Here is a 218,899-nt window from a genome sequence, read left to right as displayed (position 1 = left end):
GATGTCGATGCAGGTCACGTCGATGCCCACCTCGGCAAAGCACGTGCCCGTCACCAATCCTACGTAACCCGTGCCAACTACTGCTATTCTCATAGATTCTTAAATAATGTTAAAGCTTCAAAAAAGCCCTTCTCATAAAAGGCTCTCTAAATATAAACAATGTTATAAATATACTAGTTATTATTATAATTATTTTAACGAACTGTGCTTCCACCAGTGTTGAAATACAAGCAAAGACCATGCGCTCGTTTGAGTGGTAAGGCCCTTCCCCAATTCCAGTGCTTGACGGATTAGCCGCGTCTGCTGCACCTCAAATATGCCCTGCTCTATAATGAACGCATCTGAAAGACACTCGTTCACTCGTGAGCGTCCCTCGGACCTTAGAAAAGAGAGTAGGGGAACTTCAAACCCTTGCTTTCCCCGCTTCCAGAGCTCTTCAGGCAACAAGTGCTTAAAGGTCTCCCGCAATATTCTTTTCTGTGCATGCTCGTCTATTTTTGAAGCAACAGGTAACGAGAAAGCAAACTTAACTAAGCGATTGTCCAGGTAAGGGCTTCTAACCTCAACCCCGTGCGCCATTCCCATCAAATCAACCTTGGCTAACATATCGTTTGCCAGTACCATATGCCAGTCGGCACAAAGTACGTTGTTCATGTCGTAGTGGTTTCTACTGATACAATTCAGCAACCTACTTTTACGGGCGTGGTACAGCCTGTTTTGAGCCGCCGTGCGGTGCTCAGGCTTCAACAAGGCCAGCGCCTGCTCCTCCTGCAGCCAGCTAGCCCATAACCAGTAACGGTCTTCTGGTGATAGCCTGGCTCCTGCAGCAAAGCGCTGTAGTTGTCTTACTTTATTTGCAGTAAAAGAACTTCTGGATTTAGGCAGCACCTCCCACAAAGGCTGAAGCTTTGTTACAGCACCAACGGCAAATCCACCTTGGGAGGCCCTGTACTCGGCCCTGTGCTTGTTGTAGCCTGCAAACAGCTCATCAGCACCATCACCGCTCAGGACCACCTTTACATCCTGGCTAGCCCTTTTGCTTAAGGCATATACGGCCAATGCAGAAGAATCCGCTAAAGGTTCGCTTAAGCTGTTCAACATGTCGTGCAGGTGCTGATACAAGTCCTGGTTGGAAAGCAGCAACTCCGTATGCTCTGTTTTATACTTCTCGGCAACCAACCGGGCATAAGCTGTTTCATCAAAACGAGGTTGTTCGGGGAAACCCACAGAAAAAGTCTTCAGAGAACTTGCCTGAGAAGCCGCCAAGGCCACCACGATAGAAGAGTCCAGCCCTCCACTCAAAAAAGCACCGACAGGCACATCAGCGACCATTCTATCTGCAACCGCCTGTTGCAGCAACTGCCTGAGCTTTTCCTGCTGTAGCTTAAAGGGCATCGGATTCTGTGCTGCTTTTTCACCGTCGAAAGACAATCGGTACCATACACTTTCCTGTACTCTGCCCCCCCGGATGTACAAAGCCTGCCCAGGCAGGAGCTTCTTTACGTGCTTGAGCATGGTGGCAGGCGCTGGCGTATAAGTCAATTGCAAGTATTGGTACAGCGAGGCGTAGTCTAGTTCCTGTGGGACGCCCAGCTCCAACAAGGCTACCATCTCCGAGCCAAAAAGAAAGGCGTTCGCATCCTTGTAGTATAGCAGCGGTTTCTCCCCGAACCGGTCACGGGCCACAAACAGGCTATCCTCCGCCTTGTCGTAGATAGCCACGGCAAAAAATCCTTTCAGCTTCTTTAAACACTCCTGCCTTTCCCGCTCATACAAGCGCAGCAGCACCTCGGTATCGGAAGCCGTACTCAAGGTATACCCTTTAGATGCCAGCTCCGCCCGTAACTGCTTGTAGTTAAAAATTTCCCCGTTAAATACGACTGTATAACGCCCGTCGTCGCTCGTCAGCGGTTGGTTTGCCTGTTCGCCTGGAGCTATGATAGACAGTCTTCTGTTACCTAGGCCTACCCGCCCGTGCAGGTACACCCCACCGGCATCAGGCCCCCGGTGCCGCAAGGAGGCCACTGCCCCCTGCAGACGGTTCAAGGCTACCCGGCCATTCTCTGTAAACGCGTAAACTCCTGTTATGCCACACATACCTTCCTGTAAAGTTAGAACTAATTTTGCCATTGCCCGGCCGCCGGTTAACGGCTCCTAAAATTTTCGGCCCGTCCGGACTTTTTTCACGGCGAAGCAACAACCCCACCCTCCTTTCGAAGTATAGATAATACAGTTCACCCTGACACTATGAAACCTGATTGGCTGGATAAGAAAGAGTATCCGTTTGAGTCGAAGTACATACAGCTTGAAGCGGGAAAGATGCATTATATAGATGAAGGCAAAGGTGCGCCTATTGTAATGATACACGGCACACCTGTCTGGTCTTTCCTTTATCGCAACCTCATCAAAATACTCCGCAAAAAGTACCGCTGCGTTGCCATGGACATGCTTGGCTTTGGGCTATCAGACAAACCGGAGAACTGGACCTACAAGCCTGATGCCCACGCTGCCAACTTCGAGCAGTTGATGGAGCATCTGCAGCTAAAAGACATCACCCTTCTGGTGCACGACTTTGGGGCCCCGATCGGTTTTGCTTATGCCATCAAGCATCCTGAGAACGTGAAAAGCATTGTGATGCTCAACTCCTGGACCTGGTCTTTGTCTAAGCATCAAACCTTTTCGAGGGCAAGCAAGTACCTGGTAGGCCCACTGGGAAAGTTCCTCCACTCAAAGCTGAATGTCTCGACGCACACGCTTATCAAAGAGTTGTTTCAGGATGAGGAAAAAATGCCGGAGCCCATACGCCAGCACTACGTCAAGGCCCTTGGCAACCCGGACGACCACGTCAGGAAGCTGGCCTGCGCCCGCGAACTGGTTGGAGTGAGCAAGTGGTATGACCAACTCTGGAGTGAGCGCCAGAAGATACAGGACATCCCGACACTCATCCTTTGGGGCGAGCGCGATAAGCTGATTAAGCTACAGGCACTGCAGTGTTGGAAAAGATTTTTCCATGAGTGTTATGTTATACCGTTTGAGGACAGCGGGCACTTTTTGCAGGAGGAGAATGCCGAAGAGATCGCAAACTACGTGAGCAACTTTATGAAAGAAGAAAGTAAAAAACATGAACTGACACACCACTCGTAAGAACTAACGCAGAATACCTATGGGAACAGAGCAACCTTTTAATGAATCAGCATTTAACGCGAACAGATTTAACGAAAACTATAATCCATCACCAAACAAACAGGACCAAATGAGAAACCAACAGCATCACGCATCACCCCGAACGCCACAGCAGGCCCCGCTAAACGAGTCTCACATTAACCTGATGCAGTCGTGGTTAAACCTGCGCGGCATGGACTACGAGCTACTGGCAGAGCAAAAGTATCTGGATCTAAACGAGACCTTTAAAAACAGAAAAGACAACAGCAAATGAAAGGGAAGCGCTACAAGCATAGCACTACTATCCTTGGACAGGTGAAACAGGCGCAGCTCGATGAGTTCTGCGCCTATTGCTTTTAAAGGTTTTGCCTCAACTTAAAAATCCTGCCGCTTCAAATTTTGTTTTAGAAAAGACGGCTTATCAGTATATTAGCAAGTAATAATACTTTCGAGAATACACTGCTTAAGTACGCTTTGAAAACACTCCATACTACGACCACCCTTTTAGCCTTTTTCCTGTTGCTACTGGCCTCCTGCCAGTCCTCCCAACCTGTCTTCAGTAAACGCGGTGAGGAGTACAGGTCTGCCCGTGAGATTGCAGAGGCAAAGCGCCAGGAACGCCGCGCTCGCAGGCTTGCCAGAAGAAACGGCGGTGATGACCACAATCTAGCCTCAAAAGAGCAGACTAGCCGGAATCGCGCTCGGAGCTCCCGCCATCTGGAAAAAAATGTAGCTACGGTGGTACAAGCAGCCCGCTCGTACACGGGCACTCCCTATAAATGGGGTGGCACTACACGCATAGGCATGGACTGCTCCGGCCTGCTCTGCGCTTCTTTTCAAAGCATAGACGTGCTGCTACCCCGTACCTCTGAGGAGCAGAGCCGGTTTGGCAACAGCATCAGGACCAAAGACATAAAGGAAGGCGACCTGGTGTTCTTTGGGGCTAACAAACACAGCCGTGATATAACGCATGTGGGCATGGTAACAGAGGTGATTAACGATAAAGAGGTGAAATTTATACATGCCTCTACCTCCCTGGGTGTGGTCGAAAACAACCTGTATTCTGACTATTACCAAAGGATATTTATAAAAGCTGTGCGTCCTCCCGTGTTCTAAGGCCCCCTTTTAAAAGGGTCTGTAACAGATTTTTATGCAAACATAACATACAAAACCTATTACGCACGTACTTAATAGCTAAGTGAATAATTCTTTTTCAATTAGTTATTTAAGTATTATGAATTTTCTTTACAAACGTTTGCTTCTGTGCTTTACCATGGTACTAATAGTGCAATTCGCATGGGCACAGGGGCTTACTTCAGCAGCTTTAGTTGGCGTTGTAACCGACCAGAGCAAAACGCCTCTTCCCGGTGCTACTGTCATTGCCATACACCAACCAACTAATACGCAATATGTAGCCACCACTAACGCAGAAGGCTATTACAATATTCAGAACATGCGTGTGGGGGGGCCTTATACCGTTGCCACCTCTTATATAGGCTACCAGGAACAACGGGTAGAAGGGATAGAGCTTATCTTAGGCCAATTGACGCGCGTAGACTTCCAATTACCGGAAAGTGCCAATCAGCTGGGTGAGATAGAGGTAATCGGGGAACAGAACGATATCTTTAACCAGGACCGCACGGGTGCGGCCACCAGCATAACCCGGGAACAGCTTCGGACGCTCCCTACCCTAAACCGCAGCTTACAAGACTTTACGCGTCTTACGCCGCAGGCAGCAGGAAACTCTATTGCCGGCACCAACAACCGCTACAACAATATCACCATCGACGGCGCCGTGAACAACGACGTGTTTGGTCTGTCTGGCAGCGGTACGCCGGGCGGGCAGGCAGGCACGCAACCAATCTCGCTGGACGCGATTGAGCAGATACATGTGGTCGTAGCGCCTTACGATGTAAAGCTGGGTAATTTTACCGGTGGCGGTATAAATGCTGTAACGCGATCAGGCGATAATACCTTCTCAGGCTCTGTTTATGGCTTCGCGAGAAACGAGGACATCATCGGTAAGTCTGTTGAGGGGCCCCGCGAAAGAGCCGACGATTTTAGCAACTACCAGTATGGCGTGCGCCTGGGCGGCCCCATCATAAGGGATAAGCTGTTCTTTTTCTTTAACTATGATGCAACCCGCATTACGGAACCCGTGCGCTTTGCCCCCGGCTCCCCTGAGTCACAGATTCCTTTAGACATAACGCGGAACCTTGCTGATACGGTACTGGCCAGATACGGCTATGACGTGGGCTCCTTTGGCGCTATCGACAGAGAGACACAGAGTGACAAGTGGTTTGGGCGAATTGACTGGAACATCAGCAACAATCACCAGCTCACGCTGCGCCACAATTATGTAGACGCCTTTGATTATAACATAAGCAGGAGCCGGAACGAACTCCGTTTTGGCAACAACGCGTACCGGTTCAACAGTGTCACCAACAGTACAGTGCTGGAGCTAAGCAGTCGTTTTGAAAACGATATAGCCAATAACCTGATCATCGGGTACACTAGGATCCGGGAAGACCGCGAAACGGAGGGAGAGTTTTTCCCGCAAGTAACGATATCGGATCCTATCGGCAGGTTTGAGTTTGGCTCGCAGCGTTCCTCTACCGCCAACGAACTGGATCAGGACATTTTTGAGTTCACCGATAACCTCACTTTCCTGGAGGGGCGCCACAACATTACCGTTGGAACGCACAATGAGTTCTTCAGCTTCCGTAACCTGTTCATCAACAACTTCAATGGCAGATGGGACTTCAGGGGGCTAAACGATTTTTACAACGACATCCCCAACAGGGTCCGCGCTACCTACTCCCTAACAGACGAGGAAAGGCCAGCGGCAGAGTTTGATGCCATGCAGCTTAGCTTTTACGCTCAGGACGACTACACAGCCTCCGAACAGCTCAGGCTGACCTTGGGACTACGTGTGGACGTGCCGATTTTCCCGGACGAGCCCGCAGAAAACCTAAAGCTGGAGAGAGATTTCAGCGACATTTATCCTGACCTGGAAACAGACCGGACACCAAGCGGGCAACTCTTATGGGCACCGCGTTTCGGGTTCAACTATACGCCCACAGACGAACGCAACTTCCAGATAAGGGGTGGTACAGGTATCTTCACGGGCCGCGTGCCTTTTGTCTGGCTATCTAACCAGTTTATAAACACCGGTACCATTCTGGGTACCCTCGACCGGCGTAACCCTGCAGGCTTTGTGGAGGACGTAAACCAACTGATAGACCCAACCATACCGCAGACTTTTGAGATAAACGTGATTGGGGATGACTTTAAACTCCCGCAGGTGTGGCGAAGCAACCTGGCTTTCGATTATACCCTGCCCTACGACGTCTACCTGACAGTGGAAGGTATTTATTCCAAAACCCTTAACGACGTCGTGTACCGGGACCTGAACCTGGTGGAGCCGGAAGGAAGACTGGCTGGTGCGGATAACCGTTTCGTTTACCCTCGCAACCGGCGCATAAACCCGGATTACACGAACATTGTGTTACTGGACAACACAGATGAGGGCTATCGTTACAGTGTTACCGGCCAGCTCAGGAAAGACTTTGTTAACGGCCTGCAAACCAAGGTAGCCTATACCTATGGGGTATCGAAAGACGTGAACAGCGGCACCAGTTCCACAGCGCTGTCGAACTACGAGTTTAACCAGATCGTGAACAACCCGAACGATCCTGCCCTGTCTTACTCTCGCTACGACATTCGCCATCGGATTATCGCCACTACGGGATACCTGTTCGAGTGGGGCGAGGACAACTTTTCTACAGGCATTACCCTGTTTTATCAAGGACAGTCTGGTTTGCCTTTCACCTACCTGTACAACGGAGACCTGAACCGGGAAGGCAACTTTGCGAATGACCTGATTTATATCCCCCGCGACAGGAGTGAAATTAACCTGATAGACGATGAAGACCTTGGTACCGCCGAAGAACAGTGGGAGGCGCTGGATGCCTTTATTGAGGCAGATGATTACCTCAGTGAGCGCAGAGGAGAGTACGCCGAACGTTATGGGGCACGAATGCCGTGGACACACCAGTTCGACATACGTATCCTGCAAAACTTCTACATCAGAACAGAGGAAAACCTCCACACCTTCCAACTCACCTTCGACATCTTTAATGTGGGTAACCTGATCAACAAAGATTGGGGGCGCCAGTACTTTGTAAGCAACAGCGCCAACGAGGTAATCTTCTACGAAGGCCTGAACGATGCGGGAGAGCCTACTTTTACGTTCAACCCGAATACCGTCGCCTACAACATAGCCCCGTTTGACTCGAGGTGGCAAGGACAAATAGGCTTGCGCTACATTTTTAACTAAGCTTACAAGCCATGAAGAACAAAAGGCCCTCAGGTTTTCACCTGAGGGCCTTTTGTTTATGAACCGTGAAAAGGGCTATTTCTTGTACTCTACGTACTCGCCGTTCTCCAGAATCAGTGTTACTGTCACAGCAATGTTACCACCTTTGTAAGCAGCGTAGGTCAGCTGGAACTTCTGTCCTTCCTCAGCAGCAGGATACTTGTTCTTCAGCAGGGCTCCCAGCGCTTTCAAAACAGCCTCTGGGCTCCAGTAGTTAGATGAAGTCGTGCTGCTTTGGTAGAAGTTACCGTAAGAAGCCAGGTTCGCTCTGTTGCTCTCGTTGCCAAGCGCAGGGTTAGCAGCAATCCACTGGTAATCGGCAGCAACCAAGTCGTAACGAACAGTCAGATCTGGTTTCCAGTTACCGTCCTGCTTGGCAAACTGCAAAGCTTTTGCCACAGTAATGGTTGCTTCAACAGCTACCCACTTTGTGCCATTGTACATCATGGTGTAGATCTCCTGGGAAGTCCTACCGCTATAGTAAGCATAGCTTACATACTTGATTTCGCCTGTCTTAGCAGCAAGGAATTTTTCACTAAGAAACTTGTTGAAGTATGCCGGGAGCGACTCCTCGTCCTTTGCTTCGAAGTTATCGTAGCGACCATTTCCAACAGAATCATAGTTTTCCGGTGTTACATGGTAGGCAACTACCCATTCTCCGTTGGTATACAGGAAGGAACCCACCAGCGTGCTTGTAGAACCTGATGCATAGTAGTCATAAGTCAGGACAACCAGTTGGTTCTCTTGTGGGGAGGGGTACTTATACTCCAGAAAGTTAATCAAGTCCTCCGCGCTGTTGAAGTTAGGGTAACGCTCGCCCAGCGCATCATAATCCTCCTCTGTTACGGTGTACTTTACGACACCAGAGGTAGTGTTCTCGTTGAACTTCTGTACCAGTTCGTTATAAGTAACCGTAACAGACGTTCCGTTATCGAACTGCGGGTACTTGCTGTTCAGGATCTGTGGGATAAGCTCTGCCGCTTCTGCCTCAGACTTAAAGTAATAGTCTTTGGCTACGTAAGCAGGTACCCCTGTCTTACCTTTCAGGAGCTCATAGTCTTTGCTTGCTAACTCAATAGCCAGCTCAGGTGCGTAAACATCCGGGTTTAACTGATCCAGCTCCTCATATACGTCCTCCATAGGATCGCACGCAGTAAAGGTAAATGCGGCGAAAGAGACAATCAGATATATATACTTTTTCATTTTAATTCTGCTTTACTACTGTTTAGAAATTGATTTTCAGACCAGTTGTCCAGGTTCTGCCAGTGCCAAAGAACACAGTAGAGTTAGAAGCATCGCTGATGTACTCTGTTCTGTCGCCTACTTTTCTTGCGTCAAATGTAGCTCTGGCATCGCTGATGTACTCTGTGTTCAGCAGGTTGTTCACGTTAGCATAAAGCGAAGCGCTTAAGCTACCGAGCTTAAATTTGAACACGGCGTTCATGTCTACAAGGCCATAGGTTGGAGCCTCCCAAGGAGTAAGGCCTTCTACGTTCAGGTTTGTAGGATCAAAGTCACCGTAGTAATCAGAATAGTAGTTGTAATCCACACCCAGCTTCAGGTCTTCTACCACCTGATAGTCTAAGCCAATAGAGGCAGTAGTCTGGGCAGCGTCTCCTACTTTCACGTTGGCCATGTGAATCTCATTCACAAAGCCTACTTTGTTTTGCTGCTCGTCATAGATATCAACTGCCTTCAGGTTGTTCAACCATCTCCAGTCTCCTACCGACACCATACCTCTTAGTTTGATTGCTGTAGTAGGCTGGTAGAAGAAGTCCAGTTCCACACCTTCGTGGCGGGCGTTCACACCTAGCAGGTTCGCGAAGAACGGGGTGCCGTTCGGGCCTTGGAAAGACTTCGTGAATGTTCTGTCTTTCCAGGTAGTGCTGTACACGTTAATGTTAGCGCTCAGTTTAGCTGTTCTGTAACCATAGCCCAACTCGTAGCTCAGGATTTTCTGGTTTTCAGCGTCCGGGTTGATATCGTTTCTGTAGTTCTGGAATACCGCGTCGAAAGACGGAGCTTTCTCAAAGTAACCCAGGTTGGCAAACACATTGTGGCTTTCGTTCAGGTTATAGTTCGCACCACCTTTTACCTGGTAGCCAAAGAAGTTCTGGAAATCAGTTTCCTGCTGCGAATCACTGTCCAGGTAGTTGAAGTAGTCGATACGCTTGTAAGAAGTATTAGAAGCAGAAAGAGAAAGGAACGCAGCAAGCGGGCCTGTCTTGTACTCACCCTGCAGGAAGCCACCCTCCCACAACACGATACCATCGTTGTAGTAGCTGATCTTATCGCCTTCTTTTGCCCTGTTAACAGGGTTGTTCTTGTTTGTCTTGTCCAGCACATAGTCCGCACCCAGCAGGTTTGTTACCTCTGTATAGTGCATGCCTTTGTAGTAACGCATGTCAAGACCTCCCAAAAGGTCGAACTTATCGTTCAGGCTCTTGGTATAAGTAGACAACACACCGTACCAGTTGTGGTTGTTGCGGGAAGCTCTCAGGTAGCCAATTGCAGCCCCATCAGCCGCGGCCTGGTTCAGGTCGTACGTAGCATCCAGGTCATACGGAGAGAACTGGTTTCCTGTGCGAAGCAATGAACCAGCGAATCCGCCGCCGCCGCCGTTACCTACAGAAGCGTAAGCAGCAGTAGAAAGAGAGGAAGTCTCATCAATTGTCCAGTAGTGGTTCAGGGAGAACTGTGGCTTGTGGTAGAAGTTATCCTCTACGTTTACCACCTCACCGTTCAAATATCCCCAATCAGCGTTGTACTTCAGGCCTTGTGGCGCATTACGGAATGTCTGGATCAGCTGTCTGTTCTGACGCTGTCCGTGCCACTGTGGGGCACCGAAGCCTGTAAGAGAAAGTGTGTGCTTCTCGTTGAACAGCTTAGAAACGTTGAAGAAGTAGTTGTAACCTTTAAACTGAAGACCTTCAGCCCAACCGTCACCCTCTGTTTTAGAACCAGCTACAGAGAAAGCCCAGTTGTTTTCAGTCAGGCCAGTAGAGTAAGCGAAAGAAAGCTTGTTATAACCGTCGTTACCAATACCATAGAAAACAGAACCACCTTTCGTGGCATCTGTAGTTTTTGTGATGATGTTAACAGTACCACCGAGGGAAGGCACCGCCACTTTAGCGGCACCCAAGCCGCGCTGCACCTGCATGGTTCTGGTTAAGTCTGTCAGACCAGCCCAGTTAGACCAGTAAACAGAACCGTTTTCCATGTCGTTTACTGGAACGCCGTTGATCATCACGGCCACGTTCTCGCTGCTGAAACCCCTTACGTTAATTCTGGAGTCACCGAAACCACCACCCTGCTTGGTAGCGTATACGCCCGGAGTAGACTTCAGCAGCTCAGGGAACTCCTGGTTACTGGCTTTCTCGGTGATGATCTCACTCGTGATCGTAGACATGGCAACCGGCGTCTCACGCTCAATCGCGAAGCTGTTAGCCGTAACAATCACTTCATTGATAGAAGTAGTGTTTGGCTCTAGCAGGATGTTTCCTAAGTTCTTGGAGCCTTTAAGGCCGGCAATCGAAATTTCTTTCTGGATGTAACCAATGAAATTTACCAGGAGAGCGGAAGCGCTGCCATCCTCTACTTTGATACTGAAGGTACCATCCGCAGAGGCCGGAACGGCTTGGCTTGTTCCTTTCAGAATGATCGTTGCTCCGGGTAAAGGCTCTTTTGTTGTGACATCAACAACTTTACCTGTAACGGTACCTTGAGCATACAGATCTCTTGGCGCTAAGCTAGTAAATAGCATTAGCAGGACAAGAACGAGTAAACTTTGTTTCATCGTTGTTTTTTAAGAAGTTGGGTTGGTTGATTAATTTGCGCGCAAAGGTACAATGAGAGAAGTCTAAACTTCAACTAAAAGTATTAAAAAAATATAAAATGCTTTTCGCGCATTTAACAAAAAGATAACCTTGATAATCAGAAGTTTTTGCGCATATACGGCGTTTTCAATCAATTACAATAACTAACCACTCACTCTCCTTATCCCACACCATCGCATTGCAAAAATAAAGTACAATTAAACTTACAATTAACAGATAAAGTAAATTATTGTACTTTTAAAACCACACTTGGCAACAATACAAATATAACTTTCACAATAATTACCCATAACAGCTTATCACCTAAAGCCATACTACGTTAAAACGGCTCGCCCAACAACTCCTCTCTAAGGCAATAGATGTAAATTTTGTAACAACAGCTGCACAATTAAGAGTATAGGAGCACTCTTGATATTACAAGCTGCCTTACGGTGTGGAGGTAAGTAGCCGGACACTGCCCTAAAGATTTAAAAGCAAACAACTGAGGGATCGGCAGGTTATCTCCTGTTGTGGCTGTTTGCAACTCGTATCCAGGAAAGGCTCTCAGGGTCTTTAGCATGCTCCGCGCCCCATACTTGATCCGAAACTTTACCCTTATCTACCTCCTTGCGCAACACCTCCTGCTTATGGACAGAAAGCTGTTCGCGCAGAGGTTGCGCCCTCTACAAAGCCCTTATCCACAAACCTCCCTTTTCCGGCAATACGAACACCCACACCCATCCCGAATAAAAGTCATAACACTAAAAACAGTGTCATGGGCCTCCGTCCTACTTTTCTTAGACTCAGTTATTTAGCAAAGGGGGAAATAACGGAAACTGTACATTCGTTTTCGCAAATAAAGCAAACCCGGATTAACAAATAAATAATATATCGACAGGTTGGAAATCAAAATCCGCTCCCTACTTTTGCGCGCAAAATCAACCAACCCTTTATGAAAAAGTTTTATAGTACAATGTGCCTTATCCTGGCAATGGTGCTGATGGTTCAGTATGGCTGGGCACAGGGAAGCACTACGGCTGCTATGAACGGTAAAATTACCGATGAAAGCGGCTCAGGGCTACCAGGAGCAACCGTTATTGCGGTACACACGCCAACTAACACGCAGTATGTTGCAGGAACTAACGCAGATGGCCGTTATAACTTCCAGAACATGCGTGTGGGAGGCCCTTACACCATTAAAACAAGTTATGTGGGGTATCAGGAGCAGCGCTTCGAGAACATTACCCTGAAGCTTGGCCAGAACCTTAACCTCGACATTAAACTAACGGGTAGCAATGTTAGCCTGGGCGAAGTCGAGATCGTAAGCAGAAAAGACAATGTGATCAATGCCGACCGTACCGGCGCCGCTACCAACGTAGCACGAGATCAGATCGAAAAGCTGCCTACCCTGAGCAGAAGCCTTCAGGACTACACACGCCTTACACCACAGGCCAACGGCAACTCTTTCGGAGGACGCAACTCTGGTTACAACAACACGACAATCGACGGAGCCTTATTCAATAACTCCTTTGGTTTACAGGCAAACGTTGGCTCACAGACCGGCGCCCAGCCCATCTCTTTGGACGCGATCGAGCAGATTCAGGTGAACCTGGCCCCTTACGACGTGCGCCAGGGCGGCTTTACAGGAGCCGGCATTAATGCGGTTACCCGTTCGGGCACAAACGACTTCAGCGGTTCGGTTTACTGGTTTGGCCGCAATGAGAGCCTGGTAGGACGCAACGTAGGCGACACAAAGATGCCGAAGCAGGAGTTCTCCCTCTCGCAGCGCGGTGCCCGTATCGGTGGCCCCATCCTCAAAGACAAGCTTTTCTTCTTCGTGAACTATGAAGAGGAGCGTATTACTTCTCCTGGTTCCAACCTTATCGCGAAACGAGACGGCTTATCGGGATCAAACGTTTCGAATGTTGAAGCAGCGACTCTTGACCAGTTAAGCAAGTTCCTGAAAGACAAGTTCGGCTACGAGACGGGCCCGTACGAAGGCTATAACATGGAGACCTACAACGACAAGGTAAACGCTAAAATAGACTGGAACATCAACAAGAACCATACGTTCTCTTTCAAGTATAACTACCTGAAGTCATGGAAGGACATTCCGGCCTCTAACTCTGGTGCACCAAACAACAACCGCCAGGCGAGCATTACGGGGCTTCCTTTCAAGTCCTCGATCTACGTGATCAACAACAACCTGAACTCTTACATCGGTGAATTGAACAGCCGCTTCGGCGATAAATTTGCTAACAATCTGATTGTGGGTTACACTGCTTTCCGTGACTTCAGAGAAAGCCCAGGCGGTATTTTCCCGCTCGTTGACATAGAAAACGGAAGTGGCTCCTCACTAACTGCCTTTGGCTATGAGCCGTTTACGGCCAACAACAGGCTGGATTCCGATGTGTACCAGTTCAGCGACAACTTCTCCATCTTTGCAGGTAAGCACGTGATTACGGTGGGTACATCAAACGAAGCTTACAAGTTCATCAACGGGTTTGCCCCTAACTACTACGGCCGTTACCGTTTTGCCTCTGTGGAGGACTTCTATAACAGCGTAAACAACGGTGTTTCTAACGCAAAGCAGTATCAGTTGCAGTACTCTGCGCTACCTGGTGGTGAGTTCCCTTTTGCAGAGATCAAGGCGATGCAGTTGGGCTTCTATGCACAGGATGAGTGGTCTGTGCTGAACAACCTGAAGCTGACAGGCGGTATCCGTGCCGACCTTCCGATCTTCAACTCGGATCTGCTGCGCAACGAGCAGGTAGAAGGCATGACCTTCCGCAACGGTGAGAAAATAGACGTAAGCCAGCTGCCAGAGACAAAAGTGCTTTGGTCTCCACGCTTTGGTTTTAACTGGGATGTGAAAGGCGATGCCACTACACAAGTACGTGGTGGTACAGGTATCTTTACAGGCCGCGTACCTTTCGTGTGGATCTCTAATCAAGCATCTAACAACGGGGTACTCTTTGGCTCTTTCACAGAGGATAACCCAACTGGCCGTCCGTTTACATCAGATGTAACGGCTTACATCCCAACAAACGCCGCTGCATCTTCACGGTACAACCTGGCTGTAACCGCAAAGGATTTCAAGTTCCCGCAGGTATTCCGCTCTAACCTGGCTGTTGACCAGGAGCTGCCTTTCGGTGTTGTGGCCACTTTTGAGGCGATCTACACGAAAGACGTTAACTCTGTGTACCACAAGAACGTGAACCTGCCAAACGCTGCCACTACAGCTAAGGGAGCTGATAACCGCCCCATTTTTTATCAGTTGGATAGCAACGGTAACCTGAAGCTGAACGCAAAAGGTTTCCCGACTGCTAACAACAAGATCTACAGCGGTAACCCGGCAGATATCACTGATGCTATCGTGATGGAGAACAGCAGCAAGGGTTACTCTTACACCTTAACCGGACAGCTGCAGAAATCTTTCGCTAGTGGTCTGTTTGGTAGCATTGCCTATACGTATGCTGATTCCCGCTCCGTAAACGACGGTGGTTCTATCGCGCAGTCTATCTGGAGAGACAGACAAGTTTCTGGTGACCCTAACGCCGAGGCCTTGTCTTACTCTAACTACCTGACTAAGCATAGAGCTATTTTGGCGCTTTCTTACAAGAAAGAGTATTTCAAGCACCTTTCCACCTCTATCTCTACCTTCTTTGAAGCGTCCTCTGGCTATAGATTCTCTTACACTTACACAGGAGACATCAACGGCGACGGGCAGAGTTCAAACGACCTGATCTACGTACCGCTAGATGCAAGCGAAATTGTTCTTGTGCCGGTTACTTACCCAACAGGCAGCACACTTCCTGCTGACACGCGTGATGCGGCTGTTGTTTGGAACCAGTTGGATGCTTACATCAAGCAGGACGAGTACCTGAACTCCAGAAGAGGCCAGTATGCAGAGCGTAACGGTGCGGAAACCCCATGGACAACACGCATGGACGTTCGCTTGCTGCAGGACTTGTTTACGGATATTGCTGGTAAGAAAAACACCCTGCAACTAAGCGTGGACGTGTTTAACTTCGGCAACTTGCTGAACAAGGACTGGGGTGTGGTGCAAATGCCTAACACGGCTAGCTTACTTAAGTATGAGGGCTATACAGCCGACGGCAAACCAAAGGTATCATTCCCTTACCTGGACCCTGCTTCGCAAACGCCACTTTCGAAGACTTTCCGCGATAACACGGGTGAGTCGTCTCGCTGGAGAGCGCAAGTGGGCGTACGTTATATCTTCAACTAAAAAGCACAGGCTTTTTAACTTAAAGGGGCAGCAAAAGCTGCCCCTTTTTATTTTGCAGAAATTATAAGTCCACTCTTTTGCAATTAGATTTTTTGTTCTATTTTTGTGCCACAACAAGGGGGATTAGCTCAGCTGGCTAGAGCGCTTGCATGGCATGCAAGAGGTCACCGGTTCGACTCCGGTATTCTCCACTTGATAATCAAGCACTTACAAGGTAAAACTGGTAAGTGCTTTTTTTATGTACAAACAATTTACACAGCTAGTAGTGTGAGGCTCCCAACTGTATCACCTACAGTTAGCGTCCCTTTTCCAACTCATGCTTCAGGTCGATCACGGCTCCAATAAAGGAAGCATGCACAAAGGTTTGGGGAATGTTGCCGATCATCCTTTCATGCTCCACATCGGCCTCCTCTGAAAAAAAACCGAGGTCTGTGGAGTATTTGATCACCTCATCCAGTATCTCTCTTGCCTTAACAAAATCTCTCCGATACACCCAGTACTGTGCCATCCATAAGCTGCCCGCCAGAAAAGCCCCTTCCTTCCGGCTGTCGAACTCGAAGAGGTGGCGGCGGTATAGTTTGCCTTTCCGGTAGTCCCGCTCCAGTGCCTTTACTGTAGCGAGTACCTCCGGGGCGTTCATGTCGGTATAAGCCCAGGCCGGGAACAGAACAGCAGATATATCTACCGCTTCCTCCCCCACCGCCGCGGCGTAGGCTCCCTCTGAAGTCAGGCACTTATTCTTCACGAACTCCCGTATCTCCTGCTCTGCCTCCTGCCACTTCTTCTTTTGCAAGCTACTCTCCGCATGTTCTGCAATAAACTTTAAGCCCATTGCCGTGATCACTTTAGACGAAGTGTAGTGCTTCTCCACCCCCTCCTCCCAAAGCCCATGGTCCTCCCGATGCCAGTTCTCCGCAAGGAAGTCTGCGGTCTGCGCCACTACCTCCCAGTGCTCCTTGGTCTTATACTTGTTATAGATAAGCTTTGCCGCCAGCAGAATGTTGGCGGTTGTATCCAGTTGCAGTTGGTCGCGCGCATCGTTACCGGTTCTTACCGGACGACTACCGAGGTAGCCACTCAGGTTTAATTCCTGCTCTCCCTGTATTGGCTGCTGATCCAGGCTATACATAGGCTCCAGAAAAATGTCTTCCCGCTCCGGCTTTCTCTTCAGCCCGCAGATAAACTCTAGGAACCGTCTTTCTTCCACTCCATTGCTCCCAGCCCTGGTCAGGGCGCTCACGATCATGCCTGTGTCCCGTAGCCAAACATAGCGGTAGTCGTAGTTTCTTTCCCCGCCCGGCACTTCAGGCAAAGAAGTAGTGGCAGCAGCCAGGATACCACCGCTTTCCTCGTGCGTCAGCATCCGGATCGCCCTAATTGACTGTGCTACCTCTACTTCATAGGGCCCGTAATAGCTAAACCTTTTGTCCACGCGCTCCCAAAACTGGCGGGTAGATGCGAGCCACTTCTCTGGGTCAGGGGCTTCTTCCAACCTAGTGTCAGAAAGAAACATCCAGGCCTGACCGAAAGACGCTATCTCCAGTTCGATATGGTTATCGACGATGTGGGCAGGGTGCGAGCTATAAAAAAAGAAACTGTTTGATATAGTGATACAGTTGCCTTCCTGTGTCAACTCAAAAGGCTGTTGCCCATAAGCAGGGGCAGGGACAATTTTTGACCGGAAGCCGGAGACGCTTCCTTCCAGTAGCCGGCATACCCCCTGCGGTGCGCTTTCCCCTGCCGGCATAAAGTCTACCAAAACGCTTACCCCTTCCCCTTGTGTGTAGGTGCTCTTTAAGATGGCAGAGTCTTCTTCGTAGCTCCGGCTTGCAAAAGCTCCTCCCTCCCACGCGATCCTCCACTCTCCTCCTCGCTCCTCATCCAGCAGGCTCCCGAACAGGCTGGGGCGGTCGAACCTCCCCGGGCAATACCAGCAAACAGTGCCTTCTTTGGTGACCATGGCCACCGTACGGCGATCTCCTATCATTGCCAGCGATTCCAGTTGTATTGCCATTCTCCTCTTTTTACGAATAGGCTTTCGGGCAAAGCCTTTGCCTGGAACTGTTAACGGAAGGATATACGTAAAGGATAAGGCTGCCCGCCCAGGCACCACCCTTCTCCCTGCCTGTAAGACGCTTACCATCATTTTCCGGACGCTTACCTGTAAACCAGGCGCTCCTCAAACTACCCCTGTTCCGGGTCGTACCTTAACTTGGTAAGTATGTGTCATGTAAAGGATTAAGCTTATGTCTTTGAGTTTTGAGGAGAACAAGAAAGCCGCTACCCTTTTGCAACAGAAAGTGGCAGACGAGCTAGGCACAGATGATATGGGCAAAGCCTGCCGCGTGTTCCGTGCGGTGTTGCATGCCATACGCGACAGACTGCCTGTAAACGAAGCAGTGCACTTTGCCGCACAGCTGCCTATTATCTGGAAAGGCATTTTTTACGACCAGTACAATCCTGACAGAGTACCTGTAAAGATCCGGGACAGACAGGAGTGGCTGCATTATATCCGAAGTAAAAACGCCTTTGCAGCCAACAACGACTTCCAGCAGGACGAAGAGATTCAGCAGTCCTACGAGGCGGTGCTACGGGTACTACAAAAGTTTTTGGGAACAGAACAGCTAAACAAGGTGCAGGGCTTTCTGAGCGAAGAGATTAGGGAACCGGTCGCAGCAGAGCAGGCTGCTGATAACAGCACAAAGCCTCCTGCTACCTATCTATAACAGGAGGCTTTGCGCTGTCACTGTTGAAAAGGCTACACAAACAGCCCCTCTACTGACAGATAGCGTTCACCTGTATCGTAGCAGAAGGTGAGTACTTTGGCCCCTTCCGGTATCTCCTCTTCTATTTTTTTGCCTACTGCCGCCAAGGAAGCCCCGGATGAAATACCCACAAACAGCCCTTCTTCGCGTGCTGCCCGCCGGGCGTAGTCAAAAGCCTCGTCCTGCTGCACTTTTATCACGCCATCCAGCACAGCGGTATCCATTATCTTAGGGATAAAGCCAGCGCCGATACCCTGCAGCGGGTGTGGCCCTGGTTCTCCGCCACTTAAGACAGGTGAGGCAGCGGGTTCTACGGCGTAAACTTTCAGGTTAGGGAACTTGCTTTTCAGCACCTTTGCCACGGCTGTGATATGGCCACCCGTACCCACGCCCGTGATCACATAGTCAAACCCTTCCGGGAAGTCATCCAGTATCTCCTTTGCCGTCGTGTCAACGTGCACCTGGGTATTGGCCTCGTTATCAAACTGCATGGGCATCCAGGCATTGTCGTGCTCTTCTAACATCTCCCTGGCCCGTTCGATGGCCCCTTTCATCCCTTTCTCACGGGGTGTCAGCTCTAACCTGGCGCCATACGCTGTCATCAGGCGACGGCGCTCCAGCGACATGGATTCCGGCATTACCAAGGTAACAGGATAGCCTTTTACAGCAGCCACCATTGCCAAACCCACCCCTGTGTTACCGGAGGTAGGCTCAATGATCATTCCGCCTTCTTTCAGTACTCCTCTCTTCTCAGCATCTTCTATCATGGCCAGCGCAATCCGGTCCTTGATACTTCCGCCGGGGTTGCTGCGCTCTGATTTCATCCAGACCTCTACCTTTTTGTTGTAGAGCTTGTTGATGCGAATGTGCGGTGTGTTTCCGATGACACCCAGTACTGAATTGGCTTTCATGCGTTCCTGTTTATGGTTGATTGTTAGATTGAGAAATTAATGGCCTCTGCCGGGTCAGCAGCGCGACGGACATCTACCTGCGGTCTGTGGTACACGCGGGAGTAAGGCGGCACACTCTCCGTAAGCCATACGTTACCACCAATAATACTGTTCTTCCCAATTACTGTGTTCCCTCCCAAAATGGTTGCCCCTGCATAGATCACCACGCCACTTTCTATGGTGGGGTGCCGTTTGATGTTAGCCATGGCCTTGTCTACACTTAAGGCCCCGAGCGTTACACCCTGGTATATTTTCACGTGATCTCCGATAAGGCAAGTCTCCCCGATCACAATGCCAGTGCCATGGTCAATACAGAAATTCGAGCCAATACGGGCACCCGGGTGGATGTCGATGCCTGTTCGGGCATGGGCATACTCTGACAGCACGCGGGGGAACAAGGGAACCTGTAGCTGGTACAGCGCATGTGCCATCCGGTGCACGGCTATGGCTTTGAAGCCAGGATACGTACGGATCACCTCCCCGATGCTCTGCGCGGCGGGGTCTCCGGCTGCAATGGCCTCCGCATCCTGTAAGAGCAGCTGGTGTATGTAGGGCAGCTGCTCCATCATTTGCTGCGCCACTTCCCTCGCAGATTGTGGCAGTTGTGGCTCTATGCTCGTCAGGGTGCGGAGCAAGTCGTGCTGCAATCCGTCGGCATATACTTCCAGCTCTCTAACGGTTTCGAAGCGTTCATCTGCCAAGGGCGGAAACAGCAGCTGCAGCACGCCTTCTACCAGATGGCAAATGGCAGAGGCGGGCAAATGGTGCTTTGCCTCCTGGTGGTGCTTGAATAAGGTGTTTACGAATTGACTATTCATGATGGGTCTAAAAACGTATCCCGCAAGTTGGTGTTTTAGCTCCAACAAAAAAAGAGGGCACTTGTTAAGGCCCTCTTTGAGTTTAATTCATTCTTCCCTTACTCCTCGCAGTGGCCAGGGCCAATCTTACCCTCGTTGTAGGCTGTTAATGTTTCCGCCCACTCAATTAAAAGTGCCCGGTCAACAGTTTCATAGGGGTCTTCAGGCTCATGGCTCTCAAAGTAGTCTTCTGCGTTTTCAAAAGCTTCTGTTACGGCAGGCGTAGAAGAGGCTCCTTGCATGTTCAGTTTAGCAGCAATAAACTGATGGGCCAGGATGTAATACGCATTTCCTCCTTTAGGAGCTGTCTTCAACACTTCCAGGTACGTTTTGTCACTGTTATAGAAATCATCTTTCTCTATCCCACCCCATCTGGTATCGTACTTTTTCCCGGATGCATGGTTTTTCCAGTAGCCCTGTGTTAGGGTACAGCCATAAGGTTCAGTTGGTGGTGGAGGAGTGGTTGTTCTTTCCACACTAAAACTGATGTTATCAATAGCACCGGAGCCATTCCATTCACCACCATCAAACATAACGATCAGTTTCTTTACGCCTCTAGTCCCATTTAAATTAACAGTTTCCACAGCGCCCTCCTTCTCATGCATTTTAAGATACTCAAAGTCTACGGTGCTGTCATCAGTTAATACTAACTGTACGTATGAACGATTCTCGATAGGATTATTATCTATATCAATCACGTCTATTGAGTTTAGCGTAACATCCCCTTCAATGCTGCTAAAGTCCAGCTCCATTCTGGCTCCCCAGGCGTTATCGTTCGGCCCGGCAATTCTACCATTGCCCTCATCAGTACCATCTGGATTGGCTGCAATCTCTGCCTCTGTGTACTGGTTAGCGATTAGCATCTTCCCAAGATGTTCAGGCTGTCCTAAGTCATGTGCATCATCACCCGTAGGGTTAGCTGCGTCATATATTCTGGCAACGTTCGTTTCCTGCCACTCACCCCCAGATGTTCTTCGCATGTTATACACGCCAACCGTACCATAAGCACCGGTTACTTCTGTAATGAAAGGCAGGTCCTCTGGGTTTGTCGCTGTAAACTGTTCAAAATCTATCGTATAGTCACCGGTTTCAACTGCCTGTTGTGCTGCAAGCCCTACCAGATCGGGGTTCGCTAGTTCTTCCTTCTCGCAGCTCATCAGCGCAACAGTGGCCAGGCAACAACCTAAGAGTCTCCAATAAAAGTTATTTCTCATAGTTAGTCTTTTAAAATATAGTTTAAATAATTGAAGTATGACGCAAACAGTAACTAATTGCTGTTTTAAAGCTTCTACATATACTACAGGAGCTTTAAAAGATTAGGCGTACACTCTGATTAACAGGTAAATATCAGATTACTTTTAGTGAACATCAGGAAAAAGTAAGTTAGACAGTCAAGCTGCACCTTTTACCTTTAATACTATCTAATGTTAGGTAAGCACAATAATTTCGACACTTCAGAAATGACACCATTTCAGAGGAGCGATTTATTTGGTGCCCACTAACTAGTACAGTTTAATAGAGTATCGCAGGTTTCTTTACCCTTTAACTCAATCGTAAGAAAAAGAATGAAAAAGTGAGAAGGACTAATCCAGCACAGACTGTGCACTGTGTCGGACCTGTAGTACCAGATAGAGGAAGGCCAACAGCGAAAACACGCCTGCCGTCCAAAAAACCAGAGAGAAGTTATCAGCCTCATTGGCGTACAGCCAGCCTGAAGACAAAGCGCCTATGCCAATCCCTGCTTCCAGAGCAATGTACATGGTGGCCATAGCCCGCCCCCGGCGCGCCTCATGGCTCAGGTCTATGGTCCAGGCGTAAATGGTGGGTGAGTTCATGCCGACGGCCACGCCAAACAGCACACCAGAGAGCAAAAGCGCAGTAGCCGAGGAAACCGAACCTATGACAAACATGGCAACGGTTAACAGGAAGGTGCTAACCCGAAGTACGTTTACCCGCCCGTAGCGGTCGGAGGCTTTGCCAGCCAGAAAACGGATCGCCAAAGAGGAAAGGGTGAAAGAGGTAAAAAAGAGCCCTTTGTTCTCAATCCCCAGGTGCTCGCTAAAGTCTGGGATGATGGTCAGGATGGTACCGAAAGCAAAGGAAGTGAACAGCATAACGAGGGACGGTGCCAGTACCCGCGGCTCAAAAAGTTCTTCCCGGGATATTTTCAGCAAGCCTACCTGAAAGCGGTTCGGATCGTCTAAGGTCTCCTGCATGTTCCAGATTACAGCAATAGACAGGAAAGCCATCAGAGAGGAGGCATAAAACATGGCATCTACTGACCACTGGTTGGCAATGGCCCCGCCAATGGCTGGCCCTGCCGCCATACCTAAACTCCCGGAAAGGCCCAGCAAGCCCATCGCCTCGCCCCGGCGGGCCACCGGCACCACGTCAGCCACATAAGCCGCCTTACCTGTTGGGGTAAAGCCCGTAGAAAAGCCGTGTAAAAAACGAAGAAACAGGAAGGCTGCCACTGTACCGGTTAAGGGGTATAAAAAGCCTGCTACTATGCATACCCCTACCCCAAAGATCATCACCGGAATTCGCCCCACCTGATCCGCCAGCTTACCACTAAAAGGGCGCGAAAGACCGGCTGTAAGTGTAAAGAGCGAAATAATCAGGCCTTTGTACTCTTCACCGCCCAGGCTGCTCAGGTAATCCGGCAACTCCGGGATGATCATGTTAAAGCTTGCAAAGAAGAGGAAAGAACTCAGGCAAAGTAAACCAAACTGTACCCCGTATACCTCTTTTATCTTCTCTGCCATAGCCTTTATTTGTTCCTACAAAGGTGGCAAAGGTTTTCGAGAAGTGCTAATGAGCTAATAGCTAGGTGTTACTGTGCACTAGCAAAGAAGGGGGAAAAGCCCTGAAGACAGGACACCTTAAAACGACTACACCTGGAGAGAGGGTTCAGGCGCTGAGGGTAATACATCATTTACAGGAAGCCCTTTTTCCAGCGCCGCCAAGTGTATACTTCGGGAAACATGGTGCGCAATCTCAGGGTTCTGAATAAGCCCTAGCCGCAACTTCTTTATTTCCCCGTTGTGCAGGATAAAACTAACCCAATGTTTCGTCACCTGTAATGCCTGCACGTCCTTCCAAAGCAAAAAGTGCTCACGCCCCCATACGGCCAGGCGGTAGGAAACACGCTCAGGTGTCATCGAAAAATAAGCGTCTTTTAGCCGGATAAAATCAGTCGCAACAGCCAGGCAAAGTAGCCCGATAAGCACAATAAGCACGCTTGCCATCGCCCAATAGGGCCGGAACGCAGTTTGCCACAGGAGTTCGCGCAACACCGCATATGCACCGCCTACACCCAGGAACAGGCCCAACACCAGGACAGACTTTTTGGTAGCGCGCAGCTGCTTGCGCGGGAATAAGTTAACGTACATCGGTTTCGTTTTATGGCAAGCAGCTTTATTGGAGCACGATCTCCTTGCGCTGCACCATCTCTGAGATTTGTTCTTTCACTTGCCAGAGAACGGTGTCGTTCTGGATCCGCTCCAGGCTTATTTCATGCACTTCCTCATTCTTGAGCACAAAGATGACTTTAAAGAGCCGTATGTGCACAGTATCCACTTCGTCCCAGTCAAACTCACTCTCTTTCTCCAGAAATCTGGAGCGGTACCGCACCCCCTCCTCATGCAGGGTAAGGTGGCGACGGTACTTCGGCTTACTGTCCAGCCATATTCTGAAAAAGAAATATGCCGGCACCAGCAAATTTAGCAGAAAAACAAACACCAGCGCCGGAGTAAAGTGTTTTGACACTGCCAGGTATATTAACAAACCCAGGTGTACCCCTACAGCAAGCAGCGCGAAAAACAGCAAACGTTTTTCGTTTCTTGACTGGAGCGAATAAGCTCCTTCAAAAAGTCTGACACTGATCTCCTGCATCATCAGCATGGGCTGGTTTCTCTAAAAATAGCAAATTCCGGAAATATGTCAAACGCTTCATCTTCCAACTTATGGCAAGTGTGTAGCACTTTTTAGTTAACTTAAGGCTTGAATCGTAAGACAAACATGAAAATACAATATACCCTGGCCTTCGCCCTGGCCACCCTTTCTGCTTGCCAGTACCTTCCCTTTCAGCGCTCTAAAGAACCGGTTGCCATAAACAAGTTCGGCGACGCAGAGCTACAGCGGATTTATACTTTACAGGACGAACGCAACACAAATGCCCTGTTACCATACCTAAACCATGCAAAGCCGCAGTACCGCACCGAAGCTGCCTTAGCCTTTGCCTCAGTACAGGACACCCTGGCCGTCCCCGCCCTCCTGGGCTTGCTAAACGATACCACCATTGCTGTGCGCGAGGCGGCGGCCTATGCTTTAGGGCAGATCGGGCATGAGAAAGCCGAGATGGGGCTAATCCAGCATCTGTCGCAAGAGCAGCGCCCTGTCGTACAGGCAGAGTTACTGGAAGCTCTCGGTAAAATAGCCACTCCTGCAGGCGCAACTTTTTTGGCCTCCTATGCCCCTTCTACCCCTGTGGCGCAGGCTGGAAAGGCTTGGGGGCTGTACCGGGCAGGCTTACGGCAGCAGTACACGAAGCAGGGAGTGGCAGAGGCCGTACAGCTCTTGTCGCCTGCACAGCCCTATGAGGCACGCCTGGCAGCTGCGCACTTTCTGGCTCGTACCCCTAAGTTAAACCTAACCCCACACCGCCAGGATATCCTCACAGCCGCAACGTCTGATGAAGCGCCGGAGGTGCGCATGGCTGCTACGCTGGCCTTGGGAAGGGTTAATGCCCCGGACAAAGCCAGCTTTTTATCGAACATTGCACAAAGCGATGCCGATTACCGGGTACGCTTGAGTGCTGTGCGGGCCATGGCAGGGCAAGAGTTTGAAGAGATAAAAGAAGCGGTACTGGCCGCTCTGCAGGATGACAACATCAACACGGCTGTGGCAACTGCCGAGTTTCTGCAAGCTAACCCAACAGGGGTTCCCCCGGAAGTGTTGCTAGAGGTACTGCCACAGATACAGGATGCCCGCGTGCGTGGTAATCTGATATGGGTTTTACTGCACAATAGCCTTCCGCATAACCGCACCTACCTGAATCAGCGCTATAAGCAGCAGTACCAATACCTCCGCTCCCCTTACGAAAAGGCCCAACTGCTAAGAGGGCTGTCTGGCGACTACAATAATTTTAAGTTCATAGCAGATGAGACCTTTACAGCACAGGCACCGGTTGTGAGTACTACCGGCATAGAAAGCCTGATCCTGATGCGCCAGCAACCGGACTTCCCCCGGAAGTTGGAAAACGAATTTGCCGAGACTTTGAAAAGAGCGGTAGGCTCAGGTGACGTAGCCCTAACAGGCATTGCCGCCGCGGCCATCCGCGACCAAAAACTCAAGCTACGTAGCCAGTACCGTACCTACGATTTCCTGACGGAGGCCCAGCAAAAGCTGGAGTTACCCCGCGACATGGAGACAAACATAGAATTGCAGAAAACGATCGATTACCTGAGTGGTAAGGAGGAAACAGAAATACCGCAAAACCCTTTTACCCACCCTATTGACTGGGCTTTGGTAAAGACGATACCTGTGGATCAGCAGGTGCTGTTGCGGACAGAGAAAGGGAACATTACCCTGCAGTTATTCGTGGAGGATGCCCCTGGGTCTGTGGCTAACTTCGTAGAACTTACAAAGCAGGACTTTTTCGACAGCCTGTACTTTCACCGGGTAGTCCCTAACTTTGTAGCGCAGGGCGGCGACAAGAGAGGCGATGGCTGGGGTAGCTCCGACTACTCTATCCGCTCGGAGTTTGCCCCTCTTCATTACCGGGAAGGATATGTGGGCATGGCCTCTGCGGGCAAAGACACCGAGAGTAACCAGTGGTTCATCACCCACTCCTCTACCCCGCATCTGGACGGCCGCTACACCATCTTTGCCAAAGTGGTGGATGGAATGCCTGTTGTGCATCAGCTAGAGGTAGGCGACCGGATCCTGGACGTAGAACTGGTGCGCAAACCGGTAAACCCGGGTAAGAGAAATCTCTAAAACCGACTATAAGAACGATGAAAGAAGACTGGCCAGAAGGGCTCCCTGTCGCGCAAGTGCGCATAGCCCGGCCTACAGATAAACTACAAGAAACAGCGCGTTTTTACTGTGAAGGTGTGGGCCTGCAGAAGCTAGGATCCTTCGCCCAGCACAAGGGCTATGACGGCATCATGATTGGGCTACCCGGGCTCCCCTACCACTTAGAGTTCACGCAGCACGAGGCTGGCAGCCCTTGCCCCGCACCATCAAAAGATAACCTGCTGGTGCTGTACATTCCGGACAAGGAAAGTATAGGTACTGTTACCAAACGACTGATGCAAATGGGTTATCCAGAAGTAGCCCCGGAAAACCCCTATTGGAAAGAAAAAGGAGCTGTTACTGTTGAAGATCCGGACGGCTGGCGACTGGTCTTAATGCCCACAGCAGGCATTGGTTAAAAAGCAAAGGCGGCACTTTCGTGCCGCCTTTGCTTTTATAACATCTATCACTTATTAAGAACAGCGCTCTACTGCCACATCAGCCGGAGACCGTAGCTCCGACCATTCAGCGATCAGGGGCTTGAACTCCTGTTGCAAGCTTCGGCTCTTGTTCTTGGCGTACCAGCCGTGCAGTTTTTCCACAAACTCAGTGTAGGGCACGTTCTGCGCCTTTAGCTCGGTAAATAGCTGCTGGGCAGGCTCCGGGCGTGGTCCCCAGGTACCGAGCACTTTCAGCGTTTCCGCATCCAAGGCGATCAGCTTTGGAATGGAACGGCCGCCGTTGGTCAGGAACTGGTCCATTAACTCAGGGTTCTCATCCCGTAGCAGGAGCTTTACGTCTATAAGCGGAGAGGCATCTGCCATCTTCACAATAGCAGGCAAGCTTTGTGCTGCATCGCCACACCACGCTTCTGTTAACACTACCCAGATCATCTTCGTTTGCACGCTCAGTAGCAGTTGTACCAGTTCATCGTCCAGTACGGTAACTTTCTCAACCCGGCGCATGCGGTGCGTATTCATACGCGTATATTCCACCATGGCGTCCGAATGGTCTGTGCCGGTGGTTTTTCCCGCTGCCAACAGATTATCTATCAAGTCACGGTACTGTGCGTAAGAAATCGCTTTCTCTAAGTGTTCAGATGTGATCGGTGTAGTAGTAGCGTTAAGTGTCTCAGCCATATTTCTATATTGTTGGTTTCTACTGTTGAAAAGGATATATACTCAGTTATATATTACAAGCCTTCGTTTTGAATAGTTCCGCTTAATTAGCCCTCGTCATGAAAGTAGCCTTCTGTACGGGTGGTTTTGCGTAATCGGTCAAGCCGATTGCGCCATCTGTCAAGCGCAAATCTTACTGACACCCATACCTTTGTAGTATAAACTATAACCGCAGCATCATGACAACCAATGCCTTCAGATTTTTAGTACTCGGCGGAACAGGCAGTATCGGATATGCCTTTACACAGGAACTTTTGCAGCACCAGGAGCATGTCACACTACTGGTACGAGACAAACAGAAGGCCGACAATTTATTTGGCCAGCACCCTACCTTACACCTGGTAGAAGGAGATGCGCAAGACGGAGAACTGCTGAAGCGCTTAGGTGCAGAAGCAACGCATATCTTCCACGGGGTGAACTACCCTTACGAGCAGTGGCAGAACAACATGGAGCGTGTCACACAAAATGTAACAGCGGCCGCAGCCATAAACAAATCTACTATTTTTTTCCCAGGAAACATATACAATTTTGGACAAATCGATGTCATTACCGAGAAGACACCTCCAAAGCCTGGTACGAAGAAAGGGGCCATTCGGGTTAAACTAGAGCAAATGTTGCAGGGGGCAGCCGAGCAGGGGAAGTGCCGCGTCATCAACCTGCGCATGCCTGATTTCTGGGGGCCGAACGTGATGAACGAAGGCATAGCACCTATTTTTAAGGGAGCACTGGCAGGCAAGCCCATGCCCTGGCTTATCCGTAACGACATTCCCCACCAGTTGGTCTATACCCCCGACGCCGCCCGTGTCTTTTATAGACTCGCAAAGCTAACACCACAAGAGCCCTATGCCGTTTATAACTTTGCCGGGGAGGTGGTACCCAGCATAAAACAATGGCAGGCACAAATCGCTGCTGCTGCAGGCACGCCCCCAAAGTACAGGTTGTATCCAGGGTGGTTGTTTAAATTGATGGGCCTGTTCTCCCCAAGCATGCGGGAGATTAGCGAAATGGGGTATCTCTGGCAAAACACGATCCTGCTAAACGATGATAAATTACGCCAGGCATTGCCCGATCTTCGCCTTACGCCCATGAAGCGGGCGATTGCTGACACACTGGAGTGGTTTAAAGAAAATGTGCAGTGACGGAGCCGTAACAGCTACAAACAGAAGGCCCCTACCCCAGCGCCTCACGAAAAACTGGGTAAGCCTTTTCCTTCTCTGTCAGCACTGGCTACTGGGTCATCTCGAACACTCTTGCGGTGAGAGCCGAAGGGAGCCAGCGAAGCTGTAAGAGATCTAAACAGGATTCCGGATAGAGCTCCCCAAAGGGCAATATGGTAGAATAGTATAAAATTTTAGGCAGATTTTACTAGAATATACTAGAAAATGAAAACTCCTATAAAGCGAGCTAAGATAGGATAACTTATGCTGTAACTAACCTGCCTCTACAAGCTTTGCTATTCTAATGCCCTTCCCCATAACTTTTCTCCCCGGCAGTAACAGTTACAGGTAGGAAGTTCTGCTTCGGTGGCAGCGGACAAGTAGCATAGCCGGTGAAGGCGCACGGTGGGTTATAAGCTTTGTTAAAGTCAATGACAGTTTTGCCGTCTGGACCTGGTTTAGGGATATAAAGGTAACGGCCGGAGCCGTACGTTTCGGTACCGTTGGTTTTATCAGCAAAGATGATGAACAGTTCCTCCCCCTCCTCCAGGGCATCCAGGCGGTACTGCTGACCATCCACAGCAAAGATTACTGCCCCGGGCGAAGGCTCGTGAGAGGTTTGCCCCAGCACATTGGTAATGGGAATTTGCTTAGGCAATGGGTTCTGCTCCAATCTTGCCTCCAGCTTCCATGCCGCCTGTACCGGGTAGCGCGCGATACCTGTGAAGGATTCGCGCGCCTCGCTTTCGGTATCCCATAGCCTGACGCCATACTTGTCGCCGCGCTTGATAACCGTCCATTTCAGCGGCCCATGTCGCAACTCCGGGGCATGTTCCATTTCTGGTGCGAAAACCACCGCCTCCTGTTGCAGAGGCTCGCCATTTAGTTGCACGTTTACACCATCGTTTACCTGCAGCCGTACCGCATTCCCATCCAGTATAAAGCTGCCTGCCTGGGCGGCTATCTTCCCCTCCGGAAACACCACGTCGTTATGAGTAGCACTGCCAAAAGTATTCTCTCCCGGCTCCAGCCAGTAGAGCCCCGTCAGCGCCAGCCAGCTATCTTCCTGCTGCAGGTTCGCCTCGCGCGCTGCATGCCACTGGTCTATGCTTGCCTCATAGGCGGTATCGGCTTCCGGAACAGCTGAAATCCTTTCAGTGTCTGAACCTGTGTGATCTTGTGAGCAGGATGCTAGCACAACTCCTGCTAACCAAAAGGCTATGAGTGTTTTATTCATATAGAAGTGTAACAGGAAAGCACGAAGCTTTAGTGCTTCCCCAAGTTCTTTGTCTTATGTCTGTCGCCTTTTCCTGGCTTAAGCTGCTACCGTGCGCTGGCGATAAACAGCGGGCGGCACGCCGGTCCATTTCTTAAAAGAGCGGGAGAAGACGCTTGGCTCGGCAAAACCCAACAGGTAAGCAATATCAGAGATCGTCTGCTGGTTATCCTGCAGGTGCTTTACAGCAATCTCCTTCCGCACCTCGTCCAGCAGGCTCTGGTAGGTTGCACCCTCTTCCTGTAGCCGGGCTTGCAGGCTACGCACGCTCATAGCCAGGTTCCGGGCAACAGCATGTATGCTTGGTTCCTCCCCTTTCAGCTGCTGGGCAATCTCACGCTGCACCCGCTCCCGCACCGTTTTCGGCTGATGCAGCCTTTGCAAGTACTCCGCTGCATACTTCTCAAACAGCTGGTTCAGCTCAGGGTTAGCTGTTACCACGGGCAACTTTAAGTAGTTACTGTCAAAAATAAGCCCACTGTGCTCTGCCCCAAACACCAGCTCTGCACCTGCAAAAAGGCGCGCATGCTCCTGTATGCTCTCCGGTTTTGGGTAAGTAAACAGCACCTGCTTAAACAGTACCGGCTGCCCCACCAAAGCTGCAAAGGCGTTCTTGTAAATGACCAGTTCCGAGTCCAGGGCGTTGCGCGGGTTTTGCAGGACTGGGCTCACCACCTGAAGCTTCACAAAAGCCTCCTCCCTCTGCACCTCTAAACTCGTCTGAATAGCCCCACATACAATATCCTGGTACTTGCACAGCTTCTGTAGCGACTCCTGCAGGTTGGCAGCGTTCATCATCACGTAAGCGATGGTGCCCATAGAGGTAGGATTAATGGTTTCGGCTACGTGCAGCGCCAGGTCTGGATCCTGTGTGGCAGCGATAGAAGCATTCCACAGATCCTGTACCGTTTCTACAGAGACACGGGCATTTACGTCCTGCACCAACCGCTGATCGAGGCCCACTTGCTGACAAATCGCAACCACGTCCTGCCCCTGCTGGCGCAGCACATGCAACAACAAGCCTACCGACGGGCACTTAGAGAATGAGCTTCCTGGGTCATGTGTAACAGTCTGGTTTCTGTAAAAGTAAGAAAGCGCTTAAATAGATGCAGCTATAGTTTGGCAAAGTATAATTTTATACCTTAGAATATATGGAAAGTATAATCGATCTGGAAGCCCTGACCGGGAAAGAAGTAAGGCAAGCCTTTGCCCTGTACGACCTGGACCACGGCTGGCTGGAGCAGGTCGTGTTCCAGGTGGAGGACGTGTTTCTGGCTGTTGCCGTGGACATGGATTATGACGAGGTGACTGTTTCGGTACTGCCCGAGCTGGACCTTAGAGCCTTGGAACAACAATTTAGCCGCAGACAGATATCCAACCAGCGCAAACGCATCAGCTACATCTGGCGGATGATGAACCAGCGCGGCTATGAGGATGCTTTCCAGTTGGAGTTTGACGATTTGGAGGGGACCAATGTGCAACTTCTGGCAGAAAATGCCCAGCTAAGGCTTTCCATTTTCCAACGTTACCGATAAAGACAAGACCAAAGCCATGAACCAACTCCTGTTCCTCTTTCTTTTCGCCAGCTTCACCGCTTTCACACAACAGAAGGCTCCAGTTACAGGCGACTGGAGCGGCTCTCTACAAGTGATGGGAACTGAACTTCCGCTGGTATTTCACATAAAAGAAAGCCCTGATGGTAGCCTCACCGCCACGATGGACAGCCCTAAGCAGGGTGCTAAAGACATACCCGTGCAGTCCGTAAAACAGGTACAGGATAGTTTGTACATCGACATGAAGGCAATTGGAGGGACATATGCCGGGAAGCTAAGCGGCCCTGAAACGATAGAAGGACAATGGAAACAGGGAGGACAGTCTTTTGCCCTGCAGCTTAAAAAAGGGGCCGCCGCAGAAACCATGAAGCGCCCACAGCACCCAAAGCCACCCTACCCCTATCAGCACACAGAAGTAACGGTGCCGAATAAAGAGGCGGGTATTACGCTGGCAGGCACACTTACGGTACCCCAGGGAGGTAGCCCACACCCCGCGGTGCTGCTCTTCACCGGCTCTGGCCCGCAGGACCGCGACGAAACAATTCTGGGGCACAAGCCTTTCCTGGTGCTCGCCGATCACCTCACCCGCCAGGGTTTTGCCGTATTGCGCCTCGACGACCGTGGCGTAGGAAAATCAGGCGGGGACTTTGCCTCCGCTACTACAGCAGACTTTGTGTCTGATGCAGCCACGGCCTTTGAGTACCTGAAGGGGCTGGACTTTATTGACAAGAAGAAGGTAGGCTTGCTTGGCCACAGCGAGGGCGCGCTGATAGCCGAACAAGTGGCAGCCACACACCCTGAAACCGCCTTTGTCGTGTTGATGGCAGGCAATGCTGTGCCGGGAACGGAGTTACTGCTGGCGCAAAACAAGGCCTTGCTCCAGAACGCTGGCGTGCCACAGGAGCTACTGCAAAAATACCTGGACCTACGCAAGGCCCAGCTCCAGGTAGCGGCCACCGAAAAAGACGTGGCAAAAGCTGCTGAGCAGATCCGGAAACTGGAGCAAGCGGCAAGGGCTAAGGTAACAGAGCAGGAACAAAAGCAGTTGGGGCTGACGCCACAGAGTGAGCAGGCTATTGTTTCCCAGCTCAGCTCCCCCTGGATGCGCTACTACCTGGCTTATGATCCTGCCCCTGCCCTGCGCAAGCTAAAGATGCCGGTGCTGGTACTCAATGGCACGAAAGACCTGCAGGTACCCTACCAACAGAACCTACCAGCCACGGAGAAAGCCCTAAAAGCCGGAGGCAACAAGAAGTACACGATAAAGGAATTACCCGGTCTCAACCACCTCCTCCAGACCGCCAACACAGGCTCCCCGGCAGAATACGGACAGATAGAAGAAACCATCGCCCCGGCTGCCCTCGAAACAATTGCGGAATGGATGAAAGGGCTTGTTAAGAAGTAAGGAACGTGAAACTTCACAGTCTTATCCAAATGAGAAGCGTCTTACACTTAGCTGCCGGCCTACTTGTTGTCACGTCCTTTAGCCAATGCGGTAAACAGCAGCTAGCTGCAGAAGAAGCCGTTGCAACTGCAATAAAGGCAAGCACTGCAGCTGATGACGATACGGAAATGCGTTTTTCACGCTACCATTTCACAGGTGTGCCCGGCGAGGAAAAAGACTTTTCCCAAACCGAGCTGGGCATACAGCCAAATGAGGTCTGGGTAAAGCAGGACCAAAGCCAACAAGCCTCTTCTACGTATCTCTACCGGTTCAACTATTATGACGTGCTGGTACAGGACTGGGGAAGCGGTCCTATCAAGCTCTATAAGTCTCTTAAAGCTATGCAGCAGGGCAATTCCTTAACGCTTCGGATACCCAACCAACCGCTTTTACAAGTACCGGAGGATGAAAACGCTGAAAGCCATTACTACCTTACCGGCCTGATGGATGCATACATGATCGTAGACGAAGGGACCAGCACCTGCCGCAGGTACCTGGTGTATAATACAGGAACGCTAGAACAGATTTATACCTTCGCGACCTGTGGGGAGGTAAAGCTTGCCGGGCCTCATGCCTTAACCTTTACACAGGACACCAACATTCCGGCAGATAGCCTGAACTGCTATGCCCACCTGACTCCTGAAGAAAAAAACAACTACCATTACGTGGTAGAGGAGCAGGTAAGTCTTAACCTGGAGGACAGGCAAGTTACCAGGAGCGGCCAGTTAACCTGTGCCTATAGGGAATAGCCCCTTCTTAAAAGAAATCAAACCCAGAAAACAGTTGTAAGCTTCTATAGCTGCACCTGAATTCCTGTTTAAGCATTTAGCAGCATGAGGATCGTCACCTGGAATTGCAATGGCGCTTTAAGAAACAAGTTTGAAGTTCTTTCAGAGCTCAAGGCCGACCTGTACATTATTCAGGAATGCGAGAACCCGGCGCAGGCGCAGCATAAGGGATATGCAAAGTAGGCTAACAACCATTTGTGGATAGGCGACAACAGGCACAAAGGCCTGGGGATATTTGCAGCGGAGCACCTACAGATCGAGCCACTGGATTGGAGCAACGTTTACAAAGGCCATACGGAAAGTTATTCTTTACCCGCCCAAACTGTAAAGTACTTTTTACCCTGCGCTGTTAACAAAAGCATCCAGTTGTTGGGTGTCTGGACACACCAAAATAACTCGCCTACCTTCGGTTATATCGGGCAGCTGTGGAAATACCTGCAAGTGAACAAGCAGCCTTTGAAAAAAGTCCTGATTGCAGGCGACTTTAACAGCAACACGATCTGGGACGCCCGGGACAGATGGTGGAATCACTCGGACGTGGTCAGAGAGCTACAGGAGCTGGAGATCGAAAGCTTATACCACAAGTACTTCGAGGAGGAACAGGGCAAAGAGTCGAAGCCTACCTTCTTTTTACACCGGAAGCCCCAGAAGCCCTACCACATAGATTATGTGTTCGGGAGCAGAGTGTTCTCGCGCGCCTTAACTCAGCTAGAGATCGGCAATCAGGAGCAGTGGCTCAAGATCAGCGACCATTTACCCCTTACCTGTGAATTTGCAGCAGAGGAACGCAAGTTAAGGTAACGATAGGAGGCCTGTAGCTTCCCCTTCTGCCAGAGGTGCTTATACTCAATCTTGGGCCGGCTCCTGTTCCTTAAGCGGCCTTAGCTGGGCCTGATCCTTATATTTTTTTAACTTCATACAAATTTGATTCACTACGCTAGAAACAGCATTCATCAACGTTACTATTCCCTTATGAGAACATTTTTTACAAAGACAAGTCTCCTGTGCCTCATGCTCATGATCAGCGGGGTGTCCCTTGCTCAGTCAGCTTCCAAGCTGAGCCAGGTAAGTGTGAGAGGCAACCAGTTTGTGACGGCAGATGGAAAGGCAATCGTGTTCAGAGGATTAGATACCAGTGACCCGGATAAGTTACAGCGGGACGGACACTGGAACAAGGAGTACTTTGAGGCCATGAAAAGCTGGGGAGCTAACATTGTGCGGTTTCCGGTGCACCCAACTGCCTGGCGCAGGCAGGGGAAAGAGAACTACATGAAGTTGCTGGACCAGGGCGTACAGTGGGCCACTGATTTAGGCATGTACGTGAACATCGACTGGCATAGCATTGGTAACCTGTGCAACGAAATGTACCAGAGCGACATGTATGAGACCACCCGGAAAGAAACCTTTGAGTTCTGGCGAACCATGTCCAGTCATTACAAAGACAACACCACCGTAGCCTTTTTCGAGCTTTTTAACGAGCCTACGGTGATGAACGGGAAGATAGGCACCTGCAGCTGGCAGGACTGGAAGGCGCTGAATGAGGAAATGATCACGATCGTAAGGGCTAACGGCTCAAAAGCTATTCCGCTGGTTGCCGGTTTTAACTGGGCCTACGACCTGACCCCTGTTGCCACTGCCCCAATCGATGCTGAGGGCATTGCCTATGTGAGCCATCCCTACCCCATGAAGCGTGAAAAGCCCTGGGAACAGAAATGGACCGACGACTGGGGCTTTGTGGCGAAGAAGTACCCGGTGATGCTAACTGAGATCGGTTTCTCCGGCGCTGACGATAAAGGAGCCCACGTACCAGTCATCAGCGATGAATCGTACGGCGAAGCCATCACCAGGTATGCCGATGAAAATGGGATTTCTTACACGGTTTGGGTATTCGACCCGCAGTGGTCACCCATGCTGATCAGCGATTGGGAGTACACACCTACGCGCCAAGGCCGGTATTTTAAAAAGGCACTTCAGAAGTATAAAAAGTAGCTTTTCGGCAGAGAAAACAAGGTGCGAACGGCAGGTTCTCAACCAACGGCGGCAAACAAGTCTACAAGTTAACAGCACCTACTACTTACACTGTAAAGTAAGTCTCCAACTCACGCAAAGTGTTTTCGTTTGTCTGCATATCCTGCACCAGCTGTCCTTTTTCCAGAATCACGATGCGCTCACACACTTCAATCACGTGGCTCAGGTCATGACTGGAGAGGAACATAGCCATCTGCTTCTGCTCGCGCATGTTGCGCAGCAGGTTCTTCAGGCGTATCTGTGAGCTGGGGTCCAGGTTGGCGAAAGGCTCATCCAGAACAAGCAGTTCCGGGTTCGAGAGGGCGGCAGCGGCAATGCCTATCTTCTTCTGATTTCCTTTCGAGAAATCGCGGATGTACTTGCGCTGATTCAGGACCTCGTCGTTGAACAGGTCCATGAAAGGGAGCAAGCGCTCTGTGATGTCGCCGTCGGACAGGCCGTGCAGGTCGCCAATGAATTTGAAGTACTCCTCGGCTGTCAGGTAGTCGATCAGGAACGCCTCGTCCAGGTGTGAGCCCGTATACTCTTTCCAGTCTTCCGACTGTGCCACATTAACGCCTTTGGAGTAGACCTCTCCTTTGCTGGGCCTAATCAGGTCCAGCACCATCCGAAAAAGGGTGGTTTTGCCCGCCCCGTTGTTTCCCACTAGCCCAACTGCCTCCCCAGCCAAAAGGGTGAGGCTTGGAATATTCACGACCACCTTGCCGCTGTAAGCCTTTACGATATCTTTTATTTCTATCATGTCTGGGATGTTTATTCTCTCGATCAAGCACCTATATGTACCTGTATGTGTGAAGTCTTTCTACCTAGTCCTGGCGAAAACTTGCTGCTAACTTATACTTATGCTTCACAAACCACCGGGCGGACCACTGCAGCAGCTGTTTCTGTAAAGTGAACCCGATCAGCCCCAACAGGCCGATCGCTGCTATCCCCAGATAAGGCACCCCCATAAAGCCAAAGGGGGCGTAGATCAGGACAGGCAAAAGCAAGGTCGGCAGCTGCATCAAAAGTTGGTGCCCGCCTACTCCCTGCCAGTTAAAGGCGGAACCCTTGTTCAAATCCAGCCTGCGAGTATTATAGACAGAGAAGAAGAAAACGACAAACACGTTCACCCCGATGTTGAACAGGAAGGCCGCTGTGTTAATGAGGATGATCTTGTACCCTAAAAAGCCATAGGGCAGCGTGAGGATAAACGCCAGGGTGACAACAGAGACAAACATCCAAAACTTAGCGGCATAAAACTGGTAAGGAGAAATGCGCCTTGTAAGCAGGGCGTCGAAGTGGCTGCTTTGCCAGCCTGGAACAAACTGCCCGTAGTTAAACATGGGCATCCCAGTCATGAAGATCCCGACAAAGACAAGTCCCGCGTACCCTTCCATCCATCCCTCGCTCCTATAAAACATTAAGCCATAAAAAAGGAAAACCACCGACATGATAACCAGGGACTTCGGGCGCTTATGACGCCAGACAAGTTTTAGCTCCAACTCGATCAGTTTACCTATCTCACCAAAGCGGTTCAGGAAGGTGATGTCTCTCCCCTCTACCTTGCTCTGCTTGCGCACGCTTAGTTCTTCCGGGTAGGTGTGAACTTTCAAAAACAGATAATTAAGCAAGTAAACCCCTGCTAGCAAAAGCACCGGCACTACTATCAGCCAAGGCTGTTGCAGCAAGCTTCCGAAGACCGCTTCAGACACCTCCTGCAGTTGCAGCGCGTTCAGGTATTCCAGCACCATCAAAAGGGTTACTGCCACCCCAAAGGCCAAGGTGTACAAGGGCTTATTGCTCATCTGCCGTTTAAAGTACAGCAGCAGGAAGTTGTTGAACAGTGTGATTGCTAGCAGGGCCAGTAACCACACCAGGGCCACGCCTGTATCATAAGCCGGCAGCACTGCCGACACCATAAAGGGCACCAGAAACAGTAGGGGCAAGAGGTTAAAGAAGCTCGGGACCGATTTCAGGAGCACGAAATGCACTAGTTTGCTTTTGGGGATGGGTAAGTGCAGGTATGGCTCTACCGCCAGCACGGGCAGCTCCTGCAGTATAAACCGGAAAAACAGGTCGATCATAAAATAGTACAGCAGGGCTCCGTTGAAGAGCGCCACCGGGCTCTGCTCCGGGAACGCCTTGGCAAGGATATCATCAATGTGGAAGCCCAGAAACAGGAAAACACTGCCAAAGTACAGAATCAGCAGGCCCGTGATCATGTTAAGCACAAGGCCTTTCCGGAAGACAGAAGAGCGCAACTCGGCTTTCCACTGGTGCGAGAGTAGCGTTAGAAGCATAGGCGTTGGTGAAGGAAGTATAGTATTTTCTAAATATGCTTAGAAATACCCTAAAACCCTAGCCCCGGCATTGGCCTTTAGACCAACCCAGGAAAAACCAATACTTACCGGGGAGAACTTACGATGAATCGGGCAGCAAACACATCTACAACTCTATACTATACCTTTACTGCCTACATATGCTATTATACTTGTTTAAGACAAACATGAAATACAAAAATTATATTAGGCCGTAGTAAATAATGTCATCCGCCTTTTATTTTCCTCTCCGTAGCCTTTGCATATTAATAAAAGCAAGCAGGCCTGCAGTTATGTTTCTCCACATTTTTTAGAGCTACAGAACACTTCAAAGCTTACAAAAATGAAAGACAACTACTTTCTATTTCCCTTCCTCTATCTTTCCACCTTTCTCATTTCAATCAAAGCATCTAATGCTCAAACATTTAGTTCAAATATCTTAAGTAAAGAGGGAGTTTATTCTAACACTACCATTCTGCAGGACTATGACGGTGATGGTGATTTAGACATTATTGCCACAGAAAAGGATCCAGATCAACTGATCTGGATCGAAAATGAACCCAACCGACAGTTTTCCAAACGCATAATAATAAGTTCTGGCGTCACATGGCCATCAGATTTAGATGCTGCAGACTTAGATAAAGATGGGGACACGGATTACCTAGTCAGTAGTGGTTCACGCTCAACCGGATATACAGGGGAACTAGCTTGGTTTCAGAGGCAATCAGACGAATCATATACAAAACATATAATCACATCAGCCAAGGACTTTGACAGGGCGGTAATCGCTGACTTAAATAAAGATGGCAATGTAGACATTATTGCTATAGGCTTTGATCAAGATCTTGTACAGGCTTTTATGAATGATGGGAGCCTGAGCTTTACTCCAAAAACGATTTATGACATGGGCAGAAAAGGGCAGATAGATCAAGTGGCGGTCGAGGATATAGATGCCGATGGCGATATGGATATAGCATTTGGAAACGGCATAGATGAAGGAAAGCTTTACATCAACGATGGCAATGCCGGCTTTACACTTGGAGCAGAGCTGTTTGCATGGAACGATTTAAGTGCTTCTGCAGGTCATGGTGACATGGAAATAGTAGACCTTAATAATGATGGCACAAAAGACATAATAACATTTACCGGTGCAGGCACTGGAGGCCTGTACTTTCTTGATGGTTCAAACGCTTATAATCAAACAGTAATTGACAGGGAAGTAGTGGACACTGGTGGAGACCTCGTAATCGCTGACTTCGACCACAACGGACTCGTGGATATTGTAAGACAACATTGGACTAAGGGATTTATATCTATTCTGTATCAAACAGCTCCCTTGCAGTTCTCTAAAGAGTACCTCGAATTAAATTGGGATTCTGAACAGGACGAAAGCCAAATGAGTGTGGGGGATTTAGATAACGACGGAGACTTAGATTTGGTAGTACCGGATGGAAGGACAATTGATAGAGACATTTCTTGGTTTGAGAACATAAATGGTAAACTGTACAGGCACTACCTCTATTCTAAACTGATTGGAGCCCGAACCCCTAAGCTTGCAGATTTCGACAAAGACGGCGACTTAGATATATTTCTTACAGTAACAGAGAACGCTGGCCCTTCACCAGAAGATGAAGTAGTTGTATTTGAAAACATTAATGGTGCGAATTTTATCAACTGGAGATTACATGACAACATAGATTATCCAGCCGATTTAGAGATTGCAGATATAGATGGTGACGGTGATATGGACGCGTTTGTGACGGCACGTGATGCCGGCAACCTACTGTGGCTTAGAAACGATGGAACAAAAGGTAGTTGGATAGCTAACACAATAGAAGAAAACGCCGATGCCCCGATGGGAATTGCTGCTGCCGACATAGACAAGGATGGCGACGTTGATGTTGCGCTTTGCTCATCAGACGATGCAAAGGTATATTGGTACTCTAATAATGGCAGCGGTACGTTTACTAGAAGTACTGTAGACGCCAACCTCTCAAGTCCTACTGAAATAGAGATAAGCGACTTAAACAACGATGGGATTAGCGACTTTGTAGTTATAAGTACACAAGCAGCAAACGCAGTCACCACTTACATCAATAATGGAAACAACGGATTTACTCGACAGGTGATTTATACAGTAAAGCCAGCCCGTGATCTTGAAACAGGAGATTGGGATATGGATGGAGATCAGGATATCACTATTAGTGTCTTTACTGAAGTACTTAGTACTACGGACCCTGCTGATATCGTGCTGCTAGAAAACAACGGCACTGGAAGCTTCACATCAACAGTTCTAATATCTGAAGGAGAAAAAATAAACGCCATAGACCTAAGCGATATGGACATGGATGGAGATCCAGACATTATTATGAGCAACGAAAAAGTAGGGGTTTCTAATTTGAAGCTGCTGACTGTTGGCATTAACACCAATGGAGAAATAGGACAACTTGTTCCAACATCTGTACTTGAGAGTGGGACTGTTTATGGAATTGAAGCAGGAAATGTAGATGGCGATGAGAATCTCGAAATTGTATATGCTGATTTTAACAGAGATGATCTGGTACTTATTAATGTAGAGCTTCTGTTAGGCTTACCTAAAGCAGAAAGACGCTTTCAGACTCAAGTTCACCTATACCCAAATCCATCTACGCATAGTGTTACCATTAAATCGGCGTCCACACAGGTAAAGCTTAGACACTATACTATATTTGATGTTACTGGAAAGATTGTTAGTCGTGGCCGGTTAACAGAAAAAGGAAATATTAACCTTCATAACTTCTCAGCACAAACCTATTTCATTTTAATTGAAACTAACAAAGGAGCAGTTACAAAAAAGTTACTAAAGCAATAGAGGTTACTAACTGCAAATAAGTGTCTAACCAGCCTACAACAGCTCTCTATCAGATGCTGTATGCTACCTCTAACTGAGAGTCCGTGCAGCACCTTCAGTTGTACGGACTTTCATTTTATAGTCCTCCTGTTATCAAACGCCTAAGGCTTTACACCTATGGTACCGGATCATAGCCGCTTCCGCCCCAGGGATGACAGCGGCCAATGCGCTTCAGCGCCAGCCAGCTTCCCTTAAAAGGGCCATACTTGTTAACGGCCTCCACGGCATATTGCGAGCAGGTAGGGGTATAGCGGCAGGCAGCAGGCGTTAACGGGGAAATCATGTGCTGGTATACCCAGACCAGCGCCAGCACGATTTTCTTCAGTATCCAGGTCATGGTTCGGTTTTTGTAGCAGCTCGAGCACCCTAACAGATGTTAGGAGCCGCAATATTTTCGTTAAATTTGCAAACGTTTCATTTACCTTAACAAAGTTACATGCTTAAAAGAATCCTTTCACTCTTACTTTTAGTCTCGCTGAGCGTGCCTTTCGCCGCCAAAGCAGACGAAGGGATGTGGCTGCCCATGCTGATCAAGCGTCTGAATCATACAGACATGCAGAAGCAGGGTCTGCAGTTAACAGCCGAAGAAATTTACTCCGTTAATAACTCCAGTTTAAAAGATGCTATCGTGCAATTCGGTGGCTTCTGTACAGGGGAATTTATCTCGCCAGAGGGTTTGCTCTTAACAAACCACCACTGTGGTTATGGCCAGATCCAGTCGCACTCTACTCCGGAGCACGACTACCTGACAGATGGTTTCTGGGCAACGTCTAAAGACCAGGAACTGCCAAATGAGGGCCTGTTCGTAGACATCCTGCACCACATGGATGATGTAACGGCTAAAGTGCTGGAGGGCATCGACAACAACACGCCGGAAGAGAAGCGTCAGCAGCTGGTAGCCCAGCGCATGCAGGCACTGGCAAAAGAGGCGAGCGAGAACGGCAAGTACGTCACCTACGTGCGCGACTTCTTCAACGGCAACGAGTACTACCTGTTCGTGTACAACCGCTACAACGACGTGCGCCTGGTAGGTGCCCCACCTTCATCCATCGGTAAGTTCGGTGGCGACACCGACAACTGGATGTGGCCACGCCACACAGGCGACTTTTCTATGTTCCGTGTGTACATGGCGCCGGATGGCTCCCCTGCCGCTTACTCAGAGAACAACGTGCCTTACAAACCGAAGCACTACCTGCCGATCAACATTGCCGATAAGCAGCCAGGCGACTTCTCTATGGTATTTGGTTTCCCGGGCCGCACGAAGCGTTTCATGACCTCACACGGCCTGAAACTGGAGGTAAACCAGCTGAACAAGTCACGCATCAAGCTGCGCGAGCAAAAGCTGGGCATCTGGAAAGAAGACATGGACAAAGACCCGGCGAACCGCATCAAGTACGCCTCTAAGTACGCTTCTACGGCGAACTACTACAAGTACTCTATCGGTCAGAACGAGGGCATCAAGCGTATGCGCACCATCGAGGGCAAAATCGCTGATGAGGACAAGTTCCAGGCCTGGGCTAACGCCGGCGACGCGCAGCGCAAGGCCACCTATGGCAATGTGCTGAGCGATATTGCCGATGCTTACAAGAACATCGAGCAGTATAACTTGGGCACTGTTTACCTGAACGAGGCCGTATTGGGCACTGAGTCACTCTTGATGGCCTACCGCATGATGCCGCTTTACCAGACGTTGAACACGAATAACCCTGCCGCTGTACAGAAAGCAATAGAGGACCTGCAACCGCGCCTGGAGTCCTTCTTCAAGGATTATAACCCTGCCTCTGACCAGAAAGTGTTTGCAGCGCTGATGAAGAACTACTACGAGGACATTCCGAAGGACCAGCAGCCAGCCTACTTCAAAGACCTGGTGAAGAAGTACAAAGGAAACTTCGAAAAGCTGGCGGATTATGTGTACAACAACTCTTTCATCGTGTCGGAGCAGAAAACAAAGGAATTCCTGAACAACCCGACGCAGAAGAAACTGGAGAACGACCCGGCCTTCCAGATCGTGAACTCGATCATCGGGAACTACAGAAGCAACATCGCGCCGAAGCTGGCCGAGAGCAATGCTAAGCTGGAGCGGGCAAACCGCCTCTATGTTGCAGGTCTGCGCCTGATGAACCCGGACAAGGTGTACTACCCGGACGCCAACTCTACGCTGCGCCTGAGCTATGGTGCCGTGAAGGACTACAGCCCACAGGACGGCGTGCTGTACAACTACTACACGACCCTGGATGGCGTGATGGCCAAAGAAGACCCGAACAACGAAGAATTCGTAGTACCGGCCAAGCTGAAGCAGCTGTACCAGGCCAAAGACTATGGCCGCTATGCCAACTCTAAAGGCGAGCTGGTAACCGACTTCATCACGGATAACGACATTACCGGCGGTAACTCCGGTTCTCCGGTGATCAACGGCAAAGGCGAACTGATCGGGCTGGCCTTCGACGGCAACTGGGAAGCCATGACAGGCGACCTGGTGTACGACCCGGCCTACAAGCGCACCATCAACATGGATACCCGTTACCTGCTGTTCCTGATCGATAAGTTTGCAGGAGCACAGAACCTGATAGACGAGATGACGATCGTAGACCACAACAGCCCGGGTGCCGGCGATGCCGCTGTAGCCAATGCTGATCCAAAGACCCCTCAGGCTGAGCTGCTGGATGCAGCCGTGACAGAGGCACAGCAGAAGCTCCAGGATGGCAACAAAGAGTTTAAGATCAAGAAAGAAAAAGGCGATGTGAAGGTAAAACTTCAGGTGAAAGATTAAGCATCTGCCGTAAATAAGTAGAAAGGCGCTGGGGATATCCTCAGCGCCTTTTTTGTTTTAACAGGTGATGTACTTTGACAGCACAAGCGGATGCTTGCGCTGTGGCAAGAATGTGTTAACAGGAATACCAAACCCTTTGAAGTTAGTGTCCTTGCCCCCCTCCCTGTTCCGTCGCTTAAATAGAGGCCACAGAGCCTCCGTCTACCCGCAGGTTGGTACCTGTAATGAAAGAGGCCTGCTCCGAGGCCAGAAATACTACGGCTGCCCCTACTTCCGCAATCGTGCCCGGCCGCTCCAGCACAATGTCTGGGCGATTCTTCTTTAAGAAGTTTTGTACTGCCTTTTCTTTGCTGGTGCCACTTTTCTCCGCCTGCTCCTGCATCATGTTCTCTACCAGTGGCGTGGTTATGAAGGCCGGCGACACCGTGTTTACCAGAATATTGTACTTGCCCAGGGCTTTCGAGACTCCCTTGCTCAGGTTGATAATGGCCGCCTTCGTCAGATCGTAGGGAATCATGTCGGGGTAAGGTTGAAGGCCGTTTTCGGAGGAGATGTTAATGATACGCCCCCACTTGCTGCTTTTCATGGCAGGCAGCACTGCCTGGATCAGTCGCACCATCGACACCACATTCAGGTCGTACAGGCTCAGGTAAGCATCCGGATCAATGTCTTCGAAGTCGCCCATGGCGCCTACAGTGCCAGCGTTGTTCACCAGGATGTCCACCTCCCCGGCTTCCTGCTTTATACGCTGCACCAGCCTATCCACATCCTCCTGCTTTGCTACGTCAGCGGGTACAGCTATGACTTTGCTCCCTGTGCTTTCCGCGATCTCCTTCGCCGTTGCTTGCAGTTCCTCTTTGTTTCGGGCGCAAATCACCACAGTGGCCCCTGCTGCTGCTAGTGCCTCTGCCGCTCCACGACCTATTCCTTTACTGCCCCCGGTAACCAGGGCAACTTTGTCTTTCAGATCAATCTTCATGTGATGTTTCTTTAGGTTAAGAACTACTCTTGTAGAAAGTGATTTTGGCGTAAAAGGTTTTATAACAGATGCCGCTGAACAAGTACTTGTGTGCATGCCACTAAAAAACCTCCAGAGCTGTGGCTTTGGAGGTTTTCTAAGGATGCTTTCGCTGATTTTTTTCAGAACTGCAAAGTCAGGCAACGCAGCTTACTGCTTGGTTCTCATGTTTTGTATTTAGTCCATAAGGAGGTCCGCTGTTTCTATTGCACTAAAGTTACCAGCTTCGTCCCTGGCCAGGAAATAAACATCATAGTCACCCGCGGCAAGTGCCTGGGTTACAGTCCTAACACCTCCACCTGCACTAATCTGTACAGAACGAGAGGCAACACCCTGTGTGTCCATAAACTCTTCCGCATTGGTTGGCGCAGCGGCACCGTCGTTCAGAACCAGATACATCGCTGTACCGGCTTCGCTAGACCCGATGGCGATAGAGGCCCCGCTTCCGGCGTCTGTTGCAGTACCTGTCACGACGGGGCCTGTGTTATCAAGCACCAACTCCGTAGCATTGTTAACTCCGGCCAGCTCATTGCCTGCAAGGTCCACCACGTTTTCCAGGCCAACTTCTATCGGTCCGTCACCCTCTCCCACTTCGTACTCATAGGTATACACCAGCGGGTCATCGGTTGCCATCAGTGTATCCCTTTCACCGTCAACTGTGATAAACAGTACACTGTCGGCCGGATCGGCTGACATAACCTCCTCGCTAAAAGTGGTTGTGACCATCACCATGGACCCTTCGCTCGCTACTTCTGTACTGTAAGCCAGGTCAGCTACCGGGGCAATATTATCTACACGGTATAGTTGTACATAAGCAGTTTCTACCGTGTCAGCGCCAAAGGTACCTGTCGAGACAACGTCTGTGAAACGAACCTCCGATGTTCCGTTACCTGCACCGGCTGTATAGACAGCATAATAAAGTTGGTCGTTTACCTGCACCAGGTCTCCGATGGCTCCGGATACAAACGGTGTCCCGCCTTCGTTAAAAGCTGTCGAGTCTTCGGTGTTAAAGCCGAAGCTCCCTATTTCCGCAACAGGGGCATCGAACTCGAAGAACACAGTGTCAGACATACCACTCGCCAGCACACCGGTGTCGTTCAAGCTTCCGGTAACAGCCGGTGCCACATTTTCTACTTCTACAGTGGTCGTGCCGGTTTCCTGTCCATTAGTAACGCTTAAGGTAACGTCGCCCACCGAAGTAAACCTAACATCCACAGTGGCTCCCGTGTTGCTGCCCACAATCTCAGCAGGTCCGTCTACTACCGTCCAGGTATAGGATTCAGGGTTTAAGAAGTTGCCAATCGTGAACTGTTCTGTCGACTCAGGCGCTACCGTGTCAGGACCGAGTATACTTACTCTGTACGGGCCGGTAAACGGATCGTCATCATCTTCACAGGCAGTAAAAAAAAAGACAGCAAACAGGGAAAGTAGTAACAGCGATATATTATTTTTCATTTCATAGCAGTTTTAGTGTCCCAATAAATACTTGTACCATAAGGGTGTGGACTTGCAGCTTAATCTACGTCCCAAAAGATACGAGTGCTTGGCAGGTCGCCACCAATAGCAGCAGCGGCAGCGTTATAGTTTTCGGTATTCAGGTTTTGCTCCACAGTCGGATAAGGGAAACGGACGGGGATGGCATCCAGATAGGCATCCGCTGGTATCGGCAAAACAGGATAGTCCAACCTTCTCCACTCTACCCAAGCGTCATAGCCCCGGTTATACAGCGCGATCCACTTCTGCAGGGCGATTTGCTGTATAGGATTTGCCGCTGCAGGGTCCCAAGTTACAGCAGGCTGCTGGAGGTACTCTGCTATCTCTTCTGGTGGCACATTCCAGTACTCCATGTTGGCTACGATAGCGTTCTCATAATGCTCTTCTGCCGTGCCAGGCACATCAAAACCTCTAACCGCAGCCTCAGCCAGGTAAAACTCCACTTCTGAATAGCTTAAAAGAACCGCCTCGAAGTCAGGCGCCAATATCCGGGCAGAAGGCTTCGAAAAAGAGGCAAAGCTGTTACTGGTGCCGTATGTACCCCCAATAATTTCGTTGTTAACAAGGGAGAAGTATTGCTCCAGCCGCGGGTCATCCAGCTCGAGCATCACATCCACTAATGTGTTGGCTACCACAAAGTCCTGGCGTCCGCTTTGCACCAGGTCGATCCAGATTGGGTTGGTATTTGGCGGGGCAGCCAGGTAGTTGAAAGTAGCATTATCAAGGTTGGATGTGAACACGTTTGGCAGCGCCTCTTGTACCAGTTCCTCCGCCCGGTCAGGGGCAACCTCTGCAATGGTCATGGCAAGCTTCAGCTTCAGGGAGTTTGCAAACGTCAGCCAACTCTCCACACTGCCAACACCGCCATAGATCAGGTCGGCACTGCCGAAGCCAGGGGCATCCGGGTTCAGTAGCGCAATGGCGGCATCCAGCCTCTCCAGTAAGTCGTTGTAAATAAACTCTGCATCGTCGTAAGCCGGATACACGTTATCAGGGTCTAGTGCCTCGGTGTAGGGCACGTCCCCGAAAATGTTCACTAACACAGTCCACGCGTATATTTCGTGTATCTCTAAAATAGCCAGGCGGTTTTGTGCGATGGCATCCGGGGCGTTGGTTTCCGCTAGGATAAGCCTCTGGGCCTCTCTCAGGTCGGCTAGTACATCCCTGTATAAAATCGTCCAGATATTTGTTGGTATGTCGCGTGTCACCAAGTCATACCTGCTCTCATCTGTGTACGTGGTCTGTGCCCACTGCTGTGTCAGTAAGCGGAAAATGTTAACGTTCACGTTAGCACTGGTCAGCACGTCGGTTAGCTCTCGCTGTGCACTCGACAGAAGGGTCCCAACCGGTACCTCCGTTGCCGCCTTCGGGTTCACGTTTATTTCTTCAAAGTCATCTGTACAGGCGTTACCGAAGAGCAGTGCAACTGCTATTATAACTATCTTTTTCATCTTCATGTCTTTTACAGTCTTGCTTTCAAATTGATACCGACAATTCTTGTGGTGGGGTAAGCTCCTCCCTGATAACCGCCTACAAAGTTGCTAGCGCCCAGGCCTTCCTCTGGGTCTGCGTAAGGCAGCTCTTTATCGATAATCCATAGGTTCCTTCCAAAGGCAGACACTTGGATCTCTTGGATAGGGCCGAGCTTTTCGATAAGGGTAGCTGGCAAACTGTAAGTAAGGGTTACTTCTCTTAGCTTCACATAACCTGCATCATACACAAAGCCAGCAGCCGGGTTCCGGGCGTATCCGAAAGTACCGTAGTTCGATGCTGGTGCCCGCACGGTGTTGACCGTACCGTCCTGCTGCACCCCTGGGAAGATAACACCGCCTCCTTCCGCCAGCGTGTTGCGCACGGGGTTGCCCAAATCATTGATAAAGGTTGTCGCCTCACTCACCCCTGTGGCCAGGCCATAGTACTGGTCAAGCGAGAAAATATCTCCACCATTCTTTACATCGATCAGGAAGCTAAAAGACAGGCCTTTATAGCGCAATATGTTCGTAACGCCCCCTACCCAGTCCGGATTGATATTACCGATCACCTGGTTTGAGGTAGGTGTTCTTAAATAGAAGCCATCCGGACCTACTACTCTTTGGCCGTTCAGGTAAACGAAGTCTGTTCCCCGGATTGTGCCGTAAGGCTCTCCTAAGGTAGCGTTAATGGACACGCCCCCCTGAAATGAAGCAAGCTGTATGTTCTCGGTTTCGTTACCCAGCGCATCAGTGTACAGTTCTTTTACCTCGTTTCTGTTTCTTGTCCAGTTCGCGTTGATGGTCCAGGAGAAGTTGTCTGTTTTTACCGGAGTACCATAGACTGAGACTTCCCAGCCGCGGTTCTCGATGTTTCCGGAGTTAACGTACTGAAAGCTGTAGCCAGTTGTTGGCGATACCGTTACAGGCAGAATCTGGTTAATAGAGTTTGTCTTATAGTAGGTTACATCAAAGCCGGCGCGGGCATCGAAGAAAGACATCTCGAGCCCTGCCTCGTAGCTTTCTGTTCTCTCCGGCTCCAGTTCCGGGTTGTTTCTGGTATTAGGTAGCGAGTACAGTGGTGCTGTACCAAACAGTGGGTTAGGGTTATTATAAGGGTCAAACGGGTTTGCATAAACGATGTTGATGGCACCAGCCGGGGCCATGTTACCCACCTCTGCGTAGTTCAGCCTGAGTTTACCGTTCGTCAGCCAGTACCGGGGCTCCATCAGCTCTGTAAACACAAAGCTGCCGGATATAGACCCATAGGGGTAGGCATTGTTTTCGATGGCGAGCGAAGAAGCCTGGTCGATACGGTAGGCGACATCCAGAAAAGCAAGGTCCCGATACCCTAAGGTAGCGCTGGCGAAGTAGCCGTTTACCTGCAGCTCTGACTCATTTTCGGTAGGCGCTGTAATGGGGTTTAGCGAGTTAGCCAATGAGTACAGGCCCGGCACTACCAACCCACCGTTAGTGGAGGCGCTTATAGAACTGATCAGTGTTCTTCTGATGTTTGTTCCCAATACACCGTTCAGGCTAAAGGATTCTGACAGATCCCTCTCGAAATTCGCCATCAGGTCATAGTTATACTCCCGGAAGCTGTTGTTGTTCCGAAGGTATACCGCAGGATTAAGGGAGCCAACAGCAGTTCTCTCTTCCTGCAGCTCGTCGTAAGAGTCCAGGGAAATACGCCCCATCAGGCTTAACCAGTCCGCTAACTCATAGTCTACCCTGATGTTTCCAAAAATGCGTTGCCGGCTATCGTTCTGGTAGTTCTCGAAGCGGGTCCAGTAGGGGTTGTCCCAGTAGATTGGCACCAGCCCCTCCGCAGGGTTAAGCGGGTTTGCCCAGTTCCAGGTAATGTTACGGCCCGTCCTGTTATAAGCATCCTCCAACTCCTCGATGTCCACGTTTACCTGCCACCATTGCCTGAAGTTGGTTAGGAGGTTGTTTACGTCATACCCTGTACCATAACGCCCCAAGCCCTCTACCACCGTGTAGTTAACCGAGGCACTTGCTTTAAAGCGGTCGGTCAGGTTATAGCCTGCGGCAAAGTTGAAATAGTCTTTTTGGATCTCGCTGTTGGGCAGGATACCCTCATCGTAAGTGTAGGTATAGCGCAGATTAAAATAGTTGCCTTCGTTATTGGCGTCCAGCGCGATACTCTGTGTCGTACCGAAGGAGTTTTGAAAGAACTCGTTCGGGTCGTTTTCAGCAGCTACCCAAGGCCTAGGCTGCCCGAAAAAGGGAGATGACTCATCGAAGGCATTCCACTGATAAACTAACAGGTTCGGATTGAATTGAGCACCGTAGGAGGCATCCTCTGTTGTGGGTACCACGCGGTCCGGTTGGCCATCGCCATCTACGTCTGCATACAGAAAATATCCATCCGGTGATGGATAATAGGTACCATAACCTGCTCCATACTGGTCCTGAAAGTCCACAAAGGTATCAGGATCTATAGAACCAAAGTTTACACTGGAGTTGATCGTAACACCAATGCCCTCTCTGCCCCGGCCCTTTTTGGTTGTGATCATCACCACCCCGTTCGCTGCCCGTGAACCGTAAAGCGCAGTAGCCGCAGCACCCTTGAGCACCGTGATAGAGGCAATGTCTTCCGGGTTGATATCAGCGGCAGCGTTACCGTAGTCGTATCCGCCACGACCAGTAGACTGGTCCAGGGTATTCGAGACCGCGTTACTTATTGGCACGCCATCCACCACGAAAAGGGCCTGGTTGTTTTGCGTAAGCGACTTAGCGCCGCGAATAACGATATTCGTTGATCCACCCAGGCTGTTGTTTCGCTGAATGTTTACGCCGGCTACTTTACCTGAGAGTGCGTTCACGAGGTTGTTATCCCGCGTCGTGGTCACCTGCTCGCCATCTACCTGCTCCGCCGCATACGGTAGTTCGTTCCGGGTCTTTTCGATACCGAGGGCAGTTACCACCACCTCCTGCAACTGTTCTGTGTCTGTTCCCAGCGCAACATCTATTGTCGCGGCATTGCCCACGTTTCTTGTCACGGTCGTATAGCCCAGGAAACGAAACACCAACGTATTTTGATTAGGAGGAACCACAATACTGTATCTTCCCTCTGCCCCGGTGGTAACCCCTACGGTAGTACCCTGCACTAGCACTGCAACGCCAGGCAAAGGTTGGCCAGTTGACGCGTCAGTAACCACACCCGTTACAGTCCTGGCCTCTTGCGAATAACCTGATAACGGCAAGAGCAGAGCCAGCATCAGGCTAAGTAGTAGAACCTTTTTCATAAGCGCTTATTTAGCTGTTTAACTTAAATATTAGTATTACAGCATAGTTTACGCGCTTAGTAAACAGTTAATACAATAGCAATAATACAATTTAACCTTCTTTCACTGCAGACACACCTTTTTTCGATGCAAAAGCACAAAACTCCTTAGTTAATGTTTTTAATCTGCTGACTATTATATACTTACATCCATTTACAGGTAAACAACGTAGGCCTATTTATACTTACACAGCTATAAACAAATATTGTTATCCAGCGAAACACGCCTGCCAGCACTGGCCTGCTGGCACTTTACAGTACTATTTCCAGTAACCTATGAAGCTCCTGTTCACGCCACTGTTCGTCTTCACCAGCATTGTATCACATCAAGCACAGGCACAGCAGCTGTACAGTACAGGGGCACGCGCTGCTGCCTTGGGAGGCGCTGCCGTTGCCTTACCCGATCTGTGGGCACTGCAGAATAACGTTGCGGGCATTGCCGGCCTGGAGCAGCCGCAAGCGGGGGCTTATGTCGAGAACCGTTTCGGTATACAGGCTTTTACGACTGTTGCCCTGCAGGCAGTACTCCCCACCGAGGGGTATGGCAGCTACGGGCTTAGCGTCAGCCGGTTTGGTGACGAGCTTTACAGCCAGCAACACATAGGATTGGGTGTAGCGCACAGGCTGGGGCAGTTCAGCCTTGGGGTAAAGGCAGATGTGTGGCAAGTAGCGGTCAAGAGCTATGGAAGCGAAAAGGGAGTGGCGCTCTCTGTTGGCGGGCAGGGCGAAATTGTCCCTAACTTGTACGTTGGGGCCTATGCCTTTAACCTGAACCAGGCAAAGCTGTCGGCTTTCGAAGATGAACGGCTACCGACTGTTATGAAAGCAGGTCTAGCTTACCGTCCGGCCCCGAAACTACTGCTAATAGCAGAAACAGAAAAGGACATTGACTACGATGCTAGCTTTAAAGCCGGGATCGAGTACCAGGTGTTAAAAGACAAACTGGCCCTGCGTACTGGCTTTAACACCCTCATCAACAAACTTACCTTCGGGGCGGGTTTTCAGGCAAGACAGCTGAACGTTGCTTACGCATTTGGGTCTACCACCTTGCTGGGCTTTAGCCACCACTTATCGGTTGCCTACCAGTTCGACCAATAGTATGCTTTTGCACCGCTTAGCCCTGCAGGAGCAAAGGTATCAGAAACCTGCCAGCAGGAGAATGTTACGCCTGGTAACCTAAGCGGTATCAAGAAAGCTAGGAACAACGGACTTGGCTGAGAGGATACAAAACATTTATATGTAACTATTCTTAGCTGGCATATAGTAAACTTAGTAGTGAACATATACTAACTGCACCATTGTCCAGGAAATGCTGGCAAATGGCGCGCTTGCCTATGGTACGCTGTCTCCTCTTGTGTTGGTTTACGCTTCTGCTCCTGCCCCCATTGCTGGCGCAGGACTATCCCCGCCAGGCGATAGACCTGGACCTGTTAGTACAGGAGCTGTTTGCCGAGCAGGACGACGAGAGCATTTCCTACGAGGACTTCTACGAGACCCTTTTCCAGTATTACCAGCGCCCCATCGACCTGAACCGCACCACGCCGGAAGAGCTTGCGGCTCTCTACCTCCTCTCCCGTCCGCAGATCGCTGCCTTTTTTGAGTACCTGGAAGAGAACGGCGACTTGCTGAGCATTTATGAGCTGCAGGCTATTCCCGGTTTCGACCTGCCCACTATTTACCAGCTACTGCCCTTTGTACGCGTACGAGACACCGGGCTACAGGCAGATCAGCGCCCGCTGTGGCAACGCGTGGTGGGGGAAGACAACAACGCACTTATACTCCGGTATGAGCGCACCCTGCAGGAGCGGAGAGGCTATATGCCAATAGATACCACCAGCCGTTCCAGAAGCCGCTACCTGGGATCCCCCGAAAAGCTTTACCTCCGCTACCGCATCAGCCATCCGCGGGATTACAGCTTTGGCTTTGCCGCCGAAAAGGACCCGGGTGAGCAACTGATATGGGACAGGACTACCCGCCGCTACGGCTTTGACTACTACACGGCGCACCTGCAGCTTTACAACCGGGGTAGGTTTAAGACGATTGCCCTCGGCGATTACCAACTACAGATTGGCCAGGGCCTCTTGCTCTCTTCTGGCTACACAGTTGGCAAAGGGAGCGAGACGATTGCCACTGTTAGCAGGCCTAACCTGGGTATCAGGCCTTACACCTCTGTGCTGGAGTACGCCTTCTTAAGAGGCGGGGCTGTAACGTATAACGTAGGGCAGGTAGATATTACTGGCTTTTACTCTAACAAGCGGGTAGATGCCAACCTGCAGGATCGACTGGATTCCCTGCCCTTTTATACCAACTTCTTTACGAGTATCCAGACCTCGGGCTTCCACCGCACTCCCACAGAACTGGCTAACAAAGGGCAAGCACGTGAACAGGTCTTTGGCGGAAACGCCAGTTTTCAGTCAAGGGACAAAAGCTTGAACCTGGGGCTCACGGCCTTGGGAACCCATTACAGTGCTCCTATGCAAAAAGCAGGGGTGCCTTACCAGCGCTTCGAGTTTAACGGGACGCGTAATTACAATATCGGCGCCAACTACAGCTATACCTGGCAGAATGTCTATCTTTTCGGAGAAACGGCATTGAGTAAAAGTGGTGGCGTGGGTACTATTAACGGGTTTGTCGCCAATCTTTCGAATAGGGTGGAACTGGCAATGCTGCATCGTTACTACGCCCGTCATTTTCACAGCTTCTATGGCAGCGCTTTTGGGGAGGGCACCCGCAACATAAATGAACAGGGCTTTTACACGGGCATCAAGATCAGGCCTTTGCCGCAATGGGAGATAACCGCTTACTATGATCGCTTCCGGTTCCCGTGGCTGCGCTATCAGGTGGATGCCCCTTCTTACGGGGATGAGTATTTAGTGCGCCTGCTCTTCCGCCCGAACAAGCTAAGTAGCCTGTACGCCCAAATGCGCAGCGAGAGCAAAGGACGCAATGTGCCGGGCAACACCACAAGCATAGATTATGTGGCGCAGGCACTGCGCCGGAACTACCTGCTGCACTTTGAGACAGTCGCCAGTAAAATACTAAGCCTGAAATCGAGGGTGCAGTTTAGCACTTATACGCATGAGTCGCCACAGGAGACCGGCTACCTGATTGCACAGGACCTTAACTTTACTTTTAATAAGGTACGGCTGAGTACCCGCTACGCTATTTTCGACACGGACAGCTATGCCACCCGGCAGTACATATATGAGCGTGACGTGCTGTACGCCTTCTCCATCCCTGCTTTCTTCGGCAAAGGCACCAGGACCTATGCCCTCCTGCAATTCCGCCCCATACGAAGCATGGACGTGTGGCTCAAGTATGGCCTGACCTTTTACCGAAATCAGGACTCCATTGGTACCGGCATGGAAACGATCGAAGGCTCGAAGCGGTCGGATGTGAAAGTACAGCTCAGGTACAAGTTTTGAGTCCTTGCAGAGGCTTACAGCTAGCCTTTACCTGGGCCCACAGCACATGGCCGTCGTGGCTGAACTCCAGATGACAGCACTCCATGAACAAAGCCTTTAGCTTTTCGCGCCCCCGCTGCACCCGTGACTTGGCACCCGAGTAAGATATCCCCAAACGTTCAGCGATCTCCTTCTGGCTTACTCCCTCCAACTCGCTCAACCGCAGAGCCTCGGCGTATTCTGCCGGCAACAGGCCGATCAGCGGCTCTATCAGCGCTTCAATCTCATGCCGGCTGTTCTCTGGCAACTCCTCCTCTGCCAGTTCCAGGTCTTCCAGGCGCTCACGGCGGCTGTTTTCCCTGAAAAAGTCGTAGACCGCATTACGGGTGATCTGGTAAAGCCAGGCCTTCGTGTTGTTTACCTCCTGCAGTTGCTCGCAGTGCTTGTACACCTTCAGGTAAAGCTGCTGCAGTATGTCATCTGCCTCTGTCTTATCCAATACCCGCTTCTGCACAAAACCCTTCAGTTGGGCTTCATAGGCTAAAAAAACAGGGGCAACAGCTGCACAGGCGTCGGCAGCTGCCAGGTTAGATTGTTCCGGAGTGTTACAACAATTTGCCATATCAGATGTCTACTCTATCACTTGCGCTAATTAGTGCCAAACCACTCCCTTTCCTCTCCCTACTTTTCCTTTGCTCATAGCCTGTTGGGGCAAGACATATCCGGCAGGGTACAGAAAGGTAGTATAAGCGAAGAAACAGAAATTCTTGTAAATAAAGGCATCCGCCTGAGAAAAACTGCACAGGCGGATACCCTTTCGTTTTATTTTGTACTAATGGATTACAGCGCGGTTGCTTCTGTACGTGTATGCTTTCCCTCACCATATACGGTCGCCTCCCCAAATGTATAGAAGGCCTCCCAGTCTACCCCCTGTGGGTCTGTGATCCAGGACTTCTCTGATTTAGCGTAGCAGCAGGTGCACTTGCCTTCCTCCACAATAGTGCCTTTCGCCTGTTGCAACCTCTCATACACTTCTGCCAATTCCTCCTCGCTCTCTGCCTGTATGCCCAGGTGTTCGATGCCGGCGTTCTCGGGGTGTAGGGAGATGGCAAAATTTATGCGCGGGTCCTCCAGCATCCACTTCGCATAATCCTCCTTCAGCACAGTAGGTGCAGTGGCAAACAAAGCGGTATAAAAGGCAACAGACTCCTGTAAATTCTTAACGCGTACGTTTACGTGAAATCTTTTCATGGCTTATCGTTTAAGATGTTTTTCTGATTTACACCCTGAAGACGGAGCCACTCTGGAAAAGACGCAGGGTATTTTTACTTTTTTTGCGCCTGTCTAAAAGCACTTTAGCAAGTGCTGCTTCTTAAAGCGGAAAGCAGGAATTAGCCTGTAAAAGCAAAGCCGCCACGAGCCTCAGAAGAACTGAGCATTATGGCGGCTTTACCTTTAGGGTCAGGTTAACCCTAGGAAGGGTTCTTCACAAATACGACTTGTTGCTTGTCTGACTTTACTATGTTGTTCAGGAACTCTACAAACTCCGGATAAGCAGCCGCTTTGTAGCGTCCCTTGCCCATTTGCATGCGACGTATGTAAGTTACTTGCCGCCCCTCCACTTTCACGGTGGCCGTGAATTCACCGAAGGTTGACTTATACCTGGCATCCTGCGGGAGGTACTCTACTGTATAACCAGCGGGTAGCTCGAAAGTGACAGTGTCCACATCCAGAAAAGCCATGGTGCGCACCACATCTGTTAGCCTTTTCTCCTTCTGGTCTGGCACAAAGGTCCATTGGCTCATCAGGTTTGGTGTCACAAACATGCGCTTCCCACTGATGGTGGCGCACTGCCGCAGGCGCAGCTCCAGGCTTTCCGTTACGACGGGTAGCTGGGTCTGGCGCTGCTCAAAAGCGTGTTTGCTGATTTCGAAGGACGGGACCTTTACCTGCTGGTAGAGCCATTTGCGCTGCTCCTCGGGCTTCATGTTATGAATGACCTGGTTGCGGGCTTCCTGCTGCATGCCGGTGTAACGTGTGGTAACGCTGGCTAACCCACTCCCTTTTTCGTCCAGCTTTACGTGTATGCTGCGGAGCTGAGCGTTGTCGGCGGCAGCATAAGCGTTTGTTTTTACCAGCTTGCCTCCTTCCGGTGTTATTAACAGGGCATGGCGGTTTCCTGTAAAGCTACCCAAATAACCTGCTGCCTCTATCTGACTGGTGCACTCAAGCCACAGAGTGTCTTTTTCAGTCGGCACACAAAGGATCACGTGGTTAAATTGGCTGCTGGGGAAATCTGTCTTAATGTCTGGTTCATTCTCCCCTGCCCGGATCAACGCGTGGTAAGACTCAATGCCTACCGCCTTTAGCATGGCCTGGGTATAGTTGGTCAAGGCTTTACAGTCACCGTAGCCTTTGCTGTCCACAAAGCTGGCCTCAAAGGGCTGCCACCCCCCGATCCCCAGTTGGATGGACACGTAACGCGTTTTCCCCTGCAGGTAATCGTAAATCCTCAGGATCTTTTCCTCTTCTGTCTGAGCATCCGCGGTAAGCGCTCGCAATTTCTGCTTCGTGGCTTCCGGCAACTGGTCGCGCCCCTGGTTCAGCTGGTTTATCCAAAGGCCATAGCTTTTCCAGCTTTCCATGTTTCCCTTGTACCCTTCCACCTCAAAGTCTGTCGGGGCGGTACGCACCACGGGCACCAACTCCTCGAATCCGGGTCCGTAAGGCTCCCTTTCTATCGGCTGCAGGTTGCTTACCTCCCAACGATAGATATCGTGGGTCGCGGAGGCCGTTTTTTTACCGGGCTTAGGCATGTTAGCCTCCTGGTAGCGCAGCCTCATCCCTTGCGGCATGTGCACTTCAAAGCTTGCCTGCTCTACGGCCAACTCCTCACCATCCTGCGGGTGCCACACAGGATAAAACAGCATGTTGTTGGAGCTAAGCTGGTATTCGAACTCCACGGTATAGGGATACATGGTATATGTCAGGTCAGCTATCTTCACCCGGTTGTCCTCAAAAAGAGAGAAACTGTTCATGGCGCTGATATCTTCTATTTCCTTTTTTTTCAGCGACCTGATCTTTTTCCCAGACCGGTCATAGATGGTCCCCTCCAGATAGTCTACCTTGCTAAGCTTGTCGTATGGCACATACAGTTTGGCGCGTTGCTTGCCATTCTCATTTAAAATGGTCATCCTCACCTTGTATGTTGTCACGCCACTACCCGGCGAGTTTACCGTAAAAACAGTTTGTTCAGAGTGAATCACGGCATTGGCGCCCTCTATTAGCCCCTCCGGCACAGAAAGCCCGCCTGCTCCAGCCTGTGGTGTTGCCAGCAGCAAAAAAGCCAGTAGCCACAGGAGTATGTTACGTCTGCACATGGTTTAATACTTTAAAAAGTGTATTCGAAAACGAGAAGGTAATGAAGGCCTTCAGAAGCAACCCATTGCTGTTTTGCCCTGCTTCTGAAGGTCTTTTTGCAGCTGCCTACTTCTGGAGAACCTGGCTGGTTGCGGTCCGCTTCAGCACAAGTTGCTCCGCGTGCTTGGCAATAATCTGGTTGTAGAACTCTTTCAGGTATGGGTATTCCGGCGCATAGAAAACCGGTTTGTTGATGCTCACTTTGCTCATTACCTGGATAACATTCCCGTTCTGTTGCACCATGTACATAAAGCGACCGCCGTTTTCCGGCAGGTTCACGGCTATGCTTTTAGGCGCCTCTTCCAGTTCGTAGCCCTCAGGTATGGTCAGGCGGCAAAGGTAGGTTTCATCAATCGGGGCCCCAAAATCGACAGGGTATATCCGCTCGGTAAGTTTAAAAGGGTTTTCGCTCTCTCCCTGCCCAAACATAGGGTTCAGGTAAATAATGCTGTTTTCCTGCCCACTGCCGCTGGCACTTATGTCATACACAATATCGAGGGTAGCAGAGACATCTTTCAGGTTCTTTATCTGCGGCTTGCTCATCTTGTAGTCGCCTACCTCTTTTGTCAGGCGCTCCACGTACTTGCTCTCCCCCTCCTCAAGTATTGTTTGTCGCAGCGCCAAGGCATTGTAACCACCAACAGATTCCCGGGCCTCTCCTTTTATCTCGCCCTGGCTGTTAATGGTCAGGACCGCATTAAACAATTTGGAGTAAGGCTTGTCCGGCGTAAGGGCTACCCAGCGCTGGTCCTCTTTCTTTATCAGGCGGCCATGACCGTTCAGGCAGCGTAAGGGCAATAAACCGGCCGGTAGCAAGGGCTCCGTCGCATCCAGGAGGTACTCCTTATCGCCCAGCTTGACATGTGCTATCACATAGTTAAACTTGGTTACCATCGGGGACGAAGAAGTGTTCACACGCCCATGGTTCCGGGTACTGAGTAACATAGGCGCGGCATCCAGGCCTGCCTCCAGCAACATGGAGGTCAGCAGAAGGTTTATCTCGGCTACGTTGCCTTTCCGCAGGTCATACGCTTTGCGGATAGGATTATTTACCGTGTACCCGTACTTTTCATCCCACACCATCCTGTCCTTTACCAGGTCGTATATCACCAGCATCTGCTGGTGCGGGTCCTGGTGTTTTGCCTTGACAGCAGCAATTTCGTCTTTAAAGAAATTGTTGCGGTTCAGCTGCGTTCCGAACTTGTCCGACATCAATAAGTCGCCGGTTACGTCTTTCCAGTCCCCAGTCATCGTGCGCGGGATTTCTCCAGGAAAAGAGACGCGCTGCAACTCGAACTCAATTTTGGACTGATAGTCCCGAAGTGTGGTAATATACTTCTCCTCCTTGAGGGCAGGCACATCCTTCATCGCCCACACATACGCGTTGTTGACCATTTGGCTCGGTGCCCCATTGTTTTGCTTGTCGTTTTTGTACAGAGAATGATAGCCCTGCATCAAAAACTTGTAGTCGAAGTACTGCGGTATCTGCGCCCGGTACTCGCTCCAAACAGTAGGAATGGTCGTCTGGAACTCCCACTCCCGCATGGTGTACACAAAGTCCGACATGATGGCGTAAGACACATCAATCACAGAGCCTTCTTTCACGTTCGGCATCGTAAACTTCTTCAGGTGCCAGTTCTCGCTGCGTTGTTCTTCGTACACGCTCTTAGAGTCCAGCTTGTCTTTCTCTATTTTGCCGCCCTCCAGGTTAAAGGTGTAGCCCCGGATAGTCGTTACTTTTTCCTTATCCGCTCCGTCCACGTAAAAGGGTATCTCCATGTTGGCCCAGTCGTAACCGGACTTCTTTAAGATCTTAATGCGAACATGCCGTTCAAAAATAACCTTCAGCCCACCTGTAAAGTCGAACCGGGTGTACCCATAGTCTGAGAGCACGACAGCTGCCGCACTGGTGTCTTTGTCGTACCTACGCATCTGCAGCTCCGCCTCATCTACCTTTCCAAACTTAGCGGCCTGCGCCTGGGCATCCGAAACGGCACAGACATACAGGAAGAGCAAAAGCAGAAAGCATGTAAGTTTCTTTGTTTCCATAGATAACAAGTAAATTTATTTAGATAAAAAGTGATATGCAGGGGAAGGTGCAGCTCTTCGGAAAGATGCTTAGACAACAACAAGCAAGGATACAACACAAATATATTTAAACCCGTCTATAAATAAAACCATATTTCACTATATAGCAAAAACTAATAAAAAAGTTTTACCAAATTTCAGGAGGAGGTTTGGCATGAAGCTCAAAAAAGAGAATCCAGGCTTTAAAAGCGGATTTTACAGGGCCAAAAATTTGTGCTGAAAGAGTATCTTGCTGCATTGTTACCCTTAGCCCTGAACGATGAAAAAACTTTTCTTACTGTTTCTTTCTGCCTGTTGCTGTTCCTGCTTAATGGCACAACCTAAAAAGGCGGAACAGCGTGGAGCTGAAGCCAGAGAGCACATGATCAAAGCTTTTGGCGGCAGAAAAGCCCTGCAAGGGCTAAAAGAATTTCAGTACACCCTGCGGCGCACCACCTACCAGGCTGATCAGGTGATCCGTACCGAAACCCGTTATACCCTGGACCTCAGTCAGAACTACCTTACCGTCTGCGAAAAAACATCGGAGGGCGACAGCGTCCTAAAACAAATAGACCAGAGCGGTGCCTGGCTCATACAGCATGAGCACAAGCAGGCGCTCTCGCAGCAGGAGAAAGAGGCCTTGCAAAGGGTGTTCTTTTACAACTTTATCCCGATGCTGCGCAACGAGAAGCTCCGCTTCACATTTGTGAACGGCACTACTTACAAAGGCCGCCAGGCAGCTATTGTGCGCGTGTCGGACCCGGAAAACCCGAAGCTAGTATTAGACCTGTTTATGGATGCAGAAAACGGACAGATTCTTACCTCCTCCAAAGCAACTGAAGGCAGCCAAGATCCTTATCCCTACTTTGCGGACGAGCTGGAGTACAGTTCTATAGGGAAGGGCGTGATCTTTCCGCTAGTCTATCAAGTGTATGTAAACGGGAAGCTCTCGTCGGAGGGAAAATTCGAGGACGTAGGGCTAAAAAAGTAAAAAAAGAGAGCGACAGCTTAGGGTGGGAATGCAATGCTGTCGCTCTCTCTTATATTATAGGTAGGATGTAAAGTTCTTCTTATCCTGCCAGAACTGCCGGCAGGCTTCTCGTTGGCTCTCTACAAACTTGGAGTTACGCTTCAACTCCTTCCAGTTTCCGTAACCCAGGCGCTCACACAGCCTGAAAAAGTTATCTCCCTGGTTTTTTTGTCCTTTGATTCGTACAAGGGCGCTAAGCAAAGGGCGGCCTGCCGTGTGTTCCCTCTCTGATATCTCGTCTATAACTTCTGTCAGCATAGACTTTTCGTGCGGGTTGTCCAGGTTAAGGCCAAGCTCAGCCTCATAAATCAAGTTTTGGAAGGACATTAGGTGGGCTCTACCGCGAGCTACTTGAATCAGTTTCTTTCGTACGCGTGCATTCATAGTGCAAAATTATGGTTTACGCATTCAGCGGTCTCAAAAGCGCTCAGTTCACCCCAAGGACCGTTTTTGCATTACATTTAAAGTGATATATATCATTATAAACGTATTTTGCCAGGATATGGTTACAGCAACAGGTCAATTTATTCTGCCTGCTGCAGGATACCCTGATTTTATTGAAGAGAAGGCTGTTACAGGTATGCTGAAAGGCTTTTCCTGAAAAACTTTTCCTGCTTTACCTGCAAAATGCTACTGGCACACCAAAAACGCAAACGGCAACTCGTTTACCTACTGTTACAACTATCCGGGCAGCTTGTTCTGCTACTTGCCACTATAGGCCTTACGGCCCTTTTCGCTGTTCTCCGATTGTGCCCGCGCGGCCATGCTTCGCAACTGTGGCACCAGCATGTTCAGTTTGCAATAAAGCGATACGCGTGCTACTTTTTGGTTCGGTCTCATGATGATAACTTTCTTAGGTTGGATGTTACTGGAAGTATGACTTACTGAGTTTGGTTTATGCTTGGTGGCAGCCATGGCGGTTGTCAGACGAGTTTGCTTGGTTAAAGGCAAGGGCTTGTTTTCTGTTGTATTTCATAGTCTTGTCTGCGTACGAATTCTGGTTCTGTTCTTGCACCTGCGAAGCGTGAGCAGCAGAGAACAGGTTCATCGCAGCCCCGCTAACACGCTAAGCTTTTCTAAAACGAATGGGCTGTTCATTTGCTTTGCTACTTATTTTAGTCCTTAAAGGTAGCATTCTCTTTTATTTACACCCAATTATATTAGCAAAAACTTATTAACACTTTATCAACACCTTAAATTAACTAACTGTTTTAGCATATCACAAAAAGCACTTATTCCTGCTTACCCTTATTAAATGGCACTTTTTATGCACGCATATCGCTTATGCTTTAGAAAGCGTTATATTAGAAGGCTAAATGGGAGAGCCATAGAGCCGCCAATCTTTTTATGCATAACTCGCACCCTATTTTCCGCTTGCCACTCCTGATATGCCTGTTGGGCATGTTCTTGTTGCTGGCGGGGGTGTGTCAGGCGCAGGTAAGTCCTGTAGCCGACTCCACGCAAACAGATACCGTCCCACAGAACTTCAATGATCGCCTGCTGGAGAACCTAAAGGAAATGTCGCAGCGCAAAACCATCATGGGAAAGCTACTGAAGGCAGTGCTGGTTCTGGAAAAGGCGGAGGAAGTCTATGGCCTCAATGCCGAGCTGATCCAGCAGGAGTACGAGAAGCATAACTACAAGATCGTGCGCCGTATTGACATCCTGACCTTGGATGCCCTCGGCTACTCGATTAACGACACGTCCAAGGTACCGGACAGCTTCATGGAGAAAGCGGGCAACTCCCTACACGTAAAGACAGGCCGTGGGCAGGTCCGCAACAAACTCCTTTTCCGGAAAATGGAACCGTTGGAGCCACTCGCCCTGATTGAGTCGGAGCGTCTGCTCCGTCAGTCCCGGCACTTACTGGATGCCCGCATTGTCGTGAATGAAGCCACCACGACTGAAGACAGTGTGGATGTGTTTGTGGTAACAAAAGATATCTTTAGCCTGGGAGGCTCCGGCTCTTACACTCCCTCCTCGGGCAAAGGCCGCGTTTCCTTGCGCGAGCTGAACTTCCTGGGGCAAGGGCACCAGGTAGAGGGCTCTTACCGCTTTAACCTCCACAACAGGCCCAGGCCCTGGGAGGTATCCAGCTACTATAGTATTGAAAACATAGGCCGCTCATACGTTTCGGCAGACATGGCCTATGTAGACAAGAACTATTATAAGGAGAAAAGCGCTTTCCTGAGTCGCGACTTCTTTTCCACCAACACCAAGTATGCCGGTGCCGTAGGCATCAGCTGGATCGAGGAACGGTTCCTGTTGCCGTCCAGTCCGGAGGATACCCTTATCCGCTACGGCACGTTGAGCTTTAACCGACAGGATGTTTGGCTGGGCCGCTCCTTCAAGTTCAAAACCTATAACCTGGGCTATGAGCCCCGCAGCCGGGTTATCCTGGGCCTCCGCTTTATCAATACCAATTATGGGATGGTGCCCACCGAGAACTTTCAGGACAATAGGTTAGCCTTGGTCAGCGCCGGCTACAGTATCCGGAAGTATTACAAGGACCGCTACCTCTTTGGCTTTGGCCGGACAGAGGACGTTCCGGCAGGTACGCTCTTCTCTATTACGGCCGGGTATGAGAAAGGGGACCTGCGCGACAGAAAGTACTTCGGCACCTCTCTTTCCTTTGCGAAGTACAACGCCTCCCTTGGCTACCTGTATGCCAGTGCCTCCTACGGCTCTTTTATTCGGAATGAACAACTGGAGCAAGGGGTGCTGGGACTGGAGACGCTGTACTTCACGAAGCTCTCCGAATGGGGCAACTGGAAACTGCGTCACTTTGTGTGGGGGCGCGGCACTTTAGGCATCAACCGCTATCCGGAGGAGCTGCTCTCCATCAACAACGAAAGTGGCTTGCGGGGCTTCCGGTCCCACATGCTGCGCGGCTCCCGGCGTGTTACCCTTAATTACGAGGCGAACCTCTACACACCGCTATCGCTTTTGGGCTTTCGCTTGGCCACGGTGCTGTTTGCCGATGTGGCCTGGCTCTCCTCGGGCAACCAGAGTTCGCCGTTTAAAGAAGCGCCTTACCGGGGCTATGGCATTGGCTTCCGTTTCCGGAACGAGTTCCTCTCCTTCAGCACCATACAGTTCCTCATCAGTTATTATCCCAAACTGCCCCAAAACGATGACCTCAGGGGCTTTCGGGTGTTTGAGTCCTCGCGGCCGTACTACGACTTCCGCGACTTCCAGTTTACCCGTCCCGGGGTAGCTGATTTCCGCTAGTATACATTTTCAGGGAAGGGAAAAGGGCCGTGGGTGTGCTGTCACTTGTCTCCCTCCGGTTTTTACGGTGCCTTGCGCTTTCTTTTGTTTTTCCCGTAGTTATATAGGAAAGTACTATCTATCCCTTCCCTTATCTTTTAAGCGAGGGGGTATTTTGTTAAATTTGTAAGGAACACACCTTACAGCAACAAACAGCACAACGATATGGTAGACCTTGGTGATTATAACGAACTGGAAATAGCGCGGGAAGTAGATTTCGGGGTATACCTTGCCTCCGAAGATGGGGACATCCTGCTGCCCGGCAAATACGTGCCCAAAGATGCCCGCGTAGGAGACCACCTGCGCGTGTTCGTGTACCGTGACTCCGAAGACCGTATGATTGCCACTACCCTGGAGCCCTATGCCACCGTGGGGGAGTTTGCCTGCCTTACCTGCAAGGACACCTCCCCTTTTGGCGCGTTTCTGGACTGGGGGCTGGAGAAGGACCTGTTGGTGCCGCTAAACAACCAGAAAGACAAAATGCAGGTGGGCCGCAAGTACTGCGTGTACCTGTACCTGGACGAAACTACCGACCGGGTGGTAGCGACCTCCAAGCTGGGCAAGTACCTGCAGAACGACCAAATACAGCTGACGGAAAACGAGGAAGTACAGCTTTTGGTGGCAGGTTTTACCGAGATCGGCATCAAAGTAATCATTAACAATGCCTATATGGGCATCCTGTACAAAAATGAGGTGTTCCAGGACCTGCACCTGGGGGACAAGCTGACAGGCTACATCAAGACCATCCGCCCGGACAACAAAATTGACGTTACCCTCCGCAAGCCCGGCACTACCCAGAAGGCAGAATCAGACGAGGCCTCGGATAAGATCATGCGCGTGCTGCAGCAGGGTAATGGTTGGCTTCCACTGTCAGACAACAGCAGCCCGGAGGATATTTACAAAGCCTTTGGCATGAGCAAAAAGACCTTTAAGCGCGCTATCGGCGGTTTATACAAGGCAGGCAAGATAGAACTCGCCTCCGACAGTATCCGCCTGAAGCGTTAGCAAAAGAACATCCGGGCTCCGCTTAGCACGCAAACACCATAACCTAACAACCTTACTTAAGCTGGCCGGCTCACACCTACCCGGCGACAGACTATGCACCGAGTATTTTTACCTTTTGCACTTGCTACGGGCCTCCTGTTTAACGGGGCCCTTACAGCAAGCGGCACCACAAACCCAGACAACAAAGAAAAAGAGAACAAAGTTAAGACAACGGTAACGGCCCGCACCCAGACAGCACCTGTGATAGATGGAGTACTGGAGCCTGACATCTGGCACCAGGTATCCCCTGCCACAAACTTTGTGCGGTACGACCCTTTTAACGGCAAGCCCTCTTCACAGAAAACAGAGGTGTACATGCTCTACGACGACGAAGCGGTGTACATCGGAGCCATGCTCTACGACACGGCCCCGGACTCTATCCTGACGCAACTGGGTACGCGCGACTCCGGCGAGAACAACGCCGACATGTTCGGTGTGTACATCGACACCTACCACGACAAGCAGAACGCCTTTTCCTTTTTAGTATCGGCCTCAGGCGTACAGACCGACATTAAACTCTCGCAGAACGATGAGGACTGGAACTGGAATGCCGTTTGGGCCAGTAAGGTGTCGCGTAACGAGAAAGGCTGGGTAGTGGAAATGCGCCTGCCTTATGCCGCGCTCCGCTTTCCGAACGCAGCGGTACAAACCTGGGGGCTTAACTTTATGAGGGTCATCCGCCGCTCCCGGGAAAAGTCTTACTGGAACCACGTCGACAACTCAGTACAGGGTTTCGTGAACCAGGAAGGGCGTGCCATTGGCATAGAAGGGATCAAAGCCCCGGTGCGCCTCCAGTTTACCCCCTACGTTTCGGGTTATGTAAACCATTACTCGGGTAATGCCGATGGCAACAGTGAGATGAGCCATTCTGTGAACGGGGGCATGGATGTGAAGTACGGCATTAACGATGCCTTCACCCTCGACGTTACGCTGATCCCGGATTTTGGGCAAACGCAGTCGGATAACCAGGTGCTCAACCTAAGTCCTTTTGAGGTAAAGTACAGCGAGAACCGGCAGTTCTTTACCGAGGGCACAGAGCTGTTTAACAAAGGGAGCCTTTTTTACTCCCGCCGCATCGGGGGTACGCCCCTGCTGCGCGGGACTGCAAAGGGGCAACTGGAGGCGCACGAGGAACTGACGGAGAACCCTGCCGTGAGCAGCCTGGTAAACGCCGCAAAGGTATCGGGCCGCACCCGCAAGGGGCTGGGCATTGGCCTGTTCAATGCCGTAACGCGCAATATGTTTGCCACCGCCGTGGATTCGCTGACGGGCGAAAGCCGGGAGATCCTCACCGACCCGGTTACGAACTACAATGTGTTTGTGCTGGACCAGACCCTTCCCCGTAACTCCTTCCTTACCTTTACCAACACCAACGTTACACGCGGCAAGGGGATTTACGATGCCAACGTGTCGGGGCTGCAGGTACGCTTTGCGGACAAGTCGAATACTTTTGCCCTGCGGGCAGGGGGCAACCTGAGCCAGCTGTACGGCAAGGATACGGATGGTGACGGTGCGTCAGACGGAACAAGCCTGGGCCACCAGTACAACATCAGCCTGGCGAAGGTAAGCGGCAACCTGCTGTACAGCCTCAACCACAACGTGGAGTCCGACACCTATGACATCAACGACCTGGGCTTTCTGCGGAACAACAACGAAATGAGCTCCTCGGCGCAGGTGAACTACAACTTCTACCAGCCCATCTGGAAGTTTCTGAACTGGAACAACCGCCTGACGGTGAGCCACGCTATGCTCTATGCCCCCCGCAGCTTCTCGAGCTGGGGCCTTAGCGGCAGTTCCGGGGGCAAGCTTCGGAACTTTACCTGGGTGGGCGTGAACTGGAGCGTGCGGCCTGAAGATGCAAACGATTACTTTGAGGCCCGTGCCTTTCCGAGAGTGTTTGTAAAGCCCCCGGCTTATGAGATCAGCGGGAACATCTCCACAGACTATCGCAAACGCCTGGCATTGGATGCCTCACTTGGCATCTGGCAGTCAGAGCGCTACAAGCAAAGCAGCAACTGGTGGAGCCTTAGCCCGCGCTTCCGCGTGAACGACAAGCTCCTGCTAGTTAATGGCAACAGCTTAAACCTGGAGCACCACGACATTGGCTACGTTGGCCACGACAAATACCTGCTACCCGAGCAGGGCATCGTGGATAACATCATTTTCGGTGACCGCGAAGTGAAGACGTTTACCAGTACCCTCTCCGGCTCTTACATCTTTAACGAGAATACCGGCCTTACACTAAATATGCGGCATTACTGGTCGCGGGCGGCCTATAACCGGTTCTTTGTGCTAACGGAGGAAGGAATGCTACAGCCTGTGTCGGCAGAGCGCCAGCAGGAGATGGACAGGTTCAAAGACATTAACTACAATGCCTTTAACATCGACCTGGTGTACAGCTGGCGCTTTGCGCCGGGCAGCGAACTGCGCGTGGTGTGGAAGAACGCGATACAGGATAACCACAACCAGATCGTAAAGGACTACTTCGATAATGTGTCCCGCACCTTCCAGGCCCCGCAAAACAACAATTTCTCTGTGAAACTGCTATACTTTATAGACTATATAGCCGTCAAGAACGTACTGTCTGCGTAAGTAAAACATCTTATGCAAAAAGTAAGGGACGCGTTAATTGTAGGAGCAAGCGGCCTGGTAGGAAGCCATCTTCTGACCCTGCTCCTGAAAAGTGAACGGTACAGCCAGGTTATATCGGTAGGCCGGCGTGAGCTGCCCCTGATCCATCCGAAGCTGGAACAGAAAGTTGTTGATTTTGATAACCTGAAGCAGTATGCCGCTGACCTGGTGGCCGATGATGTTTATTGTTGTCTGGGCACCACGATCAAGAAGGCTGGCTCCAAGGAAACATTCTACAAGGTTGACCACACGTATGTAGTGCAGCTGGCCGAAATCACCGCCGAAAAAGGAGCCTCCCAGTTTCTGGTTGTCTCGGCCATGGGCGCCGATGCCAAATCGCTTTTCTTTTACAATCAGGTAAAAGGAGAGATGGAGCGCGATGTACAGGCACAGCCGTTTACCGCTGTGCACATTTTCCGTCCTTCGCTGCTATTGGGGGAGCGGGAGGAACACCGAACCGGGGAAGAAATTGCCGCCAAAGTAATGAAGCCGCTGAGCGGCCTGATGATTGGGCCATTGGAAAAGTATAAGCCCGTGGAGGCAGAGGCAGTGGCGCAGGCCATGCTTTTCGCCGCCAGGCAAAACCAGCAAGGCGTGCACGTTTACCCCTCAGACGAGATCGGTGACATGGGCAAGGAACACTAGGCGAAGTTCTGCCGTAACTTGCAGTTAAATGTTTACCCGTATGCCCTCGCAGCAACCCTTGCACCACATTTTCCCGAAGGCCTCCCATTACGACCCGGACTGGGTGCGCAAGCATTCTATGGGTGAAAACGTGCTCTTCAACCTCGAAAGCCTTACAAAGTCACTGGCCCTGAAGCCGGGTATGCGCGTGCTGGATTTAGGTTGTGGCAAGGCCATCAGCTCTATCTTTCTGGCAAAGGAGTTTGGCGTAACGGTGTGGGCCGTGGATGAGGCGATCTCTGCCAGCGATAATTACCAGCGCATCTGCCAGGCGGGCTGCGAAGCCCAGGTAATTCCCTTGGAGGCCGATGCCCGTGCCCTGCCCTTTGCCGAGGAATACTTCGACGCAGTTATTGTGGTAGATTCCTACACTTACTTCGGCACAGACGAAAAGTACCTTCCCTACATTGCCCGTTTCATTAAGCCAGAGGGCTACATCGCCATTGTAGATGTCTGCTTTAAGGAAGAGATTCAAACACTGGAGCAGGTGCCGTCCTTTCTGCAAGAGGACTACCAGAACTACTGGTACTTTATCCACTCCATTGCCTGGTGGCGTCAGCTATGGGAAAAAACCGGGCTGGTGGAGATAGAGGCGGCACAGGAATTAGCCGAAGTAGAGCTGGTACGCGAGCACTACGTACAGGACTCAGAGCAGAAAGAGCAGGCAGACCCCTTTGCCAAGGCGCTGGCGCAGGACACCCAAGGCTTTGTCACGTTCTTTAAGCTGGTGGGCAGGCGCACCAAGAAGACAGCCTACCTGCAGGACTACAAGGTTGAAAGCAAAAAGTAGCACCCCGTACATAAAAAGGGCTTGTCGCTACGTTAAGATTTGTAATTTTGCAGCCGCTGGAAAGCACAGGCCTTCCACAGCATCCTCAGATCTTTCAACCACCGTAACTTATGAAGATTATTATCCGCATTTCTTTTATGCTGGCCCTGGTGCTCGGCTTATCTGCCGGTGCGCAGGCCCAGGAATACTCCACGGGAGTTGGTTTTAGAGGGGGAGCCGCCTCCGGTTTAACCATCAAGCACTTTATTCAGAATGATGCAGCCATTGAGGGTATCCTGAGCACCAGTTTTAAGTACAGGGGCGCCGTGGTTACCGTGCTGTACGAGAAGCACGCACAGGCCTTTGATGCACGCGGCCTGCAGTGGTATTATGGCCTGGGAGGCCACATCGGCTTTTACGATGGGCACCACTATTACAAGCGCGGGCACGACCATTACCACGATGACAATGTGTTCGGCTTGGGTATTGACGGCATACTAGGCCTGGAGTACTATATCCGGGATATTCCCTTCACCATAGGTGCCGATGTAAAGCCCTATATCAACATCCCGCGTGGCGGCGGCTTCTGGGACACCGCCCTACACGTGCGCTACGTATTTTAAGAAACAGAGAAACCCCAAACAACAAGGCCTGCGCTAGATCTAGCGCAGGCCTTGTTGTTTGGGGCCTCAGGCAATTAGGGTACATCTAACATGAAGCGGGTAACAGTTACCCCTCCCAGCACCCCGAACCCGTTGTGCACGTTGTTGTGTACATTAATATGCTCTGCAAAGGGATTATCATCTGTGCGGTGTTGCGCCTGCAGCGTTTTATAGTAGAGGTACTCATCCGCTGACAATTGCTGCACCTGCACTTCCAGGTACTTCGTGGCTCGCGCTTTATCACCCTGGAACCTGAGGGAGCTTTTACCAGGGAAGCTTATCTTCGAGAAGAAACTAATGCTGCCCGAGGTGTACAACTCATCGGTAAAAGGCTCGCCCAGTCTTAACCTCTCATCATTCCCGAACTCTGGCTCACTGTAGCTGTTCACCGAATAGGCTGGGTAGTTTTCTATCCGTGCATGGGCACTGTCCAGGGCGTAAACTACGATCCTATAGTAATTCTTTTCACCTCCTTTGTCTGCTATCGTTAGTTTCAGGTCTCCTTCCTTATAATAGCTGTCAGGGCTGGCAGGCGGAGAAGAGTCGAAACTCATACTTGGTACTGCGGTTTCAGCCGGCATCTTAACAGTAGCCTCTATGGGTTTAAACTTAAAGTAGGAAGCCTGTACTTTATATGTTTTGCCTGCTTCGGGCACAAAGCCTTTGGTTGCCTCATAGTAGCCCTGCATCTCGCTTGGCTGGTACTCACCGTGGTAGGTGCCGGTATGCTGATACACCTCTACTACCTGGCCAACCTCGTTCAAAAGCTTTACGTCCGCATCGGCCACGCCTGCCAGTGTTGCTTCTGACGACATAACACTTTGGCTTCTGCCCACAAAGAGCTGGCTAAACTTGTTCACCTGGTAGTTCTCTACTGTAGGCGCAGCGTTCATCAGCATCAGACGCAGGCTTAGTTGCGGCGTGTGTGCGGGTAAGTCCACATCCTGTTCCAACTCGCACCCAAACATGCTGCAGGCCGCCAGGAAAAGTAGCGCCAAAGATTTAAACTTAGACGTTCTCATACTTAAAACTTAAAGCTTTTGGAAAAGGAAGGAATGATCGGAAAGAGTGCTACCTGCCGGTAGGTTGACTTTTCGCTGCCCTTACCCCGCCCATAGTACATGTAAAAAGGATTCTGGCGGCTATAGGCATTGTACAGGCTAATGGTGTTCACTACCTCGCCCCAGGACTTCGGCTTCCTTTTGCTAAAGCCCAGGTCCATCCGATGGTAGGCCCGCATTCTGTAGTTGTTGCGGGAGCTGTAATGGTCTAGCGTTTCATTCTGCCCCACTATGTACCGCGACTCAGCCAGTGTAACAGCATTGCCTGTACCGTATACCCAGGTAGCAGAGAAGTTCCAGTTACGCGGCAGTTGGTGGAACAGCACAAGAGAGATATCGTGGCGGCGGTCGTAACGGTAAGGGAACTTCTCCCCGTAGTTGAGCTCGGCAAACTGCCTGTTTGCCCAGGAGAGCGTATAACCCACCCAGCCGCTGGTGTTGCCCACCTTCTTCTGCACAAAGAACTCCGCGCCATAAGCCCAACCCTTCCCCGCGGTCACTTTGTTTTCCCAGTTGTTGCTGATGGTTGTTGTAAAGTCAGAGCCCTCTTTGTACTCAATAATGCCGTTCATGGTCTTGTAATAGCCCTCCACACTTACCTCGTACTGGCCATCGAACAGGGTTTGGGCAGCCCCAAAGGCGTACTGGGCGGCACGTTGCGGCCTGACGAGGTCGGTGGCTGGTACCCAGAGATCGGTAGGAAGGCCAATGCCGCTGTTGGTAAGCAGGTGAATAAACTGGCTGGTTTTAGCATAGGAGGCTTTAAGAGCCAACCTGTCGTTTAACAGGTAACGGGCTGCTATCCGCGGCTCGAACGACAGGTAAGACGCTCCGTTCACGAAGAAACTGTTCAGGCGAGCACCTATGTTCACCTTCAGCTTATCGCTTAGCCGCACATCATCCTCCACATAAACAGAGGCTTCTACAGCTGCTGTTTTAGAGCCTTCCTTTATGTCATTTATCTCATCCCCGTTGCCCTCGTCTGTCACCTGAATGGCTCCCGGCCTAAACTGGTGCTGTATCGCCTGCGTGCCGAAGCGCACATAGTGGTTAGGATTGGGCAAGTAATCGAAGTCTGTTTTGATGCTGTAGTCCCGGATGTTAGACAAGTATAGGAGCTCGGAACTGCTCTCACGCATAACCTCGGTCAGGTTTCGGCTGGTGCTTTCAGTCTGAATATTGATATCGAATTGGTAGCGGCTATACGTGGCGGTGGTGTTAAGAAACAACCTGTTGTTCAGCACGCGGTTCCAGCGCAGGCTCAGCATGTTATTGCCCCAGTCCAGGCTGGCTTTGTCCTTGTTGTAATTGCTTATGTTGTCATAAACATAGGTGTTCTCATAGCGGGAATGAAATTTATCCAGGCCGGTATAACCGCTGAGGTACAGGCGGTCTTTAGAGGAGATCCTGTAATTCAGCTTTGCATTAAAGTCGTGAAAGAAGTAGCCGACCACTCCCTGGTCTTTTTTCATGAAGGGGCGGGCCAGGGCATCTGCATAAGTCCTGCGGGCCGAGATGATAAAGGAGGCAGTGTCCTTTTTAAGGGGGCCTTCGAGGGTAAGTTTGGAAGCAATCAGCCCGATAGCCCCCTCGCCGTGAAACTCGTTCATGTTGCCCTCTTTCATGCTGATGTCCAGCACGGAGGAAAGCCTGCCACCGTAGCGGGCCGGGAAGCCTCCTTTCACTAACTCGATATGATTCAGGGCGTCAGCGTTAAACACCGAGAAAAAGCCGAACAAGTGGGTGGCGTTGTACACAGGCGCACCATCCATCAGGATCAGGTTCTGGTCCGGGCCGCCACCACGCACGTACAGACCACTAGCACCTTCCGTACCAGACTGCACCCCCGGCAGCAACTGTAAAGTTTTGATCACATCCACCTCGCCTAGCAAGGCTGGCACTGCTTTCAGCTGCTCGATAGGCACGGAGATGGTGCTCATGCGGGTAGTCTCCTCGATCTTTTCCTCTTTTGCGGCCACTACCTCCACTGTTTCCAGGCTGGTCATGTTTGCCTGCAAGCTGTAAGTATACTGCAGGTCCTCTGTTAATCTTAGCTTCAGGCTTTGCCGCGCATATCCCACATAAGAAGCCACAATGGCGACCGAGTCAGCAGCAGTAAAGCTTAGGCTATAAAAGCCATAGCTGTTCGTAGTGGTTCCCTGTCCGGACTTAACATCGAACACAGCGGCGCCGATCAAGTTCTCACCGGTCTGGGCATCCCGTACATAACCGCTAACCGTGTAACGCTGCTGGGCAATAGTAGTGGAAGCAAACAGCAGGAGTAAAAGGCAAGCAAATGCCTCTTTGCTGCTTTTAAAGGCAGGAAAAGTTTGTTTCATGTTGTAGTAATCAGTGCGTAGCGAGAAGATTGTCCAAGGAAGGTACTAATTCTCTCCCCTTTACTACAACAGAAAGTATAAATATATTTTTATTTTAATAGAGACGGCTACCTCTTATGGAGGTAGCCGTCTCTATTAAATCAGGTTCTTCTGTTCGTCTAAAAGGCAATGTGCATGAGGGCATCTCCCTGGTTTACTACGGGCATGTTGTTCAAACCTACCACATAACCGGTTGCCGGAGAGTTCAGCCGTACCTCCATCTCGCCATAGGGGTCTGTGATGCTGCCAATGTACTGGTTCTTCTTTACCTGGTCTCCCAGTTTTATAAAGCTACGCCACAAACCGGCATTCTTCGCCCGGAGCCACACGTCTTTCATGCATACAACGCTTTCTTCTGTGGCTGGTGTGTAATTGGCCATCATCCCCAGGTGATGCAACACACGACAAGTCCCCTCTATCCCAAGGTTTATCCCTTTCTCGTCGAAGCGGAGCGACTCGCCCGTTTCATACACCAGGATAGATTTCCCCAGCTTGCCCGATTCTTTGCGCAAGGACCCCTGCCGGTAAGGCGCATTCAGGATAAAAGGGGCGGCAAAGGCTTTGGCTAACTCCTCGTTACGGTAATCCCCCAACACGCAGCGTATTTGGGGGTAGTTTGCCCGGCTGGAACCTCCCGTATGATAGTCGAGGCCATAGTCTATGTATGGCACCACTTCTTTCATAAAACGGTAAGCCACACGGCTCGCCAGAGAACCATCCCGGTTCCCGGGAAAGCTCCGGTTCACATCTTTCCCGTCGGGCACCTCTCTGGAGAAGTTCAAAAAGCCATAGATGTTTAGGACAGGTACGGCAATGATGGTCCCTTTCAGCGGGTAAAGCATCTTCTTGGAGAGCATCCGCCGGATGATCTCGGTACCGTTCACTTCATCGCCGTGCATGCCGGCCATTACCAGCACCACCGGCCCGTCATGCACGGAGCGAAACACATAAATGGGAATTTCTATGACCGTGCCGCTTGGCAGCTTACTGATTACCAGCTTGGTCAACACCTTCTCGCCACGGTCTATGTGCTGACCGTTGATTACAATGGTTTCGGGCATGCTACTCCTTTATCTTTTTCTTTGGCTTCTTCTGTGCCAGCCCTTCCACATACTCTATAATTTTGGCGGCAATGTCCTTTTGAGTGGCCCGCTCAATGCCTTCCAGGCCTGGCGAGGAGTTTACTTCCAGGATCAGTGGCCCGCGCTTGGACTGCAGCATGTCTACGCCGGCAATGTTCAGCCCCAGCGATTTGGCGGCCAGCAGGGCCGCGGCTTTTTCCTGACGGCTCAGCTTGATCAGCTCGGCCTTGCCCCCCCGGTGCAGGTTAGAGCGGAACTCGCCTTCCTTGCCCTGCCGCTTCATGGCCCCCACTACCTCCCCGTTCACCACAAAGGCACGGATGTCGGCACCGCCCGCCTCGGCGATAAACTCCTGCACAATAATGCGCGCCTTCAGGTTATGGAAAGCCTCGATCACAGACTCCGCCGCTTTGCGCGTCTCAGCTAGCACCACCCCCAGGCCCTGCGTGCCTTCCAGCAGCTTGATCACCAAAGGGGCTCCTCCTACCTCTTTCACAAGCTCTGAGGTTTGCTTGGAGTAATTGGTAAAGGCTGTCTTCGGCATGCCCAGCCCAGCGCGGGAGAGAATCTGCAAACTGCGCAGTTTGTCCCGCGAACGCACAATGGCCTGTGAGTCCACGGCGCTCTTCACCTTCATCATCTCGAACTGGCGCACTACCGCCGTACCATAAAAAGTAACAGACGCCCCGATCCGCGGAATAACAGCATCTATGTCCGTCAATCGTTCTCCTTTATACAATATGTGCGGGTCCCCCTGCTCAATGACCAGGTCACAGCGCAGGTGGTCCAGAATTACGGCCTCATGCCCCCGCTGCTGGATTGCCTCTACCAAACGACGGGTAGAGTACAGCTTAGGGTTACGGGAGAGAATGGCTATTTTCATAAAATGCTTTTATTTCTGATTGTGTTTGATCTTGTACTTGCTTGCCAGGTTCTTGCGCGACACGTCTACGATAAACCTGTTTTTGAGCAGCTTGCGCCCGATGAGCACGGGATACTTCATGTCGCTGCGGTCTGATAAGGAAAACTCTGCCTCAAAGGTCTCCTCGAAGAACTTTATCTTCGTACGAATCACATAGCGCTCCTGCACCTCGCCAAAGGAGCTTTTTATCTCGCGCAGGTCATATTCCGCGAACTTCAGCTTTTTGTGGTTATACTGCGGGTGCGAGGGGTCCAGTAAGTCCAGCGCGATCACCTTTGTGCCATCCGGTCTCGTCTCCTCGTGGATGTCGGAGCAATGGATGGCAGAGGTGTAGGCACCTGTGTCTATCTTGGCTTCTATGTCATCAATGTCCAGCTCCGGGAAGGAGACGAGCTCCCGTCTCCCGATAATCCTTTTCTCCGGCTTTGGCTTTTTTTCTTTTTCCTCTTTTTTCATCAGCGGCTACTAGTGGTGCAGGCAATTGACTATGAACAATGCATCAAAAACGATGAATGGGTGTATAAGTGCCCTATGCTTGTAGGCTCAGGTTTAGCACTTACACGCCAACCCATCGTTTTAGCACTATGTTACTTGCTATACGTAATGCGGTAGATGGCATTGTTTGTATCGTCTGATACCAATAGCGATCCATCGGGCATTACCACTACGTCTACCGGGCGGCCCCACTCCTCCTGGCCCTCCAACCAGCCGGTTGCGAAAGGCTTGTAGTCCACAATCTCTCCGTTCTGCCCCTGCACAGCCTGCATTACGCGGTAACCGATTTTCTCGGACCGGTTCCAGGAGCCGTGCTCTGCCACAAAGATGTTGTTCTGGTACTCGCTCGGGAACATGTTGCCTGTGTAAAACTTCATGCCTAAAGAGGCACCGTGCGGCGTTAGTGTTCGCGCCGGCTGCACAAACTCGCTGCAGTCGCGTAGCTTGCCGAACTCCGGATCCTCGATGGTGCCGGCATGGCAGTAAGGATAACCGAAGTGCTGTCCTTTTTGTGTGGCGCGGTTCAGTTCGTCTGGCGGCAGGTTGTCGCCCAGCATGTCCCGGCCGTTGTCTGTAAAGTACAGGTTGTTGGTTTCCGGGTGCCAGTCGAAACCTACGCTGTTGCGTACCCCCTCGGCGTATACCTCCAGGCCAGTACCATCCGGATTCATACGGGTAATGGTCGCATAGATGGGATCTTCGGACTTACAGATGTTACAGGGAGCGCCTACCGGCACATACAGCTTATCGTCCGGGCCAAAGGCAATGTACTTCCAGCCGTGGTGCAGGTCACTTGGGAACTGATCGTTTACTACCTCGAACTTAGGTTTGTTGCGGAAGGTCTCCTCGATGTTCGGGAATCGAAGCACACGGTTTACCTCCGCCACGTACAGGTCACCGTTTCGGTATGCCACGCCGTTCGGCGTGTTTAATCCAGAGGCCACCTCAACAACCTCATCGGCCACGCCGTCTCTGTCCTCGTCCACCACCGCATACACGTTGTCGTTGCTGCGTGTGCCCACGAAAAGAATACCGGAAGGGCTTAACGCCATGGAGCGGGCATTTTCAACGTCCTTGGCATAATAGTCGATACGGAAGCCCTCGGGCAGGGCAATGCGCTCTAAGTCCGGATCCACCGGTCCGCTTGGCATGCCGATCTCGATGCCTTTGTCTATGGCCTGTGTAGTCTCAGTAGGGCCTGTTTTTGCAATGTCTTCGGCAGCATTTTCATTTTCAGAAGAACAACCTGTGCTAAAAGCGACAAGTACAGAGAAGCCTACAAACAGGCGGGCAGCTTTTTTCATGTGATGCGATACTTGATTTCAGTGATTGATATGAATTATGATTGGTTTAGCACGTAGAAACGCAGCCTCTCCACAAAACGCTAAGGTACTTATACTCTTATGTACGCACAATGTTTTTCAGTCCGCCCGTTGAGGCCAAGCACAAAACCATGCCTCACCCTTCTCATGTTCAATGCCTTAGCAGGCTCAGCCTTTCAGTCGCTTTTTATGTAAGAGCGTTGCCACCTCCTGCAACAGATGCGAGTGCCCGGCCTTTAAGATAACCAGCTCCCCTTTGTCCAGGGCATCGACAAACACGCCTACCCTTTTTGGGGAGATAACCTGATCATATTGGCCCAGAAACATGGTAACAGGAACCTTCTGCTTGTTTAGCAACCTTACTATGTGGCGAATGTCGAAGTTTAGCTGCCGGAAGCCAACCCAGCTGCGGTACACGCGCAGGCGCTTCGGTGTGCTGTCCATTTGGTTATGAGCAAAACGCAGGAGGCTCCGGTGCACCATGTTATAGCGGTCAAGCAGCCGCAGCAGCTTAAAGAAAAGCTCCGGCTTCAGTACCGTGCGTTTAAACAACTGCTGCAGCCAACCCGGGTAAGTGGCGATGTTGTACCAAAAGCTCGTCTTAATGCCGTCCGGCGCAATCAGGAAGAGCTCCTCTACCCGCTGCGGCATGCACTCCACCAGTGTAAGGGCAAACTTCCCCCCCATGCTAAAGCCCATCAGAGAGAACCTGTTAATACCCTTCTTCTCCAGGAAGTGCTCCGTAAAAGTTTTCAGCAGTTCTTTCTGGAGGGGCATGTGCTGCTTGTGCAGGTGGCTGCGCCCGTGAAAGAAAAGGTCGAAGGCATAGATGGTATAATCCTTCCCCAGTGCCTGCTCCATGGGCTGATAGTAGGCACTGCTTTGCCCATAGCCATGGAAGGCGAGCAGCACACGACTGCCCTGCCCGATTACCCGGTAGTGCAGTTTCGACTTTCCTTGAATTACGTAGGGCAAAGCAGTCAGAAATTAGCGTTACAGATTCTACCATCAGACAGGGGCTGCCAGTGAGGGGGCTGGCACTTTGTCCTTTGTCTTCCCTTCCTTCTCTAAAGCTTCGAGACGCCTCCAGACACAATAAACTTCATCACTTCGCTGCTCGGAATGTCCAGGTAGGTCACGTGGTGCCTGGGCACGAGGAAAAGCTCACCGGAGAAGTTATAGGAGTGCGGAAAATACACAGCTACTTTGTCCTCCACATTAATGCTTTTGAGCGACTCCTGCGTCACAAAACCGAGCTTGTAGTTCTCTGAGCTTTCTGTCATCTTCACCATCACCGGCTTGTTAAACTTCTGGTTATCGCCCACAAAGGCATCAAAAAGGTCTTTTACACTGGAATAGATAATGCTGATGATCGGTACTTTGTGGAACACCCGCTCTGTGATCAATAGAAAAGGCTTTACGAAAAAGGAGGAGCCGATAAAGCCTACCAGTGTCAGGAACACCAGCATCAAAAGGATACCCAGGCCGGGCACGCCCAAGTCAAACAGGCTGTCCAGCCAGTCAACAATAGCCACCACGATCCAGACCGTGATGGTGATGGGGGCAATGATAAGAAGTCCGTTTAAAAAATAGCGGATTAAGACTTTCATTCGTTCATTCACAAAAAAGGCTTTGCCGAAGCAAAGCCTAAATTAGCAAAATTGTAGTATAGTTTAGGTGCTATATATCCTACGCTTCCACAGCACTGATGGAGGAGATGTGGGCTGCTACCTGCTCCATGAGCCACATGGGCGTGGAAGTGGCCCCACAAATGCCCACACTGCTTGCCTGCTGAAACCACTCCTCCTGCAGCTCCTCCTCGTTTTCCACAAAGTAGCTGTTCGGGTTATGCTGCTTGCATACGCTGTAGAGGGCTTTTCCGTTCGAGCTTTTCTTGCCGCTCACAAACACAATGACGTCGTGCTCCGTGGAGAACCTGGCCAGCTGCGGCTCGCGGTTTGATACCTGCCGGCAGATACTGTCGTTGGCGCTGAAGGCGGGCTGTGCGCTATCCGCATTGGCCTGGCGAATCCGTTCCTCGATCAGCTCTTTGATGTGGTAAAAGCCTTTGGTGCTCTTCGTGGTCTGGCTGAAAAGGGTGACAGGCCGCGTAAAGTCTATCTTGTCCAGGTCTGCTTCTGTCGTTACAATAATCGCCTCATCCCCTGTCTGTCCGGCCAGTCCGATCACCTCGGCGTGCCCTACCTGTCCGTACAGCACAATCTGCCCCTTGTCGGGTTTGCCTGTGTCATAGGCATGCTTCACGCGGTTTTGCAGTTTCAGTACCACCGGGCAGGAAGCGTCTATCAACTCAATGTTATTCTCCAGGGCCAGCTTGTAGGTTTCCGGCGGCTCGCCATGCGCCCGGATCAGCACCTTGCAGTCGCGCAGCTCTTTTAGCTGCTCCCTGTCTATGATGCGCAGGCCCTTGTTGTAGAGACGCTGCACTTCCATGCTGTTATGAACTATGTCGCCGAGGCAGTACAGCTCTTCGCTGTGTTCCATCTCGTCTTCTGCCATCTGAATGGCGAACTCCACGCCAAAACAATAGCCAGAGTTTTTATCTATCGTTACGTTCATTTTCTTCGTTTCAGTTCTTCGGCAAAGTCACTTCGTTTCTCAGGATTCTGGAGGTTACTTTTTCAAGTACAAACTCCACCTGCTCGTCTATGGTCATGTGCGAAGTATCTAACAAGTGGGCATCTTCGGCACGGCGCAAAGGGCTCTCCTTTCGGGTAGAGTCAATATGGTCACGCTTCTGCAGGTTCTCCTTTATCTCGTCCAGGTTTACCAGCTGCTTTTTCTCCAGCAACTCTACCTGCCGGCGTTTCGCACGGGTATCCACGTCTGCCGTCATAAAGACCTTTACCTCGGCATCCGGAAACACGGCCGTGCCGATGTCGCGGCCATCCATTACCACCCCGCGCCTGCGGCCCATCTTCTGCTGTTGCGCCACCATGGCTCTCCTCACCTCCGGTACTACACTTACTTCACTAACGTTGTTCGAGATATACATTCTGCGGATCTCGTCCTCCACGTTCAGTCCATTCAGGTAAACTTCGTTCCGTTTGGTCTTCGGGTTATAGTGGAACTCAATCTCTATGTTATCCAGCGCCTCCTTTACTTCCTTGGGATTGGTTAGGGACACGTGGTTTTGAAGAAAATACAACGTAACCGCTCTGTACATGGCACCGGTATCAATATAAGCATAACCTAATTCAGCTGCTACAAGTTTGGCCGTGGTGCTTTTACCGCATGAGGAATATCCATCAAGTGCGACTACAATTTTCTTCATGAGAATGAGGTACTGTAAAAAAGGAATTAGTTGGAATCGCAAGGACAAGGCAACTTGCCAAGCTTGCTTTTACGTTTTAGGGAAGCAGTCTTTTTTTGCTGAGGCGTTTTGGCAGTGCAGCCAGCCAACGGACCGGCGGCCAGGAAACTTGCTAAAACGAGGTACGAAATTAACTTTCTCAAAACGACTGATTTTAATGCAAAGATAAAGTAATTTACACTTTTACGCCCACTTTAGAGGCAATTTTCAAAACTAACACAGATCCCCATGCCTACCAACTTTAACGTTAGCGGACGCATTATCGACATACACCGACAAGAGATTTACCCGGGCACCGTTCATGTGTCAAACGGGTGCATTTCTAAAATAGTTCGGGAAGCCACCGAGGCGACAGACTACATCTTACCCGGCTTTGTTGATGCCCATGTGCACGTAGAAAGCTCGATGCTGGTACCCTGTGAGTTTGCCCGGCTGGCCGTGCCGCACGGTACCGTTGCCACTGTTTCGGATCCCCATGAGATCGGGAACGTGCTTGGCCTGAAGGGCGTGGAGTACATGATCGAGAACGGCAAAAAAGTGCCTTTTAAATTTTACTTCGGGGCGCCATCCTGTGTTCCGGCCACCCCTTTCGAAACCGCCGGCGCGGAGGTTACCGCCGCTGACATAGAGAAACTCTTCCAGCGCGAGGAGATAAAGTACCTGGCCGAGATGATGAACTGGCCGGGTACCTTGCAGCGCGACCCGGTGGTGATGGAGAAGATTGAACTGGCGAAAAAATACGGCAAAGCGGTGGACGGGCACGCCCCGGGCCTGATGGGCGAGCAGGCCGCACAGTACGCCTCCGCAGGTATCAGCACCGACCACGAGTGCTTTACAGCGGAAGAGGCCCTGGACAAGCTGGCCGTGGGGATGAAGATCCTGATACGGGAGGGCAGCGCAGCCAAGAACTTCGAGGCATTGATCCCGCTCCTTCCAGAGCACTTCCGCAACATCATGTTCTGCTCAGACGACAAGCACCCGGATAACCTGGTAGAAGGACATATTAATCTGCTGGTAAAACGTGCCCTGGCAAAGGGCCAAGACCTGTTCCACGTACTGCAGGCTGCCTGCGTAAACCCCGTAGAGCACTATAAGCTGGAGGTAGGCCTGCTCCGCGAAGGCGACCCGGCAGACTTTATATTGATTGACAGCCCGGAAAACTTCAACATCCAAGCAACTTACATCAACGGGCAACTGGTGGCAGAACAGGCCAGTTCTAAGATCGCATTCACAGAGAGTGAGGAAATCAATAACTTCCATACCTCCCACAAGGCTCCGGAACAGTTTGCTGTGCCGGCAACCGATGTGGCCCGCATCCGGGTGATCGAGGCCTTTGACGGGCAGCTGATCACGAAGGAAGCATGGGCAAGCCCGACAGTAACGAACGGCTTTATTGTACCCGATGTAGCACAGGACCTGCTCAAGATAACCGTGGTAAACCGTTACGAAGAAGCGGAACCCGCCGTGGCTTTTATCAAAAACATAGGATTGAAGGAAGGGGCCATCGCCTCCTCTGTGGGGCACGACTCCCACAACATTGTGGCGGTTGGCGTGGACGATGATAGTATTGCCCGGGCGGTGAATCTGATCATAGAAGCAAAGGGCGGTGTGGCTGCCGTGAGCATTGGTAAGTCGCAACTGTTACCCTTACCGGTGGCCGGTATTATGTCTGCTGATGACGGCTATAAGGTAGCCGAACATTACGCCGCCCTGGACCGGATGGCCAAAGAAATGGGCAGTAAACTGGCCTCGCCGTTCATGACGCTTTCCTTCATGGCCTTGCTTGTTATCCCGTCGCTGAAGCTCAGCGACAAGGGCCTTTTCAACGGGGATGAATTTAAATTCGTACCTGTAGCAGAAAAAAGCTAACAAAAGAAAGGCCTGTAACAGGCGCAGCACATGCAGGACGCAATACTTTTTATAGTAGGTGTGCTGGTGAGCGGATTTGGCGTAACCGTTGGGTTCGGGGGAGGCGTTTTCCTGGTCCCCATCCTCATCATCTTCTTCGGCTACAACATTGAGATCGCCATTGGTTCTACCATGTCTGCCATGGTACCAGCCGCTATCATCGCTTCCGCCTTTAATTTCCGCGACCGCAGCATTGATTACCTGGTAGGCACCCTGATCCAGCTCCCGGCTATGGCGGGCACGGTGCTGGGCGCTTTCCTGGTGGCGTTTCTGCCGGTGCGCCAGTTACAGTTTGGTTTCGCGCTTTTTGTGTTAGGGATCGGTGTTATCATGCTCTTGCCCAAGCCCAGGAAAGAACGGCTGAAGCGTACGGGTATGATGTACCGTATCCGCCGCATGCCCACTTCCTTTATCCGGAAGAACCGCGCCAAGCACTTAGCTTACCGGCTAAATGGTGGAGTCGTCTCGCTGTTTGGGCTTATATCAGGCACTGTCGCGGGTTTGTTCGGGATTGGCGGGGGCTTTCTGCAGACCCCGATGATGATCAAGCTCTTCAGGATGCCGGCTGTTATCGCCACCTCCACCTCGTTGTTTATCCTGGTGGTCACCAGCATTACAGGCTTTATCAGTCATTTCCTGTTAGGCAACGTGATCTGGAACCGCAGCCTGCCCCTGATGCTGGCTTTCGGTGTGGGGGCCCTCTTAGGGAACCTCTTTAAGCGCAAGAGGCAGCGGAGCCGAAACCTGGAGAACCTGATAGGGATCGGCCTTCTTCTGGCGGGCCTGGGCGTAATGGCCAACCTGGCGCTTCGGTCCAACGGCGGCTTCTCGTTTTAGACAAAAAGCAAAGGGGCTACTTGATCAAGTAGCCCCTTTGCTTTTTGTGTCAATAGAGCCGAGTTTTTAGCTCTCCTGCTTATCTTTTTCGGCAAAATGCCTCTCCAGCAACTGATTCACCTTTTCGGCAGTCAGCGGCTTGGTAAGGTACGCTGCATTATACTTTTTAGAATTGGCCGTATCCTGTGGGTGCGTGGAGGTGGTGAGCACAGCCATTATTATGCCTTTGCGGAAGTTCTCATCCAGGCGCTCATACAGATCCAGCATTTCGAAGCCGTCCATCACGGGCATGTTAATGTCCAGAAAGATCAGCTCCGGCTGAAAGTAATCTTTACTCTCCGTCTCGTAATTCCTGTTACTAACGTTGTACAGGTAATCGAATGCCTGTTTCCCGTTTACAAAGGTCCGGATGTTTTCCGTTACCTCCATCCTATCCAGCAAGCGCTGATTCAGAAAATTCGTTGTATCGTCGTCATCAATAAGTAGGACGCCTGATAGTTTTCTCATATTAAACTTAGACTCAAAATACAGAGCAACAGAATAAAAGGCCTTAACAGCTGTAAAAAGCCCGTAGCCTTTTTAACTTGTATACCTTCTTACACGCAAAATTATGCAATCCGAAGCATACCCGTAACCTAACTTTCTCTATGGTTTAGTGCCACCTTACTTTCTCATGCTGTTGAAGTAAAGCTGGAATCCGTTTATACCTTTATCCTGAAAAAGGGCGTTACAAGCTAAAAACAGTTCCTAAAACAGAACAAGTGCCCTTTCATACAAAGCACCCATCCTTCTTTTCTTAGGTTAGCACGCATAATGGTTATACTCCATCAGTTGCTATACGTTGCTTATCTGCCCGACATTATACAAAAAACAAGCACAGGAATTTAAGCGTTGGACTCAAACTCCTGTGCAAGCTAGTAAAATATTAACTAGTAGGAAAATATTAACTATTTTGTATACTCTAATCGATATAACCCTGGGCTCTCATCCAGTCATCGTTGTAAAGCTTGGCGAGGTAACGGGAGCCGTGGTCCGGCAATATGACCACCAGCATGTCCTCCTCCGTCAGGTTCTGCTCACGGGCATACTCCAGCGCACCGAAAACAGCCGAGCCACCGGACCAGCCCACAAAGAGGCCTTCCTCCTTGGCCAGTCTTCTTGTCATCACAGCGCCGTCTTTATCCGTTACTTTAATGAAAGTATCGATCAGGTCGAAGTTCACGTTCTTTGGCAGGATGTCCTCTCCGATGCCTTCCGTAGAGTAAGGGTAGATCTCCTTCTCATCAAAGATGCCCGTCTCCTTGTATTTCTTGAACACAGAACCATAGGTATCTACCCCAACGGTGATCAGGCCTGGCTTCTGCTCTTTTAAGAACTGGGAAGTACCGGACACAGTACCGCCCGTTCCGACCCCTGTCACAAAGTGTGTGATTTTCCCCTCTGTCTGCTCCCAGATCTCAGGGCCAGTGGTCTCGTAGTGCGCTACGGTGTTCGACATGTTGTCGTACTGGTTTGGGTAGAACGAGTTAGGGATCTCCTGGTTTAGGCGCCGGGCCACAGAATAGTAAGAATCCGGATGATCTGGTGCCACATTGGTCGGGCACACAATCACCTCGGCTCCTACGGCCTTCAGCACGTCGATCTTCTCCTTGCTTTGCTTGTCTGATAAAGTAAAGATGCACTTATAGCCCTTGGCAATGGCCGTCAGGGCCAGCCCCATACCCGTATTGCCTGAGGTACCTTCGATAATGGTACCGCCCGGCTTCAAGATACCGGCCGCCTCCGCATCCTCAATCATTTTGATGGCCATGCGGTCTTTGATGGAGTTCCCCGGGTTCAGGTACTCTACTTTGGCAAGTATGGTGGCTTTTACACCTTCTGTTACTTTGTTTAGTTTTACAAGAGGAGTGTTACCGATTGCCTCAGTAATATGGTTCAGATACTTCATCCGTTCTTTTTTTGAATTCGGGTGCAAAGGTAAGGATTTATATTGTTTTACTTATTTTTGTCATGCACAGCAACAGTGGCACAGCCAATTAGCCCTGTGCTGTCTTCTAATACGGTTTTTTACCCTTAAAAGATAGACACCATCGGAGGCCAGGCCCATGATCAGGGTGTTGCTCCTGCCAGCTAAACAACAGAGTTTTAGGTACAACTTGTTCCTCTCCCAAGTATCGGTATTGGCTATATTAGAGGCAACTATTTTTTGCATGGGCAGCAAAAAAGCCTATTTTTGCACAAGCTTTTATAGTTGGACCGTCTATACATAAACTAAAAAATATACACATGAGTGTTTTAGTAAATAAAGATTCGAAAGTGATTGTGCAGGGATTCACAGGCTCTGAAGGTTCATTCCACGCATCACAGATGATTGAGTACGGCACAAACGTAGTTGGTGGTGTTACTCCAGGCAAAGGTGGCGCTAACCACCTGGAACTTCCTGTTTTCAACACAGTGGAGGAAGCTGTGAAAAGAACAGGCGCTGATGTATCCATCATCTTCGTTCCGCCAGCTTTTGCTGCTGACGCTATCATGGAAGCTGCCGATGCGGGCATCAAAGTTATCGTGGCTATTACAGAAGGCATTCCGGTAAAAGACATGGTAGCGGCTAAAAACTACCTGAAAGGCAAAGACGTTACCCTGATCGGCCCTAACTGCCCAGGCGTTATCACTCCGGGTGAGGCGAAGGTGGGTATCATGCCAGGTTTCGTCTTCAAGCCAGGTCGTATCGGCATCGTGTCTAAATCCGGTACGTTGACGTATGAGGCCGCTGACCAGATCGTGAAGGCAGGCCTTGGTATCTCTACAGCCATTGGTATCGGTGGTGACCCAATCATCGGCACCCCAACAAAAGACGCAGTGGAGCTATTGATGAACGACCCTGACACAGACGCGATCGTGATGATCGGCGAGATCGGCGGTAACTATGAGGCCATGGCTTCCAAGTACATCAGCGAGACAGGCAACAAGAAGCCGGTAGTTGGCTTTATTGCTGGCCAGACAGCACCTCCAGGACGCCGCATGGGCCACGCTGGTGCGATTGTAGGTGGTGCTGAAGACACTGCTGCCGCTAAAATGAAAATCATGCGCGAGAACGGCATCCACGTAGTGGAGTCCCCTGCCGAGATCGGCGACGCGATGGTAAAAGCGCTTCAGGAAGCTGGTATCAACGCTTAATCTGATAATAAAACTGCATGCTGCTCTTCGAGCATGTGCGACATAAACAAGAAGAGGCTGCCCGTTAAGGCAGCCTCTTCTTGTTTAAACCTATCTCTTTGCCTTCCTGGCCTGTAGAGGGGAAGCAGGCCTGATAAGCTTCGGGTTCCTTCCTATTTTACAGCTATAACCTGCTCTTTCTTTCTGTTTCTGATTTCCTCCGGAATGGAGGCCATAATTTCTTGCTGCAGGGCCTGTATTAGTTTTTTCTTTAAAAAGCTGCGATGCACCACCAGGCTTACCTCGCGCAGGGGCTGTGGCTCCTCAAAAGGGCGAATAAGCCGGCGCTTTTCATTCGGTAACTCCAACACAGAGAGTTCAGGTAGGAGCGTCAGGCCATGCTGCGTCTCCACGATGCGCTTGAGAGTCTCCAGGGATCCGCTTTTGTAGTCCAGGTGCCCCTTTTGCCCGCTGACAGTCCCTGCGCGGTTACAGATGTTCAGCACTTGACTGCGGAAGCAGTGTCCTTCATTCAACACCCACAGCTCGTCCAGGTCCAGCTGGTTGGGGCTGATGGCCTCCTGCTTTGCTAGTGGATGGGCGGGGTTAATGTAGGTTACAAAAGCTTCGTAAAACAGGGGCAACTCCTTAATGGATTTATTGCTCAGTGGAGTTACCAACAAGCCCACGTCTAACTGCTCATGGTTCAGCTTCTCCACGATCTGGTCTGTCAGCAGCTCCTGCACTACCAACTGCACGTGGGGGTGCTTCTCCAGAAAGCCCGTTACAAACAGGGGGATCAGGTAAGGGGCCAGTGTCGGGATAACGCCGATGCGCAGCTCTCCGCTCAGCTCCTGCTTCTGGTTCTGCACAATCTCCTGTATCTTCTTCGACTCAGCCAGCACCACGCGTGCCTGCGCGATGATCTCCTTCCCTATCTCGGTGGGCCGCACCGGCACACGGCTTCGGTCGAATAGCTGCACGCCCAGTTCCTCTTCAAGTTTCTGTAACTGCATGCTCAGCGTAGGCTGCGTGACAAAGCAGTGCTCGGCCGCAGTGGCGAAATGGCGATGGGTATCTACAGCTACTAAGTATTCCAACTGTACTAAGGTCATGCGGGAAGATCAGAAAGGCTTGTGTTTAATTTGATTACGCTTTATCTCCTACTGTGGTAGTCACATAGAGCTGCGCAAAAATACATCATAGACGTGACCTATAAAAGCATAGTAACTATCAATTTGATATATATAACAAAAACTAGGACCTTTGTGTCGACGCAAATGAACGACTAAGACTAAAATAAAACATGGAAGAACTAAACAGAATAGGACAGGAAAGAGAAACAAGTATTCAGGTAGCAGAAGGGTTAAACAGTCTGTTGGCCAGTTACCACCTATACTACCAGAACCTGCGCGGATTCCACTGGAACATCAAAGGCGAGCACTTTTTTCAGCTGCACGACAAGTTTGAAGAGCTCTATAACGGCGCCCTTGTAAAAATTGATGCCATTGCGGAACGCATCCTGACTATCGGCCAGCAGCCTCTGCATACTTTCTCCGATTACATACAGGCATCCCAGATAGAAGAAGCTAAAAACCTGCATACAGGCAAAGAGACCGTGAGTACGACCCGCGATAACCTAAAGGTACTCTTACAGCTCGAGCGCCAGATTCTTATCGTAGCGGCAGAAGCAGGTGACGAGGGAACCGTGTCCCTGTTAAGCGAAGACATTAACGAAAACGAGAAGACCGTCTGGATGCTAAATGCTTTCCTTAGCTAAGCAAACCTTTAAACTAATTCTACCCAATCTGTTATATAGCAAAAGCACCTGCAGGTTCTGCAAGTGCTTTTCTTTTTATACCCGGCCCCGTTCATGCAAGCCTGGCAACTCTGTAGAGGAGACACCTTAGGCCATATCCGGGTTTAAGAAAAGATAATCGTAGTGCACCAGGGGCCTTTGTTCTTTATGGCCTATATGCTCTGTCGCGTTTTCTGAGTCGTACTCCGCTATCCCCAGTCCCACCAACTTCTCCGTTTCATCCACCAGCTTTACGATGTCGCCTTTCTTAAAGGCTCCACGGATAGCCGTAACGCCTACCAGAAGCAGGCTGGTAGCCTTAGGGGAGGTCAAGGCCTGCTTTGCCCCTTCATTTATCTGCACCACTCCTTTCGCACTATCCTCGGAGTGCGCCAGCCACTTCTTCTTTCCTGAGGCTGCCTTTTTGGGAGTAAACCTGGTGTTGATCAACTCCTCATCTAATAAGCGGGTCAGCACGTTTTGGGTTGTGCCGTTAGCAATGTGCACTGCAATGCCTAAAGCGGCCACTTTGCGGGCCATGTAGCTTTTGGTCAGCATGCCGCCTCTGCCGAACTGCGAACGCTGCGTGCTGATAAAGGAGGCCAGGTCCGTGGCATCATGGCCTATCTCTTCTATCACCTTCGTCCCCTCCTCCTTCGGATTCCCGTTGTAGATGCCGTCCACGTTCGAGAGAATAAGCAGGGCGTCGGCGTTCAAGGCGGAAGCAACCAAACCAGCCAACTCGTCATTATCCGTAAACATCAGCTCTGTAACCGACACCACATCATTCTCATTAACGATCGGGATGATGTGGTGCTGCAACAGGACCTGAAAGCAGTTCTGCATGTTCTGGTAATGCTGCCTGTCGCGGAAGTCCTCTTTCGTTACGAGTACTTGCGCGCACACCAGATCATGCTTCCCAAACAGTGCAGTATAGGTGTTAATAAGTTTTACCTGCCCCACTGCTGCCAGTAATTGCCGGGTAGCCACAGCATCGAACTTTTCAGAAACGGTGACCAGGCTCCTACCCGATGCCACAGCCCCCGAGGAAACCAGGATTACCTCTTTGCCCTGCTTTTTTATCTCGGTGATCTGCTCTACCAGGTGCGCTATTCTGTCCAGGTCCGGCATGCCATTCGCCTGGGTGAGCACGTTTGAGCCAATCTTAATAATAATTCTGTTGTAAGGGAGCGCCATGGGCTTCGGGGTTTAGCAAGAACAAGTATAGTATAAAATCAGAAAAGAAGAGAGCCCCTGCCCTCTTTTTACTGCTCCTGCAAAACAAAACCGCCTGCCACGAGAGCGGCAGGCGGTTAACCTTAATTTATATCAGGGGTAAGCTTACTTGGCATAACTGATGGCACGCATTTCCCGGATAACGGTAATCTTTATCTGACCAGGGTACTGCATTTCTTTTTCGATCTTTTGGGAGATATCAAAAGAAAGCTGTGCTGCTCTTTCATCTGTCACGTTATCGGCATCTACCATCACGCGCAGCTCACGGCCGGCTTGGATGGCGTAGCACTGGTTTACACCGTCGAACGACACGGCGGCTTCTTCCAGCTCCTTCAGACGCTTGATGTAAGACTCCATGATCTCACGACGGGCGCCTGGTCTAGAACCGGAAATGGCGTCGCAAGCCTGCACTAACGGAGAAATCATGGCTGTCATTTCAACCTCATCGTGGTGCGCCCCAATGGCGTTGCACACATCCGGATGCTCTTTGTACTTCTTGGCCAGCTCCATACCGATGATGGCGTGTGGCAGTTCCGGCTCGTCTGGCGTTACTTTGCCAATGTCGTGTAACAGACCGGCACGCTTCGCATGCTTCACGTTCAGGCCCAGCTCAGCCGCCATGGTGGCGCAGAGGTTGGCTACCTCACGGGAGTGCTGCAACAGGTTCTGCCCATAAGATGAGCGGAAACGCATGCGGCCCACCATCTTGATCAGCTCAGGGTGCAGTCCATGGATACCTAAATCAATGGCAGTACGCTCACCAATCTCCACGATCTCCTCTTCGATGTTTTTACGGGTTTTGGAAACCACCTCCTCAATACGAGCCGGGTGAATACGGCCATCGGCTACCAGGCGGTGCAAGGACAGACGTGCGATCTCACGGCGAACCGGGTCAAAGCCAGAGATAATGATGGCCTCCGGGGTGTCGTCCACAATGATCTCCACGCCTGTGGCCGCCTCCAGGGCGCGGATGTTACGGCCTTCCCGGCCGATGATCTTGCCCTTGATGTCGTCGCTTTCGATGTTGAACACCGACACGCAGTTCTCGATGGCATGCTCCGCGGCCGTGCGCTGGATGGTCTCGATCACGATCTTCTTCGCCTCTTTGGTAGCGGTAAGCTTGGCCTGTGCCACCACATCTTTGATGTGCGAAGAGGCCTGTGTCTGTGCCTCGTTTTTGAGGGCCTCCACCAGCTGCTCGCGGGCTTCGGAAGCCGTCAGGCCGGCGATCTTCTCGAGCTGCCCCACTATTTCCTTGTGCTGCTGCTCTACCTCCTCTTTGCGCTTCTTAAGCTGCTCCAGTTGGGTATGCAGGTGCTCTTTTTCTTTGTCTACCTGCGCGGTTAGCTGCTCTTTCTCTTTGTGCAGGTCTGCTTCCAGGCGCTTGGCCTGCTCCATTTGCTTCTGCACCTGCTGTTCGCGCTGCTTTACCTTGTTTTCGTTCTGGATGATGATGTTCTTTTTCTTGCTCATCTCCTCCTCAAACTCCGACTTCAGCTTCAGGTACTTTTCCTTGGCCTCCAGGATGCGGTCTTTCTTAATACTCTCGGCATTGATCTCCGCCTCACGGACAATGTTCTTGGCGCGCTGGCGTGCCTCTTCCTCCTGCTGCTTGTACACTTTCTGCAGCAGCGATCGCCCAATGAACACGCCCACTCCGAGCGCTACGATGGCTGTTAATACTAAATAAAGGATATCGGGCATAACTATACGTTTTTGGGTTAACTAAAAACTATAGCAGTGCCTTGCTAAATAAGACAGGTAAGGCCTTGGGCCTAAACGTTGGGTGTTAAGCAGTGCGCCGGAATGCTACAAAGGCTACTTACTTGCCGATGATAAAAGTTCGTCCAAAACATTCAGCTGTTGGCCTATGTCGGATACATGGGAGGTTTTCTCATCCTCCAGCTTCATCTTCTCGGCCATCGTCTCAAACGCCACCATAGCCAGCAGATCCTGCTTGTCCTGTATCCCAAACTGATCCTTGTAAAAGCGCATGCGCTCGTTCAGGACCTTTCCAACAACACGAATTCTTTCTTCTTCCTCTTCCTTCACTCGCATCGGATACTCGCGTTCTGCGATGCGGATTTTTATAGATAATTCACCCATCCGTTGCGTAGTTTATGGTAGTGCTTGCTCAGGTGCTTTCATAGCTTTCGGAGCCCGAAGGCTCCTTACATGCTCTTGCTCAGTCCTGTAGGTAAGCGATACACTTATCGATTTCCCTAATATATTCGTTTAGTTTGAGCTTTAACTCTGTCGAATTCGCAGGGTTTCCTGCTATCGTGTCTACAATTTTAACAATATTCTCCTGATTTTGAAAATTTTTTATCTGCTGTTCTTTCTCCTCCACTAAGCCCTCCAGAAACTTAATTTCCTCCTGGGCCTGGGCCAGCCGCTGCTGCACCTCGGTATAATGGGTCAGGAGCTTACGCAGCTTATTTTCAATATGCTGGAGCTGTTGTAGTTGCTTTTCTTTTGCCATAACACTATTTGCGGATAAAAGCTCCCAGCTGCTTCTCAAATTGTTGCATCAGGCGATTCATGGTATTATCGATCACCTTATCGGTCAGGGTTTGCTGTTTGTCCAGCAACGTGAAGCTGAGGGCATAGGCTTTTTTGCCTTCCTCTATCTTGTTTCCTTCATACACGTCAAACACATTCACCTCGTGCAACAGCTTCCGCTCCACTTTAAAGGCCACCTGTTTGACCTGATCAAAGCTAACGTTCTTATCCAGCACCAGCGACAGGTCGCGGCGTACCTCCGGGAACTTCGGCAGCTCTCCGGCCACCAGGTTATCCTTGTACTTCTTCAGCAGGTAGTCCCAGTTCAGCTCCGCATACCATACCTGCTCTTTTACTTCCAAGCGGCGGGTCAGGCCGGCATCCAGCGGACCTAGCTCCGCGATCACCGTGCCGTTCTTCACGTAAGCCACGCCCTGGCGCATGTGGCTGTTCGGCTCCAGCGCCTGTGCTTCATAGTCCCCGGCATTCAGCTTGCGCAGCACGTTCTGTACCACACCAGCCAAATCGTGGAAAGAAGCTTTCATACTGGCCTGCTTCCAGCTTTCGGCAGTGGTGTTGCCTACCATGTAAAACGCCAGTTTGCGGCTCTCTTTGGTACTGCCATCCTCCAGCAGTTCGTAGATCTTACCTAGTTCAAAGAGCTTCAGGTCACGCTGACGGCGGTTAATGTTGCGGCGCAATACCTCCAGACCAGAGTACACCATGCTCTTGCGCAGCACATCCAGATCTTCGGAGTTATAGTTCACCACGTGTACCAAGTCTTTTGTCTCCTCCTCCCCGGTCGCTTCGTAGTACTTGGAGTTGCTGATAGAGTTGGTGATGATCTCATGGAAGCCATTCGCCGAAATGTAGTTCATAATGGTCTCCATCACGTTCTCGGCATATGGTCTCGGGAACTTAGCCAGGTAAGAAGTAGCCAGGTTCTCATCCATCTCTATGTTGTTGAAGCCGTAGATGCGCAGGATCTCCTCCACCACATCGGCCTCGCGGGTTACATCCACTTTATAAGGCGGCACCGACAGCGACAGGTGCGTGTCGGTTTCATTGGTGATCTGGATGCCGAGGTCTGTTAGAATCTCTTTGATGCGCGCTGCCCCAATGTGCTGCCCGATAAGCGTGTGCGCACGCTCGATGCTTAGCCTGATCTCCCGGTTCTCGATCGGGTTCGGGTACACGTCTACGATCTCAGAACTGATCTCACCACCGGCTACTTCCTGCATCAACAAGGCAGCGCGCTTTAGCGCATGAAGTACCATGTGCGGGTCTGTTCCCCGCTCAAAACGGAAAGAGGCATCGGTCTTCAGGCCATGCACCATTCCTGTTTTGCGTACCCAATCCGGAGAGAAGTAAGCGCTCTCAATGAAAACACTTGTTGTCTCCTCTGTTACGCCAGACACCAGCCCACCAAAAATACCACCAATGGCCATCGGCTCCGCTGCATTACAGATCATCAGGTCCGAGGCCTTTAGCTTGCGCTCTACCCCATCCAGTGTCGTGAACACTGTATCCTCCTCCACTGTCTGCACGACAACCTTGTTTCCTTTGATCTTGTCGGCATCAAAGGCATGGAGCGGCTGGCCCAACTCATGCAACACGTAGTTGGTCACGTCCACCACGTTATTGATCGGTGACAAACCAATGGCACGCAGACGCTTTTGCATCCACTCTGGCGATGGACCTACTGTAAGCCCTGATAAGGTTACACCGGCATAGCGCGGGCAGGCTTCGGGGCTCTTTACCTCTACCGCAATGGGTCTGGTGGTGTTGTTTACTTTAAAGTCAGCTACTTTAGGCAGCATGACAGGCTCTTTTAGTAGCGCATGTAAGTCGCGGGCCACGCCATAGTGCGAAGCGGCATCCGCCCGGTTCGGCGTCAGGCCGATCTCGAAGACTTTATCAGAACCCAGGCCAAAGAACTGGGCGGCAGGAGTACCGTTTGGCAGGTCCGTGTCCAACACCATAATGCCAGCATGGGACTGCCCGATACCAATTTCATCCTCGGCACAGATCATGCCCTCCGAAACAGCCCCGCGTATCTTGGACTTCTTTATCTTGAAAGGCTCCCCCTCTGCAGGGTAAAGCGTGCTATTTACAGTGGCTACCACTACTTTCTGCCCTGCAGCTACGTTGGGCGCACCGCAAACGATCTGCGAAGGGGTACCTGTACCGATGTCTACTGTGGTAATTCTTAAGCGGTCTGCATCCGGATGCGATTCGCAGGTAAGTACTTCCCCGATCACAATGCCCTCCAGGCCTCCCTGTACCACATCAAACGTATGGATACCCTCTACTTCCAGGCCGGCGCCGGTTAGCAAAGCGCCTACCTCCTCAGCGGGTTTATCTATCGAAATAAGTTGTTTCAGCCAGTCGAATGAAATCAGCATGTTCTTTTCTGTTGATCTATAAAAAGGCCTCCTTACGACAGGCCCATGTTTTTCAAAATTAAGGATAATTCTCTTACAGGATGAAAGACTTTTGAGGAAAGAAAATTTAGGCGGAAAGACAACGGACTGCTGGACAAAAGGCTTAAGAATTATCTGTGCCTGCTGCCTGAACTTACCTGGCCTGTCCTTTATCTACAAGTCCTGCGGCAACATTAGTGTGCTGCTTCGTAGGTTTTCTCCCCTGCCGGAATGGCGATGCTTAAGCGGTTATCCTTGGGAGGCACCGGGCACACGTACTCCGGGTTAAAGGCACAAAAAGGGCTATAGGCACGGTTAAAGTCCAGCACCACAGTTTTGTCACCCTCCTCGTAAGGCACGTCCAGGTAACGCCCGCCTCCATACGTCTCAAAGCCGTTTGTCTTATCCGTAAAAGGCACGAAAAGCTTGCCTTCATCGCCACTCAGCTTTTTGTAGAGCGTCAACTGCTGCGGCTGCCCCTCTATTTCAAAGGTCGCGATGCCATACCGCAGATAAGGCTCATAACTCCCGTTGGTAAGGGTAATCAGCAATGTGTCTTGCTGAGCCGGCGGCTCCACCTTCGCCTGCACGCGGTAGTCCAGGTCCGGCTCATAGTAGGTAAGATTTGTAAAGGCGCGACGCCCTTCGTCGGTAAATGGGCTATTGGCACGGCTCCGAAAAGACAAGTCCTTGTCCTTTCGTTCCTGCAAGAGGGGCTTCAGGTAATTATCCTCGTTGAAGAACACTTCCTGCACAAAGTAAAACAGCACCAGCGCAATGCCAGCCCCTATAATCAGCCTTAATGGTCGTTTCATAAAATAAAAAGCTATTACCAGGCAAAGGTCGGAAATTTTTGGAGAGGGTGTTGGAGAAAATAAGGGATGCTTTCCACCACCACGTGTTTATCCCCTAACCTACTGCCCCAGCTATTGAGCTTTGGAGATGTTTCTGGAAAATCAGGCAAGCAGACACCCCTCCCTGAACAAAGACATCTATAGATAGCTATATTGTCCGGTTAACCTCTTATATTGGATTCTACAGCTAGAACATTTCTAAATAACTGCTTGCAGATTCCAAGAGTGAGCGATTTCACAGATAAAGATGAAGAATACTATTTACAGTGTAATTACAGGAACAGGAAGCTACATCCCGCCCAAACGTATTCAGAACGAAAACTTCCTGCACAATGAGTTTTACGACACTGACGGGACAAAGCTGAAGAAGACCAACCAGGAGATCGTTGACAAGTTTCTGGAGATTACCACAATTGCAGAAAGACGGTATGTGGCAGATGACTTGGTGACATCGGATATTGCTTACTATGCCGCTGTTGATGCGATTAAATCCGCCAGGATCGACCAGGAAGACTTAGACTACGTTATCGTGGCACATAATTTCGGGGATGTACGGAAGGATAACAAGCAGGTAGACATTGTGCCTAGCTTAGCAGCCCGCGTAAAGCATAAGTTAGAGATAAAGAATCCCTATGCGGTTGCCTACGACCTGCCTTTCGGTTGCCCGGGGTGGTTACAAGCCGTTATCCAGGCCGACTACTTTATCAAGTCAGGAGATGCCAAAAAGGTGCTGGTGATCGGCGCAGAGGTCTTATCCAGAGTGTCAGACCCGCATGACAGAGATAGTATGCTGTACGCTGACGGTGCCGGGGCTATTGTGCTGGAAGCAAGAGAGAGCGACACTCCTGTTGGCATACTGGCGCATAAAACGCGCTCAGACGCCTACCTATATTCGCAGATGTTATACATGGATAAGTCTTATAAACCTGACAGCGAACACAAGGATGACCTTTTCTTAAAAATGAATGGCCGGAAGCTGTATCAATATGCCCTCGAAACAGTGCCTCAGGCCATCAAAGCCTGTCTGGAGAAGAATGGTACGCACCTGAGCGAAGTTAAGAAAGTACTCATCCACCAGGCAAACGGAAAGATGGATGACGCTATCTTAAGCAGGCTTTATGGCCTTTATGACATGGCTGTTGTGCCTGATGATATTATGCCGATGACGATTTCGTGGCTAGGCAATTCGTCTGTTGCCACCGTGCCTACCCTGTTAGACCTCCTGTTAAAAGACAAGCTGGACACGCACAAAATAAACAAAGGCGATACCTTGGTTTTCGCGTCTGTTGGTGCGGGCATGAACGTAAATGCCATGATCTATAAGATGTAAGTTCGTCTTAGTCTATGCAACTTCGTGGCTTGCGCTGCCAAAGTACAGCAAAAGGAAGGGTAAGCAGGCTTTTACTTAGGAGAGAGTCGGCTGGGGACTACAAGCGGCTACCCATTCCAAGCTTTGTGTACTTACGGCTTCCTGCCTATCTTTGTGTATACGCTACACGAGGGTAGTCTCCTTTTAAAGGATGGTGCTTCTCCTGGCTACAGGTCTTATACAATATTTAAGTATAGCAACAGTTACGTCTGCACAGTATTCACATTCATGCGAAAGCTGTTCGCTCACCATCTTATACCAGCCTCCATTAACGGATGAAAGATTTCAAAAAATACTATATCGTGCCAGCTCCTCCAGCGGAAGTTTACCTGGCGCTAACCCTCCCCCTTACCATACAGGCATGGTCGGGCGAAGAGGCAGAGATGTCAACAGAACCGGGGTCTGAGTTCTCTTTGTGGGAAGGAAGCATCGTCGGCAAGAACTTGGAGTTTGAAGAAGGCAAGAAGATCGTGCAGCAGTGGTATTTCGGAGAGCAGGCAGAGCCCTCTATTGTTACGATTAAACTGCACCCGCACAAAGCCGGCACCTCGGCAGAATTACGGCACACGAACATCCCAGACGAGGATTTCGAGGACATTGTGGAAGGCTGGAACAACGCCTACTTTGGTGCCCTCATCGAGTTCTACGAGGACGACCTGTAAGACCGCCGGCAAACAGGCCTTCTCAAAGAGATGGCACAGAGCATGAGTGTGCCTTCTAACATGTTCAAAAACCTAACGGATGCGATCCACAAGATGAAACACACCTTTACAAAAGTTCTTTTCCTATGCGCGGTAGCCGCGCTCTCGCAAGCCTGCGTTGGGAATTCAGGGCAGGTAGCTGACACAGAACAGACAACGGAAGCCGTTGGTAGTACCTCCGCGACAGGCCCTCTGAAAGTAGCGGTGCGGGAAAAAAACGGTGCCTATCAACTGTATAGAGACGGTCAGCCCTACTACATCAAGGGGGCAGGAGGCAGCAACTATATGGAGCGCTTAAAAGCTTATGGAGGTAACTCTATCCGCACCTGGAGTACACATAATGCGCAGGAGGTACTGGACGAGGCGCAAAAGCACGGCCTAACCGTGACGATGGGACTGGACGTGGCCCGGGAGCGCCATGGCTTCGACTATAACGATTCAGCCGCCGTAGCCCAGCAATTGGAACGCTTACGGGAAGAGGTACTAAAGTACAAAGACCACCCGGCCCTACTTGTATGGGGCATCGGCAACGAACTGAACCTGAGCTATACCAATCCCAAGGTGTGGGACGCCGTGAACGACATTGCCAGGATGATCCATGAGGTGGACCCCAACCACCCAACCAGTACCATGCTGGCGGGCATCAACCAAAAAGAAATAGACCACATCAGGGCAAAGGTACCTGAACTGGACATCCTGGCTGTGAACGCCTACGGTGGCCTGCCGGATGTGCCAAAGCGTGTGCGGGAGTTTGGCTGGGAAGGACCTTATATGATTACCGAGTGGGGACCAACCGGACACTGGGAAGGACCACAAACGCCCTGGGGCGCATCCGTAGAAGAAACCAGTGCCCAAAAGGCCGCTGTGTATAAGAGCCGCTATGAAGCCGCCATGCAGCAGGACAGGGAGCGGAACCTGGGTTCCTATGTTTTCCTGTGGGGACAAAAGCAGGAAAGAACGCCGACCTGGTACGGGCTGTTTACAGAGGAGGGACAGGAGTCGGAAGTAGTGGATGTGATGCAGTACCTCTGGACCGGAAGCTGGCCCGCTAACCGGGCACCCCACCTGAGTTCGTTCCTCCTAGACGGCAAGAAGGCCACCGACCAGGTGTACCTGCAGCCAGGCAAAAGCTACGCTGTAAGCACTGAGGTGACAGACCCGGACCAGGACAAGCTAAGCTACCGCTGGGAGTTACTGCATGAGAGCACTGACCTGAAGGAGGGCGGCGACCGTGAAAGCAGACCCGCCGCCGTGCCTGACCGCATTTCCAGCACAAGGGAGGGGCAGGCTACGTTAAAAACTCCTGAGCAGGAAGGGGCTTACCGTTTGTTTGTGTACGCCTATGATGGTCAGAATAACGTAGCCACTGCCAATATTCCTTTCTATGTAAAGAAGTAACAGCTCCTGCTGCTCTACTAAAAGCCTTGTGTGCAGAAACCTCTGTTACGCGAGGCTTTTTTGTTTGTCTGTTAAAGCAGCGGGGCTTTTAGCAGGGAACAAAATTTCGCCCTGTTTCCAGCAACCCTCCCTCTTTATCTGTAGTTATAGGCTAAGTACCAGACCACAAGCACCATGCAGCAGGAAAAAGAACAGCTTCAGGATCTAATCCAACAGTTAGATGCTTTACACGAGGAGGCGATTACGCTGGAGCAAAAATTTGCCCCCGCCGTACAGCAAGTGCACCCTGCCTTCCGGAAAAGCGCGCAAAACCTGCTCCATTACCTGGCTTTGCGCCATCACGACATCCGGCAACTGCAGGAGCACCTGGCACATCTCGGGTTGTCTTCTCTGGGGCGGGCAGAGGGCCACGTGCTGGCAAGCCTGCAGGCCGTACGAAAGCAGCTCTGTTACCTGACCGAATGTGCACCTACTGATAAGCAACTTCCTGTATCCTTCTTTGAGAACAGAGACTTGCTGGCTACGCACACAGAAGTCTTGCTGGGCCCCCAGCCGGCCAAGCGGAGTACCCGCATTATGGTGACCCTCCCAAGCGAGGCTGCCGACACATACGAATTACTCCCCCGCCTTTTAAGAGCCGGGATGAACTGCGCCCGCATTAACTGCGCCCACGACGGTGAGCAGGCATGGCTGCGCATGATACAGCATGTACAGCAGGCCGTACAAGAGACAGGCATCCCCTGTAAAATCCTGATGGACCTGATGGGTCCCAAACTCCGGACAGGCCCCTTGAAAGAAGGACCCAAACTCGTGGTCATACGCCCTATGCAAAACGACCTGGGCCAGATAACCGAGGCTGCCCGTGTGTGGCTGGCCCCGCCCGGCGCCCCTCCTCCTAAAAATACGGATGCCTGGTTACCGGTAGAGGCAGAGTGGCTGGCACAACTGCAAGAGGGCGACAAGCTTTATTTTAAGGACACCCGGGGCCGCAAGCGCTCCCTCTCCGTTATCAAACGAGAGCAGAATGGTTGCCTGGCCCATTTGTTTAAGACCTCCTACATTGAGACCGGAACAGTGCTCCACTTAAAGAGTAAAACTGTGCAGGAACGAAAGGTAACAGTGGGGGAACTACCACCTACCTTTGCTCCTCTTCTCCTTAAAAAGGATGATTTAATGATACTGACCAAAGCCCCTACCCCCGGTGAGTCAGCCCGGTATAACGCGCGAGGTCATGTGGTGCAGCCAGCCCATATCTCCTGCACTTTACCAGAGGTGTTCTCGCAAGTAAAGAAAGGGCAGCCGATCCTGTTCAACGATGGCAAGATAGAGGGGCAGATACAGGAAGTAAACAAGAATACCCTGCTGGTGAAAATCACCTACGCCAGCGAGAAAGGCAGCAAGCTCGGCGAGGACAAAGGCATCAATCTCCCTGAGACAAAATTCCATATGAATGGGCTAACGGAGAAGGACAAGCAGGACCTCCGTTTCGTAGCCCAGCACGCCGACATCGTGAACCTCTCTTTTGTGAATAACGCCGAAACAGTAGAGGCCCTCCATCAGGAACTGGAAGAGCTCGGGGCGAAGGACCTGGGGGTAATGCTGAAGATCGAAACACAGGAGGGTTTCCGTAACTTACCTCACCTGTTGCTTTCTGTTATGAAGCGCTATCCTGCCGGCATCATGATAGCCCGGGGTGACCTGGCGGTGGAGTGCGGCTGGCAGCGGCTGGCCGAGGTGCAGGAGGAGATCCTGTGGCTCTGCGAGGCAGCGCACCTCCCTGCTGTATGGGCCACGCAGGTACTGGAGACACTGGCCAAAAAAGGGCGTCCTTCCAGGGCAGAAATTACCGACGCGGCCATGGCCCAGCGCGCCGACTGCGTGATGCTAAACAAAGGCCCCCACGTGGTTCAGGCGATCGAGATGCTGCACGACATCCTGACCCGCATGCAGGAGCACCAGCACAAAAAGACCTCGATGTTGCGCAGCCTCCACGTCTCGGATATGAAAGAGCTCCAGCCATAGCCGGCTCACACCTTAGCGCAGCAAGAGTCTAACCTACAGCACAACACAGTGTAATTCAACAGCATAAACTGTACTTTTAAAAAGTTTATTCCTATCTTTCTCTTGCTGCCGTACTAAGCGCCCCGACACCAGGAATTGCTTTTTAGGCCTATATAAACGATTATACCTATGGAAAACACAAAGAAAGTCCTCTTCCTGACCGGCGACTTTGCCGAAGACTATGAAACCATGGTCCCCTTTCAGATGCTACTGATGGTAGGTTACGAGGTGCACGCCGTGTGCCCCAACAAGAAAAAGGGAGACACCATTAAAACAGCCATTCATGACTTTGAGGGCGACCAGACTTACTCCGAAAAGCCAGGGCACAACTTCCAGCTTAACTACTCTTTCTCGGACGTGAACCCTGCTGACTATGCAGGGCTGGTGATTGCCGGAGGGCGTGCCCCGGAATACCTGCGCTTGAACAAGGAGGTACTGGACCTGGTGCGGCACTTTGCCGAAAACAACAAACCGCTGGCCGCTGTGTGCCATGGCATACAGATCCTAACAGCAGCCCGTGTAGTAGAGGGCCGTAAGCTGACAGCCTACCCCGCCGTTGGCCCCGAGGTAGAACTGGCAGGCGGCACCTACGTTGCGGTAGAGGCAACCGAAGCAGTGGTGGATGGCAACCTGGTGACGTCACCGGCCTGGCCTGGCCACCCGAAATTTATTCGGGCCTTCCTGGATGTGATGGGCGCTAAAATTGAGTTAGACCAACCTATTCGTCTGGCTTCAGTATAAAACTGGAGATACCAGTTTTAATTACGCTGTAGCTCAACCTGTTGCAAGAGTTGAGCTACAGCGTCATGTTTAACCAAACTTTAGTTTGATGCAACTGAGAACCATTGAAAAGCTGCTTTACAAAATTGCTGTTCTATTGGTCATATTGGGTGCTGTCGTGCGTTTTCTGCACCTCTCCGAAAATTACCTGGGCCTGTACCTTATCCTGGCCGGGCATATAGCAGGTGTCGTTGCCATCTTCCTGTACATGAAGTATGTTAACGACATGGAGCGGAAAAAGCAGGCCTTAAAACAGAAAGTGCCCACAATCAAACGTTGAATACTCCCCGATGAAGCTTATTTTCCTGAGCACCCTACTACTGTGCCTTTTCCTGTGTGCCGAAGCGCAACAGCAGGGCCAAAGCAATCCTGCTTCTGTAAGCGTCAGCAGTCCTTCTCCCTTGATGCTCATCGAGGGGCAGGAAACTGCTTCGAATGCTATCATACTAGACCGAAACAGCATAGAAAGCATTCGTGTCTACAAAGGGGAAGATGCGGTAAGCCAGTTTGGGGAGAAAGGCAAAGACGGGGTGATCATTTTAAGCCTGAAGGAAGAAGTGCCCCTTGTCAGGTTAGAGCAAGTCTACATGCATTTTAAGGTCTCCCCGAAGCAGCAAAGGCTAAAGGTAGCCGTAGACGACAGGTTAGTGGCTAACCCGGAGCTAGTTCTGGCTGATTTACGTAAGATAGAGAAGGTAGAGGTAAAGCAACAGGCGGTAACAGCCCCGGCAAGGTGGAGTTTTGTTCCCGACGAGCATTACCTGAATATTGTGACAAGCCTATAACTTTCGCACAGCAACCGTATGGACCTCCGCCTTGCGAAGCTGGTAATTACCTTCTTAGTGTTCCTTGTCTTGAGCTACGAACGCCAGCAGTAACGGCAAAGTAGTTATTTGCTTAACTTTACCACAAAGAATTAACATGGACGGAACAAAGCGTACAAACATAAAGCCTGGCCTGCACGTGAACATCGTGCTAAAAGAAGACCAGCGTACAGGCACCCTAACAGAAGGCTATGTACAGGACATCCTGACAAAATCGCCCACGCACCCACACGGCATTAAAGTGCGGCTGGAAACAGGCGAAGTAGGCCGTGTAAAAGAGATCCTGCCGGAAGATTAGCCCTTACAGCAATCCCTCATCTGCAAAGCTGTAGTAATCGTTATCCGTAAAGATGATGTGGTCGAGCACCGGCAAATCCAGGAACTGGCCGGCTTCCTTCACTTTCTTAGTCAAAGCAATGTCAGCCGCGCTGGGCTTGGTGTTACCGCTTGGGTGGTTGTGCACGAGGATAATAGAACTAGCCAGCTGCTCCAGCGCTTTTTTAAAGATAATTTTAGGATCTGCCACCGTACCAGCCACTCCTCCAATACTGATGCTTTCTTTCTTCATCACCACATTAGCGCGGTTCAGTAAGATCACCCAGAACTCCTCGTGGGGCAAATCCAGCAGCTGCGGCTTGATGTAGTTGTAGATATCCGTAGAGCAGGTGATGCGGGTTTTAGCAGCCACGGCTGTCTCTTTCCGTCGGCGGCCTAGCTCCAGGGCACTTACAATCGCAATGGCCTTTGCCTCCCCGATGCCCTTGTGCTTCATCAGGTCCTTCACAGTCAGCCTGGCAAGTTCATTCAGGTCGTTCCCGACTGCCGCCAGAATAAGTTTGGCAACATCCACTGCCGTTAGCTTTGGGGTACCAGAGCCGATCAGGATAGCGATCAGTTCAGCATCACTTAAAGCAGCCTTGCCTTTCAGCAAGAGTTTCTCGCGCGGACGATCCTCCTCTGCCCATGTTTTGATGTTCAGGGCCTGCTGGTAAGACGGAATGGCAGTGGCTTCGTTTTCCATCAATGCGGTATAGATTTTGTATTATTCTGCAAGATGCTAGTGCAAGCACTTTCAGTAGAAATTAGTTCAGCACAGGCATGCAATAATTCAAAATAAACTTTAAAAAAACAGCAATGGCGACTGTATAGCAGTCGCTGGCTATTTTATCTAATATGCGACGAATCATATCACCGGGCATTGCGGTGCTGCTTCTCCTCCTGCTAGACCTCTATGTTTTTCAGGCGATTAGCACTGTAACACAAAGCTTACCCCTCACCCTACGGGGGAGTATTTACTTTATTTATTGGGCGGTTTGCGCCCTCACCGCAGGTACTTTTGTATTCACCTCACGTGAGAGAGGCGCGACGCGTAGCCCCTTTCTGACCTACCTGATCAGCACGCTGTTTATCATTTTTGGCTCTAAGCTAGTGGTGGTGCTGTTTCTTTTGGTGGACGATGCTGTACGACTTGGCAAAGTAGCTCTCAACAGCATGAGCACGGTGCCTGACTTTGACCCTTCTCGCTCCGTGCTCTTGAATCAGGTGGCGCTTTTAGTGGCGGCAGTTCCTTTCGTCGCCTTTATGTATGGCATGATGAAGGGTGCCTATGATTACCGCGTAAAGCGAATTAAACTGCGCCTTCCCCACCTGCCACAGGCTTTTGACGGGTATAAGATGCTACAGATTTCGGACCTGCACACGGGAAGCTTCAACTCTACGGCCCCCTTAAAAGAGGCGGTAGCTCTGATTAACAAGCAAGAGGCCGATCTGGTGTTTTTTACCGGTGACCTAGTGAACAACCTGGCATCGGAGGTACAGCAACACATACCGACCCTGAAGCAGATTCGTGCCAAAGAAGGGGTCTTCTCTGTACTGGGCAATCATGACTATGCTGACTATGTGCGGTGGGAGAGCCCTGAGGCAAAGCGGCAAAATTTACAGACTCTGATCCAGAGCCATGGCAAAATGGGCTGGCAACTGCTATTGAACGAGCACCGCGTCATACAGAAGGACGGACAGAAGATAGCGGTACTGGGTGTAGAGAACTGGGGTAACCGGGCGGGCTTTCCGAAGTATGGCCGCTTAGAGGAGGCTTACCGGGGTACAGAAGGGGTTCCCTTTAAAGTGCTCCTCTCCCATGACCCTTCCCACTGGGACGGCGAAGTGAACCAAAAGTACCAGGACATAGACTTAATGCTGGCTGGCCATACGCACGGCATGCAGTTTGGGCTTAATATCCCCGGGTTAAAGTGGAGCCCGGTGCAATACGTGTATAAGCAGTGGGCGGGCTTGTATCAGAAAGGCCGGCAGTACCTGTATGTAAACACTGGCCTCGGCTTCCTGGGGTACCCGGGCCGCGTAGGCTTTTTACCTGAAATTACGGTGTTTGAGCTGCAGAAAGCGTAGTGCCATTTACTTTGAAAAGCCAGCCTCAACAGCTGGTTTTTTTATTACCGGCCCTGTTTGTATTGCCAAAAGCGGTAAGAGGAAGTAACAAGTTACCTTATATTCCTCCCCCCTTTAATGGCACGTTTCGCACGTTAAAGGCACGTTTCCCAGAAGTTCTCCACTATCCCCGCCTCCTCCTGTTTCAAACATAAAGCACTGTACCGCGTAAAAAGTGAAGAGCAGTTAAGGCTGCTGTTAACGATCAGAAATAAAGCAAAACGAAACAAATTATTCCATGAGAAAAGTATTTTATACCATACTTACTATCAGCATACTACAGTTTACCATGGTGGGCTGTGGACAAGGAGGTGACGGGGAAACGGTAGAGCTCACTGAGGAGAACAGTGAAAATAACGTAGACCCGGACAACCTCAGAGGGTACGGAGACCGTGAACACGGAGGGCTACCCCCTGCCGACCCTGAGGCAGACCAGTACTACGGCTTTGACCGGGATAACCTGCTGAATGAAATTGAGGCCGACTTTGTGGGAGATGCAGAATTGGCATCACGCATAGTTGAAGTATACTATGACCGCAGCATGCAGTTGAGCGAACTAGAGGCGAAGTTAAACGTAGAGGGAGAGCCTGCCACAGATGAAGCCGAACGCCAGCGGCAGGCAATAGAACAGGAGACGGACCGGCAGATAAGAGAAATACTCTCTCCGGAGCAGTACAGGACCTATGAGCAAAACCGGTCTAAGTACGACCAGATCCTGGAAAGAGGAAGAGGGGAAACACTACAAACAGAAGAAAACGAAATGTAACATACCGCAAGCGTATAGGCAAAAGCCTGTAGCAACTACTGCTACAGGCTTTTGCTGTTTTATCCTTACATTGTTTATCTTTATACTTTTACAAAGTGCCTGTTCTTCTTTTTTAGGGTTGGCATACTTTTTGGCCCTTTCTGGCGTAATAAATAAAAACCCGTGGCGACTCGTGTTGCTCCATCGTACGAATTAAATGCTCCGACACCCCCTGCTTTACATCCTTACGTTGCTGCTAACATGCTTCATGCTGCCTGCTCAGGCACAGAAAAGCATCCGGATAAGCGGCACCGTGCTGCAGCCAGACAAGAAAACGCCTATCCCCGGGGCTAGTATCGTAAAGATCAACTCGAACATGGGCGTTATCTCTGATGAGCAGGGTAAGTTTCTTATCGACGTGGCGCAGAAAGACACCCTTATGGTCCGTGCTATCGGCTATAAACCCTTACTGTACTTACCAAAACAGCTGCCTGTTTCTGAGCTTCGGGTAAACATTGTGTTGCAGGAGGATAGTGTGATGCTAGGCGAGGTAGAGGTAACCAGCCGGCCATCTCCTGAGATGATAGGGCGGGCTTTACGGAACATGAAACGGGAGCAAAGCAGCCAGGTAAAGAACCCGGGCTATATCCCCGGCTCAGAGCCTCCCCCACCGCCACCAGCCCCTGCCCCAACCATCGCCAGCCCTATTGGCCTGATGTATGACATGTTCTCGAAGGAAGGCAAAGAAAAGAAAAAGCTTCAGGAGCTGCTACTGTTAGAGGAAGCAGAAAAAAGGAGGAAAGAGCGGGAAGAGTATAACAAGTTTTTTAAGGATAACACCGGATACCAATAGCAGAAAGGGCTTGCAGTTAAATCTGCAAGCCCTTTCTGCTGTGCAACCTCATTGCCATGCTGCCGTTGCTCTACAAGAACAAAGGCCTGCTGAAAGGAACTAAAAAGTAGCTAAACAACAGTTACCTGCGTAGGTTATAGGTAACTAAACGTTACTTACGCATGAAGATTGGATACCCCTGCATAAACCAAACGCTTGACTGTAGTTCTTCCCGGACGTTTCGTCTCGCCTCCTACTCTGAGGAACGCCTGATCAGCACGGTGGAACAAAACCTGGCCTGCCTGCGCCGCATTCTGGAGTATAACGTACAGCATGGCCTCTTCTTTTTCCGCCTTACCTCTGATCTTGTCCCTTTTGCCTCGCACGAGGTAAACCAATACAACTGGCAGGAGCACTTTAAGATGACCTTCCGGCGGCTGGGCAACTATATTAAAAGCAACAACATGCGGATCTCCATGCATCCAGACCAGTTTGTGGTGCTTAACTCACCAAATGAGCAAACCGTGAAGAACAGCATTGCCGAGTTGGTGTACCAGGGTGCTGTGCTGGACCTGATGGAACTGGACACCACGGCAAAGCTGCAGATACACGGGGGTGGTGCCTATGGAGATAAGCCCACCGCTATACAGCGTTTCGCCGAAGTGTACCATACCCAGCTACCCGATGCGGTAAAGGCGCGCCTGTGCGTAGAAAACGATGACCGCACCTATACCCTGCAGGACTGCCTGCAACTGCATGAGTTAACGGGCATGCCTGTCATCTTTGACAACCTGCACCATGAGTGCGTAAACAACGGAGAGCCCATGCGGGAAGCTGTTCAGATGGCAGCGCAAACATGGGACCCGGAGCAGGACGGTATCCTAATGATGGACTACAGCTCACAAGCGCCGGATGAGCGCAAGGGCAAGCATGTACAGAGCATACAGGAGCAACTCTTCCATGACTTCCTAGCTGAGACAGAGGGGATGGACATGGATATCATGCTAGAAATAAAAGACAAAGAAGAAAGCGCCCTAAAAGCAATAGAGGTGGCAAAAGCGATGGGCAGGGCCTAAAGCACCTAGAAGATAAGGGCGTAGAGCCACTCGGCCAACTCCCATATACCCCACAGTAACAGGATAAACAGCACGACCACCCCTATCAGCACACCGACCACAATATTCTTGCCGCTGCCCTGGTACCTCCCTTCCTCGTAATAACGGCGCATTAAGCGCACGTTCCGCTCGTTTGCTTTAAAGAAAAAGTCGAAGATGTTACCGAGGATGGGGATACTGCCAAACACAGTATCAATACCTATGAACTGTGTTAAAAAGCAAGTGTATCCGTGCTATTTTCTCAGCTACTGCGCTTGGCATTCTGCTGAGTAAACTTCACCTGAATTTACGATGCCAAACACCTGTTTTATCAGCTTGTTCATCACGGCCACCAAGGCTACCTTCTTTGCTTTTCCTGCCTTCACCATCCGCTCATATAGCTCCCGGCATGCCTTGTTATGCACCCTTGCCGCCATAGAGCACATATAGAGCGTGGCCCTGATATTCTTGTCCCCGATCCGGCTGATTCCCCTGTACCCCCTTATTGATGTACCGGACTCGTTGATGCAGGGGCTGATCCCGATAAAGGCGCTGAACTGCCTGGCTGATGTAAAGTTTCTGAACCCGCCAGAGACAACAATGAGCTCTATGGCAGACTTGGTGCTGATGCCGGGAATGGTCTGCAGCAAGCTAAATAGCTCTTGACACTGCTCCTCAGCCGTTTGCTGCATCTGGCGCTCCAACTCTACTATTTGCTTTTCTATGCTAGCCAGGACCGTTTTACAGGCCCTCACAGCAGCTTTATCGGCTTTGTCTAGCTGTGCCAGGGCATGCAGCTGGTTCAGGAAAGAGCGTTTGCTCTTGACAAGCAGCTTCAATGACATGCGCTGCTGCTGCAGCTTCCGCATGAAGGGGGCCGGCGGCTCGTAGAGCTTGGGCTGCATGCGTTCGCCATATTCGGCGATCAGCGCCGCATCTACCTTGTCTGTCTTCGTTCTTTTGAGCTTGGTCTGGGCAAAGCGCTTGATCTGCAAAGGGTTCACCACCGACACCTTGATTCCCTTCTCATACAGAGCGATGGCCAGCTGCAGGCTGTAAACTCCTGTTGCCTCCATGATGCACCAGGAACTACCTGGCAGCCCCTTGAGAAGACTGCTAATGCCTTTCCTATCGTTGCTGTGCAGAGAGGTGGTGACTTTGCCTTCTACTCTTGTAGCAACCACAAAGCTGTCTTTGGCCACATCGATACCAATGTAAGTTTGCTCCATTATACAATGTTTTAGAGGTTATACAGGTGACAAAAAGATAGCTTCTCTTGCACTCAACATCCTGATGCAGGCTCCTGGCCTAATGAACTGTCCAAGGTAAAGAAGCCGGGTAAGGGGATTGTCATAAGACGCGGGTTTATAGATCCCCTGTTCAACATAAATCTTATTCCTTACCCAGTCTTTATGTCTATAGCTTACTACTTATTTTCTCTGTTTTAGATAGTTCATTTCTCTGATTAACGAAAGGGAAAAGGGTATCTAAGGGACATCGTACAAACATAGGATGTTCAACAAGTCTACATTCTGTATGTTTTATAGGACGAGTCACAAAACAGTGAGTCCAATAAACGTTCGTTTTCTGGACTCCTCCCGCCTCACCGCCGACCCTACCCGTTTCTGGCCCCATTCGGTCTAGAAACCGGGTCTACTAAATAACGCCCAAAAACCTTTATCCTTTCTGTTCTACCTTTTCGGCGCAGGCTGCGCCATGGTCTTTGGCTGGTGTAACTTTTTTTGTTACATTGCGGTTGTATGATAAGGAGCTTTGCACACAAGGGACTGCAGAAATTCTATGAAACCGGCAGCACGGCCGGGATCAACGCACAGCATTCCACCCGTATCGGGCGCATCCTCACTTTGCTGAATGTGGCGAAATCGGTACAGGAAATGGATGTGCCGGGCTGGTTTCTGCACCCCTTGAAGGGGAACCTCGCCGGGCACTGGTCGGTCCGGGTTTCCGGAGCCTGGCGCGTTACTTTCAAACTGGAAAATGGCGATGCCGAAGTAGTCGATTACCAACAGTATCATTGAAAAGAGGAAGAACCATGAAAATGCACCATCCCGTCCATCCAGGGGAAATACTCGCTGATTACCTGGAAGGCAGCAATATCACGATCAGCCAGCTGGCAGCGCGCATTCATGTGGCGCGGAAGACGGTTTCTGACATAGTAAACGGCAAGGCACGCGTGACCGTGCCGATGGCGCGGCGGCTGGGCCGGGCGCTGGGCACCAATGCCGGTGTCTGGTTGCGTTTGCAGCAGCAACGTGACGAGTGGGAAATCAGCCAGCAGTCCGATGAAGACCTGCAGGATATACAACCCTTTGAACGGGTCGCCGGATAGCCCGGTCCTTTCCCGGAGGCGCCTCTCCCCATCACCTGCTGCTTCATCTCAGTTGACGGTCAATACACAGGTCAACCCGGAGCTGACCGTCAGCTAAAAAGGACCTGTCCACTTATATCCCGTTGCTGATTTGGGTGCCGGGGTTTACTCTTCTAAATGAAGTGGTTCTAAGCTTTTCCTTCGGCATTCTTACTGAGGAAGCCATTCTACACAACTTACAAATCCACTATGGAATAGGTATTGCTTCATTTTTACCAATAAAATAATATTAGGAAACAGAGTAATATTAGTTTATCAGGTAACTAAATGTTACTGCAAAAGGAGAGAAATAGAAGCTATGCAAAGAAGGCTTTCAGGAGAGCTTCTCCAGCAGTTTCCGCAGGCTTGCATACTCGGGATGCTCAAGCACGTTCAGCTCTCCCCCGGTGGCCAGCTCCAGGGCCCGGTGGCACTGGCCCAGCCTTGCGAGCATGGGCTGGATCTGCTGGTTGTAGTAGTTGAAGAAACTGTATATGTCCCTAGTGGAGCAGGGCAGCTTATAGCCGGCACTGGAGGAGACGATGAGCACGCCCTCGTCCCGCACCGGCCCCACCACGAGTGAGCGGAAGCGGTGCTCGGTGTAGTTCTCGTACCTGTAGGAGTTGAGGTGCTGCAGCAGCTCGTGGGTGTGGATGTAGCGGGTCCTGTAGTTGTAGGTGAAGACCATGAGCAGGTACTCCACGAAAACCATCCGGCTTTTAATGACCGGGTCCTCGCTTCCCGCGTGCCGCTGGAGGTAGTCCCGCGCCCGCAGCTGCGCCGCCGCCGTGATGGCCTCGTCCTGCGCGTCCGCTGCCATGCCCTCCGTGTCCACCGTATAGGGCACGTATCCCTCCGGCCAGCGGTTTACCCCCACGCACTTACCTGCCAGCTCCTGCTCCGGGTCCAGCTCCGAGAGCCCGGCGTGAAACGAGTTCAGGCTTTCGCCAAGAAAGGAAGCCAGCTGCAGCAGCGGCTCCTCCCCTTCCGTGGAGAAGGCGAAGGGGGCCGGGGAGAAGAGGTCCACCTGGTGGTTTTCCAGAATGTAGCGGCGGAAGCTTTCCATGAACTCCGGCGAGCCCAGCGGGCTGGCCACCACCCCCAGCTGGGGCACGGTGCGGTAAAGGTTGTTGTAGATAAGGCCGGAGAGGAATTTGTAGAAGGTGCCCTTGTACTGGAGCGGTGACTTCTGGTGCAGCTTGCGCTTGTCCACCAAAAGGGCATGAAAGGAAAAATTCAATTTCTTCAACTCCTCCAAAATCTGTCTGCGTTGTACTATTCCATGCGCGTCTACTGGAGACAGCTTCCCATCGAGGATGTGCCGCTCCCGGATGCGGCGGAACCCCTCCTCCACTTCCCTTTTGTGCTCCTCCTCCACCAGCACGACGGTGAGGGAGAAGTGCGTGTCCCCCGGGCTCTCGAAGCGGAAGCCGTGCGCCCCCGCCCCGTAGACAAAACCAACCTTTGCCATACTCCTATATATAGTGTAACCGAACTTCGCGTACCTGATGCCGGCGGCAGATCCCGGCGCCGCTCTGAATATACTAAAAATATTGTCTTTGGCTATATTTTGCTAACAGGATTGGGGAGTGCCGTTTTGTCACGTCCGCGGCCACGGGTTTTACATTCCTACTACGTTCGTTGTAGAAATGTAAAACAACCCCTACCTTTAGGAAAACCTCAAAAAAAACAGGCGATGGAAGAGCAGCAGTACGTGGTCTACTACCGCGTCTCCACCAAGAAGCAGGGCGAGTCCGGCCTGGGCCTGGAGGCGCAGCGCACCTACGTCCGACACTTCTACTCGGATAAGAACATCATTGGGGAATTTACCGAGAAGATAAGCGGCAAGGAGATCGCCAACCGCCCGCGCCTGCTGGAGGCGCTGGAGCTTTGCAGGCGGAGGCAGGCGACGCTCGTCGTGGCCAAGATTGACCGCCTGAGCCGGAACACGGAGCAGGCGCTGAGCATCTACCGCGAGCTGGAGGGCAGGCTGGAGAGCTGCGATATCCCGAACCTTGACAAGTTCACCCTCACGCTGTTCATGGCCATCGCCGACCGGGAGCGGGAGCTGATCGGCATCCGGACGAAAGCGGCGCTAGATGAGAAGATAAAGCAGACGGGAGAGTGGCGCAAGCCCTCAGAGGCCTTCCGGACGGGTGCCGCCTCCGCAGAAGGGACCCGGGTGCTGCAGCACAATGCCAGGGTCAATGAGAACAACAAGCGGGCAGCGGCCCTCATCCAGTTCCTGCGCAGCACCAAAGTGGATGTCACAGGCAGCGAGGGACAGGTGACAGGCAAAGCGGAGATGCCCTGGAAGGAGATAGCCCGGAAACTGAACGAGGCGGGTTTCAGGGCCAGCCGGGGAGGACTGTTCCAGGCAACGCAGGTGCAGCGGATCCACCACCGGATGAGCGCTCAGCAGGATTTTCCTATGGAGAAGCCCTTTTCATAGCTGATGTGTACCGTTATGTAAATATGAGTACTTCATCTGCACAAGACAAGGTGCTATTTTAAAGCTCAAGAGCTAGCACATATACTACAGTTGTATATGTCCGTTGAATAGAGCTCTTATTGCACTGGCAAGAGGGTGCTCTCTTGGCTCTACAGAACTCTCTGCCCTCTTGTGCATGTAAGCCAGCGGGTCTGTAATCAGGCGTGCTGAGCGCTCATCCGGTGGTGTGCCCAAGCACCAGCTCCCTCACCAATGCATCCGTACTACTCAAGTCTCGTAGTCGGTAGTTAAGGTGATAAACGATCTCTGACATCAGACGAGGAACATCAAAGAAGCTTAGGGGTATATAAGCTCCTACCTGCAGGTCCTTATTTCTCCATTTCCCAGCCCATTCGTAGGCCCCTCCGAAAGCGGTTCTATGAATGTCCAAGATTAAGCTGGTGGTGATCTCAACAGGGAAGTCCAAGTCTATCATATACTCTTCTGCTCTCAACACTCCTTTCGCCTCCAGTTCGTTGAGGTGTGCATTATCGCCTATGCCCAATAAATCATCATCTGCTGCAGTTGTATGTTCTCCCATTGTAAGGCCTTTATACAAAGATGATAAATTTCGACAACAGGAGGGAGAATGGCACCGATGTTACAAGCAGAAATCGGTACTTGTGCTAATCAAGTGATAAACATGCCTTTAAATTGTTACAACATTTTTAGCACCAAACCACTCAGTTGCAGAAGCTATCACTTGCTTACTAGGGTTATGATAGAAAACTGCTAAATTTTCTTTTGCCCGGGTACAGCACACATAAAATATTTTTTGTGTTCTTTTGAGAACGCTTTCTGTACCTTTGTTTAAAAATAGGTTTTCAAAGTTGTAGTTATTCCAACCCCCGTTGTCTAACACGACAAGTACATTATTAAATTCTGTTCCTTTAGTTTTGTGCTGTGTAGAGAAAGGAGTTTTACCTTCCAAGTAGTCATACAATTTTTGGAATTCGTCAAACTGAACTTCTTTTACCCTATTATATAAGTACTCATTTTTTACTATAAACCTCTCTAACTTATCATCTATTAGGCAGATTCCTTTTTCATGAGCATTATTGATTACCTCCTCAATTGTTTTATTACCTACATTAACTAAACTTTCAATATTATTTTTTAAAGTTCGCTTATCTGCAACTTGGTTAATTTTGTATCTATAATCAGTAACTCTAAGAAACTCATTGTATCGCCCTGTTTTGTATAACACGATATTATTTTGGATCTTAAAGAGGTGTTTTATTAAACTGTCACGTTTTGACCCTTTTTTGCTATCCCCTTCTTCATTTTGCTTTTTGTCGTCAACTAAGGCGTCTTTAGACAGATAGATCTTCCTAACTTCTGAGAAGGGCTTATTTTTTAGTTGATTGTAAAGCTTCGCATTTTTGTCATCTTGAAGCAGTACCTCCTTCTTGAGTTGCCTTTGCCTATTCCTTAATTGAAATTCATCTACAATAGTATCAAAACTATCATTTTCGTTTATCACAATTTTAGGTAAACTCTTCTTATTGCTGTTCTTGATTTTATTTAAGATATCGTTCTTCAACCCAACAACAGGATCACCATCATAGATATCCATCAACGTCCGGAAGCCAACTTTATCAGCAATTAAGTTATGGGTAAGATTTAACTCTTTAGTTTCTTTAGCATTACTAAAAATCCAATTGTGGTTTAGGGTCAAGTACTGCTTCGCTGCTGCAACATCACCATTCCTGGAATGAATAAACAGAATATTGCCTTCTTTTACCTGTCCAGCTAACATGTTTGGGGCACCCTCATCAGTTGAAGGCTCCTGTACTATTCCATCTGTTCTTAGTCGGTTAGCCAACTCAATTATTTTTAGGGGGCTTCTTCTATTCTGTGTTTTCTTAATCTCACAGACCATACCTGCTGTATTTCCCTTATATTCATCCAAGTTCCCAATACCATCATCATAAATTGATTGCATGGCATCTCCAAAAAACCCGATAAGGTTTATCTTCTGACTTTTTTTGAAGTGATCTAAGAAAATAGCAACGACTAGCTTGCTCGTGTCTTGGTACTCGTCAATGAAAATAAATTGAAATTTATCTTTAACAATAGAGCTAAGCTTTGGGTGATTTTCGAAAAGGAAATGCGATATAATTAATAACTCGTCATGAGAAATAATTCCTTCTTTGAGTTTCAAATACTCTTTATACTGGATTCCCTTTTCAAGATTATCAAAATAATCGGTCGGGATGGCTCTTTCTTCATCAATAGAAATTTTAGCTTCTACATCATTCGCTAAAGTAATAATGGCAGACTTTAACTCCTTCTGGAAATGTTTAATATTATCCCATAAGAAGTCGTGAATAGTAGACACACTCAGATTCTGATGGTTTACCCGCTCTTCAATTTCTTTAACTGCTGCATTAGTATATGTCATGCAAGCTACTTTGGCCGTTGGATGTTCGATAATTACCTGACGGATAACATGAACCAAAGAGAAAGTTTTTCCGCTTCCTGCACCTCCGCTTAATAAAAAGTTGCGATTGTTATCAATGCACTGGAAAATTTCCTGAACCTCTGGCTCTAATGCTAATAATCCTTCTTTAACCATAATAAACCTTCTTTAATGTAGGAGGGAATTTCCCAGTTACTGAAATCTGCATTACTATTGAAGAGGATGTCCAAGGCAAAGTGTGTTTTCTTCTTTATACACTTTTCAGCCAGCTCATAAGGTCCGAGGCCATTATCAAAATGTGATTTATTTTTAAGTCCTCTAAAACTGTTCTTGTTATTCTTTATATAGTCTTTGTTAATGTTAATGAATGCATCCTCAAAGCTCCTAGCATTGTACCCGTTCTCTTTGGTTTGATACACAACACAGAGCCTTCCATCTACCTGATTCACCCAAGAGCCTTTAACTTTACTGAAAATTTTGTCTGTAAGACGGAAGCCTGTAAGACTATTAAAAGAAGGATCACTGAAAAAAGACTTGATTGCCTCATTAGAGTAATTAACGCCTAAAGCTACTTTGCACTTTTTCCCTTCATCATCAACGGCGTCAAGATCTGTAATGATCAATGCTTTTATACCTAAAAAATCAATAAATTTTTCAAATATTTGAGAATATGCTCCAACTTCAATGATAGAAATGTTTTGAGAAAGCAATGGCAGGTATCCATCAGGGGCGACTGATGCTGCATGCTTTTTATATTCTTCAATATCCACCTTCCGCATAAGGGTTGGAACAAGTATGCGTTCTGTATCACCTTCAATTAATACTGCCTTGTCAGCAAAGAATATTTCAGCCCGGCTAATGGTCAGGTACTGTTTCAGAAATTGGTATTGGGTTGTTGTAGCATCGTAATCCTGCTCCAAATCCTTTAAATTCTTAGCAATCACTCCACATTCATTCTCCTTCTTCAAGTACTTAATATCGTCAAAATCACTATCAGCAACAATACAAGCTGAATGAGTGCTTATGATATATTGCAAGTCCCTGTGCTCTCCATCTTTCCGTTTGATGCCTTCACCTAATAGTCGCTTTATGTTCTTAATAAAAACATATTGCATCTGCGGATGGGTATGTGCCTCCGGTTCTTCTATAAATAACAAGTTTATATCTGCAGGCCTTTTCTCTTTTTCCCGTTCAAACTCATGTACAAGAATCTCTATTTCAAAGATCATACTGATAAGGTTCATGTAGCCTAAACCATTGTAGTGTTCAGGTAGATGATTGTCCGCATCATGTTTATAAACTACAGTAGTGTTCCCTTCAAGTAATTCCCGATGTTGAAGTGTAGAGATAATTTCAATCTCCGATTCATTGATTTTTACCCCACCAAAATCCCTAACCTTCTTTACTATATTATCAAAAAGAGACTTGTAAATCCCACTCAGGTGGGTGTCCGTTTCACTTAGTTTGTCTTTAAAATCTTCAACGGCTTTGTTCTGCTCATCACTAGCCTCGGTACGCTTGTATATTCGTGATGTTTGACCTGAAAGTGTCTTATCAATTTCTTTATTAGTAACATCTCTCTTGGCACTGATGTATTTGAAGTTAATTATGTCAGTGATACTTATTTTTTCTAAATTCAAATCAATGTATATATTCTCATTTGCTTTTTTTGTAGCCGAATCATACCCCAAAGAGTACTTGCTCATTTTAAAATAATCTGTGTGATTTATTTTTAAGAAGTCTAGTAAAGTCCTGATTTTATAGTCTTGGTTTTGTTGCTGCTTTTCCTCCTTCTTTTTGTATTCTTTAGCTTCAAACTCGCGGTACTCTTTTCTCAATTGAGAATATCCAGCAAAGTCCATTGTATATTCAAAACCCAGAACGATAACATTATTGTTTGGATCTAAATCCATCATTAACCGACTGATATTGGCTAAGCTGTCTTCCTCTGTGTATTCTATAAAAAGCTTGAGCCTTATTCCTAACCGTATATAACCTTCTTCAGTTAACGCTTCTTCTACATAAACTACAGTTCTGAGCTCATTCTTGAAATCAATGTTAAAGTCGTCAACAGTGAATCTATTTTTATCGGGTTGACACAAGAACTTATCAAGAACAGAAAGAATAGAAGTCTTTCCAGTGTTGTTTTTGCCAATAACTAGGGAAAGATGCTTTTCCAAGTCCATGGAAAAGCATTTTAATAATCGGTAATTATCTATTTCAATTTTAAATATTTTCATACAAGCCCGATGTCCCTTAGTTGTAAGTTTATTTTGAAATAATTTTTTTTGACCCTCCTAACACTGCTTCATACAAAAACAATGTGCTCGAATTTGTATTGTTTTTTAGCTACTGTTAACATGATGTCTACTCCTTCTATCTACACTATGTGCGGAAGTTGTTTATGCTCTTAGACATGCTGTATTAAAGATATTGAGAATGACCTTAAATCTTTTATAATTATATATTATTTTTTCAATACAGTAATCTTGATGGCACTGATTATTGCCTTTTTTATGAGCTGATTAGTTATAATGGAGAGAAGGAGGTAGTGCAGGTAACCTCTCCAGCTCGTCTTTCTAAATGCTTAGGTAGCTTCAGAAAATATTTTTATAGCATTTAGAAAGGAAAGCGAGTTTAGGAGCAGCTTTGTACTGTATCTAACAGATACAGGAGTTCACCAAGTCTGAAAACATGCGGAAGAATAAGATGAAAAAGCAGTAGAGTGGCCAGTTTCAGCACTGTTATGCCCGATTCTACACCATTATAGCGTTATACCTTATCTACACTTTTTCAGAGGCGGCAGGGCAGTGTAGAGAATACAGGCCCTTCTGCCTGGCTGAGGTAACGGTAGCAGGCGCCTCGGCCGATACTGAAGATACGGGTGATCTCCCCTCCACTGTCCTCTTGACCGAGTCGAAATAAGTATGACTCAATCCTCCCCGGCAAGATTTGCCCCACCGTCCAGTACTCCGCCAGACTACGCTAATCTGTCAGAGAACTTTTCGTACGCTGGCCACCCTTCCGCCAGCCTCCTCTCTGCGTTGCTCTCCGTTCTTCCGCTGCCGGAAAAGTGGCTTCCCCACCCCGTGAAAACCAGGCGCCACCCGTACATTATTGAATAAACATAGTAAGCACAGTAAACACAATAATACTGGGCTACTTTGTTTTCTTCTTCCAGCTTCATCTTTCTTCTCCACGGCAAAGCGTGTATGGAGCACAGCTTAAGGAAAAGTAAAGGTGAACATTGTATTACTAATTAACCTGGTGTTACTGGTTAACATGATATTACCATGGATACTTAGTAAACGTAGTAATACTGTATTAACGAGTAATCTACATTTACTACAAAAGGGAAAGGAAAGAAAGTTAATGTCTTAAATACTCCTGGTACTCCTCCCCCACCAGGAACCAGGACACGCATATGTTCCTCCCGCCTTGTGGCTTTATTCACCCATTCGCAGCCATAGCTGGTATTCCGCAGTGTAGAGGTGTTGTTTCATATATGCGGCCATGCCTAAAGTGTCTGTCTGGTCCCTCGTCTTCAAGTAGAAGTCCATCATCGTGTCTTCAACACGTTGATGTGAGGCGTTCGCCTGCTCCTGCTTCTCCACCATCCGAAACACGCTCCAGACCAGGACGAGGGCAAAACATCCATGAATAAAAAAGCGGGCAAGGTTCTTCCGGATAAGCTGCTGCCGGTGTGTTAGCTCATCAAAAGGCTTCATGCAGTCTTCAGGCCGCTGGGCAGGTTAATCCCAAATAAGTCGCTTAGCACTATAAGTAGCCTTATGTTAGGGTTGTCATACACAAGTATAGCTAAAAAATAAACCACCCTGTAAGGAGTGGTTCTGATGGTTACTGCTTATTGGGTTTACTATGTTTATCGTGTTTATCGTGTTTACTATTATTACTGGGCATACTTCATTTACCTGGTGAGATCAGAGAGCCTCTGTGCACCACGATAGGATTTGCTTCCTCTGTCGACCCTGCGCTTTGTATGTGCCCGAGTACTATTAGGCGATCCCTTTCTTTCACTGGTTACTTCATAGTCCTGCACTAAGACTTCCAGGGGGAAACCGAAGGCCTTGTGGAGGTTTCTGATCATGTCAATGGAGAGCTTGCGCTTACGGTTCAGCACCTTTGACACAATCGCCTTATCGCCGATGTAAGGGACAAGGTCCTTATCCATCAGCCCCAGGTCCTCCATTCTGAGTTTTATGAATTCTATCGGGTCAGGAGAGCTGATAGGGTAGTTCTCCTGCTCATACTTATTGATGAGCAAGGTTAGCAGTTTTAGCTCCTCTGCTTCTGCACTGCCCTCCGGTGCATCAAACAAATCCTCCACGCGGGCAAGGTAAACTTCGTACTGCTCCTCATTCTCTATAATTCTTATCTCCATTGCTTTAGCTATTCATAAGGCTTAAAACTACTGTCTTCCTTAGCGGTTTTCTTTCGTCCACTTGTCATACTCCGCATGGGTGCCGACGAACTTGATCATCATGCTCTTGTACTGGAAGGACACCCGCGCCACTATTCTGTAATGGTTGCCCTTGATGTTGAAGACTACTTTGCTGTCGGCTATCAAGTCAGCGCTAGGGAAATCCTTTTTCAGGGCGTTCAGGTCTTTCCATTCTGCCCTTACGGCTACTTTGTACCAGGTAGTAAGAGCTGCTTCCGAGTCTGCGTGTGCTTCATAAAACTCCCGAAGCTTTTTCAGGCTCATTACATTCATCTCGCGGTGTGTGTTGATGTATACGGCAAAGATACATGGTGGTTGACAAAATGTCAACTAAATAAATAGCCTCTGTTTCACCTTGTTACAGCTTGTGTTGCTAACTATATTAGTTTTAGATATAGATTTGCTAATATTGCTCGTAAAAGCAGGCTATATGACTTCACTCTTCGCTATAGTAGACGGCAACAACTTCTACGCCTCCTGTGAGCGCGTCTTCAACCCTGAGCTGGAGGGAAGGCCGGTTGTTGTGCTCTCCAACAACGACGGGGCTGTGATTGCCCGAAGTAACGAAGCAAAGGCATTGGGTATAAAGATGGGCGTTCCTGCCTTCGAAATAAAAGACCTCGTCAGGAGGCACGATATAAAGGTGCTGAGCAGCAACTATGAGTTGTATGGGGACATGTCCCGGCGCGTGGTCGAAACGCTCTCTCGCTTCACCCCTAACCTCGAAATATACTCTATCGATGAAAGCTTCCTTGACCTGGGCGACTTCTACAATGTGGATCTAAACGAGTACGCCAGAACCATCAAAGAAACTGTCAAGCGGTGGACGGGTATTCCGGTAGCTGTTGGCGTGGCACCGTCTAAAACGCTGGCCAAAGTTGCGAACAGGATCTCCAAAAAGTCTGCGAAGGCGAACGGAGTTCTGGTGCTCACGGACGAGCGGCACATAGAAGAGGCACTCAAGCGCACAGAAGTAGCCGACGTGTGGGGCATAGGGCCGAGGTACACCCGCAAACTGGCAGCGTTCGGGATCACCACGGCATGGCACCTGCGAAACGTGACGGATGCCTTCGCCAGAAAGCATCTTACGGTAGTAGGGCTGCGGACAGTGCGCGAACTGAGGGGCATGTCCTGCATAGACCTGGAGATGGTCCCTGCTGCCAAGCAGAACATCTGCACCTCCCGTAGCTTCGGCAAGACGCTCACTGAGCTGGGAGACATAAGAGGCGCACTGGCCACCCACACCGTCCGCTGTGCCTCAAAGCTCCGGTCACAGAAGAGCTGTGCCGGTGTGCTGACGGTGTTCCTGCAGACGAGCCGTTTTAATGATCCTGGCCAGTGCTACTTCAACAGCAGAACTATAAAGCTCGACTGCCCCACTTCCAGCGAACTGGAGCTGCTACGCTACGCTACAGGAGCCTTGCAAAGCATCTACCGGGAAGGCTACCGCTATAAGAAGGCGGGCATCATCCTGCAGGATATCGTTCCTGATAACCAGGTGCAGCTTAATCTATTGTGCAGCCCCAACATTGACCGGGACATGAAGCTGATGAGGGCGCTCGACAGCCTGAGGGACAGGTTCGGCCATAAGAGCGTGCGCTACGGTGTGCAGGGCATAAAAGAAGAGTGGGCGCTGAAGCAGGAGAATGTATCCCCCTGCTTCACTACCCGACTGGAGGACATCATAAGGGTCCGCAGTTGATCTACGCCCCTGCCCTCTCCAGGTCTTCAGGGTCAAAGGCTACTTCCCGCCCGTCTGGCATGCGACAATTTATTTCTGGTCCTGGTAGAACTTCGACTACTCTCATCATCCGCTGGCGGGCTTTTTTGGCGTGAACAGCGTCACCTACTTTAATGTCTGCGGCTGTCATATAGCTTATTATTTGGTTATCCTGCAATAGTAAGCAATACCCCGCTACATATTGCAATCCCCCTACAGTGGCCCCTTTCCTACTCTTCCTCCCTTTTGTGTTTTTTTTACTGATTCCCTAAAAAGCTTAATAAACAACAGAAACAGGTATTATTAAGTAATACGGTATTATAATGTTTACTTAGTAACTATAGTAACATATTATATCACTTTTCTCCTTCTAACTCTCGGCTGATTCACTTCCGGAGCTGGTTCTTTCTGCTTAAAAAAGGTACTATAAGTCCAAGTGGCAGCCCCTCCTATCATCGCTAAAACTCCAGCTATCCATTCCCAGTTGTCTTTCATAAAGACACTAAACTTCTTCCACTTTGAAGGTTCTTTCTCCGGCTCTGTAATCGTTGTCGCATTTGATCCTGGAGCAAGTTTCAAGTTATCTATTCCAGCAACCATATTAGTGCCCTCAACTGCTACAACAGGTACTACTCCATCATAGACATCAAATTCACGCCACACCTTTTCTCCGAAATCATAAAACATAATGGAAGCCTTCATTATCAGATTATGCTTGCCAGCCTTTAAGGGTGTAACAGACCAAACCCATTTTGTCTCAGCAGCATGTCCCAATTCTACCTGTTGAATCTCCTCTGATTGTAGCTTGATGCGGAAAGCAGCCCCATCGACTGCGAAAAATCTTGCTTTCATCTGCCTTGAAACTTCGATTCCTTTTTTTACGATTAACCTTGAGGTGTCTGGGTTAACCTTAAATGTGGTGGTGTTTGTTAAACTCTTTATTAATTTGTCAACCGGCAGGCCTTTTGATATCACCAACGACACCAACACAGTTGAATCCACTTTCATAGGGCTGGGAACAAAATGAGCTAAGTTTCCCTTCTCAATTTTGTAAATATTTGGCTCTTGCTTAGATGGAGGTACACTTATCTCCTCTTCAATGCTAATATCTACGTTACTGTCTGTATCATCGCCAAAACCCAAACCTTCACCCCAAGCATCTTCTTCACCAAACCCAAAACTAAGCTCTTCTTCAGTTAACCCGCCGTAGTATTCATCTACCGGATCCAAGGTATTATTCCAGAAATAGAAGGAAACTCTTCTTTTCATGGGGCCATCATACTTATTGTATTTTGTGTTACCATAAACCAGCTCTCTCTCGATATATTGAGGGGTTCCATATATAGTTATAAGACTATCATCAACTCCTTGCTGAACAAGGTAATCTTTCACTTTCTGTGCTCTTGCATTAGACAGAGCAAGATTATAGACTACCGAATCTACTTGTTCTGCTCCGCCTTGGATAATTAGTCCAAAATCAGAGGAATGAATCATCTCTACTGCTAAACTATCTAATAGAATCTTGTAAGGCTCTTGTAGTAGATCCTGCTCAAACTCTATCCGTACTTTCTCCTCAATCAGTCGTTTTGTCTCTTCATCAGGTTCTGGGCACCCCTCCCTCTCAGACAGCCCTGCAACGATAGGACAAACATCCCAAATGTCTATCAATCCGTCCCCGTCAGTATCCGGGCATCCGTACTTACCACCACCAGCGTCCTCTGGACATAAATCCTTAAAGTTTAGTACACCATCATTATCTGAATCAGTAGTATCAGTTAAAAAGCCCCATGCGTCGTTTTGGATTTCCTTATCAGCAGTTTCATGAGCAGTAGTATCCTGTGTAGCTACTATGCTTGAACCTTCTTTGGTAACCTGTTGGCCATCCGGTAGTTCTCTAACACCAGTTTCCTGAATAGCTTCAGTTGCGGAGGGAGAGTCGCTATTCCTACATGCCGTTACACCCAACATTGTTAGAATGACAAGCAGAAATAATAAATATGGCGTTGATCTGATTCGCTTCTTCATGGCAGCCACTATTTACTGTTTACTTACAATTTAACTATTTTATGTTATACTTAAAATATTCAAGGAAGGTGCAGCAAGGGATAAAGTTGTTTACTGTTTATTTAGTAACATAGGTAATAATAGTAATCTTAATAACAACAGTAATATAAACAATATCGATTCTTTTGGAAGTATATATTATTCGTCTATATTTACGGATATACTACAGTAAACAGTAAAATAAAAGCCTGTACAAATTCCTCTACCCATGGATAACCAAGACGAAGACAGACAGCAGGAAAGTGAGGCGAATTCCTTTGCCGCCTTCCTGCTGATACCAGAGGAAATACTGCTTGAAAGGCTAAAAACATTAGACCTGTCCGACAATAAAGCCTACGACAGGCTCTGTAGTGATTTTGGAGTATCATACGGCCTGATGGCCTACCGCTTCATGCTGCTCGGACAAAAGGGCGAAAAGTACATTTCTGTTATTACTAAGTAAACACAGTAATCAAAGTAATCCTAATCATATGAGTGATGTTACCTCCTGGATAAACGATGAACTTTATCCTTCCCTGTACGATCACGTAAGCCTTGCCTTTCCGGAACATCGGTTTGAGCAGTACAGATACGGCTGGAGAAGCCAGGCCTACCTGTTTGGTGAACCGCATCGGGACAGGAAAGATAAAACCGTTATCAGCAAAAAGGTACCCGGCAGGATAATGGAACACGGAGGCGACAGCCTTACACTCGTGGATTATGTAATCAAACGCGACAATTCAACGCTTGTAGAAGCACTCCGGAAGCTTGCCAGTGTTGCGGGAATAGAGATGCCGGGCGGGAACGAATATGACGAAGATGCCTTCAAAAAGTACCGTCAGAGGGCTGCTGTTTTAGAGGATGCCAACAGCTACTTCGCTTTTTGCCTGGTGAACTCCCCCGCTGCCGTTCGCTACAGAGAATACCTGGATAAACGAGGCTATACGGCTGATGAAGTAAAGCAAATGGAGCTAGGCTACATTCCCTCCCTGCAGAAGCTGTACAACCACCTGCAAGGCGATAAAAAACACCAGCTCTCGGACATTGAGGATGCTTTCGGTGTCATGCAGGCTAGCATCAGACCTGAGACCAGAATCGGCACCACCCACCAACTCACTCTCCCCTACCGCAGCGGCGGCTCCATCAAGGGCTTCAAGTTCCGGGCACTTGACGAGCAGGTAAAACCCAAGTACCTCAACAACCCCGGGCTGGATAAGCTCGGAGGCTTCTTCAACATTTCTTCACTCAAGGGTGATAAAGACCTTGTTGTCGTAGAGGGAGAACTCGACAGCCTCCATGCCACAGTGAAGACGATAGACAATGTGGTGGCCACGGGCGGTTCATCTATCAACCCTGAGCAGGTGCAGGATGCTAAGCGCAAGGGTGCACGCGCTATCACGCTCTGCTTTGATTATGAGGAGGACGCAAAGAAGCAGGATGAAATAGCAAGGAAGATCATGCGGGCGCTGGATGTCCTGGATCAAGAGGAAGCGCTCAAAGTGTACGTTGCCACTCTGCCGGATCTGGGCAACGGCAAGACAGACCCAGACCGGCTGCTGAAAGAAGCTGGAGTAGAGGCGCTCCGGGAGGTGATACGCAGCGCCTCCCCTTCCTATGAATACCGGCTACAGTCTATTATGGCAAAATACGGGGCCGTAGAGGAAGAGAAAGGCACGTTGGAGGCTAAAGACATTGACAACTTACTGGATGAGGTGGTAGCGGCGGCTGTGAAGATAAAACGGCCTGTAGAACGCGACATCTATATCCGTCTTTTCATCACGCACGGGGGCATCAGTCACTACGGTATTACCACCGAGAGCATGGCCGCAACGGTGGACCGCCTCCAGTACAAAGAAGATAGGGCTAAGCAAGAACAGGAATTCAAAAAACTGCTAGAGGATGTCAAGGGCCTGCAGGGGAAAGGAGACGTAAACAAAGCACTCGATCTGCTTTCCAGGCGCAGCACTGAAATAAAAGCTAAAGGCCGTGAAGTAGAGTTCAGCAGCTTGCTTTTGCCTGTAAAGGAAGCGGATATTACCCAAAGGCAGCGCAGCAAGCCCGATAGCCTTGCAACGGGCTACAGTATAGGCGGCGAGGACCTGCTCCTGCCTTCCGGGGCCATCAGTATATTCGCTGCCCCTACCTCACACGGTAAGACCACTGTGCTGGTGAACGTTGCACTGAATGTTGTGGAGGCCTACCCAAACAAGGAGTTCCATATTTTCAGCTATGAGGAGGACGCAGACAGCATCCTTATAAATGCACTAAACACTTACATCGGCAGACCTGTCGCAGATAATAACCGGAAGAGAATAAAGGATTTCTACACATCCGGCGATGAACGGTACTTCACACCTGGTAACGCCTCTTTATTCCACAGTGCCCGGCAGCGGTTCTTTAACGAGCTGGTGACCCCAAGAAGGCTAAACGTCCACTACTCCGGGTATGACTCCGACACACTCCTACAGGCCATCACCTACCTTCACAAGACAACAAATATAGGAGGCGTGTTCATCGACTACATGCAGCTGCTCAGAAAGGGAACAGGCTTCAAGTTCCCTTCACGGCAGGAAGAGCTAAAGCAGATCTGCCTTGACCTGAAGGACCTCTCCGTGGAAACCGGGCTGCCTATTATACTCGGTGCACAGTTTAACCGCGAGGTGACAAGCCAGCTGAAGATCCACCCAACCAAGATCAGCGAGGCCGGAGACATTGAACGCGTGGCCAACCTGATCGTCGGGTTCTGGAACAACAACTTCAAGCCCATCGCAACGGATGCTGAGCTTAGGGAAATAAACAGCAAGGGCTGCGACAGCAGAGACACTATCTACACGACTGTTCTAAAGAACAGGGGGGGAGAGGTCGGTACGGAAGACTTATGGTCCTTCCATGGCAACAGCGGGAAAATCAGCAACTCCCATGCCTCCTATTCAGAAGTGTATACTATGTAACCTTGATAATCTTAATAAACAAAATAATATTAGTAAACATAAAAACATGGGTAAAGTCATTACTATTAGTAACCACAAAGGAGGTGTCGGGAAAACGACCTCAACGGTTAATATCGGGGCAGCCCTGAACCAACAAAAAAAGAGAATCCTGTTAATTGACCTGGATCCTCAGGCTAACCTTAGCCAGAGTCTAGGCGTCATAGAGCCAGAGAAGACCATCTACGGGTCTATCAGAGGCGCTTATCCTCTAACACCTGTGGAGATAGTAAAAGGGCTGGATGTGGTGCCTTCAACGCTGGACCTCTCAGGAGCTGAAATCGAGCTAAGTGGAGAAGCTGGCAGAGAGTATATTCTGAAAGAGCTTATTGATCCGCTGCGTGATAAGTACGATTACATCCTTATTGACAGTCCCCCTTCTTTGGGCCTCCTCACGCTGAATGCTTTTACTGCATCCGATGAAGTAATACTCCCGCTGCAGGCACAGTTTCTGGCGATGCAAGGGCTTTCAAAGCTACTGGAAGTAATAGAGAAAATTCAGAAGAGGCTCAATAAGAACCTAAAGATAGGCGGCGTGTTCATCACGCAGTTCGACGGCCGAAAGGTTTTAAACCGGAATGTGTTTGAAACCATCAACGAGCACTTTAACGGTGCTGTATTCAACACAAAGATACGGGACAACATCGCACTGGCCGAGGCACCAGCTGTAGGGCAGGATATCTTCCGATACAACCCGAAGAGCAACGGTGCTGAAGACTATATGGCCCTGAGCAAGGAAATCCTAAATAAGAAGTAATCACTGTTTACTATGTTTATGCATATTATTAAATAACATAAGTAAACGCAATAACATCAATTTATGGCAAAAGACTTTAAGAAGAACATGCCCATGAGTGGCGGTTTAAGCTCCCTGATAGGAGAATCCAATGAAGAACCGACTAAGAGGGGCAGGCCTAAGACATCGACAAAAGAGGTAACTAAAACTTCACAGGAAGGCACAAAAGAGAGCGAGACCCGCGCCACTTTCATTGTTAATGAGGACCTTCTCGAAAAGTGCAAAGCGATTGCCTATTGGGACAGGGTGCTCATTAAAGACGTAATCGGCACCGCCCTGCAGGAGTACGTGGAGAAGTACGAGAAGAAGGCGGGAGAAATAAAACCAGTACCAAAGAAATAGAGCTATGCCAACAGTTATAGAAAACATCAAGTTCTACACCGTGACTGAGACAGCTGACGCGCTTCATCTCACCCCCCAGACGGTTCGCTCCTATGTAAGGGACGGCAAACTCAAGGGGAAGCGGATCGGCCGCCCTATCCTGATCACGGAGAAAGCCATAAAGGATTTTTTGGGGGTAGAAAATGAGTAAGAAACACTTCCGCATCGAGCGTGTTGCTGATGCCCCTTCCTTAGAAAAAACCTTTGAGCCAACACTTCAGCTTTTTAAAGGGAAAGGCCTGCCAGTAGACAAGGTGATGGGCTATTTGAGAGACACCACTGAGTTTGACCTGATTGAAAAGGAATACCTGAGGTATGTACAGGTAAGACAGGAAATAGAAGCACTGCTTTCCCAGGGGCAGACGTGGCAAACCGTCTATGACTCTGCCGTAAGCAGGCAGGAGTTGTGGACGCTAGAGGCTTTCCTTGACGCGATAGAGGCGCAGCAGGGAAGTAAGATAGAAAGCATTGACCACTTGTCCGGTATTACCGAAATAGAGGACAGGGAGGCCCTGGCATCAGTTGTAACGCACGGCAGGGAGTCTAAGTACCTCAGAGCCCTTCGGAAAGCCATAGAGGACGGTGCCGTCTTATCTGATCTTCAGCAGGTAGAGCCTGCCGGATTCGGGTTAGCTCCATCCTGGACGGGATCCTCAGGGGAGGAAGCCAATAAGCAAACCATGATTCTTTGGGCCATAGGAGAAGGATACGTGATATCGTTCAGGAGCTACGACAAAGTTAGCCCCCACCTGAGAAGCATTGCTAATGATCTCAACGCGCCATACTCAGTCGTTATTGATGCTTTTGAGGCATACCATGAGAGACGCAAGACACTGCACGCAAATTAAAGCGCTTACATGAACAAGAAGGATATTACGAAAACAATCAGTTCTGGAACGGCGAAAGAGAAAGTTTTGCTCCTCACAGAGGACGTGGCCAGGAGGAAGTCAGGATCAGAGCCTATTCTTTCCGAAGAGGACTTCCACGCACTGCTCAGCAGCGTTGAGAGGCCGCAGGAGCGGCGCCTGTACAACCAGTTCCGGAAGATTGACCAGACCGTCACCACGGGTCTTTACGTGCTTAACCAGAGCCGTGTGCTCTACAGGATGCATATATCCGACTTAAGGGGATACGCGCTGATGTGGGAGGCATACCAACGGGCCGAGGAGCTTGCCAACTTCATCCTCCACGAGACGAGGGACAAAGCCGAACGAACAAGAATAGCTCAAAAGGCAGCTTCATATTCTAGCTTCCTGCTGGCTGACCTTAAAATTGATCAGGAGGGTTATGTAGAGGTGAGCGCTGAGTCTTCTCAAAAACCCGATACCGCCTCTCTGTTGAAGGCAATAGCTGGCGTAAGACGTGAGGCTGAAAAGGAACTGAGCCGCACCCTGGGCTATGCTCAGGCGCTGCTGGACTATATGGAGGAGCGGGATTTCAAAGTGAAAACTTACCAGGACAAGGTGAAGGATGTGATGAAAGACGTGCAGACAGACAAAGCCCTTTGGTCCAAATACAGCACTCAGCAGAAGAAGGTCCCCACGAGGCAGGGGAGCAAGAGGAGAGAAATGGAACGGGAGCACCTATTTAGCATCTACCCCGATCCGTCTGAGATTCAAATGGACATGACAGCTTATCACCATTTCAAGAGGAACGTAGTCGGTTATGAGTAAGAATAAAGAGAATGAGCAACCGAACAATGGCTTACCGGGCTTAGGCTCAGCTAATGAGTTAGACATCGTTAATACCCCACAGGAGGGGTTGCCGGAGGTACGCGCCCCCAAAACCAGCAAGTACAAAAGGTCCGGCCACCTTACTGACCAGATGCTCAAGCACGCCTCCCCAAAAGGGAAGGGAGAGCAGCTGCCGCTTCTTTTCGATCTGCTGGACCCGGAGACCAGGCGCTCCATAGAAGTGGAGGGTATAGAGCGAAGCGCGGTAGTGGAGGGCATCAAACTGAACCCCTCTGAACAGAAGATCATCGATTGCCTGACAAAGCTGCTTCATGAAAAAAGCCAGACGTCGGATACCGAAAGCGAGGACTACTTCACAGGGAACCTGGCCCACAGGATGGTGCGCTACGGCGGGACGAAGGAAAAAGCCCCGATCATCGGCTTCACCGTTTATGAACTCACCAAGGAGTATAAAGGGGGGGAGTATGTTGGCGGAAAGGATATTGATAACGTGAAGGCTATCCTGCGTGAGCTGGAGCAGAAGAAGTTCCTCCTAAGTTATAAGGAAACTATCTTTAAAGCCGGGGGGGGCAGGACTGAAAGGAAGATTGAAGGATTCCACAGCCTAATTCAGATCCTGCAGTTCAGTGAGACGGAGTACGACGCCACCGGTGAAGAGGTCAGCGACAAGCAGGACACCATCATCATGCTCAACCCTATCTTTAAGCATCAGATCGATAGCAAGTACATTCTTTACCCGAGCGACCTGCTGAGAAGAACCATCCTTGCCTACGGATCTCACAACCTGTCAGAAACGACTTTAAGGCTGCGGGATTACCTCCTGCGTGAGCACAGCTATAAGCGATACACTTGCGAAATAGGAGTAGACAAGCTGTACTGGATGCTCAACGACAAGTGGATGAAGGAGAGCCGTAAGACTAAGGTAAAGCAGTACACCGACAAGGCCATTGAAACTATGAAAGCGCTGGGCCTGCTGCAGAGCTTTGAAATCAAGCAGGGGCAGAACGGACCGAAGATCGTATTCACTCTGAATAAGGACTGGGAATAGTCACTTTTTACGTACCTGAGTGCAGAAAGCTCTTGTCATTATTTACGTACCTGAGTGCAATGGCCCAAAGGCGCAAACCTTGGGGGTTAAAGTAACATACTTTACGTACCTGAGTGCAAAATCCTTTCAACCCATTGCAGGCTTAAGTGGTTCTGCAACTACGTACCTGAGTGCAGCGGTTACGTACCTGAGTGCAGAAAAAGGACCTACTTTACGTACCTGAGTGCAGTGACTACGTACCTGGGTGCAATAGTAAACAGAGTAATCATAAAATATTGAACTGAGCCTCAACGCTTTACGGAGTAGCTTGAAACGACTGATATTCATTGAAATAATCTATTGAGATTATTTGATAGGGGAAAGGCTTCACTTTGGTTTCGCTTTCCCTCAAAAGAATCTATAAGGGAAGGAAGATTTAAAAAAGAAGTGGTGGGAAAGGCGAAACCTTATGCGCAATGCGCAATGCACATTGCGCAATACATAATCCGCAATGCGCATTTGAACTGAATGAACAGAAGAGGCCCTATCATGTGCCGGTAGTAATCGTCTTTTAAAATTATCGTCCTATCCGCAAGGCCACCGGAACCGAGGTATACAACTACACTACCGTTCCTTATAGATAGCTCAACGCTCATCACGACCCTCAAGCCAGGACTTCAACCTTCGTGAAAAGTTTCCAACCCACTGTATCGACTCTCTTTTGATTCCTTCAAACAGCACGATAGGTTCCGCCCCTCAGTGCTTTTAGAAAGTTTCGCCATCTTCGTGAGCTTCTTTTATAAGTAGCTGGCAGGTGTGGCAAACGTAAGATTTCAAGCATAAAAGTTTAAATGTATTTCAGTGAGTACCAGTGCTACACTTCCCCTTCGCCGCCAAAAAATTATTCATCTCAAGCTGTGATTTTTTATCCTGGCTCTTCTTTCCCTTTTGTTCAGATTATCATTTCCTTGGAAATATTACAGAACCTGACTTGTTAACTTCGGTGTTCTCCCTAACTGGATATGGCATAAAATATGGCTGTCATTTCTATGATTTTATACGTTCGGGTTTTACATTGCAAGATGTGTTTATGTATATACAGAAACCTCTTGCCTTGCTCCCCACGTAGTGGAAGCTCGGTGCAGATAATTCGCGACTCATTATCTTAAAGAAATACCAAATGGAAAACGAACAGGACGAAAGAGACTGGAGCTACAGAGGCGGCAGGCCACTGCTTGGATCCGACGAGAAACGGGACAGTGTGCTCCAGGTCAGGCTTACAAAGCAGGAGCACAACGACCTGAAGAAACAGACGGCAGAGCAGGGCTATAAGGACGTGAGCATCTATGTGCGCAGGAAGCTATTCTCTGCTGATGACGCGCCTGCCTTCAATCCGAAACCCTTGTTCCGGGCTATCGATAAAACAGGGACTGAGCTCAAAAGAATAGGCAACAACATCAATCAGATTGCCCGCTACGCCCACTACCTGGAGAAGAACAACATGGTGGAGGGGAAGGTGATCGCGGAGTACAACCAGCACTTTGAGGAGTTCCTGAAAGTGGAGGATGCCTATGTCAAAGCCATCAGGGCCTTCCTGCGTGTTACCCGCTAACGGTCCGCAATGCGGAATACGCAATGCACAATGCGCAATCCTTAATCCGCAATGCGCATTGCGTAATGCGGATTGTGTGTAAGTAGAAAGCTATACTTTTGGCAGTGTATGATAGTGAAGATACTCTCCTCTTCCGGCTCGTTTGCCGGGGTGAACTACAATGAAGACAAAGTAAAGAAAGGCACCGCCGTGCTGCTGGCAGAAGAGAACTTCGGCATGCTCCAGACCGGCCGCTCCGGGATCGGGGACACTGACTATAAAGGTTACTTTCAGTCATGGTCCACATCCGAGGATCATGTGCAAACTGTGAAGCATCCGCAGTTTCATGCGGTGCTATCGTGTGAGGGCAGGGAGAAGGACGCGCAGGAGCTGAAGTTCATTGCTGAACAGTACCTGGAGAAGATGGGCTATCAAGAGAACCCGTACCTGATCTACTTCCACTCAGACACGGCCAACAACCACGTGCACATCGTCTCTTCGCGCGTCAATGAAGAAGGCAGAAAGATCGATGACTCCTTTGAGCGAACCCGATCACAGAAGGCTATCAAAGAGATCCTGCTGCAGGACGTTGGCGAGGAAATAAAAGCGCACGTCAGTAAGGCAATGGGCTATAGCTTCTCCACACCGGCGCAGTTCAAGATGCTGTTGGAGGCAAACGGGGTGAAGGTAGGGGAGAAGGGCAGCACGTATGATTTCGTCAAGTACGGCAGCCTGGTTAGCTCGATGGATAAAGATACCGTCGGCCAAAAGATAGCGCAGTACACGGCACCTGACGAGCGCATAAGGCAGCTTCACAGCCTGTTCACAAAGTACAAGCCGGGGCTTGCGCCTAAAGCTTTCCAGGAGTTCATGAAATCAAAGTTCGGCGTAGAGATCGTCTTTCACAAAGCAAAGGGAGAGCAGGAGCCTTACGGTTACTCTATCATTGACCACGCGCAAAAGCAGGTGCTCAAAGGCTCCCAGGTGATGAAGCTAAGCGAGCTGATGACAGCTGTCAGCAGACCGGAAAGAATAGCCTCTGCACAGGGGATCATCGGTGCGGTGGCGAAGGACACGGACATTACCTTCAGTGAGTTTAAGAGCCAGCTGAAAGCGGTAGGCTTCTCGGTAAACAAGCGCGGGGAGGTGAAGCTAAAAGGAGAGGCTGAGCCAAGTCTGCAGGTGGATGAGATGGTGATGAAAGGGCTGTATCAGAAAGAGCGCCTTAAGCAGGCCCGTAGCTTTGCTATCACCAGTGCAGCCGATGCGCGCATACTTAGCCAGGTATTCTACCTAAAGCCCCATAGCCTTGCTATAAACGGGCCGGTGAATGAGGATGCCCGGGAGTACGCGTCAGGAAGGTTGAACAGTATGCTGGCCAACGGCAGGCAGCTACCCGACGTTCTGGAAAGCAACGGGTGGAGCATCGCCAAACTGGACAACAAGCATTACCTGATCGACAAAAGGGAGAAGGCCATATACCCTGTGAACGAACTCACCAGCCGCCAGCTTGACTACTCTGCGGCAGGCGTGGTGTCACTTGATGAAGCGCGCAGCAGGGCAGCCACACAGCAGGCAGCGTACTCCAGTGGGGGCGTAGGAGATATGCTCACCATGCTGGCCCAATTGGCTCAGGAAGGCTCACGTGAGCCGCAGCAGGACAGGAAGAACAAACGAAGGATGAAACGCTAAACAAATGATATGAAAATTGTAATCGCTAATCAAAAAGGCGGGGTAGGCAAGTCCACTACCTGCGTGCTGCTGGCCAACTACCTTGCGCTCGAGAAAAATGAGAGCGTGGTGATCTTCGACATGGACCAGCAGGAAACGGTATACTCCAAGTGGGAGAGGGACCGGGAACTGTACGAGAACGAGCCGCTTTACGAGGTGCTCAAGCTTGACCTGGAGGATTACCCCAAGTATGCCGCAGACCTTGAAGCCCTGAAAGGCGAAACGCAGGTAATTATTGATATGCCGGGAAGGCTGGACGATGACACGATCCTCTCTGTTATCAAAGACGCAGACCTGATCATATGCCCGATCGCCTATGAGCGTTCCGTATTCGAATCCTCCCACGTGTTTGCCAGGGTAGCGCGGCACCTGAATGCTGATAACAAGATTGTTTTCCTGCCTACCAGACTCAACAAGGCTATCAAATACGAGACAAAGGAGAAGGTCCGGGAAGCGATGGCAGCCTTCGGGGAAATCGCGCCGGAGATAGCAGAACGGGTGGCCCTGCAGCGCATTGACACGGTGTCCATCAGTTCGGAAGCCCGGGAAGTGGTGCAGGAATCCTTTGACTTCATATACAACAGATATATTAGCTAAACACCATATACTCAGGCTTTAAACCCCTCAGGATGTTATTCTGAGGGGTTTTTCTTTTACTGCTTAAAAACTTTTTAATCTTTTTAAGAATATTATTTTTGACTTTAATCTATTGTAGTATACATTGCACCCACCAATGAATAAGAACAATTCACTATTAAGTAGCATAAAAGCCAAAATGGGGGCTGAAAATGCGCCTTCAGCAGCAGTAGAGCCAGTTCGTGGACTGCCGCCTGTGAAGGAGGAACGTGCTGCGCGTCCTGAGCCTGGCAAAATGAAGGTTGCAGGCAAACGGGAGGTGCCGGACATAGACAGGACGCTTGAGTTGGGCGGTTTCCCGCATTTACTCAAGGTATTAGAGGCTGCGCGGGAAGAGCTGGACTTTGGAAGAAACGCCGTTTACATCGATGAGGAAACGGCTGAAGTACTGGACCTGATCCGGAAGAAATTTAAAATCCGGTCTAACCTGCTGGTGAGTTGCCTGCTGCGCGAGTTCTTTCAGAAGCACAAGGACCTTATGCAGGAACTGATTGATAAAAGAAGCAATAAGCTATTAGAATAAACTGATGTATGCTTGAATCGTATATTTTGATACTCGCATAAAGCAACGTGTTACTTTAAAATAAAAACCCATGGCATGGAGTACATTTTTCGGGGTAGTGATAGGAGCGTACGCCATTTACTATGTGCTAAACTTCCTCTACGACCTATTCTTCTCACGCAAACAGAAGGCACCTGCACAGAGCGGTGTGCACTACAACATGCGGGAGCTGATGGGCGAGGAGGAGGGTCCTGAGGAGGTCGCTGCCGAACCGGAGGAAGAGCCGGCGGCAGTTTATCCGGCAGAGAGAAAGGTAGCGGCTGAGCCCGCTTTGAGAGTGGAAGGGCAGGGGATTCCCTTGGAGGACTTCCTGAAGGACGCTAAATCATATTCCAAGTCAATATTTTAAATCAACACAATTCATTTTAACAGCTTTATGAAAAAGAGACTTTCTTTCATGGCATTGGCACTGCTTTCTGCAGTGCAGCAGGGTATGGCGCAGGGCGTGTCAGGAATAGACGCGGCTTCCTCAGAGCTTACCACCTACGTTGACCCGATTGGAACCCTTATCATCGTCATCGGCGCGATCGTGGGCCTTGTAGGCGGCGTGCGCGTGTTCATCAAGTGGAACACCGGCGACCAGGACGTGCAGAAATCCCTGATGGGCTGGCTTGGCTCCTGCGTGTTCCTGATGCTGGTGGGCGTGGTGGTGAAGGCGTTCTTCGGCGTATAGTGCCATGACCTCCGAGAGGCACAACACAGGATACAATGTTTACAAGGGGCTGCAACAGCCTCTTGTCTTCAAATCCTTCAAAGGCCGCTATATCTACTGGGCAATGGGAAGTGTGCTGGGAGGTTTCCTCTCTGCTGTAATCCTGACCGTTGCCGTAAACTTCCTCGCTGGGTTTGTCGCCCTGCTTGCCGTTTCTTTCGCCGGACTGCTCTACACGAACAGCCGACAGAAGAAAGGCCTGCATGCAAAGACCAGATCTGCCGGAGTGTACATCATCCCCAACCGGCTGAACCGCAGACGTTAGCCCTTACCGGCCACACCATCCACCCCAACGCATGAAGAACAAGAAATTTACCTTGCCATATATTGGCGTTGACCGTCATGTGCATGATGTTCTCTACCATGAGGCAGGCGACCACTCCGTCATCATACGGATCACCAACCCGGTGCTCCAGTACGCCGCCGATGTGGATGCTTACACGGACTTCCATTACGTGTTTTCGAACATCGTCAAGCTGCTCGGCTCCGGGTATACCCTGCAAAAACTGGATATTTTTGCGCGCAAGCAGTTCAAAGGGCAGCCCTCTTCTGATTTCCTCAGCCAAAAGTACAACGAGGCGTTTGAAGGGAGGGAGTACCGCGCCATCACCACGTACCTGACCTTAACAAAGGACGTAAAGCGCTCGGCTTTCTTTACCTATGACGAGAAAGACTTCAAAGCCTTTCAGCGCAACATCACCAAAGTAGTAGAGCTGCTGGAGTCAAAGGGCTTTCATCCGGAGGTGCTCACAGAAAAGGAAATCAAACGGCTTGTCAGCCGCCTGCTGGCCTTTAACTTCTCAGATGATGTCTACAGCCTCAACAACTTCAGCGCATCAGAAGAGGGTATAAAATCAGGCAAGCGGACGATTAAAAGTATCTCCCTGGTGGACATTGACGAGATCAACTTCCCCGCCTCCATCACGCCACACACAGACGTTAACCTGGGCTTTTCGCTGCCGGTCGATATGATGCACTTCCTGCACAAGATCCCGGCCACGGACTGCGTGATTTATAACCAGGTGATACAGATCCCGGACCAAAGGGCAGAGATCAACAAGCTTATCGCCAAACGTAAGCGGCATATTTCCATGCCCGACCCTGCCAATGATCTGGCGGTGGAGGATATTGACCGCGTGATGGCTGACATTGCAAAGGACAACCAGCTGCTTGTGCACGGGCACTATAACATACTTGTGTCTGCCGGTGAGCAGCACATCGACAGGGCGGTGAATTACATTGAGAGCGCGCTGTTCTCGCTGGGCATCATCCCCTCTCATAACGCTTACAACCAGCTGGAGCTTTTCCGCTGCTCCCTGCCGGGCAATGCCTCGGAGCTGAAGGCCTACGATAAGTTTCAAACCACATCGGACGCGGCTATCTGCATGCTCTTTAAAGAAGGTTTATTGAAAGACGAGGAGTCTGGCTTTCAGGTCTTTTTCTCAGACCGTCAGGGCATCCCGGTGGCCATCGACACCAGCGATATGCCCATCAACACCAACCGCATGAACAACCGCAACAAGTTCGTGCTGGGTCCTTCAGGCGCTGGCAAGTCTTTCTTCATGAACCACCTCATCCGGCAGTACGCCCTGCAGGACACAGACGTGATTTTAGTGGACACAGGGCACAGCTACAGCGGCCTTTGTCGCTACTATGGGGGCAAGTACATCACCTATTCAGAAGAGGAGCCTATCACGATGAACCCCTTCCGCATTTCAGTGGAGGAGTTCAACGAAGAGAAGCGGGAGTTTTTGAAGTCACTGGTAAGCCTCTTATGGAAAGGCGCTGACGGTACGGTGAATCAGATAGAAGACAGTGTGCTCTCCTCTGTCATAGCGGCCTATTATGAGGACTTCTACCGGTCAGGAAAGGAGAGCAGCTACCTGGGCTTTCAGTCCTTTTATGAGTTTTCGGTTGAGAAGATAGGCGAGATAACGCAGGCGGAGGCTATTCCCTTTGACATCACCAGTTACCGCTTTATCCTCAAAAAATTCTGCATCGGCGGAGAGTACGGTACCATCTTAAACAACGCGATGGACTCCACGCTGTTCGATGAGAAGTTCATTGTCTTTGAGATCGATGCGATCAAGGAGCACAAGGTCCTGTTCCCGATCACCACGATCATCATCATGGACGTGTTCCTGCAGAAGATGCGCCACAAGAAAAACCGCAAGGCGCTCATCATCGAGGAAGCCTGGAAGGCAATCGCCAGCCCCTTGATGGCGGGTTATATCCTCTATGTCTACAAGACCGTGCGCAAGTTCTGGGGGGAGGCGGTGGTGGTGACGCAGGAGCTGGACGACATCCTGGGCAACGCCGTCGTGAAAAACAGCATCGTCAACAACTCGGACACCCTCTGTCTGCTGGACCAGACCAAGTTCAAGGACAACTTCGAAGCGATCGCCGGGCTGCTTTCCCTGAACGCTGTGGAGCAGAAGAAAATCTTCACCATCAACAACCTCGACAACAAGGAAGGGCGCGGTCGCTTCAAGGAAGTCTACATTAAAAGGGGCAGCACCGGCGAAGTGTATGGCGTGGAGGTGTCCATTTACGAGTACCTCACCTTCACCACAGAGCGAAGGGAGAAAGAGGCCCTTCAGGTCTACCTGGACCGATACCCCACCTACCGGCAGGCACTGGAAATGTTCGTGCGGGACTTCCGGGAGTCGGGTATGAAGCTAAACGAATTCACAAACTTAATCAACGCAAAGAGTCATGAGAAAATACCTGTACTTAGTTAGCGCCCTGGTCCTCGGGTGGACCTCCTCACAAGCCCAGCAGCTTGTCTTTGACCCTGCGGTAGTGTCAACGCTCGTGGTGAACCACACAGCGCAGCAGACAGCCTTAAATGACATAAAGGACAAGGAGACGGAAATCTCTCTCACGCAGCAATCCATCAACTATAAGATGATTCAGATTAAAGAGCTTGAGGAGAAGATGTACAACTCGCTGAAGTCTGTTCAGTCCATCGTGGGGCAGAGCAAGAACATTGTTTACGCTTCCACCATTGCGCAGGACATAGGCAAGTATCAGGGGCAGATGATGGACATTGCTCAGGGAGACCCGGAGCTCCTGATTATCGCCGCTAAAACGGAACTCGAGCTGGTGAACCGCACCGCCGACCTGTTCACCTACATCTACCAGGTAGCCGTCATCGGCACGGATGTGAACCTGATGACGAACGCGGACCGCCTCTCCCTTATTCGCCACGTGGTGGATGAACTGCGCATCATGCGGGGCCTTTCTTACTCCATAGTGAGGAAGATGCGCGTGGCCAAGCATGCCGGCCTGCTGAAAACGATGAACCCTCTCGGGCTGAAGTACCCCAACAACAGCCAGGCGATCATCAACTCTTTGATGGATGAATACAAGACCATTAAAAAGTAAGACTGTGGGACTCTTAAAGACTTATGCGCAATCATGCGCGAAAAGCACCTCACCCACTTTTATCGAGAAATCGAAAAAAAGAATGACTAAGACTTTTACTGAAGAAACAGTGAAAAGCGGGTACAGGGCTTTTTCGCAAAAAACAGAAAAAGGCAGACCGACCAGAGGATATATCTTCTCCTGTGTGTGTGCTCTTTCTCTTGCCTTCACTGTACAGGAGAGCGCGGCACAGGCTCCTGTGACGATTGTAGACGGTAAGTACGTGCGCCGGCAGATGGAGCGGGAGGTGATCACACGCTGGAACAAGTTTGACCCGAAATGGTACTTCATCCTCTTCCACAACAAGTACCGCAAAGGAGAGGACCGCCGGAACATGCTCCAGCTGCTGCCCACCATGGCAGCACTACAGTTGAATGAGGAGGCAACGAAGCAGGAAGAGGAGGAGGTGCATACGATCTGGGAGCAGGAGGTGTTCAAGGGGGCTGACCGCAGCCTGAATAAAAGCTTCCACCTCCTCTACGGTAATAAGATCGCTACACTGAATACGGAACTGGATGCGCTCAATGCCGAGGCTGTTGCGGCAGGGGTAGACTTTGATATGCTCCTTAAGCTCCGGCAGGAAAAAGACCGGATCAATGCGGATATCGATCTCACAAAAGAGGCTTATGAGGATGATGCAGTGAAAGGGGAGGCCTTCCGCGGCTACCTGGCAGACCTGCTCTCCCTGAGGGGCTACTACAGGCGCATCATTCACCTTTTTAGAACAGCCGACAACTTATCGAAATAAAAGCAAACATGGAGAAACCGATCATTATAGCACCGCACATATGCCTACCCACAATGAAGGAAGTCAAAGCGAAGGGGAAAGAGCAGGAGGCGGTTGATGGGAAGAGAAGCGCCAGGGACAAGTCTGCACAAGTTACGCCCAAAAAGAAGAGAAAGAGCACCAGCAAATGAGAGAGCTAATTGACAGGTCCATTTTTGACTTATTTGACGGGTTGTTTCTTAACATACAGGATTTAGCGGGTAGCTTCCTTGCAGACGCGCAGGCAGTGGCCGCTATCGCGATGCTGCTGTACTTTGCGGTGGAGGCTTACAAGATGATGGTGGGGGATGAGCAGCTGCGCTACATGGCCCTGTTCCGCCCCTTTGCCCTGGCGCTTGTGATTATCTTCTGGAGCGGCTTTGTGGACGTGCTCAACTTCCCCTTAACGGTAGTCCGTGACAGCGCCAAAGGGATGTATTCAGAGCAGATAGACCAGGTCGATGACATGCATCTTGAAAGAGTGGCATTGATTGATTCTGTCGCTATAAAATTATCAGACTCCAGTGCGGACTTTGAGCAGGTGCAGGCAGAAACCCGGGACAAGGACTGGATGGAGAAGATGGGCATCGACCTGGAGCCGATGTTCAACAAGATGAAGGGCTATTACCTCATGCTTATGGCCAAGATGCACTTCACGATGATGCGGGTAGTAGAGTATATTGTAATTCTAATATATCAGGTCTGTATTTACATCATCTTCTTTCTGCAGATCATCTTCGCCGGGATTCTCGTGATCCTGGGTCCCTTCGCCTTTGCGCTGAGCATCCTGCCGGGCTTCCGCGACTCTTACCTGACGTGGATGGGCCGCTACATTGCGGTGGGACTCTACTCCACCATTGCCTACATCGTCATGTCGATCTCCTTTGTGCTGGTGAAGTACGGGCTGATGAAGGAAATAGAGATACTTCGTGCCGTGCTGGAGAATGAGGAAATGTTCCTAGCCTACGTGTCCTATCCCTCCGGTAACATCAGCTTCTACATCGTGAGCCTCCTCATCGGGGGGCTGGCCATGCTCCCGATTCCTGTGATCTCCACCTGGATTATCTCTACAAGCGGCATCGGCAACGCCATCGGCTCCATGGCCGGAGGCGCCGGAAAGGCCATGCGCAAACTCTCAAGGTAAATGTTACAAGTGCCATGATTCAAAACATAGAAAAGAAAATCAAGCTTGCCTTCGCTGTCAGCATGGGCAGTTTCCTTACCTCGCTTGCTGTCGTGGTGGCCGTGTGCGTGTTCGCCTACAGCCTCGTCAACGAGCAGCGCAAGAAAATCTACGTGCTCGACCACAACGTGCCCGTGCTCGTGCGGCAGACAGACCAGGGCACCAACCGGGAAGTAGAGTATGCGTCCCATGTGAACATGTTCCACCTGCTTTTCTTCACGCTTCCCCCGGACGACGCCTACATCAAGAACAACCTCAACAAAGCCATGTACCTGGTGGATGACACGGGGCTTGCGCAGTACAACAACTTAAAAGAGAAAGGCTACTACAACTCCATCCTGGCCAGTTCTGCCCTGCTCACGATCCAGACCGACAGCATCAAAGTGGATGAGAACCGCCACTTCACCTACTACGCCAAACAGCGCATTGAGCGGCCCACCTCCATCGCCACCAGGGCACTGATCACAGAAGGGGATTTGCAGGATGTCCCGAGAACAGATAACAATCCCCATGGCCTGATAATCAAGAACTGGAAAACGGTGCTCAACAAGGACCTGGAGTATGTGGAGAAGAAGAATTTCTAACTGGGCCAATGCTCACCAGAAGGTAATGATCGCAGGCATGTTCTGCCTGATGGCATGCGGCATTATATGGCTTGTGGCAACCCGCAGCAAGGCGCAGGCGAGCTTTGATGATACGGCCAGGCTTCTCTACTCCGGCATGAACAAAAGGCAGCAGACGCGCTCTGTGCCTGCGGATATGCTGGAGATGTGGCAACTCTATTCAAAGGTGCAGACCATCAACCCCGACAGCCTCACAGTGCAGGACAGCGCTTTCCTTCACGACATAGACAAACAGCTAAATAATATCATCCATGAATAAGATAGACTTCAAGAAAGGGCGCTATATCATTCCGCTTATCGTGCTCCCGTTCCTTTTTATCTTTAACTACCTCTACCTCGACACGTTCCCTGCCGCAGGTGAAACAGCCTCCGAGCCAGGTACTGCTTTGATGGTAGAAACGACTTCATTAAATACAGATCTGCCGGACGCTAACCTCAAAAAGCGGGAGGTGAAGGATAAGTTTGCCGCTTCCCGGGAAGAGCATAAGTACCGAACCGACTACTCTGCCATTCGCGAGCTGGGAGAAGGCGGTACGCGTGAGCAGCAGTACGGCAGCGTCTACTCAGCCGAGGAGCAGGCCATCTTAGACAGCCTCAACAATCAGATCCTTGCCAATCAGCAGCAGGCCCCCTTCATGGAGCGCGTGAACCAGCGGCAGGACCGCACCCGCTACGCTTCGGCCTCTGTTCCGGCGAGAAGAGCACCCCGAAAAACGGAATCCGAATATGAAAAGGAGATGCGCATGTTCCGCGAGCAGATGGCTTACGTGGATAGCCTGTCTAAAGCAGGAAACGAACCAGTCAGCAAACCAGCCCACGTTCAGAACGCGACCCTTCCCACAGAACCTGCACCTGAAGCACTGGCAGTGAGCAAGACAGCTAACCCTAATAGCGCTTATTTCAACACAGTATCGGGTGCCCCAGCTGAACAGTTTATCAAAGCCATCCTGGATGAGGGTCTGAAGGTCAGGGAAGGCGGCAGGATCCGCGTCAGGCTACTCGACGACATCTATGTCGCCGACATGGAAATAGAAAAGGGAAGCTACCTCTACGGCCTTGTTTCAGGCTTCAGTGCACAGCGCGTGGAGATCACGATCACTTCTATCCTGAATGGTGATGAGGTGCTGCCTGTGAGCCTGAGCGTGTACGACAATGACGGTTTGAAAGGGCTGTACGTGCCGGACTCGCAGTTCAGGGAATTCACAAAAGAGCTGGCCAGCCGTGCCACACAGGGGCAGTCTGTCAACTTCGGATCTGATGCCTCAAACTCTGCTGAAATGCTCTACTCCATGGCCGACCGAATGGCTCAGACCGCGACACGGGCGGCAGGTAACGCCATTAAAAAGAACAAAGCAAAGCTCAAGTACAACACGATTGTCTACCTGATTGATAACAAAGCCAAAAAACGATAACATGAAGAAGCTCACTTTCCTACTATCCCTTTTCCTGCTGTCTGTGCTCTCGTATGGACAGAAGAAGGAGCCGCTCACCATCTACATTCACAAGGATATATCAACGCACTTCATCAGCCCGGAGCCTATCCAGTATGTCGATATCTCCACTGATGATGTGGCCGGCGATATACCGGTAGCCAGCATCCTGCGGGTGAAGCCCAAGAACGGGAAGCCTGCCCTGGGTGTGGTCACGATCGTGGGCGAGCGGTTCATGGTCCAGTACAAGCTAAGCTATGCTTCGTCCTCCGAAAACGCACAACCAGAGGTCAGGATTGACCCTACTCAGGTGGATGCGTTCATCAATCCTGCTGTGGCCATGAGTACCGAGGACATGCAGCACTTTGCCCTTTTGGCCGTGCAGGAAAAGCCAAGGGTGACGCACGTGCACAACACAAAGCAGAAGGTGGAGATCCGCCTCAACAACATCTACACGGTGGGGGATTACTTCTTTATGGACGTGTCGATGAAGAACAAGACTAACATTGCCTACGACATTGACCAGATCCGCTTTCTGATCGAGGATAAGAAGGTGGTGAAGGCCACGAACTTTCAGCAGCTGGAGATGGAGCCGGTCTTTGCCTTGTATGATACAGCCAGTTTCAAGCGCAGGTACCGCAATGTGTTCGTGTTCCGGAAGTTTACTTTCCCTGATGAGAAGGTCTTCCACATGGAGGTGGCAGAGGAGCAGGTATCAGGCCGCACCATCTCCTTGAAGGTGAACTACAGGGACGTACTGAACGCCGACACGCTGTAGCTTTCAAAAAGTTCTTTTGCTTCATAAGTAAAAAGAAACTTCTGAATCCTTTCTTTCCCTTTTGTAAAATCTCTACCTATGGAAGAATCAAGCGAATTAAAAAAGCTCTACGGCTTTCTCCAGGGCTTTGTCTACTTTACCCTGTTTGTGGAGTTTGCCGTGCTGCTGTATGCAGACGCAGCGTTTCTGGCGAGTGTGAGGCCCGTTGTGGAAAGGCTTGCCCGTCTCCCCATCTACGAGAACATCTACTTCTCCAAAGCCTTCACATTCGCTCTGATCATGATCGTGGCACTCGGAACGAAGGCGCAGAAGAACCTGAACTTTGACCCGCTCAAGCATGTCTTCCTTCCCCTTTTTATTGGGGCGGTGCTGTTTCTGGGCTCGGGTTTCTTCTACTACTATGTAAGTGAGACGGAGCTGTTCTACGGTATTACGCTGTTTGAACTGCTGTACACGGTGCTGTCGCTCATCGGTGCCGTGATGATCCATGTAGCGCTTGATAACGTGTCCAAGCACATCCAGAGCAGTTTAATGAAGGACAAGTTCAACGTAGAGAATGAGTCCTTTGAGCAGTCGCGCGAGCTGGTGGACACGCCTTACTCGGTGAACATCCCCATGCTCTACTATCACAAGAGGAAAATCAATAAGGGCTGGCTCAATATCGTCAATCCTTTCCGGGCAACGCTGCTCATTGGCACTCCCGGCTCGGGTAAGTCTTTCTCTGTCGTGAACCCCTTTATTAAACAGATGCTGGCCAAGGGCTTCTCTATGGCCCTTTATGACTTCAAGTTTCCTGATTTGGGAAAGATCGCTTATTACCACTACCTGGTGAACAAGAAACTGGGACCGTTGAAGCACCACAAATTCCATGTGATCAACTTCAACAGTGTAGAACACAGCAGGAGATTTAACCCGCTGAAACCGGAGTACCTGCCCACCCTTGCCGATGCGACGGAGACGGCCGAGGCGCTCCTGCAATCGCTGACAAAAAACGATAAGGAGTCCGGCGCTGCGCAGTTTTTCACGCAGTCAGCCGTAAACTTCCTTGCCAGTTGTATCTTCTTTTTAAGCCGGCACGAAAGTGGCAGGTATTCTACTTTCCCGCACGTGATGGCCTTCATCAACCAGGGCTATGAGGAGATATTCGAACTACTGTTCACAGAGCCGCAGCTGATGAGCCTACTCTCTCCCTTCCGCACCGCCTTCCGCAACAAGGCCTTCGACCAGCTGGAGGGGCAGATCGGCACCCTTAAAATCAACATCGGGCGCCTGGCCACGAAAGAAACCTTCTGGGTGCTATCAGGGGATGACTTTGACCTAAAGATCACCAACCCCCAAGCCCCGTCTGTACTCGTGATCGCAAACGATCCGTCCACGCAGAGCATCAACAGCGCCTGCAACGCCCTTATCCTGAATCGCATGACCAAGCTCATCAACTCAAAAGGGAATCTGCCTTGCGGTCTTATTGTGGATGAATCGCCGACACTTTATGTGCATAAGGTGGAGAACCTGATAGCGACAGCGAGAAGCAACAAAATAGCCGTTCTTTTGGGCCTTCAGGAGCTTCCCCAGCTCAAACAACAGTACGGCAGGGAAACAGCCGACACAATCTGCTCCGTGGCCGCTAACGTGCTCTCAGGGTCCGTGAGAAATAAGGAGACACTGGATTGGTTGGAGAAGATATTCGGGAAGGTGAGACAGCAGAAGCAAGGGGTAAGCATCGATAGGAGCCGGGTATCTGTGAGCATGAGCGAGGAGATGGGGCCGCTTATACCGGCTTCCAAGATAGCTAACCTAAGGGCAGGGGAGATGGTGGGGCAGGTAGCCTTTGACAATGCGGTATATGATGGCAGGCATGTAAGCAGCACGTACAACTGTAAGATAAACCTTAACCTTGACGAGGTTGCAAAAGAGGAAGAGCAGTATGTAGATATGCCAATATTTTATAAATTTGGAACAGTTGCCGCCCGTACTGCCAAACTTGAAGCAAACTTCATTAAAATCAACAAGGATATTGAATCACTTATAGCTGCGTTTCAAGTATGAATATAGCATTGTCTGATATTGGGGAGAAGCTAAACGCTTTCCGAAAGACACTGGGCCTCTCTCAGAAGGAGGTAGCCGTGGCCATGGGCGTTCACCAAACCCAGATCTCTAAGTTTGAGAACGGGGAGGGCAGCAGTGTTGAGCTGCTTCTCCAGGTGCTCAACTACTACGGCACTAACTACAATGTCCGGTTCATCTTTGCAGATGAATTCGAGATCATTCTCAGTGCCCCGGGAGACGTGCTCACCAGCCCCTATAACAGCATTGCCGTGGAGAAACTGTCTTTGCTTGGTGAGGAGGTTAACGCGCAGCTCGTGGAGGTGAAGAGGCTGCTGAGCAGTTCCATCGCTTAAGTTACTTAACGGAAGTACTTAACGGAAGAAAGCGGTTCTGTAGCCCTGCTGCTGTTCTCTACCTTGCGGTAAATCAAATCCAGGTACGGGGTGGGGTTGACTATCCTGCCATTGTGTTTGATCGCAAAGTGAAGGTGCTCGCCAGTGCTTCTGCCTGTGCTTCCTGTGATGGCAATGACAGCGCCTGCAGGTACTGTCATTGACTCCCGAACAAGGATAGCGGAAAGGTGCCCGTAAACGCTGCGGTACGCGCCGTGCTCTATCTCGATGTAGCTCCCAAGCCCTTTGCTGTATCCCACCTTCTTTACTTTACCTGGCATGATGGATAGCACAGAGCCATCCTTCGCTTTGAAGTCAATGCCCTGGTGAAACGCGGTCTTACCTGTGAGGGGGTCTATTCTGTGCCCGTACTCGCTGTTGATGATCGGGGAATGGAGAGGCAAAGAGACTTGCAGCGGATGCGCAATAACATGTGTTGACACCAGAATATCTGACTTTCCCCATTTAACTGTATCCGTTGGCTCGTCAATCTGCACAAAAGGCAGGTTTTTTACTTTCTTCACTGTGTTAAACTGTCCAAAGCATGAGAGTGAGAGAAGCAATAAGTTGGAGAATAAACAAAGTTTCAACATCATGTAATCATTTGTAGAATAAGGGCATCATATTTATTTCTTAAGAGGGTAAAAGTAAGGATGAAACAGTATTTATTTGCTTTATATTTACCTTTTTTGCATATAATTGTAATAAAATATACGTTTAAAGTATTCATATGAACTTTGACATAAAGGATCTCCCGTATGCTCAGTTTGAAAAGCTGGGTTTGAACAGGAAGGGTGTCCTGAACATGAAGCCGGAGGACCTTGCTGCAATGCTGTCAGGGAACCGCACAAGCCTGCTCACCTTCTCGGTGGAGCTGACAAATGGCCAGCGGTTTGAGACGGATGCTAAGCTTTCCCTGTTTCGCAACCCTGACAACTCCCTTTCACTGAACGTGCATCCTGTTCGTGCCCAAATCAAGAATGATATTGGGGCCACACCGGAGGAGATGGAGAAGCTAAAGACGGGAGGCCTACTGGTCCGGGATCACATAGCCCTGAACGGGGAAAGAGAGCCGCATTACTTCCAACTCGACAGGGAAACCAATGAGATCCTGCGTGCCAGGGTGCGCGACTTCATCGTGCCGAGTGCCATAAAGGATGTTGTGCTGAGCCCTGACCAGAAAGAGCAGCTTCGGCAGGGTAATGTGCTGGAGATTAAGTCAAAGGGAGGAGATGAGATCATTCGTGCCCGAGTGGACCTCAACGAGCCACGCGGATTTACGACAAAGCCTGAAGTGCTCGGGCAATCAGAAAGCAGGGGAGTAGGAGGTAGTGCCGAAGAAGTGAAGCCTACCGGCCCCCGGAGGTAAAATTGGTGAGTTATGACTACTTTCAGTGAGTACAGGGAGAAAGTACCCATCATTCAGGTTGCCGAGTCACTGGGCTATACGGCTGACCTGAGGAAAGGCAGAAGAAGCTTGGAGTACAAGCATCCTGATGGCGATACGGTGATCATTAATAGTCCCCATGACAGCGCCAAACAGATGTACTTTAATCGTGACGGTAGCACAGACAAAGGCTCAGTTATTGATTTTGTGGCCAACAGGCTCAGTCAATTCAAAGAGAGCTACAGCACCGATGCTGAAGGCGTGAATAAGGTGCTTTCCCGCTTCGCCAGCGAGCCGCAAACCATTAAGCCTACGCTTACCCCTCCACCGCCTAAGCCTTTCGTAGAGGGTTGCTATGAGCCTCAAACGATCTCTATCAGCAAGCTCCATTACCTGACAAGGGAACGCGGCCTTGAGCCGGAGACAGTAGAGAAATTCCTCCCATTCATTCGCCTTGTGAAGGATCTGGAGAAGGAATCTTCCAAAGCATATGCTAACATTGCCTTTCCGCTTACAAAACCGGGCTCTGACGCTGTTATAGGGTATGACCTGCGTAACTATGGCTTTAAGAGCGTGGCAGCCGGCAGTGACCGCCAAAGCGGCATGTGGATAGCTGACTTTGCCGGCAAGCCATCGCACACCAGGAATGTGTTCTTCGCCGAAAGCCCCATCGATGCGATGAGCTTTTATCAGCTCAGAAAGAAGGAACTGGACATGGATTCAGCTGCCTTTGTTTCTTTTGGGGGAGGTATTTCAAAGAATCAGATACGCCTTGCGCTTGATCATTGGTCAAAGGCTGCAAAGAATACCCTTTTCGATAATGATTACCAGGGCAAGGTTTACGATATAGCCCTTGCCTCTGCCATCTCGAGCAAGCAGGTCTCTTTCCGGAAGGAATCCGACAGCCTGCTCTTCACGGTAAACGACAAAAGGTTTGAGTTACCCATAAGCAAGCTAAGCCTGAACGCCTTTGAGCAGGAATCAGGCGTCAGAAGCGGGCTTCACGTCCACAAGGCGAGAGGATTCAAGGATTTCAACGATATCATCCATCCCTCCAATACGAATAAAAAAAGCTTTGAAATGAAGATGTAGTTTAACGCCGCCTGATGGTAAATGCATGTTTATCTATACATCAAATATTATTATGTTTACTTAGTAACTATAGTAAACTTAGTAAATCCAATAACTTAAATAACCAAGCTCATGAAAACACTGTCAAACTTAACCTTATTACTCCTTTTCGTTCTGTTGATCACAGGTTGCGGTGACTCCGGAAGCGATGACCCTACTCCAGACGCTGCTACCTTCAAAGTGGACCTCCAGCAGTCAGGAGATTATGAGAAATTCACCCGACTCATCACCATCAGCGGCGGGAATTTCTACGAAACGGGAACACAGGAAGAGATGCCAACCATTCTTTATAATGATGACCTGACCGGCACGACTTACTCCTATGAGGCAGAGGGAGTGCGGGAACTAAATGTTGTAAGCACGATCGGCTTTTCACCTATAGAGGACGCTCCTGCAGAAATGCAGCTGAAGGTAACGGTATACCGCAACGATAAGCTTTTAGCAGAGAAGACCTACACCTACACGGAGGAGTCTGACGGGGTTCAGGAAGAGCTTACTTATAAGGCCAAATAGAAAAATACCTGCTTAAGATATTCTTTGTAATGTTACATCATACCCTCGAAAAGGCTAATATTTTGTCTTTTAAAGCCGCTTTTCAGCCGATTAGATAGAGTGAGGGCCTAAAATGGGCGGGAAATAGTATGTTACAAAACGGGGTGTCTTCCCCTTGCTTTAAGCAATTAATAATCAGAATTTTATACTGCAGTAGATTTTTAAAATGCGCCTGGCATAAGTCAGGCGCAAAACTAAAAGCAGTATGTTATGTCAGAAAACGAAGAAGGAGAAAAAGCGGAAGTAACTACACCTGCAGATGAACAACAAACGTCCATTCCCTCCCCGCGAGGATGTCCGCTATACCTGCCATTTGACGCAGCCCCGTTGCTTGAAGTGTTGATGGATGACGATGGACCCTTGGGTGTGGCAGAGGCGTTGGATAAGGCTTATACTACCCTGGCAGAGTATATGGTCAGTGATCCGAACACAGCCGGGGATCAGTATGCCCACATCCTTTACGAGCTACGCAGGCTGAGGAATGCCCTGCTAAAAGGAAAAGGCTGGCATCAGTTGTAGGAACTATCAGTAATATCGTTTAAATAATATAATATAGAAATATAGTCTTATAATTTACCTTATGTTAAGTAGAAGGGTTTTAAGTATCAAATAAATTATAAGTTGCTTCTTGTGAGTAATGTTATGCCGCCGTAGGCTCCAAGCTTTATGGCCTCTTCATTTAAAAAAATGTTATCCTTGCCAGTTTTTGCAATAGACTTACTCCACATAGACATCGTGGTAACTGACTTATAAAAGTCTAGAGAATAAATATCCTCCTGATGCAGCGCCTTATAAGTGGCTGTCTCTCTTCCAGGAGAGTAAGTGATGTGAAGGTTTTTAGAGAATAAGTTTGTAAATGACTTTGACTGCAGAGACCACTCATAGCCTTTGGCACTCCACTTGACCAGAGCGCAAACATTAACATCACTTTTTACAAAGTTAACGGCGGAACTCACCACAGAAACCTGAAAAGCATTTGCTAAATGTAGTACTGCAGCCAAGCCAACTTTTTTCCCTGCTTTATAAGTACTTAAGAACCTATTCTTTGGCATTAGCAAATTAGACGCAAAGCAGTCTGCTTCTCTTTCAGCAAGATTTATATTATTATATATCTCCACCATGGATGTGTGTGGCCTGACTCTGCCGCTCAGTAAGGCATTCCGATGCTCATCAATATAATAATGCCCTAGCTCATGCGCCATGGTGAACCTGGCGCGGGGCGAGTTTCGCTTTCCTAGTTTATCTAGGTTAAGGAAGATATGGAATTTATCACCAAGACATTGGAGCATACCGTCAAAATAAGATTCATAAGGTCCATAATCATACGAGATAGAATTTGCGCCTGCTATAGCCTCTAAGTCTATCACTTGATCGGAGGAAAAGTGATCAGCCACAGATTCGGCAAGTTCAGCTATTTCTAATTCGCGATTATTCCGGAGCACTTTGTTTCGTGGTTATTTCTTGTCTTCTGCATTCTTCCTGTTCTCCTTCATCTTTTCAAGAATATGTGCTGGGATCTCTTTCCCCTCTCTGGCCGCTTGGGCTAAGTTATTTTCTATATCCCTGGTATCTTCATTATCAGAGTCCAGAATATCCCTTGGTTCTACTAATCCCTTTCTTACAATGTCAAAAGGGTTTTTCAAAGCATGTGGCAATTCAATTTTTATGCTGTCACAAAGGCTGATAAAATCATCCATTTCTTTATCAGATTCCGGCATGATGAAAGCGTTTTCTCCTAGAAACCGAAGGAGTCTGATCTCATATGATGTATCATCTTGACTGGCAGACGGTATACCTTTTTTAACTATTTTCATAATGAAGCTTTACCCCCGTTTAACATTCTAACTTTTTTAAAGAAGCGATACTTTACTTGCCTTACATTGAATGGTGTTGTCTTATACCGTAAGCAAAGGTCCTGCATAATATCATCGGGCAAATGGGCATTTTTTCGGTGCACATGATTCAAATAAGCCATGACTATGTCTTTATCTCTTGGCTTCAGTGAGTTAAGGGCTTCACGGGCGCTTTCTTTTGTAATTGGATAATCGTCTTCCTTCACAAAAAGCTCATCATCTTGCTGCTCATCGCCTGCACTCAGCCCTATTGACAGTTCGCCCACAGAGGAATGAAACTGTCTTTCAGGATTGTGAGTCGTAAAATACTTTAGCTGTTCTTTCACTATTCCGACAAGCCATGCCTTAAATTCTCTCTCTTCATCAAAGGTTTCCCTAGGTTCAAACTCCACCGCCTTCTCACATGCAGTAACGAAAGTATTGCCAGCTATGTCCTGAGCAAGCTCAGAAGGGTTGCTGAAAAATCTACAAGCCAACATACTGGCGTTACTAATAAATTCCATATACCTATTATGGAGCTCCTGAATGGCTTGATTGTACTCGTTCGGGTACTGATCCCCGTAAGATAGGGATAGTAAAATAGTTTGTACATCCTCGCCTGCATAGAGATTTTTGTCCTTTAGTTTCTGTTGCTCCATAGTTTATCACGCTTTCGCCAAGTTCCATGCAACCGATGCAATACTTGCTACACAGCTGCCGCTTATGTTTTCCCTTTATTACTGTCCCTCTGCTATTGTTCTAAGCGTGACAAACCACACTTGTCACGCTTAGAACAATAGGTAACAATATAATTTTTATTTTCAATTTTTAGCAAAAAACGGTATGAAAGGATTTAACTTTTACCAAGACAGAGGTCTTGAGTGGCGCTGGCGCCTGAAGGACGGAAATGGTGCGATTGTGGCTGACTCGGGAGAGAGTTACAAAGATCGCAAGGACTGTGAGAAAGGGGCTGCCCTTTTCACAACGTTAGGCCCAAACGCCCCAGAGCGTAAAGTGACCAAAATAGAAGAGTCAGGACACGGACCGGAGTGGGAGTACTTTGAAGACAGAGCAGGCGAGTGGCGCTGGCACTTCCAAGCGAAAAACAACAAGACGTTGGCTGACAGTGCAGAGGGCTATGCTAGCGAGCAGAACGTTAAGCGCGCTTTCCAGAACGTCAAGGCGCTGCTCAGCGAGATAGGCAAGCAAAACGGGAACAACGGTAACCAGGGCGGTGGCTATGTCCCTCCTGCTTCCGGAGGAGCCACGGGCGGAGGACGATTCGCTTAATTGGCTTGTCTTCATGAGCGAATTTGACTTACTGGCACTTGATCAGAGCCGTGTTTTGATGGAGAGGATAAAAGGTGTTCAGCTCCTGGGGAACTGGGAGCCGGCACCCTCTTCCGATACTTGGATGGTACGTCTGCGCCTCGAGCTTTTGGAAGCTGAGCCTACCTCTGAGGTTCCTCGTTTTACAGAGTGGGTAATGGTTGTGGACTTCCGGGTTGATGCCTGGGGAAAGGTACAGGTGCATCCTGATTCTGGGGAGGGGGGCATAAGGCACACCTTTGAGCACCAGCAGTATAACGGCGGTCCTCATGCTGTTTGGCCCGTTCGCAACGGGCACATCTGCTGCTTGAATGAAATGCATGGATTGGCTGCCTCCCGAAATGCCATGGAGGCGGAGCCGGTCACCACTATTGAGCGCTTGGTTTGGCATGTACAGAGGGCCCTTGAGTGGGTAAGGTCTGCTGCCGACGGAACATTGGCAAAGGCAGGTGATCCTTTTGAGCTTCCTGACTTCAACGTTGGCTTTAAGGGCAAAACGGTGTCTTTGGCGTACTACGAAGACGCGGAGTCATTCTCCCATTGGCAACGCTGCTCTGCCTATTCGGGCGTTGCCCCTATTTCCTACCTCAACGGGGTTGCGGTTATTCGGCAGTTCCTGGACCGCCGCGGAAAGGAAACTGTTCATGCTCCAGCCTGGGGGCAGTTCATTGACGGCATGGGGAGCCGGAACAAAGCGCTTTGGCTTCGCCTGGAGACCATGCCGGTAGTTAACCGCTGGCAGGTTCCGGCAACCTTAACTGAGCTTAGATCTGCTGTGGCCGCTGACGGGAAGGATTTGGAAGAGTTGCTAAAAACCGCCCTAGAAAGAGTTGCGGAGACAGAGGACCTTCTGCTCCTAGTCGGCATGCCGGTCCCGCGAAGGGTGCAGGAAGCGCCCTATAGGTACCATTGGCAAGCCTTGGAGCTGTTCCCAAAGCTTAAAGGCACGCCCGCCAAGTCGCGAGTCCCTTTGGTGCTGAACAGGCTGCGGAGCTCATCCCCTGCAACCTGGGTGGGTAGAAGCGAGAATTGGCATCCGGAGGACCTGCAGAGCCGCGGAAGGGTGACTCGCTCCTTGCGGGAGGCAAATATACTATTGATAGGTGCAGGTGCCCTTGGTGCCAACCTGGCGGAGCAGCTGGTGCGCATGGGCGTTATTCACTTGACTGTGGTAGACCATGAGCCGTTAGAGGCAGGAAACCTTGTGCGGCACACCCTGGATCTCCCAGTGCTGAACATAAGTAAGGCGGTGGCACTAGCCGAGCGCCTGAACCGGGTAAGCCCGTCGGCAAAGGTGAAGGGAATAGCATCCATGTTTACTTCTAAGGATGCTTCCGTGGTTGTCGCTGCACAGTCGGCCACGCTGATTATTGATGCGACAGCTAGTGATGATGTCTTGCGCGAGCTGCCTTTACCTGGTATCACAGGCGACGTTCCTATCATCAGCTTGTCCTTGGGGCTGCATTCACGCCGCCTATTTTTCTATGCCGATGTGGCCGCAAGCTTTGGCTACGGTGCTTTCAGCCGTTGGTTTGCGCCTTATAGGGAAGAGGAGCACCAGGAGGCAGTGAAGCAGGAGCTGCCTAGGGGCCTAGGCTGCTGGCACCCGCTGACCCCGGCCCGCCTTAACAGGGTCTTGGGACTGGCGGGCTGCGCCGTGGAGTTAATTGAGCAGGTGTGCGAAGGACAGGTTTCGCTACCAGTAGGTTACTGCCACAGGTGGCAAGTGGCGGAGCTTGGGAAGGAAGTTGCTGCGGAGGCTGCGCCATGAGCCTTTTGTTCAGTAGTGACAGCGGCAAATACTGTGTCCTTCTATTAAATGCGGCCATAGAAACCATACAAAAGGACATCAAACAGTTCCACCCGCTGGAAACGGGAGGCATCCTCTTGGGTTGTTACGATAGCAATCTAAGGATGGCCACAGTGCACGCGGCCGTTCCTGCACCGAGTGACTCCAAACATGGCCGGGCATCCTTTGAAAGGGGCACGAACGGAATTATGGAGGAGCTGCGGAGGGTAAGCCAACTGGAGCCGCCCCTGCATTACCTGGGGGAGTGGCACAGCCACCCATCCTCCAGCCCCTCTCCCAGCACCGTAGATTCCAGGCAAATGCAAAAGTTTGTGCAGGGCCGGCAGCACGGTGTGGAGACTCCCCTTCTTTTGATTGTGGGTGGTGGACCTCCATTCGCCTTGGAGTGGCGGTTCTGTCTCCACAGACCTAAAATGGAGCCTCTTGCATTCACTGTTGTCTGAGTACTCTTGTTACCTCTTTCGCTGCTCTCCTTGCTTTGTTTTACAGTGATGTGTTCTGTCGGGGCAACAGAGTGCTCTAGGCAGCTAATGCATCTATAGAGACACAGCCAAAGCTTTTTACTTTAATGCGTTCAAATAAGGTTCTTGCCTTGCCTGAACGTGCATCTGCCTGACCTGGCGGGTTCCCCAAACAGGGGTGACAGTGATGGCGGTGGCATGAACATTGACCTGGATCTGGTCCATGACATTATCATTCAGTAACCCGAGGTAAACTTTGCCCCTGTTTGGAGCCTTCATCTGCGAGGCTTCGTTGATAACATCTCCTGACTTATATTGGTAGAACTGCTTACCGGCCTTAAACAGCAGCACGTTGTCCCAGTCGGTAATGAACCAGTACTTCACGTTGTCTTCCCCCTGGGCCTTGCTGAAGTAATTGATGCCATAAAGGGCCAAGGCCGCCATAGGGCCGTAGCCCGGAAGCTTTGCCACGGATGCCGCCGCCGTATTGACGAACTTGTCTCTGGCTCCGTCATAGGCTTTCTCCCCAGTCGCTCCCACTCCGATGTAATAGCTCCAGGAGACAGTCCCTGCTGGCAGCGTGAACTCAACGACTGTCTTGTTGGGATTCCCGTTCACCGCGGTAGTGGACGACACAGGCGCCACCTGGTCTGTAACCTTCACGATGGCCGTGTCGGCGCGCACCAGGTACCTTTCCTGCTTAGTGGTGTAGGTGGTGTCTTGTACAGTCCTCCAATACACGCTGGAGTCAAAGATCCTGGTGTTCTCGCTAGCCGGTATGCGCTGTATCTTAAGCCTACAGACCCTGCCGCCCAATGAAGAGTTAGAAAGACGGAACTTGTAAATACCTGTCTTAGTCACTTTAATCCTCTTGTCCTGCACCTTTTTCACTTTGTAGTCCGAGAACTTTGAGGAGGATGGCAACTCAATTATCTCAAGCTCTTTTAGCTCCTTGCCGTTCGCCTCGCTGAAGTCAAATACAATTTCGTCTCCTTTGGCGAACCCGTAGTAAAAAGCTTCCTCCCCAAGGCCAGCCACTTTCAAAGTGGACTCTGTAACGACAACAGATTCTTGTGCATTAGAATATGAGAACGGTAAAAAAAGAAATAATGTAATGAGTAAAAGTTGCTTCATGTTTAGAATACGATATTGTTGATTTAAATGCAAAAAAGATAATCTGGCTACCTATGCCCGCTATATTAGGAGGAGAAATGAAGGCAAAACTCACGATAGAATAATACTGAAAACACTGAGAGGGAAACACCTCAGCTAATATTGACTATCATTGACTAGTAATAACATAAAGATTGACTCCAGCGACCTCTTTAACAAAGTTCTCCGTTACACCGAGCAGAGTGAGGATCTCCTGTGATGCTGCGCTTTTTGAAATGCCAGGTTGGACAATATAAACCTCAAATTCCATTGGAATCTCCTTCTTCGCTATAGAAAGCAATTTCTCAAGGTCCTGTACTGTGCCTTTCTCTAGTCTAGAACGCGAGTTCCCCCTTCTCTTTTTCTCCTTCCGCCGCAACAGATGGTTGAAGAATTCATTTCCTGCTTTGTGTTTCCAATGTATTGATTTCTGTGCTTGCCCGCACACTTCGTATAGGTTCTTAACTTGGTTGCTAACCACACCTTCTACAGCGTATTTGAGATGGAACAAGTCCACCTTGATTTTTTCGCTATCAAACTTCATTGCCACAACATCCGCAATTTCTCCAGGGTAATCATCGTCGTAGACAATGTCGTAGTCACGGCTTTTAAGCTCCGTTATTACTTTATACTGAATGGAATTGGTAATGAGGGGCAACACATGCTGAGACTCGGCACTAAGATCTACACCTGTCCAGTCCCAAGCGATAATCTCCTCCCTTGGATAGGCGTTGATGCTGTGCTTCAGCTCCACATACTCATTCCCGGTTAAGGCGGAACCGTCGGCGAACCACACTGTAGGGGTGAACTCCTCGAAAAACCGGTTGGCATCTACGCTCTTGCTACCGTACTTTACCGTGACAGCATTTCCACTTGTCTGAACAATTCTAAAATCAGGATAAGGCTCTTCTAATGTGGTGTTCATAAAAAGCTGTAGCTCAAAGCCCACGGATTTTGTTCCAGATTGGAGGGCAAAAGAGACTATGTTACTAGCAGAACGTGCATTTAACCTCAACTCAATAGAGGAAAGGTCGAACACAACACCGTCTATTTCAAACCTGAATCTGGTCTCGCTGCTCAGATACATTTCTATGGCCCAGTCAATGTGCACCGGATGTACATCTGGAACCTCCACCACCTGTGTAGGAATTAGCGTTTCCTTTAGTATTTGATTAGGGTCAACATTGGGGTCTGTCAACTTAGACCCAAGGCTGTCACACCAGTTTTTAAGGGCTTTCAAGTCTCCATCAAGCTTTGTCCAGATCCTCCCCTTATAAGATGAACCAATATTAACAGGCTCGCCATTCTCATAGCCTATGCCCATCACAAAAGCCTTCTCTCCCTTTTGTCTCTCTGCGATACTCAACGCCTCTGCCACATCGCTCCCAACCATCATCCTAAACCGAATGTTCTTGCCGAGGAAGTACCTCAAACCCACATTCTGGAGCCTTATTCGCTTTATATTGTGAAAAGCCTTGAAAACGTCAATGCCTCTTACCAGTTCGGCCTCCTCACCTATGATAGCCTGCGCAAGATCTGGATATAGGCTAGAGTTATCAGAGCTGTTAATAAAAAGGAGGTTATTCTTTGTCTCCCAGTAAACCACCGTCAACTTCCAGTCGATCAGGTAAATATCTTTATGGTTTACCCACTCCACATCAACTTTATTGGCCGTGATGATGATGAGCATGTTTTCGTCACGGTTTATGTCGTGGAATTTAAACTCAAGCTCATCATACCCTGGAATAGCCTTATAATACTGTTTCGGAGACCACTCATTTGTTTTGTTCTTATACACGACGGTGCTAAGCTTCGTTCGAATGTTCTGCAGGGGAATCTTTGAGCTCCCTAGCTTAGTGAACCCATCCATGAGCGCTTTGAATTCTTCTTCTTCATTGATTCTCCCGAAGCTTGCGTCTGAGAGCAACTGGTTCCAATCTGCATCTCTAGCGTATAGATCTTCCAGCTCAGCCCGCACGGTTAAGTCTGCGATGTTGGCAATAAATGATGCATCTCCCAGCTCTTCATCATGTTTGGTTCTCGTGAACCTGCCAGCAAACTGCAGCGTGATCGGCAGGCTCTTTCGAATGTCGTGGAATGCAGCGACTTTCAACTCGGGCAGGTCGAATCCCTCCCCAAGCATGTCAACGCAGACTATTATTTTGGCTTCCTTATTGATTATCCTTTCATATGTTTCCCTGAAATTGGGTGCACCGGAATATATCATCACGGGATTGAGGTCGGCATAATCTTTATAGAGGTCATATACCTTTGTGGCTCTCTCTTTGGTGCTGCACCTGGCCATCAAAAGATGGTTATAACCTTGGGCTCTGTCCTGTATAAGCCTTTCGACCGCTCTTTCAGCTATCTCTTTGTCAGCTACTTCAGGGTCAAACTCCCTGATCGGCAGAAATTCAATGTGCTTAAAGTACCCTTGTCTTTGTGCTTCCCGAAGAGGAAAGTTAAAGATGATCTTACCGTCCAGCCTTTTCCCGTCGTTTCTAAATGGTGTGGCTGTGAACTGTATGATTTTTTCTGCTGGAAATTTTTCCTTGAAAGTGTTCCATATGCTCGCCTTGACGTGGTGTGCCTCATCAATGAAGACATTGGAGCAGTTCTCTACCAGGAGCTGTGTCTGCTCTTCTGAAAGACCTGTCAGGATCTGCATGGTCGTCACTAACACGTTGCACGCTTGAGTGAATTCATATAGCTCCTCAACAGTTTTGAAAGCTTGGCTCATAACCCCCACGATAGGATAGGCTGCTTCTTCTGCAACGATTTCGAATTGTTTCAGAAGACCAAGCGTAGCAAATTTCGCAGAAATTTGTCTTCGCAAGGAGTCAGAGGGCACTATCACCAAAAGTCTCCTGCACTTGTTTGCAATTAGCGCAGAAAGCATCGTCTCAGTCTTACCGGTTCCGGTCGGCATAACAACCGTAGCTGTATCAAGGGGCATCTTCAGGTGCCCCATAATCATATGCAGTGCTCCGATCTGTGGCTGCCTTAGTCCTGGACTGTCACTCTCCGGATCTTCTTCACGGTAAGAGAAGCGGTTTGTCCATGTCTTTATGATGTTTTCCGGTGTTAAAGCATCCTGTAGTCCTGGATGCTTTAGCCAGCCTTTAACTTTGATTTCGCCATTTGCGATGCGCTCCTCAGTCGGTCTGATGTTGATAAGTAAGACTAAACCTTTCTCAGCTGGACAGTCACTTTTATTACAGGTCAGGTAATATTCTTCCTGGCCACATGAAACTGTCATACCGCTCCTTGTGCTTGAAACTTTAACTACATCTAGTTCTATTCCTGGCTGAATCAGTTGCCGCGCTATATTTTTGGTTCTTACCTTCTGGTAAGCCTTTCGTTCAAGTTTAGGCAGCTTGAGAAGCATAATAAGTAAATTTTGGGTGAATAGTGAATAAGTATCCTAGAAATGGTCAAGTGCTTGAAAAGGTGCGTTCACACCCTTTCCCGGAGCAGCCGTTCCAGAATAATACAGAAAACATCTGCTCTGTTTGGCAGCTGCAGGAGCGGGCTCTTGCCTGTCTCCTTACCGATCTCCACCCCATCTGAGTAGGGCGTAATATGAAGTATCTTGTCCAGGCGAATATTGGAGTTCTTCTTTGCCCCGGTAAAGATGATGCGCTTGTTGGTAAGGTAGACTGTGCCGGAGTCGATGAGCTTCATCTCATCTGAGCTGTAGCTGCGCGGCGTGTAGGACCCGCTGCGCAGGTAAAAGCCCTTGGCTACGCGGAAGCTGGTGGAGTAGCCACTGTAACTGGTCCGGTGCCTTACGGTCCGCAGCTCGTGCCAGTCTACGCCAGGTATGGAGATAAAGCACTTTTCACTCTTTTGAAGCAGGATGTCAGGCTGTATGGCAGGCAGCTCTGTGTTCTCAAGTGCCCAGTAGAGCTTGAGCTGCTGCAACTGGCGCTTTGTCTGCTCGTCCGTCTCCAGCGTGACATTCAGATTGGCGGCGATGGCCTCCAATTCCCGCTCCTCCTCTGGCGACAGCCGCTCGTCTGCGATGATGCCGGAGACGTAGTTCTGAACAAAGGCACTCCTCACCTCCTTTGAAATGCTGTTGACAAGCGCCTCCGGCAGTTTTAGGTCCGCCTCCAGCTTGTTGAGGAACTTCTTTTCCTCTTCCGTCAATCTGCCGTCAGCGATGGCCTTCTCAAAAGAAGACTTGTATACCTTCTGCCCTATTTCGGAATGAAGAAAGTTTACGGTCCGCTCTTCGAGTTGCAGCAACTGTCGAAGGTGTCTTAGGTCTTGCAGCTCCTCCTCACTCAAAGTACAGTCCTCAAAACAATGATTGAGATAAACAGCATAAAACTCCTCCATGTTGAGCCTGAACAGGTGCAGAGCATCTATCTTATAGGTCCGTGCAATCCTATCGATCTCCAGGCGGTCAATCTCCCGTACCTGCTTTGAGGCCAGTAGGTTATTGATCTCGATTGCGGCATTTTCCTCCGGATGCTGACCCAGTATCCGTTGCATAAAGCTTCTCTTCAGCAGAGGTGCCTCGTGAAATATTTGTTTGTTCATAGCTAGTATTTTCTGTATTCTTCGTAGACAGGATCGTTCCAGTCGCACACGCCGCCGTGGTGGGAGCAGGCTCCCCTGCCCTTCGCGCTCGAGGTGGAGCCGTCGCAACAACGGGTCACATAGTAGGCCACTCTTCTCTTTAGCGGGTTGATGCGCTCATGCAGCCTTTCGGCCTCCTTGTTGCCTGCTGCCATAGCCGCTTTCAAATCCTGCACGGCCTCTTTTGTCTGACCCGTTTTGCTGTAGCAGACGGCGCGGTTGTAAAGCAGTGCGTCATCCGAGGGGCGCTGCTTAAGCAGGGAAGTTAGTTCAGGCAAGGCTGCCTTATACTTGGAGGCCCTCACTAGGGAGAAAGCCCGTAGCGACAGAATGTCGGTTCTAATGTCTTGGATCGTGTCTTTCTCTGTTTGGTGCAGAGAGAATGCATCCGCACGTAAGAGCACTGCCAGCGCTTGGTCTGTTTTGTCGGCATTACGAAGCCGAATACTCTCCGTCACGTAGTAAGCCAGGCTGTCCTGGCGCTCTTGTTCCTTCTGCTCAGCCAGCAAGCGCTCTTGCCTTGCCTTCTCCTCTTTCAACTGCAGTTCATGTGCCTGGCGTGCGTCTACCTCTGAGTAGTGGTTAATGAACGGAGTAGAAATCAGGAACAAAGTTCCTCCCAGAATAGCCTTCATTTTCCCTTTCATGCGGAACCTGCCTTTGCGCTCCAGCCACCGTTGGCCCTGAGGAAGCAGTATGAAGCCAAGTGCGCCTAATATACATGTGACGATAGGGTGTTGGAGGAAGGCCAATGCCATTAACAGGAAGAAGATGGCTCCTATGTAAGAAAGGATCTGCAAAAGGATATTACCTGGCTTAGAGGTGTAAGGGTCACCTTTGAAGTAGGTAGGAAGGACCTTGGCATGGCCTGGAATTAGGTTAGGGATGTATCGCATTTGCTCTCACAGCTAGGTTTAAGATCTGAGAAGCAAAATAATAATATTTGCTATGTATTATATATAGTTTAATTAATGTTGCATAAATAATTCTCACGCGTTAATTAGCCCTCACCGACAGGGGAACATGTGCCACGATGGTATATGTACTTCGAAGCATGTACCAGTTTTGTTGTTTTTGTCTCATGAAGTATGGACCTAAGGCTATTACTGGTTCTTTTGACTTCCACAGCCTGCTGTTTATTCCAATATAACCTCTCACAGGGTGCCTTCATAGCCTACTTAATGTTAAAGCCGCTACACAAAAGGCACCACCGCCTGTTGCCCATGTTTTACCTTGTGCCCACCATATGAGTGCCTGCGGGCGTACCCTACCTTTTTCGGTAGCGGGCAATTTCATAACTTACGCTGAAATATATTTGAGTAAACTACACCATGAGCGATAAGCGGATACTCCAGCTGCTGCAGGAAGGTGAAGGGCTGAGAATGGAGTTCAAGAAAGCCAGCACCAGTCTGCCTAAGAACCTGTTTGAAACCGTCTGCGCTTTTTTGAACCGTGCAGGCGGGAGCATTTTCCTGGGCGTTGACGATGACGGGAGCGTGCTTGGTGTCGACCCGGCAAGCGTGGGAAAGCTCAAGACCGATCTTGTCAACCTATCGAACAACGCCCAGAAGCTGGAGCCGCCGTTCATCCTTTTTCCGGAGGTGTATGATATTGACGGTAAGGCTATCCTGTACATTCAGGTGCCTGAGAGCTCACAGGTACACAGGACCAACGGCGCCATATTCGACAGAAGCGAGGATGGCGACTACCGCCTGAACAACCACGGCCAAATAGCCGAGCTCTACAACAGGAAGCGGGCTCATTTCACTGAGAACACTATTTACCCGTATCTGGGCTACAATGATTTCAAGCCTGAGCTCTTCCCGAAGGTCAGGAACCTTATCTACAGCCGGGATCCTGGCCACCCGTGGCTAGCCATGGATGATGAGCAGTTACTTAGAACGGCGGGCTTCTACCGTCGGGACTTCGCCACCAACCAAGAGGGCTACACCTTGGCCGCGGCGCTTGTCTTCGGCCGCGACGAGGTAATTCAGCAGGTGCTGCCGCACTATAAGATAGATGCCCTGGTCCGTCGTGAGGACTTGGACCGCTATGACGACAGAGTCTATATTCAGACTAACCTGATTGAGGCCTACGAGCAGCTCATGGCTTTCATAGCCAAGCATCTGCCCGACAGGTTTCACATGGAGGGCGATGTGCGGGTCAGCCTGAGGACAAAAATATTCCGTGAGGTCGTGGCCAACCTGATTGTGCACCGCGAGTATACCAATGCGTTGCCTGCCACCCTTGTCATCTATAGAGACAGTGTAATCACAGAAAACGCCAACCGGCCGCAGCACCACGGATTGCTTGTCCCGGGGCAGTTCTCCCCCTTCCCTAAGAATCCGACTATCGCAAAGTTCTTTATCCAGCTGGGCAGGGTTGACGAGCTCGGGTCTGGAGTGCGCAACGTGCACCTTTTCCTGCCCCTCTACTCCCCTGGCAGGGTACCGACTTTCGATGACGGTGATGTGTTCAGGATAGAGATCCCTTTAGACCATGCGATGGCTGAAGGCAGTGTACAAGGCGTTAGCGAAGGACTGCTAGGCGAGCATAACGTTAAGGTAAGCGAGAGAATAGCCAAGGTTCTGGACTTCGTGCTGGAGAACCCTCGGGCGAGCACCGCTGTTATAGCTGAATTTACAGGTGTCTCGGAGAAAACGGCCAAGAGGGATCTAAAGGTGTTGAGGGATAGAAAGCTAATTCAATTTGTCGGGCCGCCAAAGTCCGGGCATTACATGCCGACAGAGGAGTTGAGGGAGATACTTAAGAGCGGACGCGGCTAAGCAGGAACCGTAGAGGGACAGCTACGGCTGTAAATGACCCTATAAATGACCCTGTAAATGACCCTGTAAATGAGCAGGGGAATAATGGTATAAATAATATTCTGTAGAGAAACCCACAAAATTAAGGTTAATGAAGATGGTCTATTATAAGATGTAATTAATGGCTTCACAATATGGTAACAATCAAACAGTTACAGTAAACCATACTTTGCCTTTCTCTAGATACTAAATGCAAGAAATGTTGCAGCAAAAACCATACATTATAAAGCAGTTAGCACACCCTAAACCAAAGCAGGGAAAATTCCGGTTGAATAGAGATCACCACACAAGCACTACATAGGAAAGTTTTGACACTCTGGAGGAGGCCTATGTTAGAGGAACTATTTTCCCTATCCACTAGTCGTTTGTGTTTATCCGCCCATTGATAAAAGATAAAGTCTGATAACTCATTCACGAAAATCAATCTAATTTAAAAAGCCAAAGTCAAAAAAGACAAAGTGAACAAGAAAAAGATTATTGATAGGATAGCTGAATTGTTAAGCAGGTTTCGAACTGAAACAGAAAATTTGAATAGTTTAAATTTATATGATATTAATATTCATGCAGAAAATGTCATAATACCGATTTTAAACAAAGTTTATGGCCTTAACTTAGTGAATGCTAATCTTGAAGAGAAGAATTACTCAGCAATAGATTTGATTGACAGAGAAAATCGTATTGCGATTCAAGTTACCTCAACTTCAAGTGGAGAGAAAATAAAATATACATTGGAACAGTATGTTAAATATAAGAAAAACGAAGAATTCGACATACTGTTAGTCTATGTTATAACTGCTAAGCAAGCTAAGTATAGTGATGAATCCTTTAAGAAAATAATTAATGAAGAGTTTGACTTCAATTCAAAAGATAATATTTATGATTATGAAAATCTTTTAAGAGAGCTCAATTCATGGATTTCTATTCCAAAAATTCAGGAAGTGTTAGATTTATTTGAATTAGAATTTTCCGAAGAGAAAATAGAGCACCGCAGATTTCTGGTTGAAAACAAGGATAAGGTAATTACCGAAACATTATACCCAAACATATTAGAGGTTATTCTTCCTGAAAAAGTGTATGTTGGCTCAATTGGAGTAAATCGCGATGATATAATCACAAAATCCTGGGAAACAGATTACAAACTCAAGAAAAAAGCTTCCGATGGAAGCGTGCTTAATAGAGCTATGGAATTCAATGATATTCCATATGTTCGGGACTGGCATGTTTTCGAGAAGAAGCTCATCTCTTTCAAACATCTGGATGATAAAAAAGAACCCCTGAGTAAGTTAGTTGAAGCAGGTACTGTTGAAGAATATTCAATAGACGAATTTTCAAATATTAACTTCAAGTATGAGGCAGCTCTCTCTAAATTAATTGATAATTCCATTCAAGAACTACTGTCATTCAAAGAAATTCAGTGGTTAAGAAAAGAGCGTTTGTTTCGGTTCAGACCACCCAAAGTTCCGAAGGAGCGAAAAATAACGTGGAAAAATAAAAAAACTGCAACAAGAACGGTGGTAAAGGAGGTTTGGAATAAGGAAGAGACACAGATTCTGTATTTTCAGCAATTATCGTTCAGGATTCAATCATTTAAATCTGAAAGCAGTTGGTTTGTAGCCATAACTCCAACTTGGAGCTATACATACGATGGATATACCAGCCATAAATATGAAAGTGATCTAATCACTAAGAAAAAGAAATTAGAAACTAACAATGCTGTTTACCAACACTTTATGCTTATATCTTATTGTTTTAGCAATAAGTTAAAAGAGGGTGAACAACATTACGGGCTATTGTCATTTTCTGATCCATTCAAACTGAATCTATCCTTTAAATCTGATTATGGATATTAAGTTACTAGAAGAACCATTCTTGCAGTTTAGCAGCGGCCAGCATGTTTGTCCAAGGGCTGGAATTTATAACTATACTGTATCGGACATCAATAATGTCCGACCAGATAAAATTGTAGTAGGATTTGTAGGTAGCAGCGATAGTATCGGCACATTAATTAGCTGGATAAAACAATGTAGGAGCCATATTGATGCTAAAAAGAGTAACCAACCTAACCTATTTACTAATTTCCCCGGATTCAATAGCAAAATTGCTTTCAAAAGTGAGATTGCATATGATGAATCTTATGTAAGGAAAATTAATCATTCTACTTTTGAGCAAGTTAAAAAGTCTTCAGATGACATCAATGATCTAATTACGAAAAGTGTTGAGATTTATTTAACTGAAATAAAATTTCTATCTAAAAACAAGAACCCCGATGTCATTCTTTGTGTGCTGGATGAGCAGTTCACGAAAATGATATACGGCACATCTACAGTGGAGGTAGAGAATAGCTTACTAGATGAAGATGAAACTCTAGAAGTAGAATTTAATTTCAGAAGACTATTAAAGGCTCGGGCAATGGAATATAATATCCCTATTCAAATTGTTAGGGATAGGATAGTCAAGCCTTCTTCCGAAATGCAAGATCAAGCAACTATCGCTTGGAATTTCTTTACTGCCCTATATTATAAAGCTTCGGGTACTCCATGGGCATTGAAAAAAACAACAAACAATAACACATGTTTTGCGGGAATAAGCTTTTACAAGAGTAGAGACAAATCAACAACTCAAACAAGCGTTACACAAATATTCAATGAACATGGCAATGGTGTAATACTACGCGGCACACCTGTCAAAGAAAGTAAAAAAGATAAGCAGCCACATTTGAGCGAGCAACAGGCATTCGATTTAATTTATAACTCTTTAACAGAGTACTATGAAGCTGTAAAGATATTTCCGCAGCGCTTGGTAATTCATAAAAGCTCTAATTATTCAGAGGAAGAAATTGAAGGATTTCAAAGAGTTGCACGTGAAATGAAAATCAACTCTATTGATTTGGTTACTATAATGCCCACTAATTTCAGGCTATATAGAGAAAAAGACTACCCACCTTTTAGGGGCACTATGATTAGCCTTGATAAGCAACGGCACTTTTTGTATACGAGAGGCTTCGTTGAATACTATGGAACCTACCCAGGCCGATATATTCCAAGTCCAATTGAGGTTAGGCTTTTCTCATATGACGAATCTCCAGAACAAATTTGCCGAGAAATATTGATGCTGACTAAAATGAACTGGAACAATACCCAGTTTGACAGAAAGTTTCCAATCACTATAGACTGTAGCAGAAATGTTGGTGAGATTTTGAAATATGTTGAAAGTGATCAAAAGCCACAAATAAAGTATAGCTTCTATATGTAAAGGGACTCAGTAACAATTGATTTTTGCTTTCTTCAAGATAACTACACCTTGTAGTCTGCCACAACTGTAACTATTTGTCGCCTCATTCAATCATCTGGGCTTAGAAAGAGTATATACAAGCGTCTTATAACATTTTACAAACGCTCGTTTTAAAAACGTTACTGCCTGCCATATGTCTAACGGGAAATACAGCCCCTCCCCGGCAAGCTTTGCTCCACCGTCCAGCACTCCTCCAAATGCTGCTCATTTGCCAGAGAGCTTCCCGTCGCTGGTCACCCTTCCGCCATCTGCCTCTCTGCGCTGCGCTGTGTTCTGCAGCTGTCAGAACAGTGACTTCCCCACCCGCGCAAAGCAGGCGCCTCCCTGCTATAGTCGAAGAAAGAACAAACAGATAAATATGGTATTACTAGACGTACAGGGTAAACAGAATAATACTTACTTACTGGGTAATCTACTGATACTACAAAAGGGAAAAAGAAGCAAGCTATGCTGTTAACGCTCTGTACTCCTCAAACTCCTCCTCTCCCATCAGATCACGCACATACTCCTCCTGCCCCACATCGTTCTTTTCTTGAACGTACCTGGTGAAGGAAAGTACGGTGCGGCACCATACAAATCCTTTAGCGGCCATGTCTCTGGCTATATTTAGGGGTAGGCCCTCCAGCCACTCCTCGTAATCCTGGTGCGAAGGCTCGTGCGCTGCCGCCGCCTGGTGATAGCGGTAGACAGCGTTGCCATAGCTGAACATCAGCTCGTGAAAGCGCCGCTCTGCCTCAGGGAGCTTCGTAATTGTTTCCTCCTGTGTTCTGTTGCAACGCTCCAGCGGGTGTTTGACTTTGATCATGTCTGTTAAATACAATCAATATTACAAAAGGGAAAAAGAAGGCGTTCTCCTGCTCTTAACAAGAGCGCAAGATACGCTCTTGTAGGAACATGTTGTACATATAAAACAAGAAGCATAACTTTGCGTACACCCTTTCAAAATGGCAGCAGATAAACAGCAGGTCCCTAAGTATGTCACTCCCTACAAATACGCAAAGATTTGTGGCGTATCCGCTACTGCCATCAATAACCGAATAAATAATAAGCAATTGGAAGTTGTGGACTTGGAGAACCCGATTGATGGCACCGTGAAGAGGTATATTGATACGGAGAAATATCCGCCAGCCCAGACAATTGCAGAAATGAGAAATTACCCGATCGAGTCCCAGCGTTGGGGGAAAAAGAAGGAATAATTTTTTATGTTTTATATTGTATATATAAAACATGGATGCAGTCTTTAACGTATAATATAGTAAGAAAGGCAGGAAAGCCTTTTTTATTTCCCTCTCATGTTGTATATATAAAACATGTTTATTCTTCACTTATGAAAGCAACATTCCAAACCAGAGAAGGGCAACTTATCTGCAGGGCCAGCAGCCTCGACTACACCACCAGGCAGCGGGCTGTGAAGGTAGCCATGGCCAAAGGAGCCCAAACCCTGCAGTCTAGGGACGAGCGCGGGCGTGTGCAGGACCTGACACATATCCTCCAGAGCAGAGCTTTATCCATCCGTCACAACCTATAAACTAATCCCATGGAGACAACGACACAGCACAGAAACAGCCTGGAAACCGCCAGGTACACGGTTGGCCTCAAGACCTACAAAACAGCAGAGCGGGTAAAGATGCGCGAGGTGAAAATCTACCGCAACGGTGCCTGGATCTACTGCGATGCTTTTACAGAGGCAGAGCGGGAGACACATGAGGCGTGGGCAAAGGAGTTTCTGGAAGCGATGAAACGCAACGATACCCGGCAGCATCAGGTGCAGCCTGAGCAGGAGAAAGAGCCTGAAGAAATGCCAGTACAGGCGGTGCAGCAGCTGATTTGGGAGAACATCCTGAAACTGCGGGAGGCTGGTTTAATGACAAATAGAGAGGCCGCCAACCTTTGCCTGGTGCGCTTCACCTGGTCGGAGAGTGAGGCAAAGGCCAAGCTGACAGAACTAAAAGAAAGATACACCAACAGGAAATAGAAAATATGGAACAGTCCACACCATCCCCGGACATAAAGCAACCCTTCTACAGGTTGGCAACCAACAGTCGTGCCGCTGAAGGCACGTTTGATATCTCTCCCCTGCTTCAGGTGCTCACGCAAGAAAACACCCCACTGGAGATGGCCCGCTCCCTAGACAAGGTGTACACGCTGCTGGCTGAGTACCTGGTCAGCGACGCCCATACAAGCGGAATGCACTACGCCGGCCTCCTCTCCGATGTACGGCGAATGCGGGACGCCCTGCTGCAGGGAAGCGGTCCCTTCGGTACCCGCAAACAGCCCGCCAACGGCTAAACAGGCAGCAAAAAGCTTTTACACCATGTTATAAAGTAGTACTTATCTCATATATCCACTAAATTCCATTCCTATGAACGCATTCGAAAAATTCAACCAGTTGGCAGAGCAGGTAACAAATGAGGTCATCACGCAGCTGGAGCAGGGCAAGGTGCCCTGGCAGAAGCCCTGGACCTCCTACGGCCTCCCGAAGAACTACCTATCCGGCCGGCACTACGAAGGCTTCAATGCTTTTTACCTCCACTACATCACCGAAGAGAAACACTTCACCACACCTTACTTCCTCACTTACAAGCAGGCAAAGGAACTGTGCGGGCACGTGAAGAAAGGCGAGAAAGGCACCCCCATCCTCTACTGGAAAATCAGAGAGGAGAAGGACGGTGAGAATGCCGATGAGCAGGCAGAAGAGGAAAGTGGGGGAACTGGGAGAAAGTTTGTCCCCTTCATCTGGACCGTGTTCAACATTGACCAGGTAGAGGACGTGGACTTTGCCCTGCCTGCAGCCGTGGAGCGCACGGAGCTGCAGGTGATAGAGGCGTGTCAAAAGGTGGTGGAAAGTTATCCCCTGCCGCGCCCCCACATTGTGCACGGCGGCGCGCAGGCCTACTATGCCCCTGTGAGTGACAGGGTGCAGCTGCCGGAGCTGAAGTATTTTGTTTCTCCCCACGCCTACCACGCCACACTCTTCCATGAACTCATTCACTCCACCGGCCACCCCCATAGGCTGGACCGCTTCACAGAAAAGACCAGCCGCTTCGGAGACGAGGACTACAGCAAAGAGGAGCTGATTGCCGAGATGGGCGCCAGCTTCCTCTGTGCCTTCACCGGCATCCGGGAGGCGGTGTTCGAGAACTCAGTTGCTTATCTGCAGGGGTGGGTCAGCAAATTCAAGGACGACAAGGCCATGCTAATCTACGCCGGCACCAGGGCGTTCAAAGCAGCCAGTTACATCCTGGACCTGAAGGCAGAGGAAAGCAAGCCGGCGCTGCCTGCCGTTGCCACGGCTGCTTAAGTGGAGCAGAGGGGCTGCCTGGAACTGCCGGACAGCCCCTTTGCTCCCATTACAGGCTCAGGTTATGCAACGTGCTCAGGGAGTAAAAGCCATGACCACTTCACGTTCGCGGCGGGTTTTTTATGTGAATGCTGCGAAGACTCCTCCCCAGCTTTACAAGTCCCCGCCACTAATGCCCATCACGCGAAGAACTTCAGCTTTGTAACCCGCCTCTTCCATGGCATTTACCACTGCCTGAGGGCTAAGGTTAGTACCTGACACGCTGAGCACTTTGTCCGCACTGCCCGTATCGAGGCTCCACTTGCTCAGGTTGTCCACCCTCTCCAGAAAGGGCGCTACTTTTGATAACCCTGACTGGCTCTCCACATCAGTTTTGAATTTGATAATTTCCATAGCAATAGGTTTTGTACAGCAAATCAATGATGCAACTCTTTATTTATGCAACTTATTAAAATTCGCTACTACTGTACTCTTTTTACAAGAGCAGGGTTATGAGCAGCAAATTGTGTGGCATTCCCAAAGCGCGAGCACAGATGCCTACACTAAACGCCCACCGGGAGTGTCAGCTTTAGCTTATCCCATGTCATCACAACAGCACCTTTATCCTGGCCTTGGGGGACAATCTCATAGCGCAGCCGCTCCTGGTGCTGCGCTGCCGTCTCAGGCTCCACGGTGAAGCGCACCACGTCTTCTGCTTCAGCGTAGTCATCCGCCAGGTGCTGTTCCCAGTTTTTGTTGATGATGACAGTCCACGCCTTCTCCCCGGGAATGGTAAACAGCGCATACTTTCCTGCCGGCAGCGGCTGTCCTCCAATCGTGATCGGCTGGTCCGTCTGCAGGCTGGTAGCCGCGTGCGCACCTGTCACCCACACCTGGTTGTGAGCGACAAGCCCGCCCCAGATCACCCTGCCCCGCACAGCCGGGGAATGGTAGGCAACCGTTAAATGCGCAGGGCCTATCATCCCGTGCGCCTCCGCTTTGAGGCTGCCTTTCAGCGTGTCAGGCTCTGACTGAACCCCTATCGCCAGCGCTCTTTCCGGCTCTTTTGCCTCTTTGGTCGTGGCGTGGTGATTGGCATGCTCAGGTGCTTCCTCTACTGCCGGTTCCTGGCCGCAGCCAGAAAGAAAGGCACAGCACACTAGAACAAAAAAAGAGTTGTATAGCTTCGTCATCTTGTTGATTGGTTTTGAAGGGTGTAAATAAGAACCTTTGAATTAGAGTGTAAATATCACCTAAAGCGCCCACATTTCAAGCCGCAGGTGCTAAGCCGCCTGAAAATAAGGAACGGGCTCTTCCTCCGGTGAGACCCGTTAAAGCAGCCTGGCCAGAAAAAAAGCCGGTGCACATTTAGAAGATGTGCACCGGCTTTAAAGGAAATATACTACAAAGGCTGCGCTTTGAAGCCTGCCTTCTCTATGGTGGCTACAATCTCATTTGCAGAAAGGGTATCTGTCTTCACTGTCAGCACCTTGTCTTTCTGGGTGGTGTCCACGCTCCACTCTTGAACGCCTTCAGTGGAATTCAGCACAGGGGTTACCTTGGAGACACAGCCTCCGCAGTTGATATTGGTTTTGAATTGTAAGTCTTTCATGGTTTCACTTTTTAAATTGTACTACTTGATTTTACTTTTTAAGGTAAAGCAGGCTGATGTCCTGCCTGGTACTTACCTACTTGATTTTTTCATTGCTTTTAGGTGCTGCCTATAGCTGCTGCACCTTCAGCCGCAGGCTGTTCGTGACCACTGACACAGAACTCAGGGCCATGGCCGCGCCTGCAATCATGGGATCCAGCAGAAAGCCGTAAGAAGGGTAAAGCGCGCCCGCCGCGATCGGAATGCCTATCAGGTTATAGATGAAGGCCCAGAACAGGTTTTGTCTGATGGTCCGTACCGTTTGCTTCGAGAGCTTCAGCGCTTTTGGAATCTGTAGCAGGTCTGATGAGATAAGCGTCATTTTGGCGACATCCATGGCGATGTCGGAGCCCTTGCCCATGGCAATGCTTACATCCGCCTGCGCCAGGGCATGCGAATCGTTGATGCCGTCCCCTACCATGGCCACTACTTTTCCCTTTGCCTGCAGTTCCTTTACAAAAGCCGCTTTCTCAGACGGCAGCACCTCCGCTACAAAGTTTTTCACGCCCACCTGCCTGGCGACGCTGGCCGCTGTCTGCTGGTTATCACCGGTGAGCATGTACACTGCTACTCCCTGCTCCTGCAGCGTGCGTATGGCTGACGCAGAATGCTGCTTTATCTGGTCGGCTATGGCTACCAAAGCCACAGCCGCTTTATTTTCTACAAAGAAGATGACGGTCCGAGCCTCGGCACGTAGGGCTGCTGCCTTGCCTGCCAGCTCCGGCGCAATACGCACCCCTTCCTCTTCCAGCAGCTTAGGATTGCCTGCTAGGTACAGGTTGCCGTTGAAAGAAGCCTTCACGCCGCGCCCGGTCAGGCTATCGAAGGAGTCGAGCTCCAGAGACCTTGTCTCCTGCTCCTTCAGGTGGCGCACCACGGCTTCCGCGAGCGGGTGCTCCGACTGCAACTCCAGGGAGAGCAGTACTGCTTGTAGATTTTGCCTTTTGGCGCCGGTTCCATCGGCCCATGCAATGTCTGTCACGACAGGTTTTCCCTCTGTGATAGTGCCTGTCTTATCGAGTATGATGGCATTCACTTTATGGGCCTGCTCCAGGCTTTCCGCGTCTTTGATGAGGATGCCGTTTTCAGCACCCTTGCCCACGCCCACCATGATGGCCGTTGGGGTGGCCAGACCGAGCGCACAGGGGCAGGCAATCACGAGCACGGTCACCAGGGCCAGCAGTCCCTGCGTCAGGCCGCTGTCCCCACCCAGCGTTAACCAGGCGGCAAAGCTGACAAGCGCTATCACCAGCACGACAGGCACAAAGATGCCGGCTACTTTGTCCACCAATTTCTGCACCGGGGCCTTGGAGCCCTGCGCTTCCTGCACCATCTTGATGATGTGCGCCAGCATGGTCTCACTGCCCACCTTCTCGGCTACAAACCGGAAACTGCCTTTCTGGTTAATGGTGCCTGCGTAGACTTTGTCTCCTTTCTCTTTGGCCACCGGTACGGGCTCCCCTGACAGCATCGCTTCGTCGACGTAAGAGGCTCCCTGTGCCACCTCGCCGTCCACGGGTATTTTCTCGCCGGAACGCACCAGCAGCAGGTCCCCTTTCTGTACCTGGGAGATGGGCACCTCCCGCTCCTGGTCACCCTCTACCCGCCACACGGTTTTCGGCTGCAGGCCCATCAGCTTTTTGATGGCGGTGGAAGTGTTGGACTTGGCCCTCTCCTCGAGCAGCTTGCCCAGCATGATGAAGACAATGACTACGGCAGCGGCCTCAAAATAGACGTGCGGCTGCACGCCACGCGCCAGCCAGAACTCCGGGAAGAAAGTGTTGAACACACTGAAGCCAAAGGCGATGCCTGTGCTGAGCGACACCAGCGTGTCCATGTTCGCTTTGCCGTTCCGGGCCTGCCTGTAGGCATTGATAAAGAAGCTGCGGCCAAAGTAAAACAGCACCGGCGCGCTCAGCACCATCATGATCCAATTTCCGTACGGCATGTCCATGAAGAACATCCCGATGATGAATACCGGCAGGGTGAGAAGGGCCGCCGCTACCGTGCGCTTCTTTAGCGCCTGGTAATGGTACTGCTGCGCCTCCTCCTGTTTCTCCTGGGCGTTCTCCTGGTCAATGATCAGGTCGAAGCCGATTTCCTGTACATTTCGCTGTATGTCTGAAAGCGTAACTTGGTTGGGGTCATAGGACACCTGCAGTGTCTGGGAGGCAAAGTTCACCGTCGCCTGTGACACCCCCGGCTGCGTTCCCACCATGGACTCCACGCTGAGGGCGCAGGAGGCGCAGCTCATACCGGTCACCGGCAAAGATGCTTTCTGCTCCTTTCCGGCAGCTTGGCGGCTTGTCTTACCCGGCGCTATAGTTTTGCTTTCCATATTTCTAGCTCATTTTGCCAATTAGATACTATAAAGATACGTCCCTTCCATGCCCTGGCTCTTACAAAATTCCCGATAAGAGTTATAAATTCTCTCATATGGAGCGGTAGAGGGCACTAAACGGCCCTTCACCTGATACACACGTAAACAATGCCCTGTATGTACAGAAGGCATTCAAAGGCATTCAAAGGCATTCAAAGGCACGGCAAGGATGCTTTGTTTAACAAAAGGGAGAGACAAATCGTTGCTGCTTCTCAGGGTGCGCTGCAGTCCCGACGCAGGTTTCAGGGGATACTCACGCTGTGTAAGCCATCAGGCTGACCTGCATAGAAAATATGTAAAAGGATTCGGTAATTATGTAAAAAGCCCCGCTTGCTCCCGCTGTACCTTTGTTCTCGGGCGGTTTGATTGTAAACCAATAATATTATGAGTTTTGTATATTTATATTCTTAAAAATATTTATATGCTTACAAGATAGAGCCCCGTTAGCCAGCAGCTACTGTTTTGCTTCATGAGAAAAACCGGGTACAATAAGAAGATACGTTTGAAGGGGCTGTTTTTCCTGACGGCCTTCCTAAGCCTGTACCTTATCCAGCTGGTCTGCAACGTACCCCACCTGGTGCAGCGGCTTCAGCCCATCGCCTCTACCCCGGCACATCATCACGGGGCAGCACACGGCGGTCACAGCCACACGCATGGGACAGACGCCACCAATGCTTCCAGCCACCAGGATGACGGGCACGCGCACGGCAAGGAGGCGCATTCAGCTTCGTCAACGGAGGATGCAGGGTGCTGCGCCGGGCAGGAGTATGCCCCTTTTGTGAAGGCCTCGACTTCCATTGAGCTTCCGGCGCTTGAAAGAGCACCGTTTCCCTTTATGGGTAGTTTGAGCCAGGCGACCTTGGGCTTTCTGTACAAGCTCCCTTTCCAGGAGGTGTCACACGCCCCCCCCGACGCTCCTGTTCCTAAAATACCTGATATCAGGATATTCCTGCACTCTCTTGTCATTTGATGCACAAACTCTACCTGTACTGCATCAGGGATAGCTATGCTTTCCCTGATGCAGCGCCCTCTTGTGTCTTCTTGCCTTCCTTATTTTTCCGGCTGAAGCAAGGCAGCAAGCGGCTTGAATAAGTTTGTACATTCTTACATCTAATGAAGCGGGAACCTGCTCTTCCGGCAGCTGCCTTGCTTCACACACTGTTTGTGATAATGAGTAAAGAGAGTTTGCACCAGAAGGTGCTTCGCATTAAAAATATGGTATGCCCCCGCTGCATCATGGTCGTGCGCGAGGAACTGGAAAGGCTGGGCCTGCATGTACTGGAGGTGGAGTTGGGTTCGGCTGTCATCGACGGGAATGAAGAGCTAAACGAGGCCGCCGTGGAAGGGGCGATGAACAGCAAAGGGTTTGAGCTGCTCCACGATAAGCGGGAGGAGCTTGTGGAAAGTATCAAGGTGGCAGTCATTAACGTGATCTACACAGAAAAGATAGCTACCCTTACCACCAACCTGTCTACCTACCTGGCTGAGGAGCTGGGTAGGGATTACTCTACCATCAGCACTGCCTTTAAAGCGTCCGAGGGAATAACCCTGAACCGCTACATCATACTACAGAAGGTAGAGCGTGTCAAAGAGCTGCTAACCTATGATGAGCTTGCGCTTAATGCTGTTGCGACCAAGCTGGGCTATAAGAGCCTGCAGCACCTGTCGAGCCAGTTCAAAGAAGTTACCGGCACAACGTGCATGAAGTACAAAAAGCAGGGCGGCACAGACCGCCATACGATCGACAACCTGCACTGACCTACAGCCCCATAGATATGTAACGCTGCTCCATAAATATATAAAACTGCTTTAGGCTCGGTAAAGTACTGTAAGTATGTCTTTAGGTGTATCGCGGTGCCTGTTTAGCAGGGCAATGCGGAATGCCTGTGCGAGTAGGGTTATAAGTCGGGGTAATGTTAGGTACCGTGAAAAGGTTTTACAGCAACATCCAACACATCCAAGCCCTTACAAATGATGAAGAACACCCTATTGACAGTCCTACTCATGCTGCTGATGTGCCTTTTCCATACAAAGCCTTTACAGGCACATGGAGGCGCGAAACATGGAAAGGCAGCCCAGACAGAAGACAAGGCGCAAAAGCCGGACACTTCTGCTGTAGAGCGTGTGGCACCCGATGAGCATGCAGCCCACGTGGAGGAGCCTGCTACGGCACATGCCAGGCCGGAGGATTTCCCAAACAAGCACCCCTTGGTCGTGCACTTTCCCATCGTGCTGCTGTTAATAGCTGCTGCCGTACAGCTGTGCAATGTCCTGTTCCTGCGCAGGGAGCTGGATTGGATGACGACCGTAGCTACCCTCATAGGCTTTAGCACAGCTTACTATGTAACCAACATAGACCACCCGCATGCTGTTGGCCTAACTGCGCACGCCAGGCTGGTGCTTGACCAGCATGATCGCTTTGCCGTTTGGACTGTCTACCTCAGCGGAGTCGGACTGGGGGCCCAGTTGCTGAACCAGTTCCTCTTCAAAGGCAGGCGCTGGAGCGTAGCGGTCGTAGCACTGGTCCTTGCAGGTGCGGCCTATAGCGTGGCCATGGCGGGACATTATGGGGCGCAGCTCGTACACATAGAGGGAGTCGGCCCACAGGGCAAGTACCTGGAGACAGACCACCACTAAGTGGAAAGGCGCAGACTCCATAGCTGCGCCTTTTTATTTAGCCTTTTACCTGTACAAACAAAAGTGAAGAGAAATGAGCAAGTACAACTATGACACGTTATCCGAGGCACTTGAGGACTTAAAGGAAAGGGGGTATACGGCAGACTTTGGTTTACGGCCGTATTGCCTGGAGTGCCTACGGCTACAGCTGGAGCTAGGGGCTGGGGAATTCGAAGTCGATGAGGTTCATCAGTTTAAAGATGCCAGGCGCCCTGCCCAAGTTAGTTCAGCTGTGTACGCTATTTCCTCTAACAAAGGAATCAAGGGGGTGTTGGTGGATACACGTGGAGTGTGTGCCGACTCCGTGATACCTGAAATGGCCCTGAAATTAGGAAAGAGTCACTTGCATTGAAGCTACCGAAAGTTATGAAACATGAACATGAACACGGCCACCATCATCATCATGCCAAAAAGCAGGCTGAGAAGGAGACAGGCCGAATAGAAGAGCGCCTGGAGGAGAAAACACTGCATGGGCACAGCGATGCCATGCCCCACGGAGAAGGCACCCCTCCGCCTCACGGTGAGCATGTAGGGCACGGCGGCGGGGGGCACGACCACCACCGCATGATGATTGAGGATTTTAAGAAGCGCTTCTGGATATCACTGGTGCTGTCGGTGCCTGTCATTGTGCTCAGTCCGATGGTGCAGCACATCCTCGGCTACTCGCTCGCCGTGCCCTACAGCATGTACATCGCCTTTGTCCTGTCCAGCATCATCTTCTTCTACGGCGGATGGCCTTTCCTCACAGGACTGGCAGAGGAAGTGAAAAAAGGGGCTCCAGGCATGATGACGCTCATCGGCGTGGCCATCACGGTGGCTTACCTCTACAGCACAGCCGTCACGTTTGGCCTGGAAGGTATGGACTTCTTCTGGGAACTGGCCACGCTGATCGTGGTGATGCTGCTGGGGCACTGGATAGAGATGAAGTCAGTGCTGGGTGCCTCCAAAGCACTGGAGCTACTGGTGAGCATGATGCCTGCCGAAGCGCAGGTGATTCGGAACGGGCAGCCAGTGACAGTAAGGGTAGAGGAACTTCGGCAGGGAGACGTTATCCTGGTAAAGCCCGGTGAGAAGATGCCTGCCGATGGTACAGTGGTACAGGGAGAAAGTTACCTGAACGAAAGTATGCTAACGGGAGAGAGCAAGCCTGTGCAGAAGGTGAAAGGCGACCAGGTGATTGGAGGCTCCATCAATGGCAACGGCTCTCTGCAGGTACAGGTGGTAAGCACCGGCAAAGACAGTTATCTGAACAAGGTGATTAACCTGGTGCAGGAGGCGCAGAAAACGAAGTCAGAGACGCAGCGCCTGGCGGACAAGGCAGCGAAGTGGCTCGCATACCTGGCGCTGACAGCCGGCTTTGGCACGCTGACAGCCTGGCTAATGGCAGGTGCCGAGCTGGACTTCGCCCTGGAGCGCATGGTGACGGTGATGGTCATCTCCTGCCCGCACGCCCTGGGACTGGCCATTCCGCTGGTGGTGGCCATCTCCACGGCCGTCTCCGCTAACAACGGCCTGCTCATTCGCAATAGAACTGCTTTCGAAAACTCGCGCAACATCACCACCATCATCTTCGACAAAACGGGGACCCTGACGCAGGGCTCCCACGCCGTAGCGGAGGTAGGGGTGTTTCAGCAGACTGTAAACGAGCGGGACCTGCTGAGGTTGGCAGCCGGTGTGGAACAACACTCGGAGCATTATATCTCGCAGGGTATCCTCAAAAAGGCAAAGGCCGAGGGCATTACCGTGCCAGCCTCCGATTCCTTTCACTACCTCCCCGGAAAAGGGCTGGAAGGCACAGTGGAGGGACACGACGTGAAGGTGGTTGGCCCGAACTACATCAAGGAGTTCAATGTGCAGGTGCCCCAAAGTCAGGCAGAAGAAGGGGTGGAGACGGTAGTGTATGTGCTGGTGGAGGGTAAAGTGGCAGGCTATATCACGCTGCGCGATCAGATACGTCCTGAGTCTGCAGAAGCCATCCGGGTGCTGAAGGAGAACGGCATCAAGAACCTGCTGCTCACCGGCGACAACGAGCGTGTGGCCCAAAGCGTGAGTGACAAGCTGGGCATGGACGGCTACCTGGCCAACGTGCTGCCGCACCAGAAGCAGGAGAAGGTGAAGGAGCTGCAGGCACAGGGAGAGTTTGTGGCCATGACGGGGGACGGCGTGAACGACGCCCCTGCCCTGGCGCAGGCCGACGTGGGTATCGCCGTGGGTTCGGGCACGGACGTGGCCGCCGAGACAGCCGACATTATCCTGGTGAACAGCAACCCGCAGGACATCGCCTCCCTCATCCTTTTCGGGAAAGCCACCTACCGCAAAATGATTCAGAACCTGATCTGGGCCACAGGATACAACATTATAGCACTTCCGCTGGCAGCAGGCGTATTATATAACCAGGGCATCATGATTTCCCCGGCTGTCGGTGCCGCCCTGATGAGCCTGAGCACTGTCATTGTCGCCGTCAACGCGCAGCTGCTGCGAAGGCAGATAAGATAACGTAAAGAGAAACAGCACCTACCACAAACTATGAAAACAACCATAACCTTCCTGTGCTTCCTGGCCACAGCCGTTTTGATGCTTCCGGCTACAGCGCAGCACCAGGGGCACCAGCAGCAGCCAAAAGATACAGCGACCCATCAGATGGGGCAGCAGGACCATTCCCAGCACACAGCTGTGCAGCACGGAGAGATGCAGATGCCCATGTCTCATGCCTTCTCCCGCAACCTGCCGATGAGCCGCAATGCCTCCGGCACAGGCTGGCTGCCTGATGAGTCCCCCATGTACGGCAACATGTTCCACCGGGGCAACTGGATGCTGATGCTGCACTACAGTCTGTTTCTGCGCTATAACAAGCAGGATGTGTTTGAGGCGGGCGAACGTGGCGACAGCCAGTTTGACGCTCCGAACTGGTTTATGCTGATGGGGCAGCGCTTTGTGGGAAACAGGGGGCTACTGCGGTTCAGCGGCATGATATCCCTGGACCCGATCACGGTGGGCGGCAACGGCTATCCGCTGCTTTTCCAGACGGGGGAAACCTTTGAAGGCTCGCCGCTGATAGACCGCCAGCACCCGCACGACCTCTTCAGCGAGCTGTCTGTCGGGTACACGCATATGCTGTCGGAGGAGGCAGACGTGTTTGTGTACCTGGGCTATCCCGGTGAGCCTGCCCTGAGCAACGTGGCCTTTATGCACCGCCCGTCGGCGCTCAACAACCCGGACTCACCGCTGGGCCACCACTGGCAGGACGCCACCCACATTACCTTCGGGGTGGCCACACTGGGAGTCCGTTACCGCAACTTTAAACTGGAGGGCTCTACTTTCACTGGCCGGGAGCCGGACGAGGAGCGTTATGACTTCGACAAGCCCCGCTTCGACTCCCGTGCCGTGCGCCTCACCTACAATCCGTCTACCAACTGGAGCCTGCAGGCGTCAACTGCTTTCGTGAAAAGCCCGGAGGTGGCGGAGCCTGACGAAAACGTGTACCGCACCACGGCGTCTGTGCTCTACGGCAACATGCTGGGGGACAACAACCGCTACTTTACCGCCTCCGCCAACTGGGGCTACAACTATGTGGATGCGCATCACAAGGAGCACTCCTTCCTGCTGGAGTCCAACCTGCAGAACGATAGGTTTGCCATTTACGGGCGCTACGAGTTTGTACAGAAGTCGGCAGAGGAGTTGGGGTTTGAGGAGGGAGCCTTCGGTCATGATGAAGTGTTCGGTGTCAGCGCCCTGACGGTAGGAGCCAACAGGCAGCTCATCGAGATAGGTACCGTGAACGTGCACTTGGGAGCACAGGTAAGCCTGTTCAGAGCCGGCAGCCAACTGCACCCTTACTATGGGGAGCTCCCGGTCAGCGGCCAGGTCTATCTGCGTTTCTTCCCCAGGGTGATGGTACCCCGCCCGTAGCGGCTTGTTTCGTTTGAAGGCGGGTTCGACAACTCTGAACCCCACACAGTATCCTTTGGGCTCGGTGGGGTTCAGATTTAACTAGCTTGTTCTCCACAGAACAAAAGCAAAGCAACAGCGTTCCTTTTATAAGGCCTCTTGGCCTACATTTTTAACCATATACCACTTAAGCTATGAATCATAACCACGAGCACAACAACAGTCCTCACAAAGATTTACTTCATATTTTAGCACAATGCGCCGACGAATGCGACCACTGCTTCGACATGTGCTTGGAAAACGAGCGAACAGAGCAGTTGGTGCGCGCCCTCAGAGCATGCCGGGACTGCGCCAAAATCTGCCGCGTGACCGAAAGCTTTGTCGCCTCCGGCTCAAATTTCGCCAAGCAGATGACCCAGCTCTGCGCCGACATCTGCAAGCAGTGCGCCGACATCTGCGCCCATCATGAGGAAGAGGAGCAGGAGACCATGCATTGCGCCAAAATATGCCGCGAGTGCGAAGAGGCCTGCAGGAACTATTAAAGCGGGAATGTGGCGGTACTGGCCGTAGTCTAAACTGACAGGCAACGAGCCTCTGCAGGGTAAGAACAGCTGCAGAGGCTCGTTGCCTATTATTAAAAGTACAAGCTATATGACAGACGTAAGTACAGACCATCCAGGCAACATACCCTATGTAGAGCTGCTTGAGGAGGGACGTAAAATCTCCTTTCGCAGGGACTTTTTCGGTGAGATCAGGATTCAGCGGAAGGTGAACGACGGTGAATGGAAAGTGTTGGCTGAGCGTGTAAGGTCACCCTATGTTGATGCGGAGGACTTCCCTCCAGGCACCAGGCTTTCCTACGCTGTCGGGCTGGAGCTTGATAATGAAAAGCACAGTTATGAACTTGTAGCTGTCCTTTAGCTGTCCTGGCTGCTCCCCTTCTCGTCACACACGCTTCCCCTTGCAAGTTGCAGGTGAGCTACTGCAGAATTAGCGGATCAAGCCTTTTCCGGTAGGCGGCTTTGTTGACTCTTCCGGAAGAGGTTGTGAAAAGAACCTTTTCCCAAAAAGTAATGATCTGAAAACAAAGGGTACATCAAGTAAACAGCAGCTGGTGCCAAGGGAATAAGGACAAAGCTTTTGCTACAGCGAAACTTTCAAACGATCAGTATTGTGAGATCACTAAAAAACTCTTCGATAATACCGCTGCTAAAACAGCTTTGCAGCCGCTGGGTGTGGACAGATGCCTGTTACCTGATCGGCTCATGGTTCATGTCCATAACCTTCTCAGGCAGGCAAGCCAAGGGGGAGAAGAGAAAGAACTAAACTTTCTTACAGGCCCTGTTTCTGGTTTAACGGCCTTTTCTGTCCGTCATGCCGCTCACGCCTGAGGTTTGGTAAACGGTTTGACTGGCATGAGCAAAGTCCTTCCGGAGAGCGTCCTTTAACAAGAACGGACTTTATCTGTAACGTTAATACCGCCTTCTTGCCAGTAGCTATTCCGGCCCCTGGCCACCGGCTCCCTTCTCCTCCAGGTTCTCTATAGCCGGGCCCTCCAGCACCTGGCCGTCCACAGAGAAGCGGCTCCCGTGGCAGGGGCAGTCCCAGCTCTTCTCCCCGTTGTTCCAGTGCACCAGGCAGCCCATGTGGGTGCAAACCGCAGAAACGACGTGCAGCTGGCCCTGCTCGTCGCGAAAAGCGGCCACCTTGCCATCTTCCAGCGCCACGACCTTCCCTTCTCCTGGTTTGATTTCATCGAGCTCCTTCTCATCCCCTCTTAGAAGGTAGTCTTTTACAAGATGAGTGACGACGTCCTTGTTCTCCTTCAGGAACCTCTTGGCGGAGGCCGCCGGGGTAAACCGCTTCGGGTCATAGAAGCTGGCCCAGGGGCTCTCCCTGCCGAATAGGGCGTCGCCGATCATGATGGAGGCCAGGGTGCCCCAGGTCAGGCCGTCGGCAGCGAAGCCGGTGGCCATGTACACGTTCTCCTCCGTGAAGCTGGTGCCGATATAAGGGAGGCCGTCGGCTGGCTTGTAATTCTGGGCTGCCCAGGTAAACGCTATTTCGTCTACCTCAAAGTGAGCCCGCAGGTACTCCTCTACCCTCTTAAAGCTCTTCTCAGTCTGCTCCACGTGCCCTATCTTGTGGGAGGCGTCCAGAACTAAGAGAAAGTTGCCCTCCTCCGTGCTGTAGGGGCGCACGGAGTACATCTGCTTCTCCTCCATGTGCCAGTAGATGCCATCAGGGGGCAAGTCCCCCTTCAGGCGCACGGCAAGGGCATACTCCCGGTGCACCTCCATCTCCGTGTGCACCACATAACGCCCGATGGGGGAGTGGGTGGCTTTGATCACTGCCTTTGCCGTCACTTTCCCGTGGCTGGTGTGGACCACGCAGGGCTCACCGTCCTCTACGTCCAGCACCTTCGTTTGCTCAAAGATCCGGCAGCTTTCACCCGCTATGGCGGCGGCAAGCTGCTGCACGTACTGAAGAGGGTTGAACTGTGCCTGGTGGGCAACGTTTGCGATTCTCGACACCCTGTAAGGAAAGCCGGCCGGCGCTACACCGGTCGCAGGCAATCCTGCCTCTATAGCTGCCAGAAGCTCCTTTTCTATCTGCTTGTTATGGGGGCTGTCTTCTTTGGTTGTGAAATAGTACCAGGGAACGCGCCTGAACCCGCAGTCAATGTTGAACTCGTTTACGACTTCCTCTATGAAATCGACGGCGCCGCTCCTGGAAAACGCCACGGCTTTCATCGTCTCCTCGTTGTGCTTCGAGGCTACCTTGTGCAGCTGCCCGGTAGGGGCGTACAGGTTCCCGGTGGAGGAGCCCGTGGTGCCCATCCCCACCCGCTTCGCCTCCAGCACGGCTACTTTCTTCCCCGCCTTGGCCAGGTTGTAGGCGGTCGTGATGCCGGTAATGCCGCCCCCGATGACGGCCACGTCTACTTCTAAGTCATGTGACAACGAAGGGTAAGTCTTCGCGCCAGCTGTTGCGCTCCATATCGCCTGTGTGTAATAGTGCTCTGTCGCCATTCTTTTGTTTTGTTAGAAGTTAGCTTGTCTTGTACAGAGAAGCGTTCTTTTACTGTGTTTGTACCCTCTCGTCAACCTGCTTGTGCCGGCAAGGCTACGGGTAAGCGAGACCTCAGGAAGAAAGAGACCTGTCGGTTTAGAAAGAACTGTTAGGGCGAGCCCCGACAGAAATTAAGGAGCCTCTGCCTCAGAGACAGACTGAGTCTCCATTTTCTCCCCTTTTTGTTCCCGCTCTACGCGAAGCCACACCCCCCTCTCCACCGTGGTGTGGTTCAGCACACTGACTACATGTGGTGTCGCCTTGGGGTCAAGCAGCGCGACCCTCCCGTCTGGGCCGACAAGCCCGTACCCGCTTTCCATGCAGTGCCCCATCAGCGCGCACGCTGTCGTGTGGCTTTTTGCCTCCTCGCCTATTTGAGACGACGGAATGGTCCGAAGGCAGGCGACATCCACCACGTGCCCTTCCAATATTTCCCTTCCATCAGGTTGTCTGTCCATATCTTAAGTTTATCGGTCAAGCTATCTTTTACTTACTTTCCAGAGAACCCCTGTAAAAGGGTGGGCACTCATGCCGTTTGAGTTAAACTCGACGATCCCGAAGTCCACAATGTATAAGTCTCCGTTCGGGCTCCACTCCATCTGAATAGGGCGCTCCAGCCCTCCCGCATTTTGAGTGGCAGAGGCAGGAACCCTGCTTTCGTTGTAAATGTAGTCGTACGCTTTGCCCGTGCTCAGGTCTACCCGCTGCACCTTAAAGCCAGGCCAGTTGTAGGATACGCCAGGAGGCGCGGTCTCCGCTGACTCAGGTACTTCTTTCGGGAAATTGGGATGGTACTTCTCCCCTTTGAAGAAAGGGATAATCGCACCGAACTCGGCTACCAATATATCGCTCTCCGCTACTCCGAAACCTTCTCTTCCGAACACCATTCCTTCGGCTGCGCTGTGGACGGGTAGCAGCGCTAGTGGTTGTAAGGGTCGTTCCTTTCCCTTCAGGAGCCTGCGGTGCGTCTCCTCTGTCAGGGCAAACTTGCGTACCTCATCCTTGTACTCAAAGCGCTCATCTGTGATGGGAATACCGCTGTAGAAATCAGGCCAGCCGTACCATTCCCCCTCCTTTACCTCATACACCTGCTCGTAATCAAAGTAAAGCCCGCGCGGCGGCATGGGATTGGCACTGTTCATGGTCGTGATCAACCTTCCGTCAGGAGAAAAGCGGTAGCCAAAGCTGGAGCGGAACCCCCAGGCAATCCTTTTCAGATCCGTTCCATCAGGATTTACGCTGTAGAAAGCACCGTTGCACACTTCCTGCCCCTGAATCACCTGCCCATATTCTGTTACTGTACCCAAAGGAACATACACTCCCGTCAGCACAGAGTCCTTATTCACACTCTTCATGCCCTTGGTGGGTACCCAGAAATTCAGGCCGGTCAGCACCACGTCCTCCCCCGGTATTTCACGCGCCGTTGGCTTGTTGAAGATGTCCATCACGCTTGTCCAGTGCTTTTCAGGTACACCGGTGTTTCCTTGTGTTGACAGGAAGAAGTACATCCTGCCGTCCTTGAAAATCGGCTTAGCGTTGAGGAACTCTCCCCAGGATGGCAATCCGTCCACAATGGTTTTAAATTCGCCCGTCTGCAAGTCATATGTTGAGTAGCGGGACCTGTGCGAGATGTACAGTTTGCCTTCGTGGTGGGTAACACCGGTAACGGGTGGAATCAACCCCTCCGGCAGCTTGCCTGTTGTGGGAAAAGACACATTCTTTATCACCTCCACCGGCACCACCTTGTCATACACCACTTCCCATTTCCCGTCTTCTGTGAGCCTCATGATGCGGGCGCTTGGCGCCTTCTCCGGTTTTGTGCCGTAGGTGTGGCCACCTGCCTCGGCAACGTAAACTCTTCCTTCGTCATCAAAGGTAACGTCCACCGGGTAAGTCAGCCCCTGCGACACGGCCTCTATCTTCAGCCCTGCCGGAAGAACCACATCCTCGGGAACTACTTTGCGCGTCGTTTCGGGAGTGCCGGAGGTTTCAGCGACACCTTTCGTGTTGTTTGGCTGGTCCTGGATACCTGTGTCAGCAGTGACAGCAGTATCAGCGTTGGCTGTTTGGTTTTGTTCTGACGTGGTGCAGCTTGTTTGTAAGGACAGTAGCAGGAATAGACAGAGAACAAAGGAAAACGAGCTTCTTTTTTTCATGAGTGATGACTTTAAAAGTTTATGTTGTGTTTTTTGTCCCTCTTTCTACTTCATGTTGTTAAACTACTGCATCCAAAGGCTGTACTTCCTTTTGTTGGGCTGGGTTTTACTAACAGCAGAAGCTTCTGCTGTTAGTAGTCCATGCAGCGCTCCTGAACCTTCACCTCAAAAGCTACACTCTGTTCTTTTTTATTCCAGGAACAGGTGAAGCTACATGGTTCACTGTTCATGGCCTGTTCTCTCATGTAAAGGCTTTAGGTGAGGCCACAACTCCTTTCATCTGAGCAAGCAAGGTGAAACTGTACACATACAGGTTAACCGACAAAAATTATTCAAGCAAAGCAGGGTCAGCGCTGTAAGCAGCCGGCGCTCGGCCACAGTTCTTGTCCATTCTCTTACTTACGCTTATGCTTGTTCAGCTTGTCTTGGTTTATACCGGCCCACTCTTCCTGTGTTTTACATATTTGGCGTTGGTTTTTATAAATTTTAAGCAGTAGGGTCTTGTCCCTGTTTCAGGAAACACAAACAGCTGCTGCAACCATGCTTTTTAACCACACGTCAGACGTATCCCTTAGTCGGGTCACGAACCCACCCAAAGCAAATTCGTTTAGCAACAAAACGAATTTTACCCTGTGCTTATCATGAACTTCCTTTACTTTGCTCTTGGAGCACTTGTTTTCGCCATCACTGCACTGGACATCATCAAGACTGCCCTTTCCTCCAACGGCGGGGGCATGGTGACGAGCCTGGTGTCACGGGCAGTGTACAAAGCTTTCTTCTTAGCTGCAGGAAAGCGAGGAAAGTCCAGACTCTTGAGCTATGCAGGTCCAGCTGTGCTGGTTTCTGTGCTTTTAGTTTGGGTTCTGGGGTTTTGGTCTGGTTTGTTTCTCGCCTTGTTGTCCGACCCCGGTTCTGTTGTGCACAGCGTCACCAAGACCAACGCCAGTGCGGTGGAGAAACTGTATTACGCCGGCTTTACCCTGTCCACATTGGGGGTAGGGGACTATGTAGCCTCAAGCGACTTCTGGCGCATTGTAACAGATGTCGCGGCTTATTCAGGTCTGGTTTTCATTACCACCTCCATCACCTACTTTTTACCGGTGCTTTCTGCAGTCAGCCTGCAAAGCACGCTTAGCCTCTACATCAGTGGGATGGGGAAGACCCCGCAGCAGATCCTGATTAAAAGCTGGAACGGAAAAGACTTCTCCTCCTTCTTTGACAACACATCGGATCTGTGTCAGATGCTGATAAAGCATACCATGAACCACCACTCCTACCCCGTGATCCACTACTTTCACAACAGTCAGCCGAAGCTGTCCGTTGCCCCGGCCATCGTCCTGCTGGACGAGGCGTATCAGTTGCTGGGTAACGCCCTACAGCAGGATGTGCCTGTTGATGAAGTGAAGATGTCTATGCTGCAGACTACACTGGACTCTTACCTGGAGGTGGTGAAGGGAAGTTTCCTGAAGCACCCATCCCCTAACGAAAAGGCTCCACTCCCTGACCTTAAGCAGCTGGAGGAGAAAGGGGTCCCGCTGAAAGGCAAGGAGACTGTGAGGCAGCATTTCGAGCAGGCCCTGCAGGAGCGCCGCAGGCTCCTTACATCCCTGCTGGAGATGGACGGATGGTCGTGGAAAGAGGTGTACCAGCCAGGGTAGCGGCTTGAGCTGCCCTGGCTGGTACAGTTAGTTGACCAACCACACATTTGATGTGGTATTTAGAAAACGTTTATGTTTATCTCACGCGGTATCTACAAAAAGTACTGACTTATGACTGGAAACCCTTTTGAGAAGAGTGTGGAGGAGCTGAAGGCGATCGCCTCCCAAGTTAGAAGAGATATCCTCCGGATGGTGCACGCCGTTAACTCCGGACACCCCGGCGGCTCGCTGGGCTGCACCGAATACTTTGTTTCCCTGTACTTCAGGGTGCTCCGCCACGACCCCTCTTTTCATATGAACGGGGTGGGCGAAGACCTGTTCTTTCTCTCCAACGGCCACATCTGCCCCGTATGGTATAGCGTACTGGCCCGCTCCGGCTATTTTGACGTGAAAGAGCTGGCCACCTTCCGTAGGCTTAACTCCCGGCTGCAGGGACACGCAGCGACAGCGGAGGATCTGCCCGGCATACGCGTTGCCTCCGGCTCATTGGGGATGGGCCTGTCCGTGGCCATTGGCGCCGCGCAGGCCAAGAAGCTGAACAAGGATCCGAACCTGGTGTATGTGCTGATGGGTGACGGAGAGCTACAGGAAGGCCAGATATGGGAGGCCGCTCTCTATGCAGGTGCTATGAAAGTAGATAACCTGATTGCCACCGTGGACCGGAATCACCAGCAGATAGACGGCACCACGGAAGACGTGCTGCCTCTCGGAGACTTACGGGCTAAGTTTGAGTGCTTCGGCTGGCGTGTGCTGGAGGCGGAGGGCAATGATCTTGAACAGCTGCTTTCTTCCTTAGAGGCAGCCAGGTTAGCCACAGGCAAAGGCAAGCCAGTGATGATCCTGATGCACACGGAGATGGGCTACGGCGTGGATTTCATGACGGGGTCCCACAAATGGCACGGGGTGGCCCCCAACGATGAGCAGCTGGGGCAGGCGCTCGCCCAGCTGCCGGAGACGCTGGGAGATTACCCTGAAAGGTGACACGAGACTACTAAAGGGTGTACGGGCGGCTTCTTTCTTGCTTCCCTGTTTGCCTCTTCATTGCTGTCACAGTGGGAAAATGGCTCTCCTGCCACCTCATCTGTCTCTGCCCTTTCCTGTTCTTTTGATGATGGTAAGGCTTCTGTTTTTTTCCAGTACGACAGCTTTAACCTTCTTCATGTCGTCCAGCTTCTCCGCACCTGCCGCTTTTATTACTTCTGCCTTACACACCCGATGCTTCTTCATTTCCCGCTCAAGAAATCGCCCTCGGTAAAATAATAAAGTAGGACTTTCTGTTATAAGGTCGGATAACTTCTCCGGCTTCTTCTCTATCCAGCTTACAACAAGCTGAAGGCCCACAAGCAGTGCGAAAATCACAAGAACGTCAATCAGCGAAACCTGCTTAGCAGTAAAAACAAAGCCAACCGCTAAGCCTATGGTTACCTTAACGGCTAAGTCAAAGGCACTCATGCGCAGCAGCGTTCGCCTACCTGCGATCCGCAGCACGAAGATAATACCAATACCGGCCATAACGCCCACCATGAGTATGCGCAGCAGGGGCTCATACCCGTTCCAGAAAATAGCTTCTTTATCCATTCTGCTTTTCTTTATTTGATGGCTAGTCCAGGCACTGTTCTGAGCTAGCCGGAACACCCTCCCACCTTAAAAATAAATGCTGAGACACACTTTGGAAAGACCCTGTGCACCTTGTGCAGCCAAAGCTAAAAGGGAGGGCTATTTATCCTTCAGCAACGTCTCGGCGGGGCTTCTGACTTCTACTGTTTTAAACAGAAGAACAAGAGCTGTATACATAGCTGTCTTTGGATAATGTTTGGGTTTATAGCGAGCTGTACCAAAATAGGTTTAGAAGGTGAGTAAAGGGTGTTAAATAAAAAGTGCTGTTGCCTATAAAGAGTTGCGCTCACCTTGGCAAAAAGGTAGTGAACCTGCTTCAGTCTTTGGCCTACTTCTATAGAAGGCACTTTACCTGAACAGAAGTTTTGTTTTCTCTATCAAAAGCAAAATTGAGTAAGTGTAGGAGCAGTCCGAACGGGCAACACAGCTCTGCTGACCGCTACTGCCTTTGTACAAAGGCAGTAGCGGTCAGCCCCTCAGAATCAAGCTTTTTATTCTTGTAAGAGTTTTGTTCCTTTACCACCTCTAAGCATAGCTTTCTTTTGGAGATATTCCGGCCCTGTAGCAAAATAGCCTCCTGCACCCGCCGCAAGTACACCTCTTCTACCTTCGGCGACTGCAGCCTCGCACGCTTCACAGCCACGCAGGTCGGGAACGACGAGCTGGTCTGACTGTAGAACCAAACCTTATCATCTGTGGACATGTAGAAGAGGCGCTTTGCCTCCAGCCACACCGACTCCTGTCTGAGTTGGCCTACTCACACAGTTTATCGGATCTCTGTAGCTGTCCCAGTTAAGCAGTATGCCAGCCACACGGTAGCGCCCCCTCACTTTGCCGCTAAACTTACAGTTAGACCTGCGTCACTGGGGCTCAAAAGCCCAGCTCCAACAACAAAGAGGGTCGGTGTAAAACTGAATCTTCACCAACCCTGCTTCTCTTTCTGCTGCTTTCCTACTACCAAGACAGCATCTTAGGCTACATGTCCTTCTGGGGGTAGGTGCTCCACTGGTTCTCCCCTTTCGGCACAGAGGACTTGATATGAGCGCTTCGCTTCTGGCTAAGCGCCATATTCAGCTCGTCTGTTTCCTTCATGCCGCGCACGGTGCCCCTTGGGCCATGCTCCGTCATTCCATTAGACTCTATTACGTGCTTTACCGGGTCATCCACGTATATCCACTCATCGCCTGTTACAGGCATTTGTCCCTCATTCCATGGTCCGCGCACTTCAGGGCCACTTGACATGTTGAAGTAAGAGTTAGTGTAGCGTGGATCCCCCTGACGTACGCCTGGTGGGAAGTTCGGTGTGATGGTCGACAGTGCTGCCTCAAACATCTGGGCGTGCGCAATCTCACGTGTCATCAGGAAGCGTAGTGTCTCCTTCACGTAGGGGTCGTCGGTGAACTGCATCAGGTACTCGTACACGATCTTCGCGCGAGATTCTGCCGCTATGTTAGAACGTAAATCTACTGTCAGGTCGCCGTTGGCATTCACGTAGCCGGCATTCCACGGCACACCCTGGCTGTTTGTTAATGTAGGACCGCCGCCGCTCAGGGCCAGGAACTGTGGGTTAACCATGGCCTCGTGGATCATGCTCTCTTTGGCAGCCTTGCCATCGAGCAGTCCCATGATCTCTGACTTGTCAGCCAGATCTTTCAACTCTCCGTTTACCGGTCCCAGCAGCATCTGAATAGTGGCACCCACAATCTCGAGGTGGCTGAACTCTTCTGTTGCGATGTCCATGAGCATATCGTATTTGTCCGGGTACGGCTGACGTGCCGGGAAAGCCTGCACGAAGTATTGCATGGCTGCCGCCAGCTCTCCGTTAGCCCCGCCAAACTGCTCCAGCAGCATCGAAGCGAACTTCGGATCCGGCTTGGATACGCGTGCGTTAAACTGTAATTCTTTTACGTGGTGAAACATTTGTTTTCATTTTATAGGTTAAACAATAGGTTTAAAGATGTTATTTTGAACGGTATCCGGGTGCAAAAAGGTTTTGACTGCGATAGGTCTAAAGAAGATTTCTACGTTACGTGTCTCCCTCATCCTGCTGCCTTTTGATCATGTCTACCACAAGCCCTGACCAGGTGAAATCCTCGGCCCCGTGGCCCTCGCCGGTGAAAGGATTGTAGTACTCCCGGAAGCCGCTTCCGGAAACCAGCCGCTTGACACTAAGAAGCAGTTCCCGTGCCTCCTGTTTATATCCCTTCTCCAGCAGGTAGCCCTGCATGAACCAGTTAAAGACAACCCAAGTGGGGCCGCGCCAGATGTAGAGGGAGCTGTTCGGGTTGAAGGCAGGCTCGTCTGTGGCCAGCGAGGGAACAGGATAGGGCACATGGAAGCCGTCCTTGTCCAGCAGGTGTCTCTCCAGCACTTTTCGGCACACCTCATCCGACACGCTCTTGAGTACCACAGGGAAAAAGATGGTGCCGGTGCGCACTTTAAGCTTTTTGAAGTGGTGCCCGTAGAGGTCGTAGAAAGCAGCGTCCTCTTCGTCGTACATGTAGCGGAGGATGCTCTTCTCCGTCTGCCTTGCCATGGAGAGAAAACCCGGACCATCTTCATCTCCTGCTAGCTGACACAGCTCAGCCATGACCTCAAGGTTCTGTGCGTAGATGGTGTTGAAGGCGGCGTCCTTTACCACGAATTTATTGCTCTTATAGATGCGGCGCAGGTCATAGCCTTTCAGGAAGTTGTGGGCATCCACCTGCAGCACTTTCCAGAAAAGCAGCGGGCCTGCTTTCCCTTTGGTAAACTTCAGCAGGGGGTCGTAGCTCGCTTTCCAGTCCATGCCAGACTCAAAGGGCGTGATGATAGAAAGCAGCCCCTCTCCCTCAAAGTCCCTGTTCTCTGCCAGCCACCGGTAGTATTTCTTAAGTTTTGGCAGCATCTCCCTTAAGAATGCCCCATCATGCGAATATCGATAAACCCGCAGCACGGCCTGCGCAACAATGGGAGGCTGCACCAAAGCTGACATATGCGGCTTGTAGAGCCGAAGCACATCCCGGGGCCTCAATTGGAGCAAGTCTGTGACACGTGCAGGCCACAGGCGCTTCCAGTAACTCATGTGCCCCACGAAGCCGTCAGGGCGCTGCATCTGAAAGAGGCTGCGCACATGCTCCTTGGCCATCTTCTCCTCACCGAAGGCACTCAGGATGAAGACATGAAAACAGGTGTCCCAGAAGTACTGAAACGGGTAAGTGCCAGGGGAGGGTTTGGTGTAATGATAGTCAAACCCGGCTTTCCGCCCACTGATCATGTTTTTGTAGAGCACCTCCCGTACGCCCGTCTTTAGCTCCTCGTCCGACAGGATGTCTGCCTCATTTGGCTGCACACTACTACTTGATGTACGCGTCCCACTCTGCATAGCGTTGTGTTTTAGGGCCCAAAGGAATAGCCAGGCCTGCCACTCCCAAACCCAGCAACAAACCAGTTATACTTAAACCAAGGGGGCTACTGCTTAAAAACCACGGCGCCACCGCCACAGCCAGCCCGAGCAGGATGTTAAAGTAGCGGCAGATGCGCAGCGGCTCTCCCATACTGATCAACGATACAACCACAATAAGGGAACCGCTCAAATGGTAGATGTCGGCCACCGTTTCCTGAATGCCTACTCCAAAGACTCCTGGTGCTGCCACCAGCGCCGCTCCTAAAAGCGTGGCAATAGAAAGGCTCCAGGGAAAGCTGATTCCCCAGATGGAGGCGCTGTACACCGGCCCCGGCTTCTGCGGAAACTCCATCATGTCAGGGGCCTCGTCTTTTTCACCACTTTCAATCGTGCCGCCTTCCCAGAACAGCTTCCAGAACCCCTGCCCCCTTTCTTTCAGCTTCTTTTTCATAAACTGTATCATAGCGATTACCTCATCCACCTCCAATGGTATCATAGGGATCATGATTGCCGCTGCCAAAAGGCAGAAGGTGCACCAAGCGCCCACAATCACCGGCTGGCTGATGACCAGGAAGATGTGCACCAGCCCCAGCGGGATGACCAGGATGCCGAACACGGCCACCATCCAGGGCATCGTACGCCAGCGGGTAGGGGCTCCCATCCAGCCCATCAGGAACTCAAAGGTGTAGGCAATGGCGCCCAGTCCGGCGTCCGAGATAGGCATGGAATGGGACATGGCCGAATTGAGCACCTGCTCGCTCTGCTGCCCAAAGAAAGGGTCCCACACGGAGTCGATGTAGCCCAGTTGGAAAGCCGTCAGGTAGCGCGACACGAGCCAGCCGACAAAGCCCAGCACCATCATGATCCAGCGTTGCGGCCAGCTGGAGGGATTGTAGCTCCAGCCCGGAGGCGTGGCAGGCCCCATCTTCATGTACATGATCATGTTGGGCATTCCCGGTATGAGGATGGTGAGGCCTATAATGAGCGCACCTACCATTGTATCGTTGAGATAGGCTACTGCCGTAGGAGACCAGAAGATAATGGGAGCCATGGTGAGCCAGATACCGACAAAGCAGCAGACCCAGAGGCTGACGGGGCGGTTAGGCGTGAGCCCCCGCCAGCCGAAAAAGATCAGCAAGGCCCCGCTGATGATGTCGCTCCACTTCATAAAAGCGATGCGCTGCTCCATTGAGAGCCATACGCTCCTTCCCCCCGATGGCTGCACTGTGCCTATGCTGTAGTCAAAGGTGAGAGGAGAGAGCAGCACCCAGGCACCGAGAATAATGATCATCCAGTACACCCACAGCGTCTGCATGTGGTGCATGTGCAGCATCTTCTTCCGCATCTCCTCCGACATGTCCATGTTGTGTCCGCCGTGTTTTTCCTGTTGATGCGCTTCATGCCGGTAGTCACCTCTTTTGTGCTGACCCTGCCCGTCTCCTTGCATCTGTTTGTTATGTTCTCTTATCTGCTTCTCTGCCATGGGCCTGGTGACACCGCGCATACCCATGCCGTCCTGATGCTTGCCGTTGCCTTGGTTTTTATCCTGACCTTTGTCCATCGTTATAGTTTCTTTTTGCTTTGCTTCAAGTTTGACTGCAAGGTGCTTGCTGAAGGCAGTGCTGTTGCAAAGAAAGCAGCGCAGCTTTTTCTTCGTAGAGTCAAGGGTTATGAGAAGAGGAGGCGTCTGAGCCTCTGTTTAGGTCGTTTCCTTTGCAGGCTTACTCAAACTTACACTGCTGTGGCATTCCCTTATGTACAAGATGCTCTGGAGCAAAGCGCATGTAATTTAAGTTTTACATATTCTGTTCCTGTTTTACAAGGCCTCAATCAAAAGGTTTTACATATTCATGCTTTGCTTTTACATATTTTGTGTAAAGCAAAGCACATAGCGGTTCCATTCTACTTTATCTCTGCAGGCTAAGAAGAAAGTGCTTGGACATGCCGGGCGGCTAAAGCTACTTTGACTGTGCTGCCCATTTATGATAAGGCAAGAGCCGTGTAAAGGCACATAGAGCTGGCTTTTAAACTAAAGCCTAAAGCTTATGATCCTGAAGCTGCGGGAAGCAGGTTTGATGACAAGCAGGGAAGCTGCCAGCCTTTGCCTGGTGCGCTTCACCAGGACTACAGAGCAGGCTGAAGCATGCCTAAGGGAGCTGGAAGAAAGATACCCCGACAGGAAATAGAGCCCATGGAACAGCCCACACCATCACCGGACATAAAGCAGCCCTTCTACAGGCTGGCAACTAACAGGGGTGCCGCTGAAAGCACATTCGATAGCCGTCCCCTGCTCCAGTTGCTGACAGAAGAAATCACCCCGCTGGAGATGGCGCGCACCCTGGACCAGGTGTACACGCTGCTTTCAGAGTACCTGGTCAGCGACGCCCATACAAGCGGAATGCACTACGCCGGCCTCCTCTCCGATTTGCGGCGGATGCGGGACGCCCTGCTGCAGGGAAGCGGCCAGTTCGATACCCGCAAATAGCCCGAAGGAGAGATGACCTCCCATGGCTAAAGAAGCAGCGAAGCTTTTTTCACCATTCTATAGAATAGTATTTATCTCATACATCCACCAAATTCCATTCCTATGAACGCATTCGAAAAATTCAACCAGTTGGCAGAACAGGTAACAAACGAAATCATCACGCAGCTGGAGCAGGGCAAGGTGCCCTGGCAAAAGCCCTGGACCTCCTACGGCCTCCCGAAGAACTACCTGTCGGGCCGGCACTACGAAGGCTTCAATGCTTTTTACCTCCACTACATCACCGAGGAGAGGTGCTTCACCACGCCTTACTTCCTCACCTTCAAGCAGGCAAAGGAGCTGGGCGGGCACGTGAAGAAAGGCGAAAAAGGCTCCCCCATCCTCTACTGGAAAATCAGGGAGGAGAAAGAAAGTGAGTTTCTTTTTTCCATTGTCTCAGTATATTATCAATCTTTGAAGCTTCATAGGCCGTCACCCTATCAAGCCAAATTTTACAGCCAACACAATGAAAGCACTTACTGCTTTGCACACTCTTGTACTCACACCGAAGCGCTTGGTTATCTACAAATAAGATGACCCTTTAGCCATCTTTTTTCCGGTTCATCAGCAACATAGGCAGCACGCAGGCCAACACCAGTGTGAGTAAGAGCTAGGTGCCCCAATCCCCATAGCCTTCTATGCCCAGCAGCGGCAGCCCAAAAGTCAGCGCCAGCGCCACAAGGCACCCTACCAGCATCCACTTCATCATGTTTCCCATACTTTTTCTTTTTAGCTTTTGCGCCTGTCGAACTTAAAGCCGATTGTTTCTACGGCCTCTTGCATCTGCGCAGGCGTCACAGCATTTGAGTCATAGGCTACCTTGGCCGATGCGTCGGAAAGATTTACTTCTGCCGATTTAACCCCCTCCAGTTTCGTCAGGGACCGTTTCACGCTGTTGGCACATCCACTGCAGGTCATCCCCCCTATGGGGAAATTTTCTTCTACTATACTTCCCGACTGGCTCTTATTCTGATTCTCTTTTTCCATGATTCTCTTCTTTTAGGTTTAACAAAATTGAACTGTGGTGATTCTTTCATCAGCTGTGCCTGAACTCCTTCACAGCCTCACTTAGGTCATACACCGGAGTTTGCAGAGACTTCTCTAAAATACTGGCCCCGATGGCTGACCGGTAGCCGTTTGCACAGTGAACCACCACAGGACTCTTACAAAACTATTTCAAGGTCTTCGCCTTCAGTCGAAGGCTATTTGTTACCACCGATACGGAGCTGAACGCCATGGCAGCGGCGGCAAACATAGGGTTCAGCAGAAAGCCGGTGAAAGGGTAAAGCACCCCCGCCGCGATCGGAATACCGGTCACATTATAAATAAAGGCCCAGAACAGGTTCTGCCGTATCGTCTTCACTGTTTCGTTGGAAAGCCTTATTGCAGTCACGATGTCCTCCAAATCACCTCTAATGAGCGTGATTTCGGCGCTCTCTATGGCAATGTCCGTCCCTGTACCCATGGCAATGCCAAGGTCTGCCTGCGCCAGGGCAGGGGAGTCGTTGATGCCGTCACCCACCATGGCCACCTTGAGCCCGCTGGCCTGAAGTTCTTTGATATAGGCGGCTTTATCGGCGGGCAATACCTCCGCCTTGATGTAATCCACCCCTGCCTGCTCTCCGATCGCCTCCGCTGTCTGCCGGTTGTCTCCTGTCAGCATGTGCACCGCCAGCCCCATCTGCTGCAGGGAGGCGATGGCCGCCTTCGAGGTTTCTTTGATAGTGTCCGCTATGGCGATGACGGCCACAGCCTCTGAGTCCTGCGCTACATAAATGATGGTTTTGGCCTCCCTGCTCAGCCGCTCCACTTCCTCCAGCAGGAAAGGTGAAACGTTTACCCCATTTTCATCCAGCAGTCTCCTGTTACCAATCAGAAACCGCTTGCTGTTGAAGCTTGCCTTTACGCCTTTCCCTGTCACGCTGTCAAAGGAATCCAGCAGAATGGCCTGTGAGTTTTCGGGCTTCAGGTGGTTGACAACAGCCATTGCCAGCGGGTGCTCCGACTGGGACTCCATTGCATATACAACATAGGAGGCTTCCTGCCTTGCATCGGGGGAAAGGTCCCAGAGAACATCCGTCACTTCCGGCTTGCCCTGCGTAATAGTGCCTGTCTTATCGAGCACAACCGCATTGAGTTTATGCGCCAGCTCCAAGCTCTCGGCATTCTTGATCAGGACACCTCTTTCAGCCCCCTTCCCGATACCTACCATGATAGCGGTGGGGGTTGCCAGGCCCAGCGCGCAGGGACAGGCGATGATTAGCACGGTGACTGCGGCGATCATGGCGTAGGTAATCTCGGGCTCGGGTCCCCATACGCTCCAGGCGACGAAGCTAAGAATAGCAATCACGATGACGATCGGAACAAACACGGACGCTATACGGTCTACCATTTTCTGGATAGGAGCCTTGCTTCCCTGCGCCTCCTGCACCAGCCTGATGATCTGGGCCAGCATAGTTTCGCTGCCCACCCGCTCGGCCACCATTTGAAAGCTGCCCGTCTTGTTGATGGTGGCCCCTATGACCGTGTCACCGGCCCCTTTCTCGACAGGAATAGACTCCCCTGTGATCATGCTCTCGTCCAGGACAGACTTTCCCTCTGTGATTTTCCCGTCTACCGGTACCTTCTCTCCCGGCCTGATCAGAATAATGTCCCCTTTTTCAACCTCCCCAATAGGAACCTCCAACTCCACACCCCCGCGAATGACCCTTGCAGTTTTTACGCCCAGGTTAACGAGTTTCTTGATAGCAGCGGAGGTACGGGACTTAGCCCTTTCCTCAAAGTACCTGCCCAGCAGGATCAGGGCGACAATAATAGCTGCCACTTCATAATACACATGTGGCTCCAGGCCCCTGCTTCTCAGGTAACCCGGGAAAAAGGTATTAAAGGCACTAAAGAGGAAGGCCGCTCCCGTTCCAAGCGCTATCAGTGTGTCCATGTTGGCGGAGAAGTGCCGGGCTCTCTTATAGGCAATGATGAAAAACTCCTTCCCGCTCCAGAATATAACAGGCACACTCAAAGCCAGCATGATCCAATCCGCGTAAGGAATACCGGGAAGAAGCATGGCGATCAGGACCACAGGAACGGAGAGCGCCATCGCCACCATGAGCTTTAGCCTGGTGTAACGCAATTTCTGTTCCTCACGCTCCTCGCGGCTTTCCTCTCCCGCCTTTTGGTTTATGATCAGGCTGTAGCCTATTTCCTCAACAGCCGCCTGTAGCTTGTCGGGAGTGGCCACCTCCGGCTCATGCTCCACCAGCACGCTGGAATCGGCGAAGTTCACGCTGGCTGACTTCACCCCCTCCACGTGGGAAAGCATGCTTTCAACGCTGTTAGCGCAGGAGGCGCAGGTCATGCCCTCCACTTCGTATCTGTCTTTAACTAAGCTCATCTTGTTTCACGTTCATACCTAAAGTAAAAGGCCCGCCTGAACAGGCAGGCCTTCACTTAATCCATCTTAGAAGTAGGCTTCTTAAGCGCCTACGCCTTTATAGTTCCTGCAGGCCTCCACGCAATCGCGGCAGATCTTGGCGCAAGCCTTGCACTCATGCTCTTCTTCTTTGTGGTTCTGGCACACATCCGCGCACTGCTGGCATGCTTCCGCGCAGAGGTCCACCATGCGCTGTGCAAACATGGAATTTGAGGCCACAAGACTCGCCGTCATGCGGCAAATTTTGGCGCAGTCCCGGCATGCTCTGAGGGCGCGCACCAGCTCATCCGTTCTATCATTGTCGAGGCATTCGTCAAAGCAGTGGTCGCACTCATCGGCGCACTGCGCCAAAATGTGTAGCAGATCCTGGTGTGGGCTGTTGTTGTGTTCGTGGTTGTGATTCATAGTTTTAAGTGTTTAGATGGTTAAAAATTGATTAAGGTATAAATGAAAAGCCTGCCTGCTCAGGCAGGCTTTGGGTAATACAGGTTTATTTCTTTAAGTCGCGCTCAAGCACTTCTCTGCGCTCTTCGTAAGCTTCTGTGCTCATCTCAAAGGAAGCGTACTTCTTGCGCAGCACGTCCAGCGGGCTTTCTTTTCCTCCGTCTTTGGAGGTGGAGAATAGCTCATAGAGCAGGACAAATAGCACGCCTGCGAATAGCAACGTACAGAAAAAACTAAATCCAAAAAATTCCATATTTATAATATTTTCAGTTAATCATTATTGATATATACTGTTTGCCTGGCTAAAGCAATGGTGCCTCGAGGGCGGACAGGGAGGGCAGCCAGACAAACAGCTAAAACCGGTGCCCCCCTTGTACTCATGTCCTTACAAATGCCACTCTAAAGCATGGCCTTTGCCTGCCCCGGCAGTAGTCTCCCGCTCTTAAATTAAAGCTTCTGGCTCTCCGGCTCTGTTGCTTTTTCCTTGTCTTCGCCCATCATGCCGTGCATGCTACACATGGAAGAGCCTTTTTTCATCGAAGCCATCATGTTGGCGCACATCTCCTTCATCTCCCTGCCTTCCATCATGGCCATGCATCCTTCCATGTCTTTACCCATCATGGCCATACAGTCTTTCATCTGGGCCTCATCCTGCATCATCGCCATACAGCCTGACTTCTTACCTTTTTCGTCCTGCTGCGGTTTGTTGTCCTGCGAGAACACGTTAAACGAGAACACCATCAGCAAGGCAATGGAAAGGGTGGCGAAAATCATCTTCATCTTAGTCTTCATAATCTGTCTTTTTAAGGTTGGTTGACAGAACGCCTACCTTAGCGTTCTTATAATAGTAAACCCCAAAAAAGACTTATCCGTTGTACAGGATTCCGGATGATATGTACAAGATTTTGCCTCACGCTTTACCCAAAGAACTTCTCTCCCTGTCTTCGGAATCCTTGTACTGGTTCACCGTCAGACCTGTCACGGATTTGAACTGGTTGGAAAGGTGGTGCACGCTGCTGTAGCCGAGCTTGCGGGCAATCTCACTCAGGTTCATCTCCCCGTACTCCAGCAGTTCCTTTACCTTCTCTATCTTCTGAAGGATAAGGTACTTTTCTATCGTAACACCCTCCCGTTTGGAGAACGTCTTACTCAGGCTGCTGTAGGACTGACCGACCCGTTCAGCGATATAGTCCGAGTTACGGAGACTGGTGGTCACATGACCCTGCACAAGATCCAGCGCCGCCAGCTTCACCTGCTCTACAAGTAGCTCGTCCCTGTCCTGGATCAGCTCAAAGTCATGCTTTTCCAGCACCTGCTTCACAGCAGCCATGTCCACCTGATCATGGTCAAAGATGGTGATCTCCCCCAGCCTGTCAATCTCAAACGCCACACCCAGTCCCTCCAGCTCTGTGCTTATGACCGTGATACAGCGGGGGCACACCATATTTCTAATTTGATATGTTGTTCCTTTCATAGGTCTGTATTTCTTATTTCTCCGTAAGGCGCTCTTCCTTGAGCAGCAGATCCATATCGCGCATGAGCTGGTCCACTTCCTCCGCTTTGGTGCCGTCATAGTGGCCTCTCACCCTGCGCTGGGAGTCTATCAGCAGGAAAGCGCCGCTGTGCACCAGCCCGCTTGGCTCCTTCTCATCTTCCATGGCACTCGCCATATAGCTGTTTTGGGCAATGTCGAAGATGGCATCCCTGTCACCCGTGATAAAGTGCCATTTCCCAGCGTCTACACCGAGTCGGTCGGCATAGTCTCTTAGCACCGCCACCGTGTCATGCGCCGGGTCAATGGAATGGGAGAGGAACTTCACGTTATCATTGCCCTGGTACTTCTCGTACACGCGAAGCATCTGGCTTTTCATCTTTGGGCAGATCGTGGGGCAGGAGGTGAAAAAGAAGTCAGCCACGTAGATGTCGCCCTGAAACGTCTCCGGCGTCACCAGGGAGCTGTCCTGGTCGGCAAAGGCAAAGTCAGGAATCGTGTGGTAAAGGGTGTCCCCCGCCTGTACCTCCCTTGGGCCCAGGATAGGCAGGCGCTCCTCCTTTTCCTTGCAGGAGAGGAGCATCACCATTATAAAGAGCAGGCTCAGGTGGAGGCTGTGTTTAAAAATTATGAGTTTCATTGGTCTATTCCTTATAGGGCGATTGTGTTTGTAGTGTGGATTTGGCAGCTGCTTCGCTGCTTTCCATCTGGCGCTTCACCACCAGTATCTCTCTTTTTTTAAGCTCCAGGTATTGCAATGCTATGGCTTTCCCTTCCGCATGGCTCGGGTCCTTATAGGTGCGCATCCACTGCATCATGGCCTCATCGGCCTCCTCCAGATCTTTAATGGCAAGCGCTAAAGCCGCTGCTTGCTCTTTGTCGGCTTCTTTTGCCGTGTCCAGCTGTGCGGCTTTTTCCTTCAGCTGCCTTTTCAGGTTCATCAGCGTTCCGATCCGGGGCATGAACGCATCATGCACGCCCATCACCTCCTGTTTCAGGGCCTCCACCTCGTCCGGGGCCGCTTCGTTTTCCACATCAGTGTCCTGCTGCCCGCAAGAAAGCAGGGCAAAGGCAAACAGGAGCGCTGTCAGAAAGGGGTGTAAGTAGTTTGTCGCTTTTCTTCTCATCACTACGGTAGTTGGCTTAATGAAAAAATGCAGGGGCCTTTCCTCCCCTGCATTTCAGTTTTATTTTCTCTCGTACTTGCAGCATCCCGGCAGGCTGTTGTAGGCCTCTTCTGTTGCCTTTACCTGCTCCGTGTCATGGCCCACGCTGGCAACCTGCTTCTGTATATCGGCCTCGGATACTTTGGCCGGGTCATACTTTACTGCCAGGGCTTTAGACTCCGCGTCCCACACTGCTGACTCAACGCCTTCCAGCCCCAGGGCGGCTTTTTCGATGCGCTTCTTGCACATCCCGCACTTTCCGTTCACTTCAAATGTGGCACTGGACTGTGCCTGTGCGATTGCGGTCTTTTCTCTACTGTTAGTGTCCTGTGCCTGTACTGAAACCATAGTAAAGGAGCCGAACATAAGGGCGAGCATTAAGATATTTTTTCTCATGATTGTGTTTGTGTTATAAAGGGTACTAAAATTTAATCTCATTAAAGCGTTTCTTCAACAGAGCCGCATCCGGGCATTTTCTGCCCCATAAAAGGATTTCTGACCTGCTCCTCAAAGCTCAGCCAGTTGGCTCCCTGGTTATTCAGGGCCATGGGGCAGTGCTGCCAGTAAAGCTTGTTTTCGGTTACATCATTATTCTTCACTACCTCATACAGCTCTTGTGACAGCCGGGCAAAAGACTGGCGCTGGCCCATGATGTCCTGAGCCTCGGCTAACTGACCAGCCAATTCTTTTAGCTGGCTCTGCTGCGCTTCGGTCAGTTCACTGTTCTCCAGGCCTTCCTGCAAGCTAGATGCCGCCTGTTGTACCTGCTCGTAATTGTCGTTCACCAGGGCGTTCTTGATGTCCATGTACGCCACGACAAACGCCGGCTCGCCTTCTGTGCTGACAGCAGCCACTGTTTCGCTCTCCTGCATCATTTCCATTTCTCCCATGTGGCCCATGCCTTCCATTTCACCCATGTCATCAGCCATTTCCATTCCTTCTGCTTCCCCGGCAGCCTGTTCGTTGTTACATGCTGTAAAGGTCAGCAACATGATCACTGCGATCATAGAGGTCCACTTTAAATTGTACTTTTTCATCTTTTAAAATTTAGGATATAAAAAACATTTACGGTTTGATCACATCTTTCACTTCCCCGCAAGTCAGCATCTGCGGCATGTACGGGTTGCGGATCTCTTCTACTTCGCTGAGCCAATAAGCTTTTACCATAGGGCAGTAATCCACGTACAGCGTTTGCCGCGCCCCGAAGGCCTCGACTATCTTAATTAAGGGCTGGGACAGGAAAATGAAGTTCTCGCGCTTTCCCTCTATGGTGTCCGCTTCTTTGCACAGCTTCGTGTGCTGGAGCAGGAATGCTTTCTTCTCCTCCCAGAATGCCTTCGCCTCCCCTTCCAGCACACTGTCGTCCACCTTTTGCAGGGCAACCAACAAGGCCGTGCTGTATTTGGCCGTTTCCGTTTCATCGGCCTCTACCAATGCCTCCTTTAAAAGCAGGTAGGCGTCTACCACGTCGTTCAGCTGTTTCTTGAAAGCGGCAGGGACTTTTCCGCGAAGGTCGACCACGTCCCCCTCCACGTACTTGAAGGTGCTGGTCTGGGAGGGAGCCCCCCCCGCTGCCGGCATGTCCATTCCCGGCATTCCGGCCATAGCGCCAGCGGCAGCCCCGGGATCAGCGCTCGGGTTCATCATGCTCACCTTGCCCTGCAGCTGGGCCGCCGCATCCACCTGGAACACGCCGTTGGTCACGACTTCCTCCCCGGGCCTCAGGCCGCTGTTCACCACATACATACCCCCCGCCTCAGGGCCAAGCTCCACTTCCCGGAACTCGAAGGTGGGTTGATCAAAGGCAGGATTCTTCACATAGACTACAGCGCGTTTTCCTGTCCACAGCACCGCCGTCCTCGGGATCATCAGGGCACTGGCAGATACGTCCAGCTCGCTCTGGAGCACGCCCTGCGCGAACATGTCGGGCTTTAACTTTCCATTCTCATTCTTCACCTCCGTCCGCACAGAGGCGGCGCGCGTGCCAGGGTTGATGACCGGGTCGATGAAGGTCACTTTGCTGGTGAACACCTCCCCTGGAAGGGACTGTACTGTGAAGCGAATCTCATCGCCTACCTCTATCCAGGGCAGCTCACTTTCATAGGCATCGAAGAGCACCCACAGGTCATCCAGGCCCGTCACCTGGAACAGGGGCTGCCCCTCGGTCACGTATTCCCCCACATTCACGTTTTTGGCTACGACCGTACCGGACTGCGGGGCGTAGATGTTCAGGTTATCCTGTAGCTTTCCGCCGCCTGCGATGCGGCTGATCTGCGCGTCGGACAGGTTCCAGAGCCTGAGCTTCCGAACTGCTGATTCATAGAAAGAGGGGTTCGTTTCCCGCAGTCGCGCCGCCACCTGCAGCTCTTTCTGCGCCGTAATAAGCTCCGGGGAATAGATGCTGGCCAGCAGCTGGCCTTTCTTCACTTCCTGTCCCGTAAAGTTCACGTACAGCCGCTCTATGCGCCCCGGGAAGCGCGCCGTTATGTCTGACACGGCTGTTTCCTCTGCCTTCACCTTTCCCGGGAGGTACACTTCCTTAGTCGGTTCTGCCTGCTGCACCACAGTCGTCTGTACGTTCGCCAGCTGGATAGCCGACTCCGTCATCTGGATCTCATTGACGGAGACAGTCGCCCCTCCCTCCTTCAGGGGGATAAGGTCCATGCCGCAGATAGGGCACTGCCCCGGTTCATTCATCCGTATCTGGGGGTGCATGGCGCAGGTCCAGATAGTGCCTTCGCCCTCATGGTCATGGGCCAGTTCCGTTTCCCCTTCCGCTACAGGTGCCTCGGACTCCCCGCCGAAGAAAACCCATCCCAGCAGCAGCCCGAGCACTAAAAATCCCAGGCCTAAATACACTGTTCTTTTATCTATTTTTTGTTTCATATTGGCTTCCCATTAAGTAGTTGATATTGTATACCTGGTTGTTCAGGGCCGTTCTGGCCTCCGCCAGTTCCAGGCGGTAGCTGAGCAGCTGCCGCTCCATGCGCAGCACCTCCTCAAAGCTGTTCCTACCGGTGGAGAACTCCTCCTGCAGCAGGCTAAAGGACTCCTCGGCCAGGTTAGAGAGCCTTTTGTATAACGCTACCCTTCTCCGTGCCTCCAACAGGTCCCGGTACTCTTCCTCGAGTTCCGTGAGCAGTTGGTTCTCCAGGTTTTCTTTCTGTAGCTCCACGGCCTCCTTTTCCAGCAGGGCCTCCTGTTGCATGGCCTTGTACTTTTTTCTGTAGATCGGCACCCTGATGCCGACCTGCGGGAAGAGAAAGGCATCCTGCCCATTGTCGGGCATTTCTACATCATTCCGGGGTGCAACATTTGTGTAGCCTGCCCCCAGCGTAAAGGAGGGGAGCCCCATTTTCTCGGCCACCTCCACTTGGTTCTCGTACACCAAAGCCTCCTGACGGAGCCGCTCCAAGCGGGGGTTCTCCGCCAGTAAGACTTTGTATATCTCTTCCTTTTCCAGCAGCAGCTCTTCCTCCCAGAGGGAATCCGGAAAGGCGACAGGCTCCTCCAGGTCCGTGTTCAGCAATTGCTCGAACTTGGTGACCAAGGGCTCTTTGCTGTCCACCAAGTACTCGAGCCTGCTGCGTAGCTCTTCTTCTTCCATCTCGACCTGGAGCACGGCTGACAGCCCTGCCTGCCCTGTCTCAAAGTACACCTGCGCCAGTTCTTTGAAAGAAGTGAGAATCTCCAGGTTCTCCTCCGTGATTTGCGTGGCCACCTGAAGGTAGTACAGGTCGTTGTAGGTGACCCGAATGTCCCGGTATAGCTCCAGCTTGGCCTCCTCAAAGGCCTGTAGCCGCACCTTTGCCCGCTGAGCGGCTACGCGCTCCTGCGCCTCCAGGGTACCGAACCAGGGGAACATCTGGCTTGCCGAGAAAGTGGCTTTCTGCTCCCCCACACGCGTCTCGATGGGCTTGATGAAGTAGCCAAATGTAACCTGCGGGTCAGGCAGCGTTCCGACCTGCGGTATCTGCTCTAAAGCCGCTAGGTACTGGGTGAACAGCGCCTTGAGCCTTGGGTTGTTCTCTGCCCCCTGCACCAGGTACCTGTCTACCTGCCTGCTGCCTTGCGCCTGCGAGAGCAGGGGCAGCAGCGCCAGACTGAAGGCAAGGAGCCACATTGTTATCTGCTTATATTTTATATTTCTCATGATGCTTTCGCTAATGCTTTTGGTTTATTTGCCCACTTTCTTTCCTGCCACATGCTGTAGAGCACCGGCACCACAAACATGGTGATGGACTGAATGAACATCCCCCCGAAAGTCGGGATGGCCATCGGAATCATGATGTCCGAGCCTTTACCGGTCGAGGTCAGGACAGGCAGTAAGGCAATGATGGTGGTGGCGGTGGTCATAACGGCTGGCCTTACCCGCTGGCTCCCGGCCATGATAACGGCTTTGCGGATGGAGTCCCTGTCGGTGGTCTCTTCCCTCGCAAACACCTGCTTGAGGTAAGTGCCCATCAGCACACCGTCGTCGGTAGCCACCCCGAAGAGGGCGATAAAGCCTACCCACACAGCCACGCTCAGGTTGATAGGACGTATCTGAAACACGTCCCGCATGTTCTCCCCAAAGAGGGTGAAGTCCAGGAACCACCCCTGGTTATAGAGCCACAGCAGGATGAATCCCCCGGAAAAGGCCACGAATACCCCTGAGAAAGCCATCAGCGTTGGCTGCACCTCCCCAAACTGGAAGTAGAGCAGCAGGAATATAGCTGCCAGGCTGATGGGGATGACGATGGACAAGGTCTTGGCCGCCCGAAGCTGATTCTCGTAGTTTCCCGCGAATTTATAGCTCACGCCGGCCGGCACCTCAAACTCTCCCGAGGCGATCTTCTCATTGATGACCTCCTGTGCGTTCTCCACCACCTCTACCTCCGCGTAGCCATCCTCTTTGTCGAAGATGACGTACCCGAGCAGGTAAGTGTCCTCACTCTTGATGTTCTGCGGCCCCTGCACATAGTTTAGCTCTGCCAGTTGGCCCAGCGGCACCTGCGCCCCGGTAGGGGTAGGAACAAGCAGGCCCTTCACGTCCTCCGGGTTATCCCTGAACTCCCGGGCGTAACGCACCCGCACAGAATACCGCTCGCGTCCCTCCACCGTGGTGGTCATGCCCATGCCTCCGATGGCCGCATTGATGATGCGCTGCACATCGGCTATGGAAAGGCCGTAGCGGGCGATAGCCTGCCGGTCAATGTCAAACTCCATGTAAGGCTTTCCAACCACCCTGTCCGCAAAGACCGAGGCATCCTTCACCCCGGGCACCTCCTTGAGGATATTCTCCATCTGCAGGCCCACCTTCTCAATCGTCTTCAGGTCAGGCCCGAATACCTTCAGGCCCATGGGTGCCCGCATCCCGGTTGACAGCATGATCAGGCGTGTGGCAATGGGCTGTAGTTTCGGGGCCGAGGTCATGCCCGGCAGGTTAGAAACGGCCACAATCTCCTCCCAAATGTCGTCCGGGGACTGGATGTGGTCCCGCCACTGGCGGAAATACTCCCCGCTCGGGTCCGGCACCAGCAGAGACACATCCAGGTCAGCGCGTTCCATGGTCTCCGGGTCGAACACCTCCCCGTTTTTGAGCACATACTGGCCCTCGTCATTCACTTTGAAAGCAACGCGGTAACCGTCCTGGTCCCGCACATACTCTGACTTGTAGTTGATGACGTTCTCATACATGGAGATAGGGGCCGGGTCAAGGGCCGTGGCCGCGCGCCCCCACTTCCCGACCGTCACGTCCACCTCCGGGATAGCCGTCACGAGCAGGTCGAGCTGGCGGATTGTCTCAATGTTTTCCTCCACGCCGGAATGCGGCATCGTGGAAGGCATCAGCAGGAAAGAACCTTCGTTCAGCGGCGGCATGAACTCTTCCCCGGCACCCGGGAAAGTCTCGCTCACAGCCACCCAGCCTTCTGTCTCCCGCACGTTCCATCCCAGCTTCTCCGCCCCCGTGGCCACAAAGCCGAAAACTCTGTCAAAGCCCTGCCAGGCGAAAAGGCCAAACAGCACAATGCCGATTGGGATGGAGAGGAATTTCCACTTGTTGTCCAGGCACCAGGACAGTATAGGCTGGTAGTACTTCACCATAGAAAGCAGGACACCCAGCACAAGCGCAATGACACCTGCCACGAAAATTAAGTTGGTGACGTAGCTGTGGCCGGCGCCCAGCGGCAGCCACTCCCTTGTCAGGAAGTAAAGCACCCCCACGAGCACAATGCCGATGTTGATGTAATTGGTGTATTGCTTTTTGCCCTCTGGCCAGTAAGGCTCCAGCAGGTTGTTCACTCCAAGAGCAAGGAGCACTAACCCTGCCCATGGCACATAGAACAGCACCAGCACACCTAAGGCGATGAGGCTGAAGTTCCATATCCTCCTGGTTTTGCTCTTGCCGAACCCGAGGGAGAAGAGCGCATGTGCGAGCGCGGGAATGACCACGATGCCCACGAAAAGGGCCGCCAAAAGCGCAAAGGTTTTGGTGAAGGCCAGGGGGCCGAACAGCTTTCCTTCCTGCCCCGTCATAGCGAAAACGGGAATAAAACTGATAACTGTCGTGGCCAGGGCCGTCAGCACGGCAGAGGCAATCTCGATAGTCCCCTCATAGATTACCTCCAGCTTCGATCGCCCCTCGTTGCCGGGCATCTCCAGGTGGCGGATGATGTTTTCGGTGAAGATGACCCCCACATCCAGCATGACCCCGATGGCGATGGCGATACCGGAAAGGGCCACAATGTTGGCGTCGACCCCGGCGTAGCGCATCACGATAAAGGTCATCAGCACCCCGATGGGGAGCAGGCTCGAGATCAGGATAGAGGCGCGCAGGTTCAGCACCAGGATAACCACCACAATGATACTGATGAGAATCTCCAGCGTGAGCGCCTCCTCCAGCGTTCCTAGGGTTTCATAGATAAGGCCAGTGCGGTCATAGAAAGGAACCACGGTTACCTTGGAGACGGTGCCGTCCGGCAGTACCTTACTTGGCAGGCCAGGCGCCATCTCCTCAATCTGTTCCTTCACATTGTTGATTACCGCCAGCGGGTTGGAGCCATAACGGGCCACCACAACGCCTCCTGTCGCTTCGGCTCCGCCCTTGTCCAGGCCACCTCGCCGGGTGGCGGGTCCCATCTGCACGCGGGCGACATCCCCTAGACGTATCGGCGTATTCTCGTTTACGGCCACCACGGCCTCTTCCAGGTCATTGATGCTCTCGATGTAGCCGAGGCCGCGAACCAAATACTCTGCTTTGTTGAACTCAATGGTGCGGGCACCCACATCCTGGTTGCTCTCCTGCACGGCCTCCATGATCTGGCTGACATTCACCCCATGGCTTTTCATGGCGATAGGGTCGATGTCGACCTGGTACTCTTTTATATACCCTCCGATGGAGGCTACCTCAGATACGCCTTCAGCGGATGCCAGGGAGTACTTCACATAAAAGTCCTGAATAGAACGCAGCTCCTGCGGGTCCCAGCCGCCGGTGGGCTCCCCTGTTTCGGGGTTGCGGCCCTCCAGGGTGTACCAGTATACCTGCCCCAGCGCTGTGGCGTCAGGCCCCAGCGCCGGCTGCACGCCTTCCGGCAGGGTGCCGGAAGGCAGGGAGTTGAGCTTCTCCAGGATTCGGGAGCGGCTCCAGTAAAACTCTACATCTTCCTCAAAGATAACATAGATGCTCGAAACACCGAAAATAGAGCTGCTTCGTATAGTTTTCACCCCCGGAACACCTAAAAGGGCTGTGGTCAGTGGGTAGGTCACCTGGTCCTCAATGTCCTGGGGGGATTTCCCCATCCACTCTGTATAGACGATTTGCTGGTTTTCCCCGATGTCCGGGATCGCATCGACCGGTACAGGGTCCCTGGGAATGAGGTCACTCTCCCAGTTAAATGGCGCTGTGGAGATACCCCAGGCCACGAAGGCAACAGTCAGCAAGGCTGTCACCAGTTTATTCACTAAGAAAAATCTGATTATTCTGTTAAGCATAGTTGTTTCTTGTTGTAAAGGAATAGACAACGCGGCTCAGCAAAGGCAAAGCCATAGGCAAACAACCCTTTATAAAGGGTGTACCTACATTAGAAAAACTATGTTTTAAATCAGGAAAGACTGAACCTTGAGGTAGATCTCAGATTCAGCTAAAGGAGGCTGTTTGGAATGAAATAAAAGCTTTCTGGACGGCTCGTCCAGGAGCAGGGCAAGCCGCAATTCATTGATGAAGCTAACAAGTACGAACTGCAGCTGGGGAGTAAACTTAATTGTCTGCTGATCGAGCTGGAAATCATCCTCCACCGACACATGGTCGGTGTCGCTATGGCAGTCGCAGTCAGCAGGCATGCTGTCTGGATCGCAGCAGGACTTGGCTTCAGTTCCTGCCGACACGCTTGCCAGGGTTTTTCCACAGAAATGCTTCGTCACAGCAAACCCTGCCGTGCTAACGAGCAAGGAGATGACTAAGAATATGTGGAACAGATTGCGCATTTATTAAGTACCCAACGCGGATAACAAAGGAATGGTTTCCTCCACTTCTGTAGAGGAAACGCCAGTTGTGCGTGTAAAGATAACACAAACAACAGTTTTAATCCAAATATTGTTGCACAAAACAAAGACGTCTCCATGAGGTAGTGACATCGCATCTCCCTTTTCTAGGCCATTGCGCCTGGCTAGTTGCTGCTGTCTGTGACGGCTTCTATGTGGGAATCAACGAAGGTGAAAGGCTAAAAAACGATTTGTTCTTTAAATGAAGTTCTCCCCTCCTTCATTTCCTTCGTTCAAGGCAAAGGCATGAGCTGAAAAAGGGAAAAGGTTGGAGAGAAGGCTTCTGATATCTTGAACTTTAACGAAACCATCAATGATTATGGGTGAGCAGTACATGGGTAAAACAAAAGGGAGAGGTGCTGTTATTCTTTCCGCCTGGATTCTGGCAATCGGCTTTCTGGTGAACCTTGTGTGGGAAAATGCACAAGCCTTCCTGTACGTGGGCTATGGTGGTTTCATGGAGCACTTTTGGATTTGCTTTGTTGCCTCAGTTATAGACGCCCTGGTGATTCTGCTGGTTTACCTCGTGCTTGCGCTTGTTTATAAAGATCTCTACTGGCCAGGGCACAACACCATTGTCCGGTATGCCGTGTTGGCTTTGATTGGCGGCGCACTCGCTGTTGGTTTTGAGCTGTGGGCGTTGGCAGTCGGGGAATGGAATTATACCTGTTTGATGCCCGTGCTTCCGGGTCTTGAGGTGGGACTGTCCCCGCTCATTCAGCTTATGGTGCTGCCTGTTCTTACATACCATCTAAGCTTACGCATGACCAGAAAAAAGGCTTGAGATAGTTGTAAACCTGCTTGTTTACCTTGCACAACCACTACTGTACTAGCGTTGCCGTAAACAAGGGCGCATGAAAGACAGAAACAACATGAAAGAACCTTTAGTAGCTCCCTCCATACTGTCTACAGACTTTGCCCACCTCGGCAGAACCTTAGCAACGGTAAACGAGAGTAAGGCTGACTGGCTGCACGTAGACGTGATGGACGGTGTGTTCGTCCCCAACATTTCCTTTGGCACGCCTGTACTCAAAGCGATTCAGCAGCACACTAAAAAGCCCGTAGAGCTGCACCTGATGATTGTGCAGCCTGAGCGCTACCTGGAGATATTCGCCCGATTCAACATAAGCCAGGTGACCGTGCACGCAGAAGCTTGCACGCACCTGCACAGCGTGGTACAGCAGATAAAGCGCCTTGGCTGCAAAGCTGGTGTTGCCCTGAACCCGCACACGCCTCTCGGGTGCTTGGAGTACGTTATCCAGGACCTGGACATGGTGTGCCTGATGTCTGTGAACCCCGGCTTTGGTGGGCAGAAGTTCATTCCTCAAACGCTTGACAAGATAAGCCGGCTTAGAGAGCTGATTAATAGGAAAGGCGCTGCTGCTTTGATCGAAGTGGACGGAGGAATCAACCAAACAAACGTAACGGAGGTGGTTAGCGCAGGGGCAGACGCTGTTGTGGCAGGAAGCAGCGTGTTTGACTCCAGTGACCCCAGGCAGGCGATTGCGGCCCTAAAGGGAGAACAGTCCTGAGACAGGGAAGAAGCACCACTGCTTTCCTGCTCATAACAGGCCTCAGACTCTTCACTACTCCCCCAGGTACACAGACAGAAAGGTAAACAGCGCAAAGCCCCCGGAAAGGAACAGTGCCGCCCACTTCGAGTCCGGCCTGTCATGCGCCTCCGTAAGCATCTCCTCTATAGCCACTGTCAGCAGTATACCGGCGACAAAAGCCAGGAGGCTCAGCTTCACGATTTCTGCACTGTCCCTGACAGCCCAAAAACCAACAGTTGCCCCAAGGAAGATGGGTATGGCGAAGGAGGCGGAAAGCAACAGGCGCTTTCCTCTGCTTACCCCCTTTGACTTAAAGGTGGCAATGGTGGCAAAGCCCTCTGGGATATCCGCCGGGACCTGCCCTATGGCCAGCAGCAGTCCCAGGCTCGCGGCCACTGTCGAGCCCGTGCCAATCATAACGCCGTCGCTAAACAAATCAATGGCCACGCCGATGTAGATGGCCACCGCCGCACTCATGCCTCTCTTGTTTTCACCGCCAAACCTGCTCTGCACATAGCCGATTGCCCCGTCCAAAAGGACAAAGAAGGCGCTGCCCGCAACAAACGCCAGAATCGGCACATAAGGCGGCTCCGCCTCCAGCGCCTCCGGCATCAGTTCCACCCCGATCACAGCTAGGATAATGCCCGCGGCCAGGTGCAGGGCCAGGCTGAGCGTCTTTTCAGATACGTTGAACACCTCTGCTAGAATTCCCCCGAAGAAATTCCCCAGGGCCGGCATAGCCGCATACATCAGAACTTGTAGGAACTCATTCATACTCGCTTAACAGGCTTTTATGATTTGAAATTGTTTGTCAGGAGGTAAGGCTCAGCAGCGGATTCTCCATATTGCTTCTGGCCTTCAACAGGAATGTATCATAGTAGCCCTGTTCTTTCCCGACTGCTATGTTTATAAAGAGGTCCCCGTCCCCAAGCATGGCCGGCAGCTGCGGCGCCCGGCTCCCCATGAGTACTTCTTTGAATGTTTCTTCTTCCTGCTGCAGGGCCAGTACCGTGACATGCGAGTCAACATCACCCAGGGCATCCTCTGTGAGCCTCAGGAGTAGCATGAGGTCCGGAACCTGGAAAAGAAGGCTTGCCTGGCCTTGCTCGCCATGCAACGGACTGTACGGGGCCTCCACCGGCACGAATCCCTTGTCAATCCCCACACCTTCTATGTCGTTGGCAACCACATCGTACTTCCAGGCGATGCGCAGGGGCTGCAGGTGACCGAACTGCCTTGCGCTCTCCGGGGTCTCCCTTATCATCACCCACAGGTTCTTCCCTTCCGACAGATCCGCAGCCTTGCTTAAGTACTGCTCTAGCTTTTTACGCGAATCACCGCTACTGCCTCTGCTATCATCACGAGGTACATTCTGAACGAAGGGTGGCGACACTGCGCTTAGGTAGCAGTAAAGCGCTTCTTCTCTATAAGTTTTGAACTCCATAAATGGCTTATTGTGGTGTACCTTCCTCCTATGACTGCCTGGGCCACTATGCTCAGGCAGTCACAGGTAAACAACCTTCTTTCCTTCTCATTTCAGCTTTTGTAATATTCCTTTCCAGCGCCCACTCCTTTGAGCGTTTCACTTTAATTAAGCAGTTTCTCGGCGGCATAGCGGCCGGCATATATCAGAACCTGTAAAACGTCATACATGCTAATCTAAGCGTCCTGTTGCCTTACCTCATTTCTTCGAGCTGCTGCCCTCTTTGTAGAGATCCACAAACTCCTTCTCACTCACCTGCATGTTCCCATCCTTGTCTGCAACTTCAAACAAACTTTCTCTGAACTCATCTTCTGTAACCTGATTGTCACCGTTCAGGTCCCACTCACCGAACTCCTCTACCTGATTAACCTTATAACCGCCCAGGTATTCGCTGGTACCTTCCCGCCACTCCTCTTCGCTCAGGTACTCATCGCCATCCCGGTTCCAGGCTTCGAAGTAGCCCATCTCGGCAACCGCCTCGTAAAACTCCCCGTCCTCCAGGTAATCGTTCTTATCCTCGTTGAACGCCTTGAAGAGCTTCGCCCCCTCACCCCCGTCGTTACAGGCAGAAAAGCTCAATCCCAAAAAGACTATCGACGCACAAACAGACAAGCTGTGCAGCTTCATTTTCTTCATAATTGCGGTTTAGCTAAAACACTTGTTTAACAATAACTGTAATCTCTGCTGCTATCACCAGAGAGTTCTTTAGGTAAAGGTTACCCTCCTCCCTGCGATCCGCTGCCCTCCCTGTACAGGCTCACAAACTCGCTTTCGCTTATCTGCATATCTGCGTCCTTGTCTACAGCCTCGAACAGGCCTTCCCTGAACTCCTCCTCAGAGACCTGGCTGTCGCCGTTCAGGTCCCACTCGCCAAACTCTTCTATCTGGTTAATCTTGTACCCTCCAAGGTACTCGCTGATGCCCGCTCTCCACTCGTCTTCGCTCAGGAATATATCGCCGTCTTGATTCCAGACCTCATAGTAACCCAACTCGGCCACTGCCCTGTAGAACTCCCCGTCCTCCAGGTAGTCGTTCTTGTCCAGGTTATAAGCTTTAAAAAGTTTTGCCCCTTCGCCTGACGGTCCGCCAAACACCTGGAGCACCCCAAACAGCATGACCCCGACATACACCGGCACGACAGCTCCCAGGGTGTAGACCTGCCAGCGGTTGAAGCCGTGCTCTTTGCCGGGGCCTCCCCAGTGGATGAAGGCGGCGTACAGGATGCCCACCAGCGCAGCAAAGCTCAGGACGGTGACGTACAGGGTGAAATCTTTAACAGGAACGGTCACCAGGGCAAGTGGCAGGAAAGCCACCGTCAGCGTGACGGCATGGTCCCCGATAACACTGGTGACACCCGATGTAATCTGCCCGGACTTGGCCACGTTCCAGGTGGCGAATATCTCCGGCAGGGCGGCCATGGGAGCTGTTATAAACAGGCCGCCTACAATCTTGGAAATACCCAGAGCGGAGACAATGTTTTCAGTTGCCTTTACCGTGAAGAAAGCCCCCAACCCCAGGGCAGCAAGGCCAGCTACAGCCAGGTAAATCTCCTTCTTTTTCCACTCTACCTGCTCACCCTCCTTCCTGCCCCGAAGCAGAGCCTGCGCCAGGTACACCAGGTATACGCCCAGCATGATCCAGCCATCCACAGGCTGCAGGCCCCGCCACTGCGCTGGAATGGTGAGAATGGCCACGATGGCGAGTATCACCAGGTAAGGGAGTGCCTGTACGGTAACGGCGGTGGGATCTACCTTCAGCAGGTGCTCTTTGACATGCTGCTGATGGTTCTTGCCCGCGTTCTCTTTTTTAAGGCTACGGGTGGCAATATAGGCGGTCACCACCATAAAGGGAATGGCGATGACGTTGGAGCCGAACATGGTGCCCAGGCCGATGTCGGCTACGCCTGTGACGGCGCTGGCCACGTTAATGCCTATCTCCGGGCTGGCAGCCGCCACACCTATTAGGGCTCCGCCGGCTGCCACGGAGAAGCCCCACTGCTTCCGCAGCTTCTTCAGGGGCTTTGCCAGGTGCTCTGCCCCCCAGTGCGCGGCCCAGACGGCGGCAACAAGGACAAGGGCCCAAATCCACACGCTCATACGGCACCCCCTTTCCTGCTGAAAGTTACCCAGGTGATCTTCTTCATCTTCATTATATTGTGAAATGTATGGTACCGGGTGCCGCTTTCTTTACGCGGCATGCCATCATTGGTTAAATCAACGGGCTCAGAGGGTGCTGCAGGGCGAATAGAAAAGCCAACGCCACCGTTTACTGCATCTTGTCAGTCAAAGCCCATTCGTTGTATTCGCACTGCATTCAGGATAGCCAAGAAGGCAACGCCCACATCGGCAAACACGGCCTCCCACATGGTAGCCAGGCCGCCGGCTCCCAAAATCAGCACAATGGCCTTCACCCCGAAAGCCAGGGCGATGTTCTGCCACACGACCTGCTTTGTCTTTTTCCCGATGTTGATGGCCGTGGCGATTCTGGCGGGGTTGTCCGTCTGGATCACCACATCCGCCGTCTCGATGGCTGCGTCAGAGCCCAGCCCGCCCATGGCCATGCCCACGTCAGCCAGCGTGATGACAGGCGCATCGTTGATGCCGTCGCCCACGAAGGCGACCGTGCTGCCCTCGGCCTTCAGCTTCTCCACCTGCGACACCTTGTCCTGCGGGAGCAGCCCCCCGTGCGCCTCGTCCAGATTCAGCTCACGGGCCACTTTCTGCACAATCGAGTCTTTGTCCCCGGAGAGCATCACCAGCCTTTTCACGCCCAGCTCCCGCATTCTCCTGACAGCAAGGGGCGCATCCTCCTTCGTCTTATCGGCAATGGTGATGTAGCCCGCATAAGCCCCATCCACAGCCACAATCACGATGGTTTCCACAATTTCCTTCAAGCTCGGGTCATACGGCACATCGAATTTGTCCAGCAGCCGGCCGTTGCCAACCAGCAGCTGCCTGCCGTCGACGGTCCCCTTTAACCCGTGGCCGGAGATTTCCTCCACCTCGCTGACCACGTGCTGCCGGTGCGCTGGCCCTGCTTCTGAGACCACGGCCTGGGCGATGGGGTGCGTGGACTTGTTTTCCAGGGCGGCCACGGCGGAGAGGAACCAGCCCTTGCCCGGCGGCAGCGTCTCTACCCGCTGCACCTGAAACACACCCTCGGTCAGCGTGCCCGTCTTGTCCATCACGACCGTGTCCACCTGCGTCATCAGGTCCAGGAAGTTGGACCCTTTGAACAGCAACCCGTTGCGTGAGGCTGCCCCAATGCCACCGAAGTAGCCGAGCGGGATGGAGATCACCAGTGCGCAGGGGCAGGAGATCACCAGGAATATGAGTGCCCGGTAGAGCCATACATGGAAGTCATAGGCCTCCACAAAAAAGTATGGAATGAAGGTGAGGCCAACGGCGAGGAAGAACACGATGGGCGTGTACACTTTAGCAAACCGGGTGATGAACTGCTGAGTCTTGGCCTTACGGCTGCCAGCCTCCTCCACCAGCTGCAGTATTTTGGAAAGGGCGCTGTTTTCATAGGCAGACGTCACCCGCAGCTCAATCACACGGTCCAGGTTAATCATGCCGGCCAGTACCGTTTCCCCTTTCTTCTTCGTGTCAGGTTTGGACTCGCCTGTCAGGGCGGCCGTGTTGAAGGAAGAGCTGTCCGTGAGCAGCTCCCCGTCCAACGCCACTTTCTCACCGGCCTTCACCTGCACCACAGCACCTACCTGCACCTCTTTCGCTTTCACGGTGACAATGCCCGTTTCCGTTACCAGCCCCACCTCGTCGGGCCTGTTATCGATGAGCGCTTTGATGGAGCGCCTGGAGCGCAGCACCGCCGCCTCCTGAAAATGCTCCCCAATCACGTAGAACAGCATTACCGCCACGCCCTCGGCATACTCGCCGATGTAGAAGGCGCCCAGCGTAGCCATGCTCATCAGGAAGAACTCATTGAAGAAGCTGCTCCTCAGGCTTTTAATGGCGTGCCACACCACACGCCAGCCCACCAGCACATAGGCGATGCCGAACACAACGAGTCTTGTGTAACCGGAAAACCAGGGCGTGTCCAGGTAATCAAGCAGAATGCCCCCCAGCAGCAGCACGAGACTGATGATGGTAGGGATGTAGGAAGACTTAGCCTCCTCCTCGGCATGCTCATGCTCCACGGCGCCTGCCCGCTTTGTTTTGCCGTCGTCACCGCAGCACGCTGCACCCACGTTCGGCCCCGGTGCCTCCGCTGTTCTCGGAGAGGTAATCTCCAGCGGCTTGAAATCATCTTCTATGTTCTTGGTGTTATCCTTGTTGCTTGTCATCGTTTTCCATGTTTTGGTTATTGGGTAGATCGCATTATCTGCTGTAGGTCATCCGGAATCGGCATAGGCCGGAGCGGGGGCACGTTGGCCCCACCCGTATTGCCAACCGGAATCATCCCGGCCCAGGACTTTATCCCCCCGACCAGGAGACGGGGGAGCTGACCTATGATTTCTCTTAGGTTCCTGGTCCTAAATCCAAGCTGAAGCATCTCCCAATGCACGGAAGTGTGTTCGACCGGGTACGGCTGCCCCAGGATGTGAGCGCGCTCCAGATGCCTCCACGCCTCCTGCAGGAGGCCTCCTCCAAGAGCGGTGCGGTAGGCGGACAGCTCCTTCTGGTAAAAGGGCCGGAGCGGAGAGGGCATGTTCCAGTTTGGCTTCATGCTGTTCTTTTGTTTTTTGTCTACAGGACAAAGCTACTGCCCGCCCGCCTGCAATCGCATTGCATTCTTTTCGGCACAGCTTCCGCAGACTCCCTTCACCACCAGGTTCACCTCCTCTGGCAGGAAACTGCCGGGCAAGGGGATTTCCGGTACGCGCGACTTCGGCAGGCAGTACGTCTCAGCACACTGCCTGCAGTGGAAGTGCACGTGTAGGTCCTGGTGCTCCTGAGGCTGGCACGTATCGTCGCACAGCGCGTATTTCACAGAGCCGGTTCCATCCTCTATGCCATGCACCAAGCCCTTTTCCTCAAAGGTCTTCAGGGTGCGGTACAGCGTGATCCTGTCTGCGCGGTGAAAGGATGCCTCCAGTTCATTGAGGCTGACTGCTGTCTGTTGATTTAAAAGGAAGTCCAGCACCAGCAGGCGCATGGCGGTGGGTTTGATGTTTCTTTCGTTGAGTTGCGACTCAAGTTCTTTGTCATGCATAATTTCCTGCTGATTACTTCAACATTTATCTGAGCAAAAAAAAGAGTAGCCACCCCTGCTGTGGCTACTCTACAGAAACCTTTAATGGCCATGTTCTGTATCCCCTTTGTTCATTTCTGAAATGAGGTTGTAAGCACCATTGTAGGCTATTTGGGAACCCTCAGGAATAGGTTCCAGCAGCTTTACCTCAACCCATCCACTGTCACTGGCCCCTGTTTGCACAGGGACTTGTTTGAACACCCAGGTCCTTGCTGCCCCGCTTGTGGAGCCGGGAGCTCCCGCAGTAGTGGCGGCTCCCTCGGCATGCGCTTCGGCATCCACCTCGCTTGTCTTGACAAAAATAAAAGCCTGGTTTCCCTCCTGTACCACGGCCTCCTCTGGAAGCGCGAGGGCCGTGGTGCTGTCCACCGCTATCCTTCCCTCGATATACGTGCCGGGGATGAGGTTTTCCGTGCCGCCTTCTATGTCCGCGTGCAGGTGCACCGCCTTGACGTCTTTCTCGAATGCGGGGCTTACGTTGTATACCGTGGCCGTGTACTCCCTGTCTGCTGAGTTGGCAACAGTGAAGTAGACTTTCTGCCCTACTTTTACTTTCGCAATATCGTTCTCAAACACCATCAGGTCGGCGTGGAGCTGAGACTGGTCCACTATAATGAACATCTGCTCCTGGGGCGACACGTACTGGCCTGTGTTCACGGTTACCTTCTGCACCGCTCCGCTGATGGGTGAAATGACTGGAACTGACTGGAATATCCTGCCGGCAAGTATGCTGTTTGGGTTAAGCCCCAGGATGCGGAGCCTGGATTTGAGGCCCTCCACCTGTGACTTGCTGGTATTGTAGTTGGCCGTGGCCTCCTGCAGGTCCCTGCCCGATCCTACCTTCTGCTCATACAGCCTTTGCTGCCGCTGGTACTCCTGCTCCAGGTACTGCAGCCGGCTGGCCGCCTCCTGCAGGTCCACCTGCATCTGCACAAGATCAGGGTGCGTCAACAAGGCGAGTGTCTGCCCCTTTTTTACTTTATCGCCCTCTATAACTTTTATTTCCTGTATGTTGCCGCCGACAGTGGCGCTGACGTTAGCCTCGCTCTGCGGCGGCACCTCCAGCTCGCCCGTCACTTTCGTGGTGGCGGACAGGTTCCTGCTTTGCAGCGGCCCCAGCTTAAGGCCGATCGCCTCCAGTTGCGCGGGAGACAAACGCACGGTACCTTCCTCCACGTGGTCTCCAGTTTCCGCGGCTGCTATTTCCTGCTCTTGGGCGGGTTCATCAGGGGTACTGCATGCGCCAAGCCCCAGGGCCAGCACACCTGTAAGAAAGGTTACT

At 50.7% G+C, this 218,899-nt stretch carries 203 protein-coding genes, 1 tRNA gene and 1 pseudogene (1 of these 205 running past the window's edge); 104 read left to right on the top strand and 101 right to left on the bottom strand.

The features are described from left to right. A partial coding sequence (locus tag CHB92_RS07990; RefSeq protein ID WP_144266288.1) for a hypothetical protein occupies nt 1-93 on the bottom strand: 93 nt, incomplete at its 3' end. Between the two features lie 96 nt (nt 94-189). Then, the gene (asnB, locus tag CHB92_RS07985) at nt 190-2,130 is read right to left on the bottom strand and encodes an asparagine synthase (glutamine-hydrolyzing) (protein WP_089318660.1); all 1,941 of its coding nucleotides are present in this window, start codon (nt 2,128-2,130) and stop codon (nt 190-192) included. Between the two features lie 117 nt (nt 2,131-2,247). Between asnB and CHB92_RS07980 the strand changes: the two genes are divergently transcribed. The 4 genes from CHB92_RS07980 (at nt 2,248) to CHB92_RS07965 (ending at nt 7,501) form a co-directional block, all read left to right on the top strand. Further along, nucleotides 2,248-3,144, top strand: a complete 897-nt coding sequence (locus CHB92_RS07980) for an alpha/beta fold hydrolase (protein ID WP_089318659.1) — start codon at nt 2,248-2,250, stop codon at nt 3,142-3,144. 109 nt (nt 3,145-3,253) lie between these two features. After that, on the top strand, nt 3,254-3,436 hold the full coding sequence (locus CHB92_RS07975; protein WP_106219074.1) for a hypothetical protein: 183 nt from the start codon (nt 3,254-3,256) through the stop codon (nt 3,434-3,436). Between the two features lie 200 nt (nt 3,437-3,636). After that, nucleotides 3,637-4,278 carry a C40 family peptidase gene (locus CHB92_RS07970; protein WP_245842374.1) on the top strand — a complete coding sequence of 214 codons (642 nt, stop codon included), beginning with the start codon at nt 3,637-3,639 and terminating at the stop codon, nt 4,276-4,278. A gap of 157 nt (nt 4,279-4,435) precedes the next feature. Further along, nucleotides 4,436-7,501, top strand: coding sequence for a TonB-dependent receptor (locus CHB92_RS07965; RefSeq protein ID WP_245842373.1), 3,066 nt, complete (start codon nt 4,436-4,438; stop codon nt 7,499-7,501). A gap of 75 nt (nt 7,502-7,576) precedes the next feature. Here the strand turns inward: CHB92_RS07965 and CHB92_RS07960 are convergent, their stop codons facing one another. Both CHB92_RS07960 and CHB92_RS07955 read right to left on the bottom strand, forming a co-directional pair. Then, nucleotides 7,577-8,743 (bottom strand): hypothetical protein, encoded by a 1,167-nt coding sequence (locus tag CHB92_RS07960; protein ID WP_089318656.1) that lies wholly within the window; start codon nt 8,741-8,743, stop codon nt 7,577-7,579. Between the two features lie 22 nt (nt 8,744-8,765). Continuing rightward, nucleotides 8,766-11,336 carry a TonB-dependent receptor gene (locus CHB92_RS07955; protein WP_089318655.1) on the bottom strand — a complete coding sequence of 857 codons (2,571 nt, stop codon included), beginning with the start codon at nt 11,334-11,336 and terminating at the stop codon, nt 8,766-8,768. 971 nt (nt 11,337-12,307) lie between these two features. Here CHB92_RS07955 and CHB92_RS07950 point away from each other — a divergent pair. Continuing rightward, complete coding sequence (locus CHB92_RS07950; RefSeq protein ID WP_089318654.1) at nt 12,308-15,604, top strand: TonB-dependent receptor; 3,297 nt, start codon at nt 12,308-12,310, stop codon at nt 15,602-15,604. Between the two features lie 117 nt (nt 15,605-15,721). After that, nucleotides 15,722-15,795 (top strand) — tRNA-Ala (locus CHB92_RS07945). A gap of 104 nt (nt 15,796-15,899) precedes the next feature. On the opposite strand, the gene CHB92_RS07940 is transcribed toward CHB92_RS07945, so the two are convergent. After that, nucleotides 15,900-17,618 carry a glycoside hydrolase family 15 protein gene (locus CHB92_RS07940; protein WP_089318653.1) on the bottom strand — a complete coding sequence of 573 codons (1,719 nt, stop codon included), beginning with the start codon at nt 17,616-17,618 and terminating at the stop codon, nt 15,900-15,902. 232 nt (nt 17,619-17,850) lie between these two features. Between CHB92_RS07940 and CHB92_RS07935 the strand changes: the two genes are divergently transcribed. Further along, on the top strand, nt 17,851-18,330 hold the full coding sequence (locus CHB92_RS07935; RefSeq protein WP_089318652.1) for a DUF2267 domain-containing protein: 480 nt from the start codon (nt 17,851-17,853) through the stop codon (nt 18,328-18,330). Nucleotides 18,331-18,362: 32 nt separating this feature from the next. Here CHB92_RS07935 and cysK read toward each other — a convergent pair whose 3' ends face one another. From cysK to CHB92_RS07905, 6 genes are all read right to left on the bottom strand, one after another. Next, nucleotides 18,363-19,280 (bottom strand): cysteine synthase A, encoded by a 918-nt coding sequence (gene cysK, locus CHB92_RS07930; protein WP_089318651.1) that lies wholly within the window; start codon nt 19,278-19,280, stop codon nt 18,363-18,365. Nucleotides 19,281-19,303: 23 nt separating this feature from the next. Beyond that, complete coding sequence (gene epsC / locus CHB92_RS07925) at nt 19,304-20,137, bottom strand: serine O-acetyltransferase EpsC (RefSeq protein ID WP_089318650.1); 834 nt, start codon at nt 20,135-20,137, stop codon at nt 19,304-19,306. A 98-nt stretch (nt 20,138-20,235) separates the two neighbouring features. Next, nucleotides 20,236-21,390, bottom strand: coding sequence for a hypothetical protein (locus CHB92_RS07920; RefSeq protein ID WP_089318649.1), 1,155 nt, complete (start codon nt 21,388-21,390; stop codon nt 20,236-20,238). A gap of 369 nt (nt 21,391-21,759) precedes the next feature. Then, nucleotides 21,760-22,941, bottom strand: coding sequence for an MFS transporter (locus CHB92_RS07915; protein ID WP_089318648.1), 1,182 nt, complete (start codon nt 22,939-22,941; stop codon nt 21,760-21,762). 126 nt (nt 22,942-23,067) lie between these two features. Next, nucleotides 23,068-23,568, bottom strand: coding sequence for a hypothetical protein (locus tag CHB92_RS07910; RefSeq protein ID WP_089318647.1), 501 nt, complete (start codon nt 23,566-23,568; stop codon nt 23,068-23,070). Nucleotides 23,569-23,593: 25 nt separating this feature from the next. Next, entirely contained in the window at nt 23,594-24,079 is a 486-nt protein-coding gene (locus tag CHB92_RS07905) for a hypothetical protein (RefSeq protein WP_089318646.1), read from the bottom strand. A 117-nt stretch (nt 24,080-24,196) separates the two neighbouring features. Here CHB92_RS07905 and CHB92_RS07900 point away from each other — a divergent pair, with 117 nt between their 5' ends. Both CHB92_RS07900 and CHB92_RS07895 read left to right on the top strand, forming a co-directional pair. Further along, nucleotides 24,197-26,176 carry a peptidylprolyl isomerase gene (locus CHB92_RS07900; protein ID WP_089318645.1) on the top strand — a complete coding sequence of 660 codons (1,980 nt, stop codon included), beginning with the start codon at nt 24,197-24,199 and terminating at the stop codon, nt 26,174-26,176. A gap of 17 nt (nt 26,177-26,193) precedes the next feature. Continuing rightward, on the top strand, nt 26,194-26,613 hold the full coding sequence (locus CHB92_RS07895; RefSeq protein ID WP_089318644.1) for a VOC family protein: 420 nt from the start codon (nt 26,194-26,196) through the stop codon (nt 26,611-26,613). A 54-nt stretch (nt 26,614-26,667) separates the two neighbouring features. On the opposite strand, the gene CHB92_RS07890 is transcribed toward CHB92_RS07895, so the two are convergent. After that, the gene (locus CHB92_RS07890; protein ID WP_089318643.1) at nt 26,668-27,333 is read right to left on the bottom strand and encodes a thioredoxin family protein; all 666 of its coding nucleotides are present in this window, start codon (nt 27,331-27,333) and stop codon (nt 26,668-26,670) included. 218 nt (nt 27,334-27,551) lie between these two features. Here CHB92_RS07890 and CHB92_RS07885 point away from each other — a divergent pair, with 218 nt between their 5' ends. Continuing rightward, nucleotides 27,552-28,511: an NAD-dependent epimerase/dehydratase family protein gene (locus tag CHB92_RS07885; protein WP_089318642.1), complete on the top strand. Its 960-nt coding sequence runs from the start codon at nt 27,552-27,554 to the stop codon at nt 28,509-28,511. A 319-nt stretch (nt 28,512-28,830) separates the two neighbouring features. Here the strand turns inward: CHB92_RS07885 and CHB92_RS07880 are convergent, their stop codons facing one another. Then, on the bottom strand, nt 28,831-29,766 hold the full coding sequence (locus CHB92_RS07880) for a DUF1684 domain-containing protein (RefSeq protein WP_089318641.1): 936 nt from the start codon (nt 29,764-29,766) through the stop codon (nt 28,831-28,833). Between the two features lie 78 nt (nt 29,767-29,844). After that, the gene (locus tag CHB92_RS07875) at nt 29,845-30,825 is read right to left on the bottom strand and encodes an AraC family transcriptional regulator (protein ID WP_089318640.1); all 981 of its coding nucleotides are present in this window, start codon (nt 30,823-30,825) and stop codon (nt 29,845-29,847) included. 131 nt (nt 30,826-30,956) lie between these two features. Between CHB92_RS07875 and CHB92_RS07870 the strand changes: the two genes are divergently transcribed. From CHB92_RS07870 to CHB92_RS07850, 6 genes are all read left to right on the top strand, one after another. Continuing rightward, on the top strand, nt 30,957-31,340 hold the full coding sequence (locus CHB92_RS07870; protein ID WP_089318639.1) for a DUF6334 family protein: 384 nt from the start codon (nt 30,957-30,959) through the stop codon (nt 31,338-31,340). Nucleotides 31,341-31,356: 16 nt separating this feature from the next. Beyond that, nucleotides 31,357-32,763, top strand: coding sequence for an alpha/beta hydrolase family protein (locus tag CHB92_RS07865; RefSeq protein ID WP_089318638.1), 1,407 nt, complete (start codon nt 31,357-31,359; stop codon nt 32,761-32,763). A gap of 29 nt (nt 32,764-32,792) precedes the next feature. Continuing rightward, nucleotides 32,793-33,551 (top strand): hypothetical protein, encoded by a 759-nt coding sequence (locus tag CHB92_RS07860; RefSeq protein ID WP_089318637.1) that lies wholly within the window; start codon nt 32,793-32,795, stop codon nt 33,549-33,551. Between the two features lie 84 nt (nt 33,552-33,635). Then, nucleotides 33,636-33,773, top strand: a complete 138-nt coding sequence (locus tag CHB92_RS26010) for a hypothetical protein (protein WP_218824241.1) — start codon at nt 33,636-33,638, stop codon at nt 33,771-33,773. A gap of 12 nt (nt 33,774-33,785) precedes the next feature. Continuing rightward, entirely contained in the window at nt 33,786-34,391 is a 606-nt protein-coding gene (locus CHB92_RS07855) for an endonuclease/exonuclease/phosphatase family protein (RefSeq protein ID WP_218824240.1), read from the top strand. Between the two features lie 171 nt (nt 34,392-34,562). Further along, a complete protein-coding gene (locus tag CHB92_RS07850; protein WP_089318636.1) occupies nt 34,563-35,579 on the top strand; it encodes a glycoside hydrolase family 5 protein in 1,017 nt (338 codons plus the stop codon). A gap of 85 nt (nt 35,580-35,664) precedes the next feature. Here CHB92_RS07850 and CHB92_RS07845 read toward each other — a convergent pair whose 3' ends face one another. Then, entirely contained in the window at nt 35,665-36,360 is a 696-nt protein-coding gene (locus tag CHB92_RS07845) for an ABC transporter ATP-binding protein (protein ID WP_179222987.1), read from the bottom strand. Nucleotides 36,361-36,424: 64 nt separating this feature from the next. After that, nucleotides 36,425-37,900 carry a DUF5687 family protein gene (locus tag CHB92_RS07840; RefSeq protein WP_089318635.1) on the bottom strand — a complete coding sequence of 492 codons (1,476 nt, stop codon included), beginning with the start codon at nt 37,898-37,900 and terminating at the stop codon, nt 36,425-36,427. 361 nt (nt 37,901-38,261) lie between these two features. On the opposite strand from CHB92_RS07840, the gene CHB92_RS07835 reads away from it, so the two are divergent. Beyond that, entirely contained in the window at nt 38,262-40,769 is a 2,508-nt protein-coding gene (locus tag CHB92_RS07835) for a T9SS type A sorting domain-containing protein (RefSeq protein ID WP_089318634.1), read from the top strand. 154 nt (nt 40,770-40,923) lie between these two features. Here the strand turns inward: CHB92_RS07835 and yidD are convergent, their stop codons facing one another. Beyond that, on the bottom strand, nt 40,924-41,145 hold the full coding sequence (gene yidD / locus CHB92_RS07830; RefSeq protein ID WP_089318633.1) for a membrane protein insertion efficiency factor YidD: 222 nt from the start codon (nt 41,143-41,145) through the stop codon (nt 40,924-40,926). Between the two features lie 99 nt (nt 41,146-41,244). Between yidD and CHB92_RS07825 the strand changes: the two genes are divergently transcribed. Then, a complete protein-coding gene (locus CHB92_RS07825) occupies nt 41,245-43,578 on the top strand; it encodes a S46 family peptidase (RefSeq protein ID WP_245842372.1) in 2,334 nt (777 codons plus the stop codon). A gap of 175 nt (nt 43,579-43,753) precedes the next feature. On the opposite strand, the gene CHB92_RS07820 is transcribed toward CHB92_RS07825, so the two are convergent. From CHB92_RS07820 to CHB92_RS07805, 4 genes are all read right to left on the bottom strand, one after another. Then, the gene (locus tag CHB92_RS07820; protein WP_179222986.1) at nt 43,754-44,557 is read right to left on the bottom strand and encodes an SDR family NAD(P)-dependent oxidoreductase; all 804 of its coding nucleotides are present in this window, start codon (nt 44,555-44,557) and stop codon (nt 43,754-43,756) included. Nucleotides 44,558-44,773: 216 nt separating this feature from the next. Further along, nucleotides 44,774-46,051: a hypothetical protein gene (locus tag CHB92_RS07815; RefSeq protein ID WP_089318631.1), complete on the bottom strand. Its 1,278-nt coding sequence runs from the start codon at nt 46,049-46,051 to the stop codon at nt 44,774-44,776. Nucleotides 46,052-46,110: 59 nt separating this feature from the next. Further along, nucleotides 46,111-47,541, bottom strand: coding sequence for a SusD/RagB family nutrient-binding outer membrane lipoprotein (locus CHB92_RS07810; RefSeq protein WP_089318673.1), 1,431 nt, complete (start codon nt 47,539-47,541; stop codon nt 46,111-46,113). Nucleotides 47,542-47,552: 11 nt separating this feature from the next. After that, nucleotides 47,553-50,828, bottom strand: a complete 3,276-nt coding sequence (locus tag CHB92_RS07805) for a SusC/RagA family TonB-linked outer membrane protein (protein ID WP_089318630.1) — start codon at nt 50,826-50,828, stop codon at nt 47,553-47,555. 314 nt (nt 50,829-51,142) lie between these two features. On the opposite strand from CHB92_RS07805, the gene CHB92_RS07800 reads away from it, so the two are divergent. Beyond that, nucleotides 51,143-51,964: a PorV/PorQ family protein gene (locus CHB92_RS07800; RefSeq protein ID WP_089318629.1), complete on the top strand. Its 822-nt coding sequence runs from the start codon at nt 51,143-51,145 to the stop codon at nt 51,962-51,964. A gap of 236 nt (nt 51,965-52,200) precedes the next feature. Next, complete coding sequence (locus CHB92_RS07795) at nt 52,201-54,291, top strand: ComEA family DNA-binding protein (RefSeq protein WP_089318628.1); 2,091 nt, start codon at nt 52,201-52,203, stop codon at nt 54,289-54,291. Here the strand turns inward: CHB92_RS07795 and sigZ are convergent. The 4 genes from sigZ to CHB92_RS07775 all read right to left on the bottom strand — a co-directional run bounded on the left by sigZ (nt 54,275) and on the right by CHB92_RS07775 (nt 59,739). Next, nucleotides 54,275-54,892: an RNA polymerase sigma factor SigZ gene (gene sigZ / locus CHB92_RS07790; protein WP_089318627.1), complete on the bottom strand. Its 618-nt coding sequence runs from the start codon at nt 54,890-54,892 to the stop codon at nt 54,275-54,277. The genes CHB92_RS07795 and sigZ overlap by 17 nt on opposite strands. Nucleotides 54,893-55,110: 218 nt before the next feature. Further along, complete coding sequence (locus CHB92_RS07785; protein WP_089318626.1) at nt 55,111-55,521, bottom strand: ArsI/CadI family heavy metal resistance metalloenzyme; 411 nt, start codon at nt 55,519-55,521, stop codon at nt 55,111-55,113. Nucleotides 55,522-55,742: 221 nt separating this feature from the next. Continuing rightward, entirely contained in the window at nt 55,743-57,650 is a 1,908-nt protein-coding gene (locus tag CHB92_RS07780) for a DUF3857 domain-containing protein (RefSeq protein ID WP_089318625.1), read from the bottom strand. 106 nt (nt 57,651-57,756) lie between these two features. Next, nucleotides 57,757-59,739: a DUF3857 domain-containing protein gene (locus CHB92_RS07775; RefSeq protein WP_089318624.1), complete on the bottom strand. Its 1,983-nt coding sequence runs from the start codon at nt 59,737-59,739 to the stop codon at nt 57,757-57,759. 400 nt (nt 59,740-60,139) lie between these two features. On the opposite strand from CHB92_RS07775, the gene CHB92_RS07770 reads away from it, so the two are divergent. Continuing rightward, nucleotides 60,140-60,748 carry a hypothetical protein gene (locus CHB92_RS07770; protein ID WP_089318623.1) on the top strand — a complete coding sequence of 203 codons (609 nt, stop codon included), beginning with the start codon at nt 60,140-60,142 and terminating at the stop codon, nt 60,746-60,748. A gap of 54 nt (nt 60,749-60,802) precedes the next feature. Here CHB92_RS07770 and CHB92_RS07765 read toward each other — a convergent pair whose 3' ends face one another. Together CHB92_RS07765 and CHB92_RS25775 are read right to left on the bottom strand one after the other, a co-directional pair. Further along, complete coding sequence (locus tag CHB92_RS07765) at nt 60,803-61,114, bottom strand: hypothetical protein (protein ID WP_089318622.1); 312 nt, start codon at nt 61,112-61,114, stop codon at nt 60,803-60,805. A 375-nt stretch (nt 61,115-61,489) separates the two neighbouring features. Further along, nucleotides 61,490-61,627: a hypothetical protein gene (locus CHB92_RS25775; protein WP_179222985.1), complete on the bottom strand. Its 138-nt coding sequence runs from the start codon at nt 61,625-61,627 to the stop codon at nt 61,490-61,492. 507 nt (nt 61,628-62,134) lie between these two features. On the opposite strand from CHB92_RS25775, the gene CHB92_RS07755 reads away from it, so the two are divergent. From CHB92_RS07755 to CHB92_RS07730, 6 genes are all read left to right on the top strand, one after another. Then, entirely contained in the window at nt 62,135-64,018 is a 1,884-nt protein-coding gene (locus tag CHB92_RS07755; RefSeq protein WP_089318620.1) for a BamA/TamA family outer membrane protein, read from the top strand. A 204-nt stretch (nt 64,019-64,222) separates the two neighbouring features. After that, complete coding sequence (locus CHB92_RS07750) at nt 64,223-65,062, top strand: CvfB family protein (RefSeq protein ID WP_089318619.1); 840 nt, start codon at nt 64,223-64,225, stop codon at nt 65,060-65,062. A 93-nt stretch (nt 65,063-65,155) separates the two neighbouring features. Then, nucleotides 65,156-67,693 (top strand): DUF5916 domain-containing protein, encoded by a 2,538-nt coding sequence (locus CHB92_RS07745; RefSeq protein WP_089318618.1) that lies wholly within the window; start codon nt 65,156-65,158, stop codon nt 67,691-67,693. 12 nt (nt 67,694-67,705) lie between these two features. After that, complete coding sequence (locus tag CHB92_RS07740) at nt 67,706-68,377, top strand: oxidoreductase (protein ID WP_089318617.1); 672 nt, start codon at nt 67,706-67,708, stop codon at nt 68,375-68,377. A 40-nt stretch (nt 68,378-68,417) separates the two neighbouring features. Further along, nucleotides 68,418-69,206, top strand: coding sequence for an SAM-dependent methyltransferase (locus CHB92_RS07735; protein ID WP_089318672.1), 789 nt, complete (start codon nt 68,418-68,420; stop codon nt 69,204-69,206). Nucleotides 69,207-69,316: 110 nt separating this feature from the next. Then, entirely contained in the window at nt 69,317-69,808 is a 492-nt protein-coding gene (locus tag CHB92_RS07730; protein WP_089318616.1) for a hypothetical protein, read from the top strand. Nucleotides 69,809-69,882: 74 nt separating this feature from the next. Here the strand turns inward: CHB92_RS07730 and CHB92_RS07725 are convergent, their stop codons facing one another. The 10 genes from CHB92_RS07725 to cmk all read right to left on the bottom strand — a co-directional run bounded on the left by CHB92_RS07725 (nt 69,883) and on the right by cmk (nt 80,402). Further along, nucleotides 69,883-70,869: a DUF4249 domain-containing protein gene (locus CHB92_RS07725; RefSeq protein WP_089318615.1), complete on the bottom strand. Its 987-nt coding sequence runs from the start codon at nt 70,867-70,869 to the stop codon at nt 69,883-69,885. 2 nt (nt 70,870-70,871) lie between these two features. Continuing rightward, nucleotides 70,872-73,247, bottom strand: coding sequence for a TonB-dependent receptor (locus tag CHB92_RS07720; protein ID WP_089318614.1), 2,376 nt, complete (start codon nt 73,245-73,247; stop codon nt 70,872-70,874). A 158-nt stretch (nt 73,248-73,405) separates the two neighbouring features. Continuing rightward, on the bottom strand, nt 73,406-74,347 hold the full coding sequence (locus CHB92_RS07715; protein WP_089318613.1) for a succinylglutamate desuccinylase/aspartoacylase family protein: 942 nt from the start codon (nt 74,345-74,347) through the stop codon (nt 73,406-73,408). 1 nt (nt 74,348) lies between these two features. Then, a complete protein-coding gene (rimK, locus tag CHB92_RS07710; protein WP_089318612.1) occupies nt 74,349-75,251 on the bottom strand; it encodes a 30S ribosomal protein S6--L-glutamate ligase in 903 nt (300 codons plus the stop codon). Between the two features lie 9 nt (nt 75,252-75,260). Then, nucleotides 75,261-75,746, bottom strand: coding sequence for an ATP-dependent zinc protease family protein (locus CHB92_RS07705; RefSeq protein WP_089318611.1), 486 nt, complete (start codon nt 75,744-75,746; stop codon nt 75,261-75,263). A gap of 131 nt (nt 75,747-75,877) precedes the next feature. Then, a complete protein-coding gene (locus CHB92_RS07700) occupies nt 75,878-77,089 on the bottom strand; it encodes a PQQ-dependent sugar dehydrogenase (protein ID WP_245842371.1) in 1,212 nt (403 codons plus the stop codon). Between the two features lie 186 nt (nt 77,090-77,275). After that, complete coding sequence (locus CHB92_RS07695; RefSeq protein WP_089318610.1) at nt 77,276-78,082, bottom strand: alpha/beta fold hydrolase; 807 nt, start codon at nt 78,080-78,082, stop codon at nt 77,276-77,278. Between the two features lie 92 nt (nt 78,083-78,174). After that, a complete protein-coding gene (locus CHB92_RS07690; protein ID WP_089318609.1) occupies nt 78,175-78,717 on the bottom strand; it encodes a DUF502 domain-containing protein in 543 nt (180 codons plus the stop codon). Between the two features lie 79 nt (nt 78,718-78,796). After that, nucleotides 78,797-79,687, bottom strand: coding sequence for a 4-hydroxy-3-methylbut-2-enyl diphosphate reductase (locus CHB92_RS07685; protein WP_089318608.1), 891 nt, complete (start codon nt 79,685-79,687; stop codon nt 78,797-78,799). A gap of 10 nt (nt 79,688-79,697) precedes the next feature. Continuing rightward, entirely contained in the window at nt 79,698-80,402 is a 705-nt protein-coding gene (gene cmk, locus CHB92_RS07680; RefSeq protein ID WP_089318607.1) for a (d)CMP kinase, read from the bottom strand. 267 nt (nt 80,403-80,669) lie between these two features. On the opposite strand from cmk, the gene ade reads away from it, so the two are divergent. Together ade and CHB92_RS07670 are read left to right on the top strand one after the other, a co-directional pair. Beyond that, nucleotides 80,670-82,310 (top strand): adenine deaminase, encoded by a 1,641-nt coding sequence (gene ade, locus CHB92_RS07675; RefSeq protein WP_089318606.1) that lies wholly within the window; start codon nt 80,670-80,672, stop codon nt 82,308-82,310. A 30-nt stretch (nt 82,311-82,340) separates the two neighbouring features. Next, nucleotides 82,341-83,186 carry a sulfite exporter TauE/SafE family protein gene (locus tag CHB92_RS07670; RefSeq protein WP_089318605.1) on the top strand — a complete coding sequence of 282 codons (846 nt, stop codon included), beginning with the start codon at nt 82,341-82,343 and terminating at the stop codon, nt 83,184-83,186. 66 nt (nt 83,187-83,252) lie between these two features. On the opposite strand, the gene CHB92_RS07665 is transcribed toward CHB92_RS07670, so the two are convergent. Both CHB92_RS07665 and CHB92_RS07660 read right to left on the bottom strand, forming a co-directional pair. Next, nucleotides 83,253-83,693, bottom strand: a complete 441-nt coding sequence (locus CHB92_RS07665; protein ID WP_089318604.1) for a response regulator — start codon at nt 83,691-83,693, stop codon at nt 83,253-83,255. Nucleotides 83,694-84,150: 457 nt separating this feature from the next. Next, nucleotides 84,151-85,134 (bottom strand): annotated as a pseudogene (locus CHB92_RS07660) (PLP-dependent cysteine synthase family protein); the annotation flags it as partial. Nucleotides 85,135-85,472: 338 nt separating this feature from the next. On the opposite strand from CHB92_RS07660, the gene sucD reads away from it, so the two are divergent. Continuing rightward, nucleotides 85,473-86,363, top strand: coding sequence for a succinate--CoA ligase subunit alpha (gene sucD / locus CHB92_RS07655; RefSeq protein WP_089318602.1), 891 nt, complete (start codon nt 85,473-85,475; stop codon nt 86,361-86,363). 152 nt (nt 86,364-86,515) lie between these two features. On the opposite strand, the gene CHB92_RS07650 is transcribed toward sucD, so the two are convergent. Then, entirely contained in the window at nt 86,516-87,457 is a 942-nt protein-coding gene (locus CHB92_RS07650) for a hydrogen peroxide-inducible genes activator (RefSeq protein ID WP_089318601.1), read from the bottom strand. Between the two features lie 191 nt (nt 87,458-87,648). Between CHB92_RS07650 and CHB92_RS07645 the strand changes: the two genes are divergently transcribed. Further along, nucleotides 87,649-88,122, top strand: coding sequence for a Dps family protein (locus CHB92_RS07645; protein ID WP_089318600.1), 474 nt, complete (start codon nt 87,649-87,651; stop codon nt 88,120-88,122). A gap of 126 nt (nt 88,123-88,248) precedes the next feature. Here the strand turns inward: CHB92_RS07645 and proB are convergent, their stop codons facing one another. From proB to CHB92_RS07615, 6 genes are all read right to left on the bottom strand, one after another. Beyond that, complete coding sequence (proB, locus tag CHB92_RS07640; RefSeq protein WP_089318599.1) at nt 88,249-89,337, bottom strand: glutamate 5-kinase; 1,089 nt, start codon at nt 89,335-89,337, stop codon at nt 88,249-88,251. Between the two features lie 144 nt (nt 89,338-89,481). Then, complete coding sequence (gene rny / locus CHB92_RS07635; protein WP_089318598.1) at nt 89,482-91,080, bottom strand: ribonuclease Y; 1,599 nt, start codon at nt 91,078-91,080, stop codon at nt 89,482-89,484. 114 nt (nt 91,081-91,194) lie between these two features. Next, nucleotides 91,195-91,482, bottom strand: a complete 288-nt coding sequence (locus tag CHB92_RS07630) for a cell division protein ZapA (protein ID WP_089318597.1) — start codon at nt 91,480-91,482, stop codon at nt 91,195-91,197. Nucleotides 91,483-91,561: 79 nt separating this feature from the next. Continuing rightward, nucleotides 91,562-91,858, bottom strand: a complete 297-nt coding sequence (locus CHB92_RS07625) for a hypothetical protein (protein ID WP_089318596.1) — start codon at nt 91,856-91,858, stop codon at nt 91,562-91,564. 4 nt (nt 91,859-91,862) lie between these two features. Further along, entirely contained in the window at nt 91,863-94,283 is a 2,421-nt protein-coding gene (gene pheT / locus CHB92_RS07620; RefSeq protein ID WP_089318595.1) for a phenylalanine--tRNA ligase subunit beta, read from the bottom strand. 212 nt (nt 94,284-94,495) lie between these two features. Beyond that, the gene (locus CHB92_RS07615) at nt 94,496-95,116 is read right to left on the bottom strand and encodes a DUF1684 domain-containing protein (protein WP_089318594.1); all 621 of its coding nucleotides are present in this window, start codon (nt 95,114-95,116) and stop codon (nt 94,496-94,498) included. A gap of 286 nt (nt 95,117-95,402) precedes the next feature. On the opposite strand from CHB92_RS07615, the gene CHB92_RS07610 reads away from it, so the two are divergent. The 8 genes from CHB92_RS07610 to CHB92_RS07575 all read left to right on the top strand — a co-directional run bounded on the left by CHB92_RS07610 (nt 95,403) and on the right by CHB92_RS07575 (nt 102,586). Further along, nucleotides 95,403-96,485: a 3-oxoacyl-ACP synthase III family protein gene (locus CHB92_RS07610; protein WP_089318593.1), complete on the top strand. Its 1,083-nt coding sequence runs from the start codon at nt 95,403-95,405 to the stop codon at nt 96,483-96,485. Nucleotides 96,486-96,799: 314 nt separating this feature from the next. Further along, nucleotides 96,800-97,186: an SRPBCC domain-containing protein gene (locus CHB92_RS07605; protein ID WP_089318592.1), complete on the top strand. Its 387-nt coding sequence runs from the start codon at nt 96,800-96,802 to the stop codon at nt 97,184-97,186. A 30-nt stretch (nt 97,187-97,216) separates the two neighbouring features. Beyond that, nucleotides 97,217-98,623, top strand: a complete 1,407-nt coding sequence (locus CHB92_RS07600; protein WP_245842370.1) for a glycoside hydrolase family 2 TIM barrel-domain containing protein — start codon at nt 97,217-97,219, stop codon at nt 98,621-98,623. 174 nt (nt 98,624-98,797) lie between these two features. Continuing rightward, nucleotides 98,798-100,645, top strand: a complete 1,848-nt coding sequence (locus tag CHB92_RS07595) for a pyruvate kinase (protein ID WP_089318591.1) — start codon at nt 98,798-98,800, stop codon at nt 100,643-100,645. A gap of 168 nt (nt 100,646-100,813) precedes the next feature. Then, nucleotides 100,814-101,425 (top strand): DJ-1/PfpI family protein, encoded by a 612-nt coding sequence (locus CHB92_RS07590; protein WP_089318590.1) that lies wholly within the window; start codon nt 100,814-100,816, stop codon nt 101,423-101,425. A gap of 85 nt (nt 101,426-101,510) precedes the next feature. Beyond that, nucleotides 101,511-101,744, top strand: coding sequence for a hypothetical protein (locus CHB92_RS07585; protein ID WP_146133180.1), 234 nt, complete (start codon nt 101,511-101,513; stop codon nt 101,742-101,744). Between the two features lie 10 nt (nt 101,745-101,754). Beyond that, nucleotides 101,755-102,249: a hypothetical protein gene (locus CHB92_RS07580; protein ID WP_089318588.1), complete on the top strand. Its 495-nt coding sequence runs from the start codon at nt 101,755-101,757 to the stop codon at nt 102,247-102,249. 136 nt (nt 102,250-102,385) lie between these two features. Next, nucleotides 102,386-102,586 (top strand): YwbE family protein, encoded by a 201-nt coding sequence (locus tag CHB92_RS07575; protein ID WP_089318587.1) that lies wholly within the window; start codon nt 102,386-102,388, stop codon nt 102,584-102,586. Between the two features lie 3 nt (nt 102,587-102,589). On the opposite strand, the gene radC is transcribed toward CHB92_RS07575, so the two are convergent. Further along, a complete protein-coding gene (gene radC, locus CHB92_RS07570; RefSeq protein ID WP_089318586.1) occupies nt 102,590-103,309 on the bottom strand; it encodes a RadC family protein in 720 nt (239 codons plus the stop codon). A 152-nt stretch (nt 103,310-103,461) separates the two neighbouring features. Between radC and CHB92_RS07565 the strand changes: the two genes are divergently transcribed. The 4 genes from CHB92_RS07565 to uvsE all read left to right on the top strand — a co-directional run bounded on the left by CHB92_RS07565 (nt 103,462) and on the right by uvsE (nt 107,386). Then, nucleotides 103,462-104,694, top strand: a complete 1,233-nt coding sequence (locus CHB92_RS07565) for a metallophosphoesterase (protein ID WP_089318585.1) — start codon at nt 103,462-103,464, stop codon at nt 104,692-104,694. A 277-nt stretch (nt 104,695-104,971) separates the two neighbouring features. Further along, nucleotides 104,972-105,499 carry a hypothetical protein gene (locus tag CHB92_RS07560; protein WP_089318584.1) on the top strand — a complete coding sequence of 176 codons (528 nt, stop codon included), beginning with the start codon at nt 104,972-104,974 and terminating at the stop codon, nt 105,497-105,499. A gap of 229 nt (nt 105,500-105,728) precedes the next feature. Next, nucleotides 105,729-106,331, top strand: coding sequence for a carboxypeptidase-like regulatory domain-containing protein (locus CHB92_RS07555; RefSeq protein ID WP_245842369.1), 603 nt, complete (start codon nt 105,729-105,731; stop codon nt 106,329-106,331). 161 nt (nt 106,332-106,492) lie between these two features. Continuing rightward, entirely contained in the window at nt 106,493-107,386 is an 894-nt protein-coding gene (uvsE, locus tag CHB92_RS07550; RefSeq protein WP_089318582.1) for a UV DNA damage repair endonuclease UvsE, read from the top strand. Nucleotides 107,387-107,391: 5 nt separating this feature from the next. Here uvsE and CHB92_RS07545 read toward each other — a convergent pair whose 3' ends face one another. After that, nucleotides 107,392-107,613, bottom strand: coding sequence for a DUF4112 domain-containing protein (locus CHB92_RS07545; RefSeq protein WP_245842368.1), 222 nt, complete (start codon nt 107,611-107,613; stop codon nt 107,392-107,394). A 57-nt stretch (nt 107,614-107,670) separates the two neighbouring features. Next, nucleotides 107,671-108,633 (bottom strand): IS110 family RNA-guided transposase, encoded by a 963-nt coding sequence (locus CHB92_RS07540; RefSeq protein ID WP_089318468.1) that lies wholly within the window; start codon nt 108,631-108,633, stop codon nt 107,671-107,673. Nucleotides 108,634-109,164: 531 nt separating this feature from the next. Here CHB92_RS07540 and CHB92_RS07535 point away from each other — a divergent pair. Together CHB92_RS07535 and CHB92_RS07530 are read left to right on the top strand one after the other, a co-directional pair. Continuing rightward, the gene (locus tag CHB92_RS07535; protein ID WP_089318580.1) at nt 109,165-109,443 is read left to right on the top strand and encodes a type II toxin-antitoxin system RelE/ParE family toxin; all 279 of its coding nucleotides are present in this window, start codon (nt 109,165-109,167) and stop codon (nt 109,441-109,443) included. 14 nt (nt 109,444-109,457) lie between these two features. Continuing rightward, nucleotides 109,458-109,754, top strand: coding sequence for a HigA family addiction module antitoxin (locus tag CHB92_RS07530; RefSeq protein WP_089318579.1), 297 nt, complete (start codon nt 109,458-109,460; stop codon nt 109,752-109,754). A gap of 352 nt (nt 109,755-110,106) precedes the next feature. Here the strand turns inward: CHB92_RS07530 and CHB92_RS07525 are convergent, their stop codons facing one another. Continuing rightward, nucleotides 110,107-111,243 (bottom strand): DUF3800 domain-containing protein, encoded by a 1,137-nt coding sequence (locus tag CHB92_RS07525; RefSeq protein WP_089318578.1) that lies wholly within the window; start codon nt 111,241-111,243, stop codon nt 110,107-110,109. A 225-nt stretch (nt 111,244-111,468) separates the two neighbouring features. On the opposite strand from CHB92_RS07525, the gene CHB92_RS07520 reads away from it, so the two are divergent. Further along, nucleotides 111,469-112,224 (top strand): recombinase family protein, encoded by a 756-nt coding sequence (locus tag CHB92_RS07520; RefSeq protein ID WP_089318577.1) that lies wholly within the window; start codon nt 111,469-111,471, stop codon nt 112,222-112,224. A 214-nt stretch (nt 112,225-112,438) separates the two neighbouring features. Here the strand turns inward: CHB92_RS07520 and CHB92_RS07515 are convergent, their stop codons facing one another. From CHB92_RS07515 to CHB92_RS07485, 6 genes are all read right to left on the bottom strand, one after another. Next, nucleotides 112,439-112,804, bottom strand: a complete 366-nt coding sequence (locus CHB92_RS07515) for a Fic family protein (RefSeq protein ID WP_089318576.1) — start codon at nt 112,802-112,804, stop codon at nt 112,439-112,441. A gap of 108 nt (nt 112,805-112,912) precedes the next feature. After that, entirely contained in the window at nt 112,913-114,841 is a 1,929-nt protein-coding gene (locus CHB92_RS07510) for a UvrD-helicase domain-containing protein (RefSeq protein WP_089318669.1), read from the bottom strand. Further along, a complete protein-coding gene (locus CHB92_RS07505) occupies nt 114,820-116,925 on the bottom strand; it encodes an ATP-dependent nuclease (RefSeq protein WP_089318575.1) in 2,106 nt (701 codons plus the stop codon). The genes CHB92_RS07510 and CHB92_RS07505 overlap by 22 nt, the downstream gene beginning before the upstream one ends. Before the next feature lie 1,206 nt (nt 116,926-118,131). Further along, on the bottom strand, nt 118,132-118,413 hold the full coding sequence (locus CHB92_RS07495; RefSeq protein WP_089318573.1) for a hypothetical protein: 282 nt from the start codon (nt 118,411-118,413) through the stop codon (nt 118,132-118,134). Nucleotides 118,414-118,613: 200 nt separating this feature from the next. Beyond that, nucleotides 118,614-119,087 (bottom strand): helix-turn-helix domain-containing protein, encoded by a 474-nt coding sequence (locus tag CHB92_RS07490; RefSeq protein WP_308701841.1) that lies wholly within the window; start codon nt 119,085-119,087, stop codon nt 118,614-118,616. A 39-nt stretch (nt 119,088-119,126) separates the two neighbouring features. After that, complete coding sequence (locus tag CHB92_RS07485; protein ID WP_089318572.1) at nt 119,127-119,420, bottom strand: type II toxin-antitoxin system HigB family toxin; 294 nt, start codon at nt 119,418-119,420, stop codon at nt 119,127-119,129. Between the two features lie 157 nt (nt 119,421-119,577). Between CHB92_RS07485 and CHB92_RS07480 the strand changes: the two genes are divergently transcribed. Further along, on the top strand, nt 119,578-120,849 hold the full coding sequence (locus tag CHB92_RS07480; protein WP_089318571.1) for a Y-family DNA polymerase: 1,272 nt from the start codon (nt 119,578-119,580) through the stop codon (nt 120,847-120,849). A 1-nt stretch (nt 120,850) separates the two neighbouring features. Here CHB92_RS07480 and CHB92_RS25770 read toward each other — a convergent pair whose 3' ends face one another. Then, nucleotides 120,851-121,018 (bottom strand): hypothetical protein, encoded by a 168-nt coding sequence (locus tag CHB92_RS25770; protein WP_179222984.1) that lies wholly within the window; start codon nt 121,016-121,018, stop codon nt 120,851-120,853. Between the two features lie 200 nt (nt 121,019-121,218). Next, nucleotides 121,219-122,892, bottom strand: coding sequence for an OmpA family protein (locus CHB92_RS07475; RefSeq protein ID WP_089318570.1), 1,674 nt, complete (start codon nt 122,890-122,892; stop codon nt 121,219-121,221). A gap of 247 nt (nt 122,893-123,139) precedes the next feature. On the opposite strand from CHB92_RS07475, the gene CHB92_RS07470 reads away from it, so the two are divergent. The 26 genes from CHB92_RS07470 (at nt 123,140) to CHB92_RS07350 (ending at nt 145,632) form a co-directional block, all read left to right on the top strand. After that, entirely contained in the window at nt 123,140-123,373 is a 234-nt protein-coding gene (locus CHB92_RS07470) for an ImmA/IrrE family metallo-endopeptidase (RefSeq protein ID WP_089318569.1), read from the top strand. A gap of 28 nt (nt 123,374-123,401) precedes the next feature. Beyond that, entirely contained in the window at nt 123,402-125,861 is a 2,460-nt protein-coding gene (locus CHB92_RS07465; protein ID WP_089318568.1) for a DnaB-like helicase C-terminal domain-containing protein, read from the top strand. A gap of 46 nt (nt 125,862-125,907) precedes the next feature. After that, nucleotides 125,908-126,654, top strand: coding sequence for a ParA family protein (locus CHB92_RS07460; RefSeq protein WP_089318567.1), 747 nt, complete (start codon nt 125,908-125,910; stop codon nt 126,652-126,654). A 63-nt stretch (nt 126,655-126,717) separates the two neighbouring features. After that, nucleotides 126,718-127,035: a hypothetical protein gene (locus CHB92_RS07455; protein ID WP_089318566.1), complete on the top strand. Its 318-nt coding sequence runs from the start codon at nt 126,718-126,720 to the stop codon at nt 127,033-127,035. Nucleotides 127,036-127,039: 4 nt separating this feature from the next. After that, nucleotides 127,040-127,225 carry a helix-turn-helix domain-containing protein gene (locus CHB92_RS07450; protein WP_089318565.1) on the top strand — a complete coding sequence of 62 codons (186 nt, stop codon included), beginning with the start codon at nt 127,040-127,042 and terminating at the stop codon, nt 127,223-127,225. Continuing rightward, on the top strand, nt 127,218-127,922 hold the full coding sequence (locus tag CHB92_RS07445) for a hypothetical protein (RefSeq protein WP_089318564.1): 705 nt from the start codon (nt 127,218-127,220) through the stop codon (nt 127,920-127,922). The genes CHB92_RS07450 and CHB92_RS07445 overlap by 8 nt, the downstream gene beginning before the upstream one ends. Before the next feature lie 9 nt (nt 127,923-127,931). Beyond that, the gene (locus CHB92_RS07440) at nt 127,932-128,747 is read left to right on the top strand and encodes a hypothetical protein (protein WP_089318563.1); all 816 of its coding nucleotides are present in this window, start codon (nt 127,932-127,934) and stop codon (nt 128,745-128,747) included. Continuing rightward, on the top strand, nt 128,740-129,816 hold the full coding sequence (locus tag CHB92_RS07435; protein WP_089318562.1) for a hypothetical protein: 1,077 nt from the start codon (nt 128,740-128,742) through the stop codon (nt 129,814-129,816). Before CHB92_RS07440 ends, CHB92_RS07435 begins: the two co-directional genes overlap by 8 nt. Nucleotides 129,817-130,975: 1,159 nt before the next feature. Beyond that, complete coding sequence (locus CHB92_RS07430) at nt 130,976-131,407, top strand: plasmid mobilization protein (protein WP_089318561.1); 432 nt, start codon at nt 130,976-130,978, stop codon at nt 131,405-131,407. Nucleotides 131,408-131,515: 108 nt separating this feature from the next. After that, entirely contained in the window at nt 131,516-133,078 is a 1,563-nt protein-coding gene (locus CHB92_RS07425; protein ID WP_089318560.1) for a relaxase/mobilization nuclease domain-containing protein, read from the top strand. A gap of 9 nt (nt 133,079-133,087) precedes the next feature. Next, entirely contained in the window at nt 133,088-133,714 is a 627-nt protein-coding gene (locus CHB92_RS07420) for a ParA family protein (protein ID WP_089318559.1), read from the top strand. A gap of 136 nt (nt 133,715-133,850) precedes the next feature. After that, entirely contained in the window at nt 133,851-134,276 is a 426-nt protein-coding gene (locus CHB92_RS07415) for a hypothetical protein (protein ID WP_106219082.1), read from the top strand. A 70-nt stretch (nt 134,277-134,346) separates the two neighbouring features. Then, nucleotides 134,347-134,664 carry a hypothetical protein gene (locus CHB92_RS07410; protein ID WP_089318557.1) on the top strand — a complete coding sequence of 106 codons (318 nt, stop codon included), beginning with the start codon at nt 134,347-134,349 and terminating at the stop codon, nt 134,662-134,664. 27 nt (nt 134,665-134,691) lie between these two features. Beyond that, on the top strand, nt 134,692-134,988 hold the full coding sequence (locus CHB92_RS07405; RefSeq protein WP_089318556.1) for a DUF4134 domain-containing protein: 297 nt from the start codon (nt 134,692-134,694) through the stop codon (nt 134,986-134,988). A 4-nt stretch (nt 134,989-134,992) separates the two neighbouring features. Next, nucleotides 134,993-135,292: a DUF4133 domain-containing protein gene (locus tag CHB92_RS07400; RefSeq protein ID WP_089318555.1), complete on the top strand. Its 300-nt coding sequence runs from the start codon at nt 134,993-134,995 to the stop codon at nt 135,290-135,292. 31 nt (nt 135,293-135,323) lie between these two features. Next, entirely contained in the window at nt 135,324-137,768 is a 2,445-nt protein-coding gene (locus CHB92_RS07395) for a TraG family conjugative transposon ATPase (RefSeq protein WP_089318554.1), read from the top strand. Further along, the gene (locus CHB92_RS07390) at nt 137,743-138,414 is read left to right on the top strand and encodes a plasmid transfer protein (protein ID WP_089318553.1); all 672 of its coding nucleotides are present in this window, start codon (nt 137,743-137,745) and stop codon (nt 138,412-138,414) included. The genes CHB92_RS07395 and CHB92_RS07390 overlap by 26 nt, the downstream gene beginning before the upstream one ends. An 82-nt stretch (nt 138,415-138,496) precedes the next feature. Then, the gene (locus tag CHB92_RS07385) at nt 138,497-139,201 is read left to right on the top strand and encodes a hypothetical protein (RefSeq protein ID WP_089318552.1); all 705 of its coding nucleotides are present in this window, start codon (nt 138,497-138,499) and stop codon (nt 139,199-139,201) included. 8 nt (nt 139,202-139,209) lie between these two features. Next, on the top strand, nt 139,210-139,371 hold the full coding sequence (locus CHB92_RS25765; protein WP_179222983.1) for a hypothetical protein: 162 nt from the start codon (nt 139,210-139,212) through the stop codon (nt 139,369-139,371). Then, complete coding sequence (locus CHB92_RS07380; protein WP_089318551.1) at nt 139,368-140,363, top strand: plasmid transfer protein; 996 nt, start codon at nt 139,368-139,370, stop codon at nt 140,361-140,363. Before CHB92_RS25765 ends, CHB92_RS07380 begins: the two co-directional genes overlap by 4 nt. 14 nt (nt 140,364-140,377) lie before the next feature. Then, entirely contained in the window at nt 140,378-140,986 is a 609-nt protein-coding gene (gene traK / locus CHB92_RS07375) for a conjugative transposon protein TraK (protein ID WP_089318550.1), read from the top strand. After that, nucleotides 140,964-141,284, top strand: coding sequence for a hypothetical protein (locus tag CHB92_RS07370; protein WP_144266287.1), 321 nt, complete (start codon nt 140,964-140,966; stop codon nt 141,282-141,284). Before traK ends, CHB92_RS07370 begins: the two co-directional genes overlap by 23 nt. Continuing rightward, entirely contained in the window at nt 141,277-142,437 is a 1,161-nt protein-coding gene (traM, locus tag CHB92_RS07365; RefSeq protein ID WP_089318548.1) for a conjugative transposon protein TraM, read from the top strand. The genes CHB92_RS07370 and traM overlap by 8 nt, the downstream gene beginning before the upstream one ends. A 1-nt stretch (nt 142,438) precedes the next feature. Beyond that, entirely contained in the window at nt 142,439-143,233 is a 795-nt protein-coding gene (traN, locus tag CHB92_RS07360) for a conjugative transposon protein TraN (RefSeq protein WP_089318547.1), read from the top strand. Nucleotides 143,234-143,311: 78 nt separating this feature from the next. Continuing rightward, nucleotides 143,312-145,279 (top strand): type IV secretory system conjugative DNA transfer family protein, encoded by a 1,968-nt coding sequence (locus tag CHB92_RS07355; protein ID WP_089318546.1) that lies wholly within the window; start codon nt 143,312-143,314, stop codon nt 145,277-145,279. After that, nucleotides 145,276-145,632 (top strand): helix-turn-helix domain-containing protein, encoded by a 357-nt coding sequence (locus CHB92_RS07350; RefSeq protein WP_089318545.1) that lies wholly within the window; start codon nt 145,276-145,278, stop codon nt 145,630-145,632. The genes CHB92_RS07355 and CHB92_RS07350 overlap by 4 nt, the downstream gene beginning before the upstream one ends. A gap of 5 nt (nt 145,633-145,637) precedes the next feature. Here the strand turns inward: CHB92_RS07350 and CHB92_RS07345 are convergent, their stop codons facing one another. Next, nucleotides 145,638-146,195: a M23 family metallopeptidase gene (locus CHB92_RS07345; protein ID WP_179222982.1), complete on the bottom strand. Its 558-nt coding sequence runs from the start codon at nt 146,193-146,195 to the stop codon at nt 145,638-145,640. A 206-nt stretch (nt 146,196-146,401) separates the two neighbouring features. Here CHB92_RS07345 and CHB92_RS07340 point away from each other — a divergent pair, with 206 nt between their 5' ends. From CHB92_RS07340 to CHB92_RS07325, 4 genes are all read left to right on the top strand, one after another. Beyond that, nucleotides 146,402-147,040, top strand: coding sequence for a DUF4099 domain-containing protein (locus CHB92_RS07340; protein WP_089318543.1), 639 nt, complete (start codon nt 146,402-146,404; stop codon nt 147,038-147,040). Between the two features lie 12 nt (nt 147,041-147,052). Continuing rightward, nucleotides 147,053-148,150, top strand: coding sequence for a DUF3991 domain-containing protein (locus CHB92_RS07335; protein ID WP_089318542.1), 1,098 nt, complete (start codon nt 147,053-147,055; stop codon nt 148,148-148,150). Between the two features lie 111 nt (nt 148,151-148,261). Further along, nucleotides 148,262-148,702 carry a beta-barrel fold lipoprotein gene (locus tag CHB92_RS07330; RefSeq protein WP_089318541.1) on the top strand — a complete coding sequence of 147 codons (441 nt, stop codon included), beginning with the start codon at nt 148,262-148,264 and terminating at the stop codon, nt 148,700-148,702. 249 nt (nt 148,703-148,951) lie between these two features. Continuing rightward, entirely contained in the window at nt 148,952-149,260 is a 309-nt protein-coding gene (locus CHB92_RS07325; protein WP_089318540.1) for a hypothetical protein, read from the top strand. Between the two features lie 95 nt (nt 149,261-149,355). On the opposite strand, the gene CHB92_RS07320 is transcribed toward CHB92_RS07325, so the two are convergent. Genes CHB92_RS07320 through CHB92_RS07310 form a run of 3 tightly spaced genes read right to left on the bottom strand, consistent with a single transcriptional unit; the run spans nt 149,356 to nt 151,232 of the window. Next, nucleotides 149,356-150,183: an ImmA/IrrE family metallo-endopeptidase gene (locus tag CHB92_RS07320; protein WP_089318539.1), complete on the bottom strand. Its 828-nt coding sequence runs from the start codon at nt 150,181-150,183 to the stop codon at nt 149,356-149,358. Between the two features lie 12 nt (nt 150,184-150,195). Further along, nucleotides 150,196-150,555: a hypothetical protein gene (locus CHB92_RS07315; RefSeq protein ID WP_089318538.1), complete on the bottom strand. Its 360-nt coding sequence runs from the start codon at nt 150,553-150,555 to the stop codon at nt 150,196-150,198. Beyond that, nucleotides 150,552-151,232: an RNA polymerase sigma factor gene (locus tag CHB92_RS07310; RefSeq protein WP_089318537.1), complete on the bottom strand. Its 681-nt coding sequence runs from the start codon at nt 151,230-151,232 to the stop codon at nt 150,552-150,554. The genes CHB92_RS07315 and CHB92_RS07310 overlap by 4 nt, the downstream gene beginning before the upstream one ends. A 184-nt stretch (nt 151,233-151,416) precedes the next feature. Here CHB92_RS07310 and CHB92_RS07305 point away from each other — a divergent pair, with 184 nt between their 5' ends. From CHB92_RS07305 to CHB92_RS07295, 3 genes are read left to right on the top strand one after another with little or no spacing between them, the layout of a single operon-like run. Then, nucleotides 151,417-151,863, top strand: a complete 447-nt coding sequence (locus CHB92_RS07305) for a YegP family protein (RefSeq protein ID WP_089318536.1) — start codon at nt 151,417-151,419, stop codon at nt 151,861-151,863. After that, nucleotides 151,814-153,673, top strand: a complete 1,860-nt coding sequence (locus CHB92_RS07300) for a ThiF family adenylyltransferase (protein ID WP_089318535.1) — start codon at nt 151,814-151,816, stop codon at nt 153,671-153,673. The genes CHB92_RS07305 and CHB92_RS07300 overlap by 50 nt, the downstream gene beginning before the upstream one ends. Then, a complete protein-coding gene (locus CHB92_RS07295) occupies nt 153,670-154,155 on the top strand; it encodes a Mov34/MPN/PAD-1 family protein (protein ID WP_089318534.1) in 486 nt (161 codons plus the stop codon). Before CHB92_RS07300 ends, CHB92_RS07295 begins: the two co-directional genes overlap by 4 nt. Before the next feature lie 117 nt (nt 154,156-154,272). Here CHB92_RS07295 and CHB92_RS07290 read toward each other — a convergent pair whose 3' ends face one another. The 4 genes from CHB92_RS07290 to CHB92_RS07275 all read right to left on the bottom strand — a co-directional run bounded on the left by CHB92_RS07290 (nt 154,273) and on the right by CHB92_RS07275 (nt 160,808). Further along, complete coding sequence (locus tag CHB92_RS07290) at nt 154,273-155,307, bottom strand: hypothetical protein (protein WP_146133183.1); 1,035 nt, start codon at nt 155,305-155,307, stop codon at nt 154,273-154,275. Nucleotides 155,308-155,455: 148 nt separating this feature from the next. Beyond that, nucleotides 155,456-158,713 (bottom strand): DEAD/DEAH box helicase, encoded by a 3,258-nt coding sequence (locus tag CHB92_RS07285; RefSeq protein ID WP_089318532.1) that lies wholly within the window; start codon nt 158,711-158,713, stop codon nt 155,456-155,458. 68 nt (nt 158,714-158,781) lie between these two features. After that, nucleotides 158,782-159,873: a PH domain-containing protein gene (locus CHB92_RS07280; RefSeq protein WP_089318531.1), complete on the bottom strand. Its 1,092-nt coding sequence runs from the start codon at nt 159,871-159,873 to the stop codon at nt 158,782-158,784. Nucleotides 159,874-159,875: 2 nt separating this feature from the next. Then, nucleotides 159,876-160,808 (bottom strand): tetratricopeptide repeat protein, encoded by a 933-nt coding sequence (locus tag CHB92_RS07275; protein ID WP_089318530.1) that lies wholly within the window; start codon nt 160,806-160,808, stop codon nt 159,876-159,878. 435 nt (nt 160,809-161,243) lie between these two features. Here CHB92_RS07275 and CHB92_RS07270 point away from each other — a divergent pair, with 435 nt between their 5' ends. The 3 genes from CHB92_RS07270 (at nt 161,244) to CHB92_RS07260 (ending at nt 165,989) form a co-directional block, all read left to right on the top strand. Then, nucleotides 161,244-162,698, top strand: a complete 1,455-nt coding sequence (locus CHB92_RS07270) for an RNA-binding domain-containing protein (protein ID WP_089318529.1) — start codon at nt 161,244-161,246, stop codon at nt 162,696-162,698. Nucleotides 162,699-163,195: 497 nt separating this feature from the next. Next, nucleotides 163,196-164,587: an SMEK domain-containing protein gene (locus tag CHB92_RS07265; protein WP_089318528.1), complete on the top strand. Its 1,392-nt coding sequence runs from the start codon at nt 163,196-163,198 to the stop codon at nt 164,585-164,587. Then, complete coding sequence (locus tag CHB92_RS07260) at nt 164,577-165,989, top strand: argonaute/piwi family protein (protein WP_089318527.1); 1,413 nt, start codon at nt 164,577-164,579, stop codon at nt 165,987-165,989. The genes CHB92_RS07265 and CHB92_RS07260 overlap by 11 nt, the downstream gene beginning before the upstream one ends. Before the next feature lie 484 nt (nt 165,990-166,473). On the opposite strand, the gene CHB92_RS07255 is transcribed toward CHB92_RS07260, so the two are convergent. After that, entirely contained in the window at nt 166,474-166,833 is a 360-nt protein-coding gene (locus CHB92_RS07255) for a hypothetical protein (protein WP_089318526.1), read from the bottom strand. A gap of 139 nt (nt 166,834-166,972) precedes the next feature. Here CHB92_RS07255 and CHB92_RS07250 point away from each other — a divergent pair, with 139 nt between their 5' ends. The 5 genes from CHB92_RS07250 (at nt 166,973) to CHB92_RS07230 (ending at nt 169,329) form a co-directional block, all read left to right on the top strand. Further along, the gene (locus CHB92_RS07250; protein WP_089318525.1) at nt 166,973-167,224 is read left to right on the top strand and encodes a hypothetical protein; all 252 of its coding nucleotides are present in this window, start codon (nt 166,973-166,975) and stop codon (nt 167,222-167,224) included. A 131-nt stretch (nt 167,225-167,355) separates the two neighbouring features. After that, on the top strand, nt 167,356-167,556 hold the full coding sequence (locus CHB92_RS07245; protein ID WP_089318524.1) for a hypothetical protein: 201 nt from the start codon (nt 167,356-167,358) through the stop codon (nt 167,554-167,556). Nucleotides 167,557-167,565: 9 nt separating this feature from the next. After that, on the top strand, nt 167,566-168,003 hold the full coding sequence (locus CHB92_RS07240) for a hypothetical protein (protein WP_089318523.1): 438 nt from the start codon (nt 167,566-167,568) through the stop codon (nt 168,001-168,003). Between the two features lie 5 nt (nt 168,004-168,008). Next, nucleotides 168,009-168,317, top strand: coding sequence for a hypothetical protein (locus CHB92_RS07235; RefSeq protein WP_089318522.1), 309 nt, complete (start codon nt 168,009-168,011; stop codon nt 168,315-168,317). Between the two features lie 73 nt (nt 168,318-168,390). Further along, nucleotides 168,391-169,329 carry an ArdC family protein gene (locus CHB92_RS07230; RefSeq protein WP_089318521.1) on the top strand — a complete coding sequence of 313 codons (939 nt, stop codon included), beginning with the start codon at nt 168,391-168,393 and terminating at the stop codon, nt 169,327-169,329. A gap of 153 nt (nt 169,330-169,482) precedes the next feature. On the opposite strand, the gene CHB92_RS07225 is transcribed toward CHB92_RS07230, so the two are convergent. From CHB92_RS07225 to CHB92_RS07210, 4 genes are all read right to left on the bottom strand, one after another. Next, on the bottom strand, nt 169,483-169,722 hold the full coding sequence (locus CHB92_RS07225) for a hypothetical protein (RefSeq protein ID WP_089318520.1): 240 nt from the start codon (nt 169,720-169,722) through the stop codon (nt 169,483-169,485). 149 nt (nt 169,723-169,871) lie between these two features. After that, the gene (locus CHB92_RS07220; protein WP_089318519.1) at nt 169,872-170,501 is read right to left on the bottom strand and encodes a DUF2911 domain-containing protein; all 630 of its coding nucleotides are present in this window, start codon (nt 170,499-170,501) and stop codon (nt 169,872-169,874) included. A gap of 209 nt (nt 170,502-170,710) precedes the next feature. Then, nucleotides 170,711-170,920 carry a heavy-metal-associated domain-containing protein gene (locus CHB92_RS07215; protein ID WP_089318518.1) on the bottom strand — a complete coding sequence of 70 codons (210 nt, stop codon included), beginning with the start codon at nt 170,918-170,920 and terminating at the stop codon, nt 170,711-170,713. A gap of 109 nt (nt 170,921-171,029) precedes the next feature. After that, nucleotides 171,030-173,297, bottom strand: a complete 2,268-nt coding sequence (locus tag CHB92_RS07210) for a heavy metal translocating P-type ATPase (RefSeq protein WP_089318517.1) — start codon at nt 173,295-173,297, stop codon at nt 171,030-171,032. A gap of 511 nt (nt 173,298-173,808) precedes the next feature. On the opposite strand from CHB92_RS07210, the gene CHB92_RS07205 reads away from it, so the two are divergent. The 8 genes from CHB92_RS07205 (at nt 173,809) to CHB92_RS07170 (ending at nt 180,824) form a co-directional block, all read left to right on the top strand. Then, nucleotides 173,809-174,309: a hypothetical protein gene (locus tag CHB92_RS07205; protein ID WP_089318516.1), complete on the top strand. Its 501-nt coding sequence runs from the start codon at nt 173,809-173,811 to the stop codon at nt 174,307-174,309. Nucleotides 174,310-174,509: 200 nt separating this feature from the next. Continuing rightward, nucleotides 174,510-175,097, top strand: coding sequence for a helix-turn-helix domain-containing protein (locus CHB92_RS07200; protein WP_089318668.1), 588 nt, complete (start codon nt 174,510-174,512; stop codon nt 175,095-175,097). A gap of 213 nt (nt 175,098-175,310) precedes the next feature. Next, the gene (locus tag CHB92_RS07195; protein WP_245842367.1) at nt 175,311-175,976 is read left to right on the top strand and encodes a DUF2231 domain-containing protein; all 666 of its coding nucleotides are present in this window, start codon (nt 175,311-175,313) and stop codon (nt 175,974-175,976) included. A 73-nt stretch (nt 175,977-176,049) separates the two neighbouring features. Beyond that, nucleotides 176,050-176,367: a hypothetical protein gene (locus CHB92_RS07190; RefSeq protein ID WP_089318515.1), complete on the top strand. Its 318-nt coding sequence runs from the start codon at nt 176,050-176,052 to the stop codon at nt 176,365-176,367. 14 nt (nt 176,368-176,381) lie between these two features. Beyond that, on the top strand, nt 176,382-178,511 hold the full coding sequence (locus CHB92_RS07185; RefSeq protein ID WP_179222981.1) for a copper-translocating P-type ATPase: 2,130 nt from the start codon (nt 176,382-176,384) through the stop codon (nt 178,509-178,511). A 30-nt stretch (nt 178,512-178,541) separates the two neighbouring features. Further along, nucleotides 178,542-179,924: a TonB-dependent receptor gene (locus CHB92_RS07180; RefSeq protein WP_089318514.1), complete on the top strand. Its 1,383-nt coding sequence runs from the start codon at nt 178,542-178,544 to the stop codon at nt 179,922-179,924. Nucleotides 179,925-180,097: 173 nt separating this feature from the next. Further along, on the top strand, nt 180,098-180,445 hold the full coding sequence (locus tag CHB92_RS07175) for a four-helix bundle copper-binding protein (RefSeq protein ID WP_089318513.1): 348 nt from the start codon (nt 180,098-180,100) through the stop codon (nt 180,443-180,445). 109 nt (nt 180,446-180,554) lie between these two features. Beyond that, a complete protein-coding gene (locus CHB92_RS07170; protein WP_089318512.1) occupies nt 180,555-180,824 on the top strand; it encodes a hypothetical protein in 270 nt (89 codons plus the stop codon). Between the two features lie 575 nt (nt 180,825-181,399). Here the strand turns inward: CHB92_RS07170 and CHB92_RS07165 are convergent. The 3 genes from CHB92_RS07165 to CHB92_RS07155 form a co-directional block, all read right to left on the bottom strand. After that, a complete protein-coding gene (locus CHB92_RS07165) occupies nt 181,400-182,935 on the bottom strand; it encodes an FAD-dependent oxidoreductase (protein WP_089318511.1) in 1,536 nt (511 codons plus the stop codon). Nucleotides 182,936-183,106: 171 nt separating this feature from the next. Continuing rightward, a complete protein-coding gene (locus CHB92_RS07160; protein ID WP_089318510.1) occupies nt 183,107-183,433 on the bottom strand; it encodes a hypothetical protein in 327 nt (108 codons plus the stop codon). Between the two features lie 21 nt (nt 183,434-183,454). Further along, nucleotides 183,455-185,131 (bottom strand): hypothetical protein, encoded by a 1,677-nt coding sequence (locus CHB92_RS07155; RefSeq protein WP_089318509.1) that lies wholly within the window; start codon nt 185,129-185,131, stop codon nt 183,455-183,457. A gap of 641 nt (nt 185,132-185,772) precedes the next feature. On the opposite strand from CHB92_RS07155, the gene CHB92_RS07150 reads away from it, so the two are divergent. Together CHB92_RS07150 and CHB92_RS07145 are read left to right on the top strand one after the other, a co-directional pair. Then, nucleotides 185,773-186,789, top strand: a complete 1,017-nt coding sequence (locus CHB92_RS07150) for a potassium channel family protein (protein ID WP_245842366.1) — start codon at nt 185,773-185,775, stop codon at nt 186,787-186,789. Between the two features lie 111 nt (nt 186,790-186,900). Beyond that, complete coding sequence (locus tag CHB92_RS07145; protein WP_089318507.1) at nt 186,901-187,770, top strand: transketolase; 870 nt, start codon at nt 186,901-186,903, stop codon at nt 187,768-187,770. A 96-nt stretch (nt 187,771-187,866) separates the two neighbouring features. On the opposite strand, the gene CHB92_RS07140 is transcribed toward CHB92_RS07145, so the two are convergent. The 5 genes from CHB92_RS07140 to CHB92_RS07120 form a co-directional block, all read right to left on the bottom strand. Next, nucleotides 187,867-188,367 (bottom strand): DUF421 domain-containing protein, encoded by a 501-nt coding sequence (locus CHB92_RS07140; RefSeq protein WP_089318506.1) that lies wholly within the window; start codon nt 188,365-188,367, stop codon nt 187,867-187,869. 478 nt (nt 188,368-188,845) lie between these two features. Continuing rightward, the gene (locus CHB92_RS07135) at nt 188,846-189,109 is read right to left on the bottom strand and encodes a DsbA family protein (RefSeq protein WP_144266286.1); all 264 of its coding nucleotides are present in this window, start codon (nt 189,107-189,109) and stop codon (nt 188,846-188,848) included. 272 nt (nt 189,110-189,381) lie between these two features. Next, a complete protein-coding gene (locus tag CHB92_RS07130; protein ID WP_089318504.1) occupies nt 189,382-190,326 on the bottom strand; it encodes a manganese catalase family protein in 945 nt (314 codons plus the stop codon). Nucleotides 190,327-190,432: 106 nt separating this feature from the next. Beyond that, a complete protein-coding gene (locus CHB92_RS07125; RefSeq protein ID WP_245842365.1) occupies nt 190,433-191,770 on the bottom strand; it encodes an amylo-alpha-1,6-glucosidase in 1,338 nt (445 codons plus the stop codon). Then, entirely contained in the window at nt 191,742-193,352 is a 1,611-nt protein-coding gene (locus tag CHB92_RS07120; RefSeq protein WP_089318503.1) for a vitamin K epoxide reductase family protein, read from the bottom strand. Before CHB92_RS07120 ends, CHB92_RS07125 begins: the two co-directional genes overlap by 29 nt. Between CHB92_RS07120 and CHB92_RS25485 the strand changes: the two genes are divergently transcribed. The 4 genes from CHB92_RS25485 to CHB92_RS07110 all read left to right on the top strand — a co-directional run bounded on the left by CHB92_RS25485 (nt 193,311) and on the right by CHB92_RS07110 (nt 194,849). After that, nucleotides 193,311-193,715 carry a hypothetical protein gene (locus CHB92_RS25485; RefSeq protein ID WP_144266285.1) on the top strand — a complete coding sequence of 135 codons (405 nt, stop codon included), beginning with the start codon at nt 193,311-193,313 and terminating at the stop codon, nt 193,713-193,715. The genes CHB92_RS07120 and CHB92_RS25485 overlap by 42 nt on opposite strands. Before the next feature lie 121 nt (nt 193,716-193,836). Then, on the top strand, nt 193,837-193,977 hold the full coding sequence (locus tag CHB92_RS25760) for a hypothetical protein (RefSeq protein WP_179222980.1): 141 nt from the start codon (nt 193,837-193,839) through the stop codon (nt 193,975-193,977). 5 nt (nt 193,978-193,982) lie between these two features. After that, nucleotides 193,983-194,276, top strand: coding sequence for a hypothetical protein (locus CHB92_RS07115; RefSeq protein WP_089318502.1), 294 nt, complete (start codon nt 193,983-193,985; stop codon nt 194,274-194,276). Between the two features lie 102 nt (nt 194,277-194,378). Continuing rightward, nucleotides 194,379-194,849 (top strand): ArdC-like ssDNA-binding domain-containing protein, encoded by a 471-nt coding sequence (locus tag CHB92_RS07110; RefSeq protein ID WP_089318501.1) that lies wholly within the window; start codon nt 194,379-194,381, stop codon nt 194,847-194,849. A 192-nt stretch (nt 194,850-195,041) separates the two neighbouring features. On the opposite strand, the gene CHB92_RS07105 is transcribed toward CHB92_RS07110, so the two are convergent. The 14 genes from CHB92_RS07105 to CHB92_RS07040 form a co-directional block, all read right to left on the bottom strand. Then, the gene (locus tag CHB92_RS07105) at nt 195,042-195,299 is read right to left on the bottom strand and encodes a heavy-metal-associated domain-containing protein (RefSeq protein WP_089318500.1); all 258 of its coding nucleotides are present in this window, start codon (nt 195,297-195,299) and stop codon (nt 195,042-195,044) included. A gap of 184 nt (nt 195,300-195,483) precedes the next feature. Further along, a complete protein-coding gene (locus CHB92_RS07100; RefSeq protein ID WP_245842363.1) occupies nt 195,484-197,703 on the bottom strand; it encodes a heavy metal translocating P-type ATPase in 2,220 nt (739 codons plus the stop codon). Between the two features lie 81 nt (nt 197,704-197,784). After that, nucleotides 197,785-198,147 carry a four-helix bundle copper-binding protein gene (locus CHB92_RS07095; protein ID WP_089318499.1) on the bottom strand — a complete coding sequence of 121 codons (363 nt, stop codon included), beginning with the start codon at nt 198,145-198,147 and terminating at the stop codon, nt 197,785-197,787. Nucleotides 198,148-198,232: 85 nt separating this feature from the next. Then, nucleotides 198,233-198,439, bottom strand: coding sequence for an SHOCT domain-containing protein (locus CHB92_RS07090; protein WP_089318498.1), 207 nt, complete (start codon nt 198,437-198,439; stop codon nt 198,233-198,235). Nucleotides 198,440-198,633: 194 nt separating this feature from the next. Then, on the bottom strand, nt 198,634-198,978 hold the full coding sequence (locus CHB92_RS07085) for a hypothetical protein (protein ID WP_089318497.1): 345 nt from the start codon (nt 198,976-198,978) through the stop codon (nt 198,634-198,636). A 118-nt stretch (nt 198,979-199,096) separates the two neighbouring features. After that, the gene (locus tag CHB92_RS07080) at nt 199,097-199,660 is read right to left on the bottom strand and encodes a helix-turn-helix domain-containing protein (RefSeq protein WP_179222979.1); all 564 of its coding nucleotides are present in this window, start codon (nt 199,658-199,660) and stop codon (nt 199,097-199,099) included. Between the two features lie 13 nt (nt 199,661-199,673). After that, entirely contained in the window at nt 199,674-200,318 is a 645-nt protein-coding gene (locus CHB92_RS07075) for an SCO family protein (protein ID WP_089318495.1), read from the bottom strand. Nucleotides 200,319-200,322: 4 nt separating this feature from the next. Then, entirely contained in the window at nt 200,323-200,805 is a 483-nt protein-coding gene (locus CHB92_RS07070) for a hypothetical protein (RefSeq protein WP_089318494.1), read from the bottom strand. 60 nt (nt 200,806-200,865) lie between these two features. Continuing rightward, nucleotides 200,866-201,240 carry a heavy-metal-associated domain-containing protein gene (locus CHB92_RS07065; protein ID WP_089318493.1) on the bottom strand — a complete coding sequence of 125 codons (375 nt, stop codon included), beginning with the start codon at nt 201,238-201,240 and terminating at the stop codon, nt 200,866-200,868. 41 nt (nt 201,241-201,281) lie between these two features. After that, nucleotides 201,282-201,881: a DUF3347 domain-containing protein gene (locus CHB92_RS07060; protein WP_089318492.1), complete on the bottom strand. Its 600-nt coding sequence runs from the start codon at nt 201,879-201,881 to the stop codon at nt 201,282-201,284. 28 nt (nt 201,882-201,909) lie between these two features. Beyond that, on the bottom strand, nt 201,910-203,730 hold the full coding sequence (locus CHB92_RS07055) for an efflux RND transporter periplasmic adaptor subunit (protein ID WP_218824239.1): 1,821 nt from the start codon (nt 203,728-203,730) through the stop codon (nt 201,910-201,912). Continuing rightward, nucleotides 203,711-204,997 (bottom strand): TolC family protein, encoded by a 1,287-nt coding sequence (locus CHB92_RS07050; RefSeq protein ID WP_089318491.1) that lies wholly within the window; start codon nt 204,995-204,997, stop codon nt 203,711-203,713. The genes CHB92_RS07055 and CHB92_RS07050 overlap by 20 nt, the downstream gene beginning before the upstream one ends. Further along, nucleotides 204,994-208,818, bottom strand: coding sequence for an efflux RND transporter permease subunit (locus tag CHB92_RS07045; protein WP_089318490.1), 3,825 nt, complete (start codon nt 208,816-208,818; stop codon nt 204,994-204,996). Before CHB92_RS07045 ends, CHB92_RS07050 begins: the two co-directional genes overlap by 4 nt. A 105-nt stretch (nt 208,819-208,923) precedes the next feature. Further along, nucleotides 208,924-209,310, bottom strand: a complete 387-nt coding sequence (locus CHB92_RS07040; protein ID WP_089318489.1) for an HYC_CC_PP family protein — start codon at nt 209,308-209,310, stop codon at nt 208,924-208,926. A 376-nt stretch (nt 209,311-209,686) separates the two neighbouring features. On the opposite strand from CHB92_RS07040, the gene CHB92_RS07035 reads away from it, so the two are divergent. Both CHB92_RS07035 and rpe read left to right on the top strand, forming a co-directional pair. Further along, complete coding sequence (locus CHB92_RS07035) at nt 209,687-210,151, top strand: hypothetical protein (RefSeq protein ID WP_089318488.1); 465 nt, start codon at nt 209,687-209,689, stop codon at nt 210,149-210,151. Between the two features lie 70 nt (nt 210,152-210,221). Then, the gene (rpe, locus tag CHB92_RS07030) at nt 210,222-210,899 is read left to right on the top strand and encodes a ribulose-phosphate 3-epimerase (RefSeq protein WP_245842361.1); all 678 of its coding nucleotides are present in this window, start codon (nt 210,222-210,224) and stop codon (nt 210,897-210,899) included. A 54-nt stretch (nt 210,900-210,953) separates the two neighbouring features. Here the strand turns inward: rpe and CHB92_RS07025 are convergent, their stop codons facing one another. From CHB92_RS07025 to CHB92_RS06985, 8 genes are all read right to left on the bottom strand, one after another. Continuing rightward, nucleotides 210,954-211,694: a ZIP family metal transporter gene (locus CHB92_RS07025; protein WP_089318487.1), complete on the bottom strand. Its 741-nt coding sequence runs from the start codon at nt 211,692-211,694 to the stop codon at nt 210,954-210,956. Nucleotides 211,695-211,731: 37 nt separating this feature from the next. Then, on the bottom strand, nt 211,732-212,364 hold the full coding sequence (locus tag CHB92_RS07020) for a hypothetical protein (protein ID WP_089318486.1): 633 nt from the start codon (nt 212,362-212,364) through the stop codon (nt 211,732-211,734). Nucleotides 212,365-212,601: 237 nt separating this feature from the next. Further along, nucleotides 212,602-213,039, bottom strand: coding sequence for an EF-hand domain-containing protein (locus CHB92_RS07010; RefSeq protein ID WP_179222978.1), 438 nt, complete (start codon nt 213,037-213,039; stop codon nt 212,602-212,604). Nucleotides 213,040-213,119: 80 nt separating this feature from the next. After that, nucleotides 213,120-214,499 carry a sodium:calcium exchanger gene (locus CHB92_RS07005; RefSeq protein WP_089318484.1) on the bottom strand — a complete coding sequence of 460 codons (1,380 nt, stop codon included), beginning with the start codon at nt 214,497-214,499 and terminating at the stop codon, nt 213,120-213,122. Nucleotides 214,500-214,681: 182 nt separating this feature from the next. Then, nucleotides 214,682-216,709 carry a heavy metal translocating P-type ATPase gene (locus tag CHB92_RS07000; RefSeq protein WP_089318483.1) on the bottom strand — a complete coding sequence of 676 codons (2,028 nt, stop codon included), beginning with the start codon at nt 216,707-216,709 and terminating at the stop codon, nt 214,682-214,684. Between the two features lie 17 nt (nt 216,710-216,726). Further along, nucleotides 216,727-217,074 (bottom strand): DUF3703 domain-containing protein, encoded by a 348-nt coding sequence (locus tag CHB92_RS06995; RefSeq protein WP_317044168.1) that lies wholly within the window; start codon nt 217,072-217,074, stop codon nt 216,727-216,729. A gap of 51 nt (nt 217,075-217,125) precedes the next feature. After that, on the bottom strand, nt 217,126-217,578 hold the full coding sequence (locus tag CHB92_RS06990; protein WP_089318481.1) for a Fur family transcriptional regulator: 453 nt from the start codon (nt 217,576-217,578) through the stop codon (nt 217,126-217,128). 81 nt (nt 217,579-217,659) lie between these two features. Further along, nucleotides 217,660-218,899 carry the 3' portion of an efflux RND transporter periplasmic adaptor subunit gene (locus tag CHB92_RS06985; RefSeq protein ID WP_089318480.1) on the bottom strand. The gene runs 29 nt beyond the window's last position, so only the last 1,240 of its 1,269 coding nucleotides appear in the window; its start codon lies beyond the right edge, outside the window; its stop codon occupies nt 217,660-217,662.

Origin of the sequence: Pontibacter ummariensis (assembly GCF_900188175.1) — a bacterium.
Lineage (GTDB): Bacteria > Bacteroidota > Bacteroidia > Cytophagales > Hymenobacteraceae > Pontibacter > Pontibacter ummariensis.
This window is presented reverse-complemented; position numbering and strand designations above follow the sequence as displayed.

What these genes read in the sequence shown, in the direction of transcription:
- CHB92_RS07535 (WP_089318580.1), top strand. Translation starts at nt 109,165, where the DNA reads ATGATAAGGAGCTTTGCACACAAGGGACTGCAGAAATTCTATGAAACC.
- CHB92_RS07390 (WP_089318553.1), top strand. Translation starts at nt 137,743, where the DNA reads ATGAGAAAATACCTGTACTTAGTTAGCGCCCTGGTCCTCGGGTGGACC.
- traK (WP_089318550.1), top strand. Translation starts at nt 140,378, where the DNA reads ATGATTCAAAACATAGAAAAGAAAATCAAGCTTGCCTTCGCTGTCAGC.
- CHB92_RS07880 (WP_089318641.1), bottom strand. Translation starts at nt 29,766, where the DNA reads ATGAATAAAACACTCATAGCCTTTTGGTTAGCAGGAGTTGTGCTAGCA.
- CHB92_RS07045 (WP_089318490.1), bottom strand. Translation starts at nt 208,818, where the DNA reads ATGCTTAACAGAATAATCAGATTTTTCTTAGTGAATAAACTGGTGACA.
- CHB92_RS07335 (WP_089318542.1), top strand. Translation starts at nt 147,053, where the DNA reads ATGACTACTTTCAGTGAGTACAGGGAGAAAGTACCCATCATTCAGGTT.
- CHB92_RS07735 (WP_089318672.1), top strand. Translation starts at nt 68,418, where the DNA reads ATGCCCTCGCAGCAACCCTTGCACCACATTTTCCCGAAGGCCTCCCAT.
- CHB92_RS07915 (WP_089318648.1), bottom strand. Translation starts at nt 22,941, where the DNA reads ATGGCAGAGAAGATAAAAGAGGTATACGGGGTACAGTTTGGTTTACTT.
- CHB92_RS07410 (WP_089318557.1), top strand. Translation starts at nt 134,347, where the DNA reads ATGGCATGGAGTACATTTTTCGGGGTAGTGATAGGAGCGTACGCCATT.
- CHB92_RS07495 (WP_089318573.1), bottom strand. Translation starts at nt 118,413, where the DNA reads ATGAAGCCTTTTGATGAGCTAACACACCGGCAGCAGCTTATCCGGAAG.
- CHB92_RS07205 (WP_089318516.1), top strand. Translation starts at nt 173,809, where the DNA reads ATGAGAAAAACCGGGTACAATAAGAAGATACGTTTGAAGGGGCTGTTT.
- CHB92_RS07010 (WP_179222978.1), bottom strand. Translation starts at nt 213,039, where the DNA reads ATGAAGAAAATGAAGCTGCACAGCTTGTCTGTTTGTGCGTCGATAGTC.
- CHB92_RS07630 (WP_089318597.1), bottom strand. Translation starts at nt 91,482, where the DNA reads ATGGGTGAATTATCTATAAAAATCCGCATCGCAGAACGCGAGTATCCG.
- CHB92_RS07475 (WP_089318570.1), bottom strand. Translation starts at nt 122,892, where the DNA reads ATGAAGAAGCGAATCAGATCAACGCCATATTTATTATTTCTGCTTGTC.
- CHB92_RS07810 (WP_089318673.1), bottom strand. Translation starts at nt 47,541, where the DNA reads ATGAAAAAGATAGTTATAATAGCAGTTGCACTGCTCTTCGGTAACGCC.
- CHB92_RS07095 (WP_089318499.1), bottom strand. Translation starts at nt 198,147, where the DNA reads ATGAATCACAACCACGAACACAACAACAGCCCACACCAGGATCTGCTA.
- CHB92_RS07260 (WP_089318527.1), top strand. Translation starts at nt 164,577, where the DNA reads ATGGATATTAAGTTACTAGAAGAACCATTCTTGCAGTTTAGCAGCGGC.
- CHB92_RS07040 (WP_089318489.1), bottom strand. Translation starts at nt 209,310, where the DNA reads ATGCGCAATCTGTTCCACATATTCTTAGTCATCTCCTTGCTCGTTAGC.
- CHB92_RS07470 (WP_089318569.1), top strand. Translation starts at nt 123,140, where the DNA reads ATGGATAACCAAGACGAAGACAGACAGCAGGAAAGTGAGGCGAATTCC.
- CHB92_RS25775 (WP_179222985.1), bottom strand. Translation starts at nt 61,627, where the DNA reads ATGAGACCGAACCAAAAAGTAGCACGCGTATCGCTTTATTGCAAACTG.
- CHB92_RS07950 (WP_089318654.1), top strand. Translation starts at nt 12,308, where the DNA reads ATGAAAAAGTTTTATAGTACAATGTGCCTTATCCTGGCAATGGTGCTG.
- CHB92_RS07580 (WP_089318588.1), top strand. Translation starts at nt 101,755, where the DNA reads ATGAAGCTTATTTTCCTGAGCACCCTACTACTGTGCCTTTTCCTGTGT.
- CHB92_RS07505 (WP_089318575.1), bottom strand. Translation starts at nt 116,925, where the DNA reads ATGAAAATATTTAAAATTGAAATAGATAATTACCGATTATTAAAATGC.
- traN (WP_089318547.1), top strand. Translation starts at nt 142,439, where the DNA reads ATGAAGAAGCTCACTTTCCTACTATCCCTTTTCCTGCTGTCTGTGCTC.
- CHB92_RS07245 (WP_089318524.1), top strand. Translation starts at nt 167,356, where the DNA reads ATGAAAGCAACATTCCAAACCAGAGAAGGGCAACTTATCTGCAGGGCC.
- CHB92_RS07355 (WP_089318546.1), top strand. Translation starts at nt 143,312, where the DNA reads ATGGAAGAATCAAGCGAATTAAAAAAGCTCTACGGCTTTCTCCAGGGC.
- CHB92_RS07460 (WP_089318567.1), top strand. Translation starts at nt 125,908, where the DNA reads ATGGGTAAAGTCATTACTATTAGTAACCACAAAGGAGGTGTCGGGAAA.
- CHB92_RS07600 (WP_245842370.1), top strand. Translation starts at nt 97,217, where the DNA reads ATGGCACAGAGCATGAGTGTGCCTTCTAACATGTTCAAAAACCTAACG.
- CHB92_RS07890 (WP_089318643.1), bottom strand. Translation starts at nt 27,333, where the DNA reads ATGGCTGAGACACTTAACGCTACTACTACACCGATCACATCTGAACAC.
- CHB92_RS07235 (WP_089318522.1), top strand. Translation starts at nt 168,009, where the DNA reads ATGGAACAGTCCACACCATCCCCGGACATAAAGCAACCCTTCTACAGG.
- CHB92_RS07255 (WP_089318526.1), bottom strand. Translation starts at nt 166,833, where the DNA reads ATGATCAAAGTCAAACACCCGCTGGAGCGTTGCAACAGAACACAGGAG.
- CHB92_RS07665 (WP_089318604.1), bottom strand. Translation starts at nt 83,693, where the DNA reads ATGAGAAAACTATCAGGCGTCCTACTTATTGATGACGACGATACAACG.
- CHB92_RS07705 (WP_089318611.1), bottom strand. Translation starts at nt 75,746, where the DNA reads ATGAAAAAAGAGGAAAAAGAAAAAAAGCCAAAGCCGGAGAAAAGGATT.
- CHB92_RS07305 (WP_089318536.1), top strand. Translation starts at nt 151,417, where the DNA reads ATGAAAGGATTTAACTTTTACCAAGACAGAGGTCTTGAGTGGCGCTGG.
- CHB92_RS07195 (WP_245842367.1), top strand. Translation starts at nt 175,311, where the DNA reads ATGATGAAGAACACCCTATTGACAGTCCTACTCATGCTGCTGATGTGC.
- CHB92_RS07690 (WP_089318609.1), bottom strand. Translation starts at nt 78,717, where the DNA reads ATGAAAGTCTTAATCCGCTATTTTTTAAACGGACTTCTTATCATTGCC.
- epsC (WP_089318650.1), bottom strand. Translation starts at nt 20,137, where the DNA reads ATGAATAGTCAATTCGTAAACACCTTATTCAAGCACCACCAGGAGGCA.
- CHB92_RS07175 (WP_089318513.1), top strand. Translation starts at nt 180,098, where the DNA reads ATGAATCATAACCACGAGCACAACAACAGTCCTCACAAAGATTTACTT.
- proB (WP_089318599.1), bottom strand. Translation starts at nt 89,337, where the DNA reads ATGGCGCTCCCTTACAACAGAATTATTATTAAGATTGGCTCAAACGTG.
- CHB92_RS07740 (WP_089318617.1), top strand. Translation starts at nt 67,706, where the DNA reads ATGCAAAAAGTAAGGGACGCGTTAATTGTAGGAGCAAGCGGCCTGGTA.
- CHB92_RS07455 (WP_089318566.1), top strand. Translation starts at nt 126,718, where the DNA reads ATGGCAAAAGACTTTAAGAAGAACATGCCCATGAGTGGCGGTTTAAGC.
- CHB92_RS07885 (WP_089318642.1), top strand. Translation starts at nt 27,552, where the DNA reads ATGACAACCAATGCCTTCAGATTTTTAGTACTCGGCGGAACAGGCAGT.
- CHB92_RS07480 (WP_089318571.1), top strand. Translation starts at nt 119,578, where the DNA reads ATGACTTCACTCTTCGCTATAGTAGACGGCAACAACTTCTACGCCTCC.
- CHB92_RS07765 (WP_089318622.1), bottom strand. Translation starts at nt 61,114, where the DNA reads ATGTCCTTCCAAAACTTGATTTATGAGGCTGAGCTTGGCCTTAACCTG.
- CHB92_RS07835 (WP_089318634.1), top strand. Translation starts at nt 38,262, where the DNA reads ATGAAAGACAACTACTTTCTATTTCCCTTCCTCTATCTTTCCACCTTT.
- CHB92_RS07905 (WP_089318646.1), bottom strand. Translation starts at nt 24,079, where the DNA reads ATGCTGATGATGCAGGAGATCAGTGTCAGACTTTTTGAAGGAGCTTAT.
- CHB92_RS07080 (WP_179222979.1), bottom strand. Translation starts at nt 199,660, where the DNA reads ATGAAAGGAACAACATATCAAATTAGAAATATGGTGTGCCCCCGCTGT.
- CHB92_RS07075 (WP_089318495.1), bottom strand. Translation starts at nt 200,318, where the DNA reads ATGAAACTCATAATTTTTAAACACAGCCTCCACCTGAGCCTGCTCTTT.
- CHB92_RS07295 (WP_089318534.1), top strand. Translation starts at nt 153,670, where the DNA reads ATGAGCCTTTTGTTCAGTAGTGACAGCGGCAAATACTGTGTCCTTCTA.
- CHB92_RS07815 (WP_089318631.1), bottom strand. Translation starts at nt 46,051, where the DNA reads ATGAAAAATAATATATCGCTGTTACTACTTTCCCTGTTTGCTGTCTTT.
- CHB92_RS07955 (WP_089318655.1), bottom strand. Translation starts at nt 11,336, where the DNA reads ATGAAACAAAGTTTACTCGTTCTTGTCCTGCTAATGCTATTTACTAGC.
- CHB92_RS07795 (WP_089318628.1), top strand. Translation starts at nt 52,201, where the DNA reads ATGGTACGCTGTCTCCTCTTGTGTTGGTTTACGCTTCTGCTCCTGCCC.
- CHB92_RS07385 (WP_089318552.1), top strand. Translation starts at nt 138,497, where the DNA reads ATGACTAAGACTTTTACTGAAGAAACAGTGAAAAGCGGGTACAGGGCT.
- CHB92_RS07185 (WP_179222981.1), top strand. Translation starts at nt 176,382, where the DNA reads ATGAAACATGAACATGAACACGGCCACCATCATCATCATGCCAAAAAG.
- CHB92_RS07100 (WP_245842363.1), bottom strand. Translation starts at nt 197,703, where the DNA reads ATGAGCTTAGTTAAAGACAGATACGAAGTGGAGGGCATGACCTGCGCC.
- CHB92_RS25485 (WP_144266285.1), top strand. Translation starts at nt 193,311, where the DNA reads ATGCTTGCCGTTGCCTTGGTTTTTATCCTGACCTTTGTCCATCGTTAT.
- CHB92_RS07540 (WP_089318468.1), bottom strand. Translation starts at nt 108,633, where the DNA reads ATGGAGCAAACTTACATTGGTATCGATGTGGCCAAAGACAGCTTTGTG.
- CHB92_RS07800 (WP_089318629.1), top strand. Translation starts at nt 51,143, where the DNA reads ATGAAGCTCCTGTTCACGCCACTGTTCGTCTTCACCAGCATTGTATCA.
- CHB92_RS07595 (WP_089318591.1), top strand. Translation starts at nt 98,798, where the DNA reads ATGCAGCAGGAAAAAGAACAGCTTCAGGATCTAATCCAACAGTTAGAT.
- CHB92_RS07220 (WP_089318519.1), bottom strand. Translation starts at nt 170,501, where the DNA reads ATGACGAAGCTATACAACTCTTTTTTTGTTCTAGTGTGCTGTGCCTTT.
- CHB92_RS07425 (WP_089318560.1), top strand. Translation starts at nt 131,516, where the DNA reads ATGATAGTGAAGATACTCTCCTCTTCCGGCTCGTTTGCCGGGGTGAAC.
- CHB92_RS07130 (WP_089318504.1), bottom strand. Translation starts at nt 190,326, where the DNA reads ATGTTTCACCACGTAAAAGAATTACAGTTTAACGCACGCGTATCCAAG.
- CHB92_RS07745 (WP_089318618.1), top strand. Translation starts at nt 65,156, where the DNA reads ATGCACCGAGTATTTTTACCTTTTGCACTTGCTACGGGCCTCCTGTTT.
- CHB92_RS07960 (WP_089318656.1), bottom strand. Translation starts at nt 8,743, where the DNA reads ATGAAAAAGTATATATATCTGATTGTCTCTTTCGCCGCATTTACCTTT.
- CHB92_RS07370 (WP_144266287.1), top strand. Translation starts at nt 140,964, where the DNA reads ATGTGGAGAAGAAGAATTTCTAACTGGGCCAATGCTCACCAGAAGGTA.
- CHB92_RS07000 (WP_089318483.1), bottom strand. Translation starts at nt 216,709, where the DNA reads ATGACAAGCAACAAGGATAACACCAAGAACATAGAAGATGATTTCAAG.
- CHB92_RS07910 (WP_089318647.1), bottom strand. Translation starts at nt 23,568, where the DNA reads ATGTACGTTAACTTATTCCCGCGCAAGCAGCTGCGCGCTACCAAAAAG.
- CHB92_RS07645 (WP_089318600.1), top strand. Translation starts at nt 87,649, where the DNA reads ATGGAAGAACTAAACAGAATAGGACAGGAAAGAGAAACAAGTATTCAG.
- CHB92_RS07395 (WP_089318554.1), top strand. Translation starts at nt 135,324, where the DNA reads ATGAAGAACAAGAAATTTACCTTGCCATATATTGGCGTTGACCGTCAT.
- CHB92_RS07440 (WP_089318563.1), top strand. Translation starts at nt 127,932, where the DNA reads ATGAACAAGAAGGATATTACGAAAACAATCAGTTCTGGAACGGCGAAA.
- CHB92_RS07780 (WP_089318625.1), bottom strand. Translation starts at nt 57,650, where the DNA reads ATGTGCAGACGTAACATACTCCTGTGGCTACTGGCTTTTTTGCTGCTG.
- CHB92_RS07605 (WP_089318592.1), top strand. Translation starts at nt 96,800, where the DNA reads ATGAAAGATTTCAAAAAATACTATATCGTGCCAGCTCCTCCAGCGGAA.
- CHB92_RS25760 (WP_179222980.1), top strand. Translation starts at nt 193,837, where the DNA reads ATGATCCTGAAGCTGCGGGAAGCAGGTTTGATGACAAGCAGGGAAGCT.
- CHB92_RS07575 (WP_089318587.1), top strand. Translation starts at nt 102,386, where the DNA reads ATGGACGGAACAAAGCGTACAAACATAAAGCCTGGCCTGCACGTGAAC.
- yidD (WP_089318633.1), bottom strand. Translation starts at nt 41,145, where the DNA reads ATGACCTGGATACTGAAGAAAATCGTGCTGGCGCTGGTCTGGGTATAC.
- CHB92_RS07290 (WP_146133183.1), bottom strand. Translation starts at nt 155,307, where the DNA reads ATGAAGCAACTTTTACTCATTACATTATTTCTTTTTTTACCGTTCTCA.
- CHB92_RS07060 (WP_089318492.1), bottom strand. Translation starts at nt 201,881, where the DNA reads ATGAAAAAGTACAATTTAAAGTGGACCTCTATGATCGCAGTGATCATG.
- CHB92_RS07165 (WP_089318511.1), bottom strand. Translation starts at nt 182,935, where the DNA reads ATGGCGACAGAGCACTATTACACACAGGCGATATGGAGCGCAACAGCT.
- CHB92_RS07430 (WP_089318561.1), top strand. Translation starts at nt 130,976, where the DNA reads ATGGAAAACGAACAGGACGAAAGAGACTGGAGCTACAGAGGCGGCAGG.
- CHB92_RS07445 (WP_089318564.1), top strand. Translation starts at nt 127,218, where the DNA reads ATGAGTAAGAAACACTTCCGCATCGAGCGTGTTGCTGATGCCCCTTCC.
- radC (WP_089318586.1), bottom strand. Translation starts at nt 103,309, where the DNA reads ATGGAAAACGAAGCCACTGCCATTCCGTCTTACCAGCAGGCCCTGAAC.
- CHB92_RS07895 (WP_089318644.1), top strand. Translation starts at nt 26,194, where the DNA reads ATGAAAGAAGACTGGCCAGAAGGGCTCCCTGTCGCGCAAGTGCGCATA.
- CHB92_RS07965 (WP_245842373.1), top strand. Translation starts at nt 4,436, where the DNA reads ATGGTACTAATAGTGCAATTCGCATGGGCACAGGGGCTTACTTCAGCA.
- CHB92_RS07785 (WP_089318626.1), bottom strand. Translation starts at nt 55,521, where the DNA reads ATGAAAAGATTTCACGTAAACGTACGCGTTAAGAATTTACAGGAGTCT.
- CHB92_RS07615 (WP_089318594.1), bottom strand. Translation starts at nt 95,116, where the DNA reads ATGAAACGACCATTAAGGCTGATTATAGGGGCTGGCATTGCGCTGGTG.
- CHB92_RS07920 (WP_089318649.1), bottom strand. Translation starts at nt 21,390, where the DNA reads ATGAGAAATAACTTTTATTGGAGACTCTTAGGTTGTTGCCTGGCCACT.
- CHB92_RS07840 (WP_089318635.1), bottom strand. Translation starts at nt 37,900, where the DNA reads ATGCTTCTAACGCTACTCTCGCACCAGTGGAAAGCCGAGTTGCGCTCT.
- CHB92_RS07940 (WP_089318653.1), bottom strand. Translation starts at nt 17,618, where the DNA reads ATGGCAATACAACTGGAATCGCTGGCAATGATAGGAGATCGCCGTACG.
- CHB92_RS07025 (WP_089318487.1), bottom strand. Translation starts at nt 211,694, where the DNA reads ATGAATGAGTTCCTACAAGTTCTGATGTATGCGGCTATGCCGGCCCTG.
- CHB92_RS07190 (WP_089318515.1), top strand. Translation starts at nt 176,050, where the DNA reads ATGAGCAAGTACAACTATGACACGTTATCCGAGGCACTTGAGGACTTA.
- CHB92_RS07465 (WP_089318568.1), top strand. Translation starts at nt 123,402, where the DNA reads ATGAGTGATGTTACCTCCTGGATAAACGATGAACTTTATCCTTCCCTG.
- CHB92_RS07935 (WP_089318652.1), top strand. Translation starts at nt 17,851, where the DNA reads ATGTCTTTGAGTTTTGAGGAGAACAAGAAAGCCGCTACCCTTTTGCAA.
- CHB92_RS07700 (WP_245842371.1), bottom strand. Translation starts at nt 77,089, where the DNA reads ATGAAAAAAGCTGCCCGCCTGTTTGTAGGCTTCTCTGTACTTGTCGCT.
- CHB92_RS07160 (WP_089318510.1), bottom strand. Translation starts at nt 183,433, where the DNA reads ATGGACAGACAACCTGATGGAAGGGAAATATTGGAAGGGCACGTGGTG.
- traM (WP_089318548.1), top strand. Translation starts at nt 141,277, where the DNA reads ATGAATAAGATAGACTTCAAGAAAGGGCGCTATATCATTCCGCTTATC.
- rimK (WP_089318612.1), bottom strand. Translation starts at nt 75,251, where the DNA reads ATGAAAATAGCCATTCTCTCCCGTAACCCTAAGCTGTACTCTACCCGT.
- CHB92_RS07770 (WP_089318623.1), top strand. Translation starts at nt 60,140, where the DNA reads ATGATCAAAGCTTTTGGCGGCAGAAAAGCCCTGCAAGGGCTAAAAGAA.
- CHB92_RS07775 (WP_089318624.1), bottom strand. Translation starts at nt 59,739, where the DNA reads ATGGAAACAAAGAAACTTACATGCTTTCTGCTTTTGCTCTTCCTGTAT.
- CHB92_RS07115 (WP_089318502.1), top strand. Translation starts at nt 193,983, where the DNA reads ATGGAACAGCCCACACCATCACCGGACATAAAGCAGCCCTTCTACAGG.
- CHB92_RS07685 (WP_089318608.1), bottom strand. Translation starts at nt 79,687, where the DNA reads ATGAACGTAACGATAGATAAAAACTCTGGCTATTGTTTTGGCGTGGAG.
- CHB92_RS07090 (WP_089318498.1), bottom strand. Translation starts at nt 198,439, where the DNA reads ATGGAATTTTTTGGATTTAGTTTTTTCTGTACGTTGCTATTCGCAGGC.
- CHB92_RS07715 (WP_089318613.1), bottom strand. Translation starts at nt 74,347, where the DNA reads ATGCCCGAAACCATTGTAATCAACGGTCAGCACATAGACCGTGGCGAG.
- CHB92_RS07020 (WP_089318486.1), bottom strand. Translation starts at nt 212,364, where the DNA reads ATGGAGTTCAAAACTTATAGAGAAGAAGCGCTTTACTGCTACCTAAGC.
- CHB92_RS07975 (WP_106219074.1), top strand. Translation starts at nt 3,254, where the DNA reads ATGAGAAACCAACAGCATCACGCATCACCCCGAACGCCACAGCAGGCC.
- CHB92_RS06995 (WP_317044168.1), bottom strand. Translation starts at nt 217,074, where the DNA reads ATGCCCTCTCCGCTCCGGCCCTTTTACCAGAAGGAGCTGTCCGCCTAC.
- sucD (WP_089318602.1), top strand. Translation starts at nt 85,473, where the DNA reads ATGAGTGTTTTAGTAAATAAAGATTCGAAAGTGATTGTGCAGGGATTC.
- CHB92_RS25765 (WP_179222983.1), top strand. Translation starts at nt 139,210, where the DNA reads ATGGAGAAACCGATCATTATAGCACCGCACATATGCCTACCCACAATG.
- CHB92_RS07405 (WP_089318556.1), top strand. Translation starts at nt 134,692, where the DNA reads ATGAAAAAGAGACTTTCTTTCATGGCATTGGCACTGCTTTCTGCAGTG.
- CHB92_RS26010 (WP_218824241.1), top strand. Translation starts at nt 33,636, where the DNA reads ATGAGGATCGTCACCTGGAATTGCAATGGCGCTTTAAGAAACAAGTTT.
- CHB92_RS07435 (WP_089318562.1), top strand. Translation starts at nt 128,740, where the DNA reads ATGAGTAAGAATAAAGAGAATGAGCAACCGAACAATGGCTTACCGGGC.
- CHB92_RS07625 (WP_089318596.1), bottom strand. Translation starts at nt 91,858, where the DNA reads ATGGCAAAAGAAAAGCAACTACAACAGCTCCAGCATATTGAAAATAAG.
- CHB92_RS07285 (WP_089318532.1), bottom strand. Translation starts at nt 158,713, where the DNA reads ATGCTTCTCAAGCTGCCTAAACTTGAACGAAAGGCTTACCAGAAGGTA.
- CHB92_RS07350 (WP_089318545.1), top strand. Translation starts at nt 145,276, where the DNA reads ATGAATATAGCATTGTCTGATATTGGGGAGAAGCTAAACGCTTTCCGA.
- CHB92_RS07415 (WP_106219082.1), top strand. Translation starts at nt 133,851, where the DNA reads ATGAATAAGAACAATTCACTATTAAGTAGCATAAAAGCCAAAATGGGG.
- CHB92_RS07850 (WP_089318636.1), top strand. Translation starts at nt 34,563, where the DNA reads ATGAGAACATTTTTTACAAAGACAAGTCTCCTGTGCCTCATGCTCATG.
- CHB92_RS07280 (WP_089318531.1), bottom strand. Translation starts at nt 159,873, where the DNA reads ATGAACAAACAAATATTTCACGAGGCACCTCTGCTGAAGAGAAGCTTT.
- CHB92_RS07275 (WP_089318530.1), bottom strand. Translation starts at nt 160,808, where the DNA reads ATGCGATACATCCCTAACCTAATTCCAGGCCATGCCAAGGTCCTTCCT.
- CHB92_RS07870 (WP_089318639.1), top strand. Translation starts at nt 30,957, where the DNA reads ATGGAAAGTATAATCGATCTGGAAGCCCTGACCGGGAAAGAAGTAAGG.
- CHB92_RS07525 (WP_089318578.1), bottom strand. Translation starts at nt 111,243, where the DNA reads ATGGCAAAGGTTGGTTTTGTCTACGGGGCGGGGGCGCACGGCTTCCGC.
- CHB92_RS07515 (WP_089318576.1), bottom strand. Translation starts at nt 112,804, where the DNA reads ATGGGAGAACATACAACTGCAGCAGATGATGATTTATTGGGCATAGGC.
- CHB92_RS07820 (WP_179222986.1), bottom strand. Translation starts at nt 44,557, where the DNA reads ATGAAGATTGATCTGAAAGACAAAGTTGCCCTGGTTACCGGGGGCAGT.
- sigZ (WP_089318627.1), bottom strand. Translation starts at nt 54,892, where the DNA reads ATGGCAAATTGTTGTAACACTCCGGAACAATCTAACCTGGCAGCTGCC.
- CHB92_RS07805 (WP_089318630.1), bottom strand. Translation starts at nt 50,828, where the DNA reads ATGAAAAAGGTTCTACTACTTAGCCTGATGCTGGCTCTGCTCTTGCCG.
- CHB92_RS07560 (WP_089318584.1), top strand. Translation starts at nt 104,972, where the DNA reads ATGAGAAAAGTATTTTATACCATACTTACTATCAGCATACTACAGTTT.
- CHB92_RS07670 (WP_089318605.1), top strand. Translation starts at nt 82,341, where the DNA reads ATGCAGGACGCAATACTTTTTATAGTAGGTGTGCTGGTGAGCGGATTT.
- CHB92_RS07200 (WP_089318668.1), top strand. Translation starts at nt 174,510, where the DNA reads ATGAGTAAAGAGAGTTTGCACCAGAAGGTGCTTCGCATTAAAAATATG.
- CHB92_RS07055 (WP_218824239.1), bottom strand. Translation starts at nt 203,730, where the DNA reads ATGAAACAAAAAATAGATAAAAGAACAGTGTATTTAGGCCTGGGATTT.
- CHB92_RS07340 (WP_089318543.1), top strand. Translation starts at nt 146,402, where the DNA reads ATGAACTTTGACATAAAGGATCTCCCGTATGCTCAGTTTGAAAAGCTG.
- CHB92_RS25770 (WP_179222984.1), bottom strand. Translation starts at nt 121,018, where the DNA reads ATGACAGCCGCAGACATTAAAGTAGGTGACGCTGTTCACGCCAAAAAA.
- CHB92_RS07315 (WP_089318538.1), bottom strand. Translation starts at nt 150,555, where the DNA reads ATGAAAATAGTTAAAAAAGGTATACCGTCTGCCAGTCAAGATGATACA.
- CHB92_RS07150 (WP_245842366.1), top strand. Translation starts at nt 185,773, where the DNA reads ATGAACTTCCTTTACTTTGCTCTTGGAGCACTTGTTTTCGCCATCACT.
- CHB92_RS07900 (WP_089318645.1), top strand. Translation starts at nt 24,197, where the DNA reads ATGAAAATACAATATACCCTGGCCTTCGCCCTGGCCACCCTTTCTGCT.
- CHB92_RS07215 (WP_089318518.1), bottom strand. Translation starts at nt 170,920, where the DNA reads ATGAAAGACTTACAATTCAAAACCAATATCAACTGCGGAGGCTGTGTC.
- CHB92_RS07110 (WP_089318501.1), top strand. Translation starts at nt 194,379, where the DNA reads ATGAACGCATTCGAAAAATTCAACCAGTTGGCAGAACAGGTAACAAAC.
- CHB92_RS07860 (WP_089318637.1), top strand. Translation starts at nt 32,793, where the DNA reads ATGAGAAGCGTCTTACACTTAGCTGCCGGCCTACTTGTTGTCACGTCC.
- CHB92_RS07400 (WP_089318555.1), top strand. Translation starts at nt 134,993, where the DNA reads ATGACCTCCGAGAGGCACAACACAGGATACAATGTTTACAAGGGGCTG.
- rpe (WP_245842361.1), top strand. Translation starts at nt 210,222, where the DNA reads ATGAAAGACAGAAACAACATGAAAGAACCTTTAGTAGCTCCCTCCATA.
- cmk (WP_089318607.1), bottom strand. Translation starts at nt 80,402, where the DNA reads ATGAAGAAAATTGTAGTCGCACTTGATGGATATTCCTCATGCGGTAAA.
- CHB92_RS07050 (WP_089318491.1), bottom strand. Translation starts at nt 204,997, where the DNA reads ATGAGAAATATAAAATATAAGCAGATAACAATGTGGCTCCTTGCCTTC.
- CHB92_RS07155 (WP_089318509.1), bottom strand. Translation starts at nt 185,131, where the DNA reads ATGAAAAAAAGAAGCTCGTTTTCCTTTGTTCTCTGTCTATTCCTGCTA.
- uvsE (WP_089318582.1), top strand. Translation starts at nt 106,493, where the DNA reads ATGAAGATTGGATACCCCTGCATAAACCAAACGCTTGACTGTAGTTCT.
- CHB92_RS07065 (WP_089318493.1), bottom strand. Translation starts at nt 201,240, where the DNA reads ATGAGAAAAAATATCTTAATGCTCGCCCTTATGTTCGGCTCCTTTACT.
- CHB92_RS07755 (WP_089318620.1), top strand. Translation starts at nt 62,135, where the DNA reads ATGCATAACTCGCACCCTATTTTCCGCTTGCCACTCCTGATATGCCTG.
- CHB92_RS07180 (WP_089318514.1), top strand. Translation starts at nt 178,542, where the DNA reads ATGAAAACAACCATAACCTTCCTGTGCTTCCTGGCCACAGCCGTTTTG.
- CHB92_RS07845 (WP_179222987.1), bottom strand. Translation starts at nt 36,360, where the DNA reads ATGATAGAAATAAAAGATATCGTAAAGGCTTACAGCGGCAAGGTGGTC.
- CHB92_RS07825 (WP_245842372.1), top strand. Translation starts at nt 41,245, where the DNA reads ATGCTTAAAAGAATCCTTTCACTCTTACTTTTAGTCTCGCTGAGCGTG.
- CHB92_RS07865 (WP_089318638.1), top strand. Translation starts at nt 31,357, where the DNA reads ATGAACCAACTCCTGTTCCTCTTTCTTTTCGCCAGCTTCACCGCTTTC.
- CHB92_RS07530 (WP_089318579.1), top strand. Translation starts at nt 109,458, where the DNA reads ATGAAAATGCACCATCCCGTCCATCCAGGGGAAATACTCGCTGATTAC.
- CHB92_RS07490 (WP_308701841.1), bottom strand. Translation starts at nt 119,087, where the DNA reads ATGGAGATAAGAATTATAGAGAATGAGGAGCAGTACGAAGTTTACCTT.
- CHB92_RS07980 (WP_089318659.1), top strand. Translation starts at nt 2,248, where the DNA reads ATGAAACCTGATTGGCTGGATAAGAAAGAGTATCCGTTTGAGTCGAAG.
- CHB92_RS07325 (WP_089318540.1), top strand. Translation starts at nt 148,952, where the DNA reads ATGTCAGAAAACGAAGAAGGAGAAAAAGCGGAAGTAACTACACCTGCA.
- CHB92_RS07520 (WP_089318577.1), top strand. Translation starts at nt 111,469, where the DNA reads ATGGAAGAGCAGCAGTACGTGGTCTACTACCGCGTCTCCACCAAGAAG.
- CHB92_RS07300 (WP_089318535.1), top strand. Translation starts at nt 151,814, where the DNA reads ATGTCCCTCCTGCTTCCGGAGGAGCCACGGGCGGAGGACGATTCGCTT.
- CHB92_RS07330 (WP_089318541.1), top strand. Translation starts at nt 148,262, where the DNA reads ATGAAAACACTGTCAAACTTAACCTTATTACTCCTTTTCGTTCTGTTG.
- CHB92_RS06990 (WP_089318481.1), bottom strand. Translation starts at nt 217,578, where the DNA reads ATGCATGACAAAGAACTTGAGTCGCAACTCAACGAAAGAAACATCAAA.
- CHB92_RS07085 (WP_089318497.1), bottom strand. Translation starts at nt 198,978, where the DNA reads ATGAAGACTAAGATGAAGATGATTTTCGCCACCCTTTCCATTGCCTTG.
- CHB92_RS07135 (WP_144266286.1), bottom strand. Translation starts at nt 189,109, where the DNA reads ATGTCCACAGATGATAAGGTTTGGTTCTACAGTCAGACCAGCTCGTCG.
- CHB92_RS07170 (WP_089318512.1), top strand. Translation starts at nt 180,555, where the DNA reads ATGACAGACGTAAGTACAGACCATCCAGGCAACATACCCTATGTAGAG.
- CHB92_RS07380 (WP_089318551.1), top strand. Translation starts at nt 139,368, where the DNA reads ATGAGAGAGCTAATTGACAGGTCCATTTTTGACTTATTTGACGGGTTG.
- CHB92_RS07310 (WP_089318537.1), bottom strand. Translation starts at nt 151,232, where the DNA reads ATGGAGCAACAGAAACTAAAGGACAAAAATCTCTATGCAGGCGAGGAT.
- rny (WP_089318598.1), bottom strand. Translation starts at nt 91,080, where the DNA reads ATGCCCGATATCCTTTATTTAGTATTAACAGCCATCGTAGCGCTCGGA.
- pheT (WP_089318595.1), bottom strand. Translation starts at nt 94,283, where the DNA reads ATGCTGATTTCATTCGACTGGCTGAAACAACTTATTTCGATAGATAAA.
- CHB92_RS07005 (WP_089318484.1), bottom strand. Translation starts at nt 214,499, where the DNA reads ATGAGCGTGTGGATTTGGGCCCTTGTCCTTGTTGCCGCCGTCTGGGCC.
- CHB92_RS07140 (WP_089318506.1), bottom strand. Translation starts at nt 188,367, where the DNA reads ATGGATAAAGAAGCTATTTTCTGGAACGGGTATGAGCCCCTGCTGCGC.
- CHB92_RS07725 (WP_089318615.1), bottom strand. Translation starts at nt 70,869, where the DNA reads ATGAGAACGTCTAAGTTTAAATCTTTGGCGCTACTTTTCCTGGCGGCC.
- CHB92_RS07650 (WP_089318601.1), bottom strand. Translation starts at nt 87,457, where the DNA reads ATGACCTTAGTACAGTTGGAATACTTAGTAGCTGTAGATACCCATCGC.
- CHB92_RS07420 (WP_089318559.1), top strand. Translation starts at nt 133,088, where the DNA reads ATGAAAATTGTAATCGCTAATCAAAAAGGCGGGGTAGGCAAGTCCACT.
- CHB92_RS07750 (WP_089318619.1), top strand. Translation starts at nt 64,223, where the DNA reads ATGGTAGACCTTGGTGATTATAACGAACTGGAAATAGCGCGGGAAGTA.
- CHB92_RS07720 (WP_089318614.1), bottom strand. Translation starts at nt 73,247, where the DNA reads ATGAAACAAACTTTTCCTGCCTTTAAAAGCAGCAAAGAGGCATTTGCT.
- ade (WP_089318606.1), top strand. Translation starts at nt 80,670, where the DNA reads ATGCCTACCAACTTTAACGTTAGCGGACGCATTATCGACATACACCGA.
- CHB92_RS07250 (WP_089318525.1), top strand. Translation starts at nt 166,973, where the DNA reads ATGGCAGCAGATAAACAGCAGGTCCCTAAGTATGTCACTCCCTACAAA.
- CHB92_RS07225 (WP_089318520.1), bottom strand. Translation starts at nt 169,722, where the DNA reads ATGGAAATTATCAAATTCAAAACTGATGTGGAGAGCCAGTCAGGGTTA.
- CHB92_RS07145 (WP_089318507.1), top strand. Translation starts at nt 186,901, where the DNA reads ATGACTGGAAACCCTTTTGAGAAGAGTGTGGAGGAGCTGAAGGCGATC.
- CHB92_RS07240 (WP_089318523.1), top strand. Translation starts at nt 167,566, where the DNA reads ATGGAGACAACGACACAGCACAGAAACAGCCTGGAAACCGCCAGGTAC.
- CHB92_RS07270 (WP_089318529.1), top strand. Translation starts at nt 161,244, where the DNA reads ATGAGCGATAAGCGGATACTCCAGCTGCTGCAGGAAGGTGAAGGGCTG.
- cysK (WP_089318651.1), bottom strand. Translation starts at nt 19,280, where the DNA reads ATGAAAGCCAATTCAGTACTGGGTGTCATCGGAAACACACCGCACATT.
- CHB92_RS07450 (WP_089318565.1), top strand. Translation starts at nt 127,040, where the DNA reads ATGCCAACAGTTATAGAAAACATCAAGTTCTACACCGTGACTGAGACA.
- CHB92_RS07035 (WP_089318488.1), top strand. Translation starts at nt 209,687, where the DNA reads ATGGGTGAGCAGTACATGGGTAAAACAAAAGGGAGAGGTGCTGTTATT.
- CHB92_RS07105 (WP_089318500.1), bottom strand. Translation starts at nt 195,299, where the DNA reads ATGGAAAAAGAGAATCAGAATAAGAGCCAGTCGGGAAGTATAGTAGAA.
- CHB92_RS07210 (WP_089318517.1), bottom strand. Translation starts at nt 173,297, where the DNA reads ATGGAAAGCAAAACTATAGCGCCGGGTAAGACAAGCCGCCAAGCTGCC.
- CHB92_RS07485 (WP_089318572.1), bottom strand. Translation starts at nt 119,420, where the DNA reads ATGAATGTAATGAGCCTGAAAAAGCTTCGGGAGTTTTATGAAGCACAC.
- asnB (WP_089318660.1), bottom strand. Translation starts at nt 2,130, where the DNA reads ATGGCAAAATTAGTTCTAACTTTACAGGAAGGTATGTGTGGCATAACA.
- CHB92_RS07510 (WP_089318669.1), bottom strand. Translation starts at nt 114,841, where the DNA reads ATGGTTAAAGAAGGATTATTAGCATTAGAGCCAGAGGTTCAGGAAATT.
- CHB92_RS07125 (WP_245842365.1), bottom strand. Translation starts at nt 191,770, where the DNA reads ATGCAGAGTGGGACGCGTACATCAAGTAGTAGTGTGCAGCCAAATGAG.
- CHB92_RS07730 (WP_089318616.1), top strand. Translation starts at nt 69,317, where the DNA reads ATGAAGATTATTATCCGCATTTCTTTTATGCTGGCCCTGGTGCTCGGC.
- CHB92_RS07230 (WP_089318521.1), top strand. Translation starts at nt 168,391, where the DNA reads ATGAACGCATTCGAAAAATTCAACCAGTTGGCAGAGCAGGTAACAAAT.
- CHB92_RS07565 (WP_089318585.1), top strand. Translation starts at nt 103,462, where the DNA reads ATGCGACGAATCATATCACCGGGCATTGCGGTGCTGCTTCTCCTCCTG.
- CHB92_RS07590 (WP_089318590.1), top strand. Translation starts at nt 100,814, where the DNA reads ATGGAAAACACAAAGAAAGTCCTCTTCCTGACCGGCGACTTTGCCGAA.
- CHB92_RS07610 (WP_089318593.1), top strand. Translation starts at nt 95,403, where the DNA reads ATGAAGAATACTATTTACAGTGTAATTACAGGAACAGGAAGCTACATC.
- CHB92_RS07070 (WP_089318494.1), bottom strand. Translation starts at nt 200,805, where the DNA reads ATGAGAAGAAAAGCGACAAACTACTTACACCCCTTTCTGACAGCGCTC.
- CHB92_RS07120 (WP_089318503.1), bottom strand. Translation starts at nt 193,352, where the DNA reads ATGGACAAAGGTCAGGATAAAAACCAAGGCAACGGCAAGCATCAGGAC.